Genomic DNA, 230,686 nt, shown 5'->3' on the forward strand with positions numbered 1-230,686 from the left:
AGCATGCAGCCGCAGCCAGCAGCATTGACGATGACTGTCTGTGCGTTTTCAAACGCTTCGATGTTTTGCTTGGCTAATCTTCTGCCAGTCTCCCGATCGCCTGCATGCACATGCAAGGCGCCGCAGCATGTTTGCTGCTTCGGAATGGTGACATTATTTCCGTTCCGCGTCAGTACTTGAATCGTAGACTCGTTAATATCACTGAACATGACGTCCATGATACAGCCAGTTAAGAAGGCGACGGTATGTGTTTCTTCGCCCTTAGCCAGAATGATGTTTTCATTTTTGTATTTCTTACGGACAGGAACACCCATGCCGGGCATAATCGCTTCCAATTCAACAAGGTGCTTTGGCATAATGCGAATCAATCTTGTCGTGCGAACAAGCTTCTGCACGCCACTTTTCTGATATATTTTTAACAACCCGCCTAAAGATTGCATCCGCTTCGGATGAGGAAACAACCCTTCCAAGAAAAATTTGCTCACTAGCCCCTTAATACCTGTTAACGGCATCGCTTGGCGAATTTGTCCTCTTGCTTCTTCAATCAAGCCGCCTACATCCACATCAGCTGGACAAGCAGTCGTGCATGCCCGGCAATCTAAACATTGGTAGACCGGATCGATAAACGGTTCATTCACTTCAAGCTTGCCTTCGGCTACGGACTTGATTAGATGGACACGCCCGCGCGGCGAGTGTTGTTCTTGACCTGTTATCTCATAGGTAGGGCATGATTCTAGACACATCCCGCAGTGTACGCAATCAGCCCATTTATTCTCATCTGGCGCATCGTTCCATAAATAATTGCTCTTGCTGGTAGGAGAACAAGGCGGATCGACGTTCAACTCACTTTCTTTCAAACTCATAATTATATCCCCCCAATAAACCTTGTCTCATTTAGCACGCGTCTAGGATCGATACTGGCTTTGATGCCCTCGAATAGGAAAAAGTAATCTGGTTTGTCTCCCCACACATTGATGCTTTGCCGCAGAAAAAACGGAATATGCTTGACAATCACATAGCCATTAAGCTTCTTTGCAGTACCACGTAATGCTTGAATGGCAGCCTCCACGTCTTCGCTAGTACCTTGTAAGACGACGTGACATAGGCCATGGCCAAAACCGCCGTGCCCATAAACAACGAGGTTGTGACGTTGCTGTAACGCTACGCATTCGGCGAGCATTTGAAGCACGTCGATGTTCTTCACGCCGATTTTTAATCCAACTTTGATTGCTGCTTGCTCAGACGGCTCCCCCATTCCGTTAGGGCTTATGTTCATTAGCCCGTTCCAAAACGCTCTAGCCTCTTCAGAGCGAAAAATATGAACGTCTGCTGCTTCCTTAGGTACTGCCTGTTTCACGATATTCTCCTGGTAGATGACAGAGCTTTCTACATCCTCCAAACCGATTGCTAACGCCCATTGTTTGCGCCCAGTTAGCTGCTCCGCTAACGAAGGGCTAATGAATTCGAAAGCTGTAGGCTCCAGTGTAGAATCAAACTGCGTGACTACAAAAGAGCGCAGCTCATCCAACCGATTGTCCTGAAATGGAATGAAAACTAGGCTCTCACATTTAGGCAAAGGCATCAGCTTTAACGTAATTTCCGTAATCACCCCAATTGTGCCCATTGACCCAATAAATAGCTTATTCATATCATAGCCGGCAACATTTTTGACGACTTTCCCGCCAGTACGGATAACGGTTCCATCAGGATAAACCACTTTTAACCCGAGCACGATATCTCTGGCAGAACCGTAGCCCATGCGTTTTGGCCCGCTGTCGTTGGAAGCGATTACACCACCGACCGTAGATAAGTGCGGCATCGCCGGATCAAGCGATACTTGCTGCTGATGCTTTGCTAAATAGGCCTGAAGTTCATGAAAAGCTGTGCCCGCTTTTACAGTGACGACCATATCTCCTGGGGAGTGCTCTATGACACCAGTATATTTTGACAAAGACAAGAGCACATCATACGATTCCTTCAGGCCGCCGAACCCTCGCTTCGATCCGTTGCCTTGCACGGACACTGACTTGCCATGATCGTAGGCAAACTTGAGCAAGCCTACAACTTCCTTTTCTGATGTTGGATATACATGGACATGTCCACCATTGCCTAACCAACTGTCAGGAGAGCCTGGTTCCATCGCTAGCTCAGGAAAAGCAGATTTCAAATCAGACAACACTACTGCAACACCTCCCTAATGAACTCAAATTGAGGTATACTCCTCAGCTACTCATTCTCTTAAAACGCGGCTAAATGACATTTAGTAGCCTCCCTCGATCATCTTGTTCCATGCAGAGGGAAGAACGTTTCATTGAAACATCGATCGCTCATTGGAGTGGTTGTCGTTATGATTTTTCACTTAACAAATGACAATTTTATGAAGATGGACTTTGCTGATTGCCAACCTCATTGTTCGTTATATTGAACACGATTCAACAATTCGAACTTTCTTTATACTATTACATAGACTGCTGTTTCTGTCAATTGTCAAATGAATATCCGTTGTAGACCTGCATGCATCTTATCTATATACGCAAGAACAGCCTCAAGATTGTGAAGTTATATGCGAATTCCATTAGTGTAAAATGTTCGTTCTTATCTAATTATTAATTGCCTGAGAGTGAGCTTTTTTCCTCTCAATTTAGAGAAAGATTGATCTATGATTTTGTAAACTGCAAGCAGCGTTTTTACCATCAATAGTAAAACTAGAAATGATGGCACACTTCTGCACATTGCCTTTAGTTCACCACTTCCATTTAAATCCTTTTCATGCTAATATATGACATAATAAAAGGAAAGGAGGTAATATCGATGAAAAAACGAATCGCTTCTTTAAGTGTACTGGCATTACTTTTAAGTTTCTCTTTATCTGCACCGGCTTCAAGCAACACTACTCCACCAACATGTCCTCCACACAATCCAGGCTGTATGCTACCTTGGTAAGGCACACATATTTCTTAGGGGCCTTATTTTAGGCTCCTTTTTCAATCACTATCATTAAGCAAAAGCCGATTAAGTTCGCCAGTAAGACGATAGAGACAAACCAATCGTTATCGTGTTTTCTGCAAGAGAAGACGGCTTACTGCTACATTTTTTACGGTTGATAAGAACGCATATTCCCATAGAATGCAGCGGACGGTTCTACCTGGGGTCAATTCACCCTTTACCAACGGATCCCCTTCTCGATTAAATCCCAATATGAGAACAGTCAAGTGATTTCACTCAACATATTGAAAGATTAAATAGGAAAGATTATATGTTATACTTCAGTAGATAATACTGCGAGTAGATCTCTCTATATAAATGTCCCACGTCTGCAATATCTATTTAGGTCAATCCTGGTTTTGAGCATATACAGTAGCCTCTTATTCAACACAAAGGAAGTGATTAGTTGATTATCCGAACAGCAAATAAATTAGATTTTCCAACTTTAAGAAAAATATACTTGGAATCCCGACGTGAAAGTTTTTATTGGGCTGATATAGATAAAATGAGTTTAGAAGATTTTGATAAGGACACTGTGGGGGAGCACATCATCATAGCAGAGGACCAACATCGCATCCTTGGTTTTGCATCATTAGACTTATCTCATAATTTTATACACAACCTTTTCGTTCACCCTGCTGCTTTCGGTAAAGGAGTAGGCGGTCACTTGATGAACGCATCGATTAAAAAGATGGATAAGCCATTAAGGTTAAAATGCGTATCTAAAAATCATAAAGCCTTAAATTTTTACGAGAATAACGGTTGGAAGAAAATCATTGAGGAAGGTGAATTAGAAAGTAGATACTGGGTAATGGAATATTCTTAAGACTTATTTCATAATATTTTAATTGGGGACACGCACTCAAAACTAGACCTCAAAGTGTATTTTGTCCCCAAAACAAAAAACCCTCAACACAAGATGTGTCAAGGGTTCCTCTCCTTAATAATTCTGCATGAACTGTTCCCGCTCCCACGGGTGGACTTGCGTGCGGAACATATCCCATTCAATTTCTTTCGCTTCTACAAAATGTTCTAGCGCGTGTTCGCCGAGTGCTTTGACGAGCACTTCATCTTTTAGGAGGCTGTCAATCGCTTCTTTTAATGTTGATGGCAAATCTTTGATGCCTTCATCCAGGCGTTCTTCTTTGCTCATGATATAAATGTTGCGGTCCGTTGCTTCAGGCGGGTTGATTTTCTTTTTAATGCCGTCAAGGCCTGAAGCGAGCATTACTGCCATCGCTAAATATGGGTTCGCCGATGGGTCCGGGCTTCTTACTTCAATCCGCGTTGATACCCCTCGTGACGATGGAATGCGGACAAGAGGCGAGCGGTTCCGCATCGACCACGCGATGTACACGGGCGCTTCGTAGCCTGGCACCAACCGTTTATAAGAATTGACAATTGGATTGGTAATCGCAGTAAAGCCTTCTGCATGCTTAAGGATGCCGCCTAAAAATTGCATCGCTGTTTTGCTAAGCTGGCTTTCTGTGTTTTTGTCGTAAAAAGCGTTGCCCTCTTGAGTAAATAGCGACATGTTCAAATGCATGCCTGACCCGTTAACGCCAAACAGCGGCTTTGGCATGAATGTCGCATGCAAACCGTGCTTACGGGCAATGGTTTTGACAACGAGCTTAAACGTTTGGATGTTGTCGCATGTAGAGACAGCGTCCGCATATTTAAAATCGATTTCGTGTTGGCCAGGGGCGACTTCGTGGTGGGATGCCTCAATTTCGAAGCCCATATCTTCCAACTCCAGCACGATATCGCGGCGACAGTTTTCACCTAGGTCTGTCGGCGCTAAGTCAAAATAGCCGCCGCGGTCGTTTAGTTCAAGTGTCGGCTCGCCTTTCTCGTCATTTTTAAAGAGGAAAAACTCTGGCTCTGGTCCAATGTTGAAATCAGTAAAGCCAAGTTCCTGTGCTTCCTTAAGGACACGTTTTAAAATGCCCCGTGGGTCCCCTTCAAACGGCTTTGGCTCCTCCCCTGGCTTTCCTGGTTGGTAAATGTCGCAAATCAAACGGGCGACTTTCCCTTTTTCCGGCGTCCATGGGAAAACAACCCATGTATCTAAATCAGGGTACAAATACATATCCGATTCTTCAATGCGGACAAACCCTTCAATTGATGAACCATCAAACATCATTTTGTTGTCAAGCGCTTTAGATAGCTGATCAACTGGAATTTCAACGTTCTTGATCGTTCCGAGCAGGTCGGTAAACTGGAGGCGGATAAAGCGGACATTGTTATCTTGAGCTTGGCGGACAATATCTTCTTTTGTAAACTTTGGCATGCGTGGTTTTTCTCCTCTCGTTTTTCATCTATGTAGAAAGGGGGATATCCCCTGTTCCCAAGCCATTCATCCACTCGTTCGTGAAAGGCTCGCCAAACAACGTAAGGCCCATTGCGAGTCTGCTTCGTTGTTTCCTTGCCTCTTTCGCGTCTATCTTTTTTAGTATCGTACTAAAGGCTTATTTTGAAGTCAAGCATTGCCTGGCGCCTTTACCCGATTTTGCGAAGTTACATCAGAATTTGCTCTCTTTATTACCTGATGGGCTCTGTTCGTCTTTTTCCCGATCTTTTTCAGTCATAAACGTTTTTTCACAAGCAGCACTGACCGCCAGCTTCACATGTTCATACGTGAGCCCACCTTGGATGTAGGCGGCATACGGGGGGCGCAGTGGGCCATCGGCCGATAGCTCAATGCTTGCACCTTGGACAAACGTGCCAGCCGCCATAATGACGTCATCGGCGTAGCCTGGCATATAGCTTGGTTGTGGCTTTACATGAGCGTTGACTGGCGATGCTTGTTGGATCGCTTGGCAAAATGCCACCATTTGTTCGCCCGTTTTGAAATGGACGGCTTGAATTAAATCAGTGCGCCGTTCTTGGGAGCTAGGTCTCGTTTCTAAACCGAGTTCTTCCAGCAAAGCAGCTGTGAAAACAGCGCCTTTTACACTTTGGGCGACAACATGGGGAGCAAGGAAAAAGCCTTGGTACATGTCTAAAAGTGTCCCTAACGTCGCTCCCCCTTCCGCCCCTATCCCTGGTGCCGCCAAGCGATAGGAAGCGAGCTCAATTGCTTGAGTTTGACCAACCAAGTAGCCACCTGTTTTTGCCAGCCCGCCACCTGGATTCTTGATGAGCGAACCGGCAATGATGTCAGCACCAACGTGGCACGGTTCTTTTGTTTCCACAAACTCACCATAGCAATTATCGACAAATACGAGCACTTCTTGTTTAATCGATTTGACAAATGCGATCACATCAGCAAGTTCATCGATATGGAACGAAGGTCGATCGCCGTACCCTTTAGACCGTTGAATGCCAATTACTTTTGTTTTTTCAGAGATCGCCTCTTTGATCGCCTGCTTGTCCATGCGCCCTTCTCTTAGTGGCACCATGTTGTAAGAAATGCCGTAATCACGAAGGGAGCCAGAGCCATGGCCGCGAATGCCGACGATTTCTTCCAGTGTGTCATAAGGTTTCCCCGATATATAAAGCAGTTCATCGCCTGGACGCAACAAGCCAAATAGAGCAATCGCAATTGCATGGGTGCCTGAGACGATTTGGTGCCTGACAAGAGCCGCTTCTCCCCCGAAGACATCAGCATAAATGGCTTCTAGCGTGTCTCTGCCCACATCATCGTAACCGTAACCGGTAGAAGGGCTGAAGTGAAAATCAGCAACTTGATGGCGCGCAAAACTATCCATTACCCGTTTTTGGTTGATTAAAGCAACCCGATCAATTTCTTGATGATGAGCCGCAATCCGTTTTTCAGCTCGGGTGATTTTTTCTTGTATTTCTTCGTTGAATAAAAACTCTGTCACGATTTGTTCTCTCCTACTCTGCTGTCTCCTTTCTAGCTTACCACGTGATAAGCTAGAAAGGAAACGGAAAACGAAGCACCGCAAAATAGACGCACGGGTAGTGTTACATAAAGCGTTTATGTTTAAACTGGAAATCTTCTTTTTTCAGCAGCTCCATCGCTGTTTTCCTATAATCGTTTTGTTTTAAAATCCGTACCGCTTGCTGGCGGATTGCCTCTTCGACCATATTGCGGATGTAGCGCCCATTGCTAAATGTCCTTTCCTGTTCAGACGCAACTTTGCGAATATGTTCGCGGCATTCTTGCAAAGCCTCTTCCGACAGCATGTAATCTCGTTCTTTTGCCATTCCGATTAACATTTCCATCAACTCGTCAACGTTATAATTAGGAAACGTAATTGAAATCGGAAACCTTGAAGGCAAGCCAGGGTTTAATGATAGAAAATAATCCATTTCTTTTGAATAGCCGGCAATGATAAGCACAAAGTCATTGGAATTATTTTCCATTCCTTTTACCAACGTATCAATTGCTTCCTTGCCGAAGTCTTTTTCCCCACCTCGTGACAACGAATAAGCTTCATCAATAAAGAGCACGCCCCCGCTTGCCTGCTTCAGCACTTCCCGCGTCTTTTGCGCCGTATGGCCAATGTATTCGCCAACTAAATCAGCACGTTCCATTTCCAGTAAGTGGCCCTTTGAGAGCACATTCATTTCGTGTAAAAAAGAAGCAACGATGCGAGCAACTGTCGTTTTCCCTGTCCCAGGATTGCCTTTAAAAATCATGTGAAGCACTTGCTTTGTCGCTTTAAGCCCGCGCTCTTTGCGGCGTTCATTCACATAAATCCATGCATAGAGCTCTTGGATTAACGCTTTAATCTCATCCAAGCCGATATAAGCTGACAGCTTCTGTTCAAACTTCGTCAGCACTTCATGCTTTTCTTTTTCTTCTGGAGAAACAAACCAGTCTGTGCTCGCTCGTTTTACAGGAACTTTATTTAATACCACATTGATTCTAGCACTGTTTTTCGTTTCAAGCGGATTGCTCACCGCATCTTCCCCCCTTCAGCAGCCTGCCTCAGGCGGCTCTTGCTTTGTTGCTACTATACGCAAAAAGGATAAAAAACGTGACAAATGCCCATCCACTGAAAAGACGTTCCCCTTTTACTATATGGAGCAATTGTTCGAGCAAGTACTTCGCTTTGCAAAGCAAATGACTTATTATCTGTTCGTGACGGAGCTGGAGGGATTTGGTACAATTTTCTTGAAAGGGGGGGCTTTGTATGGATGGGTTTCAATGGGTAGAGCGCTTCACATATGCTCTTGCTGACAAGGGACGGCGGCCGTCAACCGTTAGGCGTTACCGCTATGATTTGCTTGACTTTTTCAAGTGGCTCGACGATAAAGACTTCCATTCTATGGAGCAAACGGATGCAGAGCGTTACTTTTATGAATTGATAGAGAGTCGTTCCTATCAAACACGAACCATCCGCCGCGTCGCTTCCGTACTCAGGCAATTCACCGCCTTTTTAATGGCAGAAAAACAGCTGGCGAGTCATCCACTCCTCACCTATGACCCACCGCCTTTAGAGGCTGAGCCGCTTCAACCTCACGAATGGGTCAATGCGAAGGAGATCGCTGCGATCTTGCGTTCAAGTCAATCAGAAGAAGGGTTGACGGACAATCAGCTGCTTGCAAGGCCGCAACTGACAAAACGAAACTTTGCGATGTTTTTGCTTCTTGCCCATTATGGCCTCACATTGCAAGAACTTTGTGACCTGCAAATGAATGATGTCAATTTTGTAAAAGGGACGTTGCTCATTCGCAGAGACAGCGGCCACGACCGTCAGCTTGTACTTTGCCCCAAATACGCCAAGCAGTTGCATGCTTATTGGACGCTTATCCCTGAACCGGTACGGCCACGTTTACACACGGATGACCCATTGTTTGTCGCTTTTGATTTTACAAGGCGCACATACCATTGGTCCTATGAAAACGACGCGCCTAAAGCGTTGACGGAAATTGCCTTGCAGAAAATGATCCGCACAGAAGTGGCGCGGGCTGGCTTGCGCAAAGGCATCTCCGCTCAGCATTTTCGTCATTCCTTTTTGCTCAAGTTAATGCTCGCAGGGGAACAGTGGACAACGATTCAGCAAAAAGCAGGGCTAAAAAGCATGCTTTCCTTGCGGCGCTATGCTTTAACGGTCGAAAAAATGAACGTTGCTAGAAGACAAGAGCTTCTTCCGACAGCTGCAGAAACTGAGGCAGACTCCCATCTAAGTAGTTCATAGCAAGCTGGCTTTATAAAGAGCATTTTAGACAACTAAAAAACGGGATGAAAATCGTTGTTTTCATCCCGTCCTTGGAAAGAACCGTTTTTATGGTTGCTATGCAAAAAGCGGTTATACTTCCGCTTCGTTTTTCAATTGAACATTTTTTTGCGGGGCAAATGTGGAAATGGCGTGCTTGTAAACAAGCTGTTGGCGGCCTTCTGTTTCGACAATGACTGTAAAGTTATCAAATCCCTTTACTTGCCCACGCAATTGAAATCCATTTAATAAAAAAACCGTTACCGGAATGGATTCTTTGCGCAATTGGTTTAAAAACTGATCTTGGATATTTACTGTTGCTTTCATGTTGGCTGACTCCTCTCTCTACATCGTTCCTTTACTGATTCGCCTTAAGCAAACCCTTTTCCTGCTAAAAATGCGTGGACATAATCAAAAATTTTTGCCTTGGCCTCTGGCTCCTCCAAATGAAACCAGACAGCGTCGCTCCGGTTTTTAAACCAAGTCAGCTGCCTTTTCGCATAGCGGCGTGAATTGGTTTTCAGAGCTTCAATTGCTTCGTCATAGGTGCATTTCCCATCAAAATAAGCATATAGTTCCTTGTAGCCAATCGCCTGAATGGCCTGGCCTTGGATTCCCCGTTGATAAAGGCGGTGAACTTCTTCCAACAAGCCCGCCTCCATCATCGCATCAACGCGGCGGTTGATCCGCTCATACAACGCCTGTCTTTCCATTTCTAAGCCAATGAGAACATTGTCAAAACGAGGCCGCGCAAGGCCGTTCTCTTGTTCGGAAAATGGTTTTCCCGTAAGATGGATCACCTCTAAAGCACGAATAACACGGCGAACATTATTGGCGTGGATCGCTTCTGCTGCTTTTGGGTCTGCTTTTGCTAGCTTTCCGTGGAGTGCAGCGTTGCCGAAACGACTGGCATACAATTCCATTTCTTCCCTGAATGAGGAATCCGATGGCGCATCGCCAAAAGACAATTCATGGGTAAGCGCTTGGACGTAAAGACCTGTGCCACCGACTAATAGCGGCCATTTGCCACGGCTGCGAATCGAAGCAATCGCCAAAAGTGCTTTTTCCTGAAACATGGAAACCGTCCATGTGTCTCCTGGCTCAAGGATGTCAATTAAATGGTGGGGAATGCCAGCCATTTCTTCGACTGTCGCTTTTGCCGTGCCAATATCCATTGTCCGGTACACTTGCATCGAATCCCCGCTTATAATTTCAGCACCAAACGTTTTCGCAAGTTCAATGCCAAGGGCCGTTTTTCCTACGGCCGTTGGGCCGACAATCGCGATGAGCGGTTCTTGCGTCATAGGCATCCTCCTTTCCATCCAAATCCATGCTAGACTTCCATGACGCCGTATTGGAAAGTAGCATGTTGCCTTCTGTTGACGGTAAAACCAAATCGGGCAAATTGCTCGCTTTGCCAGTGGCCCTTTAACACGACAGCACGCCTTGCAACCCGTTTAGCGTCGTCGAGAACAGATTTCGTCAACGTCTCCGAACAGGCAAAATGTCTCAGCCCTTCGAGTCCAGGTGAAGCGACTTTCGTCTCAAACATCGGGTCAAAATAAACAACATCAACGGATTTGTCTTTCATATGCTGGAAATAGGCAGCGCTGCCTGTGTTCACAACGTTTACTCGCCGTAATGCCTGCAAGAACGTTTCGTTCCCTTCCTGCCACTCTTTTAAGCCGGTTGACACAATATGGGCAATTGACTGGCTCGCTTCAAGTCCCGTTACTGTTCCTGTTCTGCCGACAGCAATAGCAGCCATTACCGCATCTGCGCCCATGCCAAGTGTAGCATCAAGGACTTCATCGCCCGTGCTCAAGCCGGCAGCGTCGATAAAAGGATCCGTTCCTGTTTTCTGCCACTGTTTGTAACGGATAAACGACGCATTTGGGTGATAAAAAAACGGGACTGCCTCCTTATATTTGTAAAGCGTTTGCCGTTCTTTTCCAACAATGCATACATCTTCGCCGTATGCGGCAAAGAGTGCTTCAAGAGACCGGTCTTGACGCTCGACAAAACGAGCACCAAGTTTAGCAGCACACAAAGCTGCTTTTTCTTTTAAGGCATTGGCCTGTTTTCTTGCGGTCGTAACGATCACGTTTTTTTGTCTCTCCTCTACATGACGCGCTTAAACATTTTCTCCAGTTCATACGTTGAAAAGTGGATCACAACCGGGCGGCCATGAGGACATGTATACGGCTCTTGACAACGGCGCAGCGTTTCCAGAAGTTGAAACATTTCATCCGTGCGCAAATGGCGATTGGCTTTAATCGCCGCTTTGCAGCTCATCATAATCGCTGCTTCTTCGCGTAATTCGCCAATGCTAATCCGCTTATTGTCCAAAAGCTGCTCAACCATTTCTCGTATCGTCGATTCTTCATCGCCTTGAGGAAACCAAGTCGGATGGGAACGAACAACAAATGTATTTTTCCCAAATTCTTCTAAAAATACGCCGACGGCTTCAAGTTTTTCTTTCGATTCAGTGACAACAAGTGTTTCCCTCGTTGTCAGCTCAAGTGTAATGGGCACAAGCAATTCTTGTGTCTGTCCTAATGGTTCAGCTAATTTTTGGTGGAAATGCTCATATTTAATCCGTTCTTGTGCCGCATGTTGGTCAATTAAGTACATGCCTTGGTCGTTTTGGGCAACAATGTACGTTCCATGCATCTGGCCGACTGGATACAATGGCGGCATCGCTCCCTTTGCCTCTGCATCGTTGCCTAAAGGCAGTTGTGGCTCAACTACAGCCGCCTCCTCTTCCATTTCCATTGGAAGGGACTCGTCTGTTCTTCTATCCGCCTGCTCATATTTTTCTTCTGTGTTGGTTTCCACCCGTTCATTTCGAGGAGGTATACTGGCATTGCTGCCTCTTCCTTGTTCGACTTCCTCCTCTTGCTGATGTGATGGCGACCAACTGTTGCCTATGCTTGTGCTTTCCTTTTTGCGATCAACTTGGTCGTCGGCAGCTAGCTGGCGCGGCTGTTGCATCGTCTCGCGCACATGCTCCTTTTCTGGTTGCAACTCGTACGCTAAGGAGAAAGAGAGCTGTTCGCTTTTTGTTTTAGCTGTGTTTTCTTTTTTCGGCTCAGGTATGAGCGTTTCTTCACTTAACGCCTTTTTAATGCTTTCGGCAATCATTTCGCTAAGTGCTTCTTCCTTGCTTAAGCGTACTTCCAGCTTAGCCGGATGGACATTGACATCAATTAGCGTCGGATCCATTTCCAACTTGAGAACAGCAATCGGAAAGCGGCCAATCGGCAGCTTTGTGTGAAAGCCTTGTTGGATCGCTTTTGCCAACTTAAAGTTGCGGATGTAGCGCCCATTTATGAAAATCGACATATACTGCCTGTTTGCTCGTGTCAACTCAGGCTTAGCGATATAGCCGCTTAGCTCATAATCCAACGATGAACCCGTAATGGGGACCATTTTTTCTGCTGTTTTGCGGCCATACACTTGGGCAATGACTTGGCGCAAGTCGCCGTTCCCTGCTGTTTTCAGCACGGTTTTGCCGTCGCTAACATAATGAAAACGAATGTGCGGGTATGCCAACGCCATTCGGTTCATGACTTCGCTCACATGCCCCGCCTCTGTTAAAACCGTTTTTAAATATTTTAGGCGTGCAGGCGTATTGTAAAACAAATCAGTGACGACAATGGTTGTGCCTTTGCGTGCTTCAGAGGGCTGCTTATGGACGATCTTCCCCCCCTCAAGCTCGACTTGCATGCCTGCACTTCCTGTGCTCGTTTGCATGTTTACACGGGAGACAGAGGCGATGCTTGGCAGCGCTTCGCCGCGAAAACCGAGCGTGCGAATCGTAAACAAATCGCGGTCCGTTTTGATTTTAGAGGTCGCGTGACGAGAAAAAGCCAACTCTAATTCATTCGGCTCAATGCCTGTCCCATTGTCAACAATGCGAATCGACGAAAGGCCGCCTTCTTCAATTTCAACTAGAATCTGGCTGCTGTTTGCATCAATCGCATTTTCGACAAGTTCTTTGACGATAGAAGCAGGACGTTCAACGACTTCGCCAGCAGCAATTTTATTAGAAAGCGCATCGTCAAGCTGTTGAATAACGGCCATCGTCTCCACCCCTTTTTTCGTTTTTTACTTGTTTAGCTGCTTTTGCCACTCATTGATTTTTTCAAGTGCTTGTAACGGTGTCAAGTGCAACACATCGACTTCAGCCATTTTTGCCAGTACCGAACGCTCTTTTTTTGTTGGCTGCTTTGGCTTTGTTTCTTCATCAGTCGGAAAGAGCGAGAGTTGCTGCGGTTCTTCGGCCGTTGCTGCTGTTTCTGTTTTTGCGCTATCGACTGGTTGCTCTACTGAAGCACTTGTCGGCCTTTGTGGAAGATGCTCCAACTCAGTCAAAAGCGCCTCCGCCCTCGTTGTCACCTGCTTTGGCAAACCGGCCAGTTCTGCGACATAAACGCCATAGCTGCGGTCTGCAGCGCCTTCAATCACTTGATGGAGAAACACGACTGTCCCATTTTCCTCTACTGCCGATACATGGACATTGCGCAACGTATGCAGGGAATCGGCCAACCGTGTTAATTCATGGTAATGGGTCGAAAAAAGGGTTTTAGCGCCAATGGTTTCATAAATGTATTCAATGATCGCCTGTGCGAGCGCCATCCCGTCATACGTCGACGTACCACGGCCAATTTCATCAAGCAAAATGAGGCTGTGTGGTGTTGCTTTCACAAGCGCGTCTTTTGTCTCTAACATTTCGACCATAAATGTGCTCTGGCCGCTTGCAAGATCGTCAGCGGCACCAATGCGGGTGAAAATTTGGTCGAACAAAGGCAGCGTTGCTTCCGCAGCAGGGACATAGCTGCCGATTTGCGCCATGACGACAGTTAAAGCAAGCTGGCGCATATAGGTGCTTTTCCCGCCCATATTCGGCCCCGTAATTAACAGCATATCCCTGTCGCCGGTTAAATCAATGTCATTTTCTACATAACTGCCTCGTTTAATGACCGTTTCCACGACAGGATGGCGCCCGCCTTTGATGGCCACATCGCGGCTTTCAGTGATGGTTGGCTTCGTATAGCCGTTTTGTTCGGCAACAGAGGCAAAACCAGCGAGCACATCCATTTCGCTAATGTCGGCGGCAAGCTTTTGCAAACTGGCGACATAGGCTTCCACTTGTTTACGGATGTCAGCAAATAAACGGTATTCAAGATCAGCGAGCTTTTCATCGGCTTCCAATATGAGCGCTTCTTTTTCCTTTAGTTCTGGCGTTATGTAACGTTCAGCATTGGTGAGCGTCTGTTTGCGTTCGTAGCGGCCGTCTGGCAGCAAATGAGCATTAGCCCTTGTTACCTCAATGTAGTAACCAAATACACGGTTGTAGCCTACTTTTAAGGAGCGTATGCCTGTTGCCTCGCGTTCAGACTGCTCAAGTTCAGCAATCCACTGTTTGCCATTGCGGCTCGCATCCCGGTAAGCATCCAGTTCTTCGTTATAACCATCTACAATAAGGCCACCCTCCGTTAACGAGAGCGGCGGATCATCGACAAGGCTTTGCTCCATCAAGGCCACCAAATCAGCAAACTGCTCAGACTGATTTAACCAACGTCCGCCAAGGCCGACTTGTTCCAGCGTTGCCTCGATCTCCGGAATGTTTTGCAGCGAGCGCTTTAATTGCACAAGCTCCCGTGCATTGACGCTGCCGTAAGCAATACGGGCTGCTAACCGCTCAATGTCGTAAACCTGGCGGAGACAATCGCGCAATTGCTCCCGTTCAAAAAAATGTTCCAGAAACGCTTCTACCACTGCCTGTCTGCCAGCAATCGCTTTCCTGTCCACTAAAGGCCGTTCAATCCATTGGCGTAATAGCCTCCCGCCCATTGCTGTTACTGTTTGGTCAATCACAGCAAGGAGGGAGCCACTTTTCTTTTTATCACGCAACGTTTGCACTAATTCCAAATTCCGTTTTGCGTGGACATCCATTTTTAAGTAGGAATCAGCCGGATGGAAAACAACTTGTTGCAAATGGCGCAAGCTTTGCTTCTGTGTCGCTAGTAAATAATGGAGCATGCGTCCGTAAGCTCGTTTCAGCAACGGCTGTTGAATATGGTTGATAAGCCGTTCATATTCTTTAGGCACGTCCTCTTGTTCCTCATAGGACACAACAAAACCTTGCTGTTCGCCAAGCTTCGCTTTCAGTTCTTCTTCGAGCCCTGCCGGTGCAATCGCTTCTTTAACGCCACTTGCTGCAATTTCTTGGAGAAGCTCTGCGCTCCCTCCTCTGATCAATGTTACATCGCTTTCGCCTGTAGAAAGGTCGCAACGGGCAATGCCCCACCCGTCCTCCCCTTCGCTGGCAAAGGCAAGCAAATAGTTGTTTTCTTTTTCTGCTAACAACTTGCTATTCATTAGCGTACCTGGTGTCAATACTTTTGTTACTTCACGCTTCACAACGCCTTTTGCTGTTTTTGGGTCTTCCACTTGCTCACAAATAGCAATTTTATACCCTTTATCAATTAGGCGGGCTATATACGAATCAGCCGAGTGGTACGGAACCCCGCACATTGGAATTCGGTCTTCGCCTTGGCCGCGGCCCGTTAACGTAATTTCTAATTCTTGGGCAGCTTTAATGGCATCTTCGTTGAACATTTCATAAAAGTCGCCTAACCGGAAAAATAAAAAGGCGTCCTGGTACTTTGCTTTAATTTGCAAGTACTGTTTCATCATGGGGGTATGCATTTGTGCCATAAATTGCCTCCGATATGTTGAAAATCTAATCGCTATTATACCATAGGAAGACAGTTGATTTCCTTGAATTTAACGGAAAAAAACCGGCTCTCCAAAAAGCGAGCCGGCTTTTCCTATCGGTCGATTTCTTCTTGTAAAAAGTTTGGATCAATTTGCTCAAACTCTTCGTCGCGGATTTCGCCAGTAAGTGAGTCAATCGGGTATTCTTCAATAAGCCCTTGTGGATTGACCGCTACTGCCACTTTCGTTTCACCAATGCATTCAACAATAAATTCCCGTTCGACTTGGACATCGACGCTGCGGCCGTCCTCAGAAATGACTGCTTCCAGCGTATTCGGCTGTTGCACAGACTTCGCATACACTTCCAATTCTTCGGAAATCACATTGTCATCTTTCATTGTTAAAGGCACGAGGTCGGTATAAGAAACCGTTTGTGTTGCAACGTCCGTTTTCGTGTTATTGGTATACGAAAACCATACATTAATGTCATAGCTGCCATTAACTTCGACTGTATCGCCACGCTTTTTCGCACTGTACGTATGGTTAATAATCCAGCAGCCGAGTATGCTTGACGGTGGCTCTGGTGGACGGATATGATGTGTCGCTTCTGAAAATTTGCGCCCTTTGCCGCAGACAGCTTTCGTAATAATCTCGCGATAACTCGTTTCATTTTTTGAGTCAGCCATCGTGTACCTCCCATTTTTCATTTTGCCTATTGCAAGAGACATTCGCCTTGTTTTTCACATTGCCCACATCCGCTCATCGTGTTGTGCAACGCCCCTACGCCTAGACGTCTCTATACCAAGCTATGAATCACTGACCCTGTTTAGACCTATAAAACAAAAACACGGCATTGCTGCCGTGTTCAGACTATAGACAAACGCTCGCATATGTCGTTAACATGAATGAAAGGGGCTTTTCGTCGTTGTTCCTCGCATGACATCGCCATCCATCGAACGGATAATTTCATCTGTAACTGTTTTAGACACGGTGTTCGTGATTAATTGCAACAATTCGTTGACTTCAACTTGACTCCGTTTAAATTCTTGCACAAGAGGAATCTCATCAATTTGATCATGCAATTTATCAATTTTCGCTTCCACTTCTTTTAACGCTTCCGTCTTCCCGTAATGCTTCAAATTAACGGCTTCTTTTTGGTAGCGTTTAATGTCGGCAATCATTTCCTGGACGCGAAGATGTTCGTTGATTTTCTTTTCTGCGCGCTTGAAAAAATCAACTTCCTCTGTCCGTGCGAGCATATTTGCCAGTTCTTTTGCTTTGTCTTTGATTTCCTGTCTTGTATACAACTTTGTCATTGTGCTTTCACCTCAGGCGCCGAAACGATTTCTCCATCTAATGACCATGTTTTCGCTTCTGTTATTTTCACATAGACAATTTCGCCAATTGCTGATTTCGGTCCGACAAAATTAACAAGCCGGTTTGTCCGAGTGCGTCCCGCAAGAACATCTGCATTTTTCTTGCTTTCTCCTTCTACGAGCACTTCAACAATTTTGTCCTGATAATCCAAGTTGCGCTTGTTCGAAATGTCGTTAACAAGGGCATTTAAGCGGGCCAAGCGCTCTTTTTTCACAGACATCGGGACGTTGTCTTCCATTCGAGCTGCCGGTGTGCCTTCACGTGGCGAATAAATATACGTGTACGCTGCATCAAATTGGATTTCTTCCACGAGAGAAAGCATGTCCTGAAATTGTTCTTCCGTCTCATTCGGGAAGCCGACAATTAAATCGGTTGTAAAGGAAGCATTCGGAATCGCTTGTTTGATCTTATTTGCCAGCGTAATGTATTGCTCACGCGTATATTTGCGGCCCATCAGTTTAAGAATATCAGAGTTTCCGTGCTGAACTGGTAAATGGATATGTTCAACAAGGTTTCCGCCTTGGGCAAGCACTTCAATTAAATGGTCGTCAAAATCACGAGGGTGGCTTGTCGTAAACCGGACGCGCGGAATATCAATTTTATGGATGTCGTTCATCAAGTCGCCAAGTCGATAAGAGCCAGGCAAATCTTTGCCATAGGCGTTCACATTTTGGCCGAGCAACGTAATTTCTTTGTAACCTTGGCGCGCCAAATCACGCACTTCGGCTATAATGTCTTCAGGCAAGCGACTACGCTCTTTGCCTCGCGTATATGGGACAATGCAGTATGTGCAAAACTTATCACAGCCATACATAATGTTTACCCATGCTTGTGTTTTATTTTTGCGAGAGCGTGGCATGTTTTCAACGATATCGCCTTCTTTGGACCACACTTCGATGACCATTTCTTTTCCGAAAATCGCATCCCGTAACAAATGAGGCAACCGATGGATGTTGTGTGTCCCGAAAATCAAATCAATATGCTGGTGCTTTTCCATAATTTTGCCGACTACTGATTCTTCTTGTGACATACAACCGCATACACCAATAATCAGTTCAGGCTTTTCCAATTTAAGCGGCTTCAAGTTGCCGATTTCGCCAAACACTTTGTTTTCCGCGTTTTCACGGATCGCGCATGTGTTTAATAGAATGATATCAGCCTCTTCTGTTTCGGTTGTTTCCTCAAAACCCATTCCGAGCAAAAGACCTGACATGTTTTCAGAATCGTGGACATTCATTTGGCAGCCGTATGTTCGAATTAAAAATTTCTTCCCTGCGCCAAGGTTGGCAACCTCTTCGGGGATCAAATTTTCGGGACGAAGCACTTGCACGTCTTCGCGTTTTCTCTTTCGCCCTGCCCGATAATTCGGCTGATCGTATATGGTAATTTCCCGGCCTTTTATTTTAATGATTTTTTTCTCGTCGTCTTCAGAAACAACGCGTGCATCGCTAAAATCAAAATACTTGCTGTAATCTTTCGTCTTGTTTTGATCACTCATTGTAAAATCCCCTTCCATGCAAACAAAACGTTCCTCCCATATTATACGTTCCTCCCATATTATACGTGTCTCATCCTTAGAAAACAATGGAACAGAGCCGATTCGCGGCAATCTTATTTGAAAGCAATGTTAACACTAGCCCTGGCTATAAAAAGGAGGGCTGTACGTCCCTTTTGCCGCATAGGTTTTAATAATCGTATAAAGGGAGCTGGTCCAATGATTGAAATTGCAGGAAAGCCGTTGCAGACAATACCGAGCCACGGTCTATCCCAAGCGGAACGCGCCATTCTAACAAGTTTGCTTGAAAGCAACGCCACTTACCGCTACCAATCCGTTGATGAACTCAGCTTTGAGGTTGCTTTGCGCTTACATACAGTCGAAGCATCAATCGCCATGTTTCATAGTGGCGCCTCATTCGAGTCCTTTCAACAGTCCTATTGCAATCCCCGCTTTTGGCAGCGTATGCCTAATGGCGCCTTCCAGTTAAAACCTTCTGTGAGGCCGTCTGATGCGATCAACGATATCTTTTTAAATGGCAGAGCCTACGGATTTGAATGCGCCACTGCCATTATCATTCTTTTTTATAAGGCAGTGCTCGATTCGATTGACCGTCCTTCGTTTGACCGGTTGTTCCAAGGGCTGTATTTGTATTCATGGGAACACGACGAAGACTTGCAGCTAGTGACAAGAAAAGGAACCGATTATTGTATTGGCGACTGTGTTTACTTTAACAATCCCGATTTTGCCCCGTACAATTCCGTCTGGCGCGGCGAAAACGCAATTAAGCTTGATCGTGACTTGTACTTTGGCCATGGGATTGGGATTCAACCGAGCGCCGAAATCATCCGTATTTTAAACGAGCAACGCATCCCAGGCTCGCAAACGTCCGCTTACTTGCTCGACCAAGTAACACGTCTTAACTTTAAATTGGTGCGTACATTCTCCGCTACTGGCTACACGCCACGTACTGGGCTTTTGGATGCAATCGTCGTGGAAATGGGTGAGCGTATCCACTTTTACTAAAAAGCAAAACAGGCTGCTGCACGTGTATTCATGCAGCAGCCTGTTTTAGCTACGAGGTTCTATGATCAGCTTAATGGCCGTTCGCTCTTCTCCGTCAATATGGATGTCTGTAAACGCGGGAATGCAGACCAAGTCGATTCCACTGGGAGCAACGAAACCTCTGGCAATCGCAATCGCTTTGATGGACTGGTTTAATGCTCCTGCGCCAATCGCCTGTATTTCTGCCGCTCCCCGTTCCCGGATGACACCGGCGAGCGCGCCTGCAACAGAATTTGGTGTAGATTTTGCTGAAACCTTTAAGACTTCCATTTCTACCCCTCCTCAAATAAAATAAAGCGGGCTGGTTCGATCGTTGTCTCCTCAAGTTGTCAATTAACAGGCCAACGCCTTATCACATGTCTATTAAAGAAATAGGAGGGATATGCCTCGTAAACACAAATTTGTCTATATTTCCATAAACGGACGTTCATCGGAAAAGGAAAGGCGCTCAATTTTCTCTGCTTTTCCAGTGCGGCCATCAATATCAATCACAACACCGTTTAATTGTTTGCGACCTTCAGCCACTTCAAAACGCGCAGGCAAATTTGTCAGGAACCGGTACAGCACGGCTTCTTTTTCCATGCCAAGAATGCCGTCTAAAGGGCCCGTCATGCCAACATCAGACAAATAGGCGGTCCCTTTTGGCAATATCCGTTCATCTGCTGTTTGCACATGTGTATGTGTACCGATCACTGCACTGACGCGCCCATCTAAATGCCAGCCCATCGCTTGCTTTTCGCTTGTCGTTTCTGCATGAAAATCGACAAATATGCAATCTGCTCCGGCGCCAATATCCTCTAAAATCCGATCGACTGTACGGAAAGGGCAATCAGCGGGATTCATGAACGTCCGTCCTAGCAAATTGATGACGGCGACATTCAATTGGTTGACTTTCATCACCCGGAAGCCGACACCAGGCGTGGTCGGCGGCAAGTTCGCTGGCCGTACAAGCCATTTCGCGTCTTCAATGAAATCAAAAATTTCCCGTTTATCCCAAGCATGGTTACCGAGTGTCACCATTTGCGCGCCTAAATCAAGAAAGCCTTTATATATTTTTTCTGTAATCCCTTTACCATGTGCCGCATTTTCGCCATTTATGACCGTGACAGTCGGCTTGTAATGCTGTTTCAAGCGTTTCAAATGGGTTTCTACCATGTCGCGGCCAGGAGAGCCCACAACGTCGCCAATAAATAAAATCCTCAAGGGAATCCCTCTTTTCCAAACAAATTTCAAAAAAATAAAGTGGCTTTCGCCACTTTATTTTGCGTATTCCACAGCACGTGTTTCGCGAATGACAGTCACTCGAATATGACCTGGGTAATCAAGCTCTTGCTCAATTTTTTTCGTGATGTCACGCGCTAGTTTATGGGCCAAAGCATCGTCGACGACATCTGGCCGAACCATGATCCGCACTTCACGCCCAGCTTGAATGGCAAATGTTTTTTCAACACCATCAAACGACTCGGAAATTTCTTCGAGCTTTTCAAGGCGGCGTATATACGTTTCAAGTGTTTCCCGTCTTGCGCCGGGACGAGCGGCTGATAATGCATCCGCAGCAGCGACAAGCGTCGAAATAATCGACGTGGATTCGGTGTCGCCATGATGCGAAGCAATTGCATTAATGACAACAGGATGTTCCTTATATTTTGTCGCAAGCTCGACGCCAATTTCAACGTGGCTGCCTTCCACTTCATGGTCAATCGCCTTGCCGATATCGTGCAAAAGGCCTGCTCGTTTTGCTAGCTTCACGTCTTCACCAAGCTCTGCTGCCATAATTCCTGCTAGGTGGGCTACTTCCATCGAATGCTTTAAGACATTTTGGCCATAGCTTGTACGGAAGCGCAGCCTGCCCAAAATCTTGATGAGATCAGGGTGGAGGCCGTGCACGCCGACTTCAAATGTCGTCTGCTCGCCGTACTCGCGAATCGTTTCATCGACCTCGCGCCGCGATTTATCGACCATTTCTTCAATCCGAGCGGGATGAATTCGTCCGTCTTGGACAAGTTTCTCCAGAGCAGAACGGGCAATCTCGCGACGAATAGGATCAAACCCTGATAAAATGACCGCTTCCGGCGTATCGTCAATAATTAAATCGATCCCCGTCAACGTTTCTAACGCGCGAATATTCCGCCCTTCACGGCCGATAATGCGCCCTTTCATTTCATCATTAGGCAAATTGACAACAGAGACCGTCGTCTCGGCCACGTGATCAGCGGAGCAACGCTGAATGGCAAGAGACAAAATTTCTTTCGAGCGTTTATCTGCCGTTTCTTTTGCCTCGGCTGTCTTTTCTTTAATCAAAAGAGCTGTTTCATGGGCAATTTCTTGTTCAACCTCTTGTCGGATGATCATTCGGGCTTCTTCCCGTGACAATCCAGATACTCGTTCCAGTTCTTGTTTCTGCTCAACAAGCAACTGGCTCATTTTACTTTCCATCTCTTCAACTTGTCGTTGTTTTTTGGCGAGAGATTCCTCCCGTTTTTCTAACGATTCTTCTTTTTTATCGAGAGTTTCGCTTTTGCGGTCGAGAATCTCTTCTTTTTGGACCAAACGATGCTCTTGTTTCTGAATCTCATTTCTTCGCTCACGAACCTCACGCTCGGCATCACTACGAAGCTTATGGACTTCGTCTTTCACTTCCAAAATCGCTTCTTTTTTATTCGTTTCTGCTTCGCGCTTGGCGTCATCAATCATTTGCTTTGCTGCGTGTTCCGCACTTGATATTTTCGCTTCAGCGACTGATTTTCGAACAAGATATCCAACAACTGCAAAAACTACAGAGAAAGCAAGTACAATGAGGCAGAGAACCAAGAGACTCAACGTATAACTTGGCATCGTTTCACCTCCCTTGCTATCCAATTGTTGGTTTTAACGGTGCATTCACGTTTGCTAAATTACAGGTCAAACTTACATAAAATACAGCCTTTTTTACACACTGTATCATTTCTTATTCTACGCTCAGTCGCAGGCGATGTCAAGGTTTGGAAATGTCTTCTATTTGGCTAAGTCCATCGCGAATGGACACTGAAAAGGCTTTGTCGCCTGATTCGGCTAAGTGGTGGTTATGGGTGATCATAATGATTTGCCGGCCAAACATCGTTGCCAGCGATTTTAAAAATTCGTATAAGTAATGCGTATACTCACCTGAAACATGTTTGCCCGGCTCATCAAGCAACAGCGGACCTGCCTGGCGCGGCTGTGTCGTTTCCATCAAAGCAACGCGGAGCGCCAACGTCACAATGTCAACAACGCCGCCGCCTCTGGCGTCTTGGGGCTTCGTCTTCACACGAATGCCTTCGTAATTAGAAATGACGTACATGTCCGCAACTGCACGGTTGCCGTGCTCTTCTAATTCGATTTCAAATGAGACAAGCGGCCCAAATACGTACTGGAGCGCATTTGTCACTAGCGTCTCCATTTGTTGCTTAGCCTGCTCCCTGGCATATTCTGCAGATTGTTGCAAAAGAACGCGCGCCTTCTCGTACGTATCGACCGTGTCTTCCATATGCACAAGTTCCGCTTCAGCTGCTTCAAGTCGCTCTTGCAACATCCGCTTCTTTTCATCAAGGCGCATCCATTGGTCTCTCGCTTGTTGGAAAGCATTTTCTAACTGCTCCAGCTCCCGTTCACTGCTCACGGCTAACAAGCTCCTTCGGAATAAGGGACCATGCTTCATCCATGGAACGTGCGATGCTATCTTCTAAACGTTGAATCTCTTGTTCGAGCTCCTCTGGTTTCACGCCAAGTTCCTCTAATTCAACTAACAGCCGTTGCTTTTGATTCTCTAACTCTTCAAGCTTTGCTTCAGCCCGGTAACGGACGTCTTTCGCCTTTTCAATTGCTTGTTTCATTTTTTCCAAGTCTTGTTCTACACTATTCATCCGTGATGCTCCCCTCCATGATTAATCGCTTGCCCACAAGTCGGGCAGATGCCAAGCGCTTTTAGTGTTTCCGTATAACGATCGCTCAACTGCTTTTCTTCAGCTAGCTTTTCTTTCACAAATGCTTGTCCGTCAGCAGCACGTTTTGTCACTTCTGCTAATTGCCTTTTATAATCCTTTAACTTTATTAAAAGCTTCGTCGTTTCTATCGCCTCGTTTAACTGCCGGGCTGCTTGGTCTGTCCCTTTCAATTCTGCACTGGTAGCCTTGACTGATGTATATTCGTGCTGCGTTTGCTGCCACTGGCGGGCGAGTTTTTCGAGCCGATCTTTTTTGGCTTTCTCCTCTTCCATTCGTACAAGTTGCTTCCTGTCTAGGCTTTGCACAAAAGCTGTTTGCGCCATTGCCTTTGTCAATGTTTGCTCATTGTCCTTTATTGCTTGGGTTTGCCGCTTAAGAGTGGTCAGACGCACATAACGAGTTGCCTCGTTTCGTATCTCCTGGTGAAGGCTATAAGCACTGTCTACTTGCGCTGTTTTTGAAAGCCATAAAGAGCAGGTGCTGCTGTCTTTTTCGAGCCGTGCCCATTGTTCCGCCAACTGGCTCAGACGCTTGTTTGTAACGGCTAGCGCACACAACCGTTCATAACGGATTTCCCAATCAGCAAGCTGGGCTACACTGTCTTTTTGTTTGTCGGCTTCTGCTTTTGCTCTTGTCAGCTCTATGTAACGGGCATGCCATTGCTTTAGCTTCGCCAGTCTATCTTGGGCAGCCTTGGCTAGCCGCAATTTTTCAAAGCCTTTGTCCAGTTTCGTCTTCGCCGCCTCAAGCCCATCAAATGGGGCGAGCGCCGTTTTGGCTTCCTCCACTTCTGCTTGTTTCTGTTTAATTCGTTGGCTAAGTCCGTACACATCTTTAGAGGCATCGCGGATCGCCATGTCTAAATAGTGGGCACCGCTCATGCGGCCAATTGTTTTCGCGCGCAGCGATCCTGGGGCTTCCAACAAAAAGGGCCCGTCTAACTGCTGGGCAATTTGCAAATGCCACTCATTATCGCCATCAATCCGGAACGGCCTCATGCCATGGGCTTGGAGCACCTCTTCTGGCACTTGGCTGCCAAACCCTTCAAGCACCAAGTCTTCTCCTCCTGGCTCTTTTAAGATGTAGCGATTTTTTGAGCTTGTCCGCTCGCGTATGATAAGACGCCCTGAGTCCATTGTGATGGTCACACGGACAAAATCGGCACCGACACGGATAAAATCGGTCCCCCTTGGCTGGTTAAACAATGCCCAACGAACTGCCCGCAAGATCGCGGTCTTGCCGCTGTCAGATTGCCCAACGATCACATTTAAGCCTTTGTCAAATTGCAGCGTGCTATCTAAATGGGATTGGAAATTTTCAAGCCTGACACTTACAATATTATTCAGTTTCATCACGCTCCCAGCGTTCTTCCACGATCGTCATCCGCCTTAGCGCTTCCTGTTTTACTTTGTCTTCGACACCTTGCATAGAGGCGAGCTCGCGAATGATTTCACTCATTTGCAGCGTTTGGAAATCGGCCTGTTCTCTCACTTGCTGGACAAAGGCGTGGAGTTTTTCTTCCTGATGGCTTGCTTTTTCCACATAAGCCCTGTCCAACACGTCGCTCCCTTTTTGGGCGACAGTCAGCGTCTCTTCCCGTAGCGTTATGCCTTCTTTTGTCACAGTACCAATAATGACTTTAGGCAGCCGTTCTACTTCTGTCCAATGGTTATTAATCCTCGCTATTGCCCCTGGATTGCAAATAAATTTTCCATTTTGTTCCTTAATGCCAAAACCAGTATGGTAATGTCCTGTCAAAATAACGTCGGCGCTCGTCCCCCAAATGTGGTCAATTAGCGTATGAGGAATGCCCTCAGGCAGTGCTTTTTCGACGAGCATGCTATGGACGAGGTGGATCATCGTATCTGCTTCTGTTTCATTAATTGGGTAGTAGTCTAGCTTAGGGTCACGCTGGTCGAGTTCATAATGGTATGGCTGGCCGGACACTTGCACGCGGACGCCAGCTTTTTCAATCAAAATCGGCTTGCCAGGATGGACGAGCTTCATAATGCCAAACGCATCAAGGAGACCAAGCATCGTCCGTGACACCGTCTCCGGGTTATGACCAAATGTATCATGATTCCCGGCAATCGTGTATATGGGCGCCGGCGCTTCCCGAAAAATTTGTGCGAATTGGCCAACTGTGCTTGGCGATAAGTCAGGCCTGTCAAAAACATCACCCCCGTGGAGGAGCACATCTACTTGTTCACGGTTGGCGATAGCCATTATTTCTGTGAGCTTTTGTTTCATTGTTTCTGGAAACGCATCTAAACGGTTTTTAGGCGCTGTCCCTCGGATATGGGTATCGGTAAAATATAAAAACGTGACCATTTTATCCCGTCGGCTCCTTTTGCAAGTGAAACTTCTTTTTTTCTATAAAAAAAGCCCCCTCAACGGTTGCAGCCGCTGAAATCCCGTGTTTTTCAAATACAGAGGAAAGAACATGGCACAGGCCAGATCTTTCCTCCTCTTGTATGGGCGTCTATCAGCGGACTCTGTTCGGGAGCCTCAATGTTGTTCTCTTTATTTTAAATCTAAAGGCACATCTTCAAAAGCTTGTTCTTCAGCTGCCTCTTCCAGCTTCGCTTCCCCGTCGAGCCCGTGGTGGTCACGAATCAAACGCTCAATTTCGGCTGTAATTTCCGGGTTTTCTTTCAAAAATTGTTTTGAATTCTCGCGGCCTTGCCCGAGGCGGTCGCCTTTGTAAGAATACCAAGCACCGCTTTTTTCGACAATGTCGAGTTCCGAGGCAATGTCAAGCATCGAACCTTCCCTGGAAATACCTTCTCCGTACATAATGTCGACTTCCGCTAAACGGAAAGGCGGAGCGACTTTGTTTTTGACGACTTTGATTTTGGTTCGGTTGCCGACAATCTCATTCCCTTGCTTTAACGCCTCGGCACGGCGCACTTCCAAGCGGACGGACGAGTAAAATTTAAGGGCGCGCCCCCCTGGCGTCGTTTCTGGATTGCCGAACATAACGCCGACTTTTTCACGGATTTGGTTGATGAAGATCGCAATCGTTTTCGACTTATTGATCGCTCCGGATAATTTCCGTAGCGCTTGTGACATTAAACGTGCTTGCAAGCCGACATGCGAGTCGCCCATTTCCCCTTCAATTTCCGCTTTTGGTACAAGCGCAGCTACACTATCAATGACAATGATATCAAGGGCACCGCTGCGCACAAGTGCTTCCGCAATTTCGAGTGCCTGTTCGCCTGTATCAGGTTGGGACAGCAAGAGTTCATCGATATTAACGCCTAGTTTGCTCGCATAGACAGGATCCAGGGCATGCTCAGCATCAATAAAAGCGGCTTGGCCACCATTGCGCTGCACTTCAGCAATTGCATGGAGAGCAACGGTTGTTTTACCGGAAGATTCTGGTCCATATACTTCAATGACTCTTCCTTTTGGATAGCCACCTACGCCCAAAGCAATATCAAGGGCGAGGGTGCCGCTTGATACCGTCGATACGCGCTGTTCAGCCTGTTCACCTAGCTTCATAATAGAGCCTTTGCCAAATTGTTTTTCAATATGGCGTAAAGCCATGTCAAGCGCTTGTTTTCTATCACTCATTTTCATCTCTCCTTGTCGATTCGCTCATTTCTATCGTTATCCATGTAAGGGACAATGTTGTAAGTCTTCGCATGAGTCTATCATAACGTGTTTTGCTTCGTTTGCCAATAGTTTTTACGAACATTTATTCGTCTTTTTTTACGACAAATAGGAAAGACCGGGCGGAACCCGGTCTTTCCGACTGCAAATACTACGTGTGGTGGACAAAGCAGCACGCTTTGGCTAAAGGTCTATGAACGACGCGACCCTGCTGGCGTGCGCCGCTCCCGTTTCGGGCGAGGCTTAGCAGGTTCAAGGTTGACGCGCGCTCCATTAATACGGGAATAGCGCAAGCCTTCATACACAAATGGCGCCGCCTCTTCTGGTACGTCGACAAAGGAGAAGTTTTCAAAGATGTCGATGCGGCCAATCGATTTGACGGGAATGCCGACAAGGCGGCCGATTTCTTCGCCTAAAATTTTCGGCGTCAAATTGACATTTCGTCCAACATTGATGAAGAAGCGGACCATTCCTTTAGCACCGCCTGTGTCCCCAAAGCTGTAGCCAGCATCTTCGGTTGCCGTCTCTGTAGAAAACTTTAATTTCAATAGCGCCGCAACCACTTGTTTAGGGTCTTGCTCAGCAAGAATTTCATCGACAAGGGGCAAGAACAACTCCATTTCTTTGCCGCCTTGCTCAATTGTATCCTGAATTAAGTTTTTCCAAGAACTTTGCTGTTTTTCAACTACTTCTTCAATCGTCGGTACACTCGCTGACGGAATGTGCATCTTGATTTCTTTTTCAATAGAGCGGAGATGCTTCATTTCCCGAGGCGTAACCAACGTAATCGCTGCGCCTGTCCGGCCCGCTCGCCCTGTACGGCCAATCCGGTGCACATAGCTTTCAGGGTCTTGTGGAATATCGTAGTTGATGACATGGGTGACATTTTCCACATCGATGCCCCTAGCAGCTACGTCTGTAGCAATGAGGAACTCGATCGATGAGTCGCGGAATTTTTTCATGACAACATCACGCTGAGATTGTGTCAAGTCTCCATGGAGACCATCAACGAGATAGCCCCGAGCTTGAAGTGCTTCTGTCAGTTCAGCGACACCTTTTTTCGTGCGGCAAAACAAAATGCCGAGCTCCACGTCATCGCTATCAATGATGCGGCAAAGGGAGTCAATTTTATTCCGTTCCAATACTTTATAATAAACTTGGTTGATCGAAGGCGCCGTTACTTCGCCCTTATTAATCGTCACTGTTTTCGGATCGTTCATGTATTTTCGTGACAGCTTGCGGATCGCAGGCGGCATTGTAGCAGAAAACAACAACGTTTGTCGCACTTGATTGACTTCCTTTAAAATCGCTTCGATGTCATCGACAAAGCCCATATCGAGCATTTCATCAGCTTCGTCAAGGACAACGGTATGGACCGAATTAAGTTTGAGCGTTCCACGGCGCAAATGGTCAAGCATCCGCCCTGGGGTACCAATCACTACTTGCACTCCTTGGCGCAACGCTTTGATTTGGTGGCCGATCGATTGCCCGCCGTAAATCGGCAACGTCCGAATCCGTTTATGAGCCGATAGCTTTTGCAGTTCTCCAGAAACTTGAATGGCCAGTTCCCTTGTTGGCGTCAAAATTAACGCTTGAATGTAACGCTCTTCAGTCACTTTATCGACAACCGGTATCCCAAAAGCAGCTGTTTTTCCAGTCCCTGTTTGCGCTTGGCCAATTACATCGCCACCTGTCAAAATGGCAGGAATCGCTTTTTCTTGGATAGGGGATGGTTCTTCAAACCCCATATCCTGGATTGCTTGTTTCACTTGGTCCGAAATATCAAAGTCTGTAAAATAGGTCATTTACTACCATTGCTCCTTTTCAATTCTTCCAGTAAATAAAAATAGCCAAATTTCACCGCTCGCATTCGTACGGCATTGCGTCCCCCGGATAAAGACAGTGTGTATACGCGCTCTTTCCCTCCTGGCAAAAGAAGCGCCAGAAAAACGGTGCCCGCTTCGTGGCCTTCTTGCACCCCAGGGCCAGCCACTCCTGTAAAAGAGATGGCAATATCAGAACCGTAAAGTGTTTTGACGCCACGTGCCATTTCCAATGCACATGCTTCGCTAATGGCGCCATCGCTAGCAAGGGTGGCGCTTGAAACTTGAAGCAATTGCTGCTTCAGTTCATTGGAGTAGGCAGTCACGCTCCCTTTTAGCACGTGGGATGCGCCAGCGAACGCAGCCAATTCGCTTGAGAAAAGCCCGGCAGTCAAGCTTTCAGCGCTGGCAATTGTCAGACCGCTCGCCTGCAAACGCAAAAACGTTTCCTTGACCAGTGTCGTTTCGTTATAGCCATATAAATATGAACCGACCCGTTTCCGAATCAATGTTTCCGTTTCATCAAGCAAACGGGCAGCTTCATTTTTATCTGCATGCTTGACAGTCAAGCGCAGTTTCACTTCCCCATCACCAGCCAATGGAGCGATTGTCGGGTTCGTTTGCGTCGCAATCAAGTCCAAAAGGTCTGTTTCTAATTGTGATTCCCCAATTCCAAAAAAATGAAGCACACGGGAAGTGATTTCTGTCTGTTCAGTGGCGCCTAACAGTTTAGGCAAAAGCTCGTTGACGAACATTGGCTTCATTTCACTTGGTGGCCCAGGCAAAAGCGCCAATTTTTTCCCGTCTTCCAGCTCGCATAGCATTCCCGGGGCCATGCCATGACGGTTTGCAAGCACGGTGCAGCCTTCAATCACATAGGCTTGCTTTTTATTGTTAGGCGTCATGACGCGGTTATGGCGTTTAAAATAATCTTCAATTTCATGAAGCGCGTTTTCATCGTACACAAGCCTTTTTCCACAAAACGCCGCGACCGTTTCTTTCGTCAAATCATCTTTTGTCGGGCCAAGTCCGCCCGTTAAAATGACGAGATCGGCACGCTCATATGCTTCTTGAAGTGCTATTTTTAGCCTGTCCTCGTTATCTCCCACAACTGTGTGCCGGTACACGTCGACACCAATGCTTGCTAGCTGTTTAGAGATGAACTGGCCATTTGTATTGGCGATCTGGCCAAGAAGCAGCTCTGAGCCAACGGCCATTATTTCTGCATTCAATCCATCCTCTCCCTTACATCGATTTTAAAATGACGTGTTTGTTTTTCACAAAATATTCGATTCCAGACCAGATCGTTAACAGAGCCGCGATCCATAGCATTATGGAAGCAAATGGAAATGAAAGAGCTGAAAAAGGGATATTATGTAAAAGACTAGCAATAATAGCGATAATCTGGGTGAGCGTTTTCCATTTGCCCAGTTTGCTCGCCGCTATAACATCGCCTTCTGCCGCAGCAACTAAGCGAATGCCCGTTACCGCAAACTCACGACTAATAATGACAATGGCAATCCAAGCTGGCACGAGCTGTGCTTCCACTAACCCAATTAAGGCAGCAGTCACAAGGAGCTTATCGGCCAAAGGATCGAGAAATTTGCCGAAGCTAGTGACAAGATCAAGCTTCCGTGCATAGTAGCCGTCGAGCCAATCTGTGGCAGAGGCAACGACAAAAATCGCTGTGGCCACAAGCATGCTGTATGTAATTGGCTGTTGAAACCACTCCGTTTCGCCATGCGGCCAATCGACAAGCAAAAACAGCATAAATGCCGGGATTAAACAAATCCGCGCTACGGTGATTTTATTTGCTAAATTCAAAAGCTTCCCGTCCCTTCCTTTTTGCCAGTTTGCATGAAACCAGTCTGGACTCACTTTTTTATTGTACCATAGTTGGCACCGTACTGAAAAAAACAGCGCTTAATCAAAAACAACAACAACGAAAAAGTCCCCGGTACTAAGCCGGGAACGATTCGTTATTCTTGTTCTTCAACGGTAATGGTCACATATTGGTGATCGGTTTCCAGGAGTTCGACTTCAAGGCCGTTTACTTCCACCCTTTCAACCCCATAACCGTTGCCAATATTAAGCTCAAGGGCGTCAAGACCGCTCACGTCTGGCTCAAAATCATCTTTGTAGTCTCCGCCGTTTTCATCCATTGCCTGTCCATCGCGGTCACGGACTTGCACATAAGAGCCTTCTCCCATTTCAATTTTCAACGTTTCAATTGCCTCCACGTTTGTAAGGATATAAGTGGAGACGTTGCCGGATGTCTCTTCCAATGAAAGTTGAGGCTCTTTGTCCGTTTGCTCGTCTTCTGATCCGCTTTCCTCGTCAGCTGCTTCGTCTTCGTCAGCTGCTCCTTCGCCTTCTTCATCGCCAGCATTCTCGGGCGGATCATACGTATCTGTTTGGCCGGCTTCTTGCTCATTCTGAACTTCGCCGCCGCTATCACGGCCGCTAATATTCCAAATAAGAACGACGACAAGCACGACAGCAGCAATGAGCAAGATTGGCACTAAAATAGAAGCCAGCGATTTTCCACGCCCTTTTCCTGGCCTTGAAGGCGCTGTACGCGCGCTTGTTTTTACCCGTTCAGAGCGTGAAGGCAAATCGACTGCTTCCGTTTGCGGATTGGGCAGTTCGTTTTTATACGTTTCCAGCACTTCATCAGCATCAAGGCCAATCGCTTCCGCATACGTCTTGACAAATGCCCGCGCATAAAAAATGCCCGGGAGCGTATCAAAATTACCTTCTTCGATCGCTGCCAAATACCGTTTTTGAATTTTGGTCGTACGCTGCAGATCATCAAGCGTGATCTGTTTTTCCTCACGCGTCTCTTTTAAGTAGTTCCCTAGTTCTGACATGGTCACACCTACCTACAAACTTTAGCTTATGTCAAATGAAGAAAAGCCTGGCTCGACGACGTCATACGTAATTTGCTCACTATCGTCATTGCGCAATTCAATAATGCAGTCAAAGTCTTCAAGCTCATACTCTGACTCACGGATAAAAATGTCAGGGTGTTCAACCACTTTTACTGCTGGGAGCCGCATGATGTCGTCAACAAGCATGCGGTGTTTTTCAGTGGCTCTCATCGTTGACACAATGCCGTCAATAATAAAAATGTTGTCCCCATCCATTTCATCTTCAGCCAACTGGCTCCGTACAGTCTGCCTAAGAAGCGTCGAAGAGATAAAGCTCCAGCGCTTGTTCGCACAGACGCTTGCTGCTACTACCGATTCGGTTTTGCCGACTCTCGGCATGCCGCGAATGCCGATTAAATAATGGCCTTCTTTTTTCATTAATTCAGCCATAAAATCAACTAATAGCCCTAGCTCTCTACGAATAAACTTAAATGTTTTTTTCTCCGTGGCATTTCGCTCGATATAGCGACCATGGCGAATCGCCAATCGGTCTCTAACCCGGGGCTCGCGGAATTTTGTAACGGTTACGTTGCCAATTGTATGTAAGATGGCTTTAAACCTTTTTACGCTGTCATCGTCAGAAGTGCGCAAAAGCATACCTCTTCTCGTGTCGTCAATGCCGTTAATTGTGACAATATTAATGGACAGCATGCCAAGAAGAGAAGAAATATCCCCGAGAATCCCCGGGCGGTTTTCATGGAGCTGGTACTCAAAATACCATTCTTTCACCGCGGCACTTCCTTTCTTGAGTGTGAAAAATGGACAAAATCAGCTATTCTTCTTGGGTCTATGATATAGGATACACTACTAAAAGGAAAGTATTTTCCTATGTAAAATTGCAAATTTCCGCAAATCGCCAAACAAACCGCCGTTTTTAGTAAAAAAAACTGCCTGTTCACAAATTGCGAACAGGCAGGGGCGCCTTACTGTTGGTCTACCAATTTTACCATCATATTAGCGATAGCATGCTGTTCTTTCTCATCTGCGACTTTCCAAAGGTCTGAAAGAACACGCTCTTGTTCATTTTTCGGCTCAACTTGCCCTGCCAAATATTCGCCAACTTGGTAAGCAAGGTCACTGACGACATGTTCATTCATGCCCTCTTTTTTTGCTTGGTCAAGACGCCCTCCTAAAAAATCTTTCCATTGTTCCCAGTTGTCAAGTACTGACATGTGAATCCCTCCTTTAGAATTTAAAAAGATTCACACTTAGTATGCCGGTTTCACTTGCCTTTATGCGCTGACTTAACAGTACCAACCGCCATTGACAGAAAGAATTTGACCATGTATGTACGACGCCTTATCGCTGGCCAAAAAGGCAATCGCCTCTGCCACTTCATCGGCTGTCCCAAGCCTGCCGTACGGAATGTCTTCAGCAAGCAGACGAAGGTCTGCCTCGTTGTAGCCTCTAAGCATGTTTGTATCGATCGCTCCCGGAGCAACGGCATTAATGCGTATGCCGCTCATGGCCGTTTCTTTTGCCATGCTTTTAACAAACCCATTTAAACCGCTCTTTGCTGCCGCATAGATGCTTTCCATGCTTGCTCCTGTGAGCCCCCAAATGGAGGATGTGAGCACAATCACGCCATCGCGTTTTCTAAGCATTTCCGGCAAAAAAGATCGTACTAGTTTGATCGGGCTAAGCAAGTGCACATGCATTTGTGCTTCAAGGAGATCGTCATCCACGTCTTGCAAGAGCGCAGATGCAGCGCTGCCAGCACAATCGACAAACACATCAGGCGCGGCAGGTAGTTGCTTTGCAAGTGCGACGGCGCCCTCTGCGCTAGACAAATCGGCTTTAATGGCAACACAAGGACAAGGAACGGCTGCCGCTAGAGCGTTGGCTGCCTCGATGTTTTCCGAGTAGTGGATATAAAGCTCAGACGCCTCTTGTGCAAGGATTGCTGCCGTTGCTTGCCCGATTCCTCCAGTTGCCCCTGTTATTAAAATGCGCTTCATGACATGTCTTTGTCTTTGACTGTCGCTACCGTCCGGTACTCGCTTTTAAAATGGTGATGGAGCACTGTTTCCAAATCTGATGCTTCTAACGATTCAAGCATCGGCACGACATCAAATAAATTCATGCCATTAAACGCATAGCGTGTAAATTCATTGGCAATGTTTTCAGGTGAGTTCAAAGAACGAAGAAAAGCGCCAATTTTTTTCTTAATGGCCCGATCCGCTTCTTCTTTCGCTAGTGGACGCTGCTTGAATGCCGCAATGGTCTCGATAACTTTCTCTTTTAGCTCCTCTGGCTTTGTACTGTCTCCGCCGATAATTGAAAAACCGAACCCATATTCTGCAGTATAGTCAAATGCAAACGTCTCATTGATGGTCCCGGCCTCATACATAGCCTCGTATGCCTCGGAACTTGGGCCGAACATAAGATCGAGCAAAACATTTAACGACAGTTCGTATTTTAGCAGTTCTTTCCCTTGGCGCGTTGGGTTTGACTCTTTAAAGCCAACAAATACCTTCGGCGTATGAACAGGCATAGCGACAACATGTTCGGTTCTGTCAACCGGCGTCCCTTCAGGCTTCACATGGCGCTCAATCGGTTTTGGTTCAGCAAATTCCTTTTTGCTTTGGTTCGCCCGGACGAGCTCCATCATTTCATTTACGTCCACCGAGCCGACAATGAACAGCAACATGTTGCTAGGGTGGTAGAACGTCTCATAGCAAGTGTATAAGTCCTCTTTCGTGATTTTGCTAATCGACGGGATCGTCCCAGCGATGTCAATTTTGACCGGATGGGTTGAATACATATTTTCAATTGTCCCAAAGTAAGCGCGCCAATCAGGGTCATCATCATACATCGTAATTTCTTGCCCTATAATGCCTTTTTCTTTTTCCACTGTTTCATCGGTAAAGTAAGGGTGCTGAACAAAGTCAAGCAGCGTTTCAACATTTTGGTTGACGTTGGATGTGCTTGAAAATAAATAAGCGGTACGAGTAAAGCTTGTAAAAGCGTTCGCTTGTGCCCCTTGTTTGCCAAATGTATGAAAAACATCGCCTTCTTCGCTTTCAAACATTTTGTGCTCTAGAAAGTGGGCAATGCCGTCTGGGACTTTTACTGGCTCTGTCTGTCCAAGAGGAACAAAATGGTTATCAATCGAACCGTATTTGGTTGTAAAAGTGGCAAACGTTTTATGGAACCCTGTTTTTGGAAGAATGTAAACATCAAGCCCATTATCAAGTTGCTCATAATAAAGCGTCTCTTCTAATTGTTTAAATTCAAGCGGCTTCATTACTCACTCTCCCCTTTCAAAAAGTAAATCGTATCCAATTCCCATTTTTTCGCTGCATTGACAATATCCATTTTCGTGACTTTCTTTAACGCTTCAATCCGTTCGCCAATTGGATAAGTCGTCCCTGCTACCATTTCATGGTAAGACAATTCGACAAATCCTCTTGGAGTATCAATCGCTTCTAGCATTTGATTGATGAGCATCGCTTTTGTCTGTTCGATCGTTTCCTCGTCAAACTCTCCTGCTTTCATGGCCTCTGCTTGTTCTTTAATAATAGCAACCGCACGTTCAAATTTATTAAATTCAATCCCGGCCATTACCATTAGCACGCCTTTATGACTTTCAAGGCGAGATGCGGCATAATAAGCAAGACTCTCTTTTTCGCGGACATTTCGAAACAACTTCGACGACGGGAATCCGCCAAAGATGCCATTGGCGACTTGCATCGCCTCATAATCTTCATCGCCAAACGTTGTATGTGTACGAAAGCCAATATGCAATTTGCCTTGTTTGACTTTTTGCTTTTCAGTCACGAGGTTTTCGGTTATCTGAACCGGGCTCTTGGCTGCTGCTTGTCCTTCCGCTTTTGGATGGCGCTTATATGTGAATAGCTCCTCGATATAGCCAGTCAGCTCGTTTTCATCATAGGCGCCAATGATATACAGGTCAAAACGATCTTCGGTGACCATGCGTTCATACGCTTGGTAAATCGCCTGTTCATCGAGTGTATCAAGGTCGCTAACGCGTCCATAAGCTGGAAGGGCAAACGCTTCGCCTTTGAACATTTCCTCTGTGATCCGCACGTTGGCATAACGCATTTTGTCATCATAAATCGCGGCGATCCGCTGGGACAAGGCCCGTTTTTCTTGCTCAACAATCGCTTTCGCGAAAGACCCGCCTTCCAGTCTCGGCTCAAAAACAACTTCTTTAAAAAGGGACAGCGCTTCTTTTAATAATGGTTGTTGGCCTGTCAAAAACCGCTCACTGGCTATTTCCATGCGAAAGCTTAGTACATGCTGCTCGCCTTTTTTTTGAACGTCGCCTGTTAAAATCGCTCCATACATATCATCAAGTTTGCGCCTAAGCTGTTTGCGATTGCTATAGTTTTTGGTGCCACTTTGCAAAATAGAAGGGATGAGTGCTCTTGCTGTTAATGTACGATCATTCAATGGCGCTTTCGCCATTAATAAAAATGTAACGGTTTTAAATTTGTCCGTTTTCCAATAATGGATATTCATTCCTGCTTGCTGCGACGAGCGTACTTGTAAATCAACCATTTGCCCACTTCCTTTACAAACTTAAATTTGTCGTTCCTCTCCTTCTCGCATGCTGCGAGCAAGGCAGACGATGCAACAGCGGCCCTTTTAGTGTGCCAACAAAGGCGGCAAATCATCCGCAACGTCTAAAAACCGCCGAAGGTGGCGGTTTTTTTGCTTATTTGCTTTTTCTTACAACATTAAACTTAAATTTGTCAGACCGAAAATAATTGACAGAGTGGAGCACCGCTTGATCATGATGATCATAATGGGTTTGTCTTAAAAGAAGAAGCGCCGTTTCAGGAGTGCACTCCAGCACTTCCGTTACATGCTCATGGTAGCCGATCGGCTCAATCGAGGCAAGCGCATAAGCAATTGGTCGGCCTGCCTCTTCTAAAAACTGAAAGATCGACTTCATTTCATGAATAGAGCGGTTGCCGACTAAATCTGCCGGAAGCTGGTCAAGGCAGTAAACGACAGGCATACCGTCTGCTGTCCGTACACGCTCAAGTTGCAGCATTTCAAACGATTCCGATCGATTAAAACGCGCTCTGTCTTCCTCTGCCGAAACTTCAATCGTTGACGACAAATAAATCGTGCCTGGCGTCATATTTGCAGACGCAATCATGTTGGTTACACTTTGCAGCTCTTCGATTCCCGCTGAGAACAGCGGCTTTGAAGGCACAAATGTGCCTACGCCGTAGCGCCTTACAACGAGTCCGTCTTCTTCTAGCAGGCGCAACGCTTCCCGCAATGTTTCTTTGCTTACACCTAAATGCTTGGCAAGCTCATATTCAGATGGGAGCTTACTCCCCTCACTGTAGTGGCTGATTTCTTCCTTTAACTGATCGATCACTTGTATATAAAGCGGCCGATGATCCGCCTTCATCACCGATTCCATCCTCTCTATCGCAACCCTTTCTTTCTAATTTATGAAGTTGCCTCTTCATCATTACGGCTGATCAATACTTCCCTAGGCTTACTGCCCTCATATGGGCCGACAACGCCTCTTGCTTCCATTTCATCAATAATGCGGGCTGCCCGTGTATAGCCGACGCGAAAGCGGCGCTGGATCATCGACACGGATGCAGTACCGACTTCCACGACTAAGTCAACGGCGTCGTTGTATAATTCATCTTCAGGCTCGCTGTTTGTTGCCTGATCAACCGAAGGCGTCATTTCTTCTACATATTGGGCTTTTTGCTGGGAAATGACATATTCAACAACTTTTTCAACTTCTTGATCCGATAAAAATGCCCCTTGTATACGCGTTGGCTTGGTTGCGCCCATTGGCAAATAGAGCATATCCCCTCGGCCTAGTAGCTTTTCAGCCCCACCAGAATCCAAAATCGTCCGCGAATCGGTTTGCGACGAAACGCCGAAAGCAATCCGTGACGGGATGTTGGCCTTAATGACGCCAGTAATCACGTCTACAGACGGCCGCTGCGTAGCAATAATCATATGAATGCCTGCTGCTCGCGCCATTTGCGCAAGACGAGCGATTGAATCTTCGACATCGCCAGACGCCACCATCATTAAGTCGGCGAGCTCGTCCACAATGACGACAATATAGGGCAACAATGGCTGCTTGCCTTCTTCTGTTTCATTGTGGCGGCGAATATAGTCATTATAGCCTTCGATATTGCGTGTGCCAGTATGGGAAAACAAGTCATAGCGTCGTTCCATTTCAGCGACCACTTTTTTTAGTGCTTGAGACGCTTTTTTCGGTTCTGTAACTACAGGTGTCAACAAATGAGGAATGCCGTTGTACACGTTTAGCTCAACCATTTTGGGATCAATCATCATCAGCTTTACTTCATGGGGTTTGGCTTTCATTAAAATGCTTGTAATGATGCCGTTGATGCACACACTTTTGCCGCTGCCTGTCGCCCCTGCCACAAGCAAATGGGGCATTTTATTTAGCGGCGCCAGCACAGGTTCCCCTGAAATGTCGCGGCCAAGTCCAACAGAAAGCACTTCATGTTGTCGTGACGCAGCTCCTTCAAGCACTTCCTTTAAAGAAACAATCGCAATTTCCTGATTGGGCACTTCAATGCCAACCGCTGATTTGCCCGGGATTGGTGCTTCAATGCGAATGTCTTTTGCAGCAAGCGCCAGAGCAAGGTCATCTGCCAAGTTGACGATTTTGCTTACTTTTACGCCAATGCTCGGATTGACTTCATACTTTGTAACGGCTGGACCTAAATGAACTTTGGACACACGAACGTTGACTCCGAAGCTGGCAAGTGTTTTTTCCAATTTGCGGGCATTGGATGTCAACTGTTGCTTTTCCTGCTTTTGTTCTGGCTTATCAGGCGTCAGCAACAAATCAAGACTTGGCAATGTATAGGATTCATTCGCTTGTTCCATCTGCACCAAGTCAGCCGGCACCAGGGCTCCATCCTCCTCTGTTCCGCCAGCCTCCGCCACTTCAACAGCGCCTTCTTTTTTTCCTTGCTTAACAGGATGGACCGTTTGTTCTTCAGGCTTTGCCTGTGCATTTTGCGTAAAATCGACGATTTCTGGCTCAGTCTGTTTATCCCATGGTTCAAGCTCCTGTTCTTCTACTTCCTCGTTTACTTGCTGTTTTTTCTTCTGGCGCACTTTCTTTTGTTGGCGTTCTTCATTCATTTTCACTTTTGCCTGTTTCCGCCAAGAAGCAAAGTCTTGCCATGCCGCTTTCACAAAATCAGTCACAAACAAATACGTGCGCCGGTACGCTTTTCCGACCATTTCTCCAAAGGAACGACCGGAAATTAAAATGGCACCAATCATAATGAGGATAAAACAGAACAAATATGTACCTGCGTTGGCAAACAAAAAGTGGCTTACTGCATAGCCAACTGCCCCAAGCATACCGCCGCCAAGATCGACAGACTGGCCAGACGTCATTTCTTCCCAATAAAGGTTCCATGTCCCCCGCAAAACTGATTCATTGTTAACGTTGCCAGTTAGCTGAAGTTCACGGAATAAGCTGATGTGAGCCAAAATCGCCATCGAAATCACGATTGTGTACAGTCCAGCTAAACGCCTTCCCCACAAGGCCGGTTTTTTCCGTTTAATCATGATGTACAATGCGCTTACAAAAAAACCGAGCGCCAAAACGACAAACCATTCTCCTAAGAAGAAACGAAATAAACGGACAAATGCTTCCCCTACGCTCCCTAATCGGGCCAGCGTTACAAGAGCCACTACAAGTAGGCCTAATCCTACAAGTTCAAAAGTCAACTGGGACTTCCACTGGTTTTTTTTTCGTTTCTTGCGTTTTGCCATGGAGTCACCCTCTAGAAAATCATACTCGAACAAGCAGCCTAAAACGCGAGGCTGCTTAAAATCGACTGTTGTTATTATATCATACCATGTTTTCGGCGCCCACCACTACAGCGATTCCGTTTTTAACGGTTTTTTTATGGAACCCATCTCGCTGAAAGCAATGAGCCTGGAGCGTATTCAGGCTTTAAAAAGGCATTTGGATCACTCGAAAGGAGACGGATAACTCGAAAGCTGCCATCGTCAATTCGCTCAACGACAAGCTGGCCTGCGTCACAGTCAATCACTTGTTGACTTTGGTAAACCGTATCTTCTTCAGGAAAAAGAAGTTCATAAGGAGTCGTCGTGTACAAAATCATTGGATAACCTCCCCGTCTGCTTTCTGCTCCTCAATCATTTCATTCAGCTTTCTAATCGCTTGGCCGATGCCGCCCACTTCATTAATAAGTCCATATTCAACCGCATCTGTGCCAATGACATTCGTGCCAATGTCCCGGGTGAGATTGCCCTTCGAAAACATTAATTCTTTAAATTTTTCTTCCGATATTTGCGAATGGGAGGTGACAAAGCGAATGACGCGGTCTTGCATTTTATCCAAATACTCAAATGTTTGCGGTACGCCAATGACGAGGCCAGTCAGACGGACAGGGTGGATCGTCATCGTCGCTGTTTCAGCAATAAACGAATAGCTTGCCGCTGTAGCAATCGGCACGCCAATGGAATGCCCACCGCCAAGCACAAGTGTAACGGTTGGTTTTGAGATCGAAGCGATCATTTCCGAAAGGGCCAACCCTGCTTCGACATCGCCGCCTACTGTGTTTAAAATAATTAACAATCCTTCAATTTTCGGATTTTGTTCGACGGCCACTAACTGTGGAATCATATGCTCATATTTTGTCGTTTTGTTTTGCGGGGGCAGTTGCATATGCCCTTCAATTTGGCCAACGACCGTCATGCAATGGATGTTGGAAGCGCCCATATCCGGCACATTCGATTGCCCGAGCTGCTGGATTTTTTCAACAAGCGTGCTTTTCTCTTCTTGTTTCTCTTTCGGCTCTTCTGGAGCAGGTTGCTCTTCATTTTCCATCTAGTCCACACCCCTTCTCTTTACATAAACGTAGTATGGGGCGAAGCATTCATTATTATGTGTTGCCGCTATAAGAAAGCCTGAGCCCCATTCAAGGAAGGGACTCAGGCTTTTAGCATGTTCATGCAGTTAAACGCTTTTTTCCAACAAACTTACGGCTACACTTCCATAATGATCGGCAAGATCATTGGCCGCCTTTTTGTTTTTTCAAATAAGTAGCGGCTTAAGCCTTCACGAATGTTGCTTTTTAAGCTTGACCATTCATTAACATTTTCTGTCACGCATTTTTGCAAAATGGAGGTCACAAGCTCATTTGATTTTTCGAGAAGCTCTTCTGATTCACGGACATAGACGAATCCGCGGGAAATAATATTCGGTCCAGATACAATTGTGTTTGTCTTTTTGTTCAATGTGACAACCACGACTAGAATGCCATCTTTAGAAAGCAAGCGGCGATCGCGCAAGACAATGTTGCCGACATCGCCGACACCAAGTCCGTCAATTAACACATGGCCTGATGGCACTTTTGGCCCGCGCCGTGCTTGTTGTTTTGTGAATTCTATGACTTCCCCTTTTTCGACTATATAAATCCGTTCTTTTTTTATGCCAACTTGCAAAGCCAATTGCTGGTGAGCATGCTGCATGCGGATTTCCCCGTGTATCGGCAAGAAAAACTTTGGACGCATCAAATTCAGCATCAACTTTAGCTCTTCTTGTGAACCATGGCCAGAGGCATGGACAGCCTGGCTGCCATAAATCACCTCAGCGCCAATCCGGTAAAGCTGGTCGATGACGGCGGATACGCTTGTCTCATTTCCAGGAATCGCTGTAGCAGCGATAATCACTGTGTCATTTGGTGTAATCGTAATATGGCGATGTGCTCCTTTTGCCATCCGCGTTAACGCTGACATCGGCTCCCCTTGGCTTCCTGTTGTCAAAATCGCCACTTTTTCTGGTTTATGCTTGTTCACTTCATCCATATCAATTAATAAATCTTTCGGTATTTTCAAGTAGCCAAGCTTTCCAGCGATGGAAATAACGCGCACCATGCTTTTGCCAACAACTGCAAGCTTTCGATTGGTAGCGGAAGCCGCTTGGATCACTTGCTGGATTCGATGGACGTTTGAAGCAAACGAGGTGACAATAAGGCGTCCTTTTGTACGAGCGAACACGTCTTTTATGCCTTTGCCGGCCTCTGCTTCCGATTTTGTTGTCCCTGGCCGCTCTGCATTCGTAGAATCAGACATGAGGCAGAGCACACCTTTTTGGCCAATTGCTGCCATTTTTCCGATATCAGCATGTTTTCCATCGACCGGTGTTTGGTCAAACTTAAAATCACCTGTATGGACAATGGCGCCTTGGGACGTTTCCACGCAGACACCAACACAATCTGGAATGCTATGGCTAACACGAAAGAAAGATACTGGTGTATTTCCTAACTTAATGCGCGAGTTGGAATCGATTAAGCGCAGTTCTGCGTGCCTATGAATGCCTGCTTCTTTCAATTTCTCTTCAACGAGCCCTAACGTTAGCTTTGTGGCATACACAGGCACGTTGATTTTCTTCAGCACATACGACAACCCGCCTATATGGTCTTCGTGTCCATGTGTCAAAATAATTCCCCGTACACGTTCTTCGTTTTCCACTAAATAAGACACATCTGGAATAACGATGTCGACTCCAAGCATATCGTCATCAGGGAACATTAAACCCGCGTCAATGACAATGATATCCTCATCTACTTCAATGCCGTACATATTTTTGCCGATTTCGCCGACTCCGCCGAGGGCAAACACACGCACTTTTTCTGTTTCTTGCTTAGACAATGATTTTCCTCCTAGTTACAACGCTAGTCATACTTAACTGGTTGTTCTTGTAATCGTTTCAAATTCCGTTTAGTGCGTACTTCAGGCTTCATGGACGCCAATCTCGCACGACAAACAACACGCGGTTTCAAACATTCAATCATTCCCTGTTTAAAGCGACCGTGGCGCTTCTTGGAAACACACATTAGCTGATTGAACATTTAGAGAACCGAGCTATCATTTTCCGATTTCGTTCCGTTCCAATGCCGATTTTCTTTTAACAATGGCGGCTTCCATGACCACCTTTACCCGAACGCATCACTTGGAACTTAGTATACCTTAATTTTCAAGATAAAAACAAGGGGGATTTCATTGACGACGTTCGCACACAGCTAAAAGCCCCTGTTGCAGCCAGCTGCAACAGGGGCTTAGACGATAAACAAACGCTTGCTTTCTTCGTTGTTCACCTTATATGTTTAGGAACAGTCGCTCCATTTTCACCTTCATTTGGTCGCATCTCGGCATCAAGCGTCATCGCGTTCAAATGACGTTTATCGCGATTGGATTGTCGCCAGCGCCTGGTCAACCACCGCTTTTTCCTGATCGTTCACAGGGGCAAGAGGGGGTTTTACTTCGCCAACGTCAATGCCGTTTTTGTTAAGCGCATACTTTACACACGCTGGATTTGGAGCTAGGAAAAGAGCTTGCATGACAGGCAACAGCTTACGGTGCATCATTGCCGCTTTCCCATTTTCCCCTGCCTGAAACGCACCAATCATCGCTTGCATTTCCTTGCCAATCAGATGGGAGGCAACAGAAACGATCCCATCACCGCCAATCGCTAAAATTGGGAGTGTCATGCTGTCGTCACCACTGTAAACAGCAAATGAGGCTGGCGTATGCTCGATGATGGCCGCAATTTGTTCTAAATTGCCACTTGCTTCTTTAATCGCTACGATATTGTTGACATTCGCGAGGGCAATCGTTGTTTCCGCCTCGAGGTTGACTCCCGTCCTGCCTGGAACGTTGTACAGCATGACTGGCAAGTTTGTCTCGTTGGCAATTTCACTAAAATGGCAAAAAAGCCCTTGTTGCGACGGTTTATTGTAATACGGGGTGACAAGCATAACACCGTCGACGCCTGTCTTTTCCGCCGCCTTTGTTAGCTCAACCGAAGCATGCGTATCATTGGAACCTGTGCCAGCCACGACGGCTGCGCGCCCGTTGGCCTGTTTGACACAAAAAGCAAACAGCTCTAATTTTTCTTCCTTGGACAGCAGCGGTGATTCTCCGGTTGTCCCGGCTACAATGAGAACATCCGTTCCGTTTTCAATCAAATGCTCGATAAGCTGTTCTGTCTGCTGATAATCAATTGCACCCGTTGATTGAAACGGCGTTACCATAGCTGTCCACACTGGGCCGTATTTTCCTGTTGGTTTCACATGCGCCCCCTCCGTTTATGGGAAATTACACAGTTGTCGCTTCACTGAGCTGAAACATTTTGTGCAGAGCATTCACTGCCTTTTTCATATCTTCATTTTTGACCAACACCCAAATCGTTGTATGGGAATCTGCCGATTGCAAAATTTGTACATTCTCGCCACTTAAGGCGCTGACAATTTTCGCTGCAACGCCAGGTACACCGCTCATTCCTGCTCCCACAGCGGACACTTTCGCGCACCCGCGCCGAAGCTCGGGCGTGTATCCAAGATGCTCAAGCACTTGTTTTGCTTTATCTGCCGCCTCATCACTGACAGTATAGGTCACCCCACTTGGGCTAATGTTAATAAAGTCTACGCTAATCTTAGCTTGGGCCATCGACTTAAACACATTTTCCTGTAAGTCAAGCTGACCTTCTTTTGCAGCAACTTTGATTTGCGTCACATTTGCCACATGGGCAATCCCTGTAATCATCCGTTCGTTGACATCCATTGAATGGGAAGCGCCAAGGGCAGTAACGAGCGTCCCTTCGTTGTCTGAGTAAGTGGAGCGAATCCGGATCGGAATTTTCGCTTGCATGGCAATTTCCACCGCACGAGGGTGGATGACTTTTGCGCCTTGGTACGCCATGTTGCAAATTTCATTGTAAGACATGGCTTCCAATGCTCTCGCATCGCTGACAATTCGAGGATCAGCCGTCATAACACCTTCTACATCGGTAAAAATGTCAACCCACTCTGCGTGAAGAGCTGCTCCCAGAGCTGTTGCCGATGTATCGCTCGCACCGCGGCCGAGCGTCGTTACATCGCCGCTTTTCGACTGTCCTTGAAAACCGGCAACAACGACGACATCTTCTGTCTCTAGCTTTTTAAGCAAATGCTCGCATTTCATTTCTTTAATTTTCGCATTGCCGAACTCCTCGTTTGTACGGAATCCTGCTTTTGCCCCGTTCATGGCTGTCGCTTGGACACCATGTGCATTGAGGAGGTCTGAAAACACAACCGCTGAAATCGTCTCGCCACAAGAAACGAGTAGGTCTTGTTCCCGCTTCGTGATGCGGGATTTGCTAACGAGGCTAAGCAGCGTATCGGTTGCATAAGGATCGCCTTTTCTGCCCATCGCTGAGACAACAACGACAACTTTGTAGCCATCATTGACTGCTTTTTGAACATGGCGTACTGCTTGCAGCCTCGATTCGTCCGTTTTTACAGATGTACCGCCAAATTTCTGGATAATGATTTTCATGTTTGATTCACTCACTTGTTCAATAGGTTCAGCTTGATGAGGCTTTCGGCGATTTGCACAGAATTCCAAGCTGCCCCTTTTAAAAGATTGTCAGACACAACCCAAGCATGGTAGCCATTGTCACGATCTAAGTCGCGGCGCACTCTGCCGACAAATACGTCGTTTTTGCCAACCGCATTTGTGACGAGGGGGTAAAGCTGTTCTGCTGGGTTGTCTTGGAGTGTAATGCCTGGCGCTTCGCTTAGCAAAGCTTGGATTTCTTTTACGCTTGCTCCAGACTGCTCCGTTTCGAAGTAGATCGATTCTGAGTGGCCCGTTTCAATCGGCAAACGCACGCATGTAGCAGCCACTTCAAGTTCAGGCATGTGCATGATCTTCTTCGTTTCATTGATCATTTTCATTTCCTCGAACGTATAGCCATTGTCTTGGAACACGTCAATTTGCGGAATCGCGTTAAAGGCAATTTGGTAATGGCGCTTCTCTTTCGCGACCGGCAGCACTTCTGCTGTTGCTTCTTTCCCGTCCAAAATAGCCCGTGTTTGCTTTTCCATTTCCTCGACTGCTTCAAGCCCTGCCCCTGAAACGGCTTGGTATGTGGACACGATCACTTTCTTTAATCCAAGCTTTTTGCGGATCGGCTCCAACGCGACTACCATTTGGATCGTGGAACAATTTGGATTGGCAATCACACCTTGGTGATTGCGCAAATCGCTTTCATTGACTTCAGGCACGACAAGGGGCACGTCAGTATCCATCCGAAATGCACTCGTGTTGTCGACGCAAACAGCTCCGCGCTTAATCGCTTCAGGGACAAGCGCTTTCGAAACTGAACCGCCTGCCGAGAAAAGGGCTAATTGTACACCTTGAAACGACTCAGGCGTCGCCTCTTCGACTGTATAAGATTGGCCTTTAAACGTTATTTGTTTTCCAGCCGAACGTTTCGATGAAAGGAGCTTTAGGCTCTTAATTGGAAAATCACGTTGTTCTAATGTTTTCAGCATTTGCTGGCCGACTGCGCCGGTTGCCCCGACGACAGCGACGTCAAAATGTTGTTGTTCGTTCATGGTTTCGTATCCTCCCTCAAAGTTCAGCTATCTATCTCTTATCCTCTACTAAACTTTACGGGATTTCCCGACGATACGCAACTGTCCAAAGCCTATTTTTGTACAAGAACAGGCTGAAGTTGGTTGCCGTGCATGGCTGCTTCAGCTGCTGGAATGAGTTGATCCATATGGGCTACAAGGGAATTCGGCTTTTTCACATGGTCATCTTGGCCATATGGAATAAAGTAAATATTTTTTGTTGCCATTAAGCGCATAATGTTAACGCCGTTCAATCCAAGGCCATCGTTGGTAGAAATTCCAAGCAAGACAGGCTTGCCGTTACGCAATGTCGCTTTAGCCCCCATAAGTACAGGGTTATCTGTCATCGCATTCGCAAATTTAGAAATCGAATTTCCTGTCATCGGGGCAATAATCATTAAATCGAGAGGGGTTTTCGGCCCAAAGGGCTCTGCTTTGACCATCGAATTGACAAATGGCTCAGAAGTGATCGTTTGCAGCCGTTTCATCCAATCCCCACTGTCGCCGAACTTGGTGTCTGTCGTCTCTACTGTATAGGTTAAAAAAGGGGTGACTTTCGCGCCGAGCTCAACCAAATTCTCGATTTGCGGATAAACAGCGTCAAATGTGCAATGTGAGCCAGTCAGGCCAAACCCTATATGTTTGCCTTTAAGCATCGCGCACGCTCCTTCGTTATGATTGTGTTTGTTCATGAAGCAAATCACTTAAAACATTTGCTAAAATCTTGCCTGCTGTTTTCGGGGCGACCATGCCTGGAAGACCAGGAACGAGCATGGCTTTCAAGCCTCTTTTTTTGGCGTACGCAAAATCGACGCCACCAGGTTTTGAGGCCAAGTCAAGGACAAAAGCATGTTGTGGTAATTCGGCGAGGACGTCAGATGTGACAATTTTAGCTGGAATGGTATTGATTACGAGATCGATGTTTTTTAACGTTTCTTTTAGTGCAGTAAGGGGAAATGGCTCGACTCCGAGTTCGAAGGCACGGGCGAGCAATGCCGTTTCCTTTGCACCGACAAAAACGCTCGCACCAAGGGCATGGAATGTGCGGGCAATGGTCATGCCGATGCGGCCAAGGCCGAGCACCGCCACTTTCGCATGGTGGATCGTATGGTCTGTATGCTGGATCGCCAGCATGACTGCGCCTTCAGCTGTCGGAATCGAGTTGTAAATCGCCACATCATCGCGATCCATTAATAGGACAATTTTACACTTTGCTTTTGCAGCCAATTTTTCTAATCGGTCTGTTGAAATGCCTGTATAAATCGTGCAATGGTCGGGCGTTTCATTTAAGTAAGCGGCTTTCAACTTTAATTGCTGGTTTGAGAAAACGCTGGCAATGAGGCCATCATTGGACATGCCGCCCACCGGCAACAAAATCGCATCCACTGTCGACCACTCGATATCAGGCAACTCTTGCTTGCTTGCGCCAATGAAGCCATCATTTAACTGTTCAAAACCAACAAGGGAAATTTTTGCGTCAAGTGCCGATAATTTGCGAATGATCTCAAGCTGGCGTGCATCGCCGCCAATCATGACCACATGGGTTCCAGTGAGCATGCTGATCCTCCTTTTATGCGTTGCTTCTTTTAAAGCATATGACTAAGTGAACCAATCGGTGCAGACACAAAAAAAGCTTGCAAATGCAAGCTTTCAACGGTAGGCAAACAACGACGTATGCGAGCGTCTCTCTGCCTTATTGAGGCGGTCGCCAAAGGCAACCACCATCCTTATGTTTCAATAATAATCATGTCTTGGCCGATTTTTTTAATTTGCTGCCAATAAACCGTTACTTCTTTGTCTTTGCGGTTTAATTGGTACCAGCGGCTCGTCGGGACAACAAAGGCGTGAATTTCCCCGGTGTGCTCGTCAAACAGCACATCGGTCTGTCCCAAAACACCAAGACGTTCGCCTTTCTCAAAATCAATGATTTCTTTGTTAGCAATTTCACTTAGCCGCAAGCCCATCACCTCTTATTCCAATGTATGTACGTCGGAAAGAAAGTAGACTAGTTGCTGAAAATCGTTGACGGCATTGTTTCGCTTGAGGCGACAAGTGAAACAGCCGGCGTATCCCGAAGGAGCTGGCTAGCTAGATCGTTGACCATCTCCAAACTGACAGCATTAATATCCGCGATCAACTCGTCTAATGTTTTATGTTCTTGTAAAAGCAATTCATTTTTTCCATTTCGTGTCATGCGGCTGCTTGTGCTTTCAAGCCCAAGCATAATGCTGCCTTTGAGCTGCTCTTTGCCATTTTCCAACTCTTTTTTGCTAAGGCCTTCTGCACGCACCGCTTTCGTTACTTCTGCGAGAGCTTCCGTTAACTTTGGCAACTGTGCCATTTGCGTACCTGCATAAATGGTAAGCGTACCAATTTGTTCATACGAAGAATGATAGGAGAAAACAGAATAGCATAAGCCTTGTTCTTCGCGAATCGTTTGGAATAAACGGCTCGACATGCTGCCGCCAAGGGCATTGTTTAGCAAAATCAGCCCAAATGAACGGTTTGAACCAATTTCCAGGCCAGGGTAGGCTAAACATAGATGTGCTTGCTCAGAATCTTTCTGGCGATATTTCACTGTCGGCGAGAAAGTCGCTGTTGGCACAGCAAACGGTTCCGGTGCTCGTTTCACACGGGAAAAGGTTTGTCTGATTTGCTCAAGCAACGCATCGTCAAAATGGCCGCAAACCGACACGACTACTCGTTCACCTGCGTAGAAACGCTTCATGTAATCACTGATTTGCTGACGGCTAAATGTTTGGAGCGTGTCTTCTGTGCCAAGAATAGGGTTCGCTAGCGAGGAACGGCCAAAAACAGCTTGACTAAGCAAATCGTGGACGAGGTCGTCTGGCGTGTCCTCCACCATTTTGATTTCTTCGAGCACCACTTTTTTCTCACGCTCTATTTCTGTTTTATCAAAAATAGAGTCAAAAAACATATCTTGTAGTACATCAAGGGCCAAAGCAGCATGCTCATCTAGCACTTTAGCATAGTAGCATGTGTATTCTTTTGCCGTAAACGCATTGACCTGTCCGCCAATGCGGTCAAACGCTTCTGCGATTTGTTTGGCTGAACGCGTTTTTGTTCCTTTAAACAACATATGTTCAATAAAATGGGAAATGCCATTTTCCTCATTTGATTCATTGCGGGAGCCTGTTTTTACCCAGATGCCAATCGCAACAGACCGAATGGCCTCGTTGGCTTCCGCAATAATGCGCACGCCGTTGTCCAGCGTCTCTTTTTTAATCACGTTTTGTACCCCCATTGCTCTCAGCTGTCATTTTTGCGGCAATTCTTGTTTCATCCATTAAATCGCTAACAGTCCCGATCTGCAACTGTTTTTCTTGCATCCCTTGTATAATCGCTTCCAGTCCTTTTGACGATGACTCTGTAGGATGCATCAACAACATCGAGCCTGCCTGCATTTGATTGACAACCCGTTCAACCATAACAGATGGTTCGGGCTTTTTCCAGTCAATTGTATCAACTGTCCATAAAATGGTACGCATATCATAGGCAGCGGCTCGTTCAACCACCAGTTGATTAAATTCGCCGCTTGGGGGAGCAAACCATTTTGGTGTGACATCCAGTGTTGCTTCAATTACTTCCGTCGTTTTTGTTAACTCTTCGTCTATTTCCGCCTTAGAGAGGGCATTCATGTGAGGGTGCGAATAAGCATGGCTGCCAATCTCATGGCCTTCTTCTTTAATCATTACAGCAAGTTGTGGATTTTTTTTCACCCAGGATCCATCTAAAAAAAACGTCGCTTTGACATCATACTGCTGCAACACTTTTAACATATCAGGCAAATACTCATTTCCCCAGGCGACATTGATTAAAAAGCTAACCATCGGCTTTTCTTCGTGACCTTTATACGTCGGGGCTGGTGGCAAATCCTCAAGATGGACATCCGGTTTTGTTTCTTTAAAGACGAGTTTAGACTGGTTGAAACTTCCAGACTCCTTCATTTTATTATAAGATTGTTCAATGTCGACCTCAAGCCCGTTATAACCTGGCAATGCTTTCCAGACTTTGTCAATGCGTGCGTTTGTTGCTGGAATCGCCACTTTTTCTGCATGCGCTTTAATTTGTTTTAACAACTCATTCTCTTCTGTATCTACATCTTCCGTTGCGTTTGTTTTCAAGGTGTCGATATACTGAAGCGAAAATGGGTTTTGAATCGCGCCTATTGCCAGCACGACCATGACACCACACAAACAGAAGTGAAGCCATTTTTGTTTCATTGTGTCCCCTCCTGCTAGATACTTACTAGCATGTCTATGAGCAAATGAAGAGGACTAGACGTTTGACCATAAAAAAAGACTAGGAATTTTCCCCAGTCTTTGTTTCTTATTCGTTCGCTGTATCTTTTGCTTCTTCTTTTTCTAGCTTTTCCCGTTGTTCTTTTAACAGGACTTTGCGAGACAAATTAACTCGTCCTTGATTGTCAATTTCAGTGACGCGAACATCTACTTCATCACCGAGCTTAAAGACATCTTCGACTTTGTTGATCCGCTCTTCAGCAATTTGTGAGATATGCAGCAAGCCATCCTTGCCTTTAAACAGTTCGACAAAGGCACCAAACTTTTCAATGCGTTTGACTTTCCCATGGTATGTTTCGCCGACTTGAACTTCTCGAACAAGATCTTCAATGATTTGTTTCGCTTTTTGGTTCATGGCGGTATCTAGGGAAGAAATGTAGACAGTGCCGTCTTGCTCAATGTCTATTTTCACGCCTGTTTCCTCAATAATTTTATTGATGACTTTGCCACTTGGTCCAATGACATCGCGAATTTTGTCAGGATTGATCGTTAGCGTCAAAATTTTTGGCGCATACTCCGACAACTCGGCACGAGGTTTGTCAATGGCCTCCATCATGTTGCTTAAAATTTTCATTCGGCCTTGTTTTGCTTGTTCAAGGGCTTGTTCGAGCACTTCCCGGTTAATGCCGGAAATTTTTATATCCATTTGCAAAGCTGTAACGCCATTCGCTGTGCCAGCGACTTTAAAGTCCATATCGCCAAGCGCGTCTTCCATGCCTTGGATATCAGTGAGCACCGTCATATGTTCCCCTTGTTTGACAAGCCCCATCGCAATGCCTGCCACTGGCGCTTTAATTGGCACACCTGCGTCCATCATCGCTAACGTGCTTGCACAAATGCTCGCTTGTGAAGTTGATCCGTTCGACTCCAACACTTCAGATACGAGCCGGATCGTATAAGGAAACTCTTGCTCACTTGGAATGACTTGCTCAAGCGCACGTTCGCCAAGGGCTCCATGACCGATTTCCCGGCGTCCTGGCGCGCGAATCGGACCGGTTTCGCCAACGCTAAACTGCGGAAAATTGTAGTGGTGCATAAACCGCTTCGTCTCTTCGATGCCCAAACCATCTAGCACTTGTACATCGCCAAGGGCACCAAGCGTACAGACACTAAGTGCTTGTGTTTGTCCTCTTGTAAAGAGACCGGAGCCATGTGTACGAGGCAACAGCTTGATTTGTGACGAGAGCGGGCGGATTTCATCAACGCCTCGTCCATCAGGACGGATTTTTTCGACAGTAATTAAGCGACGGACTTCTTCCTTCACGAACATTTGCAAAATCTCTTTTACTTCATCCACATTGATGCTGTCATCGTCTGAATGTTGTTCCACTTGTGCAGCAATGATCTCATCGATCGCATCTTGACGCGCGTGTTTTTCCGCAATCCGAACCGCTTCTTTGATGCTCGCTTCCGCGCTTTCACGCAAGCGTGCTTCCAATTCAGCGTCAAAAGTTTTCAGCTGCACTTCACGTTTTTCTTTGCCGCAAACTTCCACCACTTTTTCTTGGAAAGCAATCATTTTTTTAATGTTCTCATGCCCGGCTAAAATGGCTTCTAACATTACGTCTTCTGGGACTTCTTTAGCACCGGCTTCGACCATGTTGATCGCTTCTTTTGTTCCAGCAACAGTTAGGTCAATGTCGCTCTCTGCAAGTTGAGCTGGCGTTGGGTTCATAATGAATTCGCCATTAATTCTTCCAACAGTCACACCAGCAATCGGCCCTTCAAACGGAATGTCAGACACACACAGAGCCAGTGATGAACCGATCATTGCTGCCATTTCAGGAGAGGCGTCTTGGTCAGAGCTCATCACAATGCTGATTACTTGGACATCGTTACGAAACCCGTCTGGAAACAGCGGTCGAATTGGACGGTCAATCAAACGGCTTGTTAAAATCGCCCGTTCGCTTGGACGCCCTTCCCTTTTAATAAACCCACCTGGAATTTTTCCCGCTGCATATAAACGTTCTTCATAATTGACCGTTAACGGAAAGAAAGGAAGGTCTTTCGGTTCTTTTGAAGCAGTCGCTGTTGATAGAACAGCAGTATCGCCATAACGGACGAGAACCGCTCCGTTGGCTTGTTTGGCTAATTGACCGACTTCGACACTTAATGTCCGGCCAGCCCAGTCAATTGAAAACTCATGACGTTCTTGATCCATGAATGTGTACTCCTCTCGTACAACTAAAATTCTTCTTTCTTATTATGACCGAATCAGAACAAGTTTAAAAGAGTGAAATTAGGGTCGTTTTCCATTTTTCTAAGCTTGTCGCCTGCTAACGGAAGGCATGAAGAAAAAAGCGGGAGATCATCCCCCGCTTTTTTGCAAAACTATCGACGCAAGCCAAGCTTGTCAACAAGGTTACGGTAACGCGTTACGTCTTTATTACGTAAATAAGTTAGCAAGTTACGACGTTGACCGACCATTTTCAAAAGGCCACGACGAGAGTGGTGATCTTTTTTATGCGTGCGCAAGTGATCGTTCAAAGTGTTAATTTGCTCCGTAAGAATAGCGACTTGGACTTCTGGAGAACCAGTGTCTGTCTCATGCGTTTTAAATTCTGCAATCAATTCATTTTTACGCTCTTGTGTCAATGCCATCAGAGCCACCTCCTTTTCCCTAAAACCCCAATCTCCGAGCAAACGGTGGTGAGTCGTTTTGCCAAGAAACGGGTATCGTGTCCGCATGGGGATGCAGACACTTTCTATGATAGCTTGATTGATCTGCAAATGCAAGCGTTCATTTTATCTTCTTTGCCTGTAACCACATCGCAAAAATCACTTGGACGCGCTAAAAACGTAGGCTTCCCCTTAAAGACGTTAACTGTTTAGGTGTCCGCACTTAGCCATTGGCCGTATGTTGCTTGAAAAACTGCAACGCCGTGGCACGGTCACGGCCAAGCTGTGCTTTGATTTCATCAATGCCGCTAAATTTTTGTTCCGAACGAATCCGTTCGTAAAACGCGACTTCCACCGTCTCCCCGTATATCTCCTGATTGAAGTCGAAAATGTTCACTTCCACGATTGGCTTTGCTAAATCATCGACAAATGTTGGTTTATAGCCGATGTTCGCCATTCCTTCGTATGTGTTGCCCGCATGTGTCAATGTGACAACATAGACGCCTGTTTTCGGCACGATGAACCGCTCTTTTGCAACAATGTTTGCAGTCGGATAGCCAATTAACCGTCCCCGTGCGTCTCCATGGACAACTGTTCCAGAGAAAACATACGGGTAGCCGAGGAGGCTGGCCGCTTCACTGACATTTCCTTCTGACAGCTGTTTACGAATACGCGTTGACGAAATCTTTTCTTGCTCATCGCTCACTTGTTCGACCGTTGTATGCGTAAAGCGCCCGTTCGCATAACGGTCAATATCGTCCATCTTGCCTTCCCCTTTAACGCCGTATGTAAAGTCAAAGCCTGCCACCACATGCTTGACGTTTAAACCAATCACGAACCGCTCAATAAAAGCTTGTGGCGTCAGTTTCGAAAACGCCTTCGTAAAATGGACAACGTAGACAACGTCGACCCCTAACGCCTTTAGGCGCGCCACTTTTGCTTGCAGAGGCGTCAAATAATCAATTGGCTGATCCGGTTTACCAAGCACTTCTTTCGGATGGGGGTAAAACGTCATCACCGCAGACTGAATGCCCCGTTTAGCCGCTTCTGCTTTAGCGGTTTCGATGACCGCCTTGTGCCCTTTGTGAACGCCGTCAAAATAGCCAAGAGCCATAGCTGTTGGCGCTGGGGCCTCTATGTGGCTAATTGAATCTAGATCTAGCTCCACTACCACCACTTTTCCCCCTTTACCGTTAAACATGACAAAATAACGTTTCTGGTTTAATAAGTCCAGCCTTTGTTGGATGTGCTTGATACAATGCCAAGCAATCTCCTTGTTCATTATAAAACAAAAAACGCCCATCTCCAAAAGAAGCGCTTTTCTCCAGGACAGCACCATTGCGTATTCGTTTTTCCAGTTCCTTATCGGCAGTGACCCGTGGAAAATGCTGAAGAGCCGTATCAAGGGGGCGCAACTTATTCAGGCGCTCATCCAAACTCATTTCCGCAAATGCAGATAAAGGAATGGCATCTGCTTGTGTAAACGGGCCAGATGCTGTCCGTGTCAGCTTTGACATATGGGCAGGGTAGCCAGCTTTTTTGCCTATATCAACGGCAAGCGTACGGATGTAAGTACCTTTTGTACATGTGACAGAAAAGGCAAACGAAAAACAACCTGGCTTCGCAGTTGTTATTTCCGTCAATGTCAACGCTTTTATTTCCACTGTGCGCGTTGGCCGCTCGACTTCGATGCCAGCTCGAGCGTATTCATACAAGCGTTTGCCGTTTACTTTTACAGCCGAATAATAAGGGGGTGTCTGCTCAATTTTGCCGATAAAGGCTTGCAGCAACGCTTCAATTTCCGTACGCGTAAACGGTTTATTGACGCGTTTCTCTTCTACGACTTCACCGTGTGCGTCTTCCGTTGTCGTCGCCACGCCGAATGTGACTTCCCCTATATACGTTTTATCGTAATCGGACATGTATTTGACCACTTTGGTCGCTTTGCCGATGCAGATCGGCAAAACGCCATCCACTTCGGGATCGAGCGTCCCTGTATGGCCGACTTTCCGTGTTTGAAACCATTTCCGCATTTGGTGGACACAATCGTGGGATGTCCATCCTTTCGGTTTGTCCAGCACCACAATCCCTGTTGGCTCCATCAACATCACTCCCTGTCTTACTAAAAAAAGAAAGGATAGCGTCAGTGCGCTACCCTCAGGAGAACGTCTGCGCGCTCTCCTTTGCAACTACTCGTTCGAATCATTTTTATTCAAATCGCGCAATAAGCTTTCAATTCGGTTGCCGTATTGGATCGATTCATCGAACGAAAAACTGAGCTCAGGTGTTTTCCGAAGGCGAATGCGCTTGCCCAATTCCGTACGGATAAACCCCTTTGCCTTTTCAAGGCCGGCAAGGGTCGCTTTGCGTTCTTCCTCATCACCGAGCACCGTAATAAAAGCCGTCGCTTGTTGTAAATCCCCTGTGACATCTACCCCGGTCACCGTGACAAAACGGACACGGGGGTCTTTAATATCGCGAATAAGGATGTCACTCAATTCTTTTTTCATTTGTTCGCCGACGCGAACAGCACGGTTATTCGCCACAATCGATCACCTCTACTAATGGGAATCACGCCCACTCCCAGTTGGTCAATGTGCGCTCAGCCGCTTCTGCCTGATCAATTATCGCCAATGCGCGTAATAGTTCAGCTTCAGCGCTTTTTTTACTAGCAGCAACTGCGCAAAGCGACAGCTCTGCGCGTTGCCAAGTTTGTTGGTAACCTGTTTCTGCTGCTGAAACATTGCAACGTTGCCTCACTTTGCGAAGCACGCTTTGCAAGACGGATCGTTTATCCTTCAATGACTGTGCCTCATAAATGAACAGCTCGCAGCGGACACTGGCCATCATTAGGCACGTTTCACTTCTTCCATGACATACGCTTCTATCATGTCGCCTTCTTTAATGTCATTGAACTTATCAAGCGTAATTCCGCATTCATAGCCAGCCTGCACTTCTTTAGCATCGTCTTTATAGCGTTTAAGAGCGTTCAGTTCGCCTTCATAAATGACAATGCCGTCACGAATCAAACGGACAGAAGAATTGCGGGTGATTTTTCCTTCTGTTACATAAGAACCGGCAATCGTGCCGACTTTCGAAACTTTGAATGTCGTCCGTACTTCCACTTGGCCGATGACTTTTTCTTCAAACTCAGGATCAAGGGCGCCTTTCATTGCCTGTTCAATTTCGTCAATCGCATTGTAAATAACACGGTGGAGACGAATATCGACGTTTTCGGCTTCAGCCACACGTTTGGCGTTCACATCAGGGCGAACGTTGAACCCGATGACAATCGCGTTGGAAGCAGACGCCAAAATAATGTCTGATTCCGTGATCGCACCCGCGCCAGTGTGGATGATATTGACTTTTACGCCTGCCACATCAATTTTCTCCAACGATCCTTTCATCGCTTCAACTGAGCCTTGGACGTCGGCTTTGATGATGACATTAATGTCTTTAACATCCCCTTGCTGAATTTGGTTAAACAAGTCATCCAAGCTTACTTTTGACGATGCTGTTAAGTTTTGCTCCCGATAACGGGCCATTAGCCCTTCGCCTAATTGGCGGGCTTTTTTCTCGTCTTCAAATGCTTGGAAACGGTCCCCCGCTTGCGGCACTTCGTTTAAGCCTGTAATTTCCACTGGTGCAGACGGTCCTGCTGTTTTGACGCGGCGGCCGACATCATTCACAAGCGCACGCACGCGGCCAAATGTGCTGCCGACAACGACTGCGTCCCCGACATTCAACGTCCCGCTTTGAACAAGAAGCGTGGCAACTGGGCCGCGCCCTTTATCAAGCTGTGCTTCAACAACTGTACCTGTCGCGAGTTTGTCTGGGTTGGCTTTAAATTCTTCCACTTCGGCAACGAGTAGAATCATTTCAATTAACTCATCAATGCCTTCACCCGTCAGTGCTGAAACATTAACAAAAATCGTGTCGCCTCCCCAAGCTTCAGGGACAAGCTCAAACTCCGTTAACTCTTGCATCACTCGATCTGGACTTGCTGTTTCCTTGTCAATTTTGTTGACAGCGACAATAATCGGCACTTCAGCCGCTTTCGCGTGGCTGATCGCTTCTTTCGTTTGCGGCATGACGCCATCGTCAGCAGCCACAACAAGAATCGTAATGTCCGTCACTTGCGCGCCCCGGGCCCGCATTGTTGTAAAGGCTGCGTGACCTGGTGTATCTAAAAAGGTAATTTTTTTACCTGAGTGTTCAATTTGGTAAGCGCCAATATGCTGAGTAATGCCTCCTGCTTCCCCCGCAGTCACTTTCGTGTTACGGATTGAATCAAGCAGCGTTGTTTTTCCGTGGTCGACATGGCCCATAATTGTCACAACTGGCGGGCGCTCTTTTAATTCTTCCTCTTTATCTTCACGATCATACAACTCAATATCGAGCTCATCCACAATCACTTCTTCTTCGACTTCCACCCCATAATCAGCGGCCAACAATTCAATCGTATCTTTGTCAAGCTCCTGGTTAATGGTAGCCATAACCCCAAGACCGATTAATTTCTTAATCAATTCAGAGGCTTCACGATGGAGCTTAGCGGCAAGTTCACTGACCGTATGGGAACCTGAAATTGTAATTTTTTCAGGCAGCGGCATTTGCTGATGATTGACTTTTGACTGCGGACGACGCTTTCCGCCACGGTTGCCATGGTTGCGGCGATTTTGGTTATTTCCTGGACGGCGGTTGTTGCTGCCTGGACGCCCTTGGCCACCAGGACGGTTTCCGCCACGGTTTTGGTTTGGTTTCCCAGCTTGCGATTTTGCGGCGCCACTTTGGTTATTGCTCGCTTGGCTTGGGCGTTTCGTTTGCCCTTGAGATTGACTTTGCTGATTGTTTTGCGGGCGCTGCTTTTGTCCTTGGTTTTGCTGGTTGTTTTGTGGGCGTTGCTTTTGCCCTTGGTTTGACCGTTGATTTTGGCTATTTTGCTTTTGGTTACTAGTGGACCCTTGCCCTTTTGCAGCGGCAGGCTTTCCTGCTTGCTTTGCTTTGTTTAATGTTTCTTCATCAATTGCTGACATATGATTTGACACTTCCACACCCATTGATTTTAAACTTTCGATTAGTTGCTTGCTTTGAACATTATTTGCCTTCGCGTATTCATAGATTCGCACTTTTGACATATACGTACCTCCATTATTGGCTCAGTAATGCGGCGATTTTCTTCGCAAATCCTTCACTCCTTATGCCTATTGCCACGCGCGTTTCTTTACCGATCGCTTGCCCAAGCGCAAAACGGTCGCTCGTTTGATAGACTGGGATTTTATAATAGCCGCATTTGTCCTTGATTTTCTTTTCGGTATTGCTGCTAGCATCGCCAGCAAGGATCACCATTGACAGCTCCTGTTTGCGAATCGCGGCAAGAACCAATTCTTCCCCTGTAACAAGCTGTCCGGCACGTTGGCATAAGCCAAGGAGCGAGAGCAGCTTTTTATCGTTGCTCACCGCTTTTTCACCTTTACCCGCTCTGCAATCAAGCGGTCATAGTCGTCTGCGGTCACTTGCACTTGCAAATGGCGCGTTAGGCTATCGCGCTTTTTAGCCTTGTTAAACACGTCTTCACTGTTCGTCAAATAAGCGCCCCGGCCATTCCTTTTGCCAGTTGGGTCCAATTCGACTGTGCCTTCAGGTGTGCGCACGATCCGCACAAGTTCTTGCTTTGGTTTCATTTCATTGGTCACAATGCATTTTCTCAGCGGTACTTTCCGTTGTTTCATGCGATTTTCCGCCTCCTGCTCCTAACGTTCATTTTCCTCATTTGTGAATTCTTCTAACTCATCATTTTCATTTTCCTCATCAAGAAGGCCAAGCTCACGGGCTTCTGATTCGCTTTTTATATCAATTTTCCAACCTGTCAGCTTAGCGGCCAATCGGGCGTTTTGGCCTCGTTTGCCGATTGCTAAAGACAGCTGGTAGTCAGGGACGATGACTTGTGTCATTTTTTCCCCTTCAAGCACATTGACTTTCATTACTTTTGCTGGGCTAAGGGCATTGGCCACATAGACAACTGGGTCTTCTGACCATTCAACAATGTCAATTTTTTCGCCTTTGAGTTCATCGACAATTGTCTGTACCCGTTGGCCCCGTTGGCCTACACAAGCTCCGACTGAATCGACTTCGGGGTTGTCGGAGTGGACGGCGATTTTCGAGCGATCCCCCGCTTCGCGAGAAACCGATTTAATTTCTACGGTGCCATCGTAAATTTCCGGCACTTCTAATTCAAACAAACGCTTTAAGAGCCCAGGATGGGTGCGGGAAATTAAAATTTGCGGGCCTTTTGTCGTTTTTTCGACTTTCGTAATATATGCTTTGATGCGGTCATTATGTTTGTACGTTTCATTCGGCATTTGTTCAGACAGCGGCAAAAGCGCCTCAACTTTCCCTAAGTCAACGTAAATAAAGCGATGGTCTTGACGTTGGACAATGCCGTTCATAATATCTTCTTCACGGTCAATAAAATCAGAATAAATGATGCCCCGCTCTGCTTCCCGAACACGTTGCGTGACGACTTGCTTCGCCGTTTGTGCAGCAATTCGGCCAAAGTCTTTTGGTGTGACTTCAATTTCGACAATATCGTCGACTTCATAATGCGGATTAATCCGCTGCGCTTCCGCTTCTGAAATTTCCAAGCGTTTATCAAATACTTCTTCCACGACGACTTTGCGGGCAAACACGCGGATGCTGCCATTGTCCCGATTCACATCAACGCGCACGTTTTGCGCTTGGCCGAAGTTACGCTTATAGCCAGAAATAAGCGCAGCTTCGATTGCTTCAATAATGACTTCTTTTTTGATGCCTTTGTCTGCTTCAAGTGTTGACAAAGCTTCCATAAATTCGCTGTTCATGGAAAGGAACCTCCCTTATTTCGCTTGCAACTAGAGCAGGATCGACAGCCGCGCATTTGCCACTTTCGCGTATGGCACGGTGTAGGTCACTGTTCTTGTTTTGTTTTTTCCTTCAATAACAAGCGTGGCGTCTTCAAATGATACAAGGACGCCTTCAAACGCTTTTTGGCCGTCAATTGGTTCATACGTTGTCACGTACACGCCTTTGCCGACTGCTTTTTTTACATCCGCTTCTTTTTTTAGCGGCCGCTCTGCCCCAGGGGATGACACTTCTAGAAAATACGCCTCTTTAATCGGATCCACCTCATCCAAGACTTCGCTCAGCTTTTCACTCACAGCTTCGCAATCATCTAAGTTGACCCCTCTGTCTGCGTCAATAAACACACGCAAATACCAATTAGGCCCTTCTTTTTTATATTCTACTTCCACGAGTTCCAAATGAAGTTCGCGGACAATCGGCTCTGCGAGTTGTTCTACGGTACGAGAAACATTTTTACTCAATCGCCAATTCCTCCTTTACATCATTAAAAACGTATCCGCTTCTAGAACAGGCATACACAACAGGAGACGCTTTTAAACGCCGAACCCGCAATGCGAACAAAAAGAGTGGGTGCCCCCCACTCTTTTCTCCATCATCGTATGCTAACTATTACCATAAACGATTGTACCACATAAGCACTACGCTTGCAAGGCAAGCCCGTCTTTAAAACAACGATAGCTGGTTCGACTCAGGCAAGCCTTCTAAACAGCCATGTTCAGACAAATTCTCGACAACCGTTTTTGTCAATCTGGCCCGCTGCTGCAAGTCTTCCTTTGACAAAAAGTGGCCATTTTCCCGAGCCTTGACGATGTTTAGAGCCGCGTTTGTGCCGACGCCGTTTAGTGCGTTAAAAGGTGGCAACAGCTTATCGCCATCAACTATAAACTCTGTTGCTGATGATTTATATAAATCAACTTTATGAAAACCGAAGCCACGTTCGCACATTTCTAGTGAGAGCTCGAGCACCGTCAAAACAGCTTTCTCTTTCGGGGACGCGTCAAGCCCTTTCGCGTTGATTTCTTCCATTTTGGCACGAATCGAACTTGCGCCTTTGATCATAATGTCCAGTTCAAAGTCATCAGCACGAACAGTAAAATAGGTTGCATAATACAAAATCGGATGATGGACTTTAAAATAAGCTATCCGCACAGCCATCAACACATAGGCAGCCGCATGTGCTTTCGGGAACATATATTTGATCTTTGTGCATGAATCAATATACCAATCCGGCACATCATGCTTTTTCATTTCTTCGACCCATTCAGGCTGCAAGCCTTTGCCTTTTCGGACAAACTCCATAATCTTAAAAGCGAGTGACGATTCGAGCCCTTTGTAAATTAAGTAAACCATAATGTCATCACGGCAGCCAATGACATCTTTCAATTCGCACGTGCCATTGTAAATGAGTTCATTGGCATTGCCAAGCCAAACGTCAGTCCCGTGGGAGAGCCCGGAAATTTGCAACAGCTCAGAAAAGGTGCTTGGTTTCGTTTCCTCAAGCATTTGCCTAACAAAGCGGGTGCCAAACTCAGGAATGCCGAGCGTACCGGTTTTGCACAGTATTTGTTCTTCTGTCACACCGAGGACATCTGGTGAAGCAAAGATTTTCATCACGTCAGGGTCATCCGTCGGGATCGTTTTTGGATCGATTCCGCTTAAATCTTGAAGCATGCGAATCGCCGTCGGATCATCGTGTCCAAGAATATCGAGCTTAAGCAAATTATCATGAATCGAATGGAAGTCAAAATGCGTCGTTTTCCACTCTGCATTTTTGTCATCGGCCGGGTATTGGATCGGCGAAAAATCATGAATGTCCATATAGTCTGGAACAACGATGATTCCTCCTGGATGCTGGCCCGTTGTCCGTTTAACGCCTGTGCAGCCGGCGACAAGGCGGTCGATTTCTGCCCCACGCATGAGCAAATCATGGTCGCTTTGGTAGCCTTTTACATAGCCGTATGCTGTTTTATCCGCTACTGTGCCAATTGTCCCGGCACGGTACACGTAGTCTTCGCCAAACAATTCCTTTGTATAAGCGTGAGCACGAGGCTGGTATTCACCTGAAAAGTTCAAGTCGATATCAGGCACTTTGTCGCCTTTAAACCCAAGAAACGTTTCAAACGGGATATCCTGTCCATCTTTAATATACATACTGCCGCATTTTGGGCATTCAGCATCAGGCAAGTCATAGCCAGACGCAACAGAACCGTCATCAAAGAAATGGGAATGCTTGCATGACGGGCATACATAATGAGGCGGCAGCGGATTCACTTCGGTAATTTCCGTCATCGTTGCCACAAACGAAGAACCGACGGACCCCCGGGAGCCAACGAGATAGCCATCATCAAGCGATTTTTTAACTAGTTTATGGGAAATTAAATAAATAACAGCAAAACCATGGCCAATAATGCTTTTTAACTCTTTTTGCAAACGGGCTTCTACAATTTCCGGCAATGGATCGCCGTAAATCATCTTGGCCCGTTCATAGCTCATATTCCGGATTTCATCGTCAGCGCCCTCAATTTTAGGGGCATATAAGTCATCTGGAATCGGATGGACATCACCCACTTGTGCGGCAATGTCATTAGAAGCAGTGACAACCACTTTCTCTGCCTGTTCTGCCCCGAGAAAGGAAAATTCTTCAAGCATTTCCGTTGTTGTCCGGAAATGGACGTCCGGCAACTTCTGCTTATTAAGAGGATTGGCTCCCCCTTGGGAAGCAATTAAAATTTTGCGGTAAATCGCATCTTCCTCGTTTAAATAATGAACATTCCCTGTGGCCACAACCGGCAGCCCTAGCCGCTCGCCAAGAGCGACAATATTGCCGACAATTTCTTGCAATGCCGTTTTATCTTTTACGAGTTCCCGTTCAATCAAGTGTCCGTAATTGCCGAGTGGTTGAATTTCTAAAAAGTCGTAGAAACCAGCGATTTTCTCCACCTCATCGGCAGATTTTTGCATCATGCCTTCAAAGACTTCTCCTTTATCGCAAGCAGAACCGATTAGCAACCCTTCGCGATGTTTATTTAACTGGGAACGAGGGATCCGTGGCGTCCGGAAATAGTAATCAACATGGGACATGGACACGAGCTGGTATAAATTTTTCAACCCTGTTTGCGATGTGACAAGCAGCGTGCAGTGGAACGGCCGTTGACGGTGGAAATTCCCTTGCCCCATATGGTTATTTAATTCATCATGGTAAACAATTTCTTTCTCCGCCGCATCTTTGACCATTTTCCAAAGCAAATATGCTGTTGCCTGTGTATCATAAATCGCGCGGTGATGGCTGACGAGCTCAATGTCAAATTTCTTACATAACGTATTAAGACGGTGGTTTTTTAATTCTGGGTACAGAAAACGGCCAAGCTCCAACGTGTCAATGACTGGGTTTGTGACTTCCGAAAAGCCTAGTTTTTTATAACCGACATTCAAAAAGCCAATATCAAAGCTCGCATTATGGGCAACCAACGTGGCATCGCCGGCAAATTCACGAAATTGCTTCAGCACCTCAGCAGGTTCAGGAGCGCCTTGGACCATGTCATCGGTAATCCCTGTCAATTCGATGATCGTTGCGGACAGAGGCTCTTTTGGGTCTGCAAACGATTCATATGTATCGATGATTTCGCCGTTTTTGATTTTGACGGCAGCAAGCTCAATGATCGTATTGTAGACAGCCGACAGACCGGTCGTTTCCACGTCAAAGACGACATACTCTTCTTCGAGCAAGTGACGGTGGTCTGAGTTGTAAGCAATTGGTACGCCGTCATCAACGACATTTGCCTCCATGCCATAAATCACTTTAATGTCATGCTTTTTGGCAGCGCCATATGCTTCTGGAAACGCTTGGACAACGCCGTGATCTGTAATGGCAATCGCTGGATGGCCCCATTTTGCAGCCTGCTCGATATACCTGCCAACAGAAACGACGCCATCCATTTGGCTCATTGTCGAATGGGTATGAAGTTCAACTCGTTTTTGTTCAGCAGTATCTTCGCGGACAATTGGCGTTACTTGGTTAAAATCATTGGCAATCATAACGAGGTCGCGCACAAATGTATCGTTCTGGATGCCGCCTCGCACCTTTAACCACATGCCTTTTTTGACCGCTTGCATGACGGGCACATCTTCTTTATCCCGGGAAAACATTTTCACTAAAATCGAATCGGTGTAATCTGTCATTTTAAAGGTTAGCAATGTGCGCCCACTGCGGAGCTCGCGAATATCTGTTGCGAACACATAGCCTTGAATGGTAATGCGCCGTTCTTCATCGACAATCGCTTCCAGCGGCGTCGGCTCGTCTTTAATGGGATAACCCATAGACAAGTTCGCTTGCTTTACTTGCTTCGCCATTTCCTCTTCAACCCGTTGTTTTTCCAACATCGCTTCGACCACTTTTGACCGGTCTTCTTCAGCACGTTTGCGGACAAACTCATCATAGGCTTCCTGTGATTGTTGTACGGCGACTGCAAGGGGCAATACAGGTAAGCCAAACTGGCCGCATATGTCTTTAAACGGGTCGGCAAGCTTTCGCCTTATCGCTTCTGCTTCCGCTTCGTTTTGCGCTATTAAAGACAGCTTATTGTCATTGACTGTCGGGGCTTGCTTTTGCAACGTAGCAGCAAGAGGTGGAGAGACACGCGCCAACTCGTTGGCGATAAGAGGCCAATAGCTGCGCCATACTGTTTCATCCGTCTCGCTGTTGGCATATGCAAATGAGCAACGTGCATTGGCAATGTCCCGAAACGTCTGGGCAAGACGCCCTTTAAACAGTTCGCACCATTCGGCTGGCAGCAACCGTTCTAATCGAATGAAAAAATGCCAGATTTTCTGTTCTTTTGAGATTGCTAGTTTTTCAATATAGCCGTCTTGAAAATGAGGACGGCCGTCATCTGGAATTTGCAGCTGGTCAAGCAATAGTTGAAGGCGCTCTTTTCTCGTCTCTTTCGCTTGGCTCATTTGTTTCACTCCTTGCTAAAGCGTAAACAGGCTGACGACTAGCCAGCCTGCATTCCGCATTATTCACGTAAAAAATCGTTAAGCCAACGAACTAGCTCACTAGCTGTCAACTCAAGCTGTTCGCCCGTTTTGCGGACTTTCACTTCGATGATGCCTTCTCCGGCCCGTTTGCCAACGGCTACCCGTACTGGCAAGCCAATTAAGTCAGCGTCTTTAAATTTAACGCCTGCCCGTTCTGGTCGATCATCATACAATACGTCGATACCAGCTTGGCGAATGTCGCTGTATAGCTGTTCAGCAAGTGTTTTCTGGTCTTCATTTTTCACATTTAACGCTAATAAGTGGACGTCGAACGGCGCCACTGCCTTCGGCCAAACAATGCCAGCCTCGTCATGATGCTGTTCAATCACAGCGGCAAGCGTCCGCGATACGCCGATACCATAACAGCCCATTAGAAAAGGCTGTGCTTTTCCTTGGCCATCTAAATATTTCGCATCGAGGGATTCAGAGTAACGGGTACCGAGCTTAAAGATTTGCCCGATTTCAATTCCTTCAGCAAAGCGCAATGTCCCTTTGCCGTCTGGGGACGGATCGCCTTCGCGCACAGTGCGCAAATCTTTATAAGCGGTCACTTCATAATCGCGGCCTGGGCCGACATTTACATAGTGATAGCCTGTTTCATTGGCTCCGCACGCAATGCGCTCCATGCTGCGAATCCGATAGTCGGCATAAATCGGCACATCCTTTACGCCTACAGGACCAATCGATCCAGGAGTCGCGCCGAAAGCGGCAACGACTTCTTCTTCACTCGCCATGCGCAACGTTTTTGCGCCAAGTTCATGCAATGCTTTGACTTCATTAAGCTCATCGTTGCCACGCAAGATAAAAAGGGATAGCACGTCATCGACAACAACAACAAGCGCTTTAAAAATGTCATCGGCATCAAAACCTAGTGCTTCAGCGGCTTCGTCGACCGTTTTTGCTTCCGGCGTTGCTCTCTTTTCAAGCAAGCCATGTGCTTGTACACTTGGCGCCTCTGGCAGCGCCGCTTTTGCCATTTCCAAGTTCGCTGCGTAATCAGATCCATCGGAATAAACGACAGTATCTTCCCCTACGCTAGCAAGCGCCATAAATTCGTGCGTATCTTTGCCACCCATCGCCCCAGAATCAGCAATCACGGGCCGAAACTCGAGGCCAACTCGCGTAAAAATGCGGCTATAGGCGCCATGCATTTGCCAGTATGCCTCATCCAGGCTTTCTGGCGAGTCGTGGAACGAATAGGCATCTTTCATGATAAACTCGCGCCCACGGAGCAAACCGAAACGTGGCCGGCGCTCATCGCGAAACTTTGTCTGAACTTGGTAGACGCAAAGAGGCAGTTTTTTATAAGAAGCAATGCCATCTTTAATTAAAGAAGTGATGACTTCCTCATGTGTTGGGCCGAGGGCAAAATCGCGGTTATGGCGATCCTTTAAGCGCACTAACTCGTCACCCATCGCCTCCCAACGGCCAGAAGCTTGCCAAAGTTCAGCAGGGTGCAAACTCGGCAACGTCAATTCTTGGGCGCCAATGGCATCTAATTCTTCGCGGATGATCGCTTCAATTTTCGCGATTGTCCGCTTTGCTAGCGGCAAGTACGCATAAACGCCTGCGGCAATTTGCCGCATCATGCCTGCGCGCAGCATGAGCTGGTGGCTAATCGCCTCTGCGTCTGCAGGCACATCCCGCATTGTCGGGGCTAAGTAAGTAGATTGTCTCAAGTGACACACGTCCCTTTCTTATGCAATTGTCTCATTATGAAAACAGCTTACTTATATCGTTCCATGTCACTACAATCATCAACAACATCACGAGGGCGAAACCGATAAACTGAATCGCGCCTTCTTTTTCAGGCGAAACAGGCTTGCCGCGGATCCCCTCATACGCTAAAAACATGAGCCGTCCGCCGTCAAGGGCAGGAATTGGCATTAAGTTGATGACGCCTAAATTAATGCTTAACAGCGCAGCAAAGAATATAACAGTTTGGATACCCAAGGAAACGGCTTGGTCTGTAATATCATAAATGCCGACAGGACCTGAAATATAATCAAGGGAAAACTGACCGGTGAAAATTAAACCAAGCGTATCAAAAATAGATGTAGCCATGTTTATAAATTCATTTCCTGCATACTGTAAAGAACCAAGCAAGGAAAACTCCGGTACACCACTCACGCCTAAAAAGCCTTCGTACTCATCAGGCATCACTTCGACTTGGCTAAGAGTGGCATTTGTCTGCAGCGCTTCTCCATTGCGCTCATAATCAATGCTCACTTCTTCACCAGGATATTTTTTGACTTCTGTTGTCATTTCTTTCCAAGAGTCGACTTCTACACCATTGACCGCTGTAATAACGTCGCCGTCTTGGAGACCAGCTGCTTCTGCGGGAGAGTTCTCCCCATTTATAACAATTTCTGAACTAAGAGTCACGCCTTGGTACAAACTTAAGCCGAGTAAAATCACAAAGCCAAGTATGAAATTCATCAACGGCCCGGCAAAGATCGCCATCGCCCTTTTTGGCAGTGGTTTTGAGCCAAATTGGCGTTTCCATGGAGCGATAATTTGCGCCACTTCATCTTGAACGATGAACGCTTTTTCATCAATTGGATAACGAACAAGTTCGCCAGTGTCTTCGTCAATCGTTTCCACAAACAAGTCATGGACCAAATCAATCCGTTCCACTTGCACGACTTGTGCTTCTGGATGTTTTGACTTGTTGTTGACGATTAGTTCCTTAACGGTATCTTTCTCGTCAAGTACCAGTCCAATTTCATAGCCTGGCCGGATCGTTGGCTGCTCAGGCTCTTCGCCTGCCATGCGAACATAACCGCCAATCGGCAATAAACGAATGGTATAAATCGTGTCATTTCGCTCAAAGGCAAACAGTTTTGGCCCCATGCCAATGGCAAATTCATAGCAAAGAATCCCCGCTTTTTTGGCAAAGTAGAGATGGCCCCATTCGTGGACAAAGACAAGCACACTAAATATCGCAATAAAAGCAAGTAATGTATTCAAAAACGATACCGCCTCTCGGTTTGTTATGCTTGGAGCTGTTTGCGGATTGAAGCATCGACAGCTTGGATCTCTTCGAGCGATGGATGCGCAATCGGCGAATGGGCACTTAGTGCCTCTTCAATGATGCGCTCGATTTCCAAGAAAGTGATCTCGCCTTGCAAAAAGCGGCATACAGCTACTTCATTGGCTGCGTTAAGCACCGTTGTCATTGTGCCACCAGCGCGCCCTGCTTCGTAGGCGAGTTTCATGCACCGGAAACGCTCCATATCCATTTTTTCGAAGTGGAGTTTGCCAAGCTCCGCTAAATCTAAACGTTCATGTTTCGGGCGGGCAAAGCGCTCTGGATACGTTAAGGCATATTGGATTGGGACGCGCATGTCGGGAGTGCCTAGCTGGGCAATGACGCTGCGGTCTACATATTCAACCATGGAGTGGATGATGCTCTCTTTGTGGATCAACACATCGATTTGGTCATAATCCAAACCAAACAGCCATTTCGCCTCAATCACTTCCAAGCCTTTATTCATCATTGTAGCAGAATCGATCGTCACTTTCGCCCCCATGGACCAATTCGGGTGCGCCAATGCTTGTTCGACTGTCACGCCATCGAGCTCCGCCCGGCTCTTGTCGCGAAAACTGCCGCCAGAAGCAGTCAGAATCAAACGGTCGACCGCTTTCTTTGGTTCGCCATTCAGCGCTTGGAAAATCGCAGAATGCTCGCTGTCCACAGGAATGAGCGGCACATCGTTTTCCTTTGCCGCACTGACAACAAGGTGGCCCGCACTGACAAGTGTTTCTTTATTGGCAATGGCGACTGCTTTTTTCGCCTTGATCGCACTGAGCGTCGGCAACAGCCCGATCGAACCAGTAATGGCTGTCACGACGATGTCAGATTCGCTATAACGCGCCACTTCGTTTAAGCCTTCTTCTCCATATAAGAATTCAATAGAATCACCGAATTCCCCTGCTAGCGTTTGTGCGTCTTCTGGGCGTTGTACTGAGACGAGTTTTGGTTGGAACTCCTTTATTTGGTTGCGGCATAACTCTAAGTTTGTGCCGCACGCGAGCGCCGAAAGCGTAAATTGATCTGGATAATCACGGATCACGTCAAGTGTCTGTGTGCCGATCGACCCTGTCGATCCAAGCAAACTGATTTGTTTCACTATACTCGCCTCCCTTATGAAAAATTCATGTTTGCTAAACAGTTAGTTCGATAGCTCGTTTTTCGGCTTACAAAAGTTGAAGCAAATGGAGAATCGGCATAACATAAATCAAGCTGTCGAACCGGTCAAGGATGCCGCCATGCCCCGGCAGGACATTGCCTGAATCTTTTACAGCATAATGCCGTTTTAAGGCTGACTCAACAAGATCGCCCATTTGGCCAAACACGGCCGTAACAAGCATGATGCAAAGCGCAATTATGTATGAGCTAAAAAATGGATGGATCATATAAAAAATCGTGCCGACGACAACAGCAAGGACAATCCCACCGACCGAACCTTCAATCGTTTTATTTGGGCTAATATCTGGCCACAATTTGTTCTTGCCGATCGCTTTTCCGACAAAGTAAGCTCCTGAATCGGTTGTCCAAATCAATACAATGACAAATAGGACAAGCCATACGCCTACATCTGGAATCGCTCTCGTTAAAATTAAGTAATGGAAGCCAAAGCCAATATAGACGCTTGATACGATCACAAAACCAACTTCATCAAATGTAAATTTGTTTTTTGTCAATACTGTCAGCAATAATAAACCTAAGATTAAAAATAGGAACAGCTCTACTTTTGTCACATTGAGGGGAATGGCGCTATGAAAAAGCGTGTCAGGAATGAGCAACAACCACATTGAAACGAGGCCGACGATGCCACGCAAAGAAAGAGCGCTAATTTTTTTCATTCTTAATAGCTCAACCATAGCGATGGTGGCCATCAAGCTAACAAAAGTCGTAAACCACCAGCCGCCAAGTGCGATCATCGCCAAGATGACGGCGCCAATAAATAAGCCTGTAACTACTCGTGTCTTCACTTACACATCCCCTTCCTACACGCCGCCATAGCGCCGCCCCCTATTCTGATACGTTAAGACCGCTTTATAGAAGTGGTGCTCAGTAAAGTTTGGCCAATACACATCCATAAACAAAAATTCGCTGTATGCGATCTGCCATAACATAAAGTTGCTTAGCCGCAACTCCCCGCTCGTGCGAATAAGCAAGTCTGGATCACGCAAATGGTTGCTCATTAAGTGGGCGCTAATCGTTTCTTCTGTAATGTGCTCTGGCATCAACTCGCCTTGCTGTACCTTTTTGGCAATTTGTTGCATGGCACTCGTAAGTTCGAACCTGCTTCCATAGTTTAAAGCAAAATTTAAAATCAGTCCCGTATTATGCTTTGTCTTTTCAATTGCTTCATCCACTGCATGGAGTGTATACGAAGGCAAACCGTCCTTTGAACCCATTAAACGCACTTGCACATTTTCCTCTATTAGCGTCGGCAATTCGCTTTTCAAATAGCGTTCTGGCAATTTTAGCAGAAATTCGACCTCCGCTTTCGGGCGTTTCCAGTTTTCTGTTGAAAAAGCATAAAGCGTCAATATTTCAATATTGAGGGTATTGGCAGCACGAACAATCTTATTAACCGTCTTCATGCCTTCCCTATGCCCAGCAATACGCGGTAGCCCTTTCTCTTTGGCCCAACGGCCATTTCCATCCATAATAATGGCGACATGCCTCGGTATATTTTGCGGATCTATTGATGTAGGCTCCTCATCTTCTGTATCCGTAAAGGCTTGCCTCCATTTTGAAAATCTCTCAAGCATTTTACGCCCTCCATCTCGCTGGCGCTCTAGGCCAGCCTGCATCCAGCTGGAAAAGTGTAAAAAACCCCCTTGCTTAAGAGGGTCTCCTACTACTCTTCATCATACACATAAACGCGTTACACTTCCATGATTTCTTGTTCTTTCTGTTTTGCTTTTTCATCGATTTTTGCAACGTACGTGTCAGTCAGTTTTTGAATATCGTCAGTGGCGCTGCGAAGTTCATCCTCCGTCATTTCTCCATCTTTTTGTAGCTTTTTCAATTCATCATTGGCATCACGGCGAATGTTGCGGACAGCAACTTTTGATTCTTCAGCGGTTTTGCTAACCAATCGCACAAGGTCTTTCCGGCGTTCTTCCGTAAGTGGCGGAATCGCAATGCGAATGACTTGACCATCATTGGATGGCGTAAGGCCTAAATCCGATTTCAAAATGGCCTTCTCAATTGAAGCAACAGCCGTCTTGTCATACGGAGTAATAAGCAATAGCCGCGCTTCTGGCACTGTGACTGAAGCAAGCTGGTTGAGCGGCGTTTGCGCTCCATAATATTCTACCGTTACGCGGTCGAGCAAAGCTGGGTTAGCACGGCCTGCACGCAATTTCGCTAATTCACGTGACAGCACGTCAATGGCTTTGTCCATCCGTGTTTTTGCATCTGCCTTGATTTCCTTTGTCATTGGTTATTTCCCCCTTACAGTCGTTCCGATTTTTTCGCCTAACACGGCGCGTTTAATGTTTCCTTCTTCCATAATTGAGAATACGATAAGCGGAATGTCGTTGTCCATACATAAAGACGACGCCGTCGAATCCATGACTTGCAATCCGTCTTTAAGGACATCCATGTACGTAATCGTGTCAAATTTTTGCGCCTTGTCGTCCACGCGCGGATCTGCGTTGTAGACGCCATCGACGTTGTTTTTCGCCATTAAAATCACTTCTGCTTCAATTTCAGCTGCCCGTAGAGCGGCGGTAGTATCTGTTGAGAAATACGGGTTGCCTGTTCCTGCTGCGAAAATCACAACACGTTTTTTTTGTAAATGGCGAATCGCTTTGCGACGTATGTAAGGTTCTGCTACTTGCCGCATTTCAATCGACGTTTGCACACGTGATTCGACGCCAATTGCTTCGAGGCTGTCTTGCAAAGCAAGGGAATTCATAACTGTAGCAAGCATCCCCATATAGTCAGCTGTTGCCCGATCCATCCCTTGAGCGCTTCCAGCCATGCCGCGCCAAATATTGCCGGCACCAACGACGACGGCCACTTCAATGTTCAATTCAGTAATCTCTTTAATTTGCTTAGCAATCGATTGGATGACAGTTGGATCAATGCCATAGCCTTGTTCTCCTGCTAACGCTTCTCCGCTTAATTTTAAAACGACACGATTATACACGCTTATCTAACCTCCATTATCCATGACTTCCAAAAAACAGTCTTTGAAAAAAGGGACACAACTTCTCGCAGTGTCCCCTTCCCACGTTCTCTATCGATTTACTTTTTCACTTGCGACATAACTTCTTCCGCAAAGTTGTCTTCGCGTTTTTCAATGCCTTCGCCAACTTCATAGCGGACAAACGATTTAACAGAAGCTTGTTTGCTCTTCACATATTTGCCGACTTTTTGGTCGCCATCTTTAACAAACGGCTGGTCTAGCAAGCAAACTTGTTCAAAGAACTTGCTTAGGCGGCCTTCGACCATTTTTTCAACAATGTTTTCAGGCTTGCCTTCGTTAAGGGCTTGTTGCTTTAACACGTCCCGCTCACGGTCAACAACGTCTTTTGTCACTTCATCGCGTGAAACGTAAGTCGGGTTGATCGCTGCTACGTGCATAGCAATGTCTTTCGCCAACTCTTGGTCGGAAGAGCTGCCAATGACCGTTAGAACGCCAATGCGGCCACCCATATGAAGGTAAGAGCCAAACACGTCAGCGTCTTCTTTTTCCACAACCGTAAAGCGGCGCAATGAAAGCTTCTCGCCGATTTTAGCAATTGCCGTATTAATGTGATCTTGCACCGTTTCGCTTCCGCCTTTGAATGGTTGCGCAAGAGCTGCCTCTACGTCAGCAGGCTCTTCTGCCAAAATGTGCTCAGCCAATTCTGTTACAAGCGCTTGGAAATTCTCGTTTTTGGCAACGAAATCCGTTTCAGAGTTGACTTCAAGAATAACGGCTTTGTTTCCTTCTGTCACAACAGAAGCAAGGCCTTCCGCAGCAACACGGTCTGCTTTTTTCTCTGCTTTCGCAATGCCTTTTTCACGAAGATAATCAATTGCTTTTTCCATGTCTCCGTCTACTTCGACAAGCGCTTTTTTACAATCCATCATGCCTGCGCCAGTTTTTTCGCGCAGTTCTTTTACCATACTAGCTGTTACTGCCATTAAGTATTGCCTCCTTCAGTACGTGTTTTCACTTTTTCCACAAAAAAAGGGAAGTAAAGGGTTCATCTCCCTTTACCACCCTTTTTGGAGTCCGTCATTTACGCTGTTGTTGTTTCTTCTTCAACGTCGACTTCTTCTTCTGATTCACCAGCTGTCGCCTCAATCACAGCGTCAGCCATTTTTCCAGTTAGTAGTTTCACAGCGCGGATGGCATCATCGTTACCAGGGATAACGTAATCGATTTCGTCAGGATCACAGTTTGTATCGACAATCGCTACAATTGGAATGTTTAATTTATGCGCTTCGGCAATTGCAATCCGCTCTTTACGAGGATCGATAACAAACAGCGCATCCGGCACGCCGTTCATGTCTTTAATTCCGCCTAAGAATTTTTCTAGACGGTCCATTTCTTTTTTCAGCAAGATGACTTCTTTCTTTGGAAGCACATCAAAAGTGCCGTCTTCTTGCATTTTTTCAAGGTTTTTCAAGCGCGTAATCCGCTTTTGAATCGTCTCAAAGTTTGTAAGCGTTCCGCCAAGCCAGCGTTGGTTAATGTAGTACATGCCGCAGCGGATTGCTTCGTCGCGAACAGAATCTTGCGCTTGTTTTTTCGTGCCGACAAAAAGGATTTTCCCTCCGTCAGCCGCAAGATCGCGAACAAAGTTGTACGCTGTTTCGACTTTTTTGACCGTTTTTTGCAAGTCAATAATGTAAATTCCGTTTCTTTCTGTGAAGATGTAGCGATCCATTTTAGGGTTCCAGCGGCGTGTTTGATGGCCAAAGTGGACACCTGCTTCAAGCAATTGCTTCATGGAGATTACTGCCACATCGAACACCTCCTTAGGTTGGTTTTAGTTTCCTCCGCACTCTTCATTTTTTGACGACACTCAGCGCATTGCCTGAGCACCTTCGCCAAAATCCAAGGCGTGTGTATTTAACACCGTCAATTACTATACCATATTGTCCGGTTCCCTGCAACTGGATACATGCGGATTTTCATCATTTTTTTCATGGAAGCGAAGCAGCAAGCTCACTTCCGTTACACCGATCCCCAAGTCACGGGCAATTTCTTCCACAGCCAGCCCTTGCTTCTTTAGCGAAAATACTTGGCTGTACGTAGCTGAATGGGCAAATTCCTCTTTATCTTCAACGGACTTCAGCCCGCTGTCTTGGCCGTTGCCGTATTTATTGTCGTTATGATCGTTGTGCTTGCTGTATTTGTCGTTTTCTTCCTTACCGTGGTCAACGATACTACGATTAGCGGGGGTATCATCGCTGTGACGTTGATTGTAATCCGCTTGATTTTCGAGGTGCGCCCGTTGATCGTCTTGCGCCTGATCAGCGTATTTATTCCGTCGGCCACTATCCCCTTGATTGACAAGTCTCGCGTATTGACCGCTTTGGCCTTGACGAACAAGGTTCTCCTGTTTATCGGCTTTAGCCTGATCAGCAAGCTTCACATCTGGATCATGCTTGCCTCGGCTCGCCTGTTCTTCATCGTTATCGTCTTTGCCTTGATTCACAAGTTTCCCATCTTTGACTTGACTGGTCCGTTCTCGATATTTAACGTCCTTGTCTAGATTAACAGACTTAACACCTGGGCCGCCTTTCGCTTGATTAGTGAATGTTGGCTGTTCCCTGTCTTTCGCTTGATAGGTGTCAACGTCTTGTTCGTAGCTGCTGTCGGCTAACACTGCAAGTAGCTGGTCGTTGCTTTCTTTTACTTCAGCTAAAAATTGTTCAAGCGCTTCTTCTAGTTCGCTTTTATCTACATGCCCCTCTTGAAGCGCTTTTACTTTGCTTTCAAGGGCAACCTGTTTCATAAACAAATAGCCGCACAGTAACAAAAGGGCAAATACTAAGATTTCCGTCAATTGCTCTCCCCCTTTAACGGACAAATTCTTTCTTTTGCAAGCCTTTCCGCAGTTTGGCAATTGCCCGGGCATGGATTTGCGAGATGCGTGAAGTCGACAAATTTAAAATGCGCCCGATTTCCGTCAATGACAACTCTTCGTAATAGCTAAGTTGGATGACAAGCTGTTCATTGCGTCCTAGCTCTTTTATCATCTCTGCTAATTCTTTCCGTGTATCTTCTTCGACTAATTTATCATCAGGCATAATCGCTTGTTCATCTTCAAATTGGTAAGCAACAGCGCTAGGGTCCAAGTGGTCGTTCATATGCATGACGTCGTCCAAGGAAAGCGTATGGCTGGCAAATTGTTCCCGTTTTAATGCTTCGATCTCTTTTTCTGGCAAACCCATTGCAGCGGCAACTTCGCCAGGAAGAACAGACCGACCTTTCTCCTGTTCTAGTTGTTCCGTGATTTGTTCCAACTTTTTTACTTTATCACGGATTGTCCGTGGCAGGCGGTCTTCTTTGCGGAGCCCGTCGATAATCGCTCCCCGGATTCGAAACGATGCATATGTATCAAATTTTAGCGCTCGCTTGGAATCAAACTTGGCAATTGCATCTAGCAGGCCGCTTAACGCGTGGCTTTTCAGTTCATCTTTTGAAATCGATGACGGCAAGCCATTCGAAATCCGTTGCACGTGGTAAGCAACTAGCGGCATATAGTGTTCGATCAACGCTTCAGCAGCTACTTCTGAATGTTCGTCATCCCATTGTTTCCATAACTCTGCAGCATTTGCCATAAAGCCGCACTCCCCTTTCAAAGTATCATTTGCCCGTGATGGACCGTACGGACGGCCAATTCGCCTGTTTTGACGTCGTATTGAATCGTCCGTCCCTTCGTTCCACCTATGTCTTCTGCAACAAGTGTGATGCCTAAGCGCGCGAGTGTCTCTCTTGCAGCCGCCGCGTTGCGCTCGCCGATTTGCATAAATTCACGCTTCACTGCGTGCTTAAACATTTGTGCCCCTCCTGCCATTTTTGCGCAAAGTTTCCTAGCGCCTTGCTTTTTTAACTCCGCCTGCAAGGAGGCGATGGCCGTATCCGCATAACGCCATGGATTCGCCCCTTTTCGCGCCTTCGTCGAATCAGGGAGCATCACATGGACCATGCCAGCAATGACTCGCTCCTGATCATACAGGACAATGCCGATACAAGAGCCTAGTCCGCACGTCCGTAAGACACCCTCGCCTTTGACAATTTTCCACTCTCCGATTGAGATGGTTTCGCCCTTAGTCATGGCAGCTAGCCTCCAACGCCTGCGTTAAGGTGACACTCGCGTTTTTATCGGGTATGAATAGCAATAAACCATCAAGGGGCTGCGTCGAATGCGGAAGGCAAATGTCCGTTTCCATCACAATACATTCTTCGTCATCGATTAAATGTAGCGCTCCTTCTGCGAGAACAGCGCTTGCTAAGTCAATGGAAAGCTCTGTCACAAGCGGGTAGCATTTTAAGTCTGTCAGTTTTGATAAAGCAGTCAAGTAAGCGCCGATCAACAGGTTGCCTACTTCTTGAAAGGCTGACTGGGCGAGCTCGCTTTCCGCAAATACATGTGGCTTTAGCTTGAGCTTCTCTTCAAGCAAATAAGCGGAAAAAGCAGCTGCTGCTTTTGTGGTCGCCATAAAGAACATTCCGCCGCTAAGCTCGCCGCCAAGGGGGGCATAGACAGCAGCAATTTCTTCACCCTCCGCAAAACGGAAGCGGGGCAGTTCAGCCATGCATAGGTAGCGTGCAGCTGGAACGTCCATGACGACATTGGCACCAAGTAGGCTGGACAGAGCTGTCGCCGCGTAGCCAGTGCCGATATTGGCCACTTCCTTCATTCCGTCTAATCGATTACGCATAAAATCCCCCTTCCCGTTTATCTTTTTTAGCTAAGTATCGCCCAATCTCATCCTTGTCCATGACAGTGTCGACTTGATTGCTCGCAATCGCAGCCTTAGGCATTCCAAAAATCGCCGCCGATTTTTCCGATTCAGCTAAGATTTCACAACCGCCGCTTTGCTTAACCATTTCCAATACTTTCGAACCATCATTTCCCATGCCCGTTAACACAACAAGCGTTTTCGTCGTACACGCAATGGTAGACTGGAAAAGCAGCGACACACTAGGATGGTACAAATCATGTTTGCCAGCAGGTGAAATGTGGGCGTACAGGCGAGCGCCACGTTTATTTAGTTCCAACTGGGCGCCTCCTGGGGCAATATAAGCAGTACCTGCAAGTAGCGCTTCCCCATGTGATGCTTCTTTGACGTGAATCCGACATAAGCGGTCAAGCCGAGCGGCCAGCGATTTCGTAAAACCTGCTGGCATATGCTGGGCAATGACGATTGGAGCTGAAAAGTCAGAGGGCAGCTTTGTCAGCACATGGGTGAGAGCAAGAGGGCCGCCTGATGATGCACCAATGGCAACTACTTCCCCTAACGGCTGCAATGGAGCTTCGTCCCGTTTGCCACATGGCAACAGTTTGGCGGCAAGGTCTTTAGTTAGCGCTTTGGCATTTGCTGTTTGCCAGAAGACGGTTCGTTCGCTGTCAACCACTTGCTGATGCCGTTCTAGTACAAACACTGTATGGCGAGGCACCCCGGCGACGTCCATATGCTCCCATTCCTCACAAGGCGCATATAAAAATGCATCAACCGTCACAATCGCCTCTTCCCAGTTTGAAAAAGCAGCATTTGCCTCAATTCCCTCTACTTGACGTAGCGCCGTTTGTAGAAATTGCTGCTTAAACAAAGAAGGGCTCACAATCGCTACGGTCACCATTGCAACAAAAATTCCTTTACGAGCACGCTTACACTCTCGTAAATGCTATCAACGTACGCTTCGCGAGACCCGTTTTCAATAACACCGAGGATTGTTGTCCGCTTTTCTAAAAATGTCGTAATCGTATGCGCCATATTGTAAGCAGCCCGCTTCGCTTTCTCTGAATCTCCTTGTGACAATCCAAGGAGCAAAACAGAACGAGGCATTTCTTGTTTCACAAACTGATAGTTGGCAAGAAGCGCCTCTTTATCGGCCACTGTAAACAACAACAAAGGAACATCTTGGCGCAATTGTTTTTTCTCCCCCGCTGTCCGGATGTAAAACAGCACTTGAACATTGGCAGCAGACAGCGTTTTACTCGATTCTCGAGTAAATAGATGGTCTTGTTTCTGGGCTGAAAACAGTTGTTTTGCGGCGTCGGTTGCGATAATAGCCGCTTGGAACCCGTAGCGATCGAGCGCTTGACAAACTTCTTCTATCATCATTGTTTCTTGCGCGTTTGAAAGCTGGATTTCAAATGCTTTTGTTTTCCTGCTTGCAAGCATACGCAAGCCTTCTGCTTGATCCATCAGACACCCCCGGTAAGCCACTTCAGCAATTGTTCTTTATCAGGCCAGCAAATGTCTTCTGGCACATTTTGTCCAGTCGTCACACAAGCAACTGGAATCGCCTCGCTGTACAAAAGCTCACAAAGTGTTCCAAGTGAAGCTGTTTCATCCAACTTCGTTAAGATCAGGCCATTGACAAGCTCTTTTGGAAAACGGCTAAGCATATGCCGGGCATCTTCTGCTTTAGCAGCCAAACTAAGGGCAACCACTAAGTCGCATGACGCGCTCTGCCGTATATACTCAACGAGCTCAACAGGCATTTGCTCATGCAAATAATTGCGCCCAGCTGTGTCAACTAAGACAAGATCAGCCGTTTGACGGCCGCACAAATCAATGAGTTCTGATTCATTGTATGCTGTATAAATAGGGCAATCGAGAATATGAGCATATGTTTTTAACTGTTCGACTGCGGCAATCCGATACGTATCAAACGTGATAAAAGAAACCGTTTTGTTTTCCTCAAACATGGCTTTTGCAGCAAGCTTAGCGATTGTTGTTGTTTTTCCTACCCCAGTTGGCCCAGCGACAATGAGTGTTTGTTGCCGTTTTTGCACGAATGGTTGCAGCTGCAAACTGGCGCGAAACGTATGCATAAGCAACTCTTCTTTCGTCCGGGCGTTGCCTTGCTTGTCTGCCATTTGCGCTGTCAACTGCAAATTTTTAAGAACACGGTTTGACACGCCCAGCTGTTGCAAATGGCGGTTTGCTTCTTTTAAAAGCGGTGATTGCTTATCATCACCGTCGCGGCTAACACTGTTACGATGACTCGGTCCATCAATGCCAGCGGTCACTTGAACTTGCTTTTTGCCAAAAAAACCAAATAGGCCTCCTGTCACCACTTCTTTTACATGCAATATGACAGCATCCTTGCCCAACTGCTTGCGGATGTCTTTTGCCGCATCTTCTAGCGTCGGGGCTACAAATCGTTTTACGTTCATTCGGCATTAACCACTCCTACGCTTTGGACTTCGACATCCGGTTCCAATTCGTTATAAGACACGACGGGAACATAGGGCAAATGGCGCTCGATTAATTGGCGCATATGCATCCGTACAGCTGGCGAACATAAAATCACAGCCTGCCTGCCAAGTTCAGCCACTTTTTGTACTTCCTTGGCCGTGTTTTGTAAAATGGCTTGTGAATCAGCAGGCGCGAGTGCCAAAAAGCTGCCATTCTCATTTTGGCCAATAGCATCGGCAATTTTCTTTTCAACAGCAGCGGCTAACGTGATGACGAATAATTCGTTTCCGCCGTTTGTCAATTGTGTTGTAATTTGCCGTGATAAAGCTTGGCGCACATACTCCGTGACGACATTCATGTCTTTTGTAAGCGGGCCATAATCAGCGAGCGCTTCAAAAATAACAGGCAAATTCCGAATCGATAATTGTTCGCGCAACAAATTGCGGAGCACTTTTTGAATATCGCCCGTTGTGAGCGGGTTCGGCGTTACTTCTTCGACCAGCGTCGGATAGGATTCTTTCAGATGGTCGATAAGCTGCTTCGTTTCTTCGCGCCCAAGCAGCTCATAGGCATGTGCTTTTAACACTTCCGTTAAATGTGTCGAAATGACTGTTGGCGGATCGACGACTGTATAACCGGCCATTTCAGCGCGGTCGCGCATGTCTTCGTCTACCCATAAAGCAGGCAGCCCAAATGCAGGTTCAATCGTCTCAATGCCGACAATCGAGTCATCTTGTTCCCCTGTGCTCATAGCCATGTAATGGTCGAGCAGCACTTCCCCTTTTGCAACTACAGCGCCTTTAACTTTGATCGTATAACTGTTTGGCTCAAGAGAAATGTTATCGCGGATCCGTATAACCGGGATGACAGAACCAAGTTCAAGGGCCATTTGCTTGCGAATCATCACAACGCGATCGAGCAAGTCTCCCCCTTGATTGGCATCTGCTAACGGAATCAAGCCGTAGCCAAACTCAAATTCAATTGGGTCCATTTGCAAAAGTTGGACGACGCTTTCAGGGCCAGACGGCTCTTCAGGTGGTGCTTCTTCTAAAAGGGCTTCTTCGAAATTCGCTTTTGCCAAACTTGCTTTTGACAGTCGGTAGCCTGCAAAAGCGAGCAACCCTGCGATCGAAAACGTGACAACTTTCGTAATCGGCGTTGCTAAACCAAGCAGTAAAATAGTGGCCGCTGTTACATAAAGAAGCTTCGGGTAAGCGAGAATTTGCCTCGACAAATCGGTGCTTAAGTTTCCTTCTGAAGCGGCTTTTGTAACAATGACGCCTGTCGCTGTAGAAATAAGCAATGCCGGTATTTGCGTAACCAAGCCGTCCCCGACAGTTAGAAGCGTGTATGTACTGGCCGCCGTGTTCATGTCCATGCCCATTTGCATCATGCCGATCATGAGGCCGCCGAGCATATTAATGATGACAATAATGATGCTAGCAATAGCATCGCCTTTTACAAACTTGCTGGCACCGTCCATCGAACCATAAAAGTCAGCCTCGTGCTCAATTTTTTCCCGGCGTTGTTTCGCCTCACGGTCAGAAATGAGCCCAGCATTCAAATCCGCATCAATGCTCATTTGTTTTCCTGGCATGGCATCAAGCGTAAAGCGGGCACCGACTTCCGAAACACGCTCTGCCCCTTTTGTAATGACAATAAACTGGATAACGATGAGGATTAAAAAGACGATAAACCCAACTACAGCATTGCCGCCAATGACAAAACTCCCAAACGTATCAATCACATTCCCTGCTTCCGCATTGCCGAGAATCGAACGTGTCGTCGACACGCTTAATCCTAAGCGAAACAGTGTAACGAGCAACAGCATCGTTGGAAAAATTGAAAAGTCAAGGGCATCTTTTGTGCTGATGGCTACTAGCAAAATGAGTAATGACAGTGAAATATTGAATATAATTAAGACATCGAGCAAAAAAGGCGGAAGTGGGATAATCAGCATGACAATGATTAAAATCACGCCTGCTAAAACCGTTAAATCCCTCGCTTTCATCGCATCTCCCTCCTTTTTCATGTTTAATGTTTGTTTTTCTTTAACCTGTACACGTAGGCAAGTACTTCGGCAACAGCTTGGAACATGTCTTCGTGGATTGGCTGCATCAGTTCAACAGACGCATACATCGCCCTTGCTAACGCAACGTTTTCAACAAGTGGAACATCGTGTTTTTTAGCGACCGTTTTAATCCGTTCAGCCATATAATCAACGCCTTTAGCAACAACAATTGGCGCATCTGCTTGTTCTTGGTCGTAGCGAAGCGCTACCGCGTAATGGGTCGGGTTCGTAATGACAACATCGGCTTTTGGCACTTCTTGCATGATCCTGTTCATCGACATTTCCAATTGCCGTTGTTTCCGGCGCGCCCTAATTTTCGGGTCACCTTCCATCGTTTTATGTTCATCCCGAATATCTTTTTTTGACATGCGGATTTGCTTTTCATGGTCATAGCGCTGGTAAAGGTAATCTGGGATAGCGAGGACCATTAACAATACCGCCGCAAACAGTCCCATTGTCACTGTTAAATGGCCAATCGAAGCAGCGCCGACCTCAACACTTTTTTGTGATAAAAGCAAGACATCGCCTATATTTGCATAAATCACAAAGGCCACGGCTGCGCCAATAAAGACAATCTTTAACATCGATTTGCCAAGTTCGACGAGTGCCCTTGTCGAAAATATTCGCTTCGCCCCTTTAATCGGATCTAATTTTTCCAGCTTCAGTTTCATTGGCTCGGGCGTAAATAAAGAACCGACTTGCACGAAGCTAGCAAATGCGCCAGCAAGAACGGTCAGCGCCATAATCGGCAAAGCAGCCATTCCCATCTCAATTGTCAATTCGTTAAACAACGCCGCAATATTTTCAGCTGTCAGCGGTAATGATAGAAAGCGCTGAAACACATCAGCCATCATTTCCTTCAAAGCAGCAAACAGCCTTGGCCCAGCAAAGAGGGAAAGAAGCAAAAAGGCGGCAAATAGCATAAAAGCGGTATTGACGTCCTGACTCTTTGGCACTTGCCCTTTTTTACGGGTATCCTGCCTTTTCTTAGGCGTCGCTTTTTCTGTCTTCTCCTCTGCAAACCATTGCAGATCCATAGGTAGCCTTGTCATTGCGGACCACCACCTAGCCCTTCTAGCAGACGCCTCATCGCAAGCAATAATTCTTCAAATAAAACGTTCACGCTCATAAAAAAGACGCCGATATAGATAGCAAACACGATAAAACCTGCCAACATCTTAATCGGAATCCCGACGACAAACACATTCATTTGCGGAACGGTTCTTGAGATAATGCCTAAGGCCACATCCACTAAAAAGAGCGCACCAGCTACAGGCATAGCCATCGACACCGCCATCGCAAACAGCATCACCATCACTTGCGTCACATGCTCCATGACATGCCCGCTGCCAAACGGAAGTACCAGTTGGTCAAGAGGGACAAACTGATAACTGTAAATGACGCCATCAAGAAGCAAATGGTGTCCGTCTATAATTAGCAAATATAACATCGCGAAAAGGTATAAATAACTTCCTGTCAACGGGCTTTGCGCCCCAGTTTGCGGGTCAACGACATTGGCAAGCATAAACCCTAAATGAAAATCAATCACACCGCCCGCAACTTGCACAGCATAGAGGATCATCGAAGCGATCAGTCCAGCAGCAATGCCAATCGCGAATTCCTTTAAGGCAAGTAGCAAAAATGGCAAATCTAGCGCTAACTCAGGCACGTCAAGAGACACTGCGAGAGTAGCGGCCAAAAACGCCGATAGTCCGAGCTTGAGCGGAGCAGGCACCGTTCTGTGGTTGAACAGCGGCAGCACGACGAAAAAAGAGCTGACGCGAATAAATATAAGTAAAAAAGCCGGATAAAGCGTTAGCCATTCATCCATCAGCCAATAAACCTATACAAATTGTTGTAAATGCTGTACGCCATCTCAGTCAGTTGCGACAACATCCATGGGCCAAAGAAAACGAGCGCAAGCAGCACGCCAGCAATTTTAGGGATAAATGCTAATGTTTGCTCCTGGATTTGCGTCGTCGCTTGGAAAATACTCACAATCAAACCGAGCGCCAACGCTACAACCAAAAGCGGACCAGCAACGATCAGTACGGTCCATACACCGCTTTGGGCTAAGTGTGTAACCATTTCTAAACTCATAGCGGCTCACTCCTATTCAATCGGTAATCTCATTGGTTCATTCCTGCAACTGCCAGCCCCACTAGAATACGAGAGCCTTTGCGATTGTTCCCAGCGCTATTGATAGCTGATCAGCAAGCTTTGAACGACTAAATACCAGCCATCTACTAACACGAACAAAAGCACTTTAAACGGCAGAGCGATCATGACAGGAGGCAGCATCATCATCCCCATCGACATTAATACACTAGCAACAATCATATCGATCACAAGAAAAGGGATAAAAATCAAAAAGCCGATTTGAAAGGCCGTTTTTAACTCGCTAATCGCAAAAGCAGGCACAAGCGCCGTCAACGGCACGTCATCTATTGAAGCAGGCCTGTCATATCCGCCATACCCCATAAACAACGCCAAATCCTTTTCCCTTGTATGGGCGCTCATAAATTCTTTAATTGGTACAACGGCTGCCTCAAATGCTTCCTCGCTGGAATACTCCCCATCCGCTAAGGGTACATATGCTGTCTCATACACTTCTTGAATGACAGGGGCCATAATAAAGGCGGTGATAAACAACGCAAGCCCAATTAACACTTGGTTTGGTGGCGTCGATTGAGTTGCGAGCCCTTGTCGTACAAAGGCCAGCACAATGATGATGCGGGTGAAGCATGTCATCATAATCAAAATTCCTGGCGCAATCGTCAGCACCGTTAGCAATAAGGCAATTTGGACCGTTGTTGCCATTGTCTCGCCATTCGTAAAATCAAACGAGGCAAAAGCAGCTACTACATGTTGTAAAATCATCGGTCCTTCCTCTTTTCTATAAATGCCTGGCGTGTGTCTTGCAGTTCTTGCTTGGAAGCCGCAAGCTTGTCCCTTAAAATGTGTTGGAACGTCGGTGGCGCAGCGCCTGTCTTTTTCGAGAACGCCGCTTTCATGCTTCCTAAAGCATGACCGAGAAATGGCTCCTCATCCCCAGCTTGCTGTTTGGCAAGAATAGCCGTTATTTCGTCTGGATCGGCGATTTCTTTTAACAATTGCACTTGATCACCGACGCCCACAACCAATAATGTTTCCCCGACTTTAACCAACTGAACGGATTTGTTTTGGCCAAGAGAAACGCCAGAGACGAGATGAAGCGCCTTTGTTTCTTGAAATGTTTTCGCCCGTTTGTTCACAAAACGCAACAGTCCATATAACAGAGCAATGACCACAATAAGCGCCGCGATCATCTTGACAAAGCTGAGCCAAGGCGGTTCCATAAGCGCTTCCGCTTCCGCTTCCGCTTCAGCATCTTTTCCTTCTTCCTTGGCCAACTCTTCATCGCATTCGCCGTTCTCGAGCACGTCATTGACGCTACAGTCCTTGGCTTCAGCGGGACTGAACCCTGCTAAACCAACGAGTAGCAGGGCCAGCGCGATGATAGTCGAAACGTTAACTAAGTGCTTTAGAAATCGCATCGATCACTCGATCCGCCTGAAATGGTTTTACGATAAAATCTTTTGCGCCTTCTTGGATTGCGTCAATGACCATCGCTTGTTGGCCCATCGCTGAGCACATAATCACTTTGGCGCTCGGATCATACTGTTTAATCTCTTTTAACGCCGAAATTCCGTCTTTTTCCGGCATCGTAATATCCATTGTCACTAAGTCAGGGGAAAGTTCCTTATATTTTTCAACTGCTTGGTTGCCATCATTGGCTTCTCCAACTACGTTATAGCCGTTCTTCGTTAAAATATCTTTAAGCATCATGCGCATAAATGCCGCATCATCAACAACCAATACTTTTTTTGACATGAAAAGCCCTCTTTCTATATGTTGATTTCTTAAGATAGATAAAAGTTAACGCAAGTGGGTAAGACGGTCTTTTTTGCTAACAATGTCTGTAATCCGTACGCCAAAGTTTTCGTCAATCACGACTACTTCCCCTTTGGCAATCAGCTTGTCATTAATAAGCACATCGACCGGCTCCCCTGCCAACTTATCCAGTTCAATAATCGATCCTTGCGCAATCGACAAGATTTCGCGTATCGTTTTTTTCGTACGCCCCAATTCCACTTTAACTTCCAGCGGTATGTCTAAGAGCATGTCTAAGTTTTGCATTTCTGCTTCGTCTGGCTTTGTTGTCTCAAAATTAGAGAACACCGCTTTTTCTACAACTTGCTCAGCATCTTTTACCCTTTGGCCAATATGCTGGTTGACTCGCTCAGCACTTGTGCCATCCCCAGGCCCGCCAATGGCTGGAGCAGGTTCAGGCAACGGTTCTGCCTCTTGCACTGGCGGTTCTGCGGTGGTGCCTCCGCCAAGCAAGGCGTTTGCGTAATCTTTGCTGAAAGGAACGCTAATAAGTTGCATTAACTTTGAATCAATCAGATCGCCGACACGAAGAGAAAACGAAATCGCAATCAAATCTTCGCCATCGGAAACATACTCCGTCCGCGACTGCTCATCAAATTCAATAACTTCCACTTTTGGCGGCGAAATGTCGACACGACGATTGAATAATGTCGACATCGATGTGGAGGCAGAACCCATCATTTGGTTCATCGCTTCTTGGACTGCACTTAAATGCATCTCCGACAATTCTGGATCAGGGTTTTCCCCATTTCCTCCAAGCATGAGATCTGCAATGATCGCTGCGTCATCAGTCGTAATCACAAATAAGTTCGAGCCTTCGAATCCCTCTGTGTATTTAACATGGACAATGACGTTCGGCCGTGGAAAAAGCTGGCGCAACATGTCTGATTTGACTGCTGATACCACCGGTGTCGTAATTTCGACTTTTTGATTCAACAGTGCTGATAACGCAGTCGCCGAACTACCAAAGGAAATATTGCCGATTTCGCCAATCGTATCTTGCTCCATATGAGTTAAAAACTCGTTAATATCCGGGGGCTCCGTTTGTGATTCTTCTGGCTGGGATTCGCCTTCACGGACTTCTGGTTGCCCAGCCTCGTCAGAAGCTTCGCCGTCCTGGAGCCCCTTTAACAATTCGTTTATTTCTTCCTGGGAAAGCGGCTTGTCATTCATCATCCGTTCCTCCTAATACGTCAGTCACTTGCAAAGCCATCCGGTCTCTCTTTACTCCTGGCTGGCCGCTAAATTTCTTTTCACCGCCTACGAGCACATCAAGTGGTTCATCAATTAGCTGGTTTAAGGCAACGACATCCCCTTTACCGAGGCGAAGAAATTCTTCAATCGTAATTGTTGAACGCCCAAGTTCGGCGGCAACTTCAAGTGTCGTCTGCCGGACTTGTTTGTTTAACAGTGCCTGATCTTCTGTCGAAAGGGCACCGCGCTGTTCTTGAAACCAATGGTGGCTCGTTAATTTCGGCAATATTTCTTCTAATACGACATGGGGCAAACAGATCGTCATAAGCCCTGTCGTATTGGCAATGCTTGTTGACAGCGAAATGACGACAACCGTTTCGTTCGGTGACACGAGCTGCAAAAAATGGGGATTCACTTCAATATTTTCGGTGATCGGTTCCATTTCAATGACAGTCGTCCAAGCTTCAGCGAAACTTGCCAGCATCGATTCAAATAGCCCTGATAAAATTTTCGTTTCAATTTCTGTCAAATTATCAATTTTATTAAAGCTCATCCCATGTCCGCCAAGTACACGGTCAAACATGGCGTAGGCGATATTAGGATTAATTTCAATTAATACCCGTCCATTTAAAGGTATAGGTTCAATCACATTTAAAAATGTCATCGTCGGTATGCTGCGGACATACTCTTCGTATGGAACCTGTTCGACAGAGGCTACTTGGATTTGCACAAGCGAACGGAGCTTGGCCGATAAATTGGTTGTCAACAACCGCGCGTAATTTTCATGGATGCGGGATAAGTTCCGAATTTGGTCTTTTGAAAAGCGTAGCGCTCGTTTAAAATCATAAACCCGAACTTTCTTCTCTGACTCTAGCTTTAATAACTCTTCGGCATCCATTTCTCCAGTCGTCAAAGCAGAAAGGAGCGCATCAATCTCACCTTGAGACAGCACATCAGCCATTAGAGCACCTCATTTTTGTTATTGGACCACTTTCACTGTCGTATAAACAGCTTTGACAGTGCCTTGTTCTAAATGGTCGTTTAATTTTGTCTGGATCGTTTCCTGCAGCTCGGCTAGACCCTCTTCACCGACCAAGTCCTCCGCAGACATTTCTGCAAGTGTCAGCAAAATGACATTATTCACTTGGAACCCTCTTTTATCGATGTCCGCAAGCGTGTCTTTGTGATCGAGTTCAATTCGAAATTGAGCGCGGATGAATTCCCCTGACTTTAAATTGGTCGTAATTTCTTCTGTATCAAATGAGCGCTCACTAATGTCCTCTATTGTTGGCGCACCGCTTGCCTTGTTTTGGGCAAATGGGCCAATGCCAAGCATATAGAGCCCTGCAACTATGACGACTCCGGTGAGCAAGAGGCTGAACGCTACGCCAATTACACGGTTTTTTTTCAACCTGATTAATCCTCCCTTTTGTAGCTTCCAACAAGGCCGATTTCGGCCATGCGGTTGTTGATCGCTTGGCCGACTTGTTCCATGTCATCGGCAACGACGAGCTTTTTTCCACTTACAAGCGTGATCGTTGTATCAGGCAACGCTTCTACTTTTTCGATCAACAACAAATTTAACAACAACCGTTGCCCGTTTAAGCGCGTTAATGGAATCATGCCAGTCACCTATCGTTTTAAGTTGACAAGCTCTTGTAAAATTTCGTCTGAAGTCGTAATGATCCGGGAGTTAGCTTGAAAACCACGCTGGGCGACGATCATTTCCGAAAATTCATCAGCGAGATCCACATTCGACATTTCTAAATAACCAGACTGAATGTCGCCAGTGCCTTGTGTTCCTGGAATGACTAGGTTGGCAGGGCCAGAAGCAGGAGTTGCTGTGAATAGGGATCCGCCAGCGCTATTAAGGCCTTCAGGATTGGCAAAATTAGCGATGCCAAGTTGCAACGTTACAGGGTTTTCTTGGCCCTGAATCGAAACGATGATTTCACCTTGTTTGTTTACGGTAGTGCTCTCCATGTCATCTAGAAGGGCTGGATCGATTTGCAGCCTGTTGCCGTCTGGCCCTAACAAATAGGCGCCTGAGCTGTTGACAACATTGCCCTCATTGTCGAAATAAATATTTCCAGCACGCGTATAAAATGTATCGTCTCCAATTTGAACAGCAAAGTAGCCATCGCCATTTATTGCTAAGTCCAATTCACGCCCCGTATATTGGTTGCCTCCTCCGGTATGAACCGTGTCAATTGCGCCAACCATTGAACCTGATCCGATTTGCTTACTATTGACGCCACCACGGTTAGGAGTGGCGGCCATTGGCCCTTGTACTTGCTGGCTAACCATATCTTGAAACATGACGCGCCCTTTTTTGAAACCATGTGTATTAACGTTAGCGATGTTATTGCCGACAACATCTAGCTTTGTTTGAAAACCTTTCATACCTGAGATACCTGAATACATGGAACGAATCATAACGGATCGTCTCCTTTACTCGTTTGTTGTTGGTTTAATTATTGAAATTAATTTGCTTGCCTCAATCCACTTGTCATCATCGATTTGTACGAGCAAATCGCCGGACTCGCTGTATTTAACTCCAGTCACTGTTGCTTGCTCAACTTTTTCTTTTTCATTAAGCCATTCAACCGACTTGCCGATTAACTCGCTTAGCGCCATCAATTGCTGGCTTTTTTGCTCATAGTACATGTATTCCATCGTACTATTCAGTTTCGTGAGCTGCTCCAACTGGGAAAAAGTTGCTAATTGGGCGATAAACTCCCGATCTTCTATCGGGTTGCTCGGGTCTTGGTTTTGCAATTGTGTAATCAATAGCTTTAAAAACGCGTCTTGTCCAAGTGCATTGTTTGGTTGCCGCTGTTGGTTTTGTGACGAGGAAAGCCACAACGATGGGTCAACTTGCGTCATCCGCTCCCTCTCCTTCTCCTTGTTCTTGACTCATCCAATCTGAAAATGAATGCTGCTTCCGTTGTTCGCTAACCTCTTCTTCCGGTTGCTTCCGCCCGCCTTCCTGTCCACTATCACCATTGCTTTGCTCGTCCCCTTCTTCATCAATTGGCCCAATTTCAAACGTGGCTTCTTGGTTAAACAATTGCCTTAATCCAGGGAGAGCGCGCTCTAGCGTTTCTGCAGTTGCTTTTTTATCAGCAAGCAGTTTGACGACGAGCCCTTGGCTTGAATGGAGCAGTTGTACGTGCAAACGCCCTAGCGTTTCCGGATGCAGCTTAACCGTCAATTGCAACGCCCCATCTCCATGTTGCTTTAACACAGCCGCCTTTAGCACTCGTTCAAGCTGCTTAGTCAGCATAGGAGGCAGCGCACTTTTTCCACTTGGCAGTTTCGTGGCTTCCACAGTAACGCTTCCTTCGATTCCCATCTGACCGCTAGCCATTCCTGTGCCGTTAGGCGTTTGTTTGTTAGGTCCTTCTATGATGCGCGGCGCAGTGCTTGGCTCCTTTTCATGAACGATTCGCTTGTTAGAGTCTGTTTGTACAAAGTTCTCTTCTGGCGAAGGATCGGGTAACGTTGTCGCCTCATTTCGCCCAGTATGTACCCCGTTTTCTTCATGGTCAGCAAGCTTGTTTGGTTCATTTTTAAAAACTGGAGCCCGTTCTGTTCCTGTCCTAACAGGTGACTCGTCTTGCACGCTTGAATGTAAAACGACTTGCGCCGCTGCATCGTTTTTGCCGGCTTTCATCGCCTCACTTAGCGTTGCCTGCTCTTTTGTTAAAGGCGTGACTTTTTGTTCCTGCCTCAGCGACTCTGCCCTATTTTCGGACTCTATTTTGTCGTCTCCTTGCGGCAAAGGCGCCGAACGATTAGGAGACATTTGTTGATTTTTATCACGAAATGCTCGGTTGTCTCCCTTGGTCGGTTCTGTACCTATGTCTTGTAAAGGAGGAGAAGCGACTTGCCGGGGTGACGATTCCTTGTCGCCAGCTTTACGATCACGCACGGCTATGTCTTTATGTTCTTCTTGGCTTAAAGTAGGTTTACCACTAGCATTGTCCTTTTCTTCCGGCTCCTTTGCCAGTTTCTCTAACGGCTCACCCGTTTCCTCACTCGATGTTGCCCCAGTCAATGCTGCATCGGAAACACCTGCTGTGGTTTTACCTAAATTCCAGCCCGTCGAGTCCACTAGACCAGGCCTGCTGCTACTCCCCTCTTCATTCACAACACTAGGCTGGCCAAAGTCAACAACGCCTATTGGCATTTGATTTGGATTCGCCTGATTTTCAGCGGGGACCCCACTTAAAACAGGGTCATTTGCTTGTTCATCGTTTGGCACCGACGTTTCAACGTCGTTGTCCACCTCCTCTTCAAGAGGAAGAAAAAGAGTGTTTCGCCCCTCAGCAGACGATGAAGCCTTATTTATTAGAAGATCAGAAAACGATTGGCTTTGTCCTTTCACATGGCCTAACGGTCGTGAGGATGTTGCGATTTCATTGACCATTTGTGTTATGTGCACGTTTGCGTTTACCCCCCTTCTTGCGCAAGCCTTTCTAAAAACCGGGCCGCCTTTTCTTCAGGCATTTTCGCGAGAATCGAGCCACGTAGTTGATCTTTCATAGCAGCCACATGGCGATAAGCTTCTTCTTCATTCATTTCATCGAGCAATGCAGCTGCACGCTTTGGCGTCATTTGTTGATAAGTCTTTAATACAGCTGTCAAGTTGCCTTCTTCAAGCATGTTTTCAGTTTCCACATTGACGATTGCCTCATCCTCGTTTTCCTTGATGTCATCAAGCTGTCCTTGCGCTTCTGCTAGTTCAGCATTTTTCACTTCAAGCTCATTGGAGAGCTCCTGCAACTGCGTTTGCAGATCAAGCAGTTCGCCTTCCAACTGCTCATACTTTTTTTGCCACTCATTTTCTGCCTGGTTATTCGTATTAAACCCGAGTGTATTTTTAATGCTGTCCATTGGCGAAAACCCTAGCAAAGGGCCGATAAAAAACAGAGCAGCAAGGACGATGACCAAAAACGGAACGGCAAAAGCAAAAATCACAGTCCAGCGTTTTTTTGTTGGTTTCTCGTTCATTTAGGCAAATTTCCTTTTGAACCGGGTCACGCACAACTCATCCATCAGTTGTTGCTCCCGGCGGTTTTCTGCTTGTTTTTGTTCAAGGCGTTTCTTTTCTTTCAATCGTTCATATTGTTTATACGAAACGGCATGTTGCTGGAACGTCGCTTTCTTTTGAAGCATATCAGCCCTAGCCTGGTCGGTTCGCAGCTGTTGTTTTCCAATTTGCTGCTCCAGTCCGTCCAAGCACGCCTGGCTAATAAGCAAATCGGAAACCGATGCTTTTTCAACTAGCATCTTCTCGGTCGCTGCTTGCACATCTTCTTTTTGCTTTAGCAAACGGAACAGCGCCATTGCCTCACATTCAAATGCGTCAACAGCCACTTCGTATTGCTTATGGGCGGCTTCTTTTTCCTGCTTGCATACATCCATCGCTGTTTGTAACGAAAATTGAAATGCCATTTGCAAGCGTCACTCCTGTTTAAAAAGTTGTATAAGCTTTGTTTTCGTTTCTGCAAACGAATCGCTTTCTTCGACTTCTTGTTTAAGAAAGTCAAGCATAGCCGGATGGTCATGAATTGCAGCGTCAATGTCTTTGGAACTGCCCTGTTTATAAGCACCCAGTGAAATTAAGTCTTCTGACTGCTCGTAATCGGCTAAACGTTGCCTAAAAAGCTTTGCTGCATGAAGATGATCGTTTTCGACCAAGTCTTTCATTAGCCTGCTAACGCTTTTTAACACATTAACGGCTGGATACTGCCCACGATTGGCGAGTTGCCTGTCCAATACAAAGTGTCCGTCAAGAATTCCTCGCACGGCATCTGCAATAGGCTCATTCATGTCGTCGCCGTCTACAAGAACGGTGTATAAACCGGTGATCGAGCCTGACTGGTTTGTACCTGACCGTTCAAGCAGCTTCGGCATCATCGCAAAAACAGAAGGAGGGTAGCCTTTTGTCGTCGGTGGTTCACCAATTGCCAAGCCAATTTCGCGCTGTGCCATCGCAAACCGGGTGACCGAATCCATCATTAAATTGACATTCTTACCCTTGTCGCGGAAGTATTCAGCAATGGCAGTAGCTGTTTGCGCTCCTTTCACTCGTAACAGTGCTGGCTGGTCTGATGTTGCGACGACAACAACAGACTTTTTAAGCCCTTCCTCTCCTAAGTCGCGCTCAACAAATTCTTTTACTTCTCTGCCCCGTTCACCAATTAAAGCAATCACATTCACATCTGCATCTGATTGTTTAGCAATCATCGACATGAGTGTGCTCTTCCCTACACCGCTGCCAGCAAAAATGCCAACTCTTTGCCCTTTTCCCATTGTCAACAGCCCGTCAATTGCGCGGACACCAACACTCATAATTTCGGAAATGCGCGGTCTTTCTAGCGGGTTTGGAGGTGAATTGTCCGTCGAATAGTTGGCGTCAGTATCCCCCAATGCTGTGCTTTGCAAAAATGGTTCACCGACGCCATTGACAATTTGGCCAATCAAACTTGGTCCACACGCTACATTTAACGGTTTTCCTGTTCCTTCTACATAGCTCCCAGGGGCTATTCGCCGCGTATCGTCTAGCGGCATGAGCAAAATGCGGTCATCCTTAAAGCCAACGACTTCAGCTCGGACTTTAGTCCCCTTTTGATCTGGGCTAGCCCAGATATAGCACAGTTCGCCGATAAATGCCCTTGGCCCGGCTGATTCAATCGTCAACCCCGCAGCATGGCGAACTTGTCCATACCACTTATAGGGAGAAAGTGTGTGCACATGATCAATGAGCTTTTGCAAATGAACCACACCTCGCAGCCTCATGAAGCTGCTTTTTTAACTGCTCGATCTGAGTCGGAAGAGAAGCATCCATTCTTCCAGCATTGGTGACGATAAAACAGTGGTCGTCTTGTAGTTGCCCGTCTGGTATAAGCTGAAAATCTTCACAGGCAGGGATGGCCCCTTGCAACTCGTCCACACAAGCGGCGAGCCTTTTATACCAATGGGGCGGCACATACAATTTAACAAATGCATGGTCGCGCACTTCAGCAAGAGCGGCTCGCACGAGATTCTGTAAGTAGGGGTCTTCTGCAATAGAAACACCAATCACCTTTTCAGCAATGGCACAGGCAAGCTCAATCAAAAGCGGTTGTTCTTTGTCTACTTTTAATGCTGCCGCCGCCTGCGCCTCTTCTAACACTTGCTTCGCTTCCGCGATCGTTGACTCGTAAATCGCTTTTGCTTGGCTTTCACCCGCTGTAAAGCCAGCATCATATCCTTCTTGTTCTGCTTTCAAGCGCGCTTTTTCCCATTGTTGCTCTAGCTCCGCTTGTTTGCTTTCCATCTTTTTTTCAATCGCCGTCGCTTGTGCTTGTGCTTCCTCGATCAATTGGGCTGCCTTTGCTTCTGCTTTTTCTTGTATCTGTTCGAATTCGGCTTCTTCTTTGGCAAGTTCTTGTCTTGTTTCGCGTACTCTTGTCCGTTGATACAAAGGTTTAATGCCAATTTCCCGTGCAATGCTCACATTCTTAGTAGAACGGATCACATTAGACAAGGACGTCATCTCCATTCGTGCGGGCAATCACAATTTCGCCCATTTCTTCGAGCTGCCTGATGGTAGCGACAATCCGCGATTGTGCTTCTTCTACATCACGCAAGCGGACAGGACCCATGTAATCCATTTCGTCTTTAAACGCTTCAGCCATCCGTTGAGACATATTGTCAAACACCATTTCTTTCACGTCATCGCTTGCAACTTTCAAGGCAAGCTTCAAATCATCGTTGTCTACATCGCGGATGACTCTTTGGATCGCCCGTTTTTCAAGGGTGACAATATCTTCAAACACAAACATCCGTTTTTTGATTTCTTCCGCCAACTCAGGATCTTGGATATAGAGCCCATCAAGAATCGTCCGTTCCGTTGAACGGTCAACGCCATTCAACACTTCTACGACCGCTTCAATTCCGCCTGTTTCCGTAAAGTCTTGTGACAATGTTTGCGACAGCTTCTCTTCCAAAACTGCTTCCACTTGCGCGATCACTTCTGGAGAGGAGCTGTCCATTAGCGCCATTCGCCTTGCGACATCGGTCTGGATCGTTTCCGGCAAAGCAGAAATGATTTGACCTGCCTGCTTGGCTGACAAGTACGATAGGATTACGGCAATGGTTTGCGGATGCTCATGCTGGATAAAATTTAATATTTGGCTTGCATCCGTTTTGCGGGCAAAATCAAATGGCCTTACTTGGATCGTTGACGTCAGCCGTTGGATCATCGAGGCGGCCGCTTCTTCTCCTAATGCTTTTTCTAAAATCGTCTTCGCAAAGCCTATACCGCCTTGGGCAATGTACTCCTGTGCTTTCGCCATCGAATGAAATTCGCCCATGACATTGTTTTGAACATCTTTATCGACTTTTCGCATCGCGGATATTTCAAGCGACAGCAGTTCAATCTCATCCTCAGTTAAGTGTTTATACACTTGCGCTGCCGTATCGGGCCCGAGCGAAATCAGCAATATCGCTGCTTTTTGCCGTCCCGTCAGCTTTGCTTTCGGCATTTCGTCCAATCTCCTTTCTGCTATTCATCTGAAAGCCACGTCCGCAAAAGCTTTGAAAAGTCTTCTGGTTGTTCTTTTGCAAGTCGGTTTAATTGCCGCATCTGCTTGCTCTCTTCTGTTTCTTCCGTCTCCATAAGTGGCTCATCCTCTTGCTCTGGCTCTGGTTCTGCCGCCTCGTCTTGCTCTTCTGCTAAGTCAGCTGGTTCTCTTTTCCGGTATAACAGGACAGCTAGTATGATAATTAGCAAGACGAGTCCAGCAGCTACTGCGTAAATCCAGACCGGTATCGTTGCTGACGACGGCTGTTCCGCCTCTCCCGTTTCCGTTTGTGCGAATGGCATCGATGTTACCACTACACGGTCACCAACATCCTGCTCTCCTTCTTCCTCGCCGTCATCTGGCAATGTCGTACGAATAATCGTTTCTAACATAGCCGTGATGTCTGCCGTTTGCTGAGGCGGCAATGCTTGCATCCCTTCTGGCGGGTTGACCATTACTTGAATTCCTAAATCGCGGATTTCATAAGGGCTTTCGATGATTTCCTTGTGGATCCGGTTAACTTCATAATTAATCCGCTCTTCCGTCCGCTCTGATTCAGAATCGCCACCGCCTGCTGCGCCGGTATAATTGGGAATCTCATCGCCTACACCAGCGACACCTTCCTCATTGCCTGTTGTTCCTTCATACATTTCGTTAATACGTTCAACACTGATTGCCAGTCCAGAAACCTCTTCTTCGTCAACTGGCTCAACTAAATCCTCGGTTCGCTGTTCTTGGGTAAAATCGATATCTGCCGTGACAGATACGATTGCATTTTCTGGCCCAACCACCGCACTTAAAAGTTGATTGATCGTTTGTTTTAAGTCCGACTCAATTTCTTGTTTAATTTCACGCTGTGATTGGAACGAGGCGGCAGGACTTGTTTCCTCTTCCTGGTATGTATAGTTATTGAACTGCGAATCGGATAATACAATATTTTCAATAGGCAAATTAGGTACACTTTTTGATATTAAATGATATAAGGCTTTCACTTGCGACGAATCGAGCGTATACCCCGGCTCTAACTGCAACACTACAGCAGCAGTCGAACTTTCTTGGCCTGAATTCAGCCAGACGCTTTCTTCAGGGAGCGTAATGATGACATTCGCTTGCTCGACGCCTTGGACGCCCCTTATCAATTCGGCAAGCTCCGTTTGCATAAGGGATCGTTCGATAACGGTAAACTCATTATCGGTCATCCCAAAACCCATTTGGTTTTGAAAAAACGCATAATCGATGCTGCCGCTTTTAGGCAGCCCCTCAGCGGCGAGGTCAACTTTCAACCGATCTACATCCGCCTCAGGCACGTGTATGGTGGTGCCGTCATTTGAAACGCGGGCAGCCACCCCTCGTTGTTCGAGCGCTTCTTGTATTTGGCCAGCCTCGGCCAATGTCAATTGGCTATATAAAGGCGCATAATTCGTTCGGAATAAAAGAGCCGCAGCCAGTGCAATCGCTAATAAAAGTAGTAAAACAACGGAAATAACTGCACTTTTTCGCAGCGTACTGCTCTCTGTCCAAAACGTTTGCACCTGGTTCTTGAATTGCTTCGCTTTCTCCTTCATGGCGCCTCCGCTTGCATCTCGCCTTTCAGGCGGCTTAAATTTGCATTCTCATCATTTCCTGATACGCTTCTACTGCTTTATTCCGTACTTCTAGCGCGGCTTGCATTGAAACCGATGCCTTGCTCGCCGCAATCATGACATCATGCACGTCAATCGGTTCTTGTTTAACAAGTGCTTGTGTTGCTTCACTTGAAGCAAGCTGATCTTGGTTGACTGAATGGAGAGCATTCAATAAAGCCGACTTAAAATCGGCGCCTTTGCTGGTTACTTCCGTTTTGCCAGCTTGTGTAGCGAGCGGTTGAAGAAGTGGCTGCATCGCTTCAATTGTCATCTTTCCTCATCCTCCTTTAACGACCTATTTCCAGTGCTTTCATGACCATCCCTTTGCTAGCTTGAAGCGCTGTGACATTTGCTTCATAGGACCTCGTTGCACTTGTAATGTCGACCATTTCTCTTGCAATCTCAACATTTGGTTTCGAGACATACCCATCTTCATTTGCATCAGGATGGGCGGGGTCATAAACAAGAGTGGCCGGTGTAGGATCGCGGACAATTTGTTTTGCTACAACTCCCTGATCAAGCTCGGCCGTTGCTTTTTGCAGATCTGACGAAAAGCGCCCCATTGACGTCGGTCCTTGGACAACCATTCGCCGCTGGTAAGGCTGCCATTCGCCATTTACACGCTCGGCCCTTGTTGTATCTGCATTAGCAATGTTGCTTGCTGCTACATCCATTCGCAATCGCTGTAGTGTCAGTCCTGATCCAGATACGTTCATGCTTGAAAACATCGTCATATGCCATTCCTCCTATTTGCCACCTTTAATTGCTGTTTCAAGCGATTGAAAGCTTCCACTAATTCGGTCAACGAGTGCATTGTAATAAAGTTGATTTTTCGCCATTTCGGTCATTTGCTTATCAACGTCGACGCTGTTCCCATTGTGGTTGTATAGCTCTCCCTTTTCCCGTAATGAAACAACGCCATTCCCAGGAAGCGGAAAAGACAAATGGCGCTCGTCTGTCCGCTTCGCTTGCAAGTGTCCCGTTTTTTCCCCGACAGCCTGTAAAACTTGGTCAAAAGACACGGTTTTCTCTTTAAAATTAGGTGTGTCGACATTTGCTAGATTTGTTGAGATCGCTTTTTGTTTCGTCGACGAGTAGCGTATGCCTTCTTCAAGCGCCGCAATTGTACTAGTAACGAACAACTGTCTCCCTCCTTTTACTCATGTCTTTTCTCATAAAAACAGGAAAGATTAAGCACTATTTCCCATGTTTAGCCCTGATAAAATTTTACTAGTTTTTGAGATGTTTGTCTAAGCTCATTTGAGATTTATATATAATTAAGTCTAATGTACCACTATTAGGAGTGATTTTAGTCCCGATAAACGTTATAATGTCACTGTTTTTAGGACTTTAGACTCTTGGTTCAATTGTCATTTTTACTAGTTTATTGGAAAGAAAGTTTTTAGCTGGAACTGGGCATTAATGCCCTTTTCGAACATATCTCCCTCTTTTCCCTACCTAACTTTGTTACTTTTTAGGAATTTGGTCCCTTTATCGACGTTACATATCGACTGAACACTTGAAACAACACCCTACTCTAGGTCCTTCTTTCTAGTTGAAAAAGAGCACATCAGCAAAACAAAAAACCACCCGTCCTCCATCGGACGGGTGGTTCCCAGACTATCGAGCAGTCTGATTGCTTTATAAAATTGGGCTTAGTCTTCTTTCATGCGCTCTAGTTCTAACAGAAACTTGTCATTAAGCACTTTAATGTAAGTGCCTTTCATTCCTAAAGAACGAGACTCGATGACACCTGCACTTTCAAGTTTACGCAAGGCATTAACGATAACAGAACGGGTAATGCCAACACGGTCAGCGATTTTGCTTGCTACAAGCAATCCTTCTCTGCCGTCAAGCTCCTCAAAAATATGTTCAACTGCTTCCAGCTCACTATACGACAGTGAACTGATCGCCATTTGTACAACAGCTTTGCTGCGCGCTTCTTCTTCAATTTCTTGAGTCTTTTCATGGAGAATTTCCATGCCGACAACCGTTGCACCATATTCAGCCAAGATCAAATCATCATCGCTAAAAGAGCGGTTTAAACGGGATAGAATCAACGTGCCAAGACGTTGACCGCCACCTTTAATTGGCACAATTGTCGTCAAGCCATTTTTAAAGATGTCACGGTTTTCAACAGGAAACGCCGTATACTCGCTGTCTACATCAATATTGGCAGAAGTGTCCTCAATTTTAAATAGGCCATCTGTATACTCTTCTGGGAACTGGCGTTCGTCGAGCATTTTTTTCATGCGGTCATTCTCAATCTCTTCTTCAATAGAGAAACCGAGCAATTTACCACGGCGGCTAACGACAAAGACGTTAGAGCCAATCGCTTCACGCAACGTCATCGCCATTTCGCGGAAATTGACGTGTTGTCCGCTTGTTTTCTGCAGCATTTCATTAATCTTTCTTGTTCTTGTAAGTAAATCCATTCCTACATCTCTCCTTTGTTTGCTATTACAATATAAATTGGCTCAAATCGCGGTTTTTTGCAATGGAACCTAGTTTTTCTTCGACATACTGTTCAGTGATTTCAAGTGTCTCCAAGTGAATATCGGCTGCTTCAAAGGACAAATCTTCAAGCAATTTTTCTAGCAACGTATGCAAACGACGCGCTCCGATGTTTTCTGTTTCTTGGTTCACTTCGCTCGCAATCGTCGCAATCTTACGAACAGCTTCGTCTGAAAACTTCATTTCTATACCTTCGGTCTGCAAAAGTGCTTCATATTGCTTTGTCAATGCGTTGTCCGGTTCTACTAAAATGCGGACAAAATCATCGACAGAAAGACTTTGCAGTTCGACCCTAATTGGAAAGCGCCCTTGCAATTCCGGAATTAAATCTGCAGGTTTGGCCATATGAAAAGCGCCTGCTGCAATAAAAAGGATATGGTCCGTTTTCACAGCACCGTATTTTGTCACGACAGTCGAACCTTCTACAATAGGCAAAATGTCGCGTTGGACACCTTCTCGAGAAACATTGGCCCCTTGATCGTTTTTTCCAGCCACTTTATCAATTTCATCGATAAAGATGATCCCGAGCTGTTCCGCTCGTGTAATCGCTTCCTGTGTGACATCATCCATATCGATTAGTTTTTGTGCTTCTTCTTCAGCGAGTACACCACGGGCTTCGGCTACTGTCATGCGGCGTTTTTTCTTTTTCTTCGGCATCATGTTTGATAGCATCTCTTGCATATTCATGCCCATTTGTTCCATACCCGCCCCGCCTTGAAACAAATCCATAAAACCATGATTTTGTTCTGTCACTTCAACCGTAACGGTGCGCTCTTCCAACTCGCCTTGCTTTAGCTTTTCCGCCATTTTTCTTTTTAAATTGGCACGGGTCAGTTCCTCTTCTCCGTCTTCCTCCTCCTCTTTATCCGGCTGGCTAAAGAGCATTTCAAACGGATTTTTATAATTGGTTTCCTTTTTCATGGAAGGGACAAGAAGTTCGATAAGCCGTTTGTCAGCCAACTGTTTCGCTTCGTCTTTTACGAGTGCGACTCGCTCTTCTTTGACAAGACGGACACTTGACTCGACCAAATCGCGCACCATGGACTCCACGTCGCGGCCGACATAGCCGACTTCCGTAAACTTTGTGGCCTCCACCTTAATAAACGGCGCGCCTACAAGTTTTGCAAGCCTTCTGGCAATTTCCGTTTTACCGACGCCAGTAGGACCAATCATTAAAATGTTTTTCGGAGTAATTTCCTCCCTCATGGAAGGATCAAGCTTTGTACGACGATAGCGATTACGCAGTGCAACAGCAACAGATCGTTTTGCCCCGTCTTGCCCGACAATGTATTGGTTCAACCGCTCGACAATTTCCCGAGGCGTCAATGTGCTTGTCATTGCTTTACCCTCCAATCGTTCATCATCACTCTGTCAGTTCCTCTACGACAATTTGGTCATTTGTATACACACAAATTTCTCCTGCCGTTTCAAGGGCAGCTACGGCGATTTCACGTGCGCTCAACCCAGGGGCATGGCGCTTTAGCGCACGTCCTGCACTCAGTGCGTAATTTCCTCCAGAGCCAATAGCGAGAATCCCGTCGTCAGGCTGGATCACTTCTCCTGTTCCCGAAATTAGAAGCAAAGCCTGTTTATCCATCACAATTAGCATCGCCTCAAGTTTTCGTAACACCCGGTCGCTGCGCCACTCCTTTGCTAGCTCGACAGAAGCGCGCTGCAAATTGCCATTGTATTCTTCCAGTTTCGCTTCAAACTTTTCGAACAATGTAAAAGCATCAGCAACTGAACCAGCAAAGCCTGCAAGAACGTTATTATGGTATAGCCTGCGGACTTTGCGTGCGGTATGTTTCATCACCACAGCATTCCCAAACGTCACTTGGCCGTCGCCAGCCATAGCAAACCCGCCATTATGGGCAATCGCAAAAATCGTTGTTGCGTGGAAACCCTCCATTGTCAAACGCTCCTTTTTATAAACTTAGGCTCGCGGATGGGCGCCTTTATAAACGGCATAGAGCCGCTCCTTGCTTACATGTGTATAAACTTGTGTCGTCTTAAGCGATTGGTGGCCTAGCAACTCTTGGACAGCGCGCAAGTCAGCACCAGCATTAAGCAAATGGGTCGCAAAGGAATGGCGAATCGCATGTGGGCTTATTTTTTTCTGCATAGCCGCTTCGTCCAGCCTTTTTTCCACAATCTTCCGAATGCTCCGATCACTTAACGCTCCTCCACGATAGTTCAAAAACAAATGGGAAGTCGGATCGTTTGCACGGAGTAGCTTAGGACGCGCCTCGTGTATGTACGATTCAACAGCGCTAACAGCCATTTTCCCTACTGGAACATACCGCTCTTTGCGGCCTTTTCCAAAAACACGTACCGTCTCGCTTACTCGATCCCACTGGTCAAGTGCCAACATGCTGCATTCCGAAACACGCATTCCCGTTGCATACAGCAACTCGATGATCGCCTTATCACGCTTTTCGAGAGGCTTATTTGCTGGAAGCGCTAAAAGCCAATGCTCCATTTCTTCTTCATAGAGGAAAGTAGGCAAACGTGTTTTTTGTTTAGGCAAATGCGTGTGCAAGAAAGGGTTTTCGCTAATATGCCCTTCTTCCATTAAGAATTTCCCAAAGCTTCTAAGCGCCGACAATTTTCTTGCGATCGATTTTCTCGCATACTTCTTATCGACAAGCTCGCTTATAAAAAGGCGGACATCTTGGTGCTTTACGTCTTTTATCTCGGCAATGCCCGCTGCCGACATAAATGCGGCGAATTGCTGTACGTCTTTTCGATAGTGGTCGATTGTCCATTTTGAACCGTTCTTTTCGACTTGGACATAGCGGACAAATTGGTCAATCAAAAGCCGTTCAGATAATTCCACATTCATGCCTCCCTCTTAGAACTAATAAATTTTACCATAGTACAAGAGGGAGAAGCAACTGATGTCACACTTCTTTCATAAAATTCTGAATCGACTCCAACGCACGCTTAGCTAGCGCCTCATAGCGTTCTTTTTTCGCTTTTATACGAACATTAAGCGGTGGAACAAGACCAAAGTTCGCATTCATAGGCTGGAATGTTTTCGCATTAGCATTTGTAATATAGGCAGCCATACTACCGATCATCGTTTCCTCAGGAAAAACAGCAAGCTCCTGGCTTTGCGTCCATTTAAAAGCGTTAATGCCTGCAACCAATCCTGCTGCCGCTGACTCTACATACCCTTCAACCCCTGTCATCTGTCCTGCAAAGAACAAATCACTGCGTTTCTTCGATTGGTAGGTCGGCTTTAACAAGTTAGGGGAATTTAAAAACGTATTTCTATGCATAACCCCATAGCGGACAATATCAGCGTTTTCCAAACCAGGAATCATGCGGATCACTTCTTTTTGCGGGCCCCATTTTAAATGCGTTTGGAAACCAACCATATTGTACAATGTTCCGGAAGAATTGTCTTGCCGTAACTGCACGACAGCAAAAGGGCGCTTCCCTGTTTTCGGATCTTCTAGTCCAACTGGCTTTAATGGTCCAAACAGCATCGTTTTCTTGCCACGGGAAGCCATCACTTCAATTGGCATGCAGCCTTCGAAAAAAATGTCTTTTTCAAATTCTCGCAGCGGAACGGTTTCCGCTTCAATCAATGCTTGGTAGAATCGATCAAATTCTTCTTCTGTCATTGGACAGTTGAGATAGGCAGCCTCCCCTTTGTCATAACGGCTTTTTAAGTAGACTTTGTCGCGGTCTATCGTTTCGGCGTCAATGATAGGGGCAGCAGCGTCATAGAAATATAAATATTCTTCGCCGCTAAATGCCTTTAATTGTTCCGCCAATGCTTCAGAAGTGAGTGGACCGGTAGCAATAATCGTCGGGCCTTCAGGTATTTCAGTCACTTCCTCCTGGACGACTGTTACGTTTGGATGGCCTTTGACATATTCGGTGACTTTGCCAGCAAAATCATGGCGGTCTACAGCAAGGGCGCCACCAGCAGGAACGGCTGCTTCATCAGCTGCTTTAATAATGACTGAATCAAGATGGCGCATTTCCTCTTTCAGCACGCCGACAGCATTGGCAAGTGAGTTGCCCCTTAACGAATTGCTGCATACAAGTTCGGCAAACTTGTCCGTATGATGAGCAGGCGTTTGTTTCACCGGTCTCATTTCATAGAGCCGAACATGGCCTCCTCGTTTCGCTATTTGCCAAGCCGCTTCGCTACCAGCGAGACCAGCCCCTATTACATTTATCGACTGTTTATGCGTCATTTAAACAAATGCTCCTTTTTCCCGACAATCATTTCACACAAATGCCTCCACTCCTTAGCAGAGTGAAGGCTTTCATCATCAAGTACCCCTATCATAGTATCTTTCTAGCTTGATTTCAACTAATAGCATTCGCTAAAGCCTTTTTTCGACAAATTACTGTTTTTCTTCCTCATAATCACATGAAGTGCAAGCAACAAACACACCTTTTTTCGATTTCTTCTCCACTAACAACCCTTGACATTTTGGGCACGGGCGCGAAATCGGCTTATCCCAAGACACAAATTCACAGTCTGGGTAACGGTCACATCCATAGAAAATCCGGCGCTTTTTGCTTTTACGTTCAACAATGTTTCCTTGTTTACACGTAGGGCAAGTGACGCCAATTTCTTTGACAATCGCTTTTGTGTTTCGGCATTCAGGGAAGTTGGAGCAGGCCATAAACTTCCCGTAGCGCCCCATTTTATAGACCATTTCATGGCCGCATTTTTCACAGTCTTCTCCAGCCGGTTCGTCTTTAATCTCGACTTCTTCCATTTCTTCTTCAGCCACTTTTAAGCGTTTCTCAAAACTTTGGTAAAACTGGTCGATGATGCTAATCCAGTTGTCCCGCCCGTCTTCGATGCTATCAAGGTCTTCTTCCATTTTCGCCGTAAATTCCACATCGAGGATTTCAGGGAAAAATTCAACAATCAAGTCCAACACGATTTCACCAAGTTCTGTCGGAACGAAGCGCTTTTCATCTAGGGCGACGTATCCACGTCGCTGAATGGTATCAAGTGTTGGCGCATACGTAGACGGCCGCCCGATCCCAAGTTCTTCAAGTGTTTTTACAAGCCTTGCTTCCGTATAGCGTGGAGGCGGCTGTGTAAAATGCTGATTGGGTGTCACTTCTGTTTTTTCAACTTGCTGCCCTTTTGCCAACGCTGGCAACAACCGATCTTCTTCTTTTTTATTGTCGTCATTTCCTTCAATGTACACTTTCATAAAACCAGGAAATTTGACTTTTGAGCCGTTAGCCCGAAACTTTACACCATTATTTTCCAAATCAACCGTCATCGTATCCATGATCGCAGGTGCCATTTCACTTGCGACAAGGCGCTCCCAAATGAGGCGATACAAGCGGAGTTGGTCCCGTGACAAATACTCTTTTAGTTGTTTTGGCTCATACTTAACCGAAGTCGGTCGAATCGCTTCATGGGCATCTTGGGCATTTTTGTCCTGCTTTTGTTTTCTTTCCCCTTTACGGGCATACTCTTCGCCGTATGTGGAGCGAATGTACTCGTATGTTTCTTGTTTGGCAGTATCAGAAATTCGGGTTGAATCGGTACGCATGTACGTAATTAAACCGACTGTCCCTTCTTTCCCTAAATCGATGCCTTCATATAATTGTTGGGCAATCAGCATCGTTTTCTTAGCGCGGAAATTTAACTTCCTTGCCGCTTCTTGCTGCAGCGACGACGTCGTAAAAGGCGAGACAGGGTTGCGGCGCCGTTCTTTTTTGACAACATCAGCAACAGCAAATTGTTTTCCTTTTATTTGCTTTAACACTTCATTGACGTTCTCTTCACTCGTTAAGCTTTCTTTTTTGCCATTTCGGCCATAAAACTTTGCTTCAAATGGCTCATCGCCAAGCAAAAACGTCCCCGTTATGCTCCAATACTCCTCAGGCACAAATTGCTGAATTTCTTTCTCCCTATCTGTAATCAGTTTGACTGCGACAGACTGGACGCGCCCAGCACTCAAGCCTTTTTTCACTTTTTTCCACAAAAGCGGCGAGATGTTATAGCCAACAAGGCGATCCAAAATACGCCTTGCTTGTTGGGCATCGACCAAGTCCATATTGATCGGACGTGGATGTTTAAAGGCATCTTTAATCGCTGTTTTTGTTATTTCATTAAAAACAACACGGCAATCGGAGTTTTCGTCAATATTCAAGCTGTGTGCCAAATGCCAAGCAATCGCTTCTCCTTCGCGATCAGGGTCGGCAGCTAGATAAACGCGTTTGGCTTTTTTGGCAGCTGTTTTTAACTCTTTTAACACGGGGCCTTTCCCGCGGATTGTAATATACCTTGGCTCATAATTGTCTTCAACACTAACGCCCATTTGGCTTTTAGGCAAATCACGCACATGGCCCATCGAGGCTTTGACCACATATTTTTTACCTAAATATTTGCCAATGGTTTTGGCTTTAGCGGGAGATTCCACGATTACTAAATAATCGGACATGTAAAGCAGCTCCCTCTCAACTTATTCATAATGTAAATCTTCCTCATTATTAAACAGACATTCCCCATTTGTCAAACGGTAGAAAGCAGCCGGTTTAAAAAGACTGGGATTCGCCTGTTTTTGACAAAAGTTGCGGCATTGCTTCGAATAATGCTTCGCTCGCGTATAGGCAGCCGGCGCCTTGGCTAATGAGCCAATTCGTGCCTTCCGACTGTGCTGAAGTGACAGGTCCTGGCACAGCAAAGACATCACGCCCTTGCTCTAACGCTAAGTCGGCCGTAATAAGCGATCCGCTTTTCCGCTTTGCTTCTATTATGATCACTGCTTGTGACAAACCGCTTATAATACGATTTCGGACAGGAAAGTGCCAGCGCTGGGGTTTTACAAACGGCGGATACTCACTTAACAGCAACTGGTGTTCTGCCAATGCATGGAAAAGTGTAGAATGTTCAGGAGGATAAATGTTGTCAAAACCGGAACCAAGAACGGCAATCGTGGCGCCACCTGTTCGAATCGCCTGCTCATGGGCCAGCCCATCAATACCACGAGCCATTCCACTAACAATTGTCAAAGAATGTTCGGAAATTGGTTTCGCAATCGTCGCAAGCGCTGCCCGGCCGTAAGCAGTCGGCGTGCGCGTGCCGCAAATGGCAATTTTTTTCGTTTGCAATCGTTTGATGTTTCCTTTTGCGTATAACAAATAAGGGGGATCGTAAATCGTTTTTAATAGAGGCGGGTAGAGAGGATGAAAAAGCGGCAGTACTTGAATACCTGTCTCAACAAGGTTGGCGTACATGTTTTCAGGAGTTGTCTTATGGAGATGGCGCCAAAAAGCAGTGGCGCTATTTTCATTTATGCCGAGCTTAGCAGCAATTTCCAAGGGGCTAGCGTGATAAGGCGCCTGTAGTGACGGATCCCAGCAGAGCAATTTCGAAAACGCACGATAATGGCCGTACAGCCACGTATGCACGTGTACATAGCGTCGTACAAAAGAAATAGGGGACAACTCCTTTCTGTATTTGAATGGACCGCATAACGTTGTTTAAGCGTTCCGGGGGAGAACTCTGCCACACTTTGAAAAGCCCCTTACAACGAGGCAAGGGGCCAAAAGCCATACCATTATTTTGCGGTTTCGTGGGTGAGGCTTTTTTCATACAAGCCGTTCGCCTTCAATGCTTCAATAAGTGTTTCTCCCATATCAGAAGGGGTAGCAGCTACACGAATGCCACACGCTTCCATCGTTTTGATTTTCTCTGCTGCCGTCCCTTTGCCGCCTGAGATGATCGCGCCTGCATGGCCCATTCGCTTTCCTGGAGGGGCTGTTTGCCCGCCGATAAAGCCTACGACTGGTTTTGTCATATTTGCTTTGACCCATTCTGCCGCTTCTTCTTCAGCAGTGCCGCCAATTTCACCAATCATAATTACAGCATACGTGTCTGGATCTTCATTAAACAAAGATAGAACGTCAATAAAATCAGTGCCATTTACAGGGTCGCCACCAATGCCAACAGCTGTTGATTGCCCAATGCCAGCCGTTGATAGTTGATGAACCGCCTCATAAGTCAATGTCCCTGAACGGGAAACAACGCCAATATGGCCTTTTTTATGAATATAGCCAGGCATGATGCCAATTTTGCATTCTTCTGGTGTAATAACACCTGGGCAGTTTGGTCCGACGAGGCGTGTTTGCTTGCCTGCCATATAACGCTTCACTTTTACCATATCTAGAACAGGAATGCCTTCAGTAATGCAAATGACAAGCTCAAGTTCTGCATCGGTTGCTTCCATTATCGCATCAGCGGCAAAGGCTGGCGGTACATAAATCACGCTCGCATTGGCACCTGTTGCTTCTACAGCTTCTTGAACCGTGTTAAATACAGGTACGCCTTCAATGTCTGTTCCGCCTTTTCCTGGCGTTACGCCACCGACGATGTTTGTCCCATATTCAAGCGCTTGCTTTGTATGGAACAGCCCAGTAGCGCCTGTAATCCCTTGAACAATCACTTTTGTATCTTTATTGATTAAGATGCTCATTTGCTTAGCTCCACCCTTCTAGTTCACTAATGAAACGATTTTTTGTGCGCCATCGGCCATTGAATCGGCTGCAGTAATGTTTAAGCCTGATTCTTTTAGCATTTTTTTGCCAAGTTCCACGTTGGTGCCTTCCAAGCGGACAACAAGCGGGATTTCTAGGCCAACTTCTTTCGTTGCTGCAATGACGCCGTCCGCGATGATGTCACATTTCATAATGCCACCAAAGATGTTGACAAAAATGCCTTTTACGTTTTCGTCTGACAAAATCAGCTTAAACGCTTCCGTTACTTTTTCTGCCGTTGCGCCGCCCCCAACATCAAGGAAGTTAGCCGGATCGCCGTTGTAGTGTTTGATAATGTCCATTGTTGCCATAGCAAGGCCAGCTCCATTCACCATGCAGCCAATGTTTCCATCTAGGGCAATATAGTTCAAGTCATGTTTAGACGCTTCGATTTCTTTTACATCTTCCTCTTCCAAATCGCGTAATTCTAAAATGTCTTTATGGCGGTAAAGCGCATTTGAATCAAAGTTGAACTTGGCATCCAATGCCATGACTTTGCCGTCGCCAGTCGTTACAAGTGGGTTGATTTCAGCAATCGATGCATCTTTATCCACAAACACTTGGTACAAGCCCATCATAAATTTGACGGCTTGGCCGACAAGTTCTTTTGGAATATTTATGTTAAAAGCAATGCGTCTCGCTTGGAACCCTTGCAAGCCTACAGCAGGGTCAATCACTTCTTTAAAGATCTTTTCTGGTGTTTTTTCGGCTACTTCTTCGATTTCAGTGCCGCCTTCTTCAGAAGCCATCAAGACAACGCTTGAAGTCGCACGGTCGACAACAAGGCCTATATAGTATTCGCTTTTAATGTCACAGCCTTCTTCAATGAGTAAGCGCTTTACTTCTTTCCCTGCCGGTCCAGTTTGATGCGTGACAAGCGTTTTTCCAAGAATTTCTTCCGCATATGTACGAACTTCATCGAGGTTCTTTGCAACTTTTACGCCGCCAGCTTTTCCCCGCCCCCCTGCGTGAATCTGTGCTTTAACAACAGATACAGATGAGCCAAGCTCTTTTGCGGCTTCTACTGCTTCATCAACAGAAAATGCTACTTTTCCGTTTGGAACGGCTACGCCGTACGAACGAAGAATTTCTTTACCCTGGTACTCATGGATATTCATTCTCTCTCCAGCCTCCTGTAATCACGTGCTTTGCTTTGCACGAGAATTTTCGTGTTAATACGAAATTCTTTTCCATTTTAGCACTTTTTTCGCCGCTTGGGGAGGGGTAACCGTTATCATTCCGACAATTTGTTTCATTTTTTATCTTTCTGTTTTTCCTCGGTGGGCTCAGCGCTTTCTTGGCGCGGTTTGTTTTTTTTCGAAAACAGTGCCTTCAGCCCCTTTGCGATCATGTCCTTTTCAAGCGCAGGGCGATGTTGGCCAAATTCATCGGAAAATTCCTCTTCGCCGATTTTACGTTTTTCATCCATCTCTTTTCCCCCTTTCTCTGTTTTAGTATGGGCTGATCCAGAAAAATCATGAACAGAATCGAGGGAATGGAGAAAAACAAATAGTTCGGCGGCTACTTCATAGAGGGACTCGGGGATGAATTGCATCTCACGAAGATGAGCGAGCTCTTCTGAAAGTTGCTGGTGCTTGATAACGGGGATGCCCTGTTTTTTTGCTTCAGCGACCATGGCTTCAGCTTGTTTCCGTGCTCCTTTGGCGACAAGGCGCGGCGCCACGTCTCCATCTTTGTAAGAAAGAGCGTAGGCGCGCTTCATACGTTTTTGCTTCATAGGCGAATATCGACTCCTTTAGCAGGCAAACGGGGCATTGTCTTGTTTGTATGGGCTTCGCTTTTCAGCCAACGGCATGTTTCAAGTGTATAACCTGCCGCTGCCAATCGATCACGGAGTTGTTCCACTAACGAAACAAAAGCAGGCGGTGCTGGTTGCCCGCTGTAAATCGTCGCGAATAGCCGCTGTTCATGCTGACGTCCATCTACTAATACATAACCAAGCTGTTCAAGCTCAGCGCTAATATAAAAACGCAGCGGCTTTTTCTCCTCGCTGTTCTCAGCAGCACTTTCCCACTGCAACAACCAATCATGGCCAAACAAAGGAATAAATTGTTGTTTGAGCGAAGGGATAAGCGTGCCTTCTTGGTAAAGAGAAAAGCGCAAAGCCAGGTCTTCAGCGGCTTTTTTTGCTTTTCTGTCTCCTGCTCCATTCCGAATAGGCTCAAGTAGCTCCGTCACCCGTCCGAGCGTGCTCAGATACGCTTTTAACAGCTCGCCTCGTCGAAATTCGCCCGCTTCCAGCTGGCGCCCAAGCTCCTCCAATTGTAAAAGGAGTTGGGCAGGCACTGTATGTTTCCAAGCTGCAGCAAACTGCCGTAGCGCGACACTTAGTGACTCAGATGCATTTACTTCCACATGGGCGGCTTGGAGCGTGGCGGCTGTCACGCTTACGTTCTGCTGCTTGATGTAAAGCAATGCTTCTTTTGTCTGCTGTTCAGACAGCTTCAATGATGCATACGCGTGGGCCACGCCTGCAAATCCCTTTTTTGTCAAAGGCAATCCAGTTGAATCCAGCAATGCAAGCACACGGACATTGCGGTGTGAAGGCGTTCTATCCCACGATGTGAGAAGCTGTTCATATGAATGGCCTTCTGCCGCTTTTTGCAAGATCGGCAAAGGTTGTCCTTTTTGCACCGTAAACCAATAGGTCTTGCCCACCGTCAAATCGGCTTTTAGCTCGGCCACCACACGTGTATCCTTCAATTGAATTTGCACAAGCCCAGAATCGGCAAAACGGTTCAGCACAACGCCACGCAAGACTTGCCCTTCATGAAAGGCCAATGTTTGGCCTGATCCATTTACACGATCAACGAACAAACCTCCGATTTCCATTGGTTTCTCCTTTTTTATGTACCGTAAATCAAGCCTTGGCTTTCTTCCAGCACCGGCCGGAAGGACTTGCGGTGTTCCGGTGTCATTCCGTAAGTCCGCAAAGCTTGTAAGTGTGACGCTGTGCCATATCCAGCATGTGTGTCAAAACCGTATCCTGGATATGTCTGGGCCAATTCCTCCATATAACGGTCACGCCATACTTTGGCGAGCACTGAGCTGGCAGCAATCGATAAACTTTTGGCGTCTCCCTTTATAAGCGATGTTTGAGCGATTGGCACATCAAGACGAACGGCATCGAGCAGCAAATGGTCAGCCTTCTGGCTGAGGCCGTTGATTGCTTTCGTCATCGCCTTTTTCGTCGCTTGCAAAATGTTGATTTCATCAATTTCCGCTGCACTTACGCTGGCAATCGAATAGGCGACTGCTTGTTCGGAAATCATTTTTGCATATTCTTCCCGTTTGGCTTTTGACAATTTTTTCGAATCCGTCAGCCCTAATAATTGAAAGCCATCTGGCAATATGCAAGCGCACGCTGTTACAGGGCCAGCAAGGGGGCCTCTCCCTACTTCGTCAACGCCGCAAACAGCTACATAACCGCGCTGTTTTAGTTCTTGTTCGTAACGCCACATTTGCTTATGCATTTGTATAAGCGTTTGCTGCTTTTCCTGCTGCGCTTGATAACGCTTAAGCAGCTCTTGCACTCCTTTGCGCTGATCTTTTTTTAACTCGTCTAACTCATTGTGGCTAATGGACCCGTCCATTAGCTTTCTGCGGATTGCCGCGATTGGCACCAATGCCTTTCCTCCTTGTCTATGAAACTAGCAATAGAATAGTATGTATAACGCCAAGGAATTGGAGAAGCTCTTAAGGATGGCGGCTCTTGCTTTTTATCAGCTTCTTTGCCGATATGATCCATACAGTTTCGTCGCTTATTTTCCAAGGCGAAGTCGACAGGCGTCGTCGTTTCCAGCAGACTATGCTTTCGTTCCATGTCCAAAAAAACACTGTCCATGAAATACGTCCATTTGTGCAACGTCTCTCGCCTGCATTCCTCGTCTATTAGTTTGAGTGATGCCTACAGCGCTTCGTGTTCCGCTTTTTCCAACGTCACTTTTCCGATTGTGCCGCTACGCAGCTCGCGCAAGATCAATTCAGCCGTTTTATCAAAATCGACAAGGCCTCCACGAACAATGCAACCCCTTTTTTTTCCGATCGCTTCAAACAAAGGGACGATGTCGTCCTCTTCGCTGTTTCGTTCGATGCCATAGCGTGCTTCGAGCAAATCTGGATATTCAGCTGCTAAGTAGCGAAGCGCATAGGCAGCCACGTCGCCGTAGTCTAGCAATTCGTCTTTAATGGCACCTGTTGCAGCAAGGCGTAAACCGACTTCTTGATCATCAAATTTAGGCCATAAAATCCCTGGGGTGTCAAGAAGTTCAAGTTCCTGCTTGACTTTGATCCATTGCTGTTGTTTGGTCACTCCAGGGCGATCGCCAACTTTCGCCTGCCGTTTATTAACAAGGCGATTAATAAGTGTCGATTTGCCGACATTGGGGATACCGAGAATGATCGCTCGCAGCGGACGCGGTTTCATCCCTTTTTGTTCCCATTTTTGATAGAGGGCGCTTGCTAGCGTTTTGCAGGCAGGCGCAATGTTTTTAACGCCTGCTCCTGTTTGCGCATTGATTGCCAGGACTTCAGCTCCAGTCCGTTTAAAAAAAGCGCGCCACCGTTCCGTTTCCGCTGGGTCCGCTAAATCAGCCTTATTTAACAGCATCAGCCTCGGCTTTTGTTGCGCCAATTCATCAATGAGTGGATTGCGGGAAGACTGGGGAAGGCGAGCATCGACAAGTTCAATCACAACATCGATCAGTTTTAATTTTTCTTTTATTTCTCGGCGTGCCTTGGCCATATGGCCAGGGTACCATTGAATCGTTTTCAACCATTTCACCTGCTTTGTGGGCAAAAATAGCCCATTAATCATTGACAATGCTTATATGTTCAAACGGATAAAAAATGACGTTGGCTTTGCCGATAATTTCTGATTTCGGAATGAGGCCAATATCACGGCTGTCTTTACTTAAACGGCGATTATCGCCCATCATAAAATAATAGTCGTCAGGGATTACTTCTTCGCCGATCATCTCTTCCAGAGTAAAATCGCCAGTAAGCAATTGGTCGCCGTAAAGCGTTTGTTTCAGCGAGTTTAAATAAGGTTCCGCTGTTTCTTTCCCGTTAATATAAAGCGTATCGTTTTCATATTTCAAATGGTCGCCAGGGAGGCCAATGATCCGTTTGATATAATCTTTCCCGCCAGGTGCGTGGAAAACAACAATATCAAACCGTTTCGGCTCAATAAAAACATACCCAATTTGGTTGACGATCATTTTGTCCCCAGAGTCGAGCGTTGGCTGCATCGAATGGCCGTCTACAACAATGGGCGCGTACAAAAAAAGGCGTACGAGCATTGTGGCGCATAACGCGATGCAAATGGCTTTGGCCCACTCAATTGGAAATCCGCGAAATGCCACCTGTGATGCCTCCTCTTTTTCTCTTTAGTTTACCATAAAAAGAAGCACGTAGTCACTTGGCGGTTCTGCAAAATTCTGCACAACACATACAACCACTAAACTTTCTAAAAGCAGCAAAATGACAACCCATTTACTCCCAAATATGATAGGATGAACACAACAATAAAAAAGGGGTGGTCAGTATGAATCCGACATTGGCACTCGTTCTTATTTTTGTGTTTGTCATTGCCGATTTCTTGTGGATTGACCAAGACAGTAAGAGATGGGGGTGGCTAAAAAATTGGCCTAAACCTGCCAAAATTGTGTTCTTTTCCGGCTTTGGCATTATCCTATTTGCTTTCTATGTTGTCGTCACTTTTCCGCTGACTCGCTGACCATCCAGCTTCGCACTTTAATTAGAGCGTGCTGTTGCCTTGATAACGCCTGGACAATTGCCGTAGTCGATTTTTTTAGAGGCCCTTTTTCTTATGTCCCTATTTTGCCCCAAAAAAAGAACGCTCCTCCTTACGAGGAACGTTCCTTCTCTTTTCATCAAATGCCGCATGTTTAACGACGAATTTCTTTAATACGTGCTTTTTTGCCACGGAGGCTGCGCAAGTAGTAAAGTTTCGCGCGGCGTACTTTACCGTAACGTTTCACTTCGATCTTATCGATCTTTGGTGAATGTAATGGGAATGTACGTTCAACACCTACACCGTATGAGATTTTACGCGCAGTAAACGTTTCGCTAATCCCTGAGCCGCGGCGTTTAATAACAACGCCTTCGAACACTTGAATCCGCTCGCGAGTACCCTCGACAACTTTTACGTGGATCGATAGCGTATCGCCAGGACGGAAATCAGGATGGTCTGTGCGCAATTGCTCACTTGTGATTTCTGTAATGAGGTTGCTCATCGTATCGTTCCCTCCTTCCCTACAGACATTCATGCCAACACTGCAGCAGCGGAATATCGTAATCTTGCTAACCGTCCGTCTAAGAACGTTCAATCAGCCACAACCATTATCATAGCATAGAAAACAAGCTTGCACAATAAAGATTAAATCTTTTTCAAGCTCGGCAAACCGAGTATCATGAAAACGCGTTCGAGTTGCTGGCTAACACGTTCTGTGATCGCTAGACGCTTCGCTTGTTCTAACGGATCAGCTTTTAAAACAGGGCATTGTGAATAAAAACGGTTATAGAGGCTTGCAAGCTCAAAAGCAAAAGTACAAATTAAATTTGGTTCAAACGATGCAGCTGCTTTGCGCTTGACTGTATCCCAGCCTGCCAAGTGCTTGAGCAACGCCCGTTCCGCGTCTTCAGCGCCTTTAAAGGTTGCCCCTTCTGGAGACAAGCCTGCCTGTTTGGCTTTAGTAATAATGCTGTTTGCCCGGGCATACGTGTAAATCAAATAGATGCCTGTATTGCCTGTCACTTGCGTTGCCTCTGTTAAATCGAACACAATGTCAGATGTCGTGTTATACCGAAGCATATTGTAACGGATCGCCGCAAACGCGAGCGCTTCAACGGTCGCTTCGCTCGCATCCGTGCTTTGCGCGCGGACCGCTTCCTTCATATGTTGAATCAGCTCGCTAATCTTGATGCCGATGCCTTTACGCCCAGACATTGCATAGACCGATTTTCCATCTTCCGTTTCAAGACCAAGCTGGCTGGCCGTTTGTTTACTTAGTGAAACGACACCATAAGGCACATGGAAAAGCCGCTCTGCTTCCTTTTCATAGCCGACAGCAGCAAGCGCCTGCTTGACAACCTTTTGCGGGTATTCTTGGCGGTAGTCGATGACATTAATAACTGCATCGCCTCGCCCAAAAGCGGCTGGCACGCCTGAGCTAGCGGTTGTCCATAGGCCAGGCCATTTTTCTTTATAGGCAAAATCATCGTCGAGAAGGCCAAACTTCCACATATGATAAGCAATATCTTTTGCTGTGTACGTTAACACGCCATTTGAGCGGACAAGAACTTTATCGCTTTGATGCTCGCTGCCTTCCTCGCTTTCGTTGTCTGACATCCGAAGCACCCAACAGCCTGCTTGTGGACCGCTGTCCTGTTTGACAAACACATCACTCTGCTTTAGCTTCTGAAAGGCAGTCTGCCAGAAACCTTTTTGAACGATGTCCCTTTCCCATACGAGCAAATCATAGTCAATCCCAAATTGGCCCATTTCCTCAATATGTTCTGAAGTAATTTTATCGGCGACCACATAGCCAAGCCATGCCGTGCTGTTGTTGCCTTCTTCTAATTTATGTAGCACTTCGTCACGGATACTTGTCGAAATGGTCCCTTTGTCGTATGCCTCATTTAAGCGTGAATAAACATTCCAACAATAATCGCCAAAGCGTGTCGCTTCGCTGTCTGAGTTTGTATGGAGCAACGCAGTCAGCGTGTCGGCAAGCTGGTTCCCTAAATCATCAACATAGTTATGTACTTCCACATTTTCGCCACATGTTTTCAGGAGCCGTGCCAACGTATCGCCTATGCAAGCGTTGCGTAAATGACCAATATGAGCCGACTTATTTGGATTTATGGACGTATGTTCGATCACCGTCTTGCCGCTACTGGAAAGAGCCTGTGGCTCATCGCCGTCAGCCAACGCTTCATCCCATTCAATAAAAAAGTTAATAAAGCCTGGTTTGACTACTTCTATTCCTGTGACTGGCAAACGCTGACGCTCTAGCTTTTCTTTTATCGTTTCCGCAATCGTTAGCGGGTTTTTTCTCGCTACGCGTGCAAGCTTCATCGCCACGTTTGTCGAATAGTCGCCATGGATCAATTGAGCTGGCTGCTCGAGTTCAACGTCGATGTCATTTTGGAACTCACTGGCTGCGGCTGCAATCGCTTCAATCAGCGTTTGTTCTACATGCATTGTATGAGACCACCTTTTGCTATAATGCTATTTAGTATACATGATCCTTCGGTAAAGGAACATCGCTTTTTTGGAAAACGTGGATTACTTAAAAGGAAGCAATTTTTGGTCCGTGCGGCAAGTTTTTTGGCGACAACCTTATCGGGCGACATCTCCCGGAGTGTTCGCCTTACTCTTGCTTGTCCATTAGCCGCTTAAGGATGTCTGCTTCTTTGGCAGTAGGTTCATACCCTTTTAGTAAGTCTGGGCGCCGCTCTAACGTACGGCGCAGCGATTGCTCCATCCGCCACTCTTCAATTTTGGCATGATGGCCAGAAAGGAGTACATCGGGGACTTTCATGCCGCGAAAATCGGCGGGCCGTGTATAATGGGGATGTTCCAACAAGCCCGTTGAATAGGAGTCTGTAACTGCAGATTCATCATTTCCAAGTACGCCTGGCAAAAGGCGAACAACGCTGTCGGCAATGACCATTGCCGCGAGTTCTCCACCTGTAAGCACATAATCGCCAATCGACAGTTCATCGGTCACAAGATGACGGACGCGCTCGTCAAAGCCTTCATAATGGCCGCATAGGAAGATCAAATGCTCCTCTTTTGCTAATTCTGCCGCTTTTTGTTGGCTATGCTGCTCTCCTTGTGGACAAAGCATGATAATACGCGGCTTCTTTTTTCCGTTCTTCGTTAACGCAGACACGGCGTCAAAAATTGGCTGTGGGCTCAATACCATCCCTGCCCCTCCGCCATAAGGGTAATCATCGACTTTACGGTGTTTGTTCGCTGCGTATTCGCGAAAATCAACCGTCTGGAAGGAGACAATCCCCTTGTCGCTTGCTTGCTTCAAAATCGACGAGCCGAAAACGCCCGTAAACATGTCCGGAAACAACGTTAGTACATCTATTTTCATTCGTCATCTAAGCCTTCCATGATATGGACACGGATGCGTTTGTTTTCCACATCCACTTCTTTGACCACTTCTTCAATGTACGGCAACAGCAAATCTTTCCGCTGCTGTCTGTCGACCACCCAGACGTCGTTTGCTCCTGTTTCAATAATGTCTTTAATTTTGCCTAGCTTGGTGCCTTCTTCATCGACGACTGTACAGCCAATAATCTCATGGTAGTAATATTCATGCTCGTCCAATTCGCTAAGCTGATCTTCTGATACATATAAATAGCTTCCCTTAAAACATTCGACTTCATTGATGGAGTTATAGCCTTCAAATGTAAGCAAGTCGAAGTTTTTGTGCGTTCGATGGCTACGAACGGTTACAAGTGTCCCCTCTGCTTGAGGAGATTTCGCCACCTTTAGAACCGAACCGTTCGCATAGCGTTCCTCTGGAAAATCGGTATTTGAGAGGACACGCACCTCTCCGCGGACTCCGTGTGTGTTCACTAGCCTGCCAACATTATACCAGTTCGTCATTACTTGCCCCGCCCTCTCTAATTTCAGCAATATACCCATCATTGACGACAATCGTCAACTCCGTTTCTTCGTCAATCCACTTGTCGCCTTCCTTAACATCGAGAATGATTTCTGTTGTTCCCATCGCCAGTTCAGTCCCAATTGGCAAATTCATTAACTGCTCAATCCGAAACGTCAGAGAAGCCATCCGTTCTTCTCTCCGCTTTATTTCTTTCCTGTATTTTTGTTGGAGTTCGCCATGGGCGGTCGTATGTTTCATCGGTTTCAGCGCCCGCTGAAGCTGAAATTCCATTTGGCTTAACTCTGTTTCGATTTGTGTTAAATCACGTTCAAATGATTTCTTCAAGTCTGCTTTTTTCGACTCCGTTAACACATGCTTTACGGTGGCCGTGCGGATGCATTTCACGTAAAGCCCTCCATTCTTTGTTTCATACAAAAAAAGGGTGAGGTTCCCCCCGCCCTTTTAGTCGACAATATCGAGGCGCACCCGCCCGTTTTGCTTGCCGCAAGCAGCATACACTACCGAGCGGATCGCTTTTGCCGTTCTTCCTTGTTTGCCAATCACTTTCCCAATATCGTCAGGATGCACCGAAAGGCGCAACACATGTGCCTTTTCTTCATGAATTTCTTCAACTTGAACTGCCTCTGGATGATCGACAAGCGACCGGGCGATATGTTCAACTAAAGCTTTCATGCTAGCCCATCCTCCTTAAGGGGTGATTACTTACCGTTTTTTTCGTTGTGTAGCTTTTCCATTAGGCCAGCGTTCGAAAACAAGCTGCGCACAGTATCAGAAGGTTTCGCGCCTTTTTTCATCCATTCTAGCGCTTTGTCTTCTTTAATGTTTACTTGAGCAGGTTGCGCGATTGGGTTGTACGTACCAATCTCTTCAATAAAGCGGCCATCACGCGGAAAGCGAGAATCGGCAACTACTACACGATAAAATGGGGCTTTCTTTGAACCCATGCGTTTTAAACGAATTTTAACAGCCATTTGCTGTACACCTCCAAAAATAATTGCACACAATTTTTTATCATATCATCAATTCTAACAATCTGCAAGACAAACTGTTAAAATGGATTCCTTAATCAGAACGGGAGCTTAAGCCCGCCAAGGCCTTTGCCTCGTTTTTTGCCTTTGCCGCCTTGCATGGCGGTCATTTGTTTCATCATTTTCTTCATGTCTTCAAACTGCTTTAACAAGCGGTTGACATCTTGGATTGTCGTCCCGCTTCCCTTTGCAATACGTTTGCGGCGGCTGCCGTTTATGACGCTCGGATCTCGTTTTTCAAGAGGCGTCATTGACTTTACAATCGCTTCAACTCGAGTTAATTGCTTTTCATCGACTTTTAGGTTTTTCATGCCTTTTGCCTTATTCATCCCCGGCATCATCCCTAGCAAATCTTCAAGAGGCCCCATGCTTTTGACTTGGTCGAGCTGCTCTAGAAAATCATCGAACGTGAAGTCCATGTTGCGAAGTTTTTTCTCAAGCTCTTTTGCTTTTTCTTCATCGACATTCGCTTGCGCTTTTTCGATTAATGACAGAACATCGCCCATGCCGAGAATTCTAGAAGCCATCCTATCTGGATGAAACGGTTCTAGCTGGTCAATTTTTTCACCCATGCCGGCAAATTTAATCGGCGTATTTGTTACCGCCTTAATGGAAATCGCAGCCCCTCCGCGCGTATCGCCATCTAGTTTCGTCAACACAGCACCTGTGACATCAAGCTGGTTGTTAAAGCTCTCTGCGACATTGACAGCATCTTGACCTGTCATCGAATCAACGACTAACAAAATTTCATCAGGAGTAACAGCTGCTTTCATATCTTGCAGTTCTGCCATTAACGTTTCATCTACATGAAGGCGGCCAGCCGTATCTATCAACACATAATCATGATGTTCTGCTTTAGCAGCTGCAACTGCCTCTTTCGCTATGTCAACTGGATTGGCGTCCGTCCCTTTGGAAAAGACAGGCATGTTCAGTTGTTTGCCAAGCGTCTCCAACTGTTGGATAGCCGCTGGACGGTAAACGTCACAGGCAACGAGCAGTGGCTTGCGGTTGTGCTTCTTGCGCAAATGATTGGCGAGCTTTGCCGTTGTCGTCGTTTTCCCAGCGCCTTGCAAGCCTACCATCATCACCACAGTTGGCGGTTTTTGAGCAACAGCAATTTTGCTTTGCTCGGCTCCCATCAATGCGGTCAACTCTTCGTTTACGACTTTGATCACTTGCTGGCCAGGCGTTAGGCTTTTCATAACCTCTTGGCCAAGCGCCTTTTCTTTCACATTCGCAATAAATTGCTTTACGACTTTAAAGTTAACGTCCGCTTCAAGCAGTGCCAACCGGACTTCTCGCATCATTTCTTTGATGTCTTGTTCGCTGACTTTGCCTTTGCCGCGAATTTTTGTCAACGTATCTTGCAGGCGCGCGGCAAGTCCTTCAAATGCCATCCAATCGCCTCCTTGAAAGGAATGCTAATCAAGTTTCTCTATACGGTCAATAAGGGAGTTGCACGCCTCGACAGCTTGATCGGAAGCAATCGCTTTGCGCAGCTCTGCTAGCAAGCTACGGCGCGTTTCAAACTTCTCAAGCAACCTCAGCTTTTGTTCGTATTCTTCAAGCATGGCTTCTGTCCGGCGAATATTGTCATAAACCGCTTGGCGGCTGACGTCATATTCGTCTGCAATTTCTCCAAGCGATAAATCATCAAGATAATAATAGGACATATAGTTGCGCTGCTTTTCGGTTAACAAGGAATGATAAAAATCAAACAAGTAGTTCATGCGTAACGTCTTATCAAGCATGCAAACCGCTCCTTGTTAAGTCTTTTCCCTTTACAATTACCGATACTACCGCAACTCATTGCTCCTGTCAAGTTTTTATCTTAACATCGAAACAGGCACTGGTCATTCCTTTTCGGCATCGATCGCATCTTGAAACAGCCCATATACAAATTGCTCGGCGTCAAAAGGCTGCAAATCGTCTTTCTGTTCACCTAGCCCGATAAACTTAACTGGCAAATCAAGCTCTTGGCGAATGGCAATGACAATGCCTCCTTTGGCCGTGCCATCAAGTTTCGTGAGGACAAGGCCGCTCACGTCCGTTGAAGCTGCAAATGCTTTTGCTTGCGACAAAGCATTTTGGCCTGTTGTCGCATCGACGACAAGCAGTACTTCGTGGGGAGCTCCTGGCACTTCCCTTTCAATGACGCGTTTTACTTTTGCCAGCTCATTCATTAAATTGACTTTGTTTTGCAGGCGCCCCGCTGTATCGCAAATAAGCACATCGGCTTTGCGGGAGCGTGCCCAAGCAATCGCATCATACATGACCGCCGCCGGGTCAGAGCCTTCTTGCTGTTTAATAACTGGAACGCCAACACGTTCTCCCCAAACGTCAAGCTGGTCAATCGCACCCGCTCGGAATGTATCGCCAGCGGCGAGCACGACAGATTTTCCTTGCCCTTTTAAATAATGGGCGAGCTTGCCAATGGACGTCGTTTTGCCGACACCATTTACGCCAACAACAAGAATGACGCTCAACCCTTCTTGCAATTGGAGCGTTGTGTCTTTATCGTCTTTTTCTAAGAGACTAGCTAGTTTTTCGGAAATGACAGGCTGTATCTCTTCGGTGTCCTTTAAGTTGCGCAAACGCACTTCTTCCTTTAATTCGTCAACAAGTTCCATTACTGTTGAAACACCGACATCGGCGCCAATCAAGATTTCCTCCAAGTCTTCAAAAAAATCTTCGTCGATTTTACGGTAGCGGGCGACAAGCTCGTTGATTTTGCCCGAAAAGCTTGTCCGTGTTTTTTCTAATCCATGTTTAAATTTGTCCGCTACTTCATTCGTTTGCTGCGCCATTTTTTCTCTCAATTTTTTAAAAAAGCTCACGCATTTTCCTCCTAGCTTCCAATTAATTGCCGAGTTTCTTCCAATTTAACGGATACGAGCCGTGAAACCCCTGACTCTTCCATCGTCACCCCGTAAAGGACGTCAGCCCCTTCCATTGTTCCTTTACGGTGCGTAATGACAATAAACTGCGTTTTTTGTGAGAAATCATGCAAGTACTGGGCAAAGCGGCTTACATTCGCTTCATCAAGCGCTGCTTCGACTTCATCGAGGACGCAGAAAGGAACAGGCCTAACTTGCAAGATCGCAAATAGAAGCGCGATCGCTGTCAGCGCCCTCTCTCCTCCAGAAAGCAGTCCAAGTTGCTGCCGCTTTTTTCCTGGAGGGCGAGCAATAATCTCAATTCCTGTTGTTAATAAATCGTCTTTGTTCGTCAATACGAGATCCGCATCGCCCCCGCCAAATAGTTTCGTAAACACGGTTTGAAAGTGGGCGCGGATGTTCGCAAACGTCTCACCAAAGCGTTTGGACATTTCTTCGTCCATCTCTGCAATTGCCTGATCGAGTGAAACCCTTGCCTCGAGCAGATCGCTTTTTTGTTCACGCAAAAACTCATACCGCTCCCGGACACGGGCATATTCTTCAATCGCGCCTAAATTGACTGTTCCTAGTTCATCGATTGAACGTTTCACCAATGATAGCCGCATTTTCGCTTGTTCCAAAGGCTGGGAAAGCGGGTAGCGGCTTGCCGCTGCTTCATAGGAAAGTTCATACTCTTCACGAAGGCGATTTAGGCGATAGTCCAAGTCGACATCAAGTCGATTGACACGCACTTCTAGCTTCTGGCTTTCTTCTAGTAAGTAGGAATGTTCGCCTTGGGCGCTCTTCGTTTCTGCTTCAAGTTGTTTGTAACGGTCATTTAATGCTGCTTCTTTTTCTTCCAGCTCTGCAAGCTTTGCTGCCAAAGCCTGTTTTTCCTGCTTTCCAGCAGCAATTTGTTCAGCAAGTGACTGGGAGGTATGCGCTTGTTCGTCGGCACTGCTTGTTACAAGGGCTAAATGCTCTTTTGCTTGCAATAACTCTTGTTGTTCTTTTTCAAGAGCCGCTGTGAGTTCTTGGCGCTGTGCGTCCACGTATTGGAGTTGTTGTTTCGTTTCTGCACGTGCGACTCGGAGTTCCGTTAACTTCGCTTGCCATTCTTCTTTGGATTGTTGCTCAGACGCCAGTCGCGCTTCCAACCGTTTTATTTTTTCTTCTAAGCGCATTGACTCAGCAATCGCTTTTTTTTCGGCCTCTTCAATTTCCAGAAAGCGGTCTTGCGTTTTGGCTTCTTCCGCATCTTGTTCTTTCGATTGCTGTTCGATCCGCTCTACTTCCTGCCTAGAACGTTCATAGGCAATGCTTGCTTCCTGGTGAGCACGTTGAGCCTCTTCAAGCGTTTCTTGCGCTTGCGCTTTTTGCGCTTCGACTTTAGCAATCGTTTCTTGCAGCTCTTGGCGCCGTTCTTTGTCCTGCTTTACTTGTTTTTCTAAATCGCGAATCGCTTCTTCTAACTTGGTCTTTTTGGCGTCCAATTCCTCTTTTTCCCGCTTTCGCCCAAGTAAGGAGGACTGATTTTGCTTGGCGCTGCCTCCCGTCATCGACCCGCCTGGATTGACAATATCTCCTTCTAGCGTGACAACACGGTAACGATGGCCACTGCGTTTCGCAATTTTGTTTGCTTGTGGAAGCGTCTCCGCCAATATGGTCGAACCGAGCAAAAAGCCGACAGCCTGCCTATGTTCAGGCTTAGCTTCGACCACATCTGCAGCGATCCCTAAGTAACCTGGCTCATTCGCTATCGCTGATATGACTGCTTCTGGAACGACACGCGCTTTGACCGTAGTTAGCGGTAAAAACGTTGCCCGGCCTAGGCGCCGTTGTTTCAAAAATGAGATCGCTTCTCTCGCAGCAGCCTCGTCGTCGACAACCACGTGTTGCGCTTGGGCGCCGAGCACCAATTCTATAGCCGCTTCAAACTTTTTAGGCACACTTATTAATTCGGCGGCTGCCCCAACGATGCCTGAAAGGGACGATCCCCGCTGTTTTAAAATTTCTTTTACGCCTTGGAAGAAACCAGCATATTCAGCTTCCATTTCTTGGAGCACTTCGCGCCGGGAAGTGATTTTTTGCAACAACCCATAGGCTTCATACAGTTTTGCCTCTCGTTTATAGTAGCGGTTTTTAACGGTTTCTTCTTCAGATAGGTGACGATGATGCGTCATTTTTGCTTCAGCAAAAGACTGTTCTGCCGCTTTTAGCACCTGTGCCCGTTCTGCTGCTTCTTGCTCTAGCTGTTGTGCTTCTTTTTTGCTAGCTGCAGCCGCCGACTCTGCCCGACGTGCATTGCGTTGTTTTTGCTGCAACTGCTCCTCCAAGTAACGCCGTTCATTTCGAAGCGATGCCTGTTCATTCAGCCATTCAATGTAATCGCCTTTTGCATCTTCCAATTCGCTGCTTACGTCTTCTTTTGAACGGGTTAAATGGCGTGTCGCCTCATCAAATTCCGCCTTTAATTCGTCGTCTTTCTGTTTAACCGTCTCATATTGTTTGAACAGTTCGTCCAGTTTTTGTTGCACCGCTTTTTGATTGGCTTCACGCTCTTTTATCGACTCGATCAGCTGTTCTTCATTATGGAGGGCATGCTTTTTTCGTTCTTCCAGCACACCGCGGCGCCCTTCATTTTTTTCAAGCGCTTCGCTCACTTCTAATCGTTTTTTATGGAGGTCTGCTGCCGTTTGCCGGATAGCGGCATGCTCTTCACGGTAGGACGCAAGCTTTTCTTCAGCCTTTTCTAAGCTGTCTTTGCGCGCTTGCAGCTGCTCTTTTAACGTTTTTAGCTTGTCAGACTCCGCTGTCCAGTTTTCGTAAAGCTCTGTAATTTCCTGTGCAATCACTTGTATATCTAATGTCCGTTGTTCTTCGGCCAACAATTTGTACTCTTCGGCAATGGATGCCTGTTCGCGAAGTGGCTCTACTTGTTCTTCTAATTCATTTAAAATGTCGGCGACACGGACTAAGTTTTCTTCCGTTTGCTCTAGCCGCTTCACAGCTTTGTTTTTCCTTGTTTTATATTTAAGCACGCCTGCTGCTTCTTCAAAGATGGTTCGCCGCTCTTCAGCCTTGCTGCTTAGAATTTCCTCGATTTTCCCTTGACCAATAATGGAGTACGCTTCCCGGCCAAGGCCAGAGTCCAGGAACAAATCGACAATGTCTTTTAAACGGCACGAGTGGCGGTTAATTAAGTATTCGCTTTCCCCTGAGCGGTACAAACGTCTTGTTACGCTTACTTCGCTGTAGTCAATTGCCAAATGGCCGTCTTCGTTATCGAGAATAAGTGAAACCTCGGCCATATTTACAGCTTTACGAGAATCACTTCCTGCAAAAATAATGTCTTCCATTTTTGCGCCTCGGAGCGATCGAGCGCTCTGTTCGCCGAGCACCCAACGGACTGCATCGGCAATATTGCTTTTCCCACTGCCATTCGGCCCAACAACTGCTGTGACGCCTGGCACAAAATCTACTAGTATCGGTTCTGCAAAAGACTTAAATCCTTTTACTTCAAGTCGCTTGAGGAACATCTTCATCCCCACTTTCTGGAACTGCCATCGCTGCGTTACCTAGGTCACATCAACGATACCCGGTAAACTGTATAACTCTATTAGTTTATCACACAAAAAAACAGCTGGAAATATGAATTGCCTGTTTCCCCTTTGATTTGGTAAGGTAGAGATCAGTAAGCATTGCAAAAGGAGGATTCACTTGGCTTCATTAACACTTGAAGAAATTGAAACGATGCTTGATGACATGAAAAAGAAACTGAATGTTGTTAATGCCAGCGTTATTACAAGCGACAGTGTTAGCCCCGCTAAACACGACGACTTAATTGCGTTGCACGCCCATGTGATGCGGAGCCCGTCCTTCTCGATTAGCGAGATGGACGAAATTGTCCAGGAACTTGGCCAGCTTCGAGGTAGAAAAAGCTAGAAAAAAGGAGGCATGATCCGCTTCCTTTTTTCTAGCTTTCTTTTTGGTTGAGCGCAAGCAGCGCTTGTTTCGCAGCTAGCTGCTCAGCTTCTTTTTTGGAGCGCCCTGTCCCTGTGCCAATTGTTTCTTCATTGAGCTGCACATCTGAGACAAATTCACGATCGTGGGCAGGCCCTCTTTCTTGGACTATTAAATAGCGAATTTGGCCGCGGTTATCCCGTTGCACAAATTCTTGCAGTTGACTTTTAAAATCCATCTTGTATGTGAATGCGCCTTCTTTGATTTTCGGATACATAAAACGCGCCAAAAACATAAACACAGGCTCAAGCCCTTGATCCATATAAAGGGCACCAATAAACGCCTCAAACACATCTGCAAGGAGCGCAGGGCGTGTTCGTCCCCCTGTCACTTCCTCCCCCTTGCCAAGAAGAACAAGTTTGCCGAACTGCAACTCTTCGGCAAAACGGGCTAAGGATGGTTCGCATACGATCGAAGCACGCAATTTCGTCATATCGCCTTCGCTCATATTTTTGTACGTTTTAAATAAATATTGGGAAACCGCCAATTCTAAAACAGCATCGCCAAGAAATTCCAAACGTTCATTATCCGATGATGAAAAAATTCGTTGTTCATTCACATACGAGGAATGGGTAAATGCTTGAATCAACAGTTTGCGGTTTTCAAACGTTAGACCCGTGCGGACAAGGAGGTCGTCAAACTGCTTTTTTTGTTCTTCCGTCAGCTCTAACCGCCGCTGACTCCGTTTTCGCTCGCCTGACCGAGGCTTGCGTTGGTACTTCGATGATTGTGCCATAATTCCCTCCAAACAATGGAGCTACTCATTTTGCAACATACGTATTCATAGTGCTCATTGTTGATTGTAACAGAATCCCGCGGCCTTGTGGAGTTTCCTTTTGTGTGAAGATGTGAAAAGAGCCCCCTTTTGCAAGGGGCCCTTTTCTCGCGGTTATTGGTTGTTATTTATGTAATCGACAACATCTTTAACCGTTGCAATTTTTTCTGCGTCTTCATCGGCAATCTCCATGTCAAACTCATCTTCAAGCTCCATAACAAGCTCAACGACATCAAGAGAATCAGCTTTTAAATCTTCTTTAAAAGAAGACTCTAGTTTTACTTCTGATTCTTCGACACCTAGACGGTCAACGATGATTTTTGTAACACGCTCCATAACATCTGCCAAAACGTTCACCTCCTCCCAAAAGTATCAGCACAAGAATTGTACCGACAGAGTGTAAGCCTGTCAAGCTGACTCTTATTAAGGCATGACCATGCCGCCGTCAACGTGGATCGTTTGACCGGTTAAGTAAGCGGCGTCATCGCTTGCCAAAAACCGAACAACACGGGCGATATCCTCTGGTTCGCCAAGCTTCGCCAATGGGATTTGTTGAAGCAGCTGTTCCTTTGTTTCGCTTGCTAGCTCATCTGTCATATCTGTCGTAATAAAGCCTGGCGCCACCGCATTGACAAGAATGCCTCGCCCTGCCAATTCCCGCGCCAAAGACTTAGTCAAGCCAATGACGCCTGCTTTGGCGGCAACATAATTGGCTTGTCCAGCGTTACCCATTACGCCAACGACAGACGAGACATTGATGATTCTGCCAGCACGTTGTTTCATCATTTGCCGGCTGACTGCTTTCGCGCAGTGGAACACCCCTTTTAAGTTCGTATTGATGACGGCATCCCAATCGTCTTCTTTCATTCTCATTAGCAAGTTATCGCGCGTAATGCCTGCATTGTTTACTAAAATATCAATTGATTGAAAGCGGCCGATGGCTTCTTTCATCATCGCTGCCACTTCCCCTTCGGAGGCAACGTCTGCCTGATACGCAAACGCCTCTTGGCCAAGCGCCTTAATGTTGGCCACTACTTCTTCAGCACGGTCTCGATTTCCTGCATAATTGACGACGATATTCGCCCCTTTGGCAGCAAGTTCAAGGGCGATCGCTTTGCCAATTCCACGTGAAGCGCCTGTTACAACAGCCGTTTTTCCTGTTAACATGAATGCTTGTCTCCTTTCAGCGCAGCCGCCATCTTTTCAAATGACTCACGGTCGCTGACGGCAAATGTCCGCAAGTTACGGTCAATTTTACGAACCAATCCGCACAATACATTGCCTGCGCCAATTTCAATAAATGTGTCGACACCGAGTTCAATCATGCGGCGAACGCTCTCTTCAAAACGTACTGGTGAATAAATTTGTTCAGCAAGCTGTTCGCGAATGACTTCAGGGGCATCTGTCACTTCAGCGGTCACGTTCGCGATCAGTGGAACAGTCGGATTGGCAAATGGCGCTTGCTCTAATGCTTGTTTAAATTGATCGGCCGCAGGCTTCATCAATGACGAATGGAATGGCCCGCTGACGGCAAGAGGCAAGACACGCTTGGCCCCTTTTTGTTTTGCTAACACTGCTGCTTGTTCAATCCCTTTCGCAGTCCCTGACAGGACAATTTGCCCTGGGCAATTCAAATTGGCAAGTTCGGCAACTTCGCCGTCCGCTGCAATTTCGGAAGCCACTTCTTCAAGCTCCTCTTTATTTAACCCGAGTACCGCTGCCATCGCCCCTTGTCCTTGTGGCACAGCTTCCTCCATGAGTGTCCCCCGTTGATGAACAAGTGTGATCGCATCTTCAAATGTAAGGGACTTACATGCCACTAAAGCAGAATACTCCCCTAGGCTATGGCCTGCAACAAAATCTGCTTGAATGCCAGCGTCGCGGAACAATTGGAGGACTGCAGTGCTGATCGTGACTAAAGCAGGTTGGGCATAAGCCGTTTGTTTCAGCTTTTCTTCTGGTCCATGCTCGATGATCTCTGAAAGAGGAAAACCAAGCGCTTTGTCAGCCCGTTCAAGCACTTCCTTTGCCAATGAATCTTCAGCAAAAAGCGTTGCTCCCATGCCAACTTTTTGTGAGCCTTGTCCAGGAAATAAAAAGGCAATTTTCCCCACTTTACTCTCCCCCATTTTCTAATTTTTGTGTGATCGTCTTTGTCACCTCATTGTCGACCATTTCTTTCGCCTGGCGTATCGCATGAAAAACCGCATTCGCATCTGATGAGCCATGGGCTTTTATTACAGGCGCTTTTAGGCCAAATAACCCAGCACCACCGTATTCCGAGTAATCCATTTTCTCTTTGAGATTGCGGAATTGGGGCTTGAGCATACCCGCTGCAAGCTTAGCGGGCAATGAGCTTGTCAATTGCTCTTTGAGCAGTGAGAAAACCATTTTCGCTGTCCCTTCCACGCTTTTTAACACGACATTTCCCGAAAAGCCGTCGCAAACGACAATATCGCAGACGCCTGCAAACAAATCCCTTGCTTCGACATTGCCGATAAAATGAAGGGAGCTGTTTTCAAGAAGCTGATACGCCTGTTTCGTCAGCTCCGTGCCTTTTCCAGCCTCTGCGCCGACGTTCAGGAGGCCAATGCGTGGATTTTTTTGTTGATAGACGTTGCGTCGATACGCATCGCCGATGATTGCGTATTGGAGTAAGTGTTCAGGACTGGCGTCCATATTGGCACCAGCATCGAGGAGCAAAAAGCCATTGCCGTCTATCGTTGGCAGCGTTGGCGCCAACCCTGGGCGCTCGACGCCTTTAATGCGCCCGACATAAAGGAGACCGGCTGTCATGAGCGCACCTGTGTTTCCAGAAGAAATACATGCATCAGCGTTGCCTTCTTTTACTTCTTTTACACAAAGCACCATTGATGCCTCTTTTTTTCGGCGGACAGCTGTTGTCGGTTTGTCCGTGTCCTCGATTTTTTCAGTCGTATGTATGACAGTTAGGCGTGTCGTGTTGGTAAGATGTGGTCTGATTTGTTCTTCATTGCCGATAAGGGTGACCTCAAGCTCTGGAAATGTCTGAACCGCCCGAATCGCCGCTTCGACGTGTGCTTTAGGCGCATTGTCTCCCCCCATGGCATCCAAAGCTATTCTCATTGCTGTGGCCTCTCTTCCGTTTCGTTTTGCTGATACATCGCGAATTCACCAGTAAACACGACTTCCTGGTTTACATGGCTTGTCACTAGAATCCGTGTACGCCCGCTCCCTTTTCCAGCCATTTCTGCTTTCGCAACGACACGTTCGCCTGCACGGACGGGTCTAGTAAACTGAATAGACGCTTTGGCGGTAAGGACGAATTCATTGTTCACGAGTGCTACAGCCAAGGAATTTGCCTGTGCAAACAAATGGTGGCCTCTGGCGATGCCGCTTCTTTCAAACACGTGCTCCGGCCCAACATCAAAGATGGAAATGGCACGCTCTTCAAGAACAAGATCGACAATTTCGCCAAAGACTTCTTCAGGCGCTAAAGCAATAACCGAGTCTCGTTGTTTGTAGGCAACGTCTTTAATGCGTTCCCGTAGTTCTGGAATGTTTTGTTCCATTCGGTCAAGACGAATTGTTTGGATGCTGACACCAAAGTGGGCCGACAACTCTTCGTCGGTCATAAAAGGGTTCCCTTCAAGCAGCTCCATTAACAGCCGTTGCCGTTCTTTCTTTTTTATCTTCATCTCCACACCGCCTGTATTCCACATTTCCATTTCAGAATTAAGACTAGGTACTAAGACTAGTATATAGATCTTCAGCGTAGGATTCAACCTTTTAATCGAGCTTGACTTCTTCGAAGGCGCCTGTTTTTTTCAAGTAATCATAGAGCAACCTGTACTCTGGATCTGTTTTCAGGACATTCGCTTTAAAAATACGGTCAGCATCTTGGCGTGCTGCTTCCAATGTTCGGTAATCGTGGACGACATCAGCAAGTTTAAAATCGGGAAGCCCGCTCTGTTTCGAACCAAAAAAATCACCTGGACCCCGCAATTCTAGGTCTCGCTCTGACAAAACGAAACCATCGCTTGTCTCTGTCATAATCCGCATTCGTTCTTTGCCGACTTCTGTCTTCGGTTGAGCAACTAAAATACAATACGATTTTTCATCGCCTCGCCCTACGCGGCCTCGTAATTGATGGAGTTGGGCAAGGCCAAATCGGTCGGCATCGTAAATGACCATAACGGTTGCATTCGGCACATTGACGCCTACTTCGACGACCGTTGTTGAAACTAAAATACGCAATTCATTGCGAGCAAAAGCAGCCATAACTGCCTCTTTTTCGGCTGCTTGTAAACGGCCGTGCATTAATCCAACTTGGGCGTCTCCTTGGAAATGGGCAGTTAGCATGCTATGAAAGTCAATTGCGTTTTGCACATCCAGCTTTTCAGATTCTTCAATCAGAGGGCAAATCACATATGCTTGGCGGCCTTTCTTGACTTCTTTGCGCACAAATTCAAGCACACGCTCCAACATCTCGTGCTGGACCCAATACGTTTCAATTGGCTTTCTGCCAGCAGGCATTTCATCAAGCACCGATACATCCATATCGCCAAAAACCGATATCGCCAGCGTTCGCGGGATAGGCGTGGCCGTCATAAACAATACATCTGGATGTTCGCCCTTATCGCGAAGGATGCGGCGCTGTTCTACGCCAAAACGGTGCTGTTCATCGGTAATAACGAGGGAGAGTGCAGAAAAGACAACATCTTCTTGAATGAGGGCATGTGTGCCGATGACAATATCCACTTCTCCTTTGGCGATTTGATCAAGCAGTTCACGGCGTTTTTTGCCTTTGACACTGCCAACGAGCAACGCCGTTTTCAGGCCGAGTGGCTCAAACCACGCTTCAATCGTTGTGGCATGCTGTTCAGCAAGAATTTCAGTCGGCGCCATTAATGCACATTGACCGCCAGCTCCGACAACTCCGGCCATACACGCCGCCGCAACAGCTGTTTTTCCTGAGCCAACATCTCCTTGCAAGAGACGGTTCATCCTTAACGGAGAGCGGATGTCTGACACAATATCAGCAATCGCGCGCTGTTGAGCGCCTGTAAGGGGGAACGGCAATAAAGAAGTAAATGCGGCAATATCATCCTCTTTTACGTCAAGCTGCCTCCCGCCTTGCTGGTTGCGAATCGCTTCTTTAAACGCGCGCATTTTCAATTGAAACAATAGCAGCTCTTCATACACATAACGTCGTCTTGCCTGCTTCGTTGCTTCTCGATTGAAGGGATAGTGAAGATGGCGCAGCGCTTCGCCTTTGCCCATCAACTTATAGCGTTTACGAATGCTTTCAGGCAACGGATCTTCAATTTGGCTACCGTACGCAGAGAAGGCGGCAGCAATCCATTTTTGCAATGCCTTGCTTGTTACTTTGCCTGAACTGTGATAAACGGGTTCGAGGTTGCCTTCTCGTTCAACGATGCCAAATTTTAATTCAGATCCTGTAATGGTCAGCCGATGGGCGTCCCATTTTCCGGTGACAGTCACGTCCATTCCAGGCTGAAGCTTGCTCTTTAAAAACGCACGGTTAAAGAAAGTGGCTGTCACCAACACACCATCCACTTCGATTCGAAACGTCAGCCTGTTTTTATTTTTGCCGTAGTAGCGCACGCTCGCTTCATTTTGGATTTTACCCGCCATTGTCACACGCTCATCATGGGCTGCTTCTGTAGGCCGTTTGAGCGCATAATCCTCGTAACGGAACGGAAAATACTCAAGCAAATCGCCAACTGTCAAAATGCCCATTTTATTGAGCAATTTTCCGCTTTCTTCGCCAACGCCTTTTATGGCTGTTACATCAAGGGTGCCAATGCTCATTTCGTTTGTTTCGTTCTCCTACCAAAAATCTCCGCTTCAAGCTTGCGGCCAGTTGGCGTTGCCGCAAGTCCGCCTTCTCCTGTCTCCCGCAGTGCTTCTGGCATTGTTTGACCAATTTTATACATCGCATCAATGACTTCATCGCAAGGGATGCGGCTCTCGATACCAGCTAAAGCCATATCCGCCGCCGTGATTGCAAGGGATGCGCCTGCCGCATTCCGCTTCACACAGGGCACCTCGACTAAGCCGGCAACTGGATCACACACCAAGCCGAGCATATTTTTTAAAGCAATTGCCATTGCATGGGCGCTTTGCCGAGGGGTCCCACCTGCCAGTTCGACTAGCGCTGCCGCCGCCATGCCCGTTGCTGAGCCTACTTCGGCCTGGCACCCGCCAGCAGCCCCGGAAATAGAAGCATTGTTTGCGACGACAAAACCAAACGCGCCGCTCGTAAATAAAAAGTTGAGTTTTTGTTCTTCCGTAGGCTTCAGTTTGTGAGCAACACCAAACAGCACACCAGGAACAACGCCAGCAGAACCTGCTGTTGGCGTCGCGCAAATTGTCCCCATTGCTGCGTTCACTTCATTTGTTGCCATCGCCCCCGCTACAGCCAAAAGGGTCGTCTCCCCGCCAATCATTGTCCCGTTTTTCACATAAGCAGCCAGCTTCTTGCCGTCACCGCCAGTCAGCCCAGAAACGGATACGACGTCTTCATGGATCCCTCGTTCTACTGCTTGCTCCATGACTAGCAATTGCCCGCGCATCTGTTCAATAATTTGGCGCCGCTCTCTACCGGTCACTTCGATTTCTTGGGTGATCATCACTTCTGAAATCGGCATATTGGCCTGTTCCGCTTTCGTAACTAATTCTTCGACATTTTTAAACAAACGGATCCCCTCCCTTTAATCGTGGATTTTCGAGACATGGGTAATGTGAGGGAGCCTCTCTAGTTCCAAAAGCAGCGCTTTATCGACATTTTGGTCGACTTCTATAACCATTAACGCGGTTTCCCCTTTTTCTTTACGCGACACTTCCATATGCCCGATATTCAATTGATGCTTTGCAAGGAGGTTGCTTACTGCGGCAATCACGCCATAACGGTCAAGATGGGCAACCAATATAGCCGGGTGGTTCCCCGATAAACGGAGGTCAAAACCGTTCAACTCGACTATTTCGATTTTGCCTCCGCCAATCGAAACGCCGACAAGATCTAAGCGTTTATCGCCTTTTGTCAGCTTGATCCGGCATGTGTTAGGGTGGTGGACGACGGCTTCTTCCTCATGGAGATGAACGTCCATTGCTGCTTCTTTTGCATGGTGGAAAGCATCACGGATGCGCTCGTCGTTCGTTTCATAATCAAGCAATCCACCTACAACAGCGACATCCGTTCCGTGCCCACGGTACGTTTTCGCAAAAGAGCCGTAGAAATGTACATCTGCCCGTTCAGGGACTTCAGCAAAAAGGGCACGCGCCACTTTGCCAATCCGTGCCGCTCCAGCTGTGTGAGAACTCGAGGGGCCAATCATGACAGGGCCGATAATATCAAAAACAGTCCGATATTTCATTACCATCCCTCCATTTTTAAGGAAAAAGAAGACTGCCATCTTCTTATGGGGAATGGGCAGCCTTCGATTTTTACTTTTGCTCCGCTTCTGTCATTGACAGCGAAACCGTCCCAGGGCCAACATGAGCGCCAATGACTGCGCCAATTTCTGTAACTGTCAGCGACTGTACTTGAAAACGAGCTTTCACTTCATTGGCCAGCTCATTTGCAAGCGTCTCATTGACAGCATGGGAAATGCCGACATGGACGTTCTTGTTTCCATATGCTTCTTCTAGTAAAGCAAGCATCTTGGCGATTGCTTTTTTCTGCCCTCTTACTTTTTCTTTGGCATACACTTCGCCGTCCTCTGACAAGGAAAGAAGTGGTTTCATTTTTAACAACGTGCCAATAAGAGCAGACGCCTTGCCGATCCGGCCATTCTTTTCCAAGAATTCGAGTGTGTCCACCAAGAAATAGACAGTCGTTAGCTCAAGCATCTCTTCAAAGCGCTTTTGGCATTCTGCCAGTGTAGCCCCTTTTGCCGCCAGTTTTGCCACTTCAACGACAATAATCCCGATCGCATACGAAGCGCGCTTGGAATCATATACATGAACATCCAGTTCTCCCTTGAGGGACTCTTTCGCAATTAGAGCCGCTTGCAAAGTACCGCTCATTTTTGCAGAAAGATGAATCGACATAATTTCCTTTGCGCCATCGTTTGCCAGGCTACGGTATAATTCTTCAAATTGGTTTGGCGATGGCTGCGACGTTTTCGGCATTTCACTCGCTTGCTGCAATTTTTCATAGAATGCAGGCGGTGTCAACGTGACCCCATCCTCGAATTGCTCATTGCCAAAATGAACGTTGAGCGGAATAACGGTAATTCCATGTGCTTCTGCTACTTCCTTAGGAATGTCTGCCGTGCTGTCTGTGACAATTTTCACCTTTTCCAAACGATCCCCTCCCCGTTATCGTCTATGCTCTTTATGCGCTTCCATCCGTGGTCTCGTCCTGTATGCAGATGGATCATTCGACTGAAAAAATGTACGAGTACAACGGCTGTCCGCCCTCAACAATATCGACTTCCATGTCGGCATGGCGCTCATTGACGTAAGCTTCAATTTGACTTGTATCGTCTGCGGTAGCGTCTTCGCCCGTTATAATGGTCAACACTTCTGCTTCCTCATCAATCATTTCATCAAGGAGCTTTTTCGCCACGTCTTGTTTACGAGGGCCACAAGCAATGATTTTTTTGTCGGCTATCCCCATAAAATCGCCCTTGTTTATCGTCTGATTATCCATTTGCGTATCCCTGACTGCATACGTTAGCTCACCTGTTTTTACTTCCTTCATCGCTTCGGCCATTGCGGCGGCGTTCTTTTGCAAACTGTTTGATGGATTAAATGCGAGCAACGCTGCTAAACCTTGGGGAACCGTCTTCGTCGCCACAACTTCAACGTCCGCTTCGCTTACCTCTGCAGCCTGTTTGGCAGCCATGACAATATTGCCGTTGTTTGGCAAGATAATCACTTGTTTGGCATTGGCTTTTTGAATAGCTTGGACAATATCTTCTGTGCTTGGGTTCATTGTCTGCCCGCCAGCAATGACTTGGTCAGCGCCAAGGCCCTTAAACAATTTCTCGATTCCTGAACCCATCGCGACCGTCACAATCGCAAACTCTGCTTTCGGCCGTGCCGATGCTGGGGCATGCCCACCGTGGCTATCATTTGTAAGGCGTGCGTGCTGCTCGCGCATATTTTCAATTTTCACTTGCATGAGCGGCCCATACGCTTGCGCCTCTGTCAACACTTCGCCTGGATATTCCGCATGGATGTGCACTTTTAATAAATCGTCATCTGATACAACAAGAAGGGAATCGCCGTACTCGCTTAATTTTTCCCGAAAAGCTTCTTCATGAAATGGCTGCTTTTCCAGTTTTTCACGGTCAAAACGCACCATCAACTCCGTGCAATAGCCGAATTCAATATCGCCCGTTTCCATATGAGACTGGGCATTTTGCGCATGGAAGTGCTCTGCATTAATCAAATCGCCTATATTTGGCTCTGCCAACAAGCTCGGTCTCCGCTCACCTGTAAGCGCTTGTAGAAAGCCAGCATAAATATAGACAAGCCCTTGCCCGCCTGAATCAACAACACCGACTTCTTTTAAGACAGGAAGCAAGTCCGGCGTGCTTGCAAGAGAGCGCTCCGCGGCTTTGATGATTGTCGTTAAAAATGGCGTAAAGTCTGTTTCTTTTTTCGCAGCCTGCTCTGCTGCTTTGGCAGTGTCTTTTGCTACAGTCAAAATCGTCCCTTCGACTGGCTTCATTACTGCTTTGTAAGCAGTGGCAACACCCGCTTGCAATGCTTTTGCAAATTGTTCAGTCGTCAATTCGCTATGTCGTTCCACCGCTTTGGAAAAACCTCTGAACAATTGCGATAAAATGACGCCTGAGTTCCCTCGTGCGCCCATTAAAAGCCCTTTTGCAAAAGCGCTAGCAACTTTAGCCACGTCCTCTTGCTGCGACTTCTGGATTTCTTTGACGCCAGAAGTGATCGTCAAATTCATGTTTGTTCCCGTATCCCCGTCTGGAACCGGGAACACATTAAGCGAATCAACCACATCCGCTTTATTCGCTAGCTCGCTTGCCCCCTCTATAAACATATGGGCAAGCGTCTCGCCATTCAATTTCTTGCTCACTTTGTCTTCCCCCTTCTCGATCCTAAGGATTCGCGACGCGAACCCCTTGCACAAAAATGTTCACCGATTCCACTTCAAGCCCAAGCATTTTCTCTAAATCGTATTTCACTTTTGTTTGGACCATATGGGCGACTTCCGAAATTTTTGTGCCATAACTTACGATAATGTACATATCAATGTGAAGTTCTTCCCCTTCTTCACGGGTAATCACACCTCGACGGAAGTTTTCTTTTCCTAACAGCTCCGCTAACCCGTCTTTAAAGTGTTTTTGTGAGGCCATGCCGACAATGCCGTAGCAATCAATCGCTGCGCCTCCGGCAATCGTTGCAACCACATCTTGTGACACATCGACTGTACCAAGCTCCGTTTTCATTTCAATTGTCATTGCTCTGCCTCCTTCAAATAGTAACCATACGTATCGCCATTTTACTATATCGCCTTCTATTTTAAAAGCTTTTGATTTGCGTCAAGCCTTTTTACTTGTCTTTTTTTATTGCGTTATGGAAAGGCCTATGCTAAGATGTTTGAGTAACGTTGACTACGTGTTTTTGTTGAGAATGTTAAGGAGGTGGCACTACATGGCTCGTGAATGCTATATAACTGGTCGTAAAGCGCGTTCTGGGAATAAGCGCTCTCATGCAATGAATAAATCAAAGCGTCGCTTTGGTGCAAACGTACAGAAAGTTCGTATCTTGGTAGACGGAAAGCCGAAGCGTGTATATGTTTCGGCGCGCGCCCTTAAATCAGGAAAAGTAGAACGCGTCTAAATACGCAAAAAAAACACCGCAATTGCCGCGGTGTTTTTTTATCTTATTCTTTTTTAAATGAGCCAAGCATTGCTCGAACAAATCCCCCTAAAAACTTCGGCAGCTTGATCGTATAAAATTTCATTGCTCCTCCTCCTCAAGCACTGGCAATCAGGCACGCCTGAACAATAAATTTTGCGAGCACACGCCAAACCGAGATTTGCCCGTCATTTGAATGAGTCAGCAGCCCGATTTGCCGCTCTCCTTTCATGAGGTCAAACGCCTTCTTGACGTGTCCACCCGTAGCTATTATTAGACTATGCAGCAAGAGGAAAAATCAGACCTGTTTTCCTAGTCCTCTCAAGGCTTTTAACATAAGGGGGTAATTCGCTCCATTCACTGCCCACGGATTTGCGCAATCGCTTTTGCTAAATCGGCTTCTTTAAACACTGCCGACCCAGCAACAAGAATCGTCGCCCCTGCTTGGACACATTGTTGTGCTGTCGTCGGGTTGATGCCGCCGTCTACTTGAATGTCCACTGGCAGCTGGCGTTCATCAATCATAGCGCGGAGCTTTTTAATATTAGCAAGTGCCCCTGGGATAAACGATTGTCCGCCAAAACCGGGATTGACCGTCATTTGCAGCACATAATCGACGTCTGCAAGCACAGGCTCAGCAGCATAAGCGGGGGTGCCAGGATTAAGAACAATCCCGGCTTTCATGCCTGCTTCTTTTATAGCGGCAACCGTCCGGTGCAAATGAGCGCTAGCTTCAACATGAACACTGAGGCAATCGGCGCCGGCTTGCTGAAAAAACGCAATTTGTTTTTCAGGCTGCTCGACCATTAAATGGACGTCTAATGGAAGATCGGTATAAGGGCGGATCGCTTCCACCATTTGGTGTCCAAATGTGATTGGCGGCACAAATTGCCCGTCCATCACATCGACATGAATCCAGTCGGCGCCTGCATTGTCACAAGCTTGGACCGTCTCTCCCATTCTTGAAAAATCACCCGCTAAAATCGAAGGCGCTACTCTGATCATGTTAATATCTCCTTTTTTGATCTTGAATTTCATGTAAAAACTGCAAATAGTGTTTATAGCGGAAAGAATCAACCTCCCCCGTTTCTACTGCATCCTTAATGGCACATTTAGGCTCCTTGTCATGAAGGCAGCCTCTAAATTTACAGTCATCCATTAAACTTAAAAACTCTGGAAAACAAAAGCGGAGGTCTTCCGCCTCCATGTCTGTAAACTCCAGCGAGCTAAACCCAGGCGTATCAGCGACAAGGCCTTCACCTATTGGCAAAAGTTCAGTATGCCTTGTTGTATGACGTCCCCGTCCAAGGTGCCTTGATATTTCATTCGTTTCAATTTTCGCCTCTGGGGCAAGCGCATTCAATAGCGAAGACTTCCCGACTCCAGACTGGCCAGCAATCACCGACACTTGATTCGCCAACAACGGGAGCAATTCGCTAGGATCATCGGCCTGTTTCGTTGATGTATATAGGACGGGATAACCGATTTGCTCATACATCGCCACTTGCCGGGTTAGGGCATCCCGTTCACTCGCCTCAAGCAAATCGGTTTTGCTAATGATTAATACAGGCTTGATGTCATGTTGTTCGATATGTACCAAAAAGCGATCCAACAAGAGCGTATGAAAATCAGGCTCCTTTGCCGAAAAGACAAGAATCGCTTGGTCAACATTGGCGATAGGTGGCCGGTTTAGCTGATTTTTCCGTTCTTTAATCGCCATCACATAACCGTCCGTTTCATTCTCCGCCTCAAATTCGACATAGTCGCCAACAAGCGGCGTCTGCTTGCGCTTCCGAAAAACACCTCTGCCTCGGCATTGGATAAGCGCCCCTTCGCTTTGTACATAGTAAAAGCCAGAGAGCGCTTTGACAATCAGTCCTTCTGGCATACCATCCCTCTCTTTTCTGCTTGATTTTCACGACCACTCGTTCTCTTTAAAGTCTGACTGCTCGTTTATTGAAAGAAGGGCGCGTTTCCACGCCCTCCGACTGTAAATAAACGCTCACATACGTCGCCGTTGCGCCTATTCCTCTTCCTCGGTGTACGTATAGATTTGCGACTGCCGGTTAAATTCATCATTTATATATACATCGTAAGAGCCTGTATAGCTAGGACTTACACGCAAATCGATTTCAAAATCAGTCGTCTCGGTAATCGTCTCTTCCACAAGCACTCGTTCATCACCTTGTGAATCGGCATCTTTGCCAACGATGCGAATGTCAAAACTTTGCCCATCTGCTTGCTGTTCTTCTGATACGACAATCGTTTGCGTGACGCGATAAACCATCGTCGGGTCTCCCTCATTGTCTTCGCCTTGAGTTGGCGTTTCTTCTACAGGGTCTTCGGCTTCATCTGTAGGCTGCTCGGGAACTTCCGCTGGAGGTGAGCCAGGCTGTTCTTGAAGCGGCTCTGGCCCTCTTGATAGCACCACGCTCACATTGTCCCCTCTCTCTAGCGTTGACAATGGTTCTGGAGACTGGCTAATAACCCGCCCTTCCGCGATTTCGTCGTCGTATTCCCTCGAAAAAGAGCCGCGCAACCCTTCGCTATTAAAATAAGCGCGTACATCATCTTCTGTTTGGTTCGTCAAGTCATCCAACTGAATCGATTCAGGCACGCTGTATGTGAGCACGACCGTCGTCTCGGCAGGAACGGCCATTGTGTCCGGCGACGGGCTTTGGGACAATACTGTGTTTTCCGGCTCGCTGTTGTCTTCCCGTGGCTGTGTCTCTACAGAAAATCCTTTCTGCTCAAGAAGCCTCGTTGCCGACGAAAGGGTTAGCCCTTGGTAATCATCAATTTTGACTTCATCTTTCGAGGCGCTTATAAACAGTTTAACTGGCTGGCCTTCTTTAATGACGCGGCCCGCTTGTGGATTTTGTCTGGCGACGCGCCCTTCATCGTAGTTTTCATCGGCGATTTCTTCCGTTTCTACCCGTAGATTACGGGCTTCAATTTCCTCAACCGCTTCTGCTTCGGTCATATTGACAACGTCAGGCACTTCTTGCTCAGGAACGAAGAAAAGCGCGTTCCAAAACGTAAAAGCGAGGACCGTCGCCCCGATGAGCACTGCTAGTGCAACCGCGCTCAACCATAGCCATTTTTTCCGCTTTTTCTTTTTCACTCCGTTGCCATCATCAGAAGTGGTGTTCGCTTCCGGTTCAGGCACGTTGTCACCCTCTGCCTCTTCTTGATGATTACTAGGTTTGCTTGGCACGGCAATGGTATCTTCTAATTGTTTATCGGCATAAACGCCAATAATCGGCAATTCCTTTGTCGTTTCGTCACTAACCGTGTCTTCGACAAAAGCGACATCTTCCTCAGCATCCGCTGATAGTGCAGCATCGCAAGCCCAGACCATTTCCTCTGCAGATTCATAGCGTTGCAGCGGGTCTTTTTGAGTCGCTTTCCTAATAACATTTTCAACACTTATAGGGACGCTTGGCACCAATTCACGTACAGAGGGTATGTCGTTTTGTAAATGCTTGATTGCGATCGAAACAGCCGTATCGCCAGAAAACGGAATCTGCCCGGTCACCATTTCATATAAGACAATGCCCAGTGAATATATGTCAGATCGATAAGTGACATGGCCGCCACGTGCTTGCTCCGGCGATAAGTAATGGACAGAGCCCATAACAGAATTGGTATGGGTAATCGTTGCCGACGTCATCGCCCTCGCAATTCCGAAATCGGTTACCTTCGCTTCGCCATTTTCGCTAATTAAGATGTTTTGCGGCTTAATGTCCCGATGGACGATTTGCATGGCGTGGGCATGGCCGACACCGTATAAAATTTGCTTAAAGTAATCAAGGGCAACAGCAATGTCTAAAGGCCCTTCTTCTTGAATCACTTGCTTTAGGGTGCGTCCTCGCACATATTCCATCACAATGTAGTAGACGTTGTCTTCCTCGCCAACATCGTAAATGTTTACGATATTCGGGTTGGCTAGACTTGTCGCTGCCTGGGCTTCACGTCTAAAACGGTTAATAAATTGTTCGTCTTCCGAGAATTGTGGCTGGAGCACTTTTACTGCCACGTGCCGATCAAGAATCACATCCAGCGCTAAATAAACATTGGCCATTCCGCCGCCGCCAATGCTGTCCAAAACGACGTAACGCCCGCCAATTCGTTCGCCTATCATATTATTCACCTATCTCCTTGCTAAAACGGACAAGAGCGATCGATATATTATCCTCTCCGCCACGTTCATTTGCTCGAGCAATCAGAGACTTGGCGATGACAGACAGCTCCTCTTTGCGCTCGACCTCGACTTGCAACTCTTTAATGGCAAGCTTGTTGGACAGACCATCCGAACAGATCATTAGCGTATCGATAAACTCAGAAGGAATCGTAAAAGAATCGACTTTCACTTGCGCTTCTGTACCGAGTGCCCGTAGCACGATGTTTTTCCGGGGATGGTGGTCAGCTTCTTCTGCAGAAATTTGGCCACTGCGGACCAACTCTGCAACAAGAGAATGGTCATCGGTTTGCTGGACCAACTGCTTTCCATTATAAATATAGGCGCGACTATCACCGACATGGGCAATCGTCGTGTATTCTTCTGTACAGACAGCAGCAATAGCAGTTGTGCCCATCCCTTCGCAATCAGGATTCTCTTTGGCATGGGCCAAAATCGAGGCATTGGCGTGTTCAAACGCCTCCTTTAAAAATTGTTCTGCAGATGACGCTGACAGAGGCTCTTTTACCTTGCGCCACTCGGCCTCCATTACTTCTGTCGCCAGGCGGCTAGCAACATCGCCGGCAGAATGGCCGCCCATGCCGTCAGCGACGATTGCAAGCGTACCTGCTGCCGATACAAAAATGCCGCCATTGTCTTCATTATGGGACCGCACTTTGCCTACATCTGTTAAAAATGCTGTGCTTTCAATCAAAAACGTCACCTCATTTAGCAGTCTCTTCTTTGCGCCCAGGCTCATTAAGACTTCCGTGTTAAAGCAACCATAAAGAACCCGTCTGTGCCAAAATCATGGGGCAAAATCGTTAAGCCAAGCGGACTAAAACGCCCGTTTGCTTGAATGTGATCAGGCAGCCTTCTATAAAATCGTTCATTCGTTTCGAACTGTGGATGAGTGTCTAAAAAGCGTTCTATCGCATGTTCGTTCTCTTCCTTTTCAATGGTACACGTGCTATAGACAAGCGTGCCGCCCTGTTTGACAAACTGGCTTGCATGGGCGAGAATCGCTGCTTGGACATTGGCAATGTGTTTAACGTCCTTTTCTGTCTTCGACCAACGAATGTCAGGCTTGCGTCGAATAACGCCAAATCCCGTACAAGGCGCATCGACAAGGACGCGGTCATAGTGTTTTTTTGTTTGAAGCGTCCTCGCATCTTCTGCACGTGTTTCAATGTTCTCAAGACCGAGCCTCGCTGCTTGCTCGGCAATGAGCTTCACTTTATGAGGGTGGAGGTCTAGAGCTAAAATATGACCCGTCCCGCTCATTTGTTCGGCAATATGGGTGGTTTTCCCTCCAGGCGCCGCACAAGCATCAAGGACATCCATTCCCTCTTCTGGACCAAGAAGCTTAGCTACAAGCATAGACGCTTCGTCTTGAGCGGTGAAAAGTCCTTCTTTGTAGGCTTTCCCTACAAATGGATTGCCTTTTTTTATTATGACAGCCAAATCAGGTAGCAGCTTGCTCGTTTCTGCCTCAACCCCTTCATGCCCTAAATGCGCCACTAGTTCTGCTGCTGTTGTCTTCATCCTATTGACGCGCAAACACACTTCAGGGGGAATGTTATTGGCATTTGCCATTGCAATCGCATCGTTTTCGCCGTATTGGTTCATCCAGCGAGCCATTAGCCATTGCGGATGGCTCGTATGCACGGCGGCTCGCTCGATTGGATCAGCAATCGCGCCCACGTCCGGCAATCCTTGCCGTTGGATGGAGCGGAGGACACCATTGACAAGGCCGCTAATGCCTTTATGGCCTCGTTTGTTGGCAATCGTAACCGCCTCATGGACAACTGCACGGTCAGGAATGCGGTCCAAATATACCATTTGATAGACAGAAAGGCGCAAGAGTACATCTACCCATAAAGCACGTTTTTTACCCGATTTTATAAAAGGCGCCAAATAGTAATCAAGCGTTCGCTTCCTGGCAATCGTACCGTAAACGAGTTCCGTTAGCAGCCCGCTGTCGCGCTTGTCCAATCCGGCGTTTGTTAAAGTCGAATGAAGCAACAGATGGCTATACGCTTGGTTTTTCTCGACCTTGAGCAGCGCATCAAGCGCCACTTCGCGAACGCTCGGCCTATTCATGCCCTTCACCGAGACGCTTTCCTACTTGGAACGGATGGGCTCCTTGCAGCAGGTGGTTTGCTAGCACCGCTTTTTTTCCTGCTGGCTGGACAACTGTCAATCGCAAAATCGTCCCATTCCCACAAGCAACGTCAATTCCTTGTTTTGTCGCGGCTAGGATTTCACCAGGCTCACGGTCATGCTCCCCTGCTATTTCGTTTGCCTCCCACACTTTCAAACGGTTGCCATTTATAAGCGTGTAGGCAACTGGCCACGGGCGCATGCCGCGCACTTGGTTGAATAGCGCCCTTGCTGGCTTTTGCCAATCGAGTACTTCTTGCTCCCGTTTGATATTAGGAGCAAACGTTGCCTTGTCCTCATCTTGCGCAACTGCCTCAATTGTACCCTGTTCTAAAGCAACAATCGTTTTTTCAAGCAAGTCAGCGCCAATCGCGCTTAGCTTGTCATGCATCGTCTGCACGTCGTCTTCATCTGTTATCGCTACCGCCTGCTGGGAAAGTACAGCTCCGGCATCAAGCTTTTCTGTCATATACATAATCGAAATGCCTGTTTGTTTCTCGCCGTCGATAATCGCTTGATGAATCGGGGCCCCTCCGCGGTATTTTGGCAACAGTGAAGCATGCACATTGATGCACCCGTATGGAGGAGCATCAAGGACAGCTTTTGGGACAATCTGCCCGTAAGCAGCGGTTACGATTAACTCCGGCGCAAACGCAAGAATGTCTTCATACTGCTTACGAATTTTTTCCGGTTGCAATACGGGAATTCCATGTTTTTGCGCTTCTTCTTTTACTGGGCTTGGCGTTAGCAGGCGTTTGCGCCCAACGGGGCGGTCAGGCTGTGTGACGACTGCCAATACCGTATGAGTATCGATCAGCCGTTTTAAAATCGGCACTGAAAATGCCGGCGTTCCCATAAACACAATTTTCAACAGTTCCACTCCTTACTTACATAAAGAAATGCGGATTTACATCTATGCTAATTTGCAGTTTTTTGTTCGTTGCATCGCGCAAATAATGGCGCATGACGGTATCAAGTATTTCTTGAAGCTTTGGTTCATGCCTGTATTTTATCACGCATTGGTAGCGATATCTATCTTTGATCCTGGCAATTGGCGAGACAACTGGTCCGAGGACAACGGTTTCTTCGTTTAAGCTTTCTTTTAAGTAACGGGCAACTTTTTGTGCGGCTGATATCGTGCTCGCTAGCTCTGTATCGGAAATGGTTAAGAGTGCCATATAGTAATAAGGCGGATAACTGCCCTGTTTGCGCAGTTGCATTTCCTTAGCGAAAAACTGTTCATAGTCATGGCTTTTTACGAGCTGGATGCTATAGTGATCAGGTGTATACGACTGGATAATGACCTCGCCTTTAAGCTGGTCACGCCCTGCCCTCCCTGCCACTTGTTCCAACAGTTGGAATGTCCGCTCAGCACTGCGGAAATCAGGAATATGCAGCATCGTGTCCGCTGTTAATACGCCAACAAGGGTAATCCGCGGAAAATCGAGCCCTTTGGCAATCATTTGTGTTCCTAATAAGATGTCAGCATCACCTTTCCCGAATGCTTCCAGAAGTTGTTTATGCGCCCCTTTTTTTCTCGTTGTATCGACGTCCATGCGGATTACTTTTGCTTCAGGCAAAAGGCGCGCTAACTCTTCTTCGACTTTTTGCGTACCAGAGCCAAAAAAACGAATATGATCGCTTCCGCATTCTGCGCACGTCTTTGGCATTGGCTGTTCATCGCCGCAGTAATGGCATTTGAGCGAATTGCCAGCCCGGTGGTATGTATAGGAAATGTCACAATGGCTACAGCTGGCCACATAACCACAATCCCGACACATAACAAACGTCGAGTAGCCGCGCCTGTTTAAAAACAGCACACTTTGTTCGTTGCGTTCAAGGCGTGCTTGCAATGCTTGCAGCAATTGCCCGGAAAACATCGAACGGTTGCCACGTCGCAGTTCTTCACGCATATCGACAACGTCGACCTCTGGGAGGGGGCGGCCTTTAATGCGTTCCCTCAAAGACAAAAGGCGGTAGACGCCCTTTTTTGCACGCGCAAACGATTCAACTGAAGGCGTGGCGCTGCCTAAAAGAACGGGAGCCTCGTGCTTCCGTCCCCGGTAAAGGGCCACATCCTTCGCATGGTAGCGCGGCGTTTCTTCTTGTTTGTAGCTTGTTTCGTGTTCTTCGTCAATGATGATGAGACCAATGTTTGTAAACGGAGCAAACACAGCCGAGCGCGCTCCAACCACAACTTTGACTTCTTTGCGGTGGATTTTCCGCCATTCATCATATTTTTCGCCATTCGATAAACCAGAATGCATAATCGCCACCAAGTCACCGAACCTTGCCTTAAAACGTGTGACCATTTGCGGTGTTAATGAAATTTCCGGTACAAGCATCATCGCTTCTTTGCCTTTTTCCAACACTTTTGCGATGGCTTGCAAGTAAATTTCCGTTTTCCCACTCCCTGTTACGCCATGAAGGAGCATCGCTTCATGGCGGCCGTTTTCAATCGCTGCTTCAATGGGGGCAATCACCGCTGCCTGCGCTGGTGTTAATTCCAGAGGGGCGCTAGGAGGGATTTGCTCATGTTGCAACGGATCACGGTAAACTTCTACGTCCGTCTCTTCCGCAAACCCTTTTTCAATTAACGCTTTTAATGTTGCTCTAGTCGTTTTGCTCTGTTGTAGCGCGTCCTTGGTTAGGAGTGGGCCATTTTCCTGCAAATAGCAAAAAAGTTCCCGCTGCTTTTTGGCACGTTCGGGAATGTCCTCTACTTGTTTCGGCAAAGCTTGTACCAGTTTCGCTGTCTTTTTGGCGCCTTGTTCAGTCACTTTATAAACGAGCGAGACGTCCCCTTCGTCAAGCGCTGTTTTGAGAAGCGACAAATCTTGTTTCATAAGACTACGTGCTTCTTCCCATGGTACGACATCGTGGTCCGCGAACAACGTTTGCAGCGGCAATGGCAACAAATCCAGTGCCGCTTTACGCTCTACTTGTTTGCTGACTTTTGTTTTTAAAGCGGCTGGCAGCATCGCAAAAAACGCTTTGACTTTGTAACAAACAGTTGTTTTTGCCAACCAGTCCCCAAGTTCTAACAATTCTTCGCTAAGCACTGGCAATGGATCAAGCACTTCACTGATTGGCTTTAGTTTCGTTGCTTCGCTCGTTTGTTCAAGAGCGACGACAAAGCCTTGTATGCGCCTAGGCCCAAAAGGGACGATCACACGGGCACCTGGGCGCGCAAACGCTCGCCATTCGTGCGGCACTTCGTAATCAAATAGCCTGTCCGTCTGTGCTGTCGGCACATCAACAATGACACGGGCAATCACTTTACGCTTCACGCCTTTTCATATAAGCTTCTAGTTCATTGAGGATTTGCTTGGCTACCTCTTGTTTTGAGGCTTGCGGATAAGCCGTTTCCTGTCCATCTCTAGTAAATACAGTGACCACATTTGTATCAACATCAAAGCCAGCGCCTTCAGTAGTAATGTTGTTCGCGACGATTAAGTCAAGGTTTTTTCTCTCAAGCTTGCTTTTGGCGTATGTGTGCAGTTGCTCAGACTCGGCCGCAAAGCCGACAAGAATTTGTTCCTTTTTATGTTCGCCAAGAAAACGCAAGATGTCTTTTGTCCGCTCTAGTACAACCGACCATTCGTCTGCGTTTTTTTTCTGTTTATGGGCAAAAACGTCAACAGGTTGGTAATCGGCAACTGCTGCTGCTTTTATGACGATGTCCGCTTGTTGATAGCGCTTATTTACCGCATTGTACATCTCCTCAGCAGTTTGTACGGCGACCGTTTCAACGCCAACAGGGGCTTCAAGCGCCGTCGGACCTGTTATTAACGTGACATGAGCGCCGCGTCGCCGCGCTTCTTGTGCGAGCGCATACCCCATTTTTCCAGAAGAGTAATTGCTGAAAAAACGAACTGGGTCAAGAGGTTCCCTTGTTGGTCCTGCCGTTACGATTACCTGTTTGCCACGCAAATCTGTCGCCTCTTCCAAAAGCGTATCGACCAGTTCGAGCAGTTGCTCTGGCTCGGCCATACGGCCTTTGCCGACCCACCCGCACGCGAGATAACCAGCACCAGGCTCAATTAATTGATAATGATAAGACCGCAGTTTTTCCATGTTTTCCTGTACAGACGGGTGTTCGTACATGTTGACGTTCATTGCTGGCGCTAATGCCACTGGCGCTTTCGTTGCCAACACAAGCGTTGTCAGCATGTTGTCAGCAATGCCTGCCGCTAATTTCGCAATTGTATTGGCGCTTGCAGGAGCAATCAAAACAAGATCTGCCTGGTCAGCAATGTCAATATGGGCAATTTTTGTTGCGTCTGGTTCTGTAAATGTATCTGTATAAACAGGATTGCGAGATAGTGCTTGAAACGTCAAAGGCGTTACAAACTTCGTGGCTGCTTCTGTCATGACCACATAAACGTTCGCTCCCGCCTGTGTTAACTTGCTGACAAGCGCTGCTGTCTTGAAAGCGGCGATGCCTCCGCTCACACCTACTACAATCGTCTTGTTTTTTAACATCGTGCTTTCCTCCATTTAGGCAAAGATGCAAAAAAGCTGTCTTCTTTGGGCAAAGGTGCCGTTATGGCAAACCAAATGTGTACGAAGACAGCTTTCGTTTTTATTCGCTTTTTTCACTGCTCCTCTTTTGGCACACGCTTTGTCAGCTGGTCGTTCACAATTTCCTCAAGGGCAATGCCGACAAACTTATATGACTTCGGCTTTTCCACAAGTGGCACCCGGGCAGAGTCTTCTTTCATTTCACGAGCACGGCGTGCAGAGACTGTAACAAGCGAGTATTTTGAATCCAATTTTTCTAGCAAATTGTCAATTGAAGGGTACAGCATTATTTTTCGACCTCCACAAGTTCTTTGTATTTTTTTATTAGGCGTTCCCGTTTGCAATGTTCAGCTGTTACAATCGCTTTAATCCGCTCAACGGCCCATTCGACTTTATCGTTTTCGACGACGTAATCATACATGGTCATTAAATCAATTTCTTCTTTTGCTACGGTCATCCGTTCATTAATAATGTCTTCTGTTTCCGTGCCGCGTCCGACAATCCGGTCACGCAATTCTTTTAAGCTTGGAGGCGCTAAAAAAATAAATACCCCTTCTGGAAATACGGTTCGGACTTTTTGCGCTCCTTGCACTTCAATTTCTAAAATAATGTCTTTCCCAGCATTGATCGTCTCCTGGACATAGTCAATGGGCGTGCCATAATAATTGCCGACATACTCGGCCCATTCTAGTAATTTTCCATCCTCGATCATTTGCTCAAATTGTTCTCGCGTTTTAAAAAAATAGTTGACACCATGCTTTTCGCCTTCGCGTGGTTTCCGCGTCGTCGCCGAAACAGAATACTCAATCGCTGTATTCTGGTTCCGCAATGCCCCGCAAACCGTGCCTTTGCCGACGCCTGCTGGCCCTGATAATACGATAAGCAGCCCTTTTTCTCTTTTCATCAAACTGACTCTACCTCCATTTTCGCTTAGGCGTCTTCCACTCCATCCTCTTTCGTATGTAGCCGTTGGGCGACCGTTTCTGGTTGAACGGCGCTCAAGATGACATGGTCGCTGTCTGTAACAATAACAGCTCTCGTTCGCCGACCGTAGGTTGCATCAATCAACATATTGCGGTCACGCGCCTCTTGCATAATTCGTTTGATTGGCGCGGATTCCGGGCTGACAATTGAAATGATCCGGTTTGCGGAAACAATATTGCCGAACCCGATGTTAATAAGCTTTATCGTCATGAAATAATCCCCCGTTTTCGGTCAGCCATGCATTCTATCATCCATTATACCAAATCTTCTAGGAGTTATACGAATGATTATGAAGTCCCAAGTAGATACGTATTCAATCTTGTATTTTACCTCATTTTTTACAAGACATCAACAAAATGCCCCCTTGCTTAAGGGGCAAGGGGGGTATTTTCTCTAGCGTTGTTCTTTGGTTCCTTTTTAAATAGCTGGAAACCGCCAAGGACGACCGTTGGAATTGCCGCCATGCCAATAACAAGCAGCCATTCTCTAAACCCTAACGCAACTGTATGGAAGACAGGCTGCAACTGAGGCACATAAATAACGGCTACCATTAACAAGATCGAAATGAAAACAGCGCCAACTAAGTATTTGTTTTCAAACAAATGACGGTGGTAAATCGAATATTCGCTTCTGCAGTCAAACACATGGATTAACTGGGCCATGACAAGCGTTAAAAAGGCAACGGTTTGCGCAAGCGTAAGCTGTGCCGGATCATTTTCATAGGTGAGTGAGAAGGCAGCAATCGTTACCGCGCCGATCATAAAACCACGGCTAATGATCTTCCAGCCAAGTCCCCGGGCAAAGACACCTTCGTCTTGTTTGCGCGGCTTCCGCTTCATTACATCCCCTTCCGCTTGGTCCATTCCAAGAGCAACAGCAGGAAGCCCGTCTGTCACTAGGTTGATCCATAAAATTTGAATGGCGACAAGCGGCAGAGGCATGCCGAGCAGAATGGCAAATAACATCACCAAAATTTCGCCAACGTTCGAAGCCAGCATATAGCGGATAAACTTGCGAATGTTTTCGTAAATGTTGCGCCCTTCTTTTATTGCTTCCTTTATTGTAAGGAAGTTGTCATCAGCAAGGACAAGTGACGAAGCTTCTTTAGCAACGTCTGTGCCTGTCACTCCCATAGCGATGCCGATGTCCGCCTGCTTAATTGCTGGCGCATCGTTAACACCATCCCCAGTCATGGCGACAATATCGCCATTCTTTTGCAGTGCTTTGACAATTTTTAATTTATGCTCAGGGGAAACGCGGGCATAGACATACACATCGTCAACGACTTCTTCCAGTTCTTCAACCGATAAACGGGAAAGTGTTTTTCCGTCCATGACTTTTCCGCCCTTTGGCAAAATCTGCAACTCTTTCGCAATCGCGGCAGCCGTCACTTGATGGTCGCCTGTAATCATAACCGTTTTAATTCCCGCTTCTCGGCACTCTTGGATCGCATCTTTTGCTTCTGCCCGAGGAGGATCAATCATGCCTTGGATGCCGACTAATATTAAATTCCTTTCGGCATCATCGCCATCTTTGACATTCTCCTTTCCCATCAAAGGACGGTAAGCAATCGCCAATGTCCTTAGCGCTTTTGATGCCATTTGCTCGACAACGCCCTCAATTTCAGTCTGTTTGGTTGCTGTCAACGTCTCTGTGCGCCCATCCGTGGCAACTGCGTTGCAGCGGGCAAGAACGACATCAGGTGCTCCTTTTGTGACGACATAGGCTTTGCCGCTTTCGTCTTTAACGATCACACTCATCATTTTCCTCGTTGAATCGAATGGAAATTCTTCGACTCGCTTGTAGGTTGCTGCTAGCCCTCCTTTCGTAAAGCCCGCTTTTAAAGCAGCAATGATAATAGCCCCTTCCGTCGGGTCGCCATCAAGAGAAAGGCCGGTTTTGCTTTTTTTCTTTCCCTCTTGTTTTTCAACAAATTGAGCGTTGCTACACAAGACGCCATAACTAAGCAATCGGCAAAAAGTCGGACGTTTTGCAATCGCCACTACTTCTGCGTTTTTCGTAAATTCGCCCTCTGCTTCATAACCTGTGCCACTCACATGAAGCCATTCATTGTTCGCCCATAGCTGCTTGACCGTCATTTTGTTTTGTGTAAGGGTGCCGGTTTTATCAGAGCAAATGACGGTTGCACAACCGAGCGTCTCGACTGCTGGGAGTTTGCGGACAATTCCTTTGCGCTTAATCATTCGCTGCACACCTAGAGCGAGTGCAACAGTGACAATCGCTGGCAAACCTTCTGGGATAGCTGCAACGGCAAGAGAAACACCGGAAATAAACATCGTATGCAAATCATGACCTTGAAGCAAGCCAATCAAGACGATAAGCGCCGTTAAGAATAGGGCGACAGCAATCAACGTTTTGCCAAGCTGCTCCAACCGCCGTTGCAAAGGGGTCATGACAGGTTGCGCTTCTTGCAATAAATGGGCGATTTTCCCCATTTCCGTTTTCATTCCTGTACCGACAACAATGCCAACTCCGCTTCCTTGCGTCACCATCGTTCCCATAAATGCCATGTTTTCCTGATCGCCGATTGGCACATCCAGCTTGGCGATTTCCTGTCCATGTTTGTGGACAGGGACGGACTCGCCAGTGAGCGAGGCTTCATCAATGCGCAAGCCGGCTACGTGGATCAAGCGTATATCAGCGCCAACTCGGTCGCCAGGCCCTATTTTGATCACATCACCAGGGACGACTTCAGCTGAAGGAACGTGCCCCCATTCGCCATTGCGCAGGACATCCACCTTAGGTGCTGACAGCTCCTTTAAGGCATCAAGTGATTTTTCGGCTTTGCGCTCTTGGACAAAACCGAGAATCCCATTTAGCAACACAATGCACATAATTGTAATCGCATCGAGCACTTCGCCAATCAAACCAGATACGAGCGTCGCAGCCAACAAAACAAGCACCATAAAGTCTTTAAATTGCGCCAGAAACGTGGCCAACGCTGATGGCCGTGGCGCTTCTTTTAGTTTGTTCGGGCCATATGTGCTGAGGCGCTTTTTGACATTTTTATCTGTCAATCCTTTCGCTATATCTGTATTTGTTTTGTACTCGACTTCCTCTGGCTTCATGCTATACCATTTCATTGCCTCACCCCACATTCACTTGTACTCACAAGATGCCCCCCTAACTTGTACATGCTTCGGTATACAAGCCATCTTATTCAGTGTCAGGCAAAAAAATGCTATACTCATTGTGAAACATCGTCGCAACGGAAGATGAGGAATGAAGAGGTGAGATACATGTCTTTTGACGGCATGATGACAAGAGCAATCACACATGAATTGCAGCAATTAGTCGGCGGCCGGATTAATAAAATCCACCAGCCATTTAAAACAGAACTTGTATTTACAGTTCGAGCAAAAGGGAAGACCCGTGCCCTTCTCGCCTCTGCCAACGCTGTGTTTGCACGCCTGCACTTAACAACGGAAAAATACGACAACCCCGCCGAGCCGCCGATGTTTTGTATGCTGTTGCGGAAACACTTGGAAGGCGGCATCATTACGTCGATTACCCAACATGTCTATGACCGGATAATTGTCTTAAAAGTCGCCAATAAAGATGAGCTTGGCGATACAACAGAAAAAACGTTGATTGTGGAAATCATGGGGCGACATAGCAACATTATTTTAGTTGACGAAAAAACAAACACGATTATCGACAGCATTAAGCACGTCCGCTTTGACCAAAGCAGTTACCGTCTCGTTGGTCCTGGACAGCCATATAAATGGCCACCAGAGCAAAATAAACTCGATCCTCTTACGGCGACAGAAGAAGATGTTCTTTTCGCGCTTGACTTTCATGGAGGGAAATTGGACAAACAACTTGTCCAATCATTTGCGGGTCTTTCTCCCTTGATCGCAGCTGAAATTGTCGCCCGGGCCAAATTGGCGAACCGGCAAACGTTGCCCCCTGCATTTGTTAGCACGTTGGCACCGTTGAAAAACCACGAGTACACGCTAGAACTCGTACAAGGTGAAAAAGACTTTTTTTCAGTCATCCATCTAAGTCATAAAGACGGGGAACGCCACGTGTATTCCTCACCAAGCGCTCTTTTAGATCGCTATTACTACGGCAAAGCAGAACGAGACCGGGTCAAACAACAAGCGTTCGATCTGGAGCGCTTGCTCAAAAACGAATACCAAAAAAACAAACGGAAGTTAAAAAAGTTAGAGCAGACGCTTCAACAAGCAGATGAAGCAGACAGCTACCAAAAACGAGGTGAGTTGCTAACTGCCAACATTCATGCTGTTGACCGCGGCGCTTCATCGGTAGACGTCATTGACTATTATGACGAAAATGGGCAAACCATCACCATTGCCCTCGACCCGCAGAAAAGCCCAGCGGAAAATGCGCAGTCCTATTTTAAACGCTACCAGAAAGCGAAGACAGCGCGTATTGAAGTCATGAACCAACAAGAGAAAACAGAACAAGAACTGGCCTATCTTGATTCGCTGCTCGCGCAAATGGCTTCTGCCTCTCCACGCGACATCGAGGAAATTCGCGAAGAGCTGATTGAAGGTGGCTACATTAAAAAGCGGCAACAAGGCAAAAAGAAGAAAAAACAACTGGATAAACCGCAGTTGGAAACATACCGTTCTTCTACTGGCATTGAGTTTTTAGTAGGGAAAAACAACCGCCAAAACGACTATTTGACAAACCGTCTCGCACGGCAAGATGACATTTGGCTCCACACGAAAGACATCCCAGGTTCACACGTCGTCATCCGCTCGGCCTCTCCAGATGAGGAAACGTTAACAGAAGCAGCGCTTGTCGCCGCCTTTTTCTCGAAAGCGCGTGACTCCGCTTCTGTTCCTGTCGATTATACGAAAATCCGCTATGTGAAAAAACCAAGCGGCGCCAAGCCTGGCTATGTCACATACGACAAGCAGACGACGCTTTACGTAACGCCAAAAGAAGACGTTGTCCGCTCGCTTCGTATCGATTAGAAAACGTACGATGATCGCACAACACACTCCTGTACGGTCGCAGGCGAGAGCGGCAAACAGGAGTGTTGTTAGCCATTTATGACGTACTTCGCCAGCGCACATATATCCACATCGCTGTCGCCAACAATCCACATCCACTTAGAAGAAGCGATGTGCGAAAATAAGGCGGCAAATAAGAAAAGACAATCTCATTTTTCCCTTCTGCAATCGCCGTGCCGAGGAAAGCATAATTGGCCTTTTCGACTTGCTGCTTCTTCCCATTGACGCTCACTTCCCATCCTTTCTCATAAGGGATTGGGACAGTTAAATGAGTGTCGCCTTTTTTATTGTCGTAGGAAAGACGCAGTGTTCGACCCTCAAAGGAAACGTGAATGGGTTTGTTTGCCTCACGGGCATACACATATTGGAGCCGTTGATACGTCTCACTTTGAAGCGATAAGTCCTTAAGTGTGTATATGCCTTTTGGTACTCGTAACGACACGATTTCACGAGAAGGAACGCGAATGGTCAAATCATTGGCATCTGTTTTGTAAATCGAACTCCGTGATTTGCGCCACGCTTTGTAATCGTTGACTTGCAATGTAAAACGGGGTGCCGTTTTCGAGTGGTTTTGCAAATAAAACGAAACATAATCATCGATTTCCTCGGCAGCCCGGTTCACAAATACAATATCAATGCCGCCGACCTTATCCGTAACAGTGAGTGTGCCGTTCTTGTATGTGCCTCCTACTGCGTTGATTCGCGCCCTTTCCAATACATCTGTCTCTGGAACCGCTTTGGCGGTTGCTTTTCCAGATGCGAGCACAATCCCTTCTAACATCGCATGTTCGCGAACAAGCGGACTGTACTTTTCTAAGTCTTCCTCAAGGAAGACGTTTGACGTTGCCCTGGCAAATGGGAGCAGCCATTGATTTTCATATAACGCATAACGATCATTTTCAGAGAAAAGAGTGAAGCCGTAAGGAATAGCAGTCTCTTCCTTTTTGTCAACTAATTTAAATTGAACGTTCATAAGGCTATGGAGATTGGTGCGATCACCAAAACCGTAATACCGGCTGACACTTTCTCTTCCCATGTCAATTTGCAAATGATCGTAGTAAAACTGGAGAATGTTTCCGTTCAGCACACTTGAATAGGCGCTATTGCCATAAAAACCTTGTATGAGCGGAGTGTTGTTGCGGAAATCGACCATCCATTCGATTCGGGCCAATGGGTGTTTTTTCCTTTTTAACGCTTGTTCGATCAGTTCCCCTTGTTGAGGCGAATCGTATGACTCGCTGCTCATAAAGCGTTCAGATGCTTGTTTTGTACTTGTAGTCGAAAAAAACGTGCTCGCTCCGACGTTAATGAACAGCAATTGGCAAACGATGAACAAGACGCAAAGCAAAGCCACCCTCTGGCGGGACTGGCGCAAGCACAAAACGGCTAACCCACTTACGACAGCCAAAATGGCGATGCCGACTGCATACTGGCTAGAGAAAAAAGGCAATGACAACGTATCGTCAAGAAGAAAAGCGAGCATATAAATCATTACCATGGCAACGACACCACGGGCAAGATCAGGCTTTGTTAGCGCCTGCAAGTGCATCATGCCACGGGCAATCACGCCCCCTACCGCAAATGTCCCTATATACTCAAAGCGAAATTGTGGCGCCGAAAACCCATTAAAGACGCTCGCCACAAACGGGCTGTAATGGAACAAGCAAAACAATAGGGCAATGACGATAAACAAGCGTGCCGTTTTGTCGACATAAAGCTGCTTTATACAAGCAAACAAGACAAATAAAGGAGGCAACAGCCAAAATTTGCTTCCGTATAAAAGATTATCATGGACAGAAAACAGTGGGACTTTGTCTGTAAACGGCGGGCGATAGTTGCTAAAAAAACCGCTAACCGCTGGAATAAACGCCACCGCGCTTATGAAAAAACTGAGCACTGCAATCGCCACATAATAACGCAGTTGAACGTTTATAGTCAGGCGGTCTTCGGGAAAGCGAATCAGCCAGCGTAGCAAAGCGTATACACTTAAAAAGATAAAATGTACATACGAAAAATAAAAGTTATTGATAAGTGACAGGCTCATGGCAGCAATCAGCCAAAACGGGTTTTCTTCCCTGATCAGCTTTTCGACGCCTAGGACAAGCAAAGGCAACCACAAAAAGGCATCAGCAAAAAATTCCCAGTAAATCCCGTGAGTGAAATACATGACACTCACCCCATAAAAAACGGCTCCTAAAAAGGCGTACGGAAGAGACATGTTCATGTAGTGGAATACACTCGTCGCCAGAAAGAGAATCAGCGCCAACCTAGCTGCATTGATATACACAGCTGCCTTTCCCCAGAACAACAGGTCAACGTTGGCAATCAGCCCGCTCATTTCCCCGACATAAACAAGCAGGCAAGAGAAGGAATAAACCATACTTGTTGAAAAATAATAGGCGAGTTGTGAAAACGTGCCTGCGCCTAAACCAAACTGGATCGAATAACTCCAATGACCATTTTTTAACTGTTGGTATAAAAAATGCTTAAAAGGCAGGATTTGCCCAAGTCCGTCATTTAGCCCTACCATAAATCGGCCAGCTGCTGTTTCATAAAAAAACAGAGCGTGGGCGAGCACAGCAACGACGATGCTTGCTCCTCCTACTAACAGCAATTGTTTCTTACTCATGTTAACCCCAACTTATTCCCATTGCGTCATAATGTATGTTTAGCATGCCCTTCGCCAAACCTGCCATTCGTATCCGTGTTGCTTGCAAACACAAAAAAGCCAGCCTTTCTTTAATAGAAAAGCTGACTCAGAATGGTCTGAGTGCGGGTATCGAATTTCCCTTTCCGTTGATCCCCCAAACCGTTAAGGCAACGACAGCGAAAAACAGCTGCTAAGTAAAAGTTGCTCACTACTTGCCGAATTGTTTTTTATATTCTTCTAAACTTAGCCCATACGCATCGGCTCTATACAAATCGCCGTTTGCCTCTAATATCGCGGTTGCATCTTCGACAAAATGGCGGTCGGTCATTGAACTAATGCTCCGGATGACACCAAATAACGCATCGATTTTGGCATTGGCTTTTGCATTTTCATCGACTAAATGAGCAATTGTTTTTTCACAACTGGCTAGTCGCGCTTCAAGCTCTGCCTTTTTCTCGTTCGCTTCTTCCACACAAGCCACCTCTTTCCTTGTATTCCCATTAAGCATACAAAATCATTGTGCTTCTGGAAAGATGTCTTTGTTGTTAAGGAGAAGCCGGTTGTTTTTCCGCTTTGCTGATTAAGGCCAGGCCTTCAAGCACAAGCTCGTGGCTTACGTCGGCAAAACCCCAGTTTTTTAGAATGTCGCTTAACTCCGCTGTACTTTTTCGGTGGCGGCGTTCAGAGACAGTCGCCCATTTAAGCAAATAGTCCGTTTCCTCTTTCGGAAATTGCTGTTTTTGTGCATAGGCTCTCGCCGTCTCCACCGCCATTGCAGGAGCAGGGTTTAACAAGATTGCGATGCCACCTGGTTTTAAAATCCGGGCCATTTCTTTTACACCTTGGTGCAAATCTGGCAGCAAAAACAACACACATGTCGAAAAGGCGATGTCAAAGGCACCGCTTGCGAGAGGCAACGATGCGGCATCCCCTTGCACAGCCTTTGCTTTATGGGCGATCCCTTTCTCCTGAAAAAGGGCATTGGCACGTGTCACCATGCCTGCTGATAAATCGACGCCTGTTAATTCAGACGCTTCCGTTGAGCCTCGGAGCAGCAACCTCCCTGTCCCGCAGCCAATGTCGGCAACGGCTTTTCCTTGCCAACTCCCTGACTGTTGCTTTAAGTGACTGTGAAGCTGCGAAAGCCAATTCGTCGTTGCCATTTGATCAAAAAAATCAACAAGTTGATCGAATTCAGCGCCTTCCATTCGTCTCATCAACACAGCCCCTTCACGAAAAGTTTACAGATTCATCCACGCTTCATCTTTAGGGTTTTTCCGCCAAGCTTCCAATTTGGCTTGTTCTTCGCTCGTAATGGCGCCCCGTTTCTGCGCTTCTTCGACAAGCGTAGCATAAGTCGTTAGCACACGGACAGGAAGCTTAGCGCCGTTAAAGTTCTCATCGCTTTGCGAGAGTTGATACGAAAAGATCGCGGCAACGAGCAGCACCTCTGCCCCAGCCGCGCGCAATGCCTCCGCTGCTGCAATGGAACTGCCACCAGTCGAGATTAAGTCTTCGATTACAACTACTTTGCTGCCAGACGGCAAATGTCCTTCAATCGCATTTTGTTTTCCATGGCCTTTAGCGCTCGAACGAACGTAAATCATTGGCAATTGGAGTTTTTCTGCCACAAAAGCAGCGTGTGGGATGCCAGCTGTTGCCGTCCCGGCAATGATGTCAGCGTCAGGGGCAGCCTCTCTAATCATAGCAACTAGCCCCTCAGCAATTTCGTTACGTATATGTGGATAAGATAATGTTAAACGGTTATCGCAATAAATCGGAGACTTTAATCCCGAGCTCCACGTATACGGTTTTGCAGGTGAAAGTGTCACCGCTTTTATATTAAGTAAATGGTTCGCAATGGTTCTGCTAGTCAATGTTCGGTCGCCCCTTTCCAATCTTGGTTCATTTCTCTGTAAACAGCTAGTGGATCTGCTGCTGCTGTAATGCTTCGCCCGACGACAATCGCCCAACTACCGAGCGCTTTTGCTTCCCCTGGTGTGACGACACGCACTTGGTCGCCAACTTGGTCGACTTGCCTGCGAATGCCAGGCGTAACCGTCAAAAACCGATCGCTGCATGCTGCCCGAATAAGGGGGACTTCATGGGCTGAGCAAACAACACCGTCTAATCCACTTTCCTGGGCAAGCTGCGCATACCGTACCACGACTTCATCCATCGCCTTATCGATCAGCAACTCTTCAGCGAGCATACGGCTGTCCGTGCTCGTCAGCTGCGTAACAGCGATGAGTTTCGGCCGCTGTTTTCCTGCTCTTGTCCCTGCATCGAGCCCTTCTAAAGCCGCTTCCATCATTGCTTTTCCCCCTGCAGCATGGACATTGACGACATCGACGTCCAATTCGGCTAAAGCACGCATCGTCCTACCAACGGTATTGGGAATATCATGAAGTTTTAAATCAAGAAACAACCGATAACCGGCTTCCTTTAATTCATGGACTACAGACAACCCTTCCCGGTAAAACAGTTCCATACCGATTTTTACATCAAGCGTTTCGGCAGCAAACGACTTCAAAAAGCGGTGACGTTTGGCGTGCTCATCAAAATCCAAAGCGATAAAAAATGGCCTATTCATTCGTTCCAGCTCCCTCCAATCAAGTCAGTGATTGATTGCACTTCCAATCTGTCAAGCCAATGCGGCAGGTCACGAATGATGTTTGGACATGTGTATGGATCCGTAAAATTAGCCGTGCCGACAGCGATGCAGCTTGCTCCAGCAAGTAAAAATTCAATCACATCTTCCGCTGTCTGAATGCCTCCCATTCCAATAATAGGAATGTCGACTTGTTGGCTAACTTGGTGGATCATCCGAAGTGCGACTGGTTTAATGGCGGCTCCCGACAATCCGCCATATTGGTTCGCCAGCACAGGCCGACGCGTTTTGGCATCAATTCGCATACCGAGCAACGTGTTAATCATCGCCAGCCCATCAGCTCCCGCTTTTTCAATCGCTTTGGCGATGGCGACAATATCCGCTACATTGGGAGAAAGTTTGACATAGACAGGCACGGCTGACACAGCCTTGACTTCCTTTGTCAGCTCTGCCGCTATCTCGGGCACTGTTCCAAACGCAATTCCACCCTGTTTCACGTTTGGGCAAGAGATATTCAACTCAATTGCTGAAACGTTCCGTTGTTGTGACAGCTCTGCAGCCACTTCGATGTAATCGTCCATCGTTGAGCCGGCAATATTGGCGAGTATCGGCACATCGTAATCGTCAAACCGTGGCAATTCTTGCTCGATTACCCCTTGAAGCCCTGGATTTTGCAGGCCGATGGCATTGAGCATTCCCGCTTTTGTTTCTGCCACTCGCGGCGTTTCGTTGCCAAAGCGTGCCTCTTTTGTCGTTGCTTTTATCGCAATAGCCCCTAACTGATTTAAATCAAAAAATTGGCCGTATTCTTTTCCGAAACCAAAACAGCCTGATGCCGGCATAACCGGATTTTTCATCTCTAAGCCTGGCAAGCTTATTTGCAAACGTTCCATTACAGCACAACCTCCCCTACTGGAAAGACGGGCCCGTCTGTGCAAATTTTGCGGTACTCATGAGCCTGGCCATTTTCTACGTGGCAAACGCAAGCAAAGCAAGCGCCCACGCCGCAGCCCATCCGCTCTTCAAGGGAAATAAACGCACGCCGTTCCCGGTAACGGGCTGTTAACGCCTTTAACATCGGCGTTGGCCCGCATGAATAGAGAACATCAAAATCGAGGCTTTGTTGGCTAATGACGTCAGTGACAAAGCCAGGAGCGCCGTAACTGCCATCTGCTGTTGCGATATGGACATTGCCCAACTGCTTAAACGGTTGCTCGTAAAAAACATCCGCTTGCGAGGCGAATCCAAGCACAGAAGTAACACGGGCGCCATTTTCTACTAGACGTCTTCCTAAATAATAGAGAGGTGGAACGCCGATGCCGCCCCCAACTAACAACACTTCTTCTCCCCGTTTTGCTTCCTCAAGTGGGAAGCCCTGCCCAAGTGGCCCAAGCACGTCGACTTCGGTCCCTACTCTTTGGGCAGCAAGGCGTTTTGTGCCTGCCCCACCAGCGCGGTAAATCATCGTCACTTGCTCTTTTTCAGGATCGATATTGGCAATGCTAATCGGCCGGCGCAAGAGCAAGTCTTCTGATTCATCCACACGTACATGCAAAAACTGGCCAGGTTGACTCATATGCTTAACCAATTCGCCTTCCAGCACAAGCTCATAGCTGTCTCGAGCAACCTCAGTTTGTTTGACGATCGTTAATCGCCCTTGTTTTTTTCTCATCCTGCTGCCTCCCAACGCTAGTCATACATACAAAGCCACAAGCTTTAGGCAAGTGGCTCCAGAAAAAATTACCCGTGTTGCGGCATGCTCCAAGTTGCAAATGTAATCGACTCAAGCACGCTGAGCAGCGCTTGTGCTGTATCAATGGACGTTAAGCAGACAACGCCATTTTCTACGGACTCACGGCGAATCCGAAAACCATCACGCGCTGGTTGTTTGCCTCTGGTCAATGTATTAATGACAAACTGGACTTCGCCTTGGCGGATTAGATCAAGCAAATGGGGTTCCCCTTCATTAATTTTGTTAACGACTTTGACTGGGATGCCCGCTTCTGCCAGTACATTTGCCGTCCCGGATGTGGCCACAAGGCTATAGCCAATTTCATGGAACCGTTTGGCAATGCTGACTGATTCATTTTTATCTTTATCAGCGATTGTAAACAATACCGCACCGTGGGCAGGGATGTTCATGCCTGAAGCAACAAGGCCCTTGTAAAGCGCTTTTTCCAACGTTTGATCCCGCCCCATTACTTCACCTGTTGATTTCATTTCCGGGCCGAGGGAAATATCGACGCGGCGTAATTTGGCAAAGGAGAACACTGGCACTTTTACAGACACTTCCTCCGTCTCTGGGTGGTAGCCTGATTGGTAGCCGAGCTGGCGCAGTGTTTTGCCGAGCATGACATGCGTGGCAACTTTAGCCATTGGCACGCCCGTAATTTTGCTTAAAAATGGCACGGTCCGGCTTGAGCGCGGGTTTACCTCAAGGACATAGACGTCATCTTTATGCCAAACAAATTGGATGTTCAAAAGACCGACAATGTTTAACCCTTTAGCTATGCTCGTTGTCCGCTCAATTAAGCGTTGCTTCAAATGGTCTGGCACGGTTTGCGGCGGATAAACAGCAATCGAATCGCCAGAATGGACGCCTGCCCGTTCAATATGTTCCATAATCCCAGGAATGTAAACGTCGTTGCCGTCACTAATCGCATCGACTTCTAGTTCTTTTCCTGTCAAATAGCGGTCGACAAGCACAGGGTGCTTCGGATTCACTTTAACTGCCGTCTGCATATAGCGCAGCAACTCTTCCTCATGGTAGACAATTTCCATTGCCCGGCCGCCAAGGACATACGAAGGGCGCACTAAAACAGGATAGCCGATTTTACGGGCAATAGCGACAGCTCCGTCAACGGATGTAGCTGTTTTGCCAAGCGGCTGTGGAATCCCTAGTTCTACAAGTGTTTGTTCAAACTTGTCCCGGTCTTCTGCCCTGTCCATATCTTCAAGCGTTGTGCCAATAATGGAAACGCCCCGCTCTGCTAAAGCGGCTGCTAGATTAATAGCCGTTTGCCCACCAAATTGGACAATCACGCCTTTTGGTTTCTCTAAACCGACGACGTGCATCACATCTTCAACTGTCAATGGCTCGAAGTAGAGTTTGTCTGAAGTAGAAAAGTCTGTCGACACCGTTTCTGGATTGTTGTTCATAATAATGGCTTCATAACCGGCTTCCTTAATGGCCCATACTGTATGGACGGTCGCATAGTCGAACTCAATTCCTTGTCCAATGCGGATAGGGCCTGAGCCTAAAACAAGAATGCTCTCTTTTTCTGTCCGCTGTGATTCATTCTCTTGTTCGTAGGTGCTGTAAAAGTAAGGCGTTGGTGAAGCAAATTCTGCTGCACAGGTGTCAACCATTTTATATACGGGCACAATTCCTGCCTGTTGCCTTACTGCAAAAACATCTTTCTCTTCACTGCCCCACTTGCGGCCAATGTAGGAATCTGAAAAGCCAGCACGTTTCAGGCGCACTAACATCGCCTCATTGCTACGGGCCTCGTTTATCGTCTCTTCTAGAGCAACAATACGCGCAAGCTTTTGCAAGAAAAAGCGGTCGATGCTTGTCGTTTCATAAATGGTCTCTACTGAAATGCCTTTTCGCAGCAAAGCGCCAATCGCAAACAGCCGTTCATCGTCTGCTCTTGCTATTTTTTCTAATAGCTCGTCTTCCGGCTTCTTTTCTAACTGTTCATCGAACAAATGATCATAGCCAGCTTCTAGAGAGCGAATTGCTTTTAAAAGCGATTCTTCCAAGGAGCGGCCGATCGCCATCACTTCTCCTGTCGCTTTCATTTGCGTACCAAGTTTGCGGTTGGCTGATTCGAATTTATCAAACGGCCAGCGCGGTATTTTCGCGACGACATAGTCAAGGCTCGGTTCAAAGCTGGCATACGTCGTTTCTGTTACTGGATTTTTCAGTTCATCCAAATGGTAGCCGACTGCAATTTTGGCTGCGATTTTCGCAATCGGGTAGCCTGTCGCTTTCGAGGCCAGCGCCGAAGAGCGGCTCACCCGCGGATTGACTTCGATGATGTAATACTGGTCGCTGTGTGCATCAAGGGCAAACTGGACATTGCAGCCACCTTCTATGCCAAGAGCGCGGATAATCGAAAGCGCTGAATTTCTCAACATTTGGTAGTCGTTATCAGAAAGCGTTTGGCTAGGTGCAAATACGATGGAATCGCCAGTATGGACGCCAACAGGATCAAAGTTTTCCATGTTGCAGACGACGATGGCTTCATCTTTGCTGTCACGCATCACTTCGTATTCTACTTCTTTAAAGCCAGCAATGCTCTTTTCAACTAAACATTGTGTAACAGGGCTGTATTTTAATCCGCTCGCAACGATTTCTGCTAAATCTTCATCATTATAAGCAATCCCCCCGCCAGTGCCGCCAAGCGTATAAGCAGGACGAATAATGACAGGGTAGCCAATCGTTTCGACAAAGGCGAACGCTTCGTCAAGCGTATGGACGATTTCACTTTCTGGAACTGGTTCGCCAAGCACGTTCATTAACGCCCGAAATTGTTCTCTGTCTTCTGCTTGCTCAATCGCATCTAGTTTCGTGCCGAGCAGCTCGATTTGATACTGCTCAAGAATTCCAGCATTTTTTAATTCAAGCGCCATGTTTAAGCCCGTTTGTCCGCCTAATGTCGGCAAAAGGCCGTCGGGGCGTTCTTTGCGGATAATCCGGGTAACAAATTCAAGCGTGAGCGGTTCAATATAAACCCTATCCGCCATTGCTGTATCTGTCATGATTGTCGCTGGGTTCGAATTAATTAAAATGACTTCATACCCTTCTTCTTTCAGCGCTTGGCATGCCTGCGTTCCGGCATAATCAAACTCTGCTGCCTGTCCAATTACAATGGGCCCTGAGCCGATAACAAGTATTTTTGTTAAGTCTGTCCGTTTTGGCATATTCACACGCTCCTAGCTGTTATGCGTAAACTTTTCCTTTTTTTTCGGTCATCATGTGGATAAACGTATCAAATAAATGGCTGGCGTCATGAGGGCCAGGCGATGCTTCTGGATGATACTGCACGCTAAATGCATGCCCTTCTTTATGGCGAAGGCCTTCAACGGAGCCATCATTGACAGCCACATGTGTGAGCTTGAGCGCAGTCCCTTCCAATGACGCAGCATCGACTGTATAGCCGTGGTTTTGGGCGGTAATGTCAATTCGTCCAGTAGCGAGCTCCCGTACGGGGTGGTTGGAACCACGGTGGCCAAATGTCATCTTGCTCGTCGTCGCTCCACAAGCAAGCGCCAGCAATTGGTGGCCTAAGCAAATGCCGAAAAGAGGGATATCGCCAAGCAGTTGCTTGACTGTTTCCACTGTCTCAGGGACATTTTCTGGGTCGCCTGGTCCATTTGAAACAAGCACACCATCGACGCCAAGGCGCTTAATCTCATCTGCACCTGTATTGTAAGGGACAACGACGACATCACAATGGCGGTCGATGAGTGATTGCAGAATACCATGTTTCATGCCGCAATCGATTAAAGCAACCCGCATGCCTTTCCCTGGTACATGGTAAGCAGTATTCGTTGATACACGGGCAACTTGGTCAGTAAGCGGCTTGCTTTCCCGCAAACCCCTTGCCACTTGTTCGACGTCTACATCAAGATCGCAAATGCGGCCACGGCGTGTGCCATGTGCGCGAATTTTTCTTGTTAACATGCGTGTATCAATGCCAGCAATCCCAGGAATGCCTTTGGCGGCAAGTAGGTCGTGCAGCGATTCTTGTTTGCGCCAATGGCTTGGTTCGTGCTCGATTTCACGCACAATCAATCCGGCAATCGCTGGTTGCAGTGATTCAAAATCGTCGCGGTTAATGCCATAATTGCCAATTAGCGGATAGGTCAGCATGACGATTTGCCCGCAATAAGAGGGATCAGACATAATTTCTTGGTAGCCAGTCATGCCCGTATTGAAGACGACTTCCCCGCTCATTTCGACATCAGCGCCAAATCCTTCTCCTCTTAAAACTGTACCGTCTTCAAGAACAAGCAGTTTATTCATTGGTGATACGCTCCTTTTTATACACAGTTTTTCCTGCCACCATCGTCGCTTGTGGGATGCCTGCACAGTCCCAGCCAGCAAAAGGGGTATTTTTGCCTTTCGACAAAAACATACTCGGGTCAATGGTTTCATTTGCCTTTAAGTCAATCAGCGTTAGATCGGCTGCTGCCCCAACTTGGAGTGTCCCATATGGAAGATTAAATGTTTGCGCCGGCTTGACTGTCAACCAATCGATAAGCTGTTTTAGCGTAAATGTTCCTGGCTTGACAAAATGTGTATATAAAAGCGGAAAGGCGGTTTCCAATCCGACGATGCCAAATGGCGCCCGTTCGAGTGAAGCACTCTTTTCTTCTGCTGTATGCGGCGCATGGTCAGTTGCTATGAAATCAATCGTGCCATCGAGCAAACCGGCTACTAATGCGTCACGGTCTTCTTTTGCGCGAAGAGGCGGATTCATTTTAAAATTCGGATCTTTGCCAATGATATCGTCTTCGCATAAAAGCAAGTGATGTGGTGTCACTTCTGCGGTTACGCGTATGCCTGCTTTTTTCGCATCACGGATCGTACGCACCGATTCTTTTGTGGAAACATGGCAGACGTGATAGTGAGCACCAGCCGCTTCGGCCAGCAACACATCGCGGGCGATATGGACGGCTTCACAAACAGAGGGAATGCCATTCAAGCCGTGTGCTTTTGCATAGTGGCCTTCGTGAACAGCGCCGCCATTTATAAGTGAATTGTCTTCGCAATGGGCGACAACGGCCATATTTAATGCTGCTGCTTCTTTCATTGCCGAAAGCATCATCCCTGCTTCTTGAATGCCGACGCCATCGTCTGTAAAAGCGAATGCCCCCGCTTCTTTTAATGCCTTAAAGTCTGTTAACTCTTGGCCAAGTTGCCTTGTTGTAATCGAAGCATACGGAAGCACGCGCACCACTGCCGTTTCCGAAATACGCGCTTGCAACAGGTCCAATTGTTCAGCATTGTCAGGGACAGGGCGCGTATTGGGCATAGCTGCCACTGTCGTAAAGCCACCCCGTGCCGCGGCTTTAGTTCCTGTTTCAATTGTTTCTTTCTTCTCGCCACCTGGTTCACGCAAATGAACATGTACGTCAACAAAACCTGGGCTGATCAACAAACCTGTTGCATCAAATTGTTCACGAATGTCCCCATCAGCAACATGCTCAACAATTTTTCCGTCTTTTATATACACATCTTTAGCTACTTGTTCGCCATTTTCGTCAAGAATAAACCCACCAGTCACTTTCATTGCCATTGTCGCTCATCCCCTTTTTTGTAGTCTAATCGCTGTTATGCAAGTGCCCGCTTTAACACAGCCATGCGTACGGCAACGCCATTGGCGCTCTGTTTGTAAATCCGTGACCGTTTGCACTCAACGAGCACGCTCGCGATTTCAACGTCTCGGTTAACAGGTGCGGGGTGCATGATGATACTTTGTTTTGCCATTAGTGCTTCACGTTGTTCGGTTAAACCATATGCTTGATGGTACGCCTCTTTAGAAAATAGCGCGTTGTCATCATGACGTTCATGTTGGACGCGAAGCATCATCAGGACATCTGCTTGTCTGGCAGCTTCGTCCATTGAGACGTGCGTGTACGTATCTGTAAACTCACCCATCCACTCAATTGGCCCAGCAACGGATACACGAGCGCCGAGCCTTGTCAAAATGTCTGCATTGGAGCGAGCTACACGGCTATGAGCCAAGTCACCAGCAATGACAACATGTAAGCCTGAAAACGAGCTGAATTCTTGTTTGATTGTTAATAAGTCAAGCAGCGATTGAGTTGGATGGTTGCCACAGCCATCGCCTGCGTTAATGATTGGCACTGACAGTCCCTTTAACTCATGAAAGTAAGCGTCTTGGCGGTGGCGAATGACAAGCGCGCTTGCTCCAATTGATTCCAGTGTACGTGCTGTATCATACAGGCTCTCTCCTTTTTGCGTGCTCGCGTGCTGCCCATCGAATTGCAGCACTTCTAAGCCGAGGCGCCGCTCAGCGACTTCAAAGCTAAAGCGGGTTCTCGTGCTCGGTTCAAAAAACAAGTTCGCCACAAACAGTTGCATCCTTGGTTTCCAAACAGCTCCAGCCGCAAATGATTCAGCCGTTTTTAGGAGGTCTAACACCTCGCTTACACCCATCTCATTCATCGTGCACAAGCCTTTTTGTGTGGCTTTCTCGATTTGTGCGCTTAACATGTAGTCGGCCTCCTTTTTTTAAGCAAACGTCTATGGCAACAATTAGGCGCGAATCAGCGCTTTTAATTGGCGTCTGATTCAAACATGTCTTTTTGTCCGTAACTAACACTGCGGTTCGGCAACAACCCGTGAAGAATAAGGCCGATGACCGTCGCAAGGGACATGCCGGCAATTTCAAACGAATCAGTAAAGCGGACCGCAGCACCGCCAATGCCAATCACCAGGATAATGGAAGCAATCACCATATTTCGTTTTTCACCCATGTCAACTCGATTATCGACAAGCATTCGAATGCCAGCCGAGGCAATAATGCCAAATAGGAGGATCGAAACACCGCCCATTACTGCTGGAGGAATCGAACTAATCAATGCCGCTACTTTGCCGACAAAGGCGAATGCGATAGCCAACACGGCGGCGCCGCCGACAACAAATACGCTGAACACTCTCGTGATGGCGACAACACCGACGTTTTCGCCGTAAGTGGTATTTGGCGGACCGCCAACTGCGGCTGCAATCATAGTCGCCAACCCATCCCCCATCACCGTTCTGTGCATTCCTGGTTGCTTAAGAAAGTTTTTGCCAGCTACTTTGCTTAATACCATCAATTGGCCCGTGTGTTCTGCGAGCGTTACGAGAGCCACTGGCGCCATGATTGCAACAATGGCCCAGTTAACTGTTGGCGAATACGTCACAAATGGAACGATTAATTCAGGGACAGAGAACCAGCTGGCTGTGCGGATCGGTTCTAAATCAATCAACCCTTGCCAAAGGGCGAACAAGTAGCCAGCAATTAAGCCTAACAAAATCGGGATTAAGTTTAGAAATCCTTTGAAATACATCGTTGCGACAACAGCTACGAATAAAGTGACGCCTGCCGTAGCGATATGAACGAGGCTATATTCTTCTGAATTAGGCAAATACATGGCATTTCCAACAGCGGTTGTGGCTAGGCTTAACCCAATTACCATAATCACTGGGCCGACAACAATTGGCGGCAATACTTTTGTAATCCAGCCTGTACCAGCGAATTTAATAAACAGGGCGACAATCCCATATACCAAACCGGCAAAGAAACTGCCGACCATCGCTCCCTCTATCCCGCCAAGTGCCTGCGAGGTTGTCAGTGGCACGATAAAAGCAAAGCTGGAGCCGAGGTATGCAGGAACTTGCCCTTTTGTGACAAGAATAAATGCAAGTGTTCCGAGACCGCTTGAAAAAAGAGCTGTAGCCGGGCTCATGCCAACAAGAAAGGGAACAAGTACAGTTGCCCCAAACATGGCGCATAAATGCTGTAAGCTAAACAGCAGCCACTCTCCAGGGCGTGGAATTTCTTTGATGCCTAATCTCATGTTCGTTTGCTTCATAATTAATCTCCTTCGCTTCCTAAGCTAATAAAAAACCTCCTGTGCAAGCACAGGAGGCGGCAAGAAAGAAGCGCAGGCAAAAAACAGCGTGCGTTTCGGTCCTCTTGCCAGCCTCACTGGACTGCGTTTAAAGAGGGTTTATATAATTGTCACAGTGTCTTGGGCGTCTACTTCCCGTAGTTGCGCCGAGATTCGTTCTTTTTTAGAGGTCGGCACGTTCTTGCCAACATAATCAGGACGGATCGGCAGTTCCCGGTGCCCCCGGTCAATAAGAACAGCAAGTTGGATCGATGCTGGACGGCCAAGATCGACCAGTGCATCCAGAGCAGCTCGCACAGTCCGCCCAGTATAAAGGACATCATCGACAAGAATAATGGTACGGCCGGTAACATCAACGGGAATATTGGTGCCGCGCAAAAGTGGCTCATTGTTTGATGTCGACGGCGTCAAGTCATCCCGGTAAAGGGTAATGTCGACTTCGCCGACAGGAACAGCCTGCCCTTCAATTTCCTCAATCCGTTCAGCTAGCCGTTTGGCCAGATAAATACCACGTGTTTTAATGCCGACAATCACACAGTTATCAACGCCTTTGTTGCGTTCAATCACTTCATGGGACATTCGTGTAATCGCGCGGCGAATCGCATCGCCATCTAAAATGATTCTCGAAATTGCGATCCCCTCCTCTGTACAAAAAATCCCTGCTGTCCTAAAGGCAGCAGGGATTTTTGGCATACTTCACCTATGCCATTCCGTCTCCTTGCCAGCCTCACAGGACTCGTTTAAAGGACGTTTTCTATCTCACTCATTATTGCAAACTCGTCAATGGTTGTCAATGGACATTTCGCAAATCAACGAGCAATTTTTCCATCTCTGCTGGGAGAGGTGCAGAAAAACGGAGTCGTTCCCCTGTTCGTGGATGGGTAAAGCCAAGTGTTTCCGCGTGCAAAGCTTGGCCATTGATCGGGAGCGTTTTTTTCGGACCATATTTCGGATCGCCTGCTAATGGATGGCCGATATAGTTGAAATGGACGCGGATTTGGTGTGTTCGTCCCGTTTCCAGTTCACAAGATATATAACTATATTGTTTGAACGTTTCCTCCAGTGAAAAATGGGTCACAGCCGGCCGGCTGTTGACATGGGTGACAGCCATCTTCTGGCGGTCTTTTGGGTCTCGACCGATCGGTGCGTCAATCGTCCCTTTTGCATGTGGGATCACGCCATGAACGATTGCTTTGTAACGTCTTTCAGTCGTCTTTGCTTTTAACTGGGCCGCCAAATGCTCGTGGGCAGCGTCATGTTTTGCAGCCATAATGAGACCCGATGTATCTTTGTCAATACGGTGGACAATCCCTGGACGAATTTCCCCATTAATGCCTGAGAGGTCTTTGCAATGAAACAACAGAGCATTGACGAGCGTGCCACTCTCATGTCCAGGAGCAGGATGGACAACCAAGCCCCGGGGCTTGTTGACGACGATCACATCGCTATCTTCATAAACAACGTCTAACGGGATATCTTCCCCTAAAAGTTCCACTTCCTGGGCTGCTGGTTCTGTCAGCGTGACTTTGTCGCCTTGCTGAACTTTTGAATTTGTTTTGACTTCTTTCTCATTGACAAGCACAGCTCCTTCATTTATCCAGCGTTGAACCGCTGTCCGCGATGCTTGTCCGTGCAAATCAACGACCACTTTATCAATACGCTGTTCGTGGTGTTCTTTTGTAATGATCCATTGCTCCATTTATCGTGTGCTCCTTTTTTCATTGCGCCCTTGAATCAATATGTTTAGTAAAAAAAGGCCGACGCCAATGGTCAAGGCTGAATCAGCGATATTAAAAATCGGGAAATCGCCAAATGTATCGATAAAATCGACGACTTCTTGCCGTAAAAGGCGGTCAATGAAATTGCCAATCGCCCCTCCTAGCACAAGTCCGAGAGCGATTTTTAACAAGCGGTTGCCTTTTGCTTCTGTTTGGATGAGATAAATGATCACACCAACAATGATGGTGGTAACGACGTAAAAGAACCACATTTGGCCTTGCAAAATGCCGAAAGCGGCTCCTGTATTGCGATGAGAATATAGGTAAAGGACTTGATCAATAATCGGGATTCGTTCGCCCAACTCCATAGAAGTTACGACTAGCCACTTCGTTAACTGGTCTAGTGCGATAATGATCAGTGCCACTATGTATGCCATTGCTTTTCCCCCACTTCATATACATAGGGTAAGTGTAGCATAAATCCATGAAAATGTCCGCTTCAGATTAAAGCAAACGCGCGCGTCGTGCCAAAAACGAGCGACCTTTCGACACTGCCCAACCCCTAAGTCAATTCTTGCTTATATGAAGTTTGCGAGCGTTTACTTGTTTGTAAGCGCCCGCTAGCGGTGAGCAATCTTAGTCGCGGCGATATCGTTTGTAATGGTCGTTGCGTTCAATTTGGACACTGTCAGGGCCATGATAACCGTCTATCCCCGTTGATAAGAAGCCTTCATATGCCTCTACTCCGTTTGCGCCATACTCGTCCGTATCCCCTGTTTCCTCGTCATATTCCGGCGATGTATCATGGAAACGGGCAACAGATTGGTATGCGTCTTCGCCGTCAAAAAAGGTAGCGTCCTTATCATCATTGTTATAAGCTTCAAACCCTTTTAAGACATCTTCCTCAACAGGGCGGTACTCCTCAAACGGCCTGCTTTCTTCCACTACCGTTCTCGCTGCTGGATAAGCTTCCAAGCGCTCATAAGGAATCGCTTTCCCTGTCTTCTCGCAAATGCCGTACGAACCATCGTTAAATTTTTCCAGTGCATGTTCAACTTCATGAAGTTCATCTTTTATATGATTGTGAACAGCTTGGTCCTTTTCCCGTTCGAATAAGTCCGTCGCTGTATCAGCAGGATGGTTGTCATACTGTGATAGTTCCCCTGTATCATGGTCATTGATTTGATTGGCAAGTGTTTGTTCTAACTCGTGCTTTTGTTGTTGTAATGCTTGTTTTAGTTTTAACCACTTTTGATCCATGCTAACATCCCCCTTCTTGAAATTAGCATCACCAAAAACAGCCGTTTTTGCCCAAGCAAATCTAACCAGATCGGAAATACAAAAGAACACGAAAAAAGCTAGTCGAGTGTACACTCGACTAGCTCAAGACTCCTCGTTCAATGGGATGTGGACACAAGCTGATCGTTGCCTTAAACGACGTCATTGTAGTGGTTCGTAACGGTTTGGGCACATGACAAGCACAAAGTAGGATGCTTTTCATCTGCTCCAACTGTATTGGAGACTTGCCAACAACGCTCGCACGTTTCGCCTTCCGCTTTTTCCACAAGCACAGCAACATCCGCAAATTGTTGTGCAGCTGCTGGCACTTCGTCGCCGTCATTAGCGATTTGTACATTGGAGACAATGAATAGTTTTTTCAAGCCTTCGGTCGCTTCAAGCAGAGCACGTGCTTGCTTATTTGGATAAAGCGTCAACGATGCTTGCAGCGACTTACCAATTACTTTCTCATTTCGGGCTACTTCTAATGCTTTAAGCACATCCGCTCGGATATCCATAAAGGCTTGCCAGTGTGCTTTTAACTCATCTGTACCGCTTAATTCTTCGGCAGTTGGCATATCCGTGAGTTGTACGCTTTGTTCGCTGACGCCAGGAATGTTTTCCCATACTTCATCTGCCGTGTGAGGCAAAATCGGGGCAATCAGTTTAGTCAGTGCCGTCACTACCTCATACATTACCGTCTGGAAAGCGCGGCGTTCAGGATGGTCAGCGTGTTCGATATAAAGCGTATCCTTTGAAATGTCCATATAAAAGGAACTCAATTCCACCGTGCAAAAATTGCGGAAGTGATTATAGACATTTAAGAACTGATACTCATTGTAGCCTTCATGCATGCGTTTCGTTAGCTCATTTAAACGTACAAGCAAAAACGCATGCACGCCTGTTAGTTGATCCCGTGGGACAGCGTTGATTTTCGGGTCAAAATCATGCAAATTGCCAAGAAGAAAGCGGAATGTATTGCGGATCTTCCGGTATGTTTCGGCAACTTGTTTTAAAATCGAATCAGACACGCGGCTGTCGGCTTGATAATCGACAGATGCCACCCAAAGCCGTAGAATGTCCGCGCCAAGCTGTTTCATAACGGTATTTGGCACAACAATGTTGCCAAGGGACTTGCTCATTTTTTTGCCTTCGCCGTCCATCACAAAGCCATGGCTCAGCACCCCTTTATACGGAGCAACGCCATTAATTGCAACCGAAGTAGATAGCGAAGAGTTAAACCAACCACGGTATTGGTCGCTGCCTTCAAAATAAAGGTCCGCCGGGAACACAAGGTCATTTCGTTCCCGTAAAACGCCTTGGTGCGACGATCCAGAATCAAACCAAACGTCCATTATATCGGTTTCTTTTGTAAAATGGCCATTCGGGCTGTGCGGAGAAGTGAATCCTGGCGGCAGCAAGTCTTTCGCCTCACGTTCAAACCAGACATTTGAGCCATGCTCACGGAACAAGTTCGAGACATGTTCAATCGTTTCCTCGCTAACAATTTCAGTGCCATCCTCGCCATAAAAAACCGGAATTGGCACGCCCCACGCACGTTGCCGCGAAATACACCAGTCGCCACGGTCACGGACCATATTATGCAGCCGCGTTTCCCCCCACGCTGGAATCCATTCTGTATTTGCGACCGCTTGTAGCAATTCCTTACGAATATTGGCGATTGAGGCAAACCACTGCGACGTTGCCCGGAAAATGACAGGCTTTTTCGTACGCCAATCATGAGGGTACGAGTGAGTAATAAACCCGAGCTTTAACAGAGCGCCTACTGCTTCTAGTTTCTCAGTCACCATTTTGTTAATGTTGTCATAAAATTCACCTTCAAAACCTGGCGCTTCACTCGTCATTATCCCTTTGTCATCAATAGGGCATAACACATCTAGCCCGTATTTTTGGCCGACAACAAAGTCATCAACGCCGTGCCCAGGGGCCGTATGGACACAGCCAGTACCAGCATCCAACGTCACATGCTCACCATTCATGACAATGGAGTCACGATCATAAAACGGATGGCGGCAAACAATATAGTCCAATTCTTTTCCTGTGACTGTCTTTTCAACAACCACATCTTCCCAACTTAATTCCGTTTGGACATGTTCAAGCAAACCGCTTGCTACAACAAATGAACGGCCGCCCGTGCGCACGACGCTGTATTCCAATTGAGGATGGACGGTGATGCCTAAGTTTGCAGGAATGGTCCATGGTGTCGTCGTCCAGATAACTAAAGCAGCATCCTCAGGCAATACCCCTTTTCCATCTGCAACTTGAAAGGCGACATAAATGGAAGCGGAACGTTTGTCGTAGTATTCGATCTCTGCTTCCGCTAAGGCAGACTCCGAAGATGGCGACCAGTAAACAGGCTTTTTGCCTTTATAGATATAGCCTTTTTTAGCCATTTTCCCGAAAACTTTGATTTGCTCCGCTTCAAATTCTTTTTCCAACGTAATATAGGGCTTCCACCAGTCGCCGCGGACGCCGAGCCGCATGAACTGCTGGCGTTGGCTATTTATTTGCTCAAGTGCATACTCTTCGCAAAGCTTGCGAAAATCGGCAATGCTCATTGATTTTCGGTCTACTTTTTTGTTTTTCGTTAATGCCGTTTCAATCGGCAAGCCATGGGTATCCCACCCAGGAACATATGGGGCATGGAAGCCAGACATGGATTTGTAGCGTACGATAAAGTCTTTAATGATTTTGTTAAGTGCGTGCCCCATATGAATATCACCGTTTGCATATGGAGGGCCGTCATGCAAAACAAAGTAAGGACGGCCTTCTGTGCGTTCTTGCACTTGTTTATAAATGTCCATCTCTTCCCATTGTTCTTGGCGTTTCGGTTCGCTATTTGGCAAGTTGCCACGCATCGGAAACGCCGTTTTCGGCATTAGTAATGTTTGTTTATAATCCACCGTTTTCGCTCCTTTATTTGTTAAAAACAAAAACCTCCCCGTCCCAAAAAGGGACGAGAAGGTTTTCCCGCGGTACCACCCTCATAGAAAAAGCGCTGGCGCCTTTTCCACTTCACGCCGTTAACGTAGGCAGCACGCACCCCACTACTAGCACAAATGGATAAACATATGTGCGGTTCGCAGGCAGAACTCAAGGGCGATTCAGGGCAAGCCCATGCACCGGGCTTCCACCACTCCCGGCTCGCTTTGGCATGTACGCGATTGCCCACTGTCCCTATCCTTGTTTTTAACGTTCATTCATTTTATGGTTTCATTATAAGGACGGTTCCCAGAAAATGCAACTGGTTATACGTTTTCCTGCTCTTCTTGTTCTTTGAGCAGTTCCTCTTCGTCAAAATCTTCGTTCCCAGCAAACTGTTCCCAGTCTTCCGTTTGCAGCATTTCCATTTGTGCTTCAATCAACATTTTGAAGCGCATTTTATAGACAGATGCTTGCTTTTTAAGCTCTTCCATTTCCATCATGACTTTCCGTGACTTTGAAAGCGCCTCGTTCACGATTCGATTCGCATTTTTCTCTGCTTCTTTCACGATCAACTGCGCTTCCTTTTGGGCATTGCTGCGCAAATCGTCGGCCGCTTCTTGTGCAACGAGAATCGATTTATTTAGCGTCTCTTCAATATTAGTAAAATGGGAAAGCTTTTCATCAAGCGCAGTCACTTGCTCAAACAAGTCTTTCTTTTCACGCAGCACCGCTTCATAGTCTTTAATGACTTGGTCCAAAAACTCATTGACTTCATCTTCGTCATATCCGCGGAAAGCACGGGTAAATTCTTTATTATGAATATCCAACGGCGTTAAAGGCAACGCAGCCACCTCCATCACAGACTCATCATCCATTTATTTTTTTCGACATCGTCTTTGCTTATTCCTTCTTTTTCGCGGAAAATCCTCCATTTTGCCTCGTCTCGCTATGTAAAACTAGCTTTTTTTGCCAAGCACTAGCCGGTACTTGTCCTTTTTTGTCACGCCTTCTTGCTTTAATACTTTAGCCCGGCCAGCCCCTCTTACAGACAAATCATCGCCAATTGCCACGCGGAAGCTAGGATGTTCTACTACCTTCCAGTTGACTTTCACGAGCCCCTTGCCGATCAAGTCAGCCGCTTTCGCTCTTGATAGGCCATACAAAGCGCTCAAGAGGGCATCTAAGCGCAGAGAGGACACAGTCACTGGCTTCTCTTCCCACTTCTCGTCAGGCAAATCAAGCGTATCGGTTTCTTCTAAAGTAACGGTTGCCTTGCCAACTTGCTTAAGCGCAATGGCGATATAAGCACTTGCCTCTTTCGTACAGGCGACATAAAACGCATTGTCCGTAACGGAAATATCGCCGAACGTTTCCCGTTTCATGCCTGTATTCATTAATGCGCCAAGCACATCCCTATGTGTAAGCGTCACAAATTTATTCGCGTAGGCGGCTTTAAAAAGGGAAATGTCCCAATCGATTGGCTCATTTTTTAAGTAAGCAGGGCGAATGGACGCACGTTTGCGCTCGCATCCATCGGCTCCGCCAAAAAACTGCAAATCGATCTCTCCGTCTTGGCCAATAACGGACTTCGCAACTTCTTGCATTCGCGGATCAAGAAAACCAGTTAACTTTTCTTGATGATAGCGGGTTGCCTGTTCACGAAGAGTTTGGATATGGTCAATAAACGGGCGCTCTTCTTCGCGAAAGTGTTCATACATTTTAAGTCCCACCTACAGCCACGACAAAATCATTTGCTGCAAAGGGTAAAGCCCTTGCCTTGCCAAGTTGAGGACGATAATGGCGACAACTGGCGACAAATCAATCATGCCAAGTGGCGGGATAAAGCTGCGAAACATATCTAAATAGGGATCAACCACTTTCCCAAGCACTTGCCCGAAAGCCGAATCGCGGCCGCCCACCCATGACATTAGAATGTAAATGAAAATCGCTATTAAATACAAAAAGGCGGCATTTTGAAGCAAGTTAAAAATAAAGTTGACCATTGTTTCCATTTGTGATTCCGTCACCTACTTTCCTCATACCGTGCTATCTGTTTGTCTTGTGACCCAATCACTGATTGAGCCAGTAATTTCCACGTTGTCTGGCGTACAAAGAAAAATGCCTGGTCCGATTTTTTGAATGTCTCCTCCAATAGCATAAACGGTTCCACTTAAAAAATCTACTATTCTTAACGCTTGCTCTTGTTCAATCCGCAATAAATTGATGACAACCGCCTTGCGTCGTTTCAAATGGTCGGCAATGTCTTGAGCTTCATCATAAGAGCGCGGTTCCAGTAATATCATTTTCGCTGATTTTTGCACACTTTGCAAGCTTACAATGTTTTGATTTTGTTCCATCCCTGCAGTCTGCTTTTCTTTCGGTGCCCTTCCCTTCTCAAGCGCAGGGCGTTCGTCACGCTGTTCAGGTTCTTCTACATAACGCTCGACTTCTTCAACGTGGTCATCTAGGTTAAAGTAACGCTTGAACTTTGTTTTAAAGCCCATGGCCTTCCTCTCCTTTTTTACGACTCCTCTTTGCCAACAAGAGACGTTCCAAGACGGATAAACGTTGCGCCTTCCTCGATTGCAACTTCAAAATCGTTAGACATCCCCATTGACAACTCCGTGCACGGGGCATATGAAAGCTTGTCCGCCTTTATTTGGTCGCGAAGCTCTCTGAGCTTTGAAAAAATCGGCCTCGTTCGTTCTGCATCTTGTTCAAAAGGGGCCATTGTCATCAAACCGATCACCCGAACGGCTGGATAAGCGGCCAGTTCATTTATAAATGGCCTTACTTCATCTGGCGATAATCCATTTTTCGATTGTTCGCCGCTAACATTCACTTGTACAAAACAATCGATGGTCTTTCCTGGCTCGAGTCGCTTGTCAATCTCTTTTGCCAAGCTCAGCCTGTCCAAAGAATGGATGCATGAAACAACGTTGACAATGTTTTTAACCTTTCTCGATTGGAGCGAACCGACAAAATGAAGCCGTGCTTGGCCAATGGCAGCTGCTTTTTCGAGTGCACCTTCAATCCGGTTTTCACCTATATCGGCAATTCCCGCTTCCACCGCTTGTTTGGCAGTGGCAACGGAGACATATTTCGTGACAGCGATGATGCGCACATCATCAATAGCGCGCCCGCTCCGCTCGCATGCTTGCCTGACTCGCATTTTTATGTTTGCTACGTTTTCTGCAACATTTACACTCACTGATTTTTCACCCTTTTTGTAACCCGATTGCGCTCATCATTCTGCCCGTCTGCCCCTTTTCTTTGCGGTGGGAGAAAAACGCATCGCTTTCGTACGTGCATACGTTTGAAGTATGTATATGAGATGGATTAACACCTGCAGCGACTAGGAGCTGCTTATTCAACATCGGCAAATCAAGCAGGCTATGTCCAGGCTTGGTTGGCGTCAGCACACCAGCCGCTTCGCCGCCGAGGGCATCCTTTACTTTGGAAGCAACCACTTCATCAACCTCGTAACGGGAAGCACAAATACTGGGGCCTATTAACACATGGACATCGCTTGCGGAAACGCAATGCTTTTCTTTCCAGATGCCTAGCAGTTTCGGGCCAATTTTGGCAACGCTCCCTTTCCAGCCAGCATGGCAAAGACCAATTAGACCGGCCGACTTTGCTGCAAAGTATAGGGGGACACAGTCCGCATACAGGCTTGTCAACAACAACCCCTGTTCTTGCGTGTAAATGCCATCTAAACCAGGAAGCGCTGTTTCTAGGCAATCAGCGCCCCTGCCAGCATCTGCCGCCGTCACTTCCGCTATCTCTGCTTGGTGGACTTGCTCTGAACCAATCCATTTTGTTAGGGGAAACCCTATATCTGCTGCCACAAGATTGCGGTTTCTTTGTACATCGTTTTGGTCGTCGCCCACATGAAAGCCCATATTCAACGTGGCATAAGGATGTTTGCTTACGCCTCCGTGCCGTGTTGTAAATCCAGCAAACATGCCCGGCATAACGTTTGAAAAAACGGTTGCCGCCAGCACGCGCTCACTCCGCTTTTCCCATTTTTCTTCAACCATTAAATGGAATCCCCCCGACTAGTTGCAATTCCTTTATGGTCTTAGTTTATCACAAGGCATGCCATACAAGAAACAAAACTTATCCTTTCTTCCTTGCCTCCTCCATCGGGCTAGCGACCCTTTTTGGCTGATAACGTTCAGGCACTTCAACTAAAATCACGTCAGAACCAATTTTAACAATGTTTTTCCACGGAATCACCAATTCTGCTGCATCCCGTTGCCCTAGTAGCTGCATGACTTTCCCAGTGCCAGCAATGACAATCGCTTCAATTTTTCCTGATTCCAAGTTGATGTCCAAATCATTTAAATGGCCTAGGCGTTTGCCATTTTCCATATTGACAATATCTTTTTGCGATAGCTCCGAAATTTTTTGCATATTCCTTTTCCCTCCTGTTATCCATTTATAAAACGTATGCGCGCTTACAGCCTGGCATGAAAAAAAGTAGAGTCTAGCAGCAACTCCAAACAAAAAAGGCTAAAATCGAAATCGATTTTAGCCTTCATGATTCGATATGTTTATTCATTTGTTGGATCGCGCCTTTTTCTAGCCTAGACACTTGCGCTTGTGAGATGCCGATCTCCTCGGCTACTTCCATTTGCGTTTTTCCTTGAAAGAAACGCATGTTCAAAATCGTTTTTTCGCGGTCATTTAAGCGGACCATCGCCTCTTTTAAAGCAATTTCTTCTACCCAGTTTATATCTTTATTTCGTTCATCACTAATTTGGTCCATCACAAAGATTGGATCGCCGCCATCATTATAAATCGGCTCAAACAAGGAGACAGGATCTTGAATCGCATCTAGAGCAAAGACAACATCTTCTTTTGGCACCTCTAGTACTGCAGCAATTTCTTGGACGGTCGGTTCTTTCTCCCGTTTTTTTTCCGCCATCATTTGGTCACGCACTTGCAGCGCTTTATAGGCAATATCCCGAAGAGAGCGTGAAACCCGAATTGGATTATTGTCCCGTAAATACCGTCTAATTTCCCCAATAATCATTGGGACCGCATACGTTGAAAACTTGACGTTTTGGCTTAAATCGAAGTTGTCGATTGATTTCATTAATCCTATGCAGCCGACTTGAAACAAATCATCTACGTTCTCGCCACGGTTATTAAATCGCTGAATGACACTTAACACTAAGCGCAAATTCCCGTTTACGAGCGTTTCTCTCGCTGGCTCATAGCCAGCTTGCAACTTCGTAAACAACTCCCGCATTTCAGCGTTCTTTAAAACTGGCAACGTCGACGTGTCAACGCCGCAGATTTCCACTTTATTTCGAGTCACATTCCTTACCCCCTAAACGGAAGATGATGTCAAAAAAAGTATCTCCCTGGGCAAAAAAAATATGCACGGCAAAAAACCCGCTCACATGAGTTAGAAAGAATGGGCCTTTGACACGACGCTGTTGAAGCTTGGAAAAAATTTTTTGTGAAATAAAAAAGGAGGAACCCCATTTTGGGAGTCCTCTGTCTTACACCATTTTGCTAAATTCTTTTTGCAGCCGTTTAATGATGCGCTTTTCTAAACGGGAAATGTACGATTGGGAGATCCCTAGCATATCGGCGACATCTTTTTGGGTTTTTTCTTCTTCTCCAGCTAAGCCAAAACGCAGTTCCATAATTTGTTTCTCCCGCTCCGATAACGTATGGAGCGCCTTGACAAGCAAGCGGCGGTCGACGCGTTCTTCAATCCCTCTCGTAATAATGTCTTCTTCTGTACCAAGCACATCGGACAAGAGCAGCTCATTGCCATCCCAATCAATATTGAGCGGTTCATCAAACGATACTTCAGAACGTGTTTTGTTGTTTCGCCGCAAGTACATTAAAATTTCATTCTCGATGCAGCGGGAGGCATACGTAGCGAGCTTAATTTTCTTTTCAGGATTAAAGGTGTTGACCGCTTTGATTAAGCCAATTGTGCCGATGCTAATCAAATCCTCAATATTGATGCCTGTGTTCTCAAACTTGCGGGCAATGTAGACAACTAAGCGTAAATTCCGTTCAATGAGCACAGAACGGACCGCTTTGTCTCCACTTGGGAGCTTGCCCAATAGTTCAGCCTCTTCTTCTTTCGACAACGGCGGCGGCAATGCCTCGCTTCCGCCTATGTAATAAATTTCATCCGCTTTTAACCCTAACTTGTTTAGAAGCCGGTACCAAAACAACTGCAGTTTCAACTTAATCATTAAACGTTCCTCCTTTTGCTATTTAGCTTGCATATTCGTGCATGATTTGGGGGTGAACAATACAACGATAATGCTGTTCTGGAGATAGCGTCTCACGGGATAATCCAATCAAGACATGATTCGTTTCATACGCCTCATTTTGGTAACGGATTTTCACACGATCAGGTTTTAAAGCGGCCATATAAGAACTTCCTTGCCCAACGGCACGGTAAGGAATCAGCCGCACCCGTTTCATGAGCGGTGACGGTTCATTTTCAGCTTCCAACTCAAGAAGTGCGTCGACTTGCTGTTTGCCAAAAGCACTGTAAAGCAGTGCCGCCTCAGCAACCATGACGGGCATTTTCGTTAACGGATCTCTTAAACGGTTGCCCGTATCAATTAATCCTGGGGCGGAAAAGGATATCCCTTCAATCCAAAACTCCACTTCTGCCAGCTGGCTCGCATGAAACTGTTTGCTTTTCACTGCCCCAAATTGTTGTTTGCAAAAATAGAGTGCGAGTGGAAAACCAATAAGCACAAATGCCCAACTGACCATGCTTCCGCCTACTCCATGACCTGGCAAAAACGCCAGCACGTCGACATTGGTTTCGAAGAAATAATGCATAGCAAACAAGCCGCCTCCGGTCACAAAGGTGACAAAATAAAAACTTGCCAGATTTTGCAGAAAGAAAGAAAAACGTTTGTAGCCAAATGCAATGAATACGATTAGCCCCGAATAAATAAGTTTAATAACAGGATTCAAAAACAATGGCGCAGCAGGGGTGAACATTAAAAAGACAATCAACGATGCAAACAAAGCCGCCAAGACAAGGCGCCATTGTCTAAAACGCCTTTTTAACAAAAGGGCAGTAGCCGCAAGCAGCAAGTAGTCAATCCCTGCATTTAACAACCAGATCAAATCGAGGTAAACGGTCATTGGCTTGCTCCCTCACAGTGATAGAATTTAGTATAGTAGATCTTCATAAGAAAGTCTGTCACTTTATGGCGCAAGCAAGGATGTTATTTTGATAAGTTTTGGCAAACGCTGTCCCATTCTCGGTCGCTCGGAAATAACCGCAAAAAAAACCGCTGCGAAAGCAGCGGTTTTCTTACAGTTATCTATCAGTCTCAGTGTCAAAGACACTAGGAGCAAATAGACGATTTGGTTTGACGAGCAACCGCTTCTTCGCGATTAGCGGTTGCGGCGATTGCGCAAAAATGTAGGAATATCGAGTGTATCTGGCTGTTCTTCTTTTTGCCTCGCCTGCTGGCGGCTTTCCGTACGTTTTGGCTCTTCTTTCGGTTGCGGCCTCGCATGTTGTTGTTGCATCGTACGGCTTTGTGGTTGTTTTGCTTCTGCCGTTTCTTCAAACCCTGTTGCAATGACGGTAACAACAATTTCATCTTTCAAATTTTCATTGATGATCGACCCAAATATCATATTCACTTCTGCGTCACAAGCCTCAGAAACGATTTCAGCCGCTTCATGGACTTCATATAAACTTAAATTCGTGCCGCCTGTAATATTCATGAGCACTCCTTGTGCCCCATCGACAGACGTTTCCAACAGCGGGCTGGAGATCGCTTTTTTGGCTGCCTCGGCCGCACGGTTTTCACCTGTAGCGACGCCAATGCCCATCAAAGCGGAACCCTTTTCACTCATGACTGTTTTGACGTCTGCGAAGTCAAGGTTGATCAACCCAGGTGTGGCAATTAAATCGGAAATGCCTTGAACTCCTTGGCGCAACACGTTATCCGCCTCGCGGAACGCTTCAAGCATCGGCGTATTTTTATCAACCATTTCCAATAAACGGTCATTTGGAATCACGATCAATGTGTCCACTTTTTCTTTTAACGCTGCAATGCCAGAGATCGCTTGGTTTTGCCGCTTACGGCCTTCAAAAGAGAATGGACGTGTCACAACACCGACTGTCAATGCCCCAAGCTCTTTTGCCACTTCAGCAATAACAGGAGCTGCTCCGGTGCCTGTTCCTCCTCCCATTCCAGCAGTAATAAAGACCATATCAGAACCTGAAAGCACTTCTTCCAGCTGTTCTCTGCTTTCCTCTGCCGCTTTCTTGCCTATTTCCGGGTTGGCGCCAGCGCCAAGGCCGCGAGTAAGTTTGCCGCCAAGTTGCAACTTCTTTTCCGCTTTTGATAAATGGAGTGCTTGTGCATCTGTATTGACTGCAATAAAATCGACACCTTGCAGGCCATTTTCAATCATGCGATTGACTGCGTTTGAACCGCCGCCACCAACGCCAATCACTTTTATTTGCGCTAATTGTTCCATATCCATTTCAAAATCAAACATGTTATTTCCCCCTAACCAGACTGGCTGACAGCTTTTTCTTATTCAAAGAATGTTTTAAACCAACTTTTCATTTTTGATTCTCTTTTTGCTTCCTGGCGTTTCGGTTCACGCTCAGTCGTCCGAAGTGGTTGGTGGTTTTCACTAGAGTCTGCTGTTTCAGCCTCTGATGCCTGCGAGAATGCCGCAGCAACTTCCTTCCCTTGAACGCGTCCATTTTTATGGGCAAACTGAATTAAACCGATGCTGACCGTATATTTCGGTTCCCGAACGCCGATGTAGTTCGGGATGGCCACACGGACATTGCCTTGGAGCATGTCCTTTGTCAGCTCAAGCACGCCAGGGAGCATCACTGTCCCGCCAGTCAGTACGAAACCGCTCGGAAAATGCCTAAACCCTAAGCGGACGAGCTCTTTTGCCGACAGTTCTAAAATTTCCTCGACCCGTGGCTCGATAATATGAGCAAGATCAAGCTGTGTAAGCATTTCTTTTTCATTAGAACCTACCGTTTGGATCGCAAATTGCTCATCGGAGGATGCTTCCTCGATAAACGCATGGCCGTATTTGCATTTAATGCGCTCTGCTTCCTCTGTCGTCAAGCGCAAACCGACAGCCAAATCGTTTGTAATATGGTCACCGCCAATAGGCAAAACAGAAGTAGCCGCCAGCGTGCCTTGCTCAAAGACAGAAATCGTTGTGGAGCCGCCGCCAATGTCGATGACACAAACGCCGAGGCTTTTTTCATCTTTTGAAACCGCAACAGTACCTGTTGCCAGCCCATTCAAGCAAATTTCAGCCACTTCCAAGCCTGCCCGTTCCACGCAACGCAACAAATTATGGAGAACGGTTTTGGCACCTGTAATCATCATCCCTTCCATTTCCAAACGGACGCCAATCATTCCTTTTGGATCTGTAATTTCATCAAGGCCATCAACGATAAATTGTTTTGGGATCACATCGATAATTTCCCGTTCTGGCGGGATGGATACTACTTGTGCCGCATCCATGACTCGGCGGACATCCTCCACGCCAATTTCCCGATCGCTTGAAGAAACAGCAACAACCCCGTGGCACGGCAATAGCTCTACATGGCTGCCGTTAACGCCGACGACAACGTGCTTAATCGTAATGCCGACCATGCGTTCAGCTTGGTCTACAGCACGTTCAATTGATTTCACCGTTTCATCTATATCAACAATCGTGCCTTTCTTAATTCCTTCGGATGGAACATTACCAACCCCTAAAATATTGATTGAGCCATTGGCAACTTCGGCCACAATGACCCGTACAGAGGATGTTCCAATATCTAAACTAACATAAGTGTCACTGCTCACCACGGCACCTCCCCATCTGCAAAGTCATGGTGTCTCCTCTTTAAATTCGGTTCTTTTTTCCAGTACGTAAAGTATTCAACATGCATTTATGGAATCCTTTAAATCTCGCAGTTTCTTATGTATAAAAGTAAGCCTGGCAAGACTCTTTCTATTTAGTCTACACCAAGATGGAGAAGGTGAAAAGCCAAAACCTTCTCCACCTTGGCTCCTAGGTCCTACTTTTTATCCAAACCATCCCTTTGCAAACCAGTTCATGACGGCTTTGAACCGCCATCGCATTGCGCTTGCGTTACATGTTGATGTCAAAAATTGAATCAAAATGCCTATTGGCTGTCATGTTCTGTTTCTTTGAAATATGGGCTCATTTTCATATAAAGAACGCCTTGTTTTTCAGGGTCAAGTTGAGCGGCTACTTGCGGGTAAGGCTGCATCGATTGAGCAAAGGACTCGACATTTGTTTTGACTTCATTGCCATCCGTCATATACAGCGTTAATTCAGAAGGCTGTGTGCTTGTTGGCGTAAACAAAATCTCAGAAATCCGACCGACAATTTCAGGTGCCGTTTGAACAAGCTCTTCCCCAAGCTGTGCTAAAACGTCATCATCATCGTTGAAGCCGACTAAAACTGGCGCATCGCCGACAAGCTGTCCATTCGGTATAGGGTCAAGTGTTTCTCCGTTTTGCAATAGAGGCAAATACGTATCCCCGTCAGCAACATAACCAACGCGTGGATACTCGCTTACAGTAATGCGCACGGACACAGGAAGCTCCCGTTCAATTTTGGCACTTTCGATTTCTTTCAATGACGTTATCGCTTTTTCACGCTCCCCTTCTGACAAATGCCAAATATTCATGCCCTCTTCTAGGCCGCTTGCTTTTAAGATCGTCTCCTCAGCAACGAGTTGGTTGCCGTCTATATGTATGGTTTTCACACCGCTAAGGGGGCTTTGGAAATAAACCAAAACGACAATCAATAGAAAGAACAACAAAACAAATGCGAGAATCCGCCGATTTGCTTTTTGCTTCCGTTTTTCCTGCAATGTTGGAATCCGCTCATTGACCGATACCACTTTTTTATCTTGACTCACTTATGCTCCTCCAAACTGCTCGAAATGCGAACAAGTCACAGGCATCATTTTCCACGGCTCGTTTCCATATTCTCATGAACGTAGATGAAACGATGTTTTCATTGCTTATTTCTCCATTTTAGCATGTTTTCCTGTTTGCCACTACAAAACAACAAACAGAGAGCGATCATTTTTCGCTCTCTGTCTGATCATTATCTAGCATGCCGGCTAATGTTTAACAACACACCGATGGAAACTAGCATAAGCGTTAACGAAGACCCTCCATAGCTTAAAAGCGGAAGGGTGATGCCAGTGACTGGCATGAGCCCTGTCACCACACCAATATTAATCATTACTTGAATGGCAATCATCGTAATGATGCCGATCGCTAAAAAGCTACCGAACAAGTCTGGGGCCCCTAGCGCAATGCGGATGCCACGCCAATAAAGGATCGCAAATAACAACAGCACTGTCACTCCGCCTAAAAACCCCATTTCTTCGGCCAATATCGCAAAGATAAAGTCTGTTTGTGGCTCTGGCAAGTAAAAATACTTTTGCCTGCTTTCACCAAGGCCCATGCCGAGCAAGCCTCCAGGACCGATAGCCAGCAACGATTGGATAATTTGAAAGCCACTGCCGAGTGGGTCACTCCACGGGTCCATAAAAGACGTGATGCGCTGGATTCGGTAAGGAGCGCTGGCAATGAGCGCCACAAATCCGAACACACCGATTAAGCCAAGGGCGACAAAATGCTTGATCCGCGCACCCGCAGTGAAAACCATTACTGTACAAGTTCCAACCATGACGGCACCTGTGCCAAGGTCAGGTTGCATCATAATAAGGGCAAAGGCCAACAAAACAAGGCCAAGGGAAGGAACCAACCCTTTCTTTATCGTCACAATCCATTTTTGATGATCGGCTAGAAACTTTGCTAGGAAAATAATCATCGCCATTTTCATAAACTCTGATGGTTGGATTGAAAAGGCGCCAACGCCAAGCCAGCTTTGGGCACCACCGCGGACAAGGCCGACCCCAGGGATAAGCACAATGACGAGCAAAGCAAAACAGACAATCAAAAGGATTTTGCTGTAAGTGCGCCATACCCAATAGTCTAACCGCATCATCACAAACATGAGCAAAACACCTGTTCCGCCAAAAAACAATTGTCGTTTTGCAAAGAAAAAAGAATCGCTGAAACGGTAAGAGGCCCAAGCCGCACTGGCACTATAAACCATGATTAAGCCAATGACTAAAAGCGCAATCGTTACAGCAAGTAGAGTTAAATCGGGGGCTGATTTCTGTTTTCCCATCACACACCTCGGCTTCATGCGACTTCTAACACTACTATATGAAGCCGAAGCGGCAAACATGTCCATTCGCATTGTAAAAGAAAAGCCTGCTGTTTCCAGCAGACTTCAGACGGAGCGATTTCATGCAGATGCGCATACATTTGCGTTCGGTGCTTTTTCCAGGCTATTCGCCGCCTTTACGATGGTTTGATGATCGTATTTACGTAATCAAGAAATTCATCGCCTCGCTCTTCAAAAGAGCGGTATTGGTCCCAGCTAGCACAAGCTGGCGACAAAAGGACAACGTCACCAGGTTGTGACAGCGCCACTGCTTTCTCCGTGGCGTCTTGGACCCGTTCAGCCGTAACCGCTTGGACATTTGCTTTAGCTGCCAATGCCAACAGTTTGCTTTTTGTTTCACCGTATGCAACGACAGCCTTGACGTATTTTAGACTCGCCAACAGCTCGTCAAAATCGTTGCCGCGGTCAAGCCCGCCGGCAATGAGAACAACCGGCTTTGCAAATCCCGATAGCGCTGCTTTTGTAGCTAATATATTTGTTGCCTTTGAATCATTGTAAAACTGCCGGCCTTCCCAACTCCCCACATATTGAAGCCGATGTTTCACTCCAGGGAAATGACTGAGCACATGCCTGATTTGTTCTACTGTCGCTCCTGCTAAGCGAGCCGCCGCAGTAGCGGCTAACATGTTTTCGACGTTATGGGCCCCTGGTAGGACGGCATCAGCCAATGCAAGGATCGGTTCATCTTTAAAAAAGATCGTGCCGTCTTTCACATAAGCGCCGTCTTCCACGACATTGATGCGCGAAAACGGGACAAGGGTAGCGCCTATACGAGCAATGGCCTGAACGACTGTTGGATCATCCGCATTGTACACAAGATAATCAGCAGGGCCCATGTTGGCAGCAATTCTCGCCTTGGCCGCTATGTAGTCTTCACGGGTGCCGTGGTAGTCTAAATGGGCGTCAAAGATATTCAGCCAAACAGCTACCTTTGGCTGAAATGCGTTTGTGCCCATTAATTGAAAACTAGAAACTTCCAGCACGATCACATGTTCAGCTTTTGCCTTTTGAGCTACCTCCGAGGCTACTGTGCCAATATTCCCGGCAATAAGCGGTTTGCGCCCACTATGCTCAAGCATTTCTTTTACCAATGTCGTCGTCGTTGTTTTGCCATTTGAGCCAGTAATGGCGACCATTTCTGCTTCTGAAATCAAATAGGCGAGCTCGATTTCGGTCCAAATCGGAATGCCACGGGCTTCCGCTTCCTTCACCACTATATTTGTATAAGGAATGCCAGGGTTTTTCACGAGCAAGCTGCAGCCATCAAGCACGGTGAGTGGATGCCCACCGCACACCACTTGAATACCCGCAGCCTCTAATTCGCCTGCCTGTGGTTGTTCAGCACGGCTTTTACTGTCGTTAATGACAACCTCTGCTCCTAAACGGGCAAGCAGCAATGCCGAAGCAACGCCGCTTTTCGCCATTCCTAGAACGAGAACACGCTTTCCGATCAATTCCTTTACTTGCTTCATGTCAGCCACACTCCAATGTAAACGCCCATAATGGCAAAGATCATCCCGACAAGCCAAAATGTCACGACTACTCGCCATTCGGACCAACCGACAAGCTCATAATGGTGATGCAATGGGCTCATTCGGAACACGCGTTTCCCTGTTAATTTAAACGATGCTACTTGAATGATGACCGAGAGCGTTTCAATGACAAACACGCCACCCACAATAATGAGCATCAATTCCATTTTTGTTAGAATCGCGATCGCAGCAATCGCTCCGCCAAGAGCAAGGGAGCCTGTATCCCCCATAAAAACTTTTGCTGGATGGGCATTAAAGACAAGAAACCCTAGAAGTGCTCCAGTAATGGCCGTCGAAAATAAAGCCGTGTCAATGAATCCTCCGCTCCAAGCAAGAATGGCAAAAGCGCCAAAAGCAATGGAGCCGGTGCCAGCCAAGAGCCCGTCAAGGCCATCAGTTAAATTGACGGCATTGCTCGCCCCGAGCAGCATTAAGACAATCAAAATGAGGTAGAGCCAGCCTAAATCAAAGCCAAACGTCGTGCCTGGAATCGCAATAAATGTATCAAAGCCGATCGCAAGCAATCCGATATAGAAAATAGCGGCAATGACTAGCTGACCTGCTAGCTTTTGCTTAGAGGTCAAGCCGAGATTGTGCTTGCGCACCACTTTTAAATAGTCGTCAACGAAACCGACGATCCCATAACCAAGCGTCACAACCATCAACAACAACAATTCCGGAGTAAATCCGGTGATGGCGATGCCGATCGCGAGGGCACTGATGAAAATCGATAAGACAATAACAATGCCGCCCATTGTTGGCGTACCGCTTTTCTTCTGATGGGATTTCGGCCCTTCTTCACGGATGCTTTGGCCAAACTTCAATTTCCGCAAAAAGGGAATAAACAGCGGTGACATAATAACAGCAGCCGCAAATGAGAGAATGAGAACGAACAACAGCGTCCATTCTTCCATATTAATTGCCTCCTTTGACCGCCGGTAAAACTTCCTCAAGCGCCAAACCGCGTGAAGCTTTTATTAATACAACGGTATCTTTCGTATAGTAAGGTTTCAAAATTTCGGCTGCTTCCACAACCGTATCAGCATGGACAAGCGAAATGCGGCTGTCCTTTTTGTCAAGTTGGGCCTCGTAAATCCATCGGCCTTTTTTGCCGACTGTCACAACGTCTGTGATAGGCGGCTCAATGGCAGTAGCCACGCTTTTATGAAGAGCTTCTTCATCTTGGCCTAGCTCATAAATATCTCCTAAGACAAGAACGCGCCGTTTATAATGGGGCAGCTCTTTCACAGTCTCAATTGCCGCTTTCATCGATGTTGGATTGGCATTGTAGGCGTCATTAATAATGGTCGAGCCGTTTGGCCCTTTAAGCTTCTCTAGCCGCATACCCGTTATTGCCAAGGAAGAAAGTTGTTTTTGGATCATGGCATTGCTAAAACCTAGCTTTTGCGCAAGCAAAATCGCGTAAGCGGCATTTTTAACATTATGCTTGCCTAGCATTGTAAGTTGCCAGCGTGCGCCGTTCAAATAAAAGACATAGCCATTTTCTAGCGTTTTGACGTCACTTATTTTGGTTGCCGCCTGATCCGAAAAGCCAACTGTCGTTTCCGCTTGTTCGTTATACGGACTTAGCAATGGTTCGTCTCCGTCGAATAACAGCCAGCTTTCCTTTATGAGCCCATCGGCAATTTCCATTTTTGCAGCTGCAATCCCTTCACGGGAACCTAAATGCTCGATATGAGCATCGCCAATGCTTGTTATAATCGCCGCATTTGGCTTCGCTACTTGCGTAAGCGTCGAAATTTCACCGGCATGGTTCATCCCCATCTCAACGACCGCATAAGTACAGTCTTCTGGCATGGCCAACAATGTGAGCGGTACGCCAATATGGTTATTTAAATTCCCTTTCGTTTTATGGACAGCAGCCGTTCCGGCTAGCACACTAGCAACTATATCCTTTGTCGTCGTTTTTCCGTTTGAGCCCGTAATGCCAATCACAAACGGATTCACTTTTTCACGGTACGCTTGCGCCAAAGCCTGCAATGCTTTCAACGTGTCTTCCACATAGTAGAGCTGGAACGTCTCTGGCAACTGCTCAGGCACGGGCTCCTGTTCTTTCCAAAGGGCACCTGTTGCCCCAGCTTCAATCGCTTGTTCAATAAAGCGATGGCCATCAAACCGTTCTCCCTTTAAAGGCACAAACAGCCCATTTTCCATGCGCTGCCGCGTGTCCGTCGAAACGCCCGAAAAGCCGCGCCTATCTTCCTTCAAACGGCTTCCTTTCGCAATGGATTTCAGCAAACTTGCATCGATCTTCATTGTATCCGCTCCTTCAGCGCATCACGGGCCACTTCTCGGTCATCGAAATGAATCCGTTGACGGCCAATTTCCTGATACGTTTCATGCCCTTTGCCAGCAATCACGACAATGTCTCCTGTATTTGCCGCAGCAATCGCTTGCTCGATTGCCGTTTTCCGGTCAACAATGACGGTGTATTGGTCGGGGTCAAGCCCCTCCGTAATATCGGCAAGAATCGCATCAGGGTCTTCGGTGCGAGGGTTATCTGACGTGAATATCGTTCGATCCGCATATTGCACGGCAATTCGCCCCATAACAGGACGCTTCGTCGCATCGCGATCTCCTCCGCAGCCTACGACTACATGAATATCATTATCTGCAAAGTCTTGGACGGTTTGCAACACATTTTCGAGGCTGTCAGGCGTGTGTGCATAGTCAACAATTACGGTAAAGTCTTGCCCTTCATCAACAGGTTCAAAACGCCCCGCTACACCTGTGACTTTTTCTAGACTAGCCTTAATCGTAGAGAGAGACAAACCTGAGACATAAGCGCTGGCAGCAGCAGCAAGGGCGTTGTAGACATTGAACAAGCCAATCAGCTTGAGCTGAACATCGGTTTTTTCACCAAAAACATGTAATGTGAACCGCGTGCCCGCAGCGCTTACTTTAATGTTTTCCCCGTAAACGTCCGCTTGTTTTTTGATGCCATATGTGACAACGTCTGCCGTTGTCATTTGAATAAGCCGGTCGCTGGCAGGATCATCGCTGTTTATGACAGCGGTTTTGCCGTCATATGTATTTCCTAGTTGTGAAAATAATAAGCTTTTTGCATAAAGGTAACGTTCCATTGTCTCATGATAATCAATATGGTCAGGGGTTAAATTTGTAAACACGGCAATATCATAATCACAGCCGCGCACACGACCTAAATGCAAGGCATGGGAAGATACTTCCATTACCGCTGTCTCGACTTGCTTGTTTACCATTGAGGCAAACCGCTGCTGCAACACAAGTGATTCAGGCGTCGTATTCCGTGTTTCAATTGTTTCATCGCCAATTTTGGTATAAAGCGTGCCGATGAGGCCGGTTTTCTGACCTGCCTCCCGAAACATCGTATCCAAAATGTGCGTAACCGATGTTTTCCCATTCGTGCCCGTCACGCCGATCAGCTGCAATCGTTTCGTTGGTTCTCCATAAAAATGGCTCGCCAACCGCGCCATTGCCCGTTTTGTATCACGGACAATCACGACAGGGACGTCAAGGGCAAGAGGGCGCTCAGCAACAACGGCGACCGCCCCTTTTTCTACAGCCTGCTTTGCAAAGTCATGCCCATCAACGGTATAGCCATTAATGCAAAAAAACAATGTTCCTTGTTTCACTAAGCGCGAATCCATTTCTAAATGCGCAATCTCTATCGATTGGTGTTCTTTTTTTAAAGGTGTAATGCCCCGAAGCACACGAAGCAATTCATTCAATTCCATGTTAATGCCTCCAAAGTTTTGACAGTCCACCGTATTGGAAAACGATGAATGAGCAGAATAAAAACATACGTATCCATTTTAGTCGTTCCCGCTCATTTTGTCACCCATATACACACGGATTGTTGAATCTTTTGCAACACGTGTCCCCGGTTGGGGAGACTGGCGCAACACAGTATTGCCTTCACCCGAGGCATCAAGGCGAAGATCATAATGGGACTCATAAATATCCCGTTTTGAAAGACCGATCAAATCTGGAACTTCCACCAACGGTTCATCAGCCCACGTCAATTCTTTTTCAATTTGGTTATCCCTTTTTTCCACTCCCATCGCTTCAAGGCTGTCACCGATAATCGCGCCTGCGATTGGTGCCGCCACTACCCCACCATATTGAATCGTATTTTTAGGGTTATCAATTGCGACATAGACGACAATTTGCGGATCATCCATTGGTGCGACGCCAATAAACGATAAGATGTAGTTGTTTTCCAAGTACTTGCCGTTTTTGGCTTTTTGTGCTGTTCCTGTTTTGCCGCCAACACGATAGCCGTCAATAAACGCATTTTTACCAGAGCCTTTGGCGACTACATTTTCCATTGCATAGCGGACTTGCTCTGATGTTTTTTCGGAAATCACTTGCCGTTTCATCACAGGCGAAATCGACTCAACGACCTCTCCTGTTTCTCCATCCGTCCACTCTTTCGCTAAATAAGGCTCATACAAATATCCACCATTTACAGCTGCCGAAACAGCGACTACTTGTTGGAGCGGCGTTACGGCCACCCCTTGACCAAAAGCGGTTGTTGCCTGCTCAAGAGGACCGACACGGTCGCGGTTAAACAAAATTCCTGTTCCTTCTCCTTGTAAATCAATGCCTGTTTTTTGGCCGAACCCAAATTCCTCAATGTAATCGAACAGACGATCCTTTCCGAGGCGCTGGCCAAGTTCGACAAACCCAGGGTTGCAAGAATTTTGCACGACTTCTAAAAATGTTTGGTGCCCATGCCCGCCTTTTTTCCAGCAACGAAGCTTTGTTCCCGCGACATTGATGTAACCAGGGTCGTGAAAGGTATCGTTTTCTAAATCGACGACACCTTCTTCCAACGCGGCGGCAAGTGTAATAAGTTTGAAAGTGGAACCTGGTTCATACTGCATCCAAACTGGTTTGTTTTGATTGTACACTTCTGCCGGCACTTCTCGGTAATGTTCCGGGTTGAAGTCAGGGCGACTGCTCATCGCCAACACTTCTCCTGTATTGGGGTCCATAGCGATTGCCATCGCTCCATCTGGCTCATACTTTGCTTCTGCCTGGTCCAACTCCCGTTCCATAATCGTTTGGATGCGGCTGTCAATCGTTAACGTTAAATTAAGGCCATTAATGGGAGGCTCATATTCGTCAGCCAAGTTGGGCATTTTCGTTCCTTTAGCGGTCGAAAAAAAGGAGACATAGCCTTTTTCGCCTTTGAGCTTCCCGTCATAATAATGCTCAAGCCCTGTCAGACCTTGGTTGTCAATGCCGGCAAATCCAAGGACATGAGAGAGGTAGCTGCCAAATGGGTAATGGCGTTTTGAATCTTCGGCAATGTAAACACCAGGCAGGTTGAGGCTCCGCACTTCTTGCGCTTTTTCCTGCGATAATTTCTGTCCCTCTGGACGCAGCCAAACGCTCGAAGCAGACTTCGTCAACGATTCATATGCTTTTTGTTGATCCATTTCCAAAACAGCAGCCAACTTTTCAGCTGCGTCCACCGGGTCTGTCACTTGCCGTGGAAAAACAATGACAGACGGGGCGCTAATATTGGTAGCTAACTCCACGCCGTTTCGATCGGTAATATCGCCTCGTTTTGGTTCAAACGGAATGTTTCTTCCCCACGAATCTTCTGCCTGTTCAGTCAGCCAGACGCCTTGTCCGAACTGGACATAGCCTAAGCGGACAGCAATGATCGCAAACACGGCTACACCGATGAAAAAGGCGAGTAGCAGCCGCTTTCTGACAGTCACGTTTGATACGCGCACGGCTATCCCTCACTTTCTGCACTGGACGGGTTTATGGTCTAGCCTATGCTTGTTCACCACCTGATAGAACAAAGAGGAGCTTGCCGTTTGGCAAGCTCCTCAGACTGTAGACAAAGGCGAGAACGTTACTCAGGCTGATCGCCATCGCTCTCTTCCTCCTCTGTCGTTGCCTCCTCATCTCCTTCAGACACTGGTTCCTCTACATCCTCGAAAGCTTGTTCGAGTTCTTCGTCTGTTCGCTCCGCATTTGCGCCGGCTCCCCCTTGATCATGGCCCTCTTGCTCATCTCGTTCGTTGTTCGAGGCAAACTCAGCATTGAGAAGGTTTTGTTCCTCTACAGGCTCACCAGGGGCTATGCTCTGGGACTGCAGATAGCCATTGCCCTTAAATTCTGGCGTTAAGTCAAGCAAAGCTGCCACTTTCATGGCGTCACGCGATGACCAGCCTGCCATGTCTGGCATCTTGACCTCGCCATCTGTAAGCAAGACGATCCGATCGCCTGGAAGAACCTTCGTTCCTGGCGCTGGCTGTTGGTCCGTAATATGTTCTCCTTCACCAAGGACAACCACTTCACCAGGAATGGTTTCGGCTGCTTTGTCTACCCGTTCACCGGCCAGTTGAGGCATTTCAAAACCTTGCTCCTCTGCTTCTTGCAGCAATTCCTCTTCATTTGGCTCCAAGTCCATATACGTCATGCTGCTCTGCATAACAGCGTTAAATATCATCGAGACAGGGGCATTGCCCGATTCGTTGTCATCTAATTTCGGCTTTGTGACAGAGACATAAAGGATTACTTTCGGATTATCAGCAGGGGCCATACCGAGAAAAGAGTAAAGGTATTGGCCATGGCCTGATAAATATTTTCCGTCTTCAGCAATTTGCGCTGTGCCTGTTTTGCCTGCGACCTCAAGTCCTTGAATGTTGTATGCCTTGCCTGTGCCGTGGTCCTCGGCTACGGCTCCACGCAATAGCTCTCTCACATGTTTGGCTGTCTCCTCGGAGATTGGCTCCCCAGCCACTTCTGGCTCTGTTTCCCGGATCTTATCGCCGTTTTCATCAACTATTTCTTTAATGATATAAGGTTTTTTCATTTTCCCGTCGCCTGCGATCGCTGTTGCCGCTTGGATCATTTGGATCGCTGTCACCGTTGAGTTTTGTCCAAAAGCGGTGCGGGCGGCGTCGGCACGCCTTCCTTCAACGACATTGCTTGATGCTTCATTCGCTAAGTCAATGCCTGTTTGTTCAGTAAAGCCAAACTGCTTCAAATACGAGTAAAACCGTTCCATCCCTAGCCGTTCGAGGACAAGCTTCGCCATTAACACATTGGAAGAACGCTGGAACCCTTCAGCATAGGAGATTTCTCCCCAACCAGAACGGTTTACGTCATTAATAGGGGGAGAATTGGCGTCAACTTCGTACCGCCCTGACTGGTATGTACTGTCGTCCTCAAACTCCCCTTCCTCTATCGCTGCGGCGATCGTAAACATTTTCATCGTTGATCCTGGTTCAACTACGTCCTGAACAGCCAAGTTTAAGTAATTTTCAATATTACGGTAATCATTCGGATTAAAGCTCGGCCGATTTGACATCGCCAAAATTTCCCCTGTCCGGGGATCAGCAGCAATCGCGGTCATTTTTTCAGGCTCGTATTCTGCCTCGACTTGCGACATTGCCTGCTCCATTGCAGCCTGAATCGACGTGTCTAACGTTGTATAAATATCTGCTCCATTTTTAGGCAATGTTACTCGGTCTGACCCCGCTCCTAACGAGAGTCCTTTGCCAAGGCTTGCATATTCGATATGGCCGTCTTCGGCATGCAAGTAGTCATTCATGCTTGCTTCCAAGCCCATATTATAGGCGCTGTCTTCGCTATTATGGTGACCAATCACATGAGAAGCAAACGTTTGTTTCGGGTAATAGCGTCTCTTCGTTTCTTGAATTAGGATACCAGGCAAATTCAGCGCTTCAATTTCATTTTTTTGCTCATATGTAAGGTTCCTAGCACCCGCCCCTAATTCAATTTGGAAACGACCGTTTTCTTTCCCATCCGTCAAACGCGCTTCCAACTCGCCTTCTTCCATTCCGATCAAAGGCGCTAGTTTTTGCGCTGTCTCCTGTGGATCTTTCACATATTGGGTTGGGCCTTGGGAATCGGATAAAACAGCGATGACATTATAAGCTGGCACATCTTCGGCAAGTACGCTGCCGTGCCGGTCTAAAATAGCCCCTCGTTCGCTTTCAAGCACTTGCGAGCGGTTATACTTCGCCTCTGCCATAGCGACCAAATCATGGCCTTTCACTTCTTTGGTTATTTGAATGTACGCCATGCGGCCAAGCAAAATAGTGAACAAACCAAGAAACACAAACAAAAGGGTGACGGCACGTTTATTTGTCACCGCCCGTTTTATTTCCACTTTCCACCACTCCTTTCCTAAGTAAGAAAAACGAGCTCGCTTGAACTCGTCTTGAAAACCGTTACTCTTTTTCTCCAGAAGATTCCATTCCCATTCTTTGTGCACGGTCAAGTACATTTTCAGGTGAGCTTAGTTCATCAAGCTGCATTTGGTAGCCTGCATTGGTTAATTCTTGCTCGCTAATGACTGATTTCTCCTGTTGGATCGATACATTCAAACCATAGAGTGTCGCATAATTATGTACAATGAAAGCGAGCATGAGAAAAAGTACCATTGCCAAAAAGCTCGCTATGATTTTTTCGCCAAGAGTGATGCGTGCCCGGTAGCGGACAATTTGCTTTTCTTTTCGCAATCCTTCTTTGTGCCGCTGAGGATGTGGTTGATAGTGTCGTTGTGCTCCCATGTAAACGCCTCCTTAATCTGTCTGTTTTTCTTTTTCAATAATGCGCAGTTTTGCAGAGCGTGCACGGTTATTTGCTTTTATTTCTTCGTCATTGGCTACAATCGGCTTTTTGGTGATCAAGGCAAATGGCGCCTTTTGATCGGCAGGAATAATAGGCAGCCCTTTAGGCAAATCTGGCAGCTTCGTTTTCTCCTTAAACATTTGCTTGCATAAGCGGTCCTCAAGGGAATGAAAGGTAATGACAGCCATGCGCCCGCCTTCGTTTAATAGTTCAAATCCATCCGTTAACGCATCCTCAAAAGCGCCTAGTTCATCATTGACGGCTATCCGAATGGCTTGAAATGTCCGTTTTGCTGGGTGTCCTCCTGCACGTCGAGCAGGGGCAGGAATCGCTTCTTTAATGATGTCCACTAATTCACCAGTCGTTTCAATCGGTTGCTTCAGCCGGTATGCTTCAATTTTGCGGGCAATTTGTTTAGAAAACTTTTCTTCACCGTATCTTGAAATAATCGAATGGAGCTTGGCAAACGGCCAAGTATTGACCACTTCTCTGGCTGTGAGCGATGCGCTCTGGTCCATCCGCATATCAAGTGGGGCGTCTTGATGATAACTAAAGCCTCGGCTTGCTTCATCAAGTTGTGGGGATGAAACACCTAAGTCAAAAAGAATTCCATCTACTTTGTCAACGCCTCTCATTTGCAGCTCTTCCTTTATGTGCCGGAAATTGCTACGTATGAATGTGATATTCTCCTTAAATCGAGAGAGCTTCTCTGCTGCGAACGAAAGGGCGGCTTCATCTTGGTCAAAGGCATAAAGATGGCCTTCGCCTGCTAGCGCCGTTAAAATCCGCTCTGAATGGCCGCCGCCTCCTAACGTGCAATCCACATACACGCCTCCTGGTTTCACCGCGAGACCATTTACAGATTCTTCTTTTAGTACCGTTATATGTGAAAACATACGTCCCATCCTATCTTATAAATCAAAATCAATTAAGTTCTCGGCAATGTCGGCAAAGGAATCTTCAGACTGGGATACATAGTCTTCCCAAAGCGTCTTGCTCCATACTTCCATCCGGTTAGAAACGCCGATCACCACACATTCCTTTTCTAGCTTTGCGTATTCTCTAAGGGGTTGGGGTACATTCATTCGCCCTTGTTTATCAAGCTCGCATTCACTTGCGCCTGAGAAGAAAAAGCGCGTAAAAGCACGGGCGTCCTTCTTTGTGAAAGGCAGTTCTTTTAATTGGCTTTCCAATTTGTCCCATTCGCTTTGGGGATAAACAAACAAGCAATTATCTAGGCCACGGGTAATCACAAAAGGGGTGCCGAGGTGTTCCCTAAATTTAGCAGGCACAATCATCCGGCCTTTCTCATCAATTGTATGCCGGTATTCCCCTAAAAACATTGTTGCCTGCCTCCTCCCCCACTTTCTACCCTTAACTTACCACAACCCTCCACTTTTCACCACCTTATCGTGTAATTTTCCACAGAATTAAAAAAAATCCTGCTCACGGAGCAGGATTTCACATACATTTTCGATTGACACAAGCTGACAAGATTACACGTAAAAAACAAGATGGGCGCCCGTATGGGGTGGTTTTTTCTCAAGCAAGCGGGAAAAGATGTCTATCCCTGCTGTATTTAACAGAATGAACGAATGTAAAATTCGCTCTTGCGGTGCATCTTTCGGACGTAGCCACGTCATCGCTTCATCGTATTTGCTCAGTCCCACTTGATGCTGTTCCCGTATTTCCCGTTCCATCCGTTCTTTCAAAAAGGCAATTTGCCCTTGAATAAATGCGCGGTTTTTTTCACCCATTTTTTCCAATGTCGGGCTAATTTCTCCGGCCAGTTCCCTAAAAGGCAGATGGGCTGCTTCAATTGCTTCAGCGGCCGCTTGTGCCCTTTGCGCGACTGGATAAGAATGTTGGCTCGCAAGCCACGCTTCCTTGAGCTTTTCTCCTTCGCCCAAAATATAGGTTTCTGCTGCTTCTTTGCGTTCGCGCAAATGCTTTTCGACTCGGCAAGGGACGAATGTGGCCGATAATCTCGGAATAATAGGGGTCAGTTTATAATCAAACAGCGCAAACACGTCTTTCAATGTCGCCCAATAGGCAAGCTCGCCAGGTCCAGCCACAAAAGCAAGCGTAGGTAGCAGCCATTCTTGCATAAGCGGGCGCGTGACGACGTTATTGCTAAAACGTTGTGGATGGCTGTCGACTTCCGCAAGCAACTCCTCTTTTGTAAATTGCCGTTCGGTTTCCCTGACATAAAAACGGCCAGCTTCATAATCAAGACGGCGCCGTTTGCCATCGAGCGTATAGAACAGATGGGCGTTTTGTTTTTCTGTCGCGATTGGAGATGGATAGCCTTTCTCTACGAAACGGGCTTCCCCAGCGGCCTGGCATTCTTGCAAAGCGTCGACTTTGCGTATCAATTGCTTGAAAAAAGGACGTTCAATGGCCCGCAATTCTGGGTCATTGCTATCTAAAAAGAGCAAGCCTTCACGGTAAAAAAGCTCATGCATCAGCAATTTGAAGAATTCTGTGTAAGTACCGGCTGTAGCTGCAGCCTGCGTAACCATTGCTTTCAGCGTGTTTGTGTAGCTCGTCTCAGGCAAAGAGGCAAACAGCTTTGCCAAAAATGTGTCCAACTCTTTTTTAGGAAGAACTTTTGTGCTAGCAGCTTCTCCGTTCGGTTCGTCTCCTAACATCAACTTTTTCCACATGTCGCCTTTTAAATAATGAACATAACGAACTTCGTCTAAGTCATGATCTTCTCCGGCTATCCAAAAAAGTGGTACAACAGGTTGGTTTAACGTTGCCTCATATTGTTTCGCCAGTAAAATGACGCTCATTGCTTTATAAGCTGTATATAGGGGGCCAGTCATGAGCCCTGCTTGTTGCCCCGCCACAACGACTAATGCATTTTCCTGCTTGAGTTTATGTATGTTGTCCATACAAGCCTCTCGCTTCCTTAATGGCGCATGGCGTGCTTCAAGCAAGCGACAAAGCGCTTGACGATGGGAAAAAGAGCGCTTCGCCAAATCTTCGCTCCGTTCTTGCTCCCAGCCATTCGTTTTCCATCTATACGAGAACAGATCGCTGCATTGATCTGGTTGGTTGACATATTCAGCTAAAAACCCCGTTAAACGCCGTGTGTCCAACGCCTCAATTCTCATTTTCAATTCCCCTCAATTCCTATGACCTTATCGTGTTCCATCATAGCAAAAACAGCAAGCGCAACCAAATAAGTTGCTTTGCGCCTTTAAGCAAACACGACACGGTCTAAAAATGCCGCCCCTAGCAAAAAAAGATACAAAAGGCCAGCGATGAGAAATAAACTGCGCCAAGCCGCAGTCGTTTTCTTTTTTGGCGTTCCAGTCGGATGGATCCAATGCATAAACAAAAGCAGCGACACTGTTAAAACGGCAATAAAAATGATTGCGAGCCAAGCTCCATGTCCTGGCCATAGCTCATGGCATATAAAAACAACAGCCAGCAAGAAAAACGGCAGCGTCCAATCGCTCGCATGGCGGATTGCTTTTTGCTTAGGTTGCCAACGGAGCAAAACGAAGCAGATAAGTAGCCAAGGCAAGAGCGGGAATGTGACAAATGTCGCGACAATAGCAGACACAGCTGTTGTCATTTCGTCTCACCTCTATTCAAAAGTTGATACAATAATAATAAGCGTGGCGTATCAATTTGTTTCTTTTCGCCAAGGTGGATAAGATAACCTAAAATGGCATCAAGCTCTAGCTTCCGCCCCTGCTGATAGTCGACAAGCATCGATGACTCGTTATTCGCTGTCTTCTTGCATACCGCTACTACGTAATGCCAGAGCGCTTCGTCATTATTGCGCCCAAGTACAGCTACCGCTTCATCGAATACGCTTTTCATTGCTGCCATATAGCCTTGTTGCTTAATGAAGGCGCCGTTTCTTTCACCAGTAATGGCTGTTAATGGATTAATGCACGCATTGGCAATCAGTTTTTCTTCGAGGATCGGGTTGTAGTCGGGAAATGTTTGTATGTGCAAAACCTGCCCATCGGCTGCATCGCCAATGACAGTGATATCTTGTTCTGTCATTCTTTTAAAAGGAGCGATTTTCAGACTGCCGAGGCCTCTTACCTCAACTACAGTGTCGCCTTCTTTGAACAGCCCGTATTCCAATACTCCGACTGCCACCTTTCCCGTTAGATGGGCAATCTCCTTTAAATGGCCCATGCCATTTTGTACAAACAACCATCTTGTTTCATCGTGCGCCAATGACTGACCTATCGCTACTATGCTAGCTACATCATAAGATTTGACAGCGCACACAATTAGGTCAAATGGTTTCGTGCCGATGCCTACTTGCGTCTGCACGTTTTTCTCAGCTTTTATTTTCCCTGTTACTCCAATGCCGCGGTCTGCTAATAGAGCGGCTTGTTCTGCCCGTTTTGTTACTAAAACAACATCTTGTCCTGGGCGCTTAAAACTAGCTGCCAAAAATAAGCCTACAGCCCCAGCTCCGATTACTGCAATTTTCACAAAATGACCCCTCTTTTTTTAGTTGGTCCTATTGTATCACAGCCAAGTTCATAGATTGCCATCGTTGGCAAACTTTTTTGTTTTTAATGCGTTTTCATTTGTTTTCTAGTAAAATAGAAGAGGAAGAGTAAAGGTACTGGAGGAGGATGACTATGACCATTAAAGTTGAGCGCTTGCTCGTCAACTACAAGACATTAGAAGAGTTTCGCCATTTCAGAGAATATGGCGCTGCTGAGCTTTCCATGAAAGACGATTTAAAGAACAGTATAATTGAAAATGACAGCGAGTCCCCTTTTTATGGTATTTATTACGGAAAAAAACTGGTTGCACGAATGAGTTTATACAAAATTGACGGCAACTTCGACCGCTATTTTGACCCTCCGCAAGACTACTTGGAACTGTGGAAACTAGAAGTGCTAGAGCCTTACCGCGGACGAGGTTACGGGCGGGCACTCGTTGACTTTGCCAAAAGCTTCGGCCTGCCAGTTAAAACGAATGCACGTCAAAGCACAGGCGAATTTTGGAACAAACTTGGCTTCGAACCTATCACTTACAATGAAGCACGAGACCGGGGCGAGAGCCCATACGTATGGTTTCCTCAAGGGGTGCAAGAACAAACAACAAAGCCTGAGCAAGCAAGGGCGGAATAATCAAAAAAACAAGCCGTTCACTTAAATAGCGGCTTGTTTTTTCGTTGACAAGTGCAACATCGTCCATTAGACATTGCCCTCTCCATCTGTGTTCGTCCATTTTCGCGCACGCTCCATAATTTCCAACAGGGCACGGTAATCGTCTGCAATCACTTGTTTTTCTTTTTTTATTTTTTCTAACTCTTGTTTCAAACGTTCGTTTTCTTCTTGTAACTGTTTCGCTTCTGCTTGGCTATGTTGTTGCTCTTTAAGCCCTTGTAAAAATGCAATTACATCGGCTAACTCTATGTTGTTGGATGTAGGCACTGCTTTTTCTTCAGTTGCTCTTCGCATAACGGCGTTATCGCTAGTCGTTCCAGTCTTTGCCTTTGTTTTTGCTTGCTCCCTTTTCTTCGCAGCCCTTTTTTTCTTGGCAAGCGCCACCTCGGCTTCGTACTTTTTGCGAATCGTGGAATTCCAACGAAATCCGCAAGCTGCACTTGTCCGTGATAATTTTTCTGCAGTTTCTTCAAATGCAGCAAGCTGAGTACTGCCTTCCCGAATATGGCGAAGCACCGTTTCGGCAAGGAGCAAATCATCTTCCTGCGCCCACGCGTCTTGGCGGTTAGCTGTCATTGTTTGTCCTCCTCTTTTCTTCCTATACTAATGGGCTTAAACTACCCCAGTGAAAGCCGATGGACGCTCGCCACGCATTTTCCTCTATTTGGGATGGATCAGTACGGTTTTTAGCAAAGCTGCTTGTTTCCGACTCTAGGCGATCGAATCAAAACGGCAACGACCTAGCTAAACGGCTTGTTGTATAGCATGGCGATAGACGAAAAAATCGGTTCTTTTCCTAAAATCTATGCTTTCCTCTGGTTAAATAGACGTTTTCTATTAAACCAGATTACCCTATTTTGCAGAATATTATTCAAAAAAAAGCAGAAAGCCTGGAGGCTCTCTGCTTACTTAGATGCTACTTTTTCACCCTTGTATGTTCCACACGCTTTGCAGACGCGGTGAGAAAGTTTGTACTCTCCGCACTCTGGGCATTCCACCATACCTGGCACTTCTAATTTAAAGTGCGTACGGCGTTTATTTTTCCTTGTTTTAGAAGTTCTTCTAAACGGTACTGCCATTATTAACACCTCCTTCAAGCATTCGGACGATACAGTACTACTCTTTATCAAAAAATTTTGCTAGATCAGCGAGCCGCGGGTCAATCCGCTCTTTTTTCTCCTTGTCCGTCACAAGCTCCCAACCATTTCCTGACGGGGGTGCCTGCACATCTGAAGGATTGTCCGCAAAGACTTGAATCGGTATGTTGACAAAGATCCGCTCTTTCATAACTGGCAGCAAATCAATCTTTTCACCTGTATACGTGTACGTATCCTCTACTTCAAGCTCCGGCGGAGGCACTTCACCTTCGGGCACAAAATGCGCTTCTTCCTTTAGCTCATATGGCCAAACGACGTCGGCTAATGTCCGTGAACAAGGAAGCGTCAGCTCACCTTTTAAAGTAAATGAAAACGAGTATACATTGTGCTTTGCCGACACTGTCCCATTGATTTGAATGGGGCTCGCCGCTCGTACATCTTGATGTTCAGTAAGACCGTCTTCCACTTCGATCGTTTGCTCGAAATGAATGGGCTCAAAGCGAGCCTGTTGCAACTGCTGAACATTCCATTCCATACTTAATTCACCTCATAAGGCAACAAGAATCATTATAAAACCAAGGCTTCATAATGTCAATCTTTTTTCTTTACAGCTACTGGCGTTTCCCTTAACGCTACCATAGGTTATAATTTACCCAAGTACGTCCCATTTTAGCATGTGGGATGACCATGCGCAAAATCAAGAGGAGGGCTTATTGGCGTGAGGGCACTTGGCTTAGTTGTAGAATACAATCCATTTCATAATGGCCATCTGCACCACTTGACACAAGCAAAGCAGCAAACGGGCGCAGACGTGGTCGTCGCTGTCATGAGTGGCACATTTTTGCAACGGGGCGAACCAGCGCTTTTATCACGCTGGTACCGGGCAGAAATGGCATTGGCTGCTGGAGCAGACCTCGTTGTTGAACTCCCTTATGCTTATTCCGTACAGACGGCAGAGCGCTTCGCCGAAGGCGCAGTGACGATCTTAGCGGCACTCCGTTGTTCTGTACTAAACTTCGGCAGTGAGAAAGGGGAAATCGCTCCTTTTTATGCACTTGCCGAGTTTATGAACGACCACCAAGTAGCGTTTAACCACCATGTGAAACAGTTTTTAAAAGATGGGGTTTCATACCCAAAAGCAAGCGCACAGGCCTTTTCAATGCTGTCTGGACACGAAAAATTGCTGCCGTTAGATCAGCCGAACAATATTCTTGGTTACCATTACGTGAAAGCGATCCAACGCCTTGGAATCAGCATGGAAGCAACGACAACGTTGCGTATTCAAGCCGGTTACCATGACAAGGAGTTTGCCGGGCCCATTGCAAGCGCAACGGCAATCCGCAAAGCGTTATTGTCTGGCGAAAACATTGAGACAGCCGTACCTGCTCATACAGCCCGCCTCATTCAAATGTATAAGCGCCGTTACCAGTTGCTGCATACATGGGAACATTATTTCCCCTTTCTCCAGCACAAAGTGCTGACGACGCCACTTGCTGAATTAGCAAAAACGGCTGAATGCAGCGAAGGGCTTGAGCACCGCTTAAGAGATTCACTATTTAGCGCTTCTTCCTTTCAAGGCTGGCTATCAGCTACGAAATCGAAACGTTATACACAAACGAGGCTCCAACGTTTGTTTGCCCATTTGTTAACGGGCACAACCGCAGAAGAAAATGCGGCTATCCAGCAAAGCGGCCCCGCTTACATTCGCCTTCTCGGTATGAGCGAAACAGGCAAAACATACATAAGAGAAAACAAAAAAAACTTTTCTTTGCCCCTCGTTACAAGACAAGGGGAACTGCGCCGCTACGGGCAAGCAGGGGAGCAAGAGCTCCGCATTAGCCAATGTTATTGGCTGCCATTGCCTCCACAGGCGCTAAAGCAGGAGGTCACCCGAGAATTCCAGCAAAAACCGATTAATTGGGAAAAGCGCAGCTAAGATGCTGCGCTTTCTTTTGGGGGAAGCCCTTTAAGGAAGCTTAATGCTTCTTCCAATGTATCGATTGGAATGATTTCCATCTTGCTGCCAATCGCTTCGGCGGCTGCTTTCGCCTCTTTATAATTGGAATTGTGCGCCCCATTTTCATTAGGGGCAAGGAAATAATCAGCGCCTTCCCGATCAGCGGCAACCACTTTTTGCTTGGCTCCGCCAATTGGCCCAACATTCCCATCATCGTCAATCGTTCCTGTTCCTGCAATTTGGTACCCTTTTGTTAAATCAATTTCAAGAAGCTGACTATAAATTTCAAGGGCAAACATCAATCCCGCGGATGGCCCGCCAATGGATCCCGCTGAAATCTCGACATCCGGATCAAACCTTGCTGACCGTTTCGTTACTGGCCCGACAATGCCAATGCCTACTTGCCCGTCTTCAACGCTTTGGTCTACAGGAAAAGTCGAAAAGGTAAACGTATCTGTGCGGATAGCCGTACCCCGCTCATACGTTAGTTCTACCGTTTCCCCTTCCTTGTAATTGGATATGTGGTCAAATAGCTCTTCGACTGTTTCGATCGTTTCGCCATTCACAGCAGTAATCAAATCGCCTGCTTCCAGCACACCGTCAGCCGACATACCAGGAACCACGCCTGTGACGAAAACGCCGTTGTAGTCAATTTCCACTTCGCCTTTGCCAGCAGCTCGATATGCCGCTATTTTCGCGCTCTCTTGCGAATTGTTCATCAGCATAATTTGCCGCTCATCATATTCTTCATCTGAAATGTTCTTAGGAGCCGGAGAAAGTGAGCGGAATTGGCTAAACAGCGACCAAATTGCTAGCAACGGTGTCGCCCTTGCACTTCTGATCGTTGTCAGCATAAAGGCACCCGTATCGTCTTTATAGCCTTCCTCTACCTCAATCATTCCCTCCAACGTTTGGGCAATCCCAGGTTGACTATAATAATAAGGAAGCTCCAGCCGTCCAAGAACAACGATAATAATAAATAATAGCACCCAACGCTTCCAAGCAAACGTACGTCGCGTCCCTTCCATCTCCTACCTCCATTGGTCAATCAACTTCAAAATCCCCGGGAGTTGTTGTCTGCATGCATCTGCCCCTTGTTTAATGAGCTGGTCTGTCTCTGAAAAATCTAACGGAGACGAGTGTTTCAAAATCGGCCGCAGCAAAATGTCACCAGCATGTTCCTGTTTCCGGGCTAACTCCCTTCCCATTACATCCATTGTTTGCATAAGAATTTCGTAGATTGAGGGCGATGTAAGGGTTGTGCGGAAAAAGGAAACATCAACAGCAATGACAATATCCGCCCCCATTTGCCGGACAACAGATACAGGCACCCGTTCTACCACCCCGCCATCTACTAAAAGCTGCCCGTCCCGTTGGACAGGGACAAAAATGCCTGGAATCGACAAGCTTGCTCGAACGGCCTTGGCGACGTCTCCCTTTGTCATCACCACTTTTTGGCCGCTTAAAAGATCAGTTGCTACCACTTGAACTGGCGGAAAAAGCGACTCCAGCTTTTTTCTTTTAGCTAGTAGACGAATAAGGCTTTCAATCTTTTGTCCAGCTATCAACCCTTGTTTTGAGACCGTAAAATCCAAGTAATATTTTCGTTTGAAATGTTTCGCAAAGATTTCCATCGTTTCAACCGAATGGCCTACGCCATACATAGTCGCCACCAATGCACCCATACTGCTACCAGCTAAATAATCAATGTGAACCCCCGCTTCTGTAAGCGTCTTTAACACACCAACGTGGGCAAAGCCTCTAGCCCCGCCAGACCCAAGGGCCAGTCCAATCGTTGGCTTTTTGGCGCCCATAGGCATTTCCTCCTTATTGTACTCGTTCGCTTAACGTGTTTCAATCTTATGGTCTAAACCAAACCGTTATGCGTATATTTAAGAGGACAGGCATCGGCTATGAAAAAGGAGGACGCCCATTCATGAAAGAAGCCCACTTTGCATCGCTCGTTAAAACTGGTTTCCTTGCGGGCGCCGCAATTGTGCTTGCATGTGCGCTCATGCTGTTCCCTAAAGAGGCACTGGACGCGTCTACTCGCGGTCTTGAGATGTGGTGGCATGTCGTCTTTCCGTCGCTTTTGCCTTTCTTTATCGTTTCCGAATTGCTGATCGGCTTTGGAGTCGTTTCGTTTATAGGCGTACTATTGGAACCGCTTATGCGCCCGCTCTTCTCTGTACCTGGCATTGGCGGCTTTGTTTGGGCAATGGGGCTAGCCAGCGGCAACCCTGCAGGAGCTAAACTAGCTGTCCGCATGCGCCAACAGAAAAAAGTCACGCGAATAGAAGGCGAACGCCTTGCCGCTTTTACCAATTCGTCCAATCCTTTGTTTATCTTTGGGGCGATTGCAGTCGGTTTTTTCCACGACGCTGCATTAGGAATGGTTTTAGCAATTGCCCACTATGGCGGCAACGTGTTAGTCGGGCTTTCCATGCGTTTTTATGGAGTTTCTGAAACGGACGAGAGAAGCCGCAGCAAAAAGGGGCTACAGCTAACAGACGCTTTCTTGCTTTTGCATGAAGAACGCTTAAAAGACGGGCGCACGCTCGGTAAGTTGCTCGGCGATGCGGTTCGCTCATCGATCCAAACGCTGCTGTTGATTGGCGGTTTTATTATCTTGTTTTCCGTATTAAACCAGATGCTGTCACTACTAGGCGTTCTTAGCCTTGTAGCATTCGCAGTCCAACAGCTCTTTTCCCTTGTTGGGCTTCCGCCTGAACTAGCTAAGCCTTTTTTAGCTGGTCTGTTTGAAATCACAATTGGCGCTGAACAAATAAGCAGCACAGACGGCGTATCTATATGGTTTCAGCTCATTGTTGTTTCTTTCATCCTTGGGTTCGGCGGCTTTTCAGTGCAGGCCCAAGTGGCCAGCATCTTGACTGAGTCAGACCTTCGCTTCCGCCCATTTTTTTTCGCCCGTTTTCTGCACGGTGTGTTTGCTGCTTTGCTAGCTGCACTTCTTTTCCAACCACTCTATAAACCGAATGCCCACGAAACAGGAAGCTTTGGCGCCAACGCCCCTGCTTTGTTTGGCGAACGTATTTGGGAATGGCTCGCTGCTTACGGCGGCATGATCACCCTATGTGCGTTGTTGTATTTTATTTTCGCCAACGCCCGCGTTTTGTTACGAGAAACCGACTAGCGCCGGTATACTTCCTTAAGAGCATGAGCAACAGGCTGTGGCACGAGCTTTGACACATCTTGGGAGTAGCTCGCCACCTCTTTAACAATGCTGGAACTGACATAAGAATAATTCGGATCTGTCATTAAAAAAAGGGTGTCTAACTGTGGCGCCAGTTCTTTGTTCATGGTGGCAATATTTTTTTCATATTCAAAATCAGCATTTGAGCGGAGGCCTCGTACAATCGCCGTTGCCTCCTTTTCTCTCGCATAATCGACAAGCAGGCCATCAAATGAATCAATGGTTGCGTTTTTTATATGGGCAATCGATTCCCGTAACAGCCGCTCCCGTTCTGCCAATGGAAAAAGCGGCTTTTTTTTGTTGTTGATTAAAATCGCAATAATGATCTCGTCAAACAGGGCGCCAGCCCGCTCAAATAAGTCAATATGGCCATTCGTGACAGGATCAAAGCTCCCTGAACAAATTGCTCTTTTCATCTCATCAACCCTTCTTGTAAACCGTTAGTTTTGTATCGCCATAGCATTCTTCCCGCTCTTTTATTAAAGGCCCTGCTGTGTCTGGCAACTGTATATGTAGCGCTGTTTCACAAACTGTTACGCCTGCTGGTGCAAGCAAATGGTAGTCGTCAATCAAGCCAAAAATCGTCGCGATTTGTTGCTTGGCATACGGGGGATCTAACAAAATCAGCTCAAAGGCGACATCTCGTTTACCGACTGCTTTTAAAGCGCGCAAGCTATCGTTGCGGTATACTTCTGCTTTATCTGTATAGCCGGTATGGCTTAAATTAGCGTGGATTGTTGCAATTGCTTGCTTGTTCTGGTCAACAAAAATGCATGATTCCATCCCCCTGCTCAGCGCCTCGATCCCTAAAGCGCCGCTACCTGCATAAAGGTCTAACGCCTTCCCTCCATCAAAATAAGGGCCAATGATATTGAACATCGCTTCTTTTACTTTATCTGTCGTCGGCCGTGTTGTTTTTCCAGGAACAGCTTTTAACTGTAAGCCCCGTGCTTCACCGGCAATAACCCTCATTTCCATCACCTAATCATCTGTTTTTCTTCTATCGTACCATATATGAACCGCTCCTACTTGCAACACGCATACAGTCCAAGCTGTATTGATCGATTGGACACGCAGACAATCGCTTTAAGGCCAAACGAACAATCTACAGATAAAGAGCTAGCTCAGTACTAAATGATTTCCATCTTCTTTTATTCATATAGCAACATTATCTCTAGTTAACATTGATGATAGCAAATTGCTACAAACGAGAGCAATAAGACTTCCAGGCTCGAATAGCCGGATCATTCGTCCCCTCCCCACTAGAGCAAAACGACTTGTTTCAAAAAGCTGTTAAAAGATGTGTATAAAGCGCCGATTCCATGACCATACTGGATGTTAGCAGCACAGTACGTGTTGCGACAACCGCGGAGAAGGCTTACGTTTCCCCATAAGCTCTTCCTCCGGTTTCTCCTCTCCCATAGCCATGTGAAAATCATGGCAAGGCGCTCTTCTTCATGAAGGGCGCCTATTTTTTGCTCGACAAAGGCTCGCTCCCATGCTATTCTGCACTCAAACGTAGTTGGAGGAAATGCACGATGATTCAACGATTTATCGAACTAGGAAATGGCTATACTGATTTCTTTGAACTGCTAGAACTGGCAAAAAGCAATGCCAAGCGCGCCCATGCTTTTTTAGAATTGCAAACAGAAGAAGGGCGTTCCTCCTTGGCCGTATGCTTTAAGCCAGCCGGAGACAGCCAATTTATGCCGATTTACATATGTAGGGAAGGGTTTCAGGCAAACAATCGCCAAAATAAACGACTAGCTGCCTTCTACGCACTCGCTTCCGAACTTGGCTTTACCGTTTTCAAACTGGAAGTGAAGCCAAAAAGGGCCTTTTACGATATCGAATTATACGACCAATACCTTGTTGGCTTACTCCGCTTCCAGCGAATATTACCACCGTTAAGTTAAGGAATCGACATAAAAAAACCTGGAAGGATCAACCACCTTCCAGGCTATATGCCTAATTTGTAATCGTATTCTTTCGCTTTATCTGGTTTCGCCCCTTCATACTCCGTATTGATAAACGGGCGCATGGATGGTTTAACGTCCGTAACAAAATGAAAGCTGGAAAGCTTGTCAACCAATTCAGGCACTTTTGACTGGTCGCAATAAAAAACGACGTATTTCATTTTCTTTGAGACGTACTGGACATGTCCAAACCGTCTTAGCTGGCGTGCATATTTAAGCGACGTAAGCCAGACAACAATCCCTTGCCGATTTGGGCTAATCATCTTCCATTCCCCTTTTGATCAAATCAATTTGCGTTGCTATCATTTTTCTCATCCTACATTGATTTTATCCACGTTTCAAGGCCTAAAACTGCCTAGCCGCAGCTGCAGCTCCCTCCTGAGCCACAGCCGCCGCTACAAGGCATTGAGTCAAAAAACGGGTTACCTGTAGGTACTTTTATAGAAGAAGAAACGCTATGGGCGATGATGGTGCTGAGTTCATTCAAAAGCGACTCCAGTTCTGTTTCTGCTTGCTTAAAAGCGGAAATGACCTCATCTTTATCCAACTCGCGCTTTGCGATCCGAATTTCCGCGGATACCGACTTATAATCGGGATGATATTTGCCAAACCGCTGCACTTCCTCATGGGCTTGCTTCACTTTTTTAAAGCGTTCTACCTTTGCTTGCGCAGCACGGTTTTCTTCAAAACGGGCACGGGATAAGCGATAGTTAGCAAACACGCTTGATTGCAGCACCATTGCTGCCAGCTCATCTGACGCTTGAAGCATGTCCATCGCATCAATTGTAGCAATCATGGCACACCTCCTCTTCCATTGTAGCACGATTATTTCTTTTTAGGCTAATCATTTATACGTTGACAAGCCACCTAAAACCTCTCTATAATTCATTCCGTTAATTGCTTCTCTCCTTTGTTGCCAACACCTATTTTTCCTTGAGGAGGAAATACTTTGAACCTTGTTACATTTAACCCATTCCGGACAATTGGCATACCAGGCATTGATTACATAAAGCCTGAAGCGATGTTTCAGGAACGCCAAAAGATTACGAACGCCGATCTATGCCTTTTCCCTGAAAATTGGCAAGTGACGAGCCTCGTCTATGGCTTTAAAAAACCGATTTTCCCAAGCATTGAAAGCATTCAGCTTGGCTATAGCAAAATCGAAATGACACGTGCGTTATGGGCTGTTTGTCCAGACAATGTCCCGAACACGATGATTGTTGGCTCGAGTAACGCCATGGTTCAGAAAATCATTGAATCTTTTTCTTTTCCTTTTATCGCCAAAACGGTGCGTTCATCGATGGGACAAGGCGTGTTCTTTATTGAAAATGAACAACAACTCCACGCTTACGCTGACAGCCATGAAGTCCTTTACATTCAAGAATACATTGAAAGCGACCGTGATTTGCGCTTATGTGTGATTGGAGATCGCGTTGTCAACAGCTATTGGCGCATAAATGAGTCAGGGTTTCGCAACAATATCGCTCAAGGAGGCGCGATTTCCTTTGAAGCCATCCCAAAAGAAGCGGTCGCTCTCGTTGAACAAGTGGCCAGAGCATTAAACATCAACCACGCTGGCTTTGATGTCCTCGCTGCTAAAAATCGTTTCTATATCCTTGAATTCAATGTGCTCTTCGGCAACCAAGGCTTCCATGAGCAAGGTTTGCGCCCAGAATCATTCATTTATGAGGCCATCAAAAAATCCGCAACGGACATTTAATTGTTCGTTACGGATTGGACTGTCTCCGCTACTGTGTTTTGCCCCATTTTCAACATTTCCATCAACATCATGACCATGCTGACATTGTTTTGCATTTTTTCAACCCGTTGCGGCCATGTTTTTCCATAAAAATAATTTGCTTCTCTTTCCATTGCCGCAAGCTGGTCAGGCTGTCGCCCAAGTCGGCGGTACCATTCAGGATGATAGCGGATAAATGCCTTTAATTCTGGCTGTTCAAAAATTTTTCGCTGTACTTCTTCTCTCATTTGCTGCCCCCCTTAATCTCTTCTAAAAGAAAAAGGCGATTCGCTTTCCCTTTGCCGCACTGGTTCTGACGGCTTTTGGAACGTTTGTATCAAGCCTTGGACATTGGTAAGCATTGTACTAAAGTGGTTTAAGTGTGATTGCAAATCTTGGATATTCATTTTTTTAACCATGCCCATCAATTGATTGATAAATTCTGTACCCGTGCTAGAAGACTCGTCGGCAGTTTCTTCTTTTTCATTGGCAGCGGACGAAGCAGTGGTATCTTTATTTTTATAAGGAGCCCAGTGTTCATGTGAACTGCCAAGGACCGTCCATTCCTCATAGGTATGCTGGAGTGTTTTGTTCCCTTCTTTTATTTCTTTTATGAGCCTCGGATGTTCCCGTACAAACGCTTTAAATTCCTCAACTGAAGGATGCAGATTCGCCTTGTCTTCCATCTGTACCATCCTCTCTTAAATGGATTATGTATAGTAGTATATCCGCCCACCGAGTCCAACGTTCATCTTTTTTTGCGCAAGCACTTTAATGTTTGGTACACTACTAGAGTATGTAGACCAACTAGATATGTGAAAAAAGGTGAATGACATGGATGTTAAAGAAAAATTGAACCACTATATCGAACATGCAACAGAAGAAGAGCTGGCTGTCCTTGAGCAAATCACAGACGGGCTGCTCGCCAAACAACAAAATGAACAACTTACCTATTTATCCGGGATTACGAAAGCAGAAATAAGCCAACACGACAATGAAACATTTGAAATGCGGATGCCGCTAGGCCCCCTTGTCCATAATCCCCTTCAAATCGTCCACGGCGGCATGACTGCTACCCTCCTTGATTCTACTCTAGGCGGCGCTGCTATGAACAGCCTCCCGCCCCATTTAACGGCGGTTACTTCCCAGCTCAATATCCATTACCTTCGCCCTGGAAAAGGCTCTTTCATGCGATGCATAGCCAAAATTGTCCATAAAGGCAAACAGCTCATTGTTTTAGAAGGGGAAGCGTTTGATGACCAAGAACGTTTGCTTGCCAAAGCGACTGCTACGTTTTTTGTCATTCCTCGCCGCTAGTCGGCATAAAAAGCCAGTAGGCGCGTTTGTGCACCTACTGGCTTGTTGCTATCGCTACGATTGGGGCTTCAGAAAATTTTGCGTATAGTAATCTTCGTACACGCCAACGCCTAAAAACGTAAACTCCTCGTGAAGCAAATTGACGCGATGCCCTTCACTGTTTAACCAACCTTCTGTTGCTGCAATGCCATCGACGTATTTCAAAGCAATGTTCTCTCCTGCCATCGCAAATGGCACCTCGCCCGTGTTAAAACGGTCGGCCAAGTTTCCTTTAACTGGCGAGACATGGTCAAAATATTGTTCATCGTGCATGTCTTTGCTGTGCAAATAAGCGACATCCGCTACCTCTTCGGACCACTCAAATGGAGGCAAGCCATGGTAAGCGCGTATGTGGTTAGTCCGTTCAAAGATTTGTTGTTCATTGGCAGCTTCCACTTGCTTCATTTGTTCTTCCGACAATTCTGGCCTCTCTGGAAGCGTCCCTGTATAGCTTAATGAGTACGGTTTTTGTTTGAGGAGCACCTCGTCCGTCATTAAACGGATGCTTGACACTTCGTCGGTATGGATATCCATATAAACTTGCAGCCAGTAATCATCAACTGGTGCGAGCGGTCGCATCTTGTAATCTTCCCCTGTTAAACGGAACGTGAACTGGCCATCATCTGTTTCGACGGGTACGTTTTCTTCAAAAGAGTAGGCTTTCTCTAATTCAGAAAAACTGGCGCGCTCATTTCCTAAAAATCCCGCGGCAGCGGAGCCACTAGCAACTATAGACACCACTTCGCCATGTTCAACGCAGACGACTAAATACCCATCATCCACATTTGTATAGACCCATGACACATAACCAAAGGCAGAAGGGTCTTTTCGCACTGGATCACCGTATGTGGCAATCACATCTTTCTCCTGCTTTCCCATTAAAGCAGAGACATTAACGAGCGAAGCGGAAGCTTGCTCCGTTTTGGCGTCTGATTCGCCTGTATCCTCATCCGTTCCCTCATCAACGTCATCTTTCTTTTCTTCAGTGGCAAAGCGGCTTGTTTGGGCACTGTCTTTGCCGCCATTGCCAGATTTTCTTTTTTCAGCTGCCATTTGACCGAGTGAAGCATCCGGCGCAGGCGCCATCTGGTTTTGTTGTTCATAAACAAGCACTGCCAATATCGCGAGTAGAACCATTAGAAGTGCAGAGCGTTTAAGCATCTTCTCACATCCTTCCGTACCTTTAGCTATAAAATTGGCACCAACTGCCGATTTTCCTTTCTCTAGTCTTGAGGAATGGTGTCTTTTTCTGTCTTACATCCAGTCTAGGAAAATTGCGTTTCCCGTTGCATAAGAAAGCGTTTCATACTATCATTAGGAATGAGAAACAGCTGTCGAATGAAGGGGGAAAACCTGTGAAATTTCCGGATACAGGACTTGAAGAAAAAGAAGTAGCATTTTCAATCGTGAATCACGCAGCCAAATCGCTCGGCTTTATCCATGTCGACCAGTGGGACTACGAACGGGTTATGTTCGACTACAAAATCGTCCACCATGAAGGCACGTTTTATTTGCGTGTCCCTGCCTATGCTGTGAAAGGAGAAATTCCACGGCCTTCCACGATTGTGCAAATTATGACGCCGATTCTTGGTAAGTATTACTACCCTCACGGCGTCGAATACGAAGGGGAAACTTTCCCACAAGCAGTTATTGACAAATGCAATAACAAGTTGGCTCTTCTCGCAAAGACGATTAAAGCTGAGTGGTAAGGAGCGAGCCGCTTCATCTTTACAAAAAAGGACGAGATGCTACAGGAGTAGGATCTCGCCTTATTTTTTTGCCAAAATAACTTTAGAGACCGATAAATCAATCGCTTTCATTCGTCCTGTCGATAATCGTATACAGCCGCAATGACTGGTCAGCTCCCTCCACAACCCAATAACGGACGTTTCTGGTAATGTCATCGACTTGGTCGTCTGTCATAATATGGACTTGCTCAATGACATCTGCAAAATAGTCGCCTTCCTTGTCATCTTCATATACGTTTTCTACTTCAAATGAAACAAGCTCTTTCGTTGAGCCATTTTTTTGGAGCTCTTCTCCGTAGCGTTGTAACGCATGGAAAAAGGATGTATTCGGAAGCAAATAGTCCGCTTCCAATTGAGCCAATTCGTGATCATTAACCGCCGCTACCATATCTTGTTTGTAGCTTGTTACAAACGCTGAAACACGCTCAGCAGTCTCGTCTGGAACGGCATGGAGTGCTCCCGGCTTCGGATCACTGCACCCGCCGAGTAAAGCCGCTGCCAATAGTACGACGGCAACTTGCCTTTTCCACATAGATGTCACTGCCATTCCTTCTCGTCCCTTCTGTTCGCTGATGCCGCACCTCTAGTATACCTGAAAGGGAGCCGTTAAGGAAACCATTAATAATAAGGTGAAATCAAGATGTAAACGAGCACACCCGTAAAACTGACATACAACCATAGCGGCATCGTCCAGCGGGCAATCCGCTTATGGCGCTCATTTTCCATGTTCCAAGCTCTTGCAACACTTGTTAGTGCCAACGGGACAATGGCTGCAGCAAGCACAATATGTGTAATCAAAATGAAATAATAAAACACGGCCATAAAGCCGCTGCCGCCATAAGCTGTCGACTCAGCTAAGACGTGATGGGCCACATACGTCACCAAGAATAACGTTGTCGTCAAAAAGGCAGCATAAATAAAACGTCGGTGTACGTTTACCTTCCGCTTCAGAATGGCAATCAATGCACAAAGCAAGAATAGAAAGGTAAAAGAATTAAATATCGCATTCAACATCGGCAAAATGGTAACGTCAAACAAATCAAAGTCTTCTACGCCTGGCATTCCCGATAGAATCATGATTGCGCCAATCAAGATGGCCGAGATGGTAATAATCGCTGGTCGATAATTCCGTTTTTGTTTGTATTGATTTGAGCCATTTTCCATGTCCATCACTCCTCCAATTACTGCCTACTAAGTATACTACAATACATACGGGCATTTCAGCGCTTGTTGATGTTGCAATTTGATGAAATATAGAAAAAGCCTTGACTAAGGAGCCAAGGCTTTTCCCACTAATATTTCACAATACCGATTAGCAGCATAAGCGACACAATCGTTGGTACTGTGACAAAGATGCCCGTAATGATAAACACCGTTGCCCAAGTATGGTCTTTATCCTTCATATGCATAAAGAACAACAGTTGGAGCAGTAGCTGAACAACAGCAAGAATAAGGATAAACGGTACAGCGAAATTCGTTGGAATAATATCGGCACCAACCGCCGCGAATGCCAGCACGGTTAAAAACAACATGAGGACAAACACGACGATTTGATTGCGGATTTCCGTTTTCATTTCCCGTTTTTCTGCTTCCGTCATTGCGCTCTTATCAAACGGCTTACTCAAATGGTCATCCGCCATCTTAATACCCTCCTACTCCCATTAAATAAACAACCGTAAAAATAAATACCCAAACGACGTCAATGAAGTGCCAATACAAGCTAGCCACGTAAAACTTCGGTGCATTGGTCAATGTGATGCCGGCACGGAAGTTGCGGATAATCAAAAGCGTGATCCACCCGAGTCCGAACAACACGTGGGCGCCGTGCAAACCAACTAGCGTATAGAATGCCGATGAAAACGCGCTAGTCGTAAAGCCGAATTCATAGTCATGGACATAGTGTTGGAACTCGTAAATTTCCAACCCTAAAAACGCCAATCCTAGCACAACTGTAATAATCATCCATGTCATCATTTGCTTGAATTTGTTTTTCTTCATCGCAAACATGGCAAACACACTTGTCATTGAACTTGTCAATAATAGCATCGTCATGAGGAACACGAGCGGCAGTGTGAACAAATCGGTCGAAGCGGGACCGTTGCCGACACCATTGCGAAGCCCTAAATAGGTGCCGAAAAAGGTTGCAAACATGATGGTCTCTCCGCCAAGGAAAAACCAGAAGCCTAAAAACTTGTTTTTGCCTTCCAGTGTTGCCCGCTCTGGATGGGAGGGCAGTCCTTTTGTAGCATCTACAGATCCAGCCATATTATTTGCCACCTCCCCATTTTTTCAAATCGGCCTGAACGACGCTTTTTGGAATATGATAGCCATGGTCGTCTTTGATCGACCGGAGCGCCATTGATCCGAACGTGAGGATCGCACCTACGGCAACAACGATCCATGGGCTGACAATTGGGTTATCCATTTCCAACATAATCAGGCCAAAACCGCCAAAGAAAAGGCCAATCGAAATAATAAGCGGCAAAATTGAACCGTTTGGCATGTGAATGTCGCCAACAGGTTCTGCCGGTTTCATTGTTCCGTCACCATGCACTTTTTCATAGAAAAGCGGATCGAGGGAACGAATTTGCGGCGTTTGCGCAAAGTTGTATTCAGGCACAGGCGTTGGCGTTGCCCATTCAAGCGTCCGTGCATCCCACGGATCGTTTATGCCAATGACACGCTCCCCTTTAAACGCTGAATAAATAATATTAATGACAAGCAAAATGACAGCAGCCGACATAAAGAACGTGCCTACTGTACTAATTAAGTTGAAATCATCCAAGCCTTGGCCGCCAAGGTATGTATAAACGCGGCGGGGCATTCCCATCAGTCCAAGGAAATGCTGGATAAAGAAAGTCAAATGGAATCCGATGGTAAACAAAACAAAAAACCATTTTCCCATCTTCTCATTCAGCTTATGGTTAAACATTTTCGGATACCAATAAAACAATCCGGCAAATAGCGCAAACACAATCCCGCCGACAATGATGTAATGAAAGTGTGCAACGACAAAGTACGTATCATGGTACAAATAGTCTACCGGCGCCATTGCGAGCATGACCCCTGTAACGCCGCCAAGCACGAACGTCGGCACGAATGAAGAAGCAAATAGCATCGACGTATTAAATGTGATTTTGCCGCCCCACATCGTAAAGAGCCAGTTAAAGATTTTAATACCTGTCGGAACAGCAATGGTCATTGTAGCAATCGCAAAGATTGAGTTAGCCACTGGACCGATACCGACTGTAAACATATGGTGAGCCCACACCATGAAACCAAGGAAAGCAATGATCATCGTCGCGAATACCATCGCTGTGTAACCGAAAAGCCGTTTGCGTGAAAAGGCCGGAATGACTTCAGAAATGATTCCGAACGCCGGCAAAACGAGAATGTACACTTCTGGGTGCCCGAAGATCCAGAAAATATGTTGCCATATGACGACATTTCCCCCTGCTGTCGGGTTGAAAAACTGGGCATCGAATATGCGTTCAAGCATAAGCAAAGCAAGCCCGGCCGCTAGAGGCGTAAAGGCAAACAAAATTAACGTGGACGTGACGAATGATGTCCAAACGAACAACGGCAAGCGCATCATTGTCATACCTGGTGCACGCATGTTAATGATCGTCACGAGGAAGTTAATCGCAGATATTAATGTCCCAATCCCCGAGACTTGTAAACCGAGTACGTAAAAGTCAAGGCCAAGCTGGTTTTCATTTAGTGACAACGGCACGTAAGCTGTCCAGCCTGCATCAGGGCCGCCGCCAAAGAACCAACTAAGTGATAAAAGCAGTCCGCCCGACATAAAAATCCAAAATCCGAGCGCGTTTACAAACGGAAACGCGACGTCGCGGGCGCCAATTTGCAAAGGAATGAAGTAGTTCATAAAACCAAACAACAAAGGCGTCGCTGCCAAAAACAGCATGATGGTGCCATGCATTGTAATAAATTCATTAAACGTCTGGCCGCTTAAAAACGTGTTTTCAGGAAACATGAGCTGTATCCGCATAAACACAGCCATCAACCCTGCTTTAACAAAGAAAAGCGTTCCGGCAATTAAATACATAATGCCGAGTTTCTTATGGTCGACTGTCGTCAGCCAATCCCAAATAACGCTTTTTTCTTTTTTATAACTAGCCAATCTAAGACCCTCCTTTACCCGTTCTTTCTATATTAATACTCTTGATCGGCTCCCCGCACTTGTAACGAACGCAAATACTCGACAATCGCATCGAGATCTTCATCGCTAATGTCGGGATGAGCTGGCATGTTGTTGCCTTGCTTCAAAGATTGCGGGTCTCGAATCCATTCTTTCAACAGCTCGTCGTCGTCGATGTCATAGACGCCAGCAAGCGTTTGGCGATCACCAAAGTTGGTCAGCGCTGGTCCTGTCGCCATGCCTTGTCCGCCAATGGCATGACAAGAAATGCAGGCATTTTCTTGGAAAGCTTCATAGCCTGCTTCGGCATTGGCCTCCGTAGCTTCTTGTTCAACGGCAAGCATGTCTTCCACCCACGCGTCATACTCATCGCGTTCCAAAGCAATTACTTTAAAATCCATGAGCGCATGGGACGGTCCACAAAGTTCAGCACATTTGCCTTTATAGACGCCTGGTTCGTCGGCATTAAGCGTCAACGCATTGGTTACCCCTGGAATATTGTCGATTTTCCCGCCAAGAGCCGGCACCCAGAAAGAGTGGATTACATCTTCGGCATTCAGTTCAAATACGACATCTTCCCCTGCAGGGATATACACCTCTTGTCCAGCTGTAAAGCCTTCTTCATAATCAAATTGCCACCAGTATTGATGACCAGTTACTTTTATGTACACTGCGTCCTCATGTTCGCTTGGATCCGCGTTCACATGGAAATCAAACGTTCCTGTAACGGTAGGGATGAATAAAATAATTAGCAAAATGATCGGAATGACGGTCCATGTAATTTCCATCGCCGTATTCCCGTGTACTTGCTTCGGCAGTACGTCATCGCCATCTTTGCGACGGAATTTAAAAATGACGAGGAAAAAAATCACAAATACAACAATGGAGACGAACGTCATAACCGCTATCGACAATAGCATGTTGTCATAAATCCATTGTGCTGCAGGCCCTTTAGGGTCAAGCGCAGTCAGGTTTTCTTCCCCTAGACAGCCTGAAAGCAAAAACAGCATTAATGCTACCGGTACAAGCCGCCATATCTGTTTTCTCATCAAAGCCCCTCACTTTCTTTTTCACATTGTCTGATCTCTTTTTTTTGCCAACAGCGAACGAAAACTCGTTTTTACAAGCACTTTACGCAACCGTATTCATTTTTCAGCACTCCGATTAAACAGAAAACACTTAGGATTGCAAACTGTGCTAACGATTGGTACCTAGTTGTCAGGCAGCCTTGTAAAAACTGTCTTTTTGATTATAACGCAAAATGGGGACGGTTTCATCATATTCCTTTTGTTCACGTAAATGTCACAATTGAAACCGTCAAAGAATGTTCGCAGCTGAAAAATTGACTTTACTTAGTACCTTTTTTAAGATGGAAGAAGCATTTTCAAGACCCACTCTAACTTTACCATATTTTTCGATAAGATTATAGAAGGAAAGGTGAAACGATTGCATAAAGGATTAAAAAGATTAGGCGTTATCACCTCGCTCGGCGTGCTGTTGGTGCTCATCCAAGGCGCCCTCGTCACGAATACAGGTTCTGGTGAAGGTTGTGGGCAAACATGGCCCTTATGTTTTGGCCAAGTCATCCCTCTCGACCCGCCTCCTGAGACGGTCATTGAGTTCTCACACCGCCTTGTCGCCGGCATCGTCGGCATGCTTGTGATCTTAATGGCGATTTGGTCTTGGCGTCGCCTAAAGCATATGCCAGAAACTCGCTTTCTCGCGGTTATTTCCGTCTTTATGATCATTTTTCAAGGTTTGCTAGGAGCAGGCGCGGTTGTGTTTGGCCAGTCTGATTTAATCATGGCGCTTCACTTCGGCTTCTCCGCTTTGTCATTTGCATCGGTTGTGCTATTAACGAGGCTCGCTTTTGAAGATAGCAATCCCCAAAAGCAGTATGCACCAATTGTTTCAAAGGCATACAAAGGCTATGTTATTTTTGTAGCGATTTATTCCTATGTAGCGATCTACACAGGCGCATATGTAAAACATACGAACGCAACGCTTGCTTGCTCAGGCTTCCCCCTTTGCAATGGGCAATGGGTTCCTGATGTGTTTACTGAAGCGATCGGCGTCCAGCTCTTACACCGAAGCGCTGCGATCTTGCTTTCACTGCTCTTGCTCGTTTTATTTATTTGGACGGTAAAAACGTTTCGCGCTTCCCGCGTGCTCGTCGTTTGCGCAAGCCTAGCAATGCTGCTCGTTATTGGTCAAGCCGCTTCAGGTGTTGCCGTTGTCCTGACATACAATGCAACGCTAACACTCGGTATTTTCCATGCGTTGCTCATTTCGCTCCTATTTACACTGCTCTGTTACATGGTCATGCTTGTCACGCGGCACAAAGCTAAATAAAAAACGCAAAAACCGGCTGGGCTAGTGCCCAGCCGGTTTTCAGATTGTAGACAAACGCTCGGTTTCCCATTCTACGTTGCTCCCTCGTTCATTTGCTCATTCGCATCTTCACTCGGTTTCGCGCCTTGACGGCCAAGCGCTGTCTGTTTGATAATCGTCTACGTTTCATACAAGCTACTCGGATAGTTCAATGAGCAAGTCGCCTGTTGAAATCGACTCTCCATCTCGTGCATACACTTTTTTAACCGTACCGCTAATTGCTGCTTGGACAGTTGTCTCCATTTTCATCGCTTCTGTAATCATCAAATGGTCGCCTTTCTCCACTTTGTCGCCTTCAGCTACAAGGGCCTTAATGACCGTTCCTGGCATTGAAGCGCCAATATGGCTCGGGTTGTTTTTCTCTGCTTTCGGACGTGTCACGGTTGTTGTCTTCACATCCAAATCTTGAATATGAACTTCACGAGGTTGCCCATTCAGTTCAAAATAGACGATCCGTGTCCCGTCTGGTTGTGGGTCTGACACAGATACAAGCTTGACAATTAACGTTTTCCCACGTTCGATTTCAACTTCAATTTCCTCGCCTAAATGGAGGCCGTAAAAGAATGTCGGCGTATCCAGGACGGACACATCGCCAAATCGTTGGCAAAATTGCTCATACTCCATAAACACTTTTGGATATAAGGCATAGGAAAGCACGTCATGGCTCGTGACTTGACGGCCAAGCTCTTCAAATAAGCTTTTGCCAACTGCTTTAAAGTCCACTGGCTTCATATGTTCGCCAGGGCGCCCCTCAATCGGCTGCTTGCCTTTTAAAATAATGCGCTGCAGCTTTTCAGGAAAGCCTTTGTACGGCTGGCCTAAGTGCCCTTGGAAAAACTCTACTACGGAATCAGGAAAATCAAGGCTTTCGCCACGCTCAAAAATCGCTTCTTCCGTTAAATCATTTTGTACCATATAAAGGGCCATATCGCCAACTACTTTGGAGGATGGCGTTACTTTTACAATATCGCCAAACAAGTCGTTAACGCGACGGTACATTCGTTTCACTTCATTCCAACGGTTGTACAGTCCAACTGCTTTTGCTTGTTGCTGAAGGTTGCTATATTGACCCCCTGGCATTTCATGCTCGTACACTTCTGTATGCGGAGCATTCATGCCGCTTTCAAACCCACGGTAAAATTTGCGTGTGTCATGCCAAAATTGATCGAGCTTTTCATAATTGCCAACATCCATTTTTGGTTGGCGGCTTTTTTCCGCTAATGCATAATACAAGCTGTTTGCGCTTGGTTGCGAAGTCAGGCCTGCCATTGAGCTGACGGCGACATCGACAATATCAACGCCTGCATCGACGGCACGGGCATACGTGAAAATACCGTTGCCGCTCGTGTCGTGCATATGCAAATGAATCGGAATGTCGACTGCTTCTTTTAACTCAGAGACAAGTTGGTAGGCCGCCTCCGGTTTTAACAATCCAGCCATATCTTTAATGGCAAGAATATGGGCGCCTGACGCTTCTAATTCTTTGGCCATTTTTTTGTAGTAATTTAAATCATATTTATCGCGATTTTTGTCCAAAATATCGCCCGTGTAGCATACAGCCGCTTCTGCCACTTTTCCGCTCGCCCCCACAGCTTCAATGGCTGGCTTCATTGCTTCCACCCAGTTCAAGCTGTCAAAGATCCGGAAAACGTCGATGCCTGCTTCAGCCGACTTCTGGACAAAATCAGCAATGACGTTGTCAGGATAGCTTGTATAACCGACGCCATTGGAAGCGCGTAAAAGCATTTGGAACAGCACATTAGACACTTTTTCACGCAATGTAAGAAGCCGTTCCCACGGATTTTCATGCAGAAAACGCATCGCGACATCAAAAGTCGCTCCGCCCCACATCTCAAGAGAAAACAAATCAGGAAGCAAGCGCGCTGTAGGTTCAGCAATTTTCTTTAAATCATACGTGCGCACACGTGTCGCTAGCAGTGACTGGTGGGCATCGCGGAATGTCGTATCGGTCAACAACACTTTTTGTTCTTGCTTGACCCATTTCGCTAATCCTTCTGGCCCACGCTCATCTAAAATTTGCTTTGTGCCCGTTGGTATCGGCTCGTTTTTATTAAATGCAGGGACAACCGGTTTGTCAAACAGCGGCTTTTCCCCTTTTTCCAAACCTGGGTAGCCATTCACAACCGTCTCTCCGATAAAGGACAACATTTTTGTCCCCCGGTCTTTTCGTTTAGGAAAGACAAATAGCTCAGGTGTTTCGTCTATAAAATGAGTATTGTATTCGCCATTTAAAAACTGCGGGTGCGTGACGACATTTTCCAAAAATGCAATATTTGTCTTAATGCCGCGAATCCGAAATTCCCGTAGATTACGTACCATCTTCAAGGCTGCAGCCTCAAACGTTAACGCCCACGTTGATACTTTTACGAGCAACGAATCGTAGTGGGGGCTAATGACAGCGCCTTGGAACCCGTTTCCAGCATCAAGGCGAACACCAAAGCCGCCACTTGAACGATAGGCATTGATTCTTCCCGTATCCGGCATAAACCCATTTGCAGGGTCTTCCGTCGTTACCCGTGACTGGATCGCGTAGCCAAAACAAGCGATATCTTCTTGTTTAGGAATGTCGAGTTCTTTTTCATGGAGTTTGTAACCGTCGGCAATTTTCAACTGCGACTGCACGATGTCGATGCCAGTAATCATTTCCGTAATCGTGTGTTCCACTTGGACACGAGGATTGACTTCAATAAAATAGAATGTTCCGTCATCGGTGACGAGAAACTCAACCGTACCGGCGTTTACGTAGCCGACATTTTTCATCAAGTTGACGGCTGCATCGCAAATATTGTTCCGCACTTCATCGGACAGGGATACGCTTGGCGCAATTTCGACTACTTTCTGATGGCGCCGTTGCACCGAACAGTCCCGTTCATACAAGTGGACAATATTTCCGTGCTTATCAGCTAAAATTTGCACTTCGATATGTTTAGGGCGTTCGACAAATTTTTCTACATACACTTCATCGTTGCCGAACGCTGATTTCGCTTCAGACTTCGCCCGTTCATACGATTCTTTTACATCCTTTTCTTCGCGGACAATACGCATACCGCGACCGCCTCCGCCTAAGGAAGCTTTGATGATGAACGGATAGCCGTGTTCGTCCGCAAATGCTTGGACTTCCTCTAAGCTAGCAACTGGGCCATCGCTTCCTGGAATGACAGGCAACCCTGCTTTTAATGCTTGTTCCCGTGCCTGTATTTTGTCACCAAACATCCGAAGGTGCTCAAGCTCAGGCCCGACAAAAATCAGCCCTTCTTCCTGACAACGTCTGGCGAATTCGATATTCTCTGACAAAAACCCATAGCCTGGGTGAATCGCATCAACATCATGTGCTTTTGCTGTCGCAATGATGTCTTCAATGTCCAGATAAGCATCAATCGGCTTTTTTCCTTCGCCAACGAGATACGCTTCATCCGCTTTATAGCGGTGAAAAGCACCTGTGTCCTCTTTTGAATAAATAGCGACAGTGCGGATGTTCAACTCTGAACATGCTCGAAAAATCCGAATAGCGATCTCCCCACGATTTGCAACGAGCACTTTTTTAATCGATTTTAATGCGTTCATAACGACTACCTCCCCAACTCGTTTCAAACAAGCTTTTTTCTTTTTTTATACTTTGAACGATTTTTGTCGATTTGGCAACTATAAAGTTAAAAATTTTTTCGTTTCAGGCTAAAAAAAAAAGCTAGATCCGCTATATTACTTGCCTTTCTGTCAATCTAAAATTTTTATTTCGCTCCTAACTCGTCCATCATCGATGCTTGGATTGCAGAAAAACCGGGCAAGTTGCCCGGTTTTTATTTTCTCATAGAAGCTTCATGCAGCAGCGCAAGTTTGCGTTCCAATTCGCTTAAAATCATTTTCCCTTTTTCTTCCTCTACTAATTCAAGACGGATGGCAAAGTCAATTTCCCTTGACAAGCCAAACATCCGCGTATCTAAAACCTCTTCGTAGAGGGGGCATTGCGGCATCGTCAAATTTTCCAGCTGCACTTCAATGAGTTTCTGAATTTTTTCAGCATCTGCCTGCAAGAGCGCGTACGCTTTCTCGCTCTGGCTAGTCACAGCATTCGTCGTCAAGGTGTCCCCTCCTTGGCTAAATGTTCGTTCTACTTACATAGTATCTTTGTTTCCCCGAAATTGCAATCTTTTTCCCCAGTTTCGAACAGGCAGAAGCCGTGACAATTGCGCTATTCCCCGCTATACTTTTGGTACGGTGTAAAAATGGAGGGTGCTTCAATGGAAGAGTTTGTGTTTTTTATTTCAGGAAAAGTCGCTAGACCACTAACGCTTGACCCGACTGTATGGATATTTGATGAGCGAAAAATTGATTTGGAAGCGTTTTTTCAAAGTGAAGAAGGCTTGCCTGATGACAATGATTTAGTAAGCTACACGAAAGCAGTAGCAAAAAAATGGGATAAGGAAATGCTTGAAGGCTCTGAGCCACCGAACCCGAACCGTGATTCGAATCAAATTGCTTTTGAACGGCAAAAATGGACAAATGGTTCTTTTGGCATGCCGCTAAAGCCCTTTATCCGCAACGCTGCTCCAGAAGAAAGTGCAACAGCAATCGAAATACGCACGACGGATGGCAAAACGTTTCCTTTCAGCATTGAGCAGGGCGATTCGTTCATTGCTGCTTTTTCCGAAAAAGGCCAGCCTTTAAAAGAGGATGGCCCTGTCCATGTCTATCTTGCCGATGACAGCAGCAAAGAACCCGTTCGCCGCGTGCACGAAATCGTGTTCATCTAAAGCAAATCTGCGGCAAGTTGCGCTAGCGCTGAGCGTTCTCCTTTGATCAATCGAACATGTCCGCTCAGCGCTTCTTTTTTAAACGTTTCCACTGCATACGTTAGCCCATTTGTATATTCATCCAAATACGGGTGGTCAATTTGTGCAGGGTCCCCCATCAACACAATTTTACTGCGTTCCCCCACTCGCGTTAATATCGTCTTCACTTCGTGTTTCGTTAAGTTTTGCGCTTCATCAATAATGATGAACTGGTCGGGAATGCTCCTGCCCCGAATGTAAGTAAGCGCCTCTACTTGAATCGAACTCATTCCCGCTAGAATCCGATCCAGCTCGCCTGGCTTTTTTGTGTCAAATAAAAATTCAAGATTATCGTAAATAGGCTGCATCCAAGGTTTTAGTTTTTCCTCTTTCTCGCCTGGCAAATAGCCGATGTCTTTGCCGAGTGGAACAACAGGGCGGGCGACAACAAGCTTTTTATAAAGGTGGAGGTCTTCCGTCTGCAAAAGCCCCGCAGCAAGCGCCAATAACGTCTTGCCTGTCCCAGCTTTCCCAATCATCGTCACAAGCGGCAAGTCTGTCCGCAACAGAAGCTCCAGTGCCATCTTTTGCTGGGCATTACGTGGGCGAATTCCCCATACTTGCTCATGCTCGCCTACAAGCGGTTTAATCGAATGGCCAAGCAAATCGACTTTTCCAAGCGCTGAACTAGAAGGTTGGACGTGGTCTTTTAAAACGACAAATTGGTTTGGGAAAAAGGAGCGGTCTGGCAACATTGTCACAGACACTTGACCACTTTTATAAAATTGGTCGATGACTTCCTGGTCGACATAACAAGTTTCAAAACCATCATAGCCTTTATCTGTTTCAATCACACGGTCATTTAGGAAATCTTCTGTTCTTAAATCAAACGCATCTGCCTTAACACGAACTAGCGCGTCTTTGCTGACAAGGACGACTTCACATCCGTTTGCTTTTTCATTCTCTTCCTTCTGCAAATTTAAGGCAACCGCAATGATGCGATTGTCATTTGTCATTTCAGCAAAGCTATCTTTTAAATGCTTGAAAGAGCGATGATTTAGCTCCACGCGGAACACCCCGCCCCGGTCAAGGACGACCCCTTGATGGAGTTTGCCGCCATCACGCAATTGGTCGACCATTTTTGCGATCAAACGCGCATTGCGCCCGATTTCATCCATGTTTCGCTTTTTAGAATCCACTTCTTCCAATACGACAGCGGGAATGACCACTTCATGCGGCTGAAATTGGTAGATCGCATATGGATCTTGAAGCAGGACATTTGTGTCTAATACATAAATTTGATTAGCTTTCCCCAAATCATACGCCTCCCGACATGTGCAGCTCGATTTCCTTTTTAAGGCAAGCCTCCTTTTCATTATCGTATGTAGGAGCAAAACAACTTAGACGAAAGTTTAGAAAGAAATGCAGGCGTTTCTTTTTTTTCGTAAATTGTTTACAATAACAATAACGGTTCAAGTTCCTCCATCCGTATGTGCCTGTTTTTTTAAAAGAAATTGGATAATTGATCCATATAAAACTCGAGGAGGTGCAGCCAAAATTGAAAGTAAAATGTGTCATGTGCGACAAAATTAATGATATTGAAGATTTTAGCACCCTTGCCAAACGGCTGCGCAACCGTCCTATCCATACCTATATGTGCGACTCTTGTAAAGCAAGAATTGAAAAACGGACGATTGAGCGTAAAGCGACTGGCTTATTTTATACCCCCCATCAAAAAGAAAAGAGTGACTGGCCATAAAAGCCAGTCACTCTTTTTAAAACGCTAGGCGTATTCATCCGCCTGATTGGTACGATCACTTTCCGTTTATACATTTTGCGATTTTTCTTTGCGGTGGAGGTGCAGCCGAAAACGATAAATGCCTAGCACGACAGCAGAAATGGCTAATACGGCTAAAATCGGCGCGCCAAAAACGAATTCCAAAAACCAGAGCCCAAAGCTGCCAATTACTAACAAAACGTAAATAACGACCATTTTCAATAACGGCAGTTTCCTCGCAAAACCGAGATTGAAAACAATCACACAAAGGACAATTGTCGCCACAAAAGCAATAAAACCAATCCATGGGTTCTCATAGGTCGCTTGCATAAGCCACGGCATGCTTTCAAGCGGAACCGTTTTTTGCTCAGCTAGAAATTCCATGTTCTTTTCAGCCCTTCCTCACCAATAATCATCACTTACTTGAAGCGATTTTTCTCCGTTTTTCTTCCCGTTCCCGTTCTGATTTGTTCAAGATTTTTTTGCGCAAGCGAATCGATTGTGGCGTCATTTCGCAGTATTCATCGTCATTCAAATACTCAAGCGCTTCTTCTAGCGTCAAAATGCGTGGTCGTTTCATCGTGACCGTGTGCTCTTTTGTGGCAGAACGGACATTTGTCTGCTGCTTCATTTTCGTAATGTTGACAGTCAAATCATTTTCCCGTGTATGTTCGCCCACAATCATGCCTTCGTAAATTTCTGTGCCTGGTTCTACAAAGATGGTGCCTCGGTCTTCTACATTGATAATTCCATATTGGGTCGCTTTTCCTGTTTCAATGGAAACAAGCACTCCTTGGCGTCGACCGCCAACTTGGCCAGCAGTAACTGGCTGATAGGAATCAAATGAATGGTTTAAAATCCCGTATCCTCGTGTTTGCGTTAAAAACTCCGTTGTATAACCGATCAACCCACGAGCAGGTACGAGAAATTCAAGCCGAACTTGTCCACTTCCTGTGTTGGCCATGTTCACCATTTCGCCTTTGCGCTCCCCAAGAGATTGCATAACGGCACCTTGGTATTCCTCTGGCACATCAATTTGCACACGTTCTACCGGTTCGCACCGGATACCATCGACTTCGCGGATGATGACTTCCGGTTTGGATACTTGTAGTTCGTACCCTTCACGGCGCATGTTTTCAATTAAAATGGACAAGTGCAGCTCGCCACGCCCTGAGACAACCCACATATCAGGGGAATCTGTATTTTCCACACGCAAACTAACATCGGTTTCTAATTCGGCTTTAAGCCGTTCTTCTAGTTTACGGCTTGTTACAAATTTTCCTTCACGACCAGCAAAAGGTGAATTATTGACTAGGAAAGTCATTTTAAGTGTCGGTTCATCGATCCGTAACGGTGGCAACGCATCTTGATGCTCTATCGGACAAACCGTTTCGCCAACATTGATTTCTTCCATTCCCGAAACAGCCACTAAATCGCCAGCTCTTGCTTCGCTAATTTCAGCGCGTTTTAAGCCAAGAAAGCCGAACAGCTTTGTGACGCGAAATTGTTTGACTGTGCCGTCAAGCTTCATGAGAGCCACTTGCTGGCCCACTTTAATCGTGCCTCTAAATACTCGGCCAATCCCAATACGGCCAACATAATCGTTGTAATCAAGCAACGTAATTTGCAGCTGCAACGGCTCATCGCTATTGTCTACT

Annotated in this window: 228 protein-coding genes and 1 other annotated feature (2 of these 229 cut by a window edge); of the genes, 18 read left to right on the forward strand and 210 right to left on the reverse strand. The window is 46.6% G+C overall.

Annotated elements, in window-relative coordinates; genetic code table 11:
- Positions 1 to 863 carry the 5' portion of a (Fe-S)-binding protein gene (locus BUC05_RS04465; protein ID WP_063608351.1) on the reverse strand. Its footprint begins 493 nt before the window's first position, so only the first 863 of its 1,356 coding nucleotides appear in the window; the start codon lies at positions 861 to 863; its stop codon lies off the left edge, out of view.
- 2 nt (positions 864 to 865) lie between these two features.
- Entirely contained in the window at positions 866 to 2,179 is a 1,314-nt protein-coding gene (locus BUC05_RS04470) for an FAD-binding oxidoreductase (protein WP_244153280.1), read from the reverse strand.
- Between the two features lie 632 nt (positions 2,180 to 2,811).
- On the opposite strand from BUC05_RS04470, the gene BUC05_RS21875 reads away from it, so the two are divergent.
- Both BUC05_RS21875 and BUC05_RS04475 read left to right on the forward strand, forming a co-directional pair.
- Positions 2,812 to 2,943, forward strand: coding sequence for a hypothetical protein (locus BUC05_RS21875; RefSeq protein WP_257006820.1), 132 nt, complete (start codon positions 2,812 to 2,814; stop codon positions 2,941 to 2,943).
- A gap of 448 nt (positions 2,944 to 3,391) precedes the next feature.
- Complete coding sequence (locus BUC05_RS04475) at positions 3,392 to 3,811, forward strand: GNAT family N-acetyltransferase (RefSeq protein WP_011247021.1); 420 nt, start codon at positions 3,392 to 3,394, stop codon at positions 3,809 to 3,811.
- Positions 3,812 to 3,925: 114 nt separating this feature from the next.
- Here the strand turns inward: BUC05_RS04475 and glnA are convergent, their stop codons facing one another.
- From glnA to spoVK, 3 genes are all read right to left on the reverse strand, one after another.
- Positions 3,926 to 5,275, reverse strand: coding sequence for a type I glutamate--ammonia ligase (gene glnA / locus BUC05_RS04480; RefSeq protein ID WP_011247022.1), 1,350 nt, complete (start codon positions 5,273 to 5,275; stop codon positions 3,926 to 3,928).
- A 232-nt stretch (positions 5,276 to 5,507) separates the two neighbouring features.
- A complete protein-coding gene (locus BUC05_RS04485; RefSeq protein WP_050749047.1) occupies positions 5,508 to 6,815 on the reverse strand; it encodes a methionine gamma-lyase family protein in 1,308 nt (435 codons plus the stop codon).
- A 100-nt stretch (positions 6,816 to 6,915) separates the two neighbouring features.
- A complete protein-coding gene (gene spoVK, locus BUC05_RS04490) occupies positions 6,916 to 7,857 on the reverse strand; it encodes a stage V sporulation protein K (RefSeq protein WP_011247024.1) in 942 nt (313 codons plus the stop codon).
- A 233-nt stretch (positions 7,858 to 8,090) separates the two neighbouring features.
- On the opposite strand from spoVK, the gene BUC05_RS04495 reads away from it, so the two are divergent.
- Positions 8,091 to 9,098 carry a tyrosine-type recombinase/integrase gene (locus tag BUC05_RS04495; RefSeq protein ID WP_011247025.1) on the forward strand — a complete coding sequence of 336 codons (1,008 nt, stop codon included), beginning with the start codon at positions 8,091 to 8,093 and terminating at the stop codon, positions 9,096 to 9,098.
- A gap of 111 nt (positions 9,099 to 9,209) precedes the next feature.
- Here BUC05_RS04495 and hfq read toward each other — a convergent pair whose 3' ends face one another.
- The 8 genes from hfq to miaB form a co-directional block, all read right to left on the reverse strand.
- The gene (gene hfq, locus BUC05_RS04500) at positions 9,210 to 9,443 is read right to left on the reverse strand and encodes an RNA chaperone Hfq (protein ID WP_011247026.1); all 234 of its coding nucleotides are present in this window, start codon (positions 9,441 to 9,443) and stop codon (positions 9,210 to 9,212) included.
- A gap of 44 nt (positions 9,444 to 9,487) precedes the next feature.
- Positions 9,488 to 10,420 carry a tRNA (adenosine(37)-N6)-dimethylallyltransferase MiaA gene (gene miaA / locus BUC05_RS04505; RefSeq protein ID WP_073304177.1) on the reverse strand — a complete coding sequence of 311 codons (933 nt, stop codon included), beginning with the start codon at positions 10,418 to 10,420 and terminating at the stop codon, positions 9,488 to 9,490.
- Positions 10,421 to 10,449: 29 nt separating this feature from the next.
- Positions 10,450 to 11,220, reverse strand: a complete 771-nt coding sequence (locus BUC05_RS04510; RefSeq protein ID WP_073304178.1) for a class I SAM-dependent methyltransferase — start codon at positions 11,218 to 11,220, stop codon at positions 10,450 to 10,452.
- 17 nt (positions 11,221 to 11,237) lie between these two features.
- Positions 11,238 to 13,202: a DNA mismatch repair endonuclease MutL gene (mutL, locus tag BUC05_RS04515; protein ID WP_073304180.1), complete on the reverse strand. Its 1,965-nt coding sequence runs from the start codon at positions 13,200 to 13,202 to the stop codon at positions 11,238 to 11,240.
- Positions 13,203 to 13,226: 24 nt separating this feature from the next.
- Positions 13,227 to 15,842 (reverse strand): DNA mismatch repair protein MutS, encoded by a 2,616-nt coding sequence (mutS, locus tag BUC05_RS04520; protein ID WP_011247030.1) that lies wholly within the window; start codon positions 15,840 to 15,842, stop codon positions 13,227 to 13,229.
- A 113-nt stretch (positions 15,843 to 15,955) separates the two neighbouring features.
- Entirely contained in the window at positions 15,956 to 16,528 is a 573-nt protein-coding gene (locus BUC05_RS04525; RefSeq protein ID WP_011247031.1) for an outer spore coat protein CotE, read from the reverse strand.
- 210 nt (positions 16,529 to 16,738) lie between these two features.
- Positions 16,739 to 17,158 (reverse strand): YlbF/YmcA family competence regulator, encoded by a 420-nt coding sequence (locus BUC05_RS04530; protein WP_073304182.1) that lies wholly within the window; start codon positions 17,156 to 17,158, stop codon positions 16,739 to 16,741.
- Positions 17,155 to 18,717, reverse strand: coding sequence for a tRNA (N6-isopentenyl adenosine(37)-C2)-methylthiotransferase MiaB (gene miaB / locus BUC05_RS04535; RefSeq protein WP_084140030.1), 1,563 nt, complete (start codon positions 18,715 to 18,717; stop codon positions 17,155 to 17,157). The genes BUC05_RS04530 and miaB overlap by 4 nt, the downstream gene beginning before the upstream one ends.
- Positions 18,718 to 18,933: 216 nt before the next feature.
- Here miaB and BUC05_RS04540 point away from each other — a divergent pair, with 216 nt between their 5' ends.
- A complete protein-coding gene (locus tag BUC05_RS04540; RefSeq protein ID WP_011247034.1) occupies positions 18,934 to 19,740 on the forward strand; it encodes a protein-glutamine gamma-glutamyltransferase in 807 nt (268 codons plus the stop codon).
- A 45-nt stretch (positions 19,741 to 19,785) separates the two neighbouring features.
- On the opposite strand, the gene BUC05_RS04545 is transcribed toward BUC05_RS04540, so the two are convergent.
- The 95 genes from BUC05_RS04545 to lepB form a co-directional block, all read right to left on the reverse strand.
- A complete protein-coding gene (locus BUC05_RS04545; RefSeq protein ID WP_011247035.1) occupies positions 19,786 to 20,049 on the reverse strand; it encodes a stage V sporulation protein S in 264 nt (87 codons plus the stop codon).
- Between the two features lie 135 nt (positions 20,050 to 20,184).
- A complete protein-coding gene (locus BUC05_RS04550; protein ID WP_011247036.1) occupies positions 20,185 to 20,982 on the reverse strand; it encodes a TIGR00282 family metallophosphoesterase in 798 nt (265 codons plus the stop codon).
- A gap of 54 nt (positions 20,983 to 21,036) precedes the next feature.
- Entirely contained in the window at positions 21,037 to 22,614 is a 1,578-nt protein-coding gene (gene rny / locus BUC05_RS04555; protein ID WP_011247037.1) for a ribonuclease Y, read from the reverse strand.
- A 139-nt stretch (positions 22,615 to 22,753) separates the two neighbouring features.
- Positions 22,754 to 23,416 carry an AAA family ATPase gene (locus BUC05_RS04560; protein WP_073304186.1) on the reverse strand — a complete coding sequence of 221 codons (663 nt, stop codon included), beginning with the start codon at positions 23,414 to 23,416 and terminating at the stop codon, positions 22,754 to 22,756.
- Complete coding sequence (locus tag BUC05_RS04565; RefSeq protein ID WP_011247039.1) at positions 23,406 to 23,660, reverse strand: hypothetical protein; 255 nt, start codon at positions 23,658 to 23,660, stop codon at positions 23,406 to 23,408. The genes BUC05_RS04560 and BUC05_RS04565 overlap by 11 nt, the downstream gene beginning before the upstream one ends.
- Complete coding sequence (locus BUC05_RS04570; protein WP_073304188.1) at positions 23,657 to 25,093, reverse strand: AAA family ATPase; 1,437 nt, start codon at positions 25,091 to 25,093, stop codon at positions 23,657 to 23,659. Before BUC05_RS04570 ends, BUC05_RS04565 begins: the two co-directional genes overlap by 4 nt.
- Complete coding sequence (locus tag BUC05_RS04575; RefSeq protein WP_011247041.1) at positions 25,080 to 26,072, reverse strand: metallophosphoesterase family protein; 993 nt, start codon at positions 26,070 to 26,072, stop codon at positions 25,080 to 25,082. Before BUC05_RS04575 ends, BUC05_RS04570 begins: the two co-directional genes overlap by 14 nt.
- 192 nt (positions 26,073 to 26,264) lie before the next feature.
- Positions 26,265 to 27,317 carry a recombinase RecA gene (gene recA / locus BUC05_RS04580; RefSeq protein ID WP_011247042.1) on the reverse strand — a complete coding sequence of 351 codons (1,053 nt, stop codon included), beginning with the start codon at positions 27,315 to 27,317 and terminating at the stop codon, positions 26,265 to 26,267.
- 230 nt (positions 27,318 to 27,547) lie between these two features.
- Complete coding sequence (locus BUC05_RS04585; RefSeq protein ID WP_011247043.1) at positions 27,548 to 29,161, reverse strand: DEAD/DEAH box helicase; 1,614 nt, start codon at positions 29,159 to 29,161, stop codon at positions 27,548 to 27,550.
- Positions 29,158 to 30,396: a competence/damage-inducible protein A gene (locus BUC05_RS04590; RefSeq protein WP_035201712.1), complete on the reverse strand. Its 1,239-nt coding sequence runs from the start codon at positions 30,394 to 30,396 to the stop codon at positions 29,158 to 29,160. The genes BUC05_RS04585 and BUC05_RS04590 overlap by 4 nt, the downstream gene beginning before the upstream one ends.
- Positions 30,397 to 30,424: 28 nt before the next feature.
- A complete protein-coding gene (gene pgsA, locus BUC05_RS04595; RefSeq protein ID WP_073304190.1) occupies positions 30,425 to 31,003 on the reverse strand; it encodes a CDP-diacylglycerol--glycerol-3-phosphate 3-phosphatidyltransferase in 579 nt (192 codons plus the stop codon).
- 155 nt (positions 31,004 to 31,158) lie between these two features.
- Positions 31,159 to 32,049, reverse strand: coding sequence for a helix-turn-helix domain-containing protein (locus tag BUC05_RS04600; RefSeq protein WP_011247046.1), 891 nt, complete (start codon positions 32,047 to 32,049; stop codon positions 31,159 to 31,161).
- A gap of 21 nt (positions 32,050 to 32,070) precedes the next feature.
- Positions 32,071 to 32,838, reverse strand: a complete 768-nt coding sequence (locus BUC05_RS04605) for a DUF3388 domain-containing protein (RefSeq protein WP_011247047.1) — start codon at positions 32,836 to 32,838, stop codon at positions 32,071 to 32,073.
- 194 nt (positions 32,839 to 33,032) lie between these two features.
- Entirely contained in the window at positions 33,033 to 33,281 is a 249-nt protein-coding gene (locus BUC05_RS04610) for a DUF3243 domain-containing protein (protein ID WP_011247048.1), read from the reverse strand.
- A gap of 72 nt (positions 33,282 to 33,353) precedes the next feature.
- Positions 33,354 to 34,067, reverse strand: a complete 714-nt coding sequence (gene ymfI, locus BUC05_RS04615; RefSeq protein ID WP_073304193.1) for an elongation factor P 5-aminopentanone reductase — start codon at positions 34,065 to 34,067, stop codon at positions 33,354 to 33,356.
- On the reverse strand, positions 34,064 to 35,356 hold the full coding sequence (gene yfmH, locus BUC05_RS04620) for an EF-P 5-aminopentanol modification-associated protein YfmH (RefSeq protein WP_073304195.1): 1,293 nt from the start codon (positions 35,354 to 35,356) through the stop codon (positions 34,064 to 34,066). The genes ymfI and yfmH overlap by 4 nt, the downstream gene beginning before the upstream one ends.
- On the reverse strand, positions 35,356 to 36,633 hold the full coding sequence (gene yfmF, locus BUC05_RS04625) for an EF-P 5-aminopentanol modification-associated protein YfmF (protein ID WP_011247051.1): 1,278 nt from the start codon (positions 36,631 to 36,633) through the stop codon (positions 35,356 to 35,358). The genes yfmH and yfmF overlap by 1 nt, the downstream gene beginning before the upstream one ends.
- A gap of 157 nt (positions 36,634 to 36,790) precedes the next feature.
- Positions 36,791 to 37,501, reverse strand: a complete 711-nt coding sequence (locus BUC05_RS04630; protein WP_035201419.1) for a GntR family transcriptional regulator — start codon at positions 37,499 to 37,501, stop codon at positions 36,791 to 36,793.
- Between the two features lie 41 nt (positions 37,502 to 37,542).
- Positions 37,543 to 39,885: an FtsK/SpoIIIE family DNA translocase gene (locus BUC05_RS04635; RefSeq protein WP_011247053.1), complete on the reverse strand. Its 2,343-nt coding sequence runs from the start codon at positions 39,883 to 39,885 to the stop codon at positions 37,543 to 37,545.
- Positions 39,886 to 40,019: 134 nt separating this feature from the next.
- Positions 40,020 to 40,241 (reverse strand): YlzJ-like family protein, encoded by a 222-nt coding sequence (locus BUC05_RS04640; RefSeq protein WP_011247054.1) that lies wholly within the window; start codon positions 40,239 to 40,241, stop codon positions 40,020 to 40,022.
- Positions 40,238 to 40,969 carry a ClpP family protease gene (locus BUC05_RS04645; protein WP_011247055.1) on the reverse strand — a complete coding sequence of 244 codons (732 nt, stop codon included), beginning with the start codon at positions 40,967 to 40,969 and terminating at the stop codon, positions 40,238 to 40,240. The genes BUC05_RS04640 and BUC05_RS04645 overlap by 4 nt, the downstream gene beginning before the upstream one ends.
- A 158-nt stretch (positions 40,970 to 41,127) precedes the next feature.
- Positions 41,128 to 42,795 (reverse strand): ribonuclease J, encoded by a 1,668-nt coding sequence (locus BUC05_RS04650; protein ID WP_011247056.1) that lies wholly within the window; start codon positions 42,793 to 42,795, stop codon positions 41,128 to 41,130.
- Between the two features lie 530 nt (positions 42,796 to 43,325).
- Positions 43,326 to 44,216, reverse strand: a complete 891-nt coding sequence (gene dapA / locus BUC05_RS04655; protein WP_011247057.1) for a 4-hydroxy-tetrahydrodipicolinate synthase — start codon at positions 44,214 to 44,216, stop codon at positions 43,326 to 43,328.
- A gap of 25 nt (positions 44,217 to 44,241) precedes the next feature.
- Positions 44,242 to 45,459: an aspartate kinase gene (gene dapG / locus BUC05_RS04660; RefSeq protein ID WP_011247058.1), complete on the reverse strand. Its 1,218-nt coding sequence runs from the start codon at positions 45,457 to 45,459 to the stop codon at positions 44,242 to 44,244.
- An 11-nt stretch (positions 45,460 to 45,470) separates the two neighbouring features.
- Entirely contained in the window at positions 45,471 to 46,523 is a 1,053-nt protein-coding gene (asd, locus tag BUC05_RS04665) for an aspartate-semialdehyde dehydrogenase (protein WP_053856833.1), read from the reverse strand.
- Between the two features lie 92 nt (positions 46,524 to 46,615).
- Positions 46,616 to 47,197 (reverse strand): dipicolinate synthase subunit B, encoded by a 582-nt coding sequence (dpaB, locus tag BUC05_RS04670; RefSeq protein ID WP_035201425.1) that lies wholly within the window; start codon positions 47,195 to 47,197, stop codon positions 46,616 to 46,618.
- Between the two features lie 16 nt (positions 47,198 to 47,213).
- Positions 47,214 to 48,098, reverse strand: a complete 885-nt coding sequence (dpaA, locus tag BUC05_RS04675; protein ID WP_035201428.1) for a dipicolinic acid synthetase subunit A — start codon at positions 48,096 to 48,098, stop codon at positions 47,214 to 47,216.
- A gap of 170 nt (positions 48,099 to 48,268) precedes the next feature.
- Positions 48,269 to 48,499, reverse strand: coding sequence for a YlmC/YmxH family sporulation protein (locus BUC05_RS04680; RefSeq protein WP_011247062.1), 231 nt, complete (start codon positions 48,497 to 48,499; stop codon positions 48,269 to 48,271).
- A gap of 47 nt (positions 48,500 to 48,546) precedes the next feature.
- Positions 48,547 to 49,791 (reverse strand): M16 family metallopeptidase, encoded by a 1,245-nt coding sequence (locus BUC05_RS04685; protein ID WP_011247063.1) that lies wholly within the window; start codon positions 49,789 to 49,791, stop codon positions 48,547 to 48,549.
- Positions 49,784 to 50,785, reverse strand: coding sequence for a polysaccharide deacetylase family protein (locus BUC05_RS04690; RefSeq protein WP_011247064.1), 1,002 nt, complete (start codon positions 50,783 to 50,785; stop codon positions 49,784 to 49,786). The genes BUC05_RS04685 and BUC05_RS04690 overlap by 8 nt, the downstream gene beginning before the upstream one ends.
- Positions 50,786 to 50,891: 106 nt before the next feature.
- On the reverse strand, positions 50,892 to 53,024 hold the full coding sequence (locus BUC05_RS04695; RefSeq protein ID WP_011247065.1) for a polyribonucleotide nucleotidyltransferase: 2,133 nt from the start codon (positions 53,022 to 53,024) through the stop codon (positions 50,892 to 50,894).
- 170 nt (positions 53,025 to 53,194) lie between these two features.
- Positions 53,195 to 53,464, reverse strand: coding sequence for a 30S ribosomal protein S15 (gene rpsO, locus BUC05_RS04700; protein WP_011247066.1), 270 nt, complete (start codon positions 53,462 to 53,464; stop codon positions 53,195 to 53,197).
- 241 nt (positions 53,465 to 53,705) lie between these two features.
- Positions 53,706 to 54,659, reverse strand: coding sequence for a riboflavin biosynthesis protein RibF (ribF, locus tag BUC05_RS04705; RefSeq protein WP_011247067.1), 954 nt, complete (start codon positions 54,657 to 54,659; stop codon positions 53,706 to 53,708).
- A 16-nt stretch (positions 54,660 to 54,675) separates the two neighbouring features.
- Positions 54,676 to 55,584: a tRNA pseudouridine(55) synthase TruB gene (gene truB, locus BUC05_RS04710; RefSeq protein WP_011247068.1), complete on the reverse strand. Its 909-nt coding sequence runs from the start codon at positions 55,582 to 55,584 to the stop codon at positions 54,676 to 54,678.
- Between the two features lie 87 nt (positions 55,585 to 55,671).
- Positions 55,672 to 56,028: a 30S ribosome-binding factor RbfA gene (gene rbfA, locus BUC05_RS04715; protein ID WP_011247069.1), complete on the reverse strand. Its 357-nt coding sequence runs from the start codon at positions 56,026 to 56,028 to the stop codon at positions 55,672 to 55,674.
- Between the two features lie 25 nt (positions 56,029 to 56,053).
- Positions 56,054 to 56,332 (reverse strand): DUF503 domain-containing protein, encoded by a 279-nt coding sequence (locus BUC05_RS04720; RefSeq protein WP_011247070.1) that lies wholly within the window; start codon positions 56,330 to 56,332, stop codon positions 56,054 to 56,056.
- Entirely contained in the window at positions 56,332 to 58,617 is a 2,286-nt protein-coding gene (gene infB / locus BUC05_RS04725; protein WP_011247071.1) for a translation initiation factor IF-2, read from the reverse strand. The genes BUC05_RS04720 and infB overlap by 1 nt, the downstream gene beginning before the upstream one ends.
- A gap of 13 nt (positions 58,618 to 58,630) precedes the next feature.
- Positions 58,631 to 58,939, reverse strand: coding sequence for a L7Ae/L30e/S12e/Gadd45 family ribosomal protein (locus tag BUC05_RS04730; protein ID WP_011247072.1), 309 nt, complete (start codon positions 58,937 to 58,939; stop codon positions 58,631 to 58,633).
- Complete coding sequence (gene rnpM, locus BUC05_RS04735; RefSeq protein WP_063608340.1) at positions 58,936 to 59,211, reverse strand: RNase P modulator RnpM; 276 nt, start codon at positions 59,209 to 59,211, stop codon at positions 58,936 to 58,938. The genes BUC05_RS04730 and rnpM overlap by 4 nt, the downstream gene beginning before the upstream one ends.
- Before the next feature lie 21 nt (positions 59,212 to 59,232).
- Positions 59,233 to 60,339: a transcription termination factor NusA gene (gene nusA / locus BUC05_RS04740; RefSeq protein WP_011247074.1), complete on the reverse strand. Its 1,107-nt coding sequence runs from the start codon at positions 60,337 to 60,339 to the stop codon at positions 59,233 to 59,235.
- A 30-nt stretch (positions 60,340 to 60,369) separates the two neighbouring features.
- Positions 60,370 to 60,840, reverse strand: coding sequence for a ribosome maturation factor RimP (gene rimP, locus BUC05_RS04745; protein ID WP_011247075.1), 471 nt, complete (start codon positions 60,838 to 60,840; stop codon positions 60,370 to 60,372).
- 202 nt (positions 60,841 to 61,042) lie between these two features.
- Entirely contained in the window at positions 61,043 to 65,335 is a 4,293-nt protein-coding gene (locus BUC05_RS04750; protein WP_073304197.1) for a PolC-type DNA polymerase III, read from the reverse strand.
- 59 nt (positions 65,336 to 65,394) lie between these two features.
- A complete protein-coding gene (locus tag BUC05_RS04755) occupies positions 65,395 to 67,095 on the reverse strand; it encodes a proline--tRNA ligase (protein WP_011247077.1) in 1,701 nt (566 codons plus the stop codon).
- Between the two features lie 34 nt (positions 67,096 to 67,129).
- Positions 67,130 to 68,386, reverse strand: coding sequence for an RIP metalloprotease RseP (rseP, locus tag BUC05_RS04760; protein WP_011247078.1), 1,257 nt, complete (start codon positions 68,384 to 68,386; stop codon positions 67,130 to 67,132).
- Between the two features lie 23 nt (positions 68,387 to 68,409).
- A complete protein-coding gene (gene dxr / locus BUC05_RS04765; protein WP_073304199.1) occupies positions 68,410 to 69,549 on the reverse strand; it encodes a 1-deoxy-D-xylulose-5-phosphate reductoisomerase in 1,140 nt (379 codons plus the stop codon).
- A 67-nt stretch (positions 69,550 to 69,616) separates the two neighbouring features.
- Positions 69,617 to 70,414, reverse strand: a complete 798-nt coding sequence (locus tag BUC05_RS04770) for a phosphatidate cytidylyltransferase (protein ID WP_011247080.1) — start codon at positions 70,412 to 70,414, stop codon at positions 69,617 to 69,619.
- 15 nt (positions 70,415 to 70,429) lie between these two features.
- Positions 70,430 to 71,203 carry an undecaprenyl pyrophosphate synthase gene (locus BUC05_RS04775; RefSeq protein WP_011247081.1) on the reverse strand — a complete coding sequence of 258 codons (774 nt, stop codon included), beginning with the start codon at positions 71,201 to 71,203 and terminating at the stop codon, positions 70,430 to 70,432.
- Positions 71,204 to 71,319: 116 nt separating this feature from the next.
- On the reverse strand, positions 71,320 to 71,877 hold the full coding sequence (gene frr, locus BUC05_RS04780; RefSeq protein WP_073304201.1) for a ribosome recycling factor: 558 nt from the start codon (positions 71,875 to 71,877) through the stop codon (positions 71,320 to 71,322).
- Between the two features lie 3 nt (positions 71,878 to 71,880).
- Positions 71,881 to 72,597, reverse strand: coding sequence for a UMP kinase (gene pyrH, locus BUC05_RS04785; protein WP_035201439.1), 717 nt, complete (start codon positions 72,595 to 72,597; stop codon positions 71,881 to 71,883).
- A 92-nt stretch (positions 72,598 to 72,689) separates the two neighbouring features.
- Positions 72,690 to 73,574 carry a translation elongation factor Ts gene (tsf, locus tag BUC05_RS04790; RefSeq protein WP_011247084.1) on the reverse strand — a complete coding sequence of 295 codons (885 nt, stop codon included), beginning with the start codon at positions 73,572 to 73,574 and terminating at the stop codon, positions 72,690 to 72,692.
- Positions 73,575 to 73,672: 98 nt separating this feature from the next.
- Positions 73,673 to 74,401, reverse strand: a complete 729-nt coding sequence (rpsB, locus tag BUC05_RS04795) for a 30S ribosomal protein S2 (RefSeq protein WP_011247085.1) — start codon at positions 74,399 to 74,401, stop codon at positions 73,673 to 73,675.
- A gap of 123 nt (positions 74,402 to 74,524) precedes the next feature.
- Complete coding sequence (locus BUC05_RS04800) at positions 74,525 to 75,448, reverse strand: hypothetical protein (protein ID WP_035201441.1); 924 nt, start codon at positions 75,446 to 75,448, stop codon at positions 74,525 to 74,527.
- 13 nt (positions 75,449 to 75,461) lie between these two features.
- Positions 75,462 to 76,226: a FliA/WhiG family RNA polymerase sigma factor gene (locus BUC05_RS04805; protein ID WP_011247087.1), complete on the reverse strand. Its 765-nt coding sequence runs from the start codon at positions 76,224 to 76,226 to the stop codon at positions 75,462 to 75,464.
- Between the two features lie 17 nt (positions 76,227 to 76,243).
- Entirely contained in the window at positions 76,244 to 76,723 is a 480-nt protein-coding gene (locus BUC05_RS04810) for a chemotaxis protein CheD (protein WP_035201443.1), read from the reverse strand.
- The gene (locus BUC05_RS04815; protein ID WP_011247089.1) at positions 76,716 to 77,330 is read right to left on the reverse strand and encodes a chemotaxis protein CheC; all 615 of its coding nucleotides are present in this window, start codon (positions 77,328 to 77,330) and stop codon (positions 76,716 to 76,718) included. Before BUC05_RS04815 ends, BUC05_RS04810 begins: the two co-directional genes overlap by 8 nt.
- Positions 77,323 to 78,252, reverse strand: a complete 930-nt coding sequence (locus BUC05_RS04820) for a CheB methylesterase domain-containing protein (RefSeq protein ID WP_011247090.1) — start codon at positions 78,250 to 78,252, stop codon at positions 77,323 to 77,325. The genes BUC05_RS04815 and BUC05_RS04820 overlap by 8 nt, the downstream gene beginning before the upstream one ends.
- Entirely contained in the window at positions 78,246 to 78,821 is a 576-nt protein-coding gene (locus tag BUC05_RS04825) for a hypothetical protein (RefSeq protein WP_035201446.1), read from the reverse strand. The genes BUC05_RS04820 and BUC05_RS04825 overlap by 7 nt, the downstream gene beginning before the upstream one ends.
- Positions 78,821 to 79,798 carry a flagellar biosynthesis protein FlhF gene (locus BUC05_RS04830; protein ID WP_011247092.1) on the reverse strand — a complete coding sequence of 326 codons (978 nt, stop codon included), beginning with the start codon at positions 79,796 to 79,798 and terminating at the stop codon, positions 78,821 to 78,823. Before BUC05_RS04830 ends, BUC05_RS04825 begins: the two co-directional genes overlap by 1 nt.
- Positions 79,795 to 81,831, reverse strand: a complete 2,037-nt coding sequence (gene flhA / locus BUC05_RS04835) for a flagellar biosynthesis protein FlhA (protein ID WP_011247093.1) — start codon at positions 81,829 to 81,831, stop codon at positions 79,795 to 79,797. The genes BUC05_RS04830 and flhA overlap by 4 nt, the downstream gene beginning before the upstream one ends.
- Before the next feature lie 23 nt (positions 81,832 to 81,854).
- Complete coding sequence (gene flhB / locus BUC05_RS04840; protein WP_035201448.1) at positions 81,855 to 82,943, reverse strand: flagellar biosynthesis protein FlhB; 1,089 nt, start codon at positions 82,941 to 82,943, stop codon at positions 81,855 to 81,857.
- Positions 82,940 to 83,722 carry a flagellar biosynthetic protein FliR gene (gene fliR, locus BUC05_RS04845; RefSeq protein ID WP_035201451.1) on the reverse strand — a complete coding sequence of 261 codons (783 nt, stop codon included), beginning with the start codon at positions 83,720 to 83,722 and terminating at the stop codon, positions 82,940 to 82,942. The genes flhB and fliR overlap by 4 nt, the downstream gene beginning before the upstream one ends.
- Entirely contained in the window at positions 83,722 to 83,991 is a 270-nt protein-coding gene (gene fliQ, locus BUC05_RS04850) for a flagellar biosynthesis protein FliQ (RefSeq protein ID WP_011247096.1), read from the reverse strand. The genes fliR and fliQ overlap by 1 nt, the downstream gene beginning before the upstream one ends.
- A 96-nt stretch (positions 83,992 to 84,087) precedes the next feature.
- Entirely contained in the window at positions 84,088 to 84,711 is a 624-nt protein-coding gene (gene fliP / locus BUC05_RS04855) for a flagellar type III secretion system pore protein FliP (protein ID WP_374757917.1), read from the reverse strand.
- A 56-nt stretch (positions 84,712 to 84,767) separates the two neighbouring features.
- Positions 84,768 to 85,427, reverse strand: a complete 660-nt coding sequence (locus tag BUC05_RS04860) for a flagellar biosynthetic protein FliO (RefSeq protein WP_051881092.1) — start codon at positions 85,425 to 85,427, stop codon at positions 84,768 to 84,770.
- Entirely contained in the window at positions 85,402 to 85,764 is a 363-nt protein-coding gene (locus tag BUC05_RS04865; protein WP_011247099.1) for a response regulator, read from the reverse strand. Before BUC05_RS04865 ends, BUC05_RS04860 begins: the two co-directional genes overlap by 26 nt.
- A 45-nt stretch (positions 85,765 to 85,809) precedes the next feature.
- Positions 85,810 to 86,997: a flagellar motor switch phosphatase FliY gene (fliY, locus tag BUC05_RS04870; RefSeq protein WP_035201453.1), complete on the reverse strand. Its 1,188-nt coding sequence runs from the start codon at positions 86,995 to 86,997 to the stop codon at positions 85,810 to 85,812.
- Positions 86,990 to 87,979, reverse strand: a complete 990-nt coding sequence (gene fliM, locus BUC05_RS04875) for a flagellar motor switch protein FliM (protein WP_011247101.1) — start codon at positions 87,977 to 87,979, stop codon at positions 86,990 to 86,992. Before fliM ends, fliY begins: the two co-directional genes overlap by 8 nt.
- Before the next feature lie 18 nt (positions 87,980 to 87,997).
- Positions 87,998 to 88,429 carry a flagellar basal body-associated protein FliL gene (fliL, locus tag BUC05_RS04880; protein ID WP_011247102.1) on the reverse strand — a complete coding sequence of 144 codons (432 nt, stop codon included), beginning with the start codon at positions 88,427 to 88,429 and terminating at the stop codon, positions 87,998 to 88,000.
- 5 nt (positions 88,430 to 88,434) lie between these two features.
- Positions 88,435 to 88,641, reverse strand: a complete 207-nt coding sequence (locus BUC05_RS04885; RefSeq protein ID WP_011247103.1) for a flagellar FlbD family protein — start codon at positions 88,639 to 88,641, stop codon at positions 88,435 to 88,437.
- A 9-nt stretch (positions 88,642 to 88,650) separates the two neighbouring features.
- A complete protein-coding gene (gene flgG, locus BUC05_RS04890) occupies positions 88,651 to 89,454 on the reverse strand; it encodes a flagellar basal body rod protein FlgG (RefSeq protein WP_011247104.1) in 804 nt (267 codons plus the stop codon).
- 15 nt (positions 89,455 to 89,469) lie between these two features.
- Positions 89,470 to 89,904 (reverse strand): flagellar hook assembly protein FlgD, encoded by a 435-nt coding sequence (gene flgD / locus BUC05_RS04895; RefSeq protein ID WP_011247105.1) that lies wholly within the window; start codon positions 89,902 to 89,904, stop codon positions 89,470 to 89,472.
- On the reverse strand, positions 89,891 to 91,465 hold the full coding sequence (gene fliK, locus BUC05_RS04900; RefSeq protein WP_142237514.1) for a flagellar hook-length control protein FliK: 1,575 nt from the start codon (positions 91,463 to 91,465) through the stop codon (positions 89,891 to 89,893). The genes flgD and fliK overlap by 14 nt, the downstream gene beginning before the upstream one ends.
- 8 nt (positions 91,466 to 91,473) lie before the next feature.
- Positions 91,474 to 92,034 (reverse strand): MotE family protein, encoded by a 561-nt coding sequence (locus BUC05_RS04905; protein WP_073304206.1) that lies wholly within the window; start codon positions 92,032 to 92,034, stop codon positions 91,474 to 91,476.
- Positions 92,035 to 92,478 (reverse strand): flagellar export protein FliJ, encoded by a 444-nt coding sequence (gene fliJ / locus BUC05_RS04910; protein WP_011247108.1) that lies wholly within the window; start codon positions 92,476 to 92,478, stop codon positions 92,035 to 92,037.
- 9 nt (positions 92,479 to 92,487) lie between these two features.
- Entirely contained in the window at positions 92,488 to 93,825 is a 1,338-nt protein-coding gene (gene fliI, locus BUC05_RS04915) for a flagellar protein export ATPase FliI (protein WP_073304208.1), read from the reverse strand.
- On the reverse strand, positions 93,785 to 94,546 hold the full coding sequence (fliH, locus tag BUC05_RS04920; RefSeq protein WP_244153286.1) for a flagellar assembly protein FliH: 762 nt from the start codon (positions 94,544 to 94,546) through the stop codon (positions 93,785 to 93,787). The genes fliI and fliH overlap by 41 nt, the downstream gene beginning before the upstream one ends.
- Position 94,547: 1 nt before the next feature.
- Positions 94,548 to 95,555, reverse strand: a complete 1,008-nt coding sequence (gene fliG / locus BUC05_RS04925) for a flagellar motor switch protein FliG (RefSeq protein ID WP_011247111.1) — start codon at positions 95,553 to 95,555, stop codon at positions 94,548 to 94,550.
- Positions 95,556 to 95,575: 20 nt separating this feature from the next.
- The gene (fliF, locus tag BUC05_RS04930; RefSeq protein WP_011247112.1) at positions 95,576 to 97,159 is read right to left on the reverse strand and encodes a flagellar basal-body MS-ring/collar protein FliF; all 1,584 of its coding nucleotides are present in this window, start codon (positions 97,157 to 97,159) and stop codon (positions 95,576 to 95,578) included.
- 34 nt (positions 97,160 to 97,193) lie between these two features.
- Complete coding sequence (fliE, locus tag BUC05_RS04935) at positions 97,194 to 97,490, reverse strand: flagellar hook-basal body complex protein FliE (protein ID WP_011247113.1); 297 nt, start codon at positions 97,488 to 97,490, stop codon at positions 97,194 to 97,196.
- A gap of 16 nt (positions 97,491 to 97,506) precedes the next feature.
- Positions 97,507 to 97,953 carry a flagellar basal body rod protein FlgC gene (gene flgC, locus BUC05_RS04940; RefSeq protein ID WP_011247114.1) on the reverse strand — a complete coding sequence of 149 codons (447 nt, stop codon included), beginning with the start codon at positions 97,951 to 97,953 and terminating at the stop codon, positions 97,507 to 97,509.
- Between the two features lie 12 nt (positions 97,954 to 97,965).
- Positions 97,966 to 98,361 (reverse strand): flagellar basal body rod protein FlgB, encoded by a 396-nt coding sequence (gene flgB, locus BUC05_RS04945; protein ID WP_011247115.1) that lies wholly within the window; start codon positions 98,359 to 98,361, stop codon positions 97,966 to 97,968.
- Between the two features lie 513 nt (positions 98,362 to 98,874).
- Positions 98,875 to 99,654, reverse strand: coding sequence for a GTP-sensing pleiotropic transcriptional regulator CodY (gene codY / locus BUC05_RS04950; RefSeq protein ID WP_011247116.1), 780 nt, complete (start codon positions 99,652 to 99,654; stop codon positions 98,875 to 98,877).
- A gap of 25 nt (positions 99,655 to 99,679) precedes the next feature.
- On the reverse strand, positions 99,680 to 101,071 hold the full coding sequence (gene hslU, locus BUC05_RS04955; protein WP_011247117.1) for an ATP-dependent protease ATPase subunit HslU: 1,392 nt from the start codon (positions 101,069 to 101,071) through the stop codon (positions 99,680 to 99,682).
- A 25-nt stretch (positions 101,072 to 101,096) separates the two neighbouring features.
- The gene (gene hslV, locus BUC05_RS04960; protein ID WP_011247118.1) at positions 101,097 to 101,642 is read right to left on the reverse strand and encodes an ATP-dependent protease subunit HslV; all 546 of its coding nucleotides are present in this window, start codon (positions 101,640 to 101,642) and stop codon (positions 101,097 to 101,099) included.
- 24 nt (positions 101,643 to 101,666) lie between these two features.
- Entirely contained in the window at positions 101,667 to 102,575 is a 909-nt protein-coding gene (gene xerC, locus BUC05_RS04965; RefSeq protein WP_035201467.1) for a tyrosine recombinase XerC, read from the reverse strand.
- A 58-nt stretch (positions 102,576 to 102,633) separates the two neighbouring features.
- Positions 102,634 to 103,944 carry an FADH(2)-oxidizing methylenetetrahydrofolate--tRNA-(uracil(54)-C(5))-methyltransferase TrmFO gene (gene trmFO / locus BUC05_RS04970; RefSeq protein ID WP_035201470.1) on the reverse strand — a complete coding sequence of 437 codons (1,311 nt, stop codon included), beginning with the start codon at positions 103,942 to 103,944 and terminating at the stop codon, positions 102,634 to 102,636.
- A 153-nt stretch (positions 103,945 to 104,097) separates the two neighbouring features.
- Positions 104,098 to 106,170 carry a type I DNA topoisomerase gene (gene topA / locus BUC05_RS04975; protein ID WP_011247121.1) on the reverse strand — a complete coding sequence of 691 codons (2,073 nt, stop codon included), beginning with the start codon at positions 106,168 to 106,170 and terminating at the stop codon, positions 104,098 to 104,100.
- Between the two features lie 94 nt (positions 106,171 to 106,264).
- Complete coding sequence (gene dprA, locus BUC05_RS04980) at positions 106,265 to 107,140, reverse strand: DNA-processing protein DprA (RefSeq protein ID WP_142237516.1); 876 nt, start codon at positions 107,138 to 107,140, stop codon at positions 106,265 to 106,267.
- 149 nt (positions 107,141 to 107,289) lie between these two features.
- Complete coding sequence (sucD, locus tag BUC05_RS04985; protein WP_011247123.1) at positions 107,290 to 108,204, reverse strand: succinate--CoA ligase subunit alpha; 915 nt, start codon at positions 108,202 to 108,204, stop codon at positions 107,290 to 107,292.
- An 18-nt stretch (positions 108,205 to 108,222) separates the two neighbouring features.
- Positions 108,223 to 109,383, reverse strand: a complete 1,161-nt coding sequence (sucC, locus tag BUC05_RS04990) for an ADP-forming succinate--CoA ligase subunit beta (RefSeq protein WP_011247124.1) — start codon at positions 109,381 to 109,383, stop codon at positions 108,223 to 108,225.
- 134 nt (positions 109,384 to 109,517) lie between these two features.
- Positions 109,518 to 110,003, reverse strand: a complete 486-nt coding sequence (locus BUC05_RS04995) for an EscU/YscU/HrcU family type III secretion system export apparatus switch protein (RefSeq protein WP_011247125.1) — start codon at positions 110,001 to 110,003, stop codon at positions 109,518 to 109,520.
- Positions 110,000 to 111,118 carry a hypothetical protein gene (locus tag BUC05_RS05000; protein WP_035201475.1) on the reverse strand — a complete coding sequence of 373 codons (1,119 nt, stop codon included), beginning with the start codon at positions 111,116 to 111,118 and terminating at the stop codon, positions 110,000 to 110,002. Before BUC05_RS05000 ends, BUC05_RS04995 begins: the two co-directional genes overlap by 4 nt.
- 14 nt (positions 111,119 to 111,132) lie before the next feature.
- Positions 111,133 to 111,912 (reverse strand): ribonuclease HII, encoded by a 780-nt coding sequence (locus BUC05_RS05005; protein ID WP_035201478.1) that lies wholly within the window; start codon positions 111,910 to 111,912, stop codon positions 111,133 to 111,135.
- Between the two features lie 281 nt (positions 111,913 to 112,193).
- A complete protein-coding gene (gene ylqF / locus BUC05_RS05015; protein WP_094978849.1) occupies positions 112,194 to 113,060 on the reverse strand; it encodes a ribosome biogenesis GTPase YlqF in 867 nt (288 codons plus the stop codon).
- A 34-nt stretch (positions 113,061 to 113,094) separates the two neighbouring features.
- Positions 113,095 to 113,649, reverse strand: a complete 555-nt coding sequence (gene lepB / locus BUC05_RS05020) for a signal peptidase I (RefSeq protein WP_035201484.1) — start codon at positions 113,647 to 113,649, stop codon at positions 113,095 to 113,097.
- A gap of 182 nt (positions 113,650 to 113,831) precedes the next feature.
- Here lepB and BUC05_RS05025 point away from each other — a divergent pair, with 182 nt between their 5' ends.
- Entirely contained in the window at positions 113,832 to 114,023 is a 192-nt protein-coding gene (locus tag BUC05_RS05025) for a hypothetical protein (RefSeq protein ID WP_035201486.1), read from the forward strand.
- A gap of 172 nt (positions 114,024 to 114,195) precedes the next feature.
- Here BUC05_RS05025 and rplS read toward each other — a convergent pair whose 3' ends face one another.
- The 11 genes from rplS to smc all read right to left on the reverse strand — a co-directional run bounded on the left by rplS (position 114,196) and on the right by smc (position 125,400).
- Entirely contained in the window at positions 114,196 to 114,543 is a 348-nt protein-coding gene (gene rplS / locus BUC05_RS05030; protein ID WP_011247130.1) for a 50S ribosomal protein L19, read from the reverse strand.
- Between the two features lie 143 nt (positions 114,544 to 114,686).
- On the reverse strand, positions 114,687 to 116,513 hold the full coding sequence (locus tag BUC05_RS05035; protein WP_011247131.1) for an arginine--tRNA ligase: 1,827 nt from the start codon (positions 116,511 to 116,513) through the stop codon (positions 114,687 to 114,689).
- A 169-nt stretch (positions 116,514 to 116,682) separates the two neighbouring features.
- Positions 116,683 to 117,417 carry a tRNA (guanosine(37)-N1)-methyltransferase TrmD gene (gene trmD / locus BUC05_RS05040; RefSeq protein ID WP_011247132.1) on the reverse strand — a complete coding sequence of 245 codons (735 nt, stop codon included), beginning with the start codon at positions 117,415 to 117,417 and terminating at the stop codon, positions 116,683 to 116,685.
- Positions 117,414 to 117,935 carry a ribosome maturation factor RimM gene (rimM, locus tag BUC05_RS05045; RefSeq protein ID WP_035201490.1) on the reverse strand — a complete coding sequence of 174 codons (522 nt, stop codon included), beginning with the start codon at positions 117,933 to 117,935 and terminating at the stop codon, positions 117,414 to 117,416. The genes trmD and rimM overlap by 4 nt, the downstream gene beginning before the upstream one ends.
- Complete coding sequence (locus tag BUC05_RS05050; protein WP_011247134.1) at positions 117,919 to 118,341, reverse strand: YlqD family protein; 423 nt, start codon at positions 118,339 to 118,341, stop codon at positions 117,919 to 117,921. Before BUC05_RS05050 ends, rimM begins: the two co-directional genes overlap by 17 nt.
- 57 nt (positions 118,342 to 118,398) lie before the next feature.
- The gene (locus BUC05_RS05055) at positions 118,399 to 118,629 is read right to left on the reverse strand and encodes a KH domain-containing protein (protein ID WP_035201492.1); all 231 of its coding nucleotides are present in this window, start codon (positions 118,627 to 118,629) and stop codon (positions 118,399 to 118,401) included.
- Positions 118,630 to 118,655: 26 nt separating this feature from the next.
- Positions 118,656 to 118,928, reverse strand: coding sequence for a 30S ribosomal protein S16 (rpsP, locus tag BUC05_RS05060; RefSeq protein ID WP_011247136.1), 273 nt, complete (start codon positions 118,926 to 118,928; stop codon positions 118,656 to 118,658).
- 95 nt (positions 118,929 to 119,023) lie between these two features.
- Positions 119,024 to 120,382, reverse strand: a complete 1,359-nt coding sequence (ffh, locus tag BUC05_RS05065; protein ID WP_011247137.1) for a signal recognition particle protein — start codon at positions 120,380 to 120,382, stop codon at positions 119,024 to 119,026.
- A 24-nt stretch (positions 120,383 to 120,406) separates the two neighbouring features.
- On the reverse strand, positions 120,407 to 120,736 hold the full coding sequence (locus BUC05_RS05070; RefSeq protein WP_011247138.1) for a putative DNA-binding protein: 330 nt from the start codon (positions 120,734 to 120,736) through the stop codon (positions 120,407 to 120,409).
- Between the two features lie 102 nt (positions 120,737 to 120,838).
- On the reverse strand, positions 120,839 to 121,822 hold the full coding sequence (ftsY, locus tag BUC05_RS05075) for a signal recognition particle-docking protein FtsY (RefSeq protein ID WP_011247139.1): 984 nt from the start codon (positions 121,820 to 121,822) through the stop codon (positions 120,839 to 120,841).
- Positions 121,823 to 121,833: 11 nt separating this feature from the next.
- Positions 121,834 to 125,400 (reverse strand): chromosome segregation protein SMC, encoded by a 3,567-nt coding sequence (smc, locus tag BUC05_RS05080; protein ID WP_035201493.1) that lies wholly within the window; start codon positions 125,398 to 125,400, stop codon positions 121,834 to 121,836.
- Positions 125,401 to 125,581: 181 nt separating this feature from the next.
- On the opposite strand from smc, the gene BUC05_RS05085 reads away from it, so the two are divergent.
- On the forward strand, positions 125,582 to 125,806 hold the full coding sequence (locus tag BUC05_RS05085) for a DUF1128 domain-containing protein (protein ID WP_011247141.1): 225 nt from the start codon (positions 125,582 to 125,584) through the stop codon (positions 125,804 to 125,806).
- A gap of 31 nt (positions 125,807 to 125,837) precedes the next feature.
- On the opposite strand, the gene rnc is transcribed toward BUC05_RS05085, so the two are convergent.
- The 12 genes from rnc to BUC05_RS05145 form a co-directional block, all read right to left on the reverse strand.
- The gene (gene rnc / locus BUC05_RS05090) at positions 125,838 to 126,620 is read right to left on the reverse strand and encodes a ribonuclease III (RefSeq protein ID WP_011247142.1); all 783 of its coding nucleotides are present in this window, start codon (positions 126,618 to 126,620) and stop codon (positions 125,838 to 125,840) included.
- 153 nt (positions 126,621 to 126,773) lie between these two features.
- Complete coding sequence (gene acpP, locus BUC05_RS05095; protein WP_011247143.1) at positions 126,774 to 127,007, reverse strand: acyl carrier protein; 234 nt, start codon at positions 127,005 to 127,007, stop codon at positions 126,774 to 126,776.
- Between the two features lie 75 nt (positions 127,008 to 127,082).
- Positions 127,083 to 127,826, reverse strand: coding sequence for a 3-oxoacyl-[acyl-carrier-protein] reductase (gene fabG, locus BUC05_RS05100; protein ID WP_011247144.1), 744 nt, complete (start codon positions 127,824 to 127,826; stop codon positions 127,083 to 127,085).
- On the reverse strand, positions 127,820 to 128,773 hold the full coding sequence (fabD, locus tag BUC05_RS05105; RefSeq protein WP_073304211.1) for an ACP S-malonyltransferase: 954 nt from the start codon (positions 128,771 to 128,773) through the stop codon (positions 127,820 to 127,822). Before fabD ends, fabG begins: the two co-directional genes overlap by 7 nt.
- A 1-nt stretch (position 128,774) precedes the next feature.
- Entirely contained in the window at positions 128,775 to 129,764 is a 990-nt protein-coding gene (plsX, locus tag BUC05_RS05110; RefSeq protein WP_035201501.1) for a phosphate acyltransferase PlsX, read from the reverse strand.
- On the reverse strand, positions 129,761 to 130,336 hold the full coding sequence (gene fapR, locus BUC05_RS05115; RefSeq protein ID WP_035201505.1) for a transcription factor FapR: 576 nt from the start codon (positions 130,334 to 130,336) through the stop codon (positions 129,761 to 129,763). The genes plsX and fapR overlap by 4 nt, the downstream gene beginning before the upstream one ends.
- Before the next feature lie 91 nt (positions 130,337 to 130,427).
- A complete protein-coding gene (recG, locus tag BUC05_RS05120; protein WP_063608322.1) occupies positions 130,428 to 132,473 on the reverse strand; it encodes an ATP-dependent DNA helicase RecG in 2,046 nt (681 codons plus the stop codon).
- The gene (gene sdaAA, locus BUC05_RS05125; RefSeq protein ID WP_035201509.1) at positions 132,470 to 133,360 is read right to left on the reverse strand and encodes an L-serine ammonia-lyase, iron-sulfur-dependent, subunit alpha; all 891 of its coding nucleotides are present in this window, start codon (positions 133,358 to 133,360) and stop codon (positions 132,470 to 132,472) included. The genes recG and sdaAA overlap by 4 nt, the downstream gene beginning before the upstream one ends.
- Positions 133,361 to 133,375: 15 nt before the next feature.
- Complete coding sequence (gene sdaAB, locus BUC05_RS05130; protein ID WP_011247150.1) at positions 133,376 to 134,038, reverse strand: L-serine ammonia-lyase, iron-sulfur-dependent subunit beta; 663 nt, start codon at positions 134,036 to 134,038, stop codon at positions 133,376 to 133,378.
- A gap of 70 nt (positions 134,039 to 134,108) precedes the next feature.
- On the reverse strand, positions 134,109 to 134,960 hold the full coding sequence (locus BUC05_RS05135) for a DegV family protein (RefSeq protein WP_306345003.1): 852 nt from the start codon (positions 134,958 to 134,960) through the stop codon (positions 134,109 to 134,111).
- An 82-nt stretch (positions 134,961 to 135,042) separates the two neighbouring features.
- Positions 135,043 to 136,680 carry a DAK2 domain-containing protein gene (locus BUC05_RS05140; RefSeq protein ID WP_051881102.1) on the reverse strand — a complete coding sequence of 546 codons (1,638 nt, stop codon included), beginning with the start codon at positions 136,678 to 136,680 and terminating at the stop codon, positions 135,043 to 135,045.
- 58 nt (positions 136,681 to 136,738) lie between these two features.
- On the reverse strand, positions 136,739 to 137,101 hold the full coding sequence (locus tag BUC05_RS05145; protein ID WP_011247153.1) for an Asp23/Gls24 family envelope stress response protein: 363 nt from the start codon (positions 137,099 to 137,101) through the stop codon (positions 136,739 to 136,741).
- A gap of 193 nt (positions 137,102 to 137,294) precedes the next feature.
- On the opposite strand from BUC05_RS05145, the gene rpmB reads away from it, so the two are divergent.
- The gene (rpmB, locus tag BUC05_RS05150; RefSeq protein WP_011247154.1) at positions 137,295 to 137,483 is read left to right on the forward strand and encodes a 50S ribosomal protein L28; all 189 of its coding nucleotides are present in this window, start codon (positions 137,295 to 137,297) and stop codon (positions 137,481 to 137,483) included.
- Positions 137,484 to 137,526: 43 nt separating this feature from the next.
- On the opposite strand, the gene spoVM is transcribed toward rpmB, so the two are convergent.
- The 13 genes from spoVM to BUC05_RS05215 all read right to left on the reverse strand — a co-directional run bounded on the left by spoVM (position 137,527) and on the right by BUC05_RS05215 (position 152,456).
- Positions 137,527 to 137,607, reverse strand: coding sequence for a stage V sporulation protein SpoVM (gene spoVM, locus BUC05_RS05155; protein ID WP_011247155.1), 81 nt, complete (start codon positions 137,605 to 137,607; stop codon positions 137,527 to 137,529).
- A gap of 251 nt (positions 137,608 to 137,858) precedes the next feature.
- On the reverse strand, positions 137,859 to 138,506 hold the full coding sequence (gene rpe / locus BUC05_RS05160) for a ribulose-phosphate 3-epimerase (RefSeq protein ID WP_035201517.1): 648 nt from the start codon (positions 138,504 to 138,506) through the stop codon (positions 137,859 to 137,861).
- A gap of 1 nt (position 138,507) precedes the next feature.
- Positions 138,508 to 139,389, reverse strand: coding sequence for a ribosome small subunit-dependent GTPase A (gene rsgA / locus BUC05_RS05165; RefSeq protein ID WP_011247157.1), 882 nt, complete (start codon positions 139,387 to 139,389; stop codon positions 138,508 to 138,510).
- Positions 139,390 to 139,524: 135 nt separating this feature from the next.
- Positions 139,525 to 141,645: a Stk1 family PASTA domain-containing Ser/Thr kinase gene (gene pknB / locus BUC05_RS05170; RefSeq protein WP_035201519.1), complete on the reverse strand. Its 2,121-nt coding sequence runs from the start codon at positions 141,643 to 141,645 to the stop codon at positions 139,525 to 139,527.
- Position 141,646: 1 nt separating this feature from the next.
- Positions 141,647 to 142,396, reverse strand: a complete 750-nt coding sequence (locus BUC05_RS05175) for a Stp1/IreP family PP2C-type Ser/Thr phosphatase (protein ID WP_035201720.1) — start codon at positions 142,394 to 142,396, stop codon at positions 141,647 to 141,649.
- Positions 142,397 to 142,440: 44 nt separating this feature from the next.
- Entirely contained in the window at positions 142,441 to 143,784 is a 1,344-nt protein-coding gene (gene rsmB / locus BUC05_RS05180; RefSeq protein WP_063608400.1) for a 16S rRNA (cytosine(967)-C(5))-methyltransferase RsmB, read from the reverse strand.
- Positions 143,777 to 144,718 carry a methionyl-tRNA formyltransferase gene (gene fmt, locus BUC05_RS05185; protein ID WP_073304330.1) on the reverse strand — a complete coding sequence of 314 codons (942 nt, stop codon included), beginning with the start codon at positions 144,716 to 144,718 and terminating at the stop codon, positions 143,777 to 143,779. Before fmt ends, rsmB begins: the two co-directional genes overlap by 8 nt.
- Positions 144,719 to 144,731: 13 nt before the next feature.
- A complete protein-coding gene (gene priA / locus BUC05_RS05190; RefSeq protein WP_063608318.1) occupies positions 144,732 to 147,122 on the reverse strand; it encodes a primosomal protein N' in 2,391 nt (796 codons plus the stop codon).
- A 1-nt stretch (position 147,123) separates the two neighbouring features.
- On the reverse strand, positions 147,124 to 148,329 hold the full coding sequence (gene coaBC, locus BUC05_RS05195) for a bifunctional phosphopantothenoylcysteine decarboxylase/phosphopantothenate--cysteine ligase CoaBC (protein ID WP_073304214.1): 1,206 nt from the start codon (positions 148,327 to 148,329) through the stop codon (positions 147,124 to 147,126).
- 113 nt (positions 148,330 to 148,442) lie between these two features.
- The gene (gene rpoZ, locus BUC05_RS05200) at positions 148,443 to 148,655 is read right to left on the reverse strand and encodes a DNA-directed RNA polymerase subunit omega (RefSeq protein WP_011247164.1); all 213 of its coding nucleotides are present in this window, start codon (positions 148,653 to 148,655) and stop codon (positions 148,443 to 148,445) included.
- Positions 148,655 to 149,272: a guanylate kinase gene (gene gmk / locus BUC05_RS05205; protein WP_011247165.1), complete on the reverse strand. Its 618-nt coding sequence runs from the start codon at positions 149,270 to 149,272 to the stop codon at positions 148,655 to 148,657. Before gmk ends, rpoZ begins: the two co-directional genes overlap by 1 nt.
- A 26-nt stretch (positions 149,273 to 149,298) precedes the next feature.
- Complete coding sequence (remA, locus tag BUC05_RS05210) at positions 149,299 to 149,562, reverse strand: extracellular matrix/biofilm regulator RemA (RefSeq protein WP_011247166.1); 264 nt, start codon at positions 149,560 to 149,562, stop codon at positions 149,299 to 149,301.
- A 158-nt stretch (positions 149,563 to 149,720) separates the two neighbouring features.
- On the reverse strand, positions 149,721 to 152,456 hold the full coding sequence (locus BUC05_RS05215) for a cation-translocating P-type ATPase (RefSeq protein ID WP_011247167.1): 2,736 nt from the start codon (positions 152,454 to 152,456) through the stop codon (positions 149,721 to 149,723).
- 156 nt (positions 152,457 to 152,612) lie between these two features.
- Between BUC05_RS05215 and BUC05_RS05220 the strand changes: the two genes are divergently transcribed.
- Positions 152,613 to 154,319: an Rqc2 family fibronectin-binding protein gene (locus tag BUC05_RS05220; RefSeq protein WP_073304216.1), complete on the forward strand. Its 1,707-nt coding sequence runs from the start codon at positions 152,613 to 152,615 to the stop codon at positions 154,317 to 154,319.
- A 76-nt stretch (positions 154,320 to 154,395) separates the two neighbouring features.
- Here BUC05_RS05220 and BUC05_RS05225 read toward each other — a convergent pair whose 3' ends face one another.
- The 43 genes from BUC05_RS05225 to BUC05_RS05435 form a co-directional block, all read right to left on the reverse strand.
- Positions 154,396 to 156,987, reverse strand: a complete 2,592-nt coding sequence (locus BUC05_RS05225; RefSeq protein ID WP_073304218.1) for a YfhO family protein — start codon at positions 156,985 to 156,987, stop codon at positions 154,396 to 154,398.
- Positions 156,988 to 157,216: 229 nt separating this feature from the next.
- Positions 157,217 to 157,480, reverse strand: coding sequence for a hypothetical protein (locus tag BUC05_RS05230; RefSeq protein ID WP_035201533.1), 264 nt, complete (start codon positions 157,478 to 157,480; stop codon positions 157,217 to 157,219).
- A gap of 73 nt (positions 157,481 to 157,553) precedes the next feature.
- Positions 157,554 to 158,225, reverse strand: a complete 672-nt coding sequence (locus tag BUC05_RS05235) for a class I SAM-dependent methyltransferase (RefSeq protein WP_011247171.1) — start codon at positions 158,223 to 158,225, stop codon at positions 157,554 to 157,556.
- Positions 158,226 to 158,249: 24 nt separating this feature from the next.
- Positions 158,250 to 158,906, reverse strand: a complete 657-nt coding sequence (pyrE, locus tag BUC05_RS05240; RefSeq protein WP_011247172.1) for an orotate phosphoribosyltransferase — start codon at positions 158,904 to 158,906, stop codon at positions 158,250 to 158,252.
- A complete protein-coding gene (gene pyrF, locus BUC05_RS05245) occupies positions 158,882 to 159,601 on the reverse strand; it encodes an orotidine-5'-phosphate decarboxylase (RefSeq protein WP_073304220.1) in 720 nt (239 codons plus the stop codon). The genes pyrE and pyrF overlap by 25 nt, the downstream gene beginning before the upstream one ends.
- Positions 159,598 to 160,512 (reverse strand): dihydroorotate dehydrogenase, encoded by a 915-nt coding sequence (locus BUC05_RS05250; RefSeq protein WP_011247174.1) that lies wholly within the window; start codon positions 160,510 to 160,512, stop codon positions 159,598 to 159,600. The genes pyrF and BUC05_RS05250 overlap by 4 nt, the downstream gene beginning before the upstream one ends.
- Positions 160,512 to 161,291, reverse strand: a complete 780-nt coding sequence (locus BUC05_RS05255) for a dihydroorotate dehydrogenase electron transfer subunit (RefSeq protein WP_011247175.1) — start codon at positions 161,289 to 161,291, stop codon at positions 160,512 to 160,514. Before BUC05_RS05255 ends, BUC05_RS05250 begins: the two co-directional genes overlap by 1 nt.
- A gap of 68 nt (positions 161,292 to 161,359) precedes the next feature.
- Positions 161,360 to 164,548 (reverse strand): carbamoyl-phosphate synthase large subunit, encoded by a 3,189-nt coding sequence (gene carB / locus BUC05_RS05260; protein ID WP_063608313.1) that lies wholly within the window; start codon positions 164,546 to 164,548, stop codon positions 161,360 to 161,362.
- A 19-nt stretch (positions 164,549 to 164,567) separates the two neighbouring features.
- A complete protein-coding gene (gene carA, locus BUC05_RS05265; RefSeq protein WP_073304222.1) occupies positions 164,568 to 165,653 on the reverse strand; it encodes a glutamine-hydrolyzing carbamoyl-phosphate synthase small subunit in 1,086 nt (361 codons plus the stop codon).
- The gene (locus BUC05_RS05270; protein WP_063608311.1) at positions 165,646 to 166,929 is read right to left on the reverse strand and encodes a dihydroorotase; all 1,284 of its coding nucleotides are present in this window, start codon (positions 166,927 to 166,929) and stop codon (positions 165,646 to 165,648) included. The genes carA and BUC05_RS05270 overlap by 8 nt, the downstream gene beginning before the upstream one ends.
- A 35-nt stretch (positions 166,930 to 166,964) precedes the next feature.
- On the reverse strand, positions 166,965 to 167,870 hold the full coding sequence (locus tag BUC05_RS05275; protein WP_011247179.1) for an aspartate carbamoyltransferase catalytic subunit: 906 nt from the start codon (positions 167,868 to 167,870) through the stop codon (positions 166,965 to 166,967).
- A gap of 62 nt (positions 167,871 to 167,932) precedes the next feature.
- Positions 167,933 to 169,234 (reverse strand): uracil-xanthine permease family protein, encoded by a 1,302-nt coding sequence (locus BUC05_RS05280; protein WP_011247180.1) that lies wholly within the window; start codon positions 169,232 to 169,234, stop codon positions 167,933 to 167,935.
- Positions 169,235 to 169,372: 138 nt separating this feature from the next.
- A complete protein-coding gene (gene pyrR, locus BUC05_RS05285; RefSeq protein WP_035201723.1) occupies positions 169,373 to 169,903 on the reverse strand; it encodes a bifunctional pyr operon transcriptional regulator/uracil phosphoribosyltransferase PyrR in 531 nt (176 codons plus the stop codon).
- A 160-nt stretch (positions 169,904 to 170,063) separates the two neighbouring features.
- The gene (locus BUC05_RS05290) at positions 170,064 to 170,972 is read right to left on the reverse strand and encodes an RluA family pseudouridine synthase (RefSeq protein WP_063608310.1); all 909 of its coding nucleotides are present in this window, start codon (positions 170,970 to 170,972) and stop codon (positions 170,064 to 170,066) included.
- Positions 170,973 to 171,428, reverse strand: coding sequence for a signal peptidase II (gene lspA, locus BUC05_RS05295; protein ID WP_011247183.1), 456 nt, complete (start codon positions 171,426 to 171,428; stop codon positions 170,973 to 170,975).
- 199 nt (positions 171,429 to 171,627) lie between these two features.
- Positions 171,628 to 172,251, reverse strand: coding sequence for a yteA family sporulation protein (locus BUC05_RS05300; RefSeq protein WP_011247184.1), 624 nt, complete (start codon positions 172,249 to 172,251; stop codon positions 171,628 to 171,630).
- A 170-nt stretch (positions 172,252 to 172,421) separates the two neighbouring features.
- Complete coding sequence (ileS, locus tag BUC05_RS05305; RefSeq protein ID WP_063608398.1) at positions 172,422 to 175,193, reverse strand: isoleucine--tRNA ligase; 2,772 nt, start codon at positions 175,191 to 175,193, stop codon at positions 172,422 to 172,424.
- A 46-nt stretch (positions 175,194 to 175,239) separates the two neighbouring features.
- Positions 175,240 to 175,483, reverse strand: a binding site (T-box leader).
- Positions 175,484 to 175,538: 55 nt separating this feature from the next.
- On the reverse strand, positions 175,539 to 176,057 hold the full coding sequence (locus tag BUC05_RS05310) for a DivIVA domain-containing protein (protein WP_011247186.1): 519 nt from the start codon (positions 176,055 to 176,057) through the stop codon (positions 175,539 to 175,541).
- Between the two features lie 114 nt (positions 176,058 to 176,171).
- Positions 176,172 to 176,933, reverse strand: a complete 762-nt coding sequence (locus BUC05_RS05315) for a YlmH family RNA-binding protein (protein ID WP_073304224.1) — start codon at positions 176,931 to 176,933, stop codon at positions 176,172 to 176,174.
- A gap of 12 nt (positions 176,934 to 176,945) precedes the next feature.
- The gene (locus tag BUC05_RS05320; RefSeq protein ID WP_306204192.1) at positions 176,946 to 177,242 is read right to left on the reverse strand and encodes a YggT family protein; all 297 of its coding nucleotides are present in this window, start codon (positions 177,240 to 177,242) and stop codon (positions 176,946 to 176,948) included.
- 9 nt (positions 177,243 to 177,251) lie between these two features.
- Positions 177,252 to 177,719 (reverse strand): cell division protein SepF, encoded by a 468-nt coding sequence (locus BUC05_RS05325; protein ID WP_011247189.1) that lies wholly within the window; start codon positions 177,717 to 177,719, stop codon positions 177,252 to 177,254.
- Between the two features lie 17 nt (positions 177,720 to 177,736).
- Positions 177,737 to 178,426, reverse strand: a complete 690-nt coding sequence (locus BUC05_RS05330) for a YggS family pyridoxal phosphate-dependent enzyme (protein WP_073304226.1) — start codon at positions 178,424 to 178,426, stop codon at positions 177,737 to 177,739.
- Positions 178,427 to 178,433: 7 nt separating this feature from the next.
- Entirely contained in the window at positions 178,434 to 179,258 is an 825-nt protein-coding gene (gene pgeF, locus BUC05_RS05335; protein WP_073304228.1) for a peptidoglycan editing factor PgeF, read from the reverse strand.
- A gap of 79 nt (positions 179,259 to 179,337) precedes the next feature.
- Positions 179,338 to 179,634 carry a YlmC/YmxH family sporulation protein gene (locus BUC05_RS05340; protein WP_011247192.1) on the reverse strand — a complete coding sequence of 99 codons (297 nt, stop codon included), beginning with the start codon at positions 179,632 to 179,634 and terminating at the stop codon, positions 179,338 to 179,340.
- Positions 179,635 to 179,758: 124 nt separating this feature from the next.
- A complete protein-coding gene (sigG, locus tag BUC05_RS05345; protein ID WP_011247193.1) occupies positions 179,759 to 180,544 on the reverse strand; it encodes an RNA polymerase sporulation sigma factor SigG in 786 nt (261 codons plus the stop codon).
- Between the two features lie 187 nt (positions 180,545 to 180,731).
- Positions 180,732 to 181,445 (reverse strand): RNA polymerase sporulation sigma factor SigE, encoded by a 714-nt coding sequence (gene sigE / locus BUC05_RS05350; RefSeq protein WP_011247194.1) that lies wholly within the window; start codon positions 181,443 to 181,445, stop codon positions 180,732 to 180,734.
- A gap of 22 nt (positions 181,446 to 181,467) precedes the next feature.
- The gene (spoIIGA, locus tag BUC05_RS05355) at positions 181,468 to 182,361 is read right to left on the reverse strand and encodes a sigma-E processing peptidase SpoIIGA (protein ID WP_073304231.1); all 894 of its coding nucleotides are present in this window, start codon (positions 182,359 to 182,361) and stop codon (positions 181,468 to 181,470) included.
- Positions 182,362 to 182,616: 255 nt separating this feature from the next.
- Complete coding sequence (gene ftsZ / locus BUC05_RS05360; RefSeq protein ID WP_073304233.1) at positions 182,617 to 183,738, reverse strand: cell division protein FtsZ; 1,122 nt, start codon at positions 183,736 to 183,738, stop codon at positions 182,617 to 182,619.
- 38 nt (positions 183,739 to 183,776) lie between these two features.
- On the reverse strand, positions 183,777 to 185,072 hold the full coding sequence (gene ftsA, locus BUC05_RS05365; protein ID WP_073304235.1) for a cell division protein FtsA: 1,296 nt from the start codon (positions 185,070 to 185,072) through the stop codon (positions 183,777 to 183,779).
- 320 nt (positions 185,073 to 185,392) lie between these two features.
- Positions 185,393 to 186,157: a cell division protein FtsQ/DivIB gene (locus BUC05_RS05370; RefSeq protein ID WP_011247198.1), complete on the reverse strand. Its 765-nt coding sequence runs from the start codon at positions 186,155 to 186,157 to the stop codon at positions 185,393 to 185,395.
- Positions 186,158 to 186,348: 191 nt separating this feature from the next.
- A complete protein-coding gene (spoVE, locus tag BUC05_RS05375) occupies positions 186,349 to 187,446 on the reverse strand; it encodes a stage V sporulation protein E (RefSeq protein ID WP_011247199.1) in 1,098 nt (365 codons plus the stop codon).
- 176 nt (positions 187,447 to 187,622) lie between these two features.
- The gene (gene murD / locus BUC05_RS05380; RefSeq protein WP_073304237.1) at positions 187,623 to 188,978 is read right to left on the reverse strand and encodes a UDP-N-acetylmuramoyl-L-alanine--D-glutamate ligase; all 1,356 of its coding nucleotides are present in this window, start codon (positions 188,976 to 188,978) and stop codon (positions 187,623 to 187,625) included.
- Positions 188,975 to 189,952 (reverse strand): phospho-N-acetylmuramoyl-pentapeptide-transferase, encoded by a 978-nt coding sequence (gene mraY / locus BUC05_RS05385; protein ID WP_011247201.1) that lies wholly within the window; start codon positions 189,950 to 189,952, stop codon positions 188,975 to 188,977. The genes murD and mraY overlap by 4 nt, the downstream gene beginning before the upstream one ends.
- Before the next feature lies 1 nt (position 189,953).
- Positions 189,954 to 191,315, reverse strand: a complete 1,362-nt coding sequence (locus BUC05_RS05390; protein WP_073304240.1) for a UDP-N-acetylmuramoyl-tripeptide--D-alanyl-D-alanine ligase — start codon at positions 191,313 to 191,315, stop codon at positions 189,954 to 189,956.
- Positions 191,312 to 192,775, reverse strand: a complete 1,464-nt coding sequence (locus tag BUC05_RS05395; protein ID WP_035201560.1) for a UDP-N-acetylmuramoyl-L-alanyl-D-glutamate--2,6-diaminopimelate ligase — start codon at positions 192,773 to 192,775, stop codon at positions 191,312 to 191,314. Before BUC05_RS05395 ends, BUC05_RS05390 begins: the two co-directional genes overlap by 4 nt.
- A 78-nt stretch (positions 192,776 to 192,853) precedes the next feature.
- The gene (locus BUC05_RS05400; protein WP_011247204.1) at positions 192,854 to 194,788 is read right to left on the reverse strand and encodes a stage V sporulation protein D; all 1,935 of its coding nucleotides are present in this window, start codon (positions 194,786 to 194,788) and stop codon (positions 192,854 to 192,856) included.
- 125 nt (positions 194,789 to 194,913) lie between these two features.
- Positions 194,914 to 197,202, reverse strand: coding sequence for a penicillin-binding protein (locus BUC05_RS05405; RefSeq protein WP_073304242.1), 2,289 nt, complete (start codon positions 197,200 to 197,202; stop codon positions 194,914 to 194,916).
- 61 nt (positions 197,203 to 197,263) lie between these two features.
- A complete protein-coding gene (locus BUC05_RS05410) occupies positions 197,264 to 197,605 on the reverse strand; it encodes a hypothetical protein (protein WP_073304244.1) in 342 nt (113 codons plus the stop codon).
- Between the two features lie 12 nt (positions 197,606 to 197,617).
- On the reverse strand, positions 197,618 to 198,562 hold the full coding sequence (rsmH, locus tag BUC05_RS05415) for a 16S rRNA (cytosine(1402)-N(4))-methyltransferase RsmH (protein ID WP_073304246.1): 945 nt from the start codon (positions 198,560 to 198,562) through the stop codon (positions 197,618 to 197,620).
- Between the two features lie 15 nt (positions 198,563 to 198,577).
- Positions 198,578 to 199,009, reverse strand: a complete 432-nt coding sequence (mraZ, locus tag BUC05_RS05420; protein ID WP_011247208.1) for a division/cell wall cluster transcriptional repressor MraZ — start codon at positions 199,007 to 199,009, stop codon at positions 198,578 to 198,580.
- Between the two features lie 153 nt (positions 199,010 to 199,162).
- Entirely contained in the window at positions 199,163 to 200,785 is a 1,623-nt protein-coding gene (gene bshC, locus BUC05_RS05425; protein WP_073304248.1) for a bacillithiol biosynthesis cysteine-adding enzyme BshC, read from the reverse strand.
- 86 nt (positions 200,786 to 200,871) lie between these two features.
- Positions 200,872 to 201,252, reverse strand: coding sequence for a DUF3397 domain-containing protein (locus tag BUC05_RS05430; protein ID WP_063609881.1), 381 nt, complete (start codon positions 201,250 to 201,252; stop codon positions 200,872 to 200,874).
- The gene (locus BUC05_RS05435; RefSeq protein WP_073304250.1) at positions 201,249 to 202,136 is read right to left on the reverse strand and encodes a 2-dehydropantoate 2-reductase; all 888 of its coding nucleotides are present in this window, start codon (positions 202,134 to 202,136) and stop codon (positions 201,249 to 201,251) included. Before BUC05_RS05435 ends, BUC05_RS05430 begins: the two co-directional genes overlap by 4 nt.
- A gap of 152 nt (positions 202,137 to 202,288) precedes the next feature.
- On the opposite strand from BUC05_RS05435, the gene BUC05_RS05440 reads away from it, so the two are divergent.
- A complete protein-coding gene (locus BUC05_RS05440; RefSeq protein ID WP_011247212.1) occupies positions 202,289 to 202,786 on the forward strand; it encodes an N-acetyltransferase in 498 nt (165 codons plus the stop codon).
- A 66-nt stretch (positions 202,787 to 202,852) separates the two neighbouring features.
- Here the strand turns inward: BUC05_RS05440 and BUC05_RS21880 are convergent, their stop codons facing one another.
- The 3 genes from BUC05_RS21880 to BUC05_RS05455 form a co-directional block, all read right to left on the reverse strand.
- Positions 202,853 to 203,401 (reverse strand): RsfA family transcriptional regulator, encoded by a 549-nt coding sequence (locus BUC05_RS21880; RefSeq protein ID WP_073304252.1) that lies wholly within the window; start codon positions 203,399 to 203,401, stop codon positions 202,853 to 202,855.
- Positions 203,402 to 203,730: 329 nt separating this feature from the next.
- Complete coding sequence (rpmF, locus tag BUC05_RS05450) at positions 203,731 to 203,904, reverse strand: 50S ribosomal protein L32 (RefSeq protein WP_011247214.1); 174 nt, start codon at positions 203,902 to 203,904, stop codon at positions 203,731 to 203,733.
- A 37-nt stretch (positions 203,905 to 203,941) separates the two neighbouring features.
- The gene (locus BUC05_RS05455; protein WP_073304254.1) at positions 203,942 to 204,457 is read right to left on the reverse strand and encodes a YceD family protein; all 516 of its coding nucleotides are present in this window, start codon (positions 204,455 to 204,457) and stop codon (positions 203,942 to 203,944) included.
- 183 nt (positions 204,458 to 204,640) lie between these two features.
- Here BUC05_RS05455 and BUC05_RS05460 point away from each other — a divergent pair, with 183 nt between their 5' ends.
- A complete protein-coding gene (locus tag BUC05_RS05460; protein ID WP_073304256.1) occupies positions 204,641 to 205,858 on the forward strand; it encodes a nucleotidyltransferase in 1,218 nt (405 codons plus the stop codon).
- Here the strand turns inward: BUC05_RS05460 and BUC05_RS05465 are convergent.
- On the reverse strand, positions 205,855 to 206,907 hold the full coding sequence (locus tag BUC05_RS05465; protein WP_011247217.1) for a SepM family pheromone-processing serine protease: 1,053 nt from the start codon (positions 206,905 to 206,907) through the stop codon (positions 205,855 to 205,857). The two genes, BUC05_RS05460 and BUC05_RS05465, sit on opposite strands and share 4 nt — an antisense overlap.
- A 3-nt stretch (positions 206,908 to 206,910) precedes the next feature.
- Positions 206,911 to 207,693: a patatin-like phospholipase family protein gene (locus BUC05_RS05470; RefSeq protein WP_073304258.1), complete on the reverse strand. Its 783-nt coding sequence runs from the start codon at positions 207,691 to 207,693 to the stop codon at positions 206,911 to 206,913.
- Positions 207,694 to 207,815: 122 nt separating this feature from the next.
- Here BUC05_RS05470 and ylbJ point away from each other — a divergent pair, with 122 nt between their 5' ends.
- Complete coding sequence (ylbJ, locus tag BUC05_RS05475; protein ID WP_035201567.1) at positions 207,816 to 209,033, forward strand: sporulation integral membrane protein YlbJ; 1,218 nt, start codon at positions 207,816 to 207,818, stop codon at positions 209,031 to 209,033.
- On the opposite strand, the gene coaD is transcribed toward ylbJ, so the two are convergent.
- Entirely contained in the window at positions 209,030 to 209,509 is a 480-nt protein-coding gene (coaD, locus tag BUC05_RS05480) for a pantetheine-phosphate adenylyltransferase (RefSeq protein ID WP_011247220.1), read from the reverse strand. The genes ylbJ and coaD overlap by 4 nt on opposite strands.
- A gap of 4 nt (positions 209,510 to 209,513) precedes the next feature.
- Complete coding sequence (gene rsmD / locus BUC05_RS05485; protein WP_035201569.1) at positions 209,514 to 210,065, reverse strand: 16S rRNA (guanine(966)-N(2))-methyltransferase RsmD; 552 nt, start codon at positions 210,063 to 210,065, stop codon at positions 209,514 to 209,516.
- 566 nt (positions 210,066 to 210,631) lie between these two features.
- Here rsmD and BUC05_RS05490 point away from each other — a divergent pair.
- Entirely contained in the window at positions 210,632 to 211,009 is a 378-nt protein-coding gene (locus BUC05_RS05490; RefSeq protein ID WP_011247222.1) for a DUF7147 family protein, read from the forward strand.
- 44 nt (positions 211,010 to 211,053) lie between these two features.
- Here BUC05_RS05490 and BUC05_RS05495 read toward each other — a convergent pair whose 3' ends face one another.
- Positions 211,054 to 211,332, reverse strand: coding sequence for a YlbG family protein (locus BUC05_RS05495; protein ID WP_011247223.1), 279 nt, complete (start codon positions 211,330 to 211,332; stop codon positions 211,054 to 211,056).
- Positions 211,333 to 211,424: 92 nt separating this feature from the next.
- Positions 211,425 to 211,865: a YlbF/YmcA family competence regulator gene (locus tag BUC05_RS05500; protein ID WP_011247224.1), complete on the reverse strand. Its 441-nt coding sequence runs from the start codon at positions 211,863 to 211,865 to the stop codon at positions 211,425 to 211,427.
- Between the two features lie 153 nt (positions 211,866 to 212,018).
- Between BUC05_RS05500 and BUC05_RS05505 the strand changes: the two genes are divergently transcribed.
- The gene (locus tag BUC05_RS05505; RefSeq protein WP_073304260.1) at positions 212,019 to 212,789 is read left to right on the forward strand and encodes an ATP-grasp domain-containing protein; all 771 of its coding nucleotides are present in this window, start codon (positions 212,019 to 212,021) and stop codon (positions 212,787 to 212,789) included.
- On the opposite strand, the gene BUC05_RS05510 is transcribed toward BUC05_RS05505, so the two are convergent.
- Both BUC05_RS05510 and BUC05_RS05515 read right to left on the reverse strand, forming a co-directional pair.
- The gene (locus BUC05_RS05510) at positions 212,786 to 213,055 is read right to left on the reverse strand and encodes a YlbE-like family protein (RefSeq protein WP_011247226.1); all 270 of its coding nucleotides are present in this window, start codon (positions 213,053 to 213,055) and stop codon (positions 212,786 to 212,788) included. The genes BUC05_RS05505 and BUC05_RS05510 overlap by 4 nt on opposite strands.
- Before the next feature lie 12 nt (positions 213,056 to 213,067).
- Positions 213,068 to 213,493, reverse strand: a complete 426-nt coding sequence (locus BUC05_RS05515) for a YlbD family protein (protein ID WP_011247227.1) — start codon at positions 213,491 to 213,493, stop codon at positions 213,068 to 213,070.
- Positions 213,494 to 213,641: 148 nt separating this feature from the next.
- Between BUC05_RS05515 and BUC05_RS05520 the strand changes: the two genes are divergently transcribed.
- Positions 213,642 to 214,124: a PaaI family thioesterase gene (locus BUC05_RS05520; protein ID WP_011247228.1), complete on the forward strand. Its 483-nt coding sequence runs from the start codon at positions 213,642 to 213,644 to the stop codon at positions 214,122 to 214,124.
- A gap of 54 nt (positions 214,125 to 214,178) precedes the next feature.
- Here the strand turns inward: BUC05_RS05520 and BUC05_RS05525 are convergent, their stop codons facing one another.
- Positions 214,179 to 215,324 (reverse strand): CAP domain-containing protein, encoded by a 1,146-nt coding sequence (locus tag BUC05_RS05525; protein WP_084140019.1) that lies wholly within the window; start codon positions 215,322 to 215,324, stop codon positions 214,179 to 214,181.
- Positions 215,325 to 215,518: 194 nt separating this feature from the next.
- Here BUC05_RS05525 and BUC05_RS05530 point away from each other — a divergent pair, with 194 nt between their 5' ends.
- Complete coding sequence (locus tag BUC05_RS05530) at positions 215,519 to 215,872, forward strand: YugN family protein (protein ID WP_011247230.1); 354 nt, start codon at positions 215,519 to 215,521, stop codon at positions 215,870 to 215,872.
- Between the two features lie 97 nt (positions 215,873 to 215,969).
- Here the strand turns inward: BUC05_RS05530 and BUC05_RS05535 are convergent, their stop codons facing one another.
- The 6 genes from BUC05_RS05535 to coxB all read right to left on the reverse strand — a co-directional run bounded on the left by BUC05_RS05535 (position 215,970) and on the right by coxB (position 221,119).
- Positions 215,970 to 216,458, reverse strand: coding sequence for a TcaA NTF2-like domain-containing protein (locus tag BUC05_RS05535; RefSeq protein WP_073304262.1), 489 nt, complete (start codon positions 216,456 to 216,458; stop codon positions 215,970 to 215,972).
- Positions 216,459 to 216,529: 71 nt separating this feature from the next.
- A complete protein-coding gene (locus BUC05_RS05540) occupies positions 216,530 to 217,081 on the reverse strand; it encodes a DUF420 domain-containing protein (protein WP_011247232.1) in 552 nt (183 codons plus the stop codon).
- A 122-nt stretch (positions 217,082 to 217,203) separates the two neighbouring features.
- Positions 217,204 to 217,551 (reverse strand): cytochrome C oxidase subunit IV family protein, encoded by a 348-nt coding sequence (locus BUC05_RS05545; RefSeq protein ID WP_011247233.1) that lies wholly within the window; start codon positions 217,549 to 217,551, stop codon positions 217,204 to 217,206.
- A gap of 1 nt (position 217,552) precedes the next feature.
- A complete protein-coding gene (locus BUC05_RS05550; RefSeq protein WP_011247234.1) occupies positions 217,553 to 218,176 on the reverse strand; it encodes a cytochrome (ubi)quinol oxidase subunit III in 624 nt (207 codons plus the stop codon).
- 1 nt (position 218,177) lies between these two features.
- On the reverse strand, positions 218,178 to 220,052 hold the full coding sequence (ctaD, locus tag BUC05_RS05555) for a cytochrome c oxidase subunit I (protein WP_011247235.1): 1,875 nt from the start codon (positions 220,050 to 220,052) through the stop codon (positions 218,178 to 218,180).
- Positions 220,053 to 220,084: 32 nt separating this feature from the next.
- Positions 220,085 to 221,119 carry a cytochrome c oxidase subunit II gene (gene coxB, locus BUC05_RS05560; protein WP_073304264.1) on the reverse strand — a complete coding sequence of 345 codons (1,035 nt, stop codon included), beginning with the start codon at positions 221,117 to 221,119 and terminating at the stop codon, positions 220,085 to 220,087.
- Between the two features lie 397 nt (positions 221,120 to 221,516).
- On the opposite strand from coxB, the gene BUC05_RS05565 reads away from it, so the two are divergent.
- Positions 221,517 to 222,422 carry a COX15/CtaA family protein gene (locus BUC05_RS05565; RefSeq protein ID WP_011247237.1) on the forward strand — a complete coding sequence of 302 codons (906 nt, stop codon included), beginning with the start codon at positions 221,517 to 221,519 and terminating at the stop codon, positions 222,420 to 222,422.
- 174 nt (positions 222,423 to 222,596) lie between these two features.
- Here the strand turns inward: BUC05_RS05565 and pyc are convergent, their stop codons facing one another.
- Both pyc and BUC05_RS05575 read right to left on the reverse strand, forming a co-directional pair.
- Positions 222,597 to 226,046, reverse strand: coding sequence for a pyruvate carboxylase (pyc, locus tag BUC05_RS05570; RefSeq protein WP_073304266.1), 3,450 nt, complete (start codon positions 226,044 to 226,046; stop codon positions 222,597 to 222,599).
- Positions 226,047 to 226,279: 233 nt separating this feature from the next.
- Positions 226,280 to 226,561: an Fpa/YlaN family protein gene (locus BUC05_RS05575; RefSeq protein ID WP_011247239.1), complete on the reverse strand. Its 282-nt coding sequence runs from the start codon at positions 226,559 to 226,561 to the stop codon at positions 226,280 to 226,282.
- A gap of 159 nt (positions 226,562 to 226,720) precedes the next feature.
- Here BUC05_RS05575 and BUC05_RS05580 point away from each other — a divergent pair, with 159 nt between their 5' ends.
- On the forward strand, positions 226,721 to 227,233 hold the full coding sequence (locus tag BUC05_RS05580) for a hypothetical protein (protein WP_073304268.1): 513 nt from the start codon (positions 226,721 to 226,723) through the stop codon (positions 227,231 to 227,233).
- Here the strand turns inward: BUC05_RS05580 and BUC05_RS05585 are convergent.
- Positions 227,230 to 228,567: a PhoH family protein gene (locus BUC05_RS05585; protein WP_035201578.1), complete on the reverse strand. Its 1,338-nt coding sequence runs from the start codon at positions 228,565 to 228,567 to the stop codon at positions 227,230 to 227,232. The genes BUC05_RS05580 and BUC05_RS05585 overlap by 4 nt on opposite strands.
- Before the next feature lie 242 nt (positions 228,568 to 228,809).
- On the opposite strand from BUC05_RS05585, the gene BUC05_RS05590 reads away from it, so the two are divergent.
- The gene (locus tag BUC05_RS05590; RefSeq protein WP_011247242.1) at positions 228,810 to 229,010 is read left to right on the forward strand and encodes a YlaI family protein; all 201 of its coding nucleotides are present in this window, start codon (positions 228,810 to 228,812) and stop codon (positions 229,008 to 229,010) included.
- Between the two features lie 66 nt (positions 229,011 to 229,076).
- On the opposite strand, the gene BUC05_RS05595 is transcribed toward BUC05_RS05590, so the two are convergent.
- A complete protein-coding gene (locus BUC05_RS05595; RefSeq protein ID WP_011247243.1) occupies positions 229,077 to 229,412 on the reverse strand; it encodes a YlaH-like family protein in 336 nt (111 codons plus the stop codon).
- 31 nt (positions 229,413 to 229,443) lie between these two features.
- On the reverse strand, positions 229,444 to 230,686 hold the 3' portion of the coding sequence (gene typA, locus BUC05_RS05600; RefSeq protein WP_011247244.1) for a translational GTPase TypA. 596 nt of this gene lie beyond the right edge of the window; 1,243 of the gene's 1,839 nt are visible here — the last part of the coding sequence; its start codon lies beyond the right edge, outside the window; the stop codon is at positions 229,444 to 229,446.

The organism is Shouchella rhizosphaerae (assembly GCF_900142675.1).
GTDB lineage: Bacteria > Bacillota > Bacilli > Bacillales > Bacillaceae_D > Shouchella > Shouchella rhizosphaerae.

What these genes read in the sequence shown, in the direction of transcription:
- BUC05_RS04825 (WP_035201446.1), bottom strand. Translation starts at nt 78,821, where the DNA reads ATGGATCAAGCAGAAGGCTTGCGTATGCTTGCAAGCAGGAAAACAAAA.
- bshC (WP_073304248.1), bottom strand. Translation starts at nt 200,785, where the DNA reads ATGAGAATTGAGGCGTTGGACACACGGCGTTTAACGGGGTTTTTAGCT.
- trmFO (WP_035201470.1), bottom strand. Translation starts at nt 103,944, where the DNA reads ATGACGCATAAACAGTCGATAAATGTAATAGGGGCTGGTCTCGCTGGT.
- BUC05_RS04885 (WP_011247103.1), bottom strand. Translation starts at nt 88,641, where the DNA reads ATGATTCCATTAACGCGCTTAAACGGGCAACGGTTGTTGTTAAATTTG.
- spoVM (WP_011247155.1), bottom strand. Translation starts at nt 137,607, where the DNA reads ATGAAATTTTATACGATCAAGCTGCCGAAGTTTTTAGGGGGATTTGTT.
- BUC05_RS05515 (WP_011247227.1), bottom strand. Translation starts at nt 213,493, where the DNA reads ATGGAAGACAAGGCGAATCTGCATCCTTCAGTTGAGGAATTTAAAGCG.
- BUC05_RS04750 (WP_073304197.1), bottom strand. Translation starts at nt 65,335, where the DNA reads ATGAGCCAAGCGAAAGAGACGAGAAAAGAGCGCCTTCAACTATTGCTT.
- BUC05_RS05340 (WP_011247192.1), bottom strand. Translation starts at nt 179,634, where the DNA reads ATGCAAAAAATTTCGGAGCTATCGCAAAAAGATATTGTCAATATGGAA.
- BUC05_RS05430 (WP_063609881.1), bottom strand. Translation starts at nt 201,252, where the DNA reads ATGACAACAGCTGTGTCTGCTATTGTCGCGACATTTGTCACATTCCCG.
- BUC05_RS04525 (WP_011247031.1), bottom strand. Translation starts at nt 16,528, where the DNA reads ATGGCTGACTCAAAAAATGAAACGAGTTATCGCGAGATTATTACGAAA.
- fliJ (WP_011247108.1), bottom strand. Translation starts at nt 92,478, where the DNA reads ATGGCATTTCAATTTTCGTTACAAACAGCGATGGATGTATGCAAGCAG.
- tsf (WP_011247084.1), bottom strand. Translation starts at nt 73,574, where the DNA reads ATGGCAGTAACAGCTAGTATGGTAAAAGAACTGCGCGAAAAAACTGGC.
- BUC05_RS05500 (WP_011247224.1), bottom strand. Translation starts at nt 211,865, where the DNA reads ATGATTGCTACAATTGATGCGATGGACATGCTTCAAGCGTCAGATGAG.
- fliF (WP_011247112.1), bottom strand. Translation starts at nt 97,159, where the DNA reads ATGAAGGAGAAAGCGAAGCAATTCAAGAACCAGGTGCAAACGTTTTGG.
- BUC05_RS21875 (WP_257006820.1), top strand. Translation starts at nt 2,812, where the DNA reads ATGAAAAAACGAATCGCTTCTTTAAGTGTACTGGCATTACTTTTAAGT.
- BUC05_RS04540 (WP_011247034.1), top strand. Translation starts at nt 18,934, where the DNA reads ATGATTGAAATTGCAGGAAAGCCGTTGCAGACAATACCGAGCCACGGT.
- BUC05_RS05440 (WP_011247212.1), top strand. Translation starts at nt 202,289, where the DNA reads ATGACCATTAAAGTTGAGCGCTTGCTCGTCAACTACAAGACATTAGAA.
- BUC05_RS04610 (WP_011247048.1), bottom strand. Translation starts at nt 33,281, where the DNA reads ATGTCAGTACTTGACAACTGGGAACAATGGAAAGATTTTTTAGGAGGG.
- flgC (WP_011247114.1), bottom strand. Translation starts at nt 97,953, where the DNA reads ATGACGATGTTTTCAAGCATGAACGTATCTGGATCAGGACTGACACTA.
- fabG (WP_011247144.1), bottom strand. Translation starts at nt 127,826, where the DNA reads ATGTTAACAGGAAAAACGGCTGTTGTAACAGGCGCTTCACGTGGAATT.
- BUC05_RS04860 (WP_051881092.1), bottom strand. Translation starts at nt 85,427, where the DNA reads ATGCGATTTCTAAAGCACTTAGTTAACGTTTCGACTATCATCGCGCTG.
- BUC05_RS05290 (WP_063608310.1), bottom strand. Translation starts at nt 170,972, where the DNA reads ATGGAGCAATGGATCATTACAAAAGAACACCACGAACAGCGTATTGAT.
- remA (WP_011247166.1), bottom strand. Translation starts at nt 149,562, where the DNA reads ATGACGATAAAGCTTATTAACATCGGGTTCGGCAATATTGTTTCCGCA.
- BUC05_RS05000 (WP_035201475.1), bottom strand. Translation starts at nt 111,118, where the DNA reads ATGGAAATCGGAGGTTTGTTCGTTGATCGTGTAAATGGATCAGGCCAA.
- rnpM (WP_063608340.1), bottom strand. Translation starts at nt 59,211, where the DNA reads ATGAAACAACGGAAAGTACCGCTGAGAAAATGCATTGTGACCAATGAA.
- miaB (WP_084140030.1), bottom strand. Translation starts at nt 18,717, where the DNA reads ATGAGTGATCAAAACAAGACGAAAGATTACAGCAAGTATTTTGATTTT.
- BUC05_RS04565 (WP_011247039.1), bottom strand. Translation starts at nt 23,660, where the DNA reads ATGAATAGTGTAGAACAAGACTTGGAAAAAATGAAACAAGCAATTGAA.
- rimM (WP_035201490.1), bottom strand. Translation starts at nt 117,935, where the DNA reads ATGACGAACTGGTATAATGTTGGCAGGCTAGTGAACACACACGGAGTC.
- fliE (WP_011247113.1), bottom strand. Translation starts at nt 97,490, where the DNA reads ATGACAATTGAAGCGATGCAGCCACTTCTTCAACCGCTCGCTACACAA.
- rpsO (WP_011247066.1), bottom strand. Translation starts at nt 53,464, where the DNA reads ATGGCATTGACACAAGAGCGTAAAAATGAATTGATTGCAGAATTTAAA.
- fliM (WP_011247101.1), bottom strand. Translation starts at nt 87,979, where the DNA reads ATGGCTGATGTGCTGTCTCAAGGTGAGATTGATGCGCTCCTTTCTGCT.
- mraY (WP_011247201.1), bottom strand. Translation starts at nt 189,952, where the DNA reads ATGGAAGAATGGACGCTGTTGTTCGTTCTCATTCTCTCATTTGCGGCT.
- rpsP (WP_011247136.1), bottom strand. Translation starts at nt 118,928, where the DNA reads ATGGCTGTTAAAATTCGTTTAAAACGCATGGGTTCAAAGAAAGCCCCA.
- hslU (WP_011247117.1), bottom strand. Translation starts at nt 101,071, where the DNA reads ATGACAAGCACATTGACGCCTCGGGAAATTGTCGAGCGGTTGAACCAA.
- frr (WP_073304201.1), bottom strand. Translation starts at nt 71,877, where the DNA reads ATGACAAAGGAAATCAAGGCAGATGCAAAAACACGGATGGACAAAGCC.
- BUC05_RS04815 (WP_011247089.1), bottom strand. Translation starts at nt 77,330, where the DNA reads ATGCGTAATCGATTAGACGGAATGAAGGAAGTGGCCAATATCGGCACT.
- BUC05_RS04805 (WP_011247087.1), bottom strand. Translation starts at nt 76,226, where the DNA reads ATGGCAAATGCTGCAGAGTTATGGAAACAATGGGATGACGAACATTCA.
- carA (WP_073304222.1), bottom strand. Translation starts at nt 165,653, where the DNA reads ATGAATAAACTGCTTGTTCTTGAAGACGGTACAGTTTTAAGAGGAGAA.
- flgG (WP_011247104.1), bottom strand. Translation starts at nt 89,454, where the DNA reads ATGATTCGTTCCATGTATTCAGGTATCTCAGGTATGAAAGGTTTTCAA.
- miaA (WP_073304177.1), bottom strand. Translation starts at nt 10,420, where the DNA reads ATGACGCAAGAACCGCTCATCGCGATTGTCGGCCCAACGGCCGTAGGA.
- flhA (WP_011247093.1), bottom strand. Translation starts at nt 81,831, where the DNA reads ATGAAAGCGAGGGATTTAACGGTTTTAGCAGGCGTGATTTTAATCATT.
- BUC05_RS05300 (WP_011247184.1), bottom strand. Translation starts at nt 172,251, where the DNA reads ATGGATCAAAAGTGGTTAAAACTAAAACAAGCATTACAACAACAAAAG.
- sucC (WP_011247124.1), bottom strand. Translation starts at nt 109,383, where the DNA reads ATGAATATCCATGAGTACCAGGGTAAAGAAATTCTTCGTTCGTACGGC.
- murD (WP_073304237.1), bottom strand. Translation starts at nt 188,978, where the DNA reads ATGAAGCAAGTAAAGGAATTGATCGGAAAGCGTGTTCTCGTTCTAGGA.
- BUC05_RS05495 (WP_011247223.1), bottom strand. Translation starts at nt 211,332, where the DNA reads ATGATTAGCCCAAATCGGCAAGGGATTGTTGTCTGGCTTACGTCGCTT.
- BUC05_RS04545 (WP_011247035.1), bottom strand. Translation starts at nt 20,049, where the DNA reads ATGGAAGTCTTAAAGGTTTCAGCAAAATCTACACCAAATTCTGTTGCA.
- smc (WP_035201493.1), bottom strand. Translation starts at nt 125,400, where the DNA reads ATGTTCCTCAAGCGACTTGAAGTAAAAGGATTTAAGTCTTTTGCAGAA.
- sucD (WP_011247123.1), bottom strand. Translation starts at nt 108,204, where the DNA reads ATGAGCATCTTAATCAATAAAGATACAAAAGTGATTGTTCAAGGGATT.
- rsgA (WP_011247157.1), bottom strand. Translation starts at nt 139,389, where the DNA reads ATGCCAGAAGGACTGATTGTCAAAGCGCTCTCTGGCTTTTACTATGTA.
- rpoZ (WP_011247164.1), bottom strand. Translation starts at nt 148,655, where the DNA reads ATGCTGTACCCTTCAATTGACAATTTGCTAGAAAAATTGGATTCAAAA.
- BUC05_RS05055 (WP_035201492.1), bottom strand. Translation starts at nt 118,629, where the DNA reads ATGAAAGCTTTAGTTGAACATATCGCCCGGTCGCTTGTCGATCATCCA.
- coaD (WP_011247220.1), bottom strand. Translation starts at nt 209,509, where the DNA reads ATGAAAAGAGCAATTTGTTCAGGGAGCTTTGATCCTGTCACGAATGGC.
- BUC05_RS05275 (WP_011247179.1), bottom strand. Translation starts at nt 167,870, where the DNA reads ATGTTAAGCGCACAAATCGAGAAAGCCACACAAAAAGGCTTGTGCACG.
- rny (WP_011247037.1), bottom strand. Translation starts at nt 22,614, where the DNA reads ATGCCAAGTTATACGTTGAGTCTCTTGGTTCTCTGCCTCATTGTACTT.
- BUC05_RS05280 (WP_011247180.1), bottom strand. Translation starts at nt 169,234, where the DNA reads ATGAAGCAAACGAACATGAGATTAGGCATCAAAGAAATTCCACGCCCT.
- ylbJ (WP_035201567.1), top strand. Translation starts at nt 207,816, where the DNA reads ATGAAAGAAGCCCACTTTGCATCGCTCGTTAAAACTGGTTTCCTTGCG.
- BUC05_RS05035 (WP_011247131.1), bottom strand. Translation starts at nt 116,513, where the DNA reads ATGCATGTAGAACAAACGCTGATTGAAGCGATTGCAGCCGCAGCCAGT.
- yfmF (WP_011247051.1), bottom strand. Translation starts at nt 36,633, where the DNA reads ATGGTTGATTTACAAGTACGCTCGTCGCAGCAAGCAGGAATGAATATC.
- rnc (WP_011247142.1), bottom strand. Translation starts at nt 126,620, where the DNA reads ATGGCACAATCATCGAAGTACCAACGCAAGCCTCGGTCAGGCGAGCGA.
- BUC05_RS04585 (WP_011247043.1), bottom strand. Translation starts at nt 29,161, where the DNA reads ATGACCTATTTTACAGACTTTGATATTTCGGACCAAGTGAAACAAGCA.
- sdaAB (WP_011247150.1), bottom strand. Translation starts at nt 134,038, where the DNA reads ATGAAATATCGGACTGTTTTTGATATTATCGGCCCTGTCATGATTGGC.
- BUC05_RS04640 (WP_011247054.1), bottom strand. Translation starts at nt 40,241, where the DNA reads ATGATTTTGTACACGACGACTCCTTATGAACTTCTTTTTCCTGAAGAA.
- fliY (WP_035201453.1), bottom strand. Translation starts at nt 86,997, where the DNA reads ATGAATGACAAGCCGCTTTCCCAGGAAGAAATAAACGAATTGTTAAAG.
- plsX (WP_035201501.1), bottom strand. Translation starts at nt 129,764, where the DNA reads ATGAGAATAGCTTTGGATGCCATGGGGGGAGACAATGCGCCTAAAGCA.
- flhB (WP_035201448.1), bottom strand. Translation starts at nt 82,943, where the DNA reads ATGACAAGGCTACCTATGGATCTGCAATGGTTTGCAGAGGAGAAGACA.
- dpaA (WP_035201428.1), bottom strand. Translation starts at nt 48,098, where the DNA reads ATGCTCACTGGAACCCATGTGGTCATGATTGGCGGCGATGCACGCCAG.
- fliP (WP_374757917.1), bottom strand. Translation starts at nt 84,711, where the DNA reads ATGGCAACAACGGTCCAAATTGCCTTATTGCTAACGGTGCTGACGATT.
- rsmH (WP_073304246.1), bottom strand. Translation starts at nt 198,562, where the DNA reads ATGTTTTCACATATAACGGTACTAAAAGAAGAATCTGTAAATGGTCTC.
- BUC05_RS04775 (WP_011247081.1), bottom strand. Translation starts at nt 71,203, where the DNA reads ATGCTTGAGAGATTTTCAAAATGGAGGCAAGCCTTTACGGATACAGAA.
- lspA (WP_011247183.1), bottom strand. Translation starts at nt 171,428, where the DNA reads ATGGCATACATAGTGGCACTGATCATTATCGCACTAGACCAGTTAACG.
- recA (WP_011247042.1), bottom strand. Translation starts at nt 27,317, where the DNA reads ATGAGTGATAGAAAACAAGCGCTTGACATGGCTTTACGCCATATTGAA.
- BUC05_RS04645 (WP_011247055.1), bottom strand. Translation starts at nt 40,969, where the DNA reads ATGGAAAATGAAGAGCAACCTGCTCCAGAAGAGCCGAAAGAGAAACAA.
- BUC05_RS05215 (WP_011247167.1), bottom strand. Translation starts at nt 152,456, where the DNA reads ATGAAATGGTATAGCATGAAGCCAGAGGAAGTCGAGTACAAAACAAAT.
- fliI (WP_073304208.1), bottom strand. Translation starts at nt 93,825, where the DNA reads ATGAGGCTGCGAGGTGTGGTTCATTTGCAAAAGCTCATTGATCATGTG.
- rpmF (WP_011247214.1), bottom strand. Translation starts at nt 203,904, where the DNA reads ATGGCAGTACCGTTTAGAAGAACTTCTAAAACAAGGAAAAATAAACGC.
- yfmH (WP_073304195.1), bottom strand. Translation starts at nt 35,356, where the DNA reads ATGAAGCCGCTTGAATTTAAACAATTAGAAGAGACGCTTTATTATGAG.
- fliG (WP_011247111.1), bottom strand. Translation starts at nt 95,555, where the DNA reads ATGCCGAAAGCAAAGCTGACGGGACGGCAAAAAGCAGCGATATTGCTG.
- BUC05_RS04820 (WP_011247090.1), bottom strand. Translation starts at nt 78,252, where the DNA reads ATGGTGACCGTAGCGATTGTGAGCCCTTCTTTGTTTAAGCAGCAATTT.
- BUC05_RS04830 (WP_011247092.1), bottom strand. Translation starts at nt 79,798, where the DNA reads ATGAACGTAAAACGATTTGTAGCCCCGACGCTAGAAGATGCGGCAAAA.
- ymfI (WP_073304193.1), bottom strand. Translation starts at nt 34,067, where the DNA reads ATGAAGCGCATTTTAATAACAGGGGCAACTGGAGGAATCGGGCAAGCA.
- BUC05_RS04530 (WP_073304182.1), bottom strand. Translation starts at nt 17,158, where the DNA reads ATGACAAAGTTGTATACAAGACAGGAAATCAAAGACAAAGCAAAAGAA.
- ftsZ (WP_073304233.1), bottom strand. Translation starts at nt 183,738, where the DNA reads ATGTTTGATTTTGAAATGGATATGGAACAATTAGCGCAAATAAAAGTG.
- BUC05_RS04495 (WP_011247025.1), top strand. Translation starts at nt 8,091, where the DNA reads ATGGATGGGTTTCAATGGGTAGAGCGCTTCACATATGCTCTTGCTGAC.
- hslV (WP_011247118.1), bottom strand. Translation starts at nt 101,642, where the DNA reads ATGGAGGGTTTCCACGCAACAACGATTTTTGCGATTGCCCATAATGGC.
- BUC05_RS05250 (WP_011247174.1), bottom strand. Translation starts at nt 160,512, where the DNA reads ATGGAACGTTTGCAAATAAGCTTGCCAGGCTTAGAGATGAAAAATCCG.
- asd (WP_053856833.1), bottom strand. Translation starts at nt 46,523, where the DNA reads ATGAACGAACAACAACATTTTGACGTCGCTGTCGTCGGGGCAACCGGC.
- BUC05_RS05070 (WP_011247138.1), bottom strand. Translation starts at nt 120,736, where the DNA reads ATGCTTGATAAGACGTTACGCATGAACTACTTGTTTGATTTTTATCAT.
- BUC05_RS05455 (WP_073304254.1), bottom strand. Translation starts at nt 204,457, where the DNA reads ATGGAATGGAATGTTCAGCAGTTGCAACAGGCTCGCTTTGAGCCCATT.
- BUC05_RS05390 (WP_073304240.1), bottom strand. Translation starts at nt 191,315, where the DNA reads ATGAAGATCGATGCAAGTTTGCTGAAATCCATTGCGAAAGGAAGCCGT.
- rsmB (WP_063608400.1), bottom strand. Translation starts at nt 143,784, where the DNA reads ATGAATAGGCCGAGCGTTCGCGAAGTGGCGCTTGATGCGCTGCTCAAG.
- xerC (WP_035201467.1), bottom strand. Translation starts at nt 102,575, where the DNA reads ATGAATGTGGAATTATCTGAACGGCTTTTGATTGACCAATTTGTCCGC.
- BUC05_RS04995 (WP_011247125.1), bottom strand. Translation starts at nt 110,003, where the DNA reads ATGAAGCAAAAACGTATGAAGCGCGCCTACGCTCTTTCTTACAAAGAT.
- BUC05_RS04865 (WP_011247099.1), bottom strand. Translation starts at nt 85,764, where the DNA reads ATGTCAAAAAAAGTATTGGTTGTTGATGATGCGGCATTTATGCGCATG.
- rsmD (WP_035201569.1), bottom strand. Translation starts at nt 210,065, where the DNA reads ATGAGGGTTATTGCCGGTGAAGCACGGGGCTTACAGTTAAAAGCTGTT.
- BUC05_RS05510 (WP_011247226.1), bottom strand. Translation starts at nt 213,055, where the DNA reads ATGAGAGAAGAAGTACAGCGAAAAATTTTTGAACAGCCAGAATTAAAG.
- codY (WP_011247116.1), bottom strand. Translation starts at nt 99,654, where the DNA reads ATGGATTTACTTACAAGAACAAGAAAGATTAATGAAATGCTGCAGAAA.
- BUC05_RS05145 (WP_011247153.1), bottom strand. Translation starts at nt 137,101, where the DNA reads ATGACAATTGAAATGAAAACGGAGCTTGGTACAGTCGATGTGTCACAA.
- rpe (WP_035201517.1), bottom strand. Translation starts at nt 138,506, where the DNA reads ATGATCAGAGTAGCGCCTTCGATTTTAGCGGGTGATTTTTCAAGAATG.
- BUC05_RS05550 (WP_011247234.1), bottom strand. Translation starts at nt 218,176, where the DNA reads ATGGCTGGATCTGTAGATGCTACAAAAGGACTGCCCTCCCATCCAGAG.
- BUC05_RS05545 (WP_011247233.1), bottom strand. Translation starts at nt 217,551, where the DNA reads ATGGCGGATGACCATTTGAGTAAGCCGTTTGATAAGAGCGCAATGACG.
- BUC05_RS05410 (WP_073304244.1), bottom strand. Translation starts at nt 197,605, where the DNA reads ATGGGAGCACAACGACACTATCAACCACATCCTCAGCGGCACAAAGAA.
- pgeF (WP_073304228.1), bottom strand. Translation starts at nt 179,258, where the DNA reads ATGGTTGAAGAAAAATGGGAAAAGCGGAGTGAGCGCGTGCTGGCGGCA.
- fliR (WP_035201451.1), bottom strand. Translation starts at nt 83,722, where the DNA reads ATGGATGAATGGCTAACGCTTTATCCGGCTTTTTTACTTATATTTATT.
- pknB (WP_035201519.1), bottom strand. Translation starts at nt 141,645, where the DNA reads ATGATAGGCGAACGAATTGGCGGGCGTTACGTCGTTTTGGACAGCATT.
- BUC05_RS05540 (WP_011247232.1), bottom strand. Translation starts at nt 217,081, where the DNA reads ATGGACATGGAAAATGGCTCAAATCAATACAAACAAAAACGGAATTAT.
- coaBC (WP_073304214.1), bottom strand. Translation starts at nt 148,329, where the DNA reads ATGTTAAAAAACAAGACGATTGTAGTAGGTGTGAGCGGAGGCATCGCC.
- BUC05_RS04570 (WP_073304188.1), bottom strand. Translation starts at nt 25,093, where the DNA reads ATGAAACTGAATAATATTGTAAGTGTCAGGCTTGAAAATTTCCAATCC.
- BUC05_RS05025 (WP_035201486.1), top strand. Translation starts at nt 113,832, where the DNA reads ATGAATCCGACATTGGCACTCGTTCTTATTTTTGTGTTTGTCATTGCC.
- BUC05_RS04630 (WP_035201419.1), bottom strand. Translation starts at nt 37,501, where the DNA reads ATGAAGGCGGATCATCGGCCGCTTTATATACAAGTGATCGATCAGTTA.
- BUC05_RS04600 (WP_011247046.1), bottom strand. Translation starts at nt 32,049, where the DNA reads ATGTCAGAACTAGGGAACTACTTAAAAGAGACGCGTGAGGAAAAACAG.
- sigE (WP_011247194.1), bottom strand. Translation starts at nt 181,445, where the DNA reads ATGATTAAGTTGAAACTGCAGTTGTTTTGGTACCGGCTTCTAAACAAG.
- mutL (WP_073304180.1), bottom strand. Translation starts at nt 13,202, where the DNA reads ATGGCCGTTATTCAACAGCTTGACGATGCGCTTTCTAATAAAATTGCT.
- BUC05_RS04720 (WP_011247070.1), bottom strand. Translation starts at nt 56,332, where the DNA reads ATGATGGCCAGTGTCCGCTGCGAGCTGTTCATTTATGAGGCACAGTCA.
- infB (WP_011247071.1), bottom strand. Translation starts at nt 58,617, where the DNA reads ATGTCAAAAGTGCGAATCTATGAATACGCGAAGGCAAATAATGTTCAA.
- ffh (WP_011247137.1), bottom strand. Translation starts at nt 120,382, where the DNA reads ATGGCATTTGAAGGACTTGCCGCGCGCCTGCAAGATACGTTGACAAAA.
- BUC05_RS05535 (WP_073304262.1), bottom strand. Translation starts at nt 216,458, where the DNA reads ATGGCAGTGACATCTATGTGGAAAAGGCAAGTTGCCGTCGTACTATTG.
- recG (WP_063608322.1), bottom strand. Translation starts at nt 132,473, where the DNA reads ATGAGCATTGGCACCCTTGATGTAACAGCCATAAAAGGCGTTGGCGAA.
- BUC05_RS05470 (WP_073304258.1), bottom strand. Translation starts at nt 207,693, where the DNA reads ATGGGCGCCAAAAAGCCAACGATTGGACTGGCCCTTGGGTCTGGCGGG.
- BUC05_RS04575 (WP_011247041.1), bottom strand. Translation starts at nt 26,072, where the DNA reads ATGGTCACGTTTTTATATTTTACCGATACCCATATCCGAGGGACAGCG.
- coxB (WP_073304264.1), bottom strand. Translation starts at nt 221,119, where the DNA reads ATGAGAAAACAGATATGGCGGCTTGTACCGGTAGCATTAATGCTGTTT.
- flgD (WP_011247105.1), bottom strand. Translation starts at nt 89,904, where the DNA reads ATGACGCAAGTTGACCCATCGTTGTGGCTTTCCTCGTCACAAAACCAA.
- BUC05_RS05255 (WP_011247175.1), bottom strand. Translation starts at nt 161,291, where the DNA reads ATGAGAAAAAAACAAGGGCGATTAACGATCGTCAAACAAACTGAGGTT.
- BUC05_RS21880 (WP_073304252.1), bottom strand. Translation starts at nt 203,401, where the DNA reads ATGACAGCTAACCGCCAAGACGCGTGGGCGCAGGAAGATGATTTGCTC.
- BUC05_RS04690 (WP_011247064.1), bottom strand. Translation starts at nt 50,785, where the DNA reads ATGAAACAAAAATGGCTTCACTTCTGTTTGTGTGGTGTCATGGTCGTG.
- BUC05_RS04695 (WP_011247065.1), bottom strand. Translation starts at nt 53,024, where the DNA reads ATGGATCAAGAACGTCATGAGTTTTCAATTGACTGGGCTGGCCGGACA.
- mutS (WP_011247030.1), bottom strand. Translation starts at nt 15,842, where the DNA reads ATGGCACAAATGCATACCCCCATGATGAAACAGTACTTGCAAATTAAA.
- BUC05_RS04635 (WP_011247053.1), bottom strand. Translation starts at nt 39,885, where the DNA reads ATGGCAAAACGCAAGAAACGAAAAAAAAACCAGTGGAAGTCCCAGTTG.
- fapR (WP_035201505.1), bottom strand. Translation starts at nt 130,336, where the DNA reads ATGAAGATAAAAAAGAAAGAACGGCAACGGCTGTTAATGGAGCTGCTT.
- nusA (WP_011247074.1), bottom strand. Translation starts at nt 60,339, where the DNA reads ATGAACAGCGAATTTATGGAAGCTTTGTCAACACTTGAAGCAGACAAA.
- BUC05_RS05595 (WP_011247243.1), bottom strand. Translation starts at nt 229,412, where the DNA reads ATGGAATTTCTAGCTGAGCAAAAAACGGTTCCGCTTGAAAGCATGCCG.
- BUC05_RS05490 (WP_011247222.1), top strand. Translation starts at nt 210,632, where the DNA reads ATGATTCAACGATTTATCGAACTAGGAAATGGCTATACTGATTTCTTT.
- carB (WP_063608313.1), bottom strand. Translation starts at nt 164,548, where the DNA reads ATGCCAAAACGGACAGACTTAACAAAAATACTTGTTATCGGCTCAGGG.
- BUC05_RS05465 (WP_011247217.1), bottom strand. Translation starts at nt 206,907, where the DNA reads ATGGAAGGGACGCGACGTACGTTTGCTTGGAAGCGTTGGGTGCTATTA.
- BUC05_RS04905 (WP_073304206.1), bottom strand. Translation starts at nt 92,034, where the DNA reads ATGAACGAGAAACCAACAAAAAAACGCTGGACTGTGATTTTTGCTTTT.
- BUC05_RS05235 (WP_011247171.1), bottom strand. Translation starts at nt 158,225, where the DNA reads ATGAGACGAATGGAAGGCGCTGAATTCGATCAACTTGTTGATTTTTTT.
- BUC05_RS05520 (WP_011247228.1), top strand. Translation starts at nt 213,642, where the DNA reads ATGGATGTTAAAGAAAAATTGAACCACTATATCGAACATGCAACAGAA.
- rpmB (WP_011247154.1), top strand. Translation starts at nt 137,295, where the DNA reads ATGGCTCGTGAATGCTATATAACTGGTCGTAAAGCGCGTTCTGGGAAT.
- BUC05_RS05140 (WP_051881102.1), bottom strand. Translation starts at nt 136,680, where the DNA reads ATGTTTATAGAGGGGGCAAGCGAGCTAGCGAATAAAGCGGATGTGGTT.
- BUC05_RS05580 (WP_073304268.1), top strand. Translation starts at nt 226,721, where the DNA reads ATGGAAGAGTTTGTGTTTTTTATTTCAGGAAAAGTCGCTAGACCACTA.
- dpaB (WP_035201425.1), bottom strand. Translation starts at nt 47,197, where the DNA reads ATGCTTAAAGGCAAACATATAGGGTTTGGCCTGACTGGCTCACATTGC.
- hfq (WP_011247026.1), bottom strand. Translation starts at nt 9,443, where the DNA reads ATGAAAGCAACAGTAAATATCCAAGATCAGTTTTTAAACCAATTGCGC.
- BUC05_RS04590 (WP_035201712.1), bottom strand. Translation starts at nt 30,396, where the DNA reads ATGGCCGTTGGCTCAGAGCTGCTTCTTGGCCAGATCGCCAATACAAAT.
- truB (WP_011247068.1), bottom strand. Translation starts at nt 55,584, where the DNA reads ATGGAGCCAACAGGGATTGTGGTGCTGGACAAACCGAAAGGATGGACA.
- trmD (WP_011247132.1), bottom strand. Translation starts at nt 117,417, where the DNA reads ATGAAAATAGATGTACTAACGTTGTTTCCGGACATGTTTACGGGCGTT.
- dapG (WP_011247058.1), bottom strand. Translation starts at nt 45,459, where the DNA reads ATGAAAATCATTATCCAGAAATTTGGCGGTACATCTGTAAAAACGGAC.
- BUC05_RS05315 (WP_073304224.1), bottom strand. Translation starts at nt 176,933, where the DNA reads ATGTATGAACACTTTCGCGAAGAAGAGCGCCCGTTTATTGACCATATC.
- BUC05_RS05395 (WP_035201560.1), bottom strand. Translation starts at nt 192,775, where the DNA reads ATGGAATTGAATGAATTGCTTCGTGTGCTTCGGGGCATTACACCTTTA.
- mraZ (WP_011247208.1), bottom strand. Translation starts at nt 199,009, where the DNA reads ATGTTTTTAGGGGAATACCGGCATACAATTGATGAGAAAGGCCGGATG.
- BUC05_RS05270 (WP_063608311.1), bottom strand. Translation starts at nt 166,929, where the DNA reads ATGGCAATGAAAGTGACTGGTGGGTTTATTCTTGACGAAAATGGCGAA.
- BUC05_RS05220 (WP_073304216.1), top strand. Translation starts at nt 152,613, where the DNA reads ATGTCTTTTGACGGCATGATGACAAGAGCAATCACACATGAATTGCAG.
- BUC05_RS05525 (WP_084140019.1), bottom strand. Translation starts at nt 215,324, where the DNA reads ATGCTTAAACGCTCTGCACTTCTAATGGTTCTACTCGCGATATTGGCA.
- pyrF (WP_073304220.1), bottom strand. Translation starts at nt 159,601, where the DNA reads ATGAATAGGCCATTTTTTATCGCTTTGGATTTTGATGAGCACGCCAAA.
- spoVE (WP_011247199.1), bottom strand. Translation starts at nt 187,446, where the DNA reads ATGGGAAAACAGAAATCAGCCCCCGATTTAACTCTACTTGCTGTAACG.
- BUC05_RS05225 (WP_073304218.1), bottom strand. Translation starts at nt 156,987, where the DNA reads ATGAGTAAGAAACAATTGCTGTTAGTAGGAGGAGCAAGCATCGTCGTT.
- BUC05_RS04810 (WP_035201443.1), bottom strand. Translation starts at nt 76,723, where the DNA reads ATGACTAAGGGCGAAACCATCTCAATCGGAGAGTGGAAAATTGTCAAA.
- gmk (WP_011247165.1), bottom strand. Translation starts at nt 149,272, where the DNA reads ATGAAAAGAGAAAAAGGGCTGCTTATCGTATTATCAGGGCCAGCAGGC.
- fliQ (WP_011247096.1), bottom strand. Translation starts at nt 83,991, where the DNA reads ATGAGTTTAGAAATGGTTACACACTTAGCCCAAAGCGGTGTATGGACC.
- rplS (WP_011247130.1), bottom strand. Translation starts at nt 114,543, where the DNA reads ATGAGCAACCTCATTACAGAAATCACAAGTGAGCAATTGCGCACAGAC.
- glnA (WP_011247022.1), bottom strand. Translation starts at nt 5,275, where the DNA reads ATGCCAAAGTTTACAAAAGAAGATATTGTCCGCCAAGCTCAAGATAAC.
- topA (WP_011247121.1), bottom strand. Translation starts at nt 106,170, where the DNA reads ATGTCCGATTATTTAGTAATCGTGGAATCTCCCGCTAAAGCCAAAACC.
- BUC05_RS05325 (WP_011247189.1), bottom strand. Translation starts at nt 177,719, where the DNA reads ATGGGCTTTAAAACAAAGTTCAAGCGTTACTTTAACCTAGATGACCAC.
- pyc (WP_073304266.1), bottom strand. Translation starts at nt 226,046, where the DNA reads ATGAACGCATTAAAATCGATTAAAAAAGTGCTCGTTGCAAATCGTGGG.
- spoIIGA (WP_073304231.1), bottom strand. Translation starts at nt 182,361, where the DNA reads ATGACCGTTTACCTCGATTTGATCTGGTTGTTAAATGCAGGGATTGAC.